Annotated in this window: 217 protein-coding genes and 5 tRNA genes (2 of these 222 running past the window's edge); 86 read left to right on the top strand and 136 right to left on the bottom strand. The window is 32.9% G+C overall.

What is annotated here, in order from left to right:
• A protein-coding gene (locus B0I03_RS03870; RefSeq protein WP_111566151.1) for a DUF4403 family protein crosses the window boundary here: on the top strand, positions 1-3 show its 3' portion. Its footprint begins 1,389 nt before the window's first position; only the last 3 of its 1,392 coding nucleotides appear in the window; its start codon lies beyond the left edge, outside the window; it ends in the stop codon at positions 1-3.
• Between the two features lie 34 nt (positions 4-37).
• Here the strand turns inward: B0I03_RS03870 and B0I03_RS03875 are convergent, their stop codons facing one another.
• The 31 genes from B0I03_RS03875 to B0I03_RS04025 all read right to left on the bottom strand — a co-directional run bounded on the left by B0I03_RS03875 (position 38) and on the right by B0I03_RS04025 (position 36,977).
• On the bottom strand, positions 38-259 hold the full coding sequence (locus tag B0I03_RS03875; protein ID WP_394338058.1) for a hypothetical protein: 222 nt from the start codon (positions 257-259) through the stop codon (positions 38-40).
• Between the two features lie 10 nt (positions 260-269).
• On the bottom strand, positions 270-809 hold the full coding sequence (locus B0I03_RS03880) for a DUF420 domain-containing protein (RefSeq protein ID WP_111566153.1): 540 nt from the start codon (positions 807-809) through the stop codon (positions 270-272).
• Between the two features lie 2 nt (positions 810-811).
• Entirely contained in the window at positions 812-1,438 is a 627-nt protein-coding gene (locus B0I03_RS03885) for an SCO family protein (RefSeq protein ID WP_111566154.1), read from the bottom strand.
• 6 nt (positions 1,439-1,444) lie between these two features.
• Positions 1,445-2,146, bottom strand: coding sequence for a hypothetical protein (locus tag B0I03_RS03890; RefSeq protein WP_111566155.1), 702 nt, complete (start codon positions 2,144-2,146; stop codon positions 1,445-1,447).
• A 77-nt stretch (positions 2,147-2,223) separates the two neighbouring features.
• Entirely contained in the window at positions 2,224-2,574 is a 351-nt protein-coding gene (locus tag B0I03_RS03895) for a cytochrome C oxidase subunit IV family protein (RefSeq protein WP_111566156.1), read from the bottom strand.
• Positions 2,575-2,594: 20 nt separating this feature from the next.
• The gene (locus B0I03_RS03900; protein ID WP_111566157.1) at positions 2,595-3,575 is read right to left on the bottom strand and encodes a cytochrome c oxidase subunit 3; all 981 of its coding nucleotides are present in this window, start codon (positions 3,573-3,575) and stop codon (positions 2,595-2,597) included.
• 45 nt (positions 3,576-3,620) lie between these two features.
• Positions 3,621-4,208 (bottom strand): cytochrome c oxidase subunit 3, encoded by a 588-nt coding sequence (locus B0I03_RS03905; protein WP_111566158.1) that lies wholly within the window; start codon positions 4,206-4,208, stop codon positions 3,621-3,623.
• Between the two features lie 2 nt (positions 4,209-4,210).
• Positions 4,211-5,113 carry a heme o synthase gene (gene cyoE, locus B0I03_RS03910; protein ID WP_111566159.1) on the bottom strand — a complete coding sequence of 301 codons (903 nt, stop codon included), beginning with the start codon at positions 5,111-5,113 and terminating at the stop codon, positions 4,211-4,213.
• A gap of 140 nt (positions 5,114-5,253) precedes the next feature.
• The gene (locus tag B0I03_RS03915; protein ID WP_111566160.1) at positions 5,254-6,003 is read right to left on the bottom strand and encodes a hypothetical protein; all 750 of its coding nucleotides are present in this window, start codon (positions 6,001-6,003) and stop codon (positions 5,254-5,256) included.
• 17 nt (positions 6,004-6,020) lie between these two features.
• Positions 6,021-8,126, bottom strand: a complete 2,106-nt coding sequence (locus B0I03_RS03920) for a gliding motility protein RemB (protein ID WP_111566370.1) — start codon at positions 8,124-8,126, stop codon at positions 6,021-6,023.
• A 10-nt stretch (positions 8,127-8,136) separates the two neighbouring features.
• A complete protein-coding gene (gene deoC, locus B0I03_RS03925) occupies positions 8,137-8,880 on the bottom strand; it encodes a deoxyribose-phosphate aldolase (protein WP_111566161.1) in 744 nt (247 codons plus the stop codon).
• Between the two features lie 74 nt (positions 8,881-8,954).
• Entirely contained in the window at positions 8,955-9,707 is a 753-nt protein-coding gene (locus tag B0I03_RS03930; RefSeq protein WP_111566162.1) for an energy transducer TonB, read from the bottom strand.
• A gap of 91 nt (positions 9,708-9,798) precedes the next feature.
• Complete coding sequence (locus tag B0I03_RS03935) at positions 9,799-10,536, bottom strand: energy transducer TonB (protein WP_111566163.1); 738 nt, start codon at positions 10,534-10,536, stop codon at positions 9,799-9,801.
• 44 nt (positions 10,537-10,580) lie between these two features.
• The gene (locus B0I03_RS13335) at positions 10,581-10,973 is read right to left on the bottom strand and encodes a VanZ family protein (RefSeq protein ID WP_181452340.1); all 393 of its coding nucleotides are present in this window, start codon (positions 10,971-10,973) and stop codon (positions 10,581-10,583) included.
• A complete protein-coding gene (gcvH, locus tag B0I03_RS03945; protein WP_111566165.1) occupies positions 10,942-11,322 on the bottom strand; it encodes a glycine cleavage system protein GcvH in 381 nt (126 codons plus the stop codon). The genes B0I03_RS13335 and gcvH overlap by 32 nt, the downstream gene beginning before the upstream one ends.
• A gap of 142 nt (positions 11,323-11,464) precedes the next feature.
• Entirely contained in the window at positions 11,465-18,697 is a 7,233-nt protein-coding gene (gene sov / locus B0I03_RS03950; protein ID WP_394338059.1) for a T9SS outer membrane translocon Sov/SprA, read from the bottom strand.
• A 3-nt stretch (positions 18,698-18,700) separates the two neighbouring features.
• On the bottom strand, positions 18,701-19,282 hold the full coding sequence (gene ruvA / locus B0I03_RS03955; protein WP_111566166.1) for a Holliday junction branch migration protein RuvA: 582 nt from the start codon (positions 19,280-19,282) through the stop codon (positions 18,701-18,703).
• 12 nt (positions 19,283-19,294) lie between these two features.
• Entirely contained in the window at positions 19,295-21,577 is a 2,283-nt protein-coding gene (locus B0I03_RS03960; RefSeq protein WP_111566167.1) for an NADP-dependent malic enzyme, read from the bottom strand.
• A gap of 168 nt (positions 21,578-21,745) precedes the next feature.
• The gene (locus B0I03_RS03965) at positions 21,746-22,180 is read right to left on the bottom strand and encodes a hypothetical protein (RefSeq protein ID WP_111566168.1); all 435 of its coding nucleotides are present in this window, start codon (positions 22,178-22,180) and stop codon (positions 21,746-21,748) included.
• An 8-nt stretch (positions 22,181-22,188) separates the two neighbouring features.
• Positions 22,189-23,070, bottom strand: coding sequence for a DUF808 domain-containing protein (locus tag B0I03_RS03970; RefSeq protein ID WP_111566169.1), 882 nt, complete (start codon positions 23,068-23,070; stop codon positions 22,189-22,191).
• Positions 23,071-23,159: 89 nt separating this feature from the next.
• Complete coding sequence (queG, locus tag B0I03_RS03975; protein ID WP_394338060.1) at positions 23,160-24,089, bottom strand: tRNA epoxyqueuosine(34) reductase QueG; 930 nt, start codon at positions 24,087-24,089, stop codon at positions 23,160-23,162.
• A 3-nt stretch (positions 24,090-24,092) separates the two neighbouring features.
• A complete protein-coding gene (locus B0I03_RS03980) occupies positions 24,093-24,446 on the bottom strand; it encodes a four helix bundle protein (RefSeq protein WP_111566170.1) in 354 nt (117 codons plus the stop codon).
• 55 nt (positions 24,447-24,501) lie between these two features.
• Complete coding sequence (ruvB, locus tag B0I03_RS03985) at positions 24,502-25,524, bottom strand: Holliday junction branch migration DNA helicase RuvB (RefSeq protein ID WP_111566171.1); 1,023 nt, start codon at positions 25,522-25,524, stop codon at positions 24,502-24,504.
• A 75-nt stretch (positions 25,525-25,599) separates the two neighbouring features.
• The gene (locus B0I03_RS03990; RefSeq protein WP_111566172.1) at positions 25,600-27,366 is read right to left on the bottom strand and encodes a cytochrome c oxidase subunit I; all 1,767 of its coding nucleotides are present in this window, start codon (positions 27,364-27,366) and stop codon (positions 25,600-25,602) included.
• A gap of 31 nt (positions 27,367-27,397) precedes the next feature.
• Entirely contained in the window at positions 27,398-28,558 is a 1,161-nt protein-coding gene (locus B0I03_RS03995) for a cytochrome c oxidase subunit II (protein ID WP_111566173.1), read from the bottom strand.
• Positions 28,559-28,577: 19 nt separating this feature from the next.
• The gene (locus B0I03_RS04000; RefSeq protein ID WP_111566174.1) at positions 28,578-30,086 is read right to left on the bottom strand and encodes a quinol:cytochrome C oxidoreductase; all 1,509 of its coding nucleotides are present in this window, start codon (positions 30,084-30,086) and stop codon (positions 28,578-28,580) included.
• A gap of 27 nt (positions 30,087-30,113) precedes the next feature.
• Positions 30,114-30,659 carry a c-type cytochrome gene (locus B0I03_RS04005; RefSeq protein ID WP_111566175.1) on the bottom strand — a complete coding sequence of 182 codons (546 nt, stop codon included), beginning with the start codon at positions 30,657-30,659 and terminating at the stop codon, positions 30,114-30,116.
• Between the two features lie 9 nt (positions 30,660-30,668).
• Positions 30,669-31,193, bottom strand: coding sequence for a DUF3341 domain-containing protein (locus B0I03_RS04010; RefSeq protein WP_111566176.1), 525 nt, complete (start codon positions 31,191-31,193; stop codon positions 30,669-30,671).
• 4 nt (positions 31,194-31,197) lie between these two features.
• Positions 31,198-32,607, bottom strand: a complete 1,410-nt coding sequence (gene nrfD, locus B0I03_RS04015) for an NrfD/PsrC family molybdoenzyme membrane anchor subunit (RefSeq protein ID WP_111566177.1) — start codon at positions 32,605-32,607, stop codon at positions 31,198-31,200.
• 30 nt (positions 32,608-32,637) lie between these two features.
• Complete coding sequence (locus tag B0I03_RS04020) at positions 32,638-35,673, bottom strand: TAT-variant-translocated molybdopterin oxidoreductase (protein WP_111566178.1); 3,036 nt, start codon at positions 35,671-35,673, stop codon at positions 32,638-32,640.
• 32 nt (positions 35,674-35,705) lie between these two features.
• The gene (locus B0I03_RS04025) at positions 35,706-36,977 is read right to left on the bottom strand and encodes a c-type cytochrome (RefSeq protein WP_111566179.1); all 1,272 of its coding nucleotides are present in this window, start codon (positions 36,975-36,977) and stop codon (positions 35,706-35,708) included.
• Positions 36,978-37,193: 216 nt separating this feature from the next.
• Between B0I03_RS04025 and B0I03_RS04030 the strand changes: the two genes are divergently transcribed.
• Complete coding sequence (locus tag B0I03_RS04030) at positions 37,194-37,583, top strand: SPOR domain-containing protein (RefSeq protein ID WP_111566180.1); 390 nt, start codon at positions 37,194-37,196, stop codon at positions 37,581-37,583.
• Positions 37,584-37,644: 61 nt separating this feature from the next.
• Here B0I03_RS04030 and infB read toward each other — a convergent pair whose 3' ends face one another.
• The 3 genes from infB to rimP are packed head-to-tail and all read right to left on the bottom strand — an operon-like array spanning position 37,645 to position 42,240.
• Entirely contained in the window at positions 37,645-40,470 is a 2,826-nt protein-coding gene (gene infB / locus B0I03_RS04035) for a translation initiation factor IF-2 (RefSeq protein WP_111566181.1), read from the bottom strand.
• A 47-nt stretch (positions 40,471-40,517) separates the two neighbouring features.
• Positions 40,518-41,759, bottom strand: a complete 1,242-nt coding sequence (gene nusA / locus B0I03_RS04040; protein WP_111566182.1) for a transcription termination factor NusA — start codon at positions 41,757-41,759, stop codon at positions 40,518-40,520.
• A 13-nt stretch (positions 41,760-41,772) separates the two neighbouring features.
• On the bottom strand, positions 41,773-42,240 hold the full coding sequence (gene rimP, locus B0I03_RS04045) for a ribosome assembly cofactor RimP (RefSeq protein WP_111566373.1): 468 nt from the start codon (positions 42,238-42,240) through the stop codon (positions 41,773-41,775).
• 169 nt (positions 42,241-42,409) lie between these two features.
• Between rimP and B0I03_RS04050 the strand changes: the two genes are divergently transcribed.
• The gene (locus B0I03_RS04050) at positions 42,410-43,234 is read left to right on the top strand and encodes a universal stress protein (protein WP_111566183.1); all 825 of its coding nucleotides are present in this window, start codon (positions 42,410-42,412) and stop codon (positions 43,232-43,234) included.
• Positions 43,235-43,356: 122 nt separating this feature from the next.
• Here B0I03_RS04050 and B0I03_RS04055 read toward each other — a convergent pair.
• Positions 43,357-43,427: transfer RNA gene (locus B0I03_RS04055), tRNA-Gln, on the bottom strand.
• A gap of 156 nt (positions 43,428-43,583) precedes the next feature.
• On the opposite strand from B0I03_RS04055, the gene B0I03_RS04060 reads away from it, so the two are divergent.
• On the top strand, positions 43,584-46,784 hold the full coding sequence (locus B0I03_RS04060) for a glycosyltransferase family 117 protein (RefSeq protein WP_111566184.1): 3,201 nt from the start codon (positions 43,584-43,586) through the stop codon (positions 46,782-46,784).
• 76 nt (positions 46,785-46,860) lie between these two features.
• Entirely contained in the window at positions 46,861-47,511 is a 651-nt protein-coding gene (locus B0I03_RS04065; protein WP_111566185.1) for a polysaccharide deacetylase family protein, read from the top strand.
• Here the strand turns inward: B0I03_RS04065 and B0I03_RS04070 are convergent.
• Both B0I03_RS04070 and B0I03_RS04075 read right to left on the bottom strand, forming a co-directional pair.
• A complete protein-coding gene (locus B0I03_RS04070; RefSeq protein ID WP_026724375.1) occupies positions 47,508-47,804 on the bottom strand; it encodes a thioredoxin family protein in 297 nt (98 codons plus the stop codon). The genes B0I03_RS04065 and B0I03_RS04070 overlap by 4 nt on opposite strands.
• Before the next feature lie 75 nt (positions 47,805-47,879).
• Positions 47,880-49,109, bottom strand: coding sequence for a metallophosphoesterase (locus tag B0I03_RS04075; RefSeq protein WP_111566186.1), 1,230 nt, complete (start codon positions 49,107-49,109; stop codon positions 47,880-47,882).
• A 124-nt stretch (positions 49,110-49,233) separates the two neighbouring features.
• Between B0I03_RS04075 and polA the strand changes: the two genes are divergently transcribed.
• The 7 genes from polA to B0I03_RS04110 all read left to right on the top strand — a co-directional run bounded on the left by polA (position 49,234) and on the right by B0I03_RS04110 (position 56,554).
• Positions 49,234-52,086 carry a DNA polymerase I gene (gene polA, locus B0I03_RS04080; protein WP_111566187.1) on the top strand — a complete coding sequence of 951 codons (2,853 nt, stop codon included), beginning with the start codon at positions 49,234-49,236 and terminating at the stop codon, positions 52,084-52,086.
• A 66-nt stretch (positions 52,087-52,152) separates the two neighbouring features.
• Complete coding sequence (locus B0I03_RS04085; protein ID WP_111566188.1) at positions 52,153-52,575, top strand: hypothetical protein; 423 nt, start codon at positions 52,153-52,155, stop codon at positions 52,573-52,575.
• A 118-nt stretch (positions 52,576-52,693) separates the two neighbouring features.
• Positions 52,694-52,948 (top strand): autorepressor SdpR family transcription factor, encoded by a 255-nt coding sequence (locus B0I03_RS04090; RefSeq protein WP_111566189.1) that lies wholly within the window; start codon positions 52,694-52,696, stop codon positions 52,946-52,948.
• A 3-nt stretch (positions 52,949-52,951) separates the two neighbouring features.
• Complete coding sequence (locus B0I03_RS04095; protein WP_111566190.1) at positions 52,952-53,602, top strand: SdpI family protein; 651 nt, start codon at positions 52,952-52,954, stop codon at positions 53,600-53,602.
• Positions 53,603-53,670: 68 nt separating this feature from the next.
• On the top strand, positions 53,671-54,432 hold the full coding sequence (locus tag B0I03_RS04100) for a GLPGLI family protein (protein WP_111566191.1): 762 nt from the start codon (positions 53,671-53,673) through the stop codon (positions 54,430-54,432).
• Positions 54,433-54,473: 41 nt separating this feature from the next.
• The gene (locus tag B0I03_RS04105; protein WP_111566192.1) at positions 54,474-55,841 is read left to right on the top strand and encodes a serine hydrolase domain-containing protein; all 1,368 of its coding nucleotides are present in this window, start codon (positions 54,474-54,476) and stop codon (positions 55,839-55,841) included.
• 2 nt (positions 55,842-55,843) lie between these two features.
• Complete coding sequence (locus tag B0I03_RS04110) at positions 55,844-56,554, top strand: nicotinamide mononucleotide transporter family protein (protein ID WP_111566193.1); 711 nt, start codon at positions 55,844-55,846, stop codon at positions 56,552-56,554.
• On the opposite strand, the gene B0I03_RS04115 is transcribed toward B0I03_RS04110, so the two are convergent.
• Positions 56,549-57,571 carry a LacI family DNA-binding transcriptional regulator gene (locus B0I03_RS04115; protein ID WP_111566194.1) on the bottom strand — a complete coding sequence of 341 codons (1,023 nt, stop codon included), beginning with the start codon at positions 57,569-57,571 and terminating at the stop codon, positions 56,549-56,551. The two genes, B0I03_RS04110 and B0I03_RS04115, sit on opposite strands and share 6 nt — an antisense overlap.
• 197 nt (positions 57,572-57,768) lie before the next feature.
• Here B0I03_RS04115 and rplM point away from each other — a divergent pair, with 197 nt between their 5' ends.
• The 7 genes from rplM to B0I03_RS04150 all read left to right on the top strand — a co-directional run bounded on the left by rplM (position 57,769) and on the right by B0I03_RS04150 (position 62,017).
• Complete coding sequence (gene rplM / locus B0I03_RS04120; protein ID WP_026724384.1) at positions 57,769-58,224, top strand: 50S ribosomal protein L13; 456 nt, start codon at positions 57,769-57,771, stop codon at positions 58,222-58,224.
• Positions 58,224-58,610 carry a 30S ribosomal protein S9 gene (gene rpsI / locus B0I03_RS04125; RefSeq protein ID WP_111566195.1) on the top strand — a complete coding sequence of 129 codons (387 nt, stop codon included), beginning with the start codon at positions 58,224-58,226 and terminating at the stop codon, positions 58,608-58,610. The genes rplM and rpsI overlap by 1 nt, the downstream gene beginning before the upstream one ends.
• A gap of 175 nt (positions 58,611-58,785) precedes the next feature.
• Complete coding sequence (rpsB, locus tag B0I03_RS04130) at positions 58,786-59,547, top strand: 30S ribosomal protein S2 (protein ID WP_111566196.1); 762 nt, start codon at positions 58,786-58,788, stop codon at positions 59,545-59,547.
• 136 nt (positions 59,548-59,683) lie between these two features.
• Entirely contained in the window at positions 59,684-60,505 is an 822-nt protein-coding gene (tsf, locus tag B0I03_RS04135; RefSeq protein ID WP_111566197.1) for a translation elongation factor Ts, read from the top strand.
• A 91-nt stretch (positions 60,506-60,596) separates the two neighbouring features.
• Positions 60,597-61,250: a queuosine precursor transporter gene (locus tag B0I03_RS04140; protein ID WP_111566198.1), complete on the top strand. Its 654-nt coding sequence runs from the start codon at positions 60,597-60,599 to the stop codon at positions 61,248-61,250.
• Complete coding sequence (locus B0I03_RS04145; RefSeq protein ID WP_111566199.1) at positions 61,240-61,800, top strand: DNA-3-methyladenine glycosylase I; 561 nt, start codon at positions 61,240-61,242, stop codon at positions 61,798-61,800. The genes B0I03_RS04140 and B0I03_RS04145 overlap by 11 nt, the downstream gene beginning before the upstream one ends.
• 4 nt (positions 61,801-61,804) lie before the next feature.
• Positions 61,805-62,017: a VF530 family protein gene (locus B0I03_RS04150; RefSeq protein ID WP_111566200.1), complete on the top strand. Its 213-nt coding sequence runs from the start codon at positions 61,805-61,807 to the stop codon at positions 62,015-62,017.
• Here B0I03_RS04150 and aat read toward each other — a convergent pair.
• The 3 genes from aat to B0I03_RS04165 form a co-directional block, all read right to left on the bottom strand.
• Positions 62,014-62,649, bottom strand: coding sequence for a leucyl/phenylalanyl-tRNA--protein transferase (gene aat, locus B0I03_RS04155; protein WP_111566201.1), 636 nt, complete (start codon positions 62,647-62,649; stop codon positions 62,014-62,016). The genes B0I03_RS04150 and aat overlap by 4 nt on opposite strands.
• A gap of 100 nt (positions 62,650-62,749) precedes the next feature.
• Positions 62,750-63,130 carry a DUF3127 domain-containing protein gene (locus B0I03_RS04160; protein ID WP_026724391.1) on the bottom strand — a complete coding sequence of 127 codons (381 nt, stop codon included), beginning with the start codon at positions 63,128-63,130 and terminating at the stop codon, positions 62,750-62,752.
• 11 nt (positions 63,131-63,141) lie between these two features.
• Positions 63,142-64,017: a flavin reductase family protein gene (locus tag B0I03_RS04165; protein WP_111566202.1), complete on the bottom strand. Its 876-nt coding sequence runs from the start codon at positions 64,015-64,017 to the stop codon at positions 63,142-63,144.
• Between the two features lie 194 nt (positions 64,018-64,211).
• On the opposite strand from B0I03_RS04165, the gene B0I03_RS04170 reads away from it, so the two are divergent.
• Positions 64,212-65,360, top strand: a complete 1,149-nt coding sequence (locus tag B0I03_RS04170) for a sensor histidine kinase (protein WP_111566203.1) — start codon at positions 64,212-64,214, stop codon at positions 65,358-65,360.
• Between the two features lie 29 nt (positions 65,361-65,389).
• Here B0I03_RS04170 and B0I03_RS04175 read toward each other — a convergent pair whose 3' ends face one another.
• Complete coding sequence (locus B0I03_RS04175) at positions 65,390-65,779, bottom strand: HIT family protein (protein WP_111566204.1); 390 nt, start codon at positions 65,777-65,779, stop codon at positions 65,390-65,392.
• A gap of 11 nt (positions 65,780-65,790) precedes the next feature.
• Positions 65,791-66,267 (bottom strand): transcription elongation factor GreA, encoded by a 477-nt coding sequence (greA, locus tag B0I03_RS04180; RefSeq protein ID WP_111566205.1) that lies wholly within the window; start codon positions 66,265-66,267, stop codon positions 65,791-65,793.
• A gap of 155 nt (positions 66,268-66,422) precedes the next feature.
• Between greA and B0I03_RS04185 the strand changes: the two genes are divergently transcribed.
• A complete protein-coding gene (locus tag B0I03_RS04185; RefSeq protein ID WP_111566206.1) occupies positions 66,423-66,845 on the top strand; it encodes a Rieske (2Fe-2S) protein in 423 nt (140 codons plus the stop codon).
• Between the two features lie 55 nt (positions 66,846-66,900).
• Here the strand turns inward: B0I03_RS04185 and B0I03_RS04190 are convergent, their stop codons facing one another.
• From B0I03_RS04190 to B0I03_RS04215, 6 genes are all read right to left on the bottom strand, one after another.
• Positions 66,901-69,084, bottom strand: coding sequence for a TonB-dependent receptor (locus B0I03_RS04190; RefSeq protein ID WP_111566207.1), 2,184 nt, complete (start codon positions 69,082-69,084; stop codon positions 66,901-66,903).
• A 269-nt stretch (positions 69,085-69,353) separates the two neighbouring features.
• A complete protein-coding gene (gene arfB, locus B0I03_RS04195) occupies positions 69,354-69,755 on the bottom strand; it encodes an alternative ribosome rescue aminoacyl-tRNA hydrolase ArfB (RefSeq protein ID WP_111566208.1) in 402 nt (133 codons plus the stop codon).
• Positions 69,748-71,283 carry a DUF4301 family protein gene (locus B0I03_RS04200; protein WP_111566209.1) on the bottom strand — a complete coding sequence of 512 codons (1,536 nt, stop codon included), beginning with the start codon at positions 71,281-71,283 and terminating at the stop codon, positions 69,748-69,750. The genes arfB and B0I03_RS04200 overlap by 8 nt, the downstream gene beginning before the upstream one ends.
• Positions 71,253-71,867, bottom strand: coding sequence for a nicotinamide riboside transporter PnuC (gene pnuC, locus B0I03_RS04205; RefSeq protein WP_111566210.1), 615 nt, complete (start codon positions 71,865-71,867; stop codon positions 71,253-71,255). The genes B0I03_RS04200 and pnuC overlap by 31 nt, the downstream gene beginning before the upstream one ends.
• Positions 71,864-72,580, bottom strand: coding sequence for a geranylgeranylglyceryl/heptaprenylglyceryl phosphate synthase (locus B0I03_RS04210; RefSeq protein ID WP_111566211.1), 717 nt, complete (start codon positions 72,578-72,580; stop codon positions 71,864-71,866). Before B0I03_RS04210 ends, pnuC begins: the two co-directional genes overlap by 4 nt.
• A 1-nt stretch (position 72,581) precedes the next feature.
• A complete protein-coding gene (locus B0I03_RS04215) occupies positions 72,582-73,211 on the bottom strand; it encodes a 4'-phosphopantetheinyl transferase family protein (protein ID WP_111566212.1) in 630 nt (209 codons plus the stop codon).
• Between the two features lie 130 nt (positions 73,212-73,341).
• Here B0I03_RS04215 and ahcY point away from each other — a divergent pair, with 130 nt between their 5' ends.
• Entirely contained in the window at positions 73,342-74,658 is a 1,317-nt protein-coding gene (ahcY, locus tag B0I03_RS04220) for an adenosylhomocysteinase (RefSeq protein WP_111566213.1), read from the top strand.
• A gap of 159 nt (positions 74,659-74,817) precedes the next feature.
• Positions 74,818-75,918 carry a DUF4407 domain-containing protein gene (locus B0I03_RS04225; protein WP_111566214.1) on the top strand — a complete coding sequence of 367 codons (1,101 nt, stop codon included), beginning with the start codon at positions 74,818-74,820 and terminating at the stop codon, positions 75,916-75,918.
• A gap of 117 nt (positions 75,919-76,035) precedes the next feature.
• Here B0I03_RS04225 and B0I03_RS04230 read toward each other — a convergent pair whose 3' ends face one another.
• The 5 genes from B0I03_RS04230 to hemW form a co-directional block, all read right to left on the bottom strand.
• Positions 76,036-76,743: a PH domain-containing protein gene (locus tag B0I03_RS04230; RefSeq protein ID WP_111566215.1), complete on the bottom strand. Its 708-nt coding sequence runs from the start codon at positions 76,741-76,743 to the stop codon at positions 76,036-76,038.
• Between the two features lie 45 nt (positions 76,744-76,788).
• Positions 76,789-77,160, bottom strand: a complete 372-nt coding sequence (locus B0I03_RS04235; RefSeq protein WP_111566216.1) for an MmcQ/YjbR family DNA-binding protein — start codon at positions 77,158-77,160, stop codon at positions 76,789-76,791.
• Between the two features lie 8 nt (positions 77,161-77,168).
• Positions 77,169-77,927 (bottom strand): cyclase family protein, encoded by a 759-nt coding sequence (locus tag B0I03_RS04240; RefSeq protein ID WP_111566217.1) that lies wholly within the window; start codon positions 77,925-77,927, stop codon positions 77,169-77,171.
• A 79-nt stretch (positions 77,928-78,006) separates the two neighbouring features.
• Positions 78,007-78,384 carry a GxxExxY protein gene (locus B0I03_RS04245; protein ID WP_111566218.1) on the bottom strand — a complete coding sequence of 126 codons (378 nt, stop codon included), beginning with the start codon at positions 78,382-78,384 and terminating at the stop codon, positions 78,007-78,009.
• Positions 78,385-78,457: 73 nt separating this feature from the next.
• On the bottom strand, positions 78,458-79,591 hold the full coding sequence (hemW, locus tag B0I03_RS04250; RefSeq protein WP_111566219.1) for a radical SAM family heme chaperone HemW: 1,134 nt from the start codon (positions 79,589-79,591) through the stop codon (positions 78,458-78,460).
• Between the two features lie 55 nt (positions 79,592-79,646).
• On the opposite strand from hemW, the gene B0I03_RS04255 reads away from it, so the two are divergent.
• The gene (locus tag B0I03_RS04255; RefSeq protein WP_111566220.1) at positions 79,647-80,171 is read left to right on the top strand and encodes a DUF6252 family protein; all 525 of its coding nucleotides are present in this window, start codon (positions 79,647-79,649) and stop codon (positions 80,169-80,171) included.
• Between the two features lie 36 nt (positions 80,172-80,207).
• Here B0I03_RS04255 and ruvC read toward each other — a convergent pair whose 3' ends face one another.
• Positions 80,208-80,762, bottom strand: coding sequence for a crossover junction endodeoxyribonuclease RuvC (gene ruvC / locus B0I03_RS04260; protein WP_111566221.1), 555 nt, complete (start codon positions 80,760-80,762; stop codon positions 80,208-80,210).
• 31 nt (positions 80,763-80,793) lie between these two features.
• Here ruvC and B0I03_RS04265 point away from each other — a divergent pair, with 31 nt between their 5' ends.
• Both B0I03_RS04265 and B0I03_RS04270 read left to right on the top strand, forming a co-directional pair.
• Positions 80,794-81,720, top strand: a complete 927-nt coding sequence (locus B0I03_RS04265) for a hypothetical protein (RefSeq protein ID WP_181452345.1) — start codon at positions 80,794-80,796, stop codon at positions 81,718-81,720.
• Positions 81,721-81,729: 9 nt separating this feature from the next.
• Positions 81,730-82,839: a glycosyltransferase family 2 protein gene (locus B0I03_RS04270; protein WP_111566223.1), complete on the top strand. Its 1,110-nt coding sequence runs from the start codon at positions 81,730-81,732 to the stop codon at positions 82,837-82,839.
• Between the two features lie 190 nt (positions 82,840-83,029).
• Here the strand turns inward: B0I03_RS04270 and B0I03_RS04275 are convergent, their stop codons facing one another.
• Together B0I03_RS04275 and B0I03_RS04280 are read right to left on the bottom strand one after the other, a co-directional pair.
• Positions 83,030-83,515, bottom strand: coding sequence for a hypothetical protein (locus B0I03_RS04275; RefSeq protein WP_111566224.1), 486 nt, complete (start codon positions 83,513-83,515; stop codon positions 83,030-83,032).
• A gap of 1 nt (position 83,516) precedes the next feature.
• Entirely contained in the window at positions 83,517-84,131 is a 615-nt protein-coding gene (locus B0I03_RS04280) for an energy transducer TonB (RefSeq protein WP_111566225.1), read from the bottom strand.
• A gap of 65 nt (positions 84,132-84,196) precedes the next feature.
• On the opposite strand from B0I03_RS04280, the gene B0I03_RS04285 reads away from it, so the two are divergent.
• On the top strand, positions 84,197-84,694 hold the full coding sequence (locus B0I03_RS04285) for a DUF456 domain-containing protein (protein WP_111566226.1): 498 nt from the start codon (positions 84,197-84,199) through the stop codon (positions 84,692-84,694).
• A 150-nt stretch (positions 84,695-84,844) separates the two neighbouring features.
• Here the strand turns inward: B0I03_RS04285 and B0I03_RS04290 are convergent.
• From B0I03_RS04290 to B0I03_RS04310, 5 genes are all read right to left on the bottom strand, one after another.
• Positions 84,845-84,921: transfer RNA gene (locus B0I03_RS04290), tRNA-Asp, on the bottom strand.
• Between the two features lie 86 nt (positions 84,922-85,007).
• Positions 85,008-85,946: a DUF58 domain-containing protein gene (locus tag B0I03_RS04295; RefSeq protein ID WP_111566227.1), complete on the bottom strand. Its 939-nt coding sequence runs from the start codon at positions 85,944-85,946 to the stop codon at positions 85,008-85,010.
• 203 nt (positions 85,947-86,149) lie between these two features.
• Positions 86,150-86,467 carry a thioredoxin gene (trxA, locus tag B0I03_RS04300; RefSeq protein ID WP_073581080.1) on the bottom strand — a complete coding sequence of 106 codons (318 nt, stop codon included), beginning with the start codon at positions 86,465-86,467 and terminating at the stop codon, positions 86,150-86,152.
• Between the two features lie 113 nt (positions 86,468-86,580).
• The gene (gene dnaE / locus B0I03_RS04305) at positions 86,581-91,104 is read right to left on the bottom strand and encodes a DNA polymerase III subunit alpha (protein ID WP_111566228.1); all 4,524 of its coding nucleotides are present in this window, start codon (positions 91,102-91,104) and stop codon (positions 86,581-86,583) included.
• A 156-nt stretch (positions 91,105-91,260) separates the two neighbouring features.
• Complete coding sequence (locus B0I03_RS04310; protein WP_111566229.1) at positions 91,261-91,956, bottom strand: DUF6252 family protein; 696 nt, start codon at positions 91,954-91,956, stop codon at positions 91,261-91,263.
• 173 nt (positions 91,957-92,129) lie between these two features.
• On the opposite strand from B0I03_RS04310, the gene B0I03_RS04315 reads away from it, so the two are divergent.
• From B0I03_RS04315 to B0I03_RS04335, 5 genes are all read left to right on the top strand, one after another.
• Positions 92,130-92,684, top strand: a complete 555-nt coding sequence (locus tag B0I03_RS04315; protein ID WP_111566230.1) for a 30S ribosomal protein S16 — start codon at positions 92,130-92,132, stop codon at positions 92,682-92,684.
• Positions 92,685-92,699: 15 nt separating this feature from the next.
• Entirely contained in the window at positions 92,700-93,227 is a 528-nt protein-coding gene (gene rimM / locus B0I03_RS04320) for a ribosome maturation factor RimM (protein ID WP_111566231.1), read from the top strand.
• 53 nt (positions 93,228-93,280) lie between these two features.
• Positions 93,281-93,940 (top strand): tRNA1(Val) (adenine(37)-N6)-methyltransferase, encoded by a 660-nt coding sequence (locus B0I03_RS04325; RefSeq protein ID WP_111566374.1) that lies wholly within the window; start codon positions 93,281-93,283, stop codon positions 93,938-93,940.
• A 199-nt stretch (positions 93,941-94,139) separates the two neighbouring features.
• Positions 94,140-95,318 (top strand): acyl-CoA dehydrogenase family protein, encoded by a 1,179-nt coding sequence (locus tag B0I03_RS04330; protein ID WP_111566232.1) that lies wholly within the window; start codon positions 94,140-94,142, stop codon positions 95,316-95,318.
• A gap of 124 nt (positions 95,319-95,442) precedes the next feature.
• Positions 95,443-96,225, top strand: coding sequence for a DUF3050 domain-containing protein (locus B0I03_RS04335; RefSeq protein WP_111566233.1), 783 nt, complete (start codon positions 95,443-95,445; stop codon positions 96,223-96,225).
• Positions 96,226-96,254: 29 nt separating this feature from the next.
• On the opposite strand, the gene B0I03_RS04340 is transcribed toward B0I03_RS04335, so the two are convergent.
• From B0I03_RS04340 to trmB, 12 genes are all read right to left on the bottom strand, one after another.
• The gene (locus tag B0I03_RS04340; RefSeq protein WP_111566234.1) at positions 96,255-96,587 is read right to left on the bottom strand and encodes a 2Fe-2S iron-sulfur cluster-binding family protein; all 333 of its coding nucleotides are present in this window, start codon (positions 96,585-96,587) and stop codon (positions 96,255-96,257) included.
• Positions 96,587-97,042 (bottom strand): DUF6036 family nucleotidyltransferase, encoded by a 456-nt coding sequence (locus B0I03_RS04345; protein ID WP_111566235.1) that lies wholly within the window; start codon positions 97,040-97,042, stop codon positions 96,587-96,589. The genes B0I03_RS04340 and B0I03_RS04345 overlap by 1 nt, the downstream gene beginning before the upstream one ends.
• A complete protein-coding gene (locus B0I03_RS04350; protein WP_146603253.1) occupies positions 97,020-97,232 on the bottom strand; it encodes a hypothetical protein in 213 nt (70 codons plus the stop codon). Before B0I03_RS04350 ends, B0I03_RS04345 begins: the two co-directional genes overlap by 23 nt.
• Before the next feature lie 17 nt (positions 97,233-97,249).
• Positions 97,250-98,308, bottom strand: coding sequence for an NAD(P)/FAD-dependent oxidoreductase (locus B0I03_RS04355; protein ID WP_073581095.1), 1,059 nt, complete (start codon positions 98,306-98,308; stop codon positions 97,250-97,252).
• A gap of 76 nt (positions 98,309-98,384) precedes the next feature.
• Complete coding sequence (locus tag B0I03_RS04360; RefSeq protein ID WP_026724438.1) at positions 98,385-98,624, bottom strand: NifU family protein; 240 nt, start codon at positions 98,622-98,624, stop codon at positions 98,385-98,387.
• 75 nt (positions 98,625-98,699) lie between these two features.
• Complete coding sequence (locus B0I03_RS04365; protein WP_111566237.1) at positions 98,700-99,839, bottom strand: Mrp/NBP35 family ATP-binding protein; 1,140 nt, start codon at positions 99,837-99,839, stop codon at positions 98,700-98,702.
• A gap of 210 nt (positions 99,840-100,049) precedes the next feature.
• Positions 100,050-100,607 (bottom strand): YceI family protein, encoded by a 558-nt coding sequence (locus B0I03_RS04370; RefSeq protein ID WP_111566238.1) that lies wholly within the window; start codon positions 100,605-100,607, stop codon positions 100,050-100,052.
• A 56-nt stretch (positions 100,608-100,663) separates the two neighbouring features.
• A complete protein-coding gene (locus B0I03_RS04375; protein WP_111566239.1) occupies positions 100,664-101,929 on the bottom strand; it encodes a hypothetical protein in 1,266 nt (421 codons plus the stop codon).
• 49 nt (positions 101,930-101,978) lie between these two features.
• Positions 101,979-102,566 carry a YceI family protein gene (locus B0I03_RS04380; protein WP_111566240.1) on the bottom strand — a complete coding sequence of 196 codons (588 nt, stop codon included), beginning with the start codon at positions 102,564-102,566 and terminating at the stop codon, positions 101,979-101,981.
• Positions 102,567-102,707: 141 nt separating this feature from the next.
• A complete protein-coding gene (locus tag B0I03_RS04385; protein WP_111566241.1) occupies positions 102,708-103,043 on the bottom strand; it encodes an MGMT family protein in 336 nt (111 codons plus the stop codon).
• A gap of 3 nt (positions 103,044-103,046) precedes the next feature.
• Positions 103,047-103,673 (bottom strand): LysE family transporter, encoded by a 627-nt coding sequence (locus tag B0I03_RS04390; protein WP_111566242.1) that lies wholly within the window; start codon positions 103,671-103,673, stop codon positions 103,047-103,049.
• Positions 103,674-103,726: 53 nt separating this feature from the next.
• Positions 103,727-104,401, bottom strand: a complete 675-nt coding sequence (trmB, locus tag B0I03_RS04395; protein ID WP_111566375.1) for a tRNA (guanosine(46)-N7)-methyltransferase TrmB — start codon at positions 104,399-104,401, stop codon at positions 103,727-103,729.
• Positions 104,402-104,611: 210 nt separating this feature from the next.
• Between trmB and B0I03_RS04400 the strand changes: the two genes are divergently transcribed.
• Both B0I03_RS04400 and B0I03_RS04405 read left to right on the top strand, forming a co-directional pair.
• The gene (locus tag B0I03_RS04400) at positions 104,612-105,433 is read left to right on the top strand and encodes a UDP-2,3-diacylglucosamine diphosphatase (RefSeq protein WP_111566243.1); all 822 of its coding nucleotides are present in this window, start codon (positions 104,612-104,614) and stop codon (positions 105,431-105,433) included.
• Positions 105,433-106,488: a glycosyltransferase gene (locus B0I03_RS04405; protein ID WP_111566244.1), complete on the top strand. Its 1,056-nt coding sequence runs from the start codon at positions 105,433-105,435 to the stop codon at positions 106,486-106,488. Before B0I03_RS04400 ends, B0I03_RS04405 begins: the two co-directional genes overlap by 1 nt.
• Here the strand turns inward: B0I03_RS04405 and B0I03_RS04410 are convergent.
• Positions 106,462-107,505: a sensor histidine kinase gene (locus tag B0I03_RS04410; protein ID WP_111566245.1), complete on the bottom strand. Its 1,044-nt coding sequence runs from the start codon at positions 107,503-107,505 to the stop codon at positions 106,462-106,464. The two genes, B0I03_RS04405 and B0I03_RS04410, sit on opposite strands and share 27 nt — an antisense overlap.
• Positions 107,505-108,194 (bottom strand): response regulator transcription factor, encoded by a 690-nt coding sequence (locus B0I03_RS04415; protein WP_111566246.1) that lies wholly within the window; start codon positions 108,192-108,194, stop codon positions 107,505-107,507. Before B0I03_RS04415 ends, B0I03_RS04410 begins: the two co-directional genes overlap by 1 nt.
• 179 nt (positions 108,195-108,373) lie before the next feature.
• On the opposite strand from B0I03_RS04415, the gene B0I03_RS04420 reads away from it, so the two are divergent.
• The 5 genes from B0I03_RS04420 to B0I03_RS04440 all read left to right on the top strand — a co-directional run bounded on the left by B0I03_RS04420 (position 108,374) and on the right by B0I03_RS04440 (position 115,804).
• The gene (locus tag B0I03_RS04420) at positions 108,374-111,136 is read left to right on the top strand and encodes a TonB-dependent receptor (RefSeq protein WP_111566247.1); all 2,763 of its coding nucleotides are present in this window, start codon (positions 108,374-108,376) and stop codon (positions 111,134-111,136) included.
• A gap of 142 nt (positions 111,137-111,278) precedes the next feature.
• On the top strand, positions 111,279-112,430 hold the full coding sequence (locus B0I03_RS04425) for a hypothetical protein (RefSeq protein ID WP_111566248.1): 1,152 nt from the start codon (positions 111,279-111,281) through the stop codon (positions 112,428-112,430).
• A 109-nt stretch (positions 112,431-112,539) separates the two neighbouring features.
• The gene (locus B0I03_RS04430) at positions 112,540-112,881 is read left to right on the top strand and encodes a T9SS type A sorting domain-containing protein (RefSeq protein ID WP_111566249.1); all 342 of its coding nucleotides are present in this window, start codon (positions 112,540-112,542) and stop codon (positions 112,879-112,881) included.
• Between the two features lie 104 nt (positions 112,882-112,985).
• Positions 112,986-114,722, top strand: a complete 1,737-nt coding sequence (locus B0I03_RS04435) for a T9SS type A sorting domain-containing protein (RefSeq protein WP_111566250.1) — start codon at positions 112,986-112,988, stop codon at positions 114,720-114,722.
• 101 nt (positions 114,723-114,823) lie between these two features.
• Entirely contained in the window at positions 114,824-115,804 is a 981-nt protein-coding gene (locus tag B0I03_RS04440; protein WP_111566251.1) for a LuxE/PaaK family acyltransferase, read from the top strand.
• Positions 115,805-115,856: 52 nt separating this feature from the next.
• Here B0I03_RS04440 and tyrS read toward each other — a convergent pair whose 3' ends face one another.
• Complete coding sequence (gene tyrS / locus B0I03_RS04445) at positions 115,857-117,146, bottom strand: tyrosine--tRNA ligase (RefSeq protein WP_111566252.1); 1,290 nt, start codon at positions 117,144-117,146, stop codon at positions 115,857-115,859.
• A gap of 178 nt (positions 117,147-117,324) precedes the next feature.
• On the opposite strand from tyrS, the gene B0I03_RS04450 reads away from it, so the two are divergent.
• Positions 117,325-118,311, top strand: a complete 987-nt coding sequence (locus B0I03_RS04450) for an NAD-dependent epimerase/dehydratase family protein (protein ID WP_111566253.1) — start codon at positions 117,325-117,327, stop codon at positions 118,309-118,311.
• Here the strand turns inward: B0I03_RS04450 and B0I03_RS04455 are convergent.
• From B0I03_RS04455 to B0I03_RS04465, 3 genes are read right to left on the bottom strand one after another with little or no spacing between them, the layout of a single operon-like run.
• Positions 118,298-118,678, bottom strand: coding sequence for a DUF4296 domain-containing protein (locus tag B0I03_RS04455; RefSeq protein WP_111566254.1), 381 nt, complete (start codon positions 118,676-118,678; stop codon positions 118,298-118,300). The genes B0I03_RS04450 and B0I03_RS04455 overlap by 14 nt on opposite strands.
• Positions 118,678-120,024 (bottom strand): dihydroorotase, encoded by a 1,347-nt coding sequence (locus tag B0I03_RS04460; protein WP_111566255.1) that lies wholly within the window; start codon positions 120,022-120,024, stop codon positions 118,678-118,680. The genes B0I03_RS04455 and B0I03_RS04460 overlap by 1 nt, the downstream gene beginning before the upstream one ends.
• Complete coding sequence (locus B0I03_RS04465; protein WP_111566256.1) at positions 120,024-120,746, bottom strand: polyprenol monophosphomannose synthase; 723 nt, start codon at positions 120,744-120,746, stop codon at positions 120,024-120,026. Before B0I03_RS04465 ends, B0I03_RS04460 begins: the two co-directional genes overlap by 1 nt.
• 106 nt (positions 120,747-120,852) lie before the next feature.
• Between B0I03_RS04465 and B0I03_RS04470 the strand changes: the two genes are divergently transcribed.
• Complete coding sequence (locus B0I03_RS04470; protein ID WP_111566257.1) at positions 120,853-121,518, top strand: DUF4271 domain-containing protein; 666 nt, start codon at positions 120,853-120,855, stop codon at positions 121,516-121,518.
• 17 nt (positions 121,519-121,535) lie between these two features.
• Positions 121,536-122,285 carry a uroporphyrinogen-III synthase gene (locus B0I03_RS04475; RefSeq protein ID WP_111566376.1) on the top strand — a complete coding sequence of 250 codons (750 nt, stop codon included), beginning with the start codon at positions 121,536-121,538 and terminating at the stop codon, positions 122,283-122,285.
• 119 nt (positions 122,286-122,404) lie between these two features.
• Here the strand turns inward: B0I03_RS04475 and pckA are convergent, their stop codons facing one another.
• The gene (gene pckA, locus B0I03_RS04480; protein ID WP_111566258.1) at positions 122,405-124,030 is read right to left on the bottom strand and encodes a phosphoenolpyruvate carboxykinase (ATP); all 1,626 of its coding nucleotides are present in this window, start codon (positions 124,028-124,030) and stop codon (positions 122,405-122,407) included.
• Between the two features lie 69 nt (positions 124,031-124,099).
• The gene (locus B0I03_RS04485; protein WP_026724459.1) at positions 124,100-124,486 is read right to left on the bottom strand and encodes a DUF423 domain-containing protein; all 387 of its coding nucleotides are present in this window, start codon (positions 124,484-124,486) and stop codon (positions 124,100-124,102) included.
• A 126-nt stretch (positions 124,487-124,612) separates the two neighbouring features.
• Between B0I03_RS04485 and B0I03_RS04490 the strand changes: the two genes are divergently transcribed.
• Positions 124,613-125,983 (top strand): saccharopine dehydrogenase family protein, encoded by a 1,371-nt coding sequence (locus tag B0I03_RS04490; protein WP_111566259.1) that lies wholly within the window; start codon positions 124,613-124,615, stop codon positions 125,981-125,983.
• Between the two features lie 312 nt (positions 125,984-126,295).
• The gene (locus B0I03_RS04495; protein ID WP_111566260.1) at positions 126,296-126,766 is read left to right on the top strand and encodes an Lrp/AsnC family transcriptional regulator; all 471 of its coding nucleotides are present in this window, start codon (positions 126,296-126,298) and stop codon (positions 126,764-126,766) included.
• Positions 126,767-126,943: 177 nt separating this feature from the next.
• Here B0I03_RS04495 and B0I03_RS04500 read toward each other — a convergent pair whose 3' ends face one another.
• From B0I03_RS04500 to B0I03_RS04515, 4 genes are all read right to left on the bottom strand, one after another.
• On the bottom strand, positions 126,944-127,639 hold the full coding sequence (locus tag B0I03_RS04500; protein WP_111566261.1) for a zinc metallopeptidase: 696 nt from the start codon (positions 127,637-127,639) through the stop codon (positions 126,944-126,946).
• A gap of 99 nt (positions 127,640-127,738) precedes the next feature.
• Positions 127,739-128,161 carry a hypothetical protein gene (locus B0I03_RS04505; RefSeq protein ID WP_111566262.1) on the bottom strand — a complete coding sequence of 141 codons (423 nt, stop codon included), beginning with the start codon at positions 128,159-128,161 and terminating at the stop codon, positions 127,739-127,741.
• A gap of 108 nt (positions 128,162-128,269) precedes the next feature.
• Positions 128,270-131,296, bottom strand: coding sequence for a leucine--tRNA ligase (locus tag B0I03_RS04510; RefSeq protein ID WP_111566263.1), 3,027 nt, complete (start codon positions 131,294-131,296; stop codon positions 128,270-128,272).
• Positions 131,297-131,425: 129 nt separating this feature from the next.
• The gene (locus B0I03_RS04515; RefSeq protein WP_111566264.1) at positions 131,426-133,096 is read right to left on the bottom strand and encodes a WG repeat-containing protein; all 1,671 of its coding nucleotides are present in this window, start codon (positions 133,094-133,096) and stop codon (positions 131,426-131,428) included.
• Positions 133,097-133,212: 116 nt separating this feature from the next.
• On the opposite strand from B0I03_RS04515, the gene B0I03_RS04520 reads away from it, so the two are divergent.
• The 5 genes from B0I03_RS04520 to B0I03_RS04540 are packed head-to-tail and all read left to right on the top strand — an operon-like array spanning position 133,213 to position 136,477.
• Positions 133,213-134,088, top strand: a complete 876-nt coding sequence (locus tag B0I03_RS04520; protein WP_111566265.1) for a cell division protein FtsX — start codon at positions 133,213-133,215, stop codon at positions 134,086-134,088.
• 49 nt (positions 134,089-134,137) lie between these two features.
• The gene (locus B0I03_RS04525; protein WP_111566266.1) at positions 134,138-134,377 is read left to right on the top strand and encodes a DUF3098 domain-containing protein; all 240 of its coding nucleotides are present in this window, start codon (positions 134,138-134,140) and stop codon (positions 134,375-134,377) included.
• A gap of 6 nt (positions 134,378-134,383) precedes the next feature.
• Complete coding sequence (locus tag B0I03_RS04530; protein ID WP_111566267.1) at positions 134,384-135,169, top strand: undecaprenyl-diphosphate phosphatase; 786 nt, start codon at positions 134,384-134,386, stop codon at positions 135,167-135,169.
• A complete protein-coding gene (gene truB, locus B0I03_RS04535) occupies positions 135,169-135,867 on the top strand; it encodes a tRNA pseudouridine(55) synthase TruB (protein WP_111566268.1) in 699 nt (232 codons plus the stop codon). Before B0I03_RS04530 ends, truB begins: the two co-directional genes overlap by 1 nt.
• Positions 135,857-136,477: a YiiX/YebB-like N1pC/P60 family cysteine hydrolase gene (locus tag B0I03_RS04540; RefSeq protein WP_111566269.1), complete on the top strand. Its 621-nt coding sequence runs from the start codon at positions 135,857-135,859 to the stop codon at positions 136,475-136,477. The genes truB and B0I03_RS04540 overlap by 11 nt, the downstream gene beginning before the upstream one ends.
• 88 nt (positions 136,478-136,565) lie before the next feature.
• Here B0I03_RS04540 and B0I03_RS04545 read toward each other — a convergent pair whose 3' ends face one another.
• Positions 136,566-137,171 carry a thioredoxin family protein gene (locus tag B0I03_RS04545; protein WP_111566377.1) on the bottom strand — a complete coding sequence of 202 codons (606 nt, stop codon included), beginning with the start codon at positions 137,169-137,171 and terminating at the stop codon, positions 136,566-136,568.
• Between the two features lie 64 nt (positions 137,172-137,235).
• Here B0I03_RS04545 and B0I03_RS04550 point away from each other — a divergent pair, with 64 nt between their 5' ends.
• From B0I03_RS04550 to B0I03_RS04585, 8 genes are all read left to right on the top strand, one after another.
• A complete protein-coding gene (locus B0I03_RS04550) occupies positions 137,236-138,015 on the top strand; it encodes a patatin-like phospholipase family protein (protein WP_111566270.1) in 780 nt (259 codons plus the stop codon).
• A 69-nt stretch (positions 138,016-138,084) separates the two neighbouring features.
• Positions 138,085-138,792, top strand: a complete 708-nt coding sequence (gene pyrH / locus B0I03_RS04555) for a UMP kinase (RefSeq protein WP_026724473.1) — start codon at positions 138,085-138,087, stop codon at positions 138,790-138,792.
• 43 nt (positions 138,793-138,835) lie between these two features.
• A complete protein-coding gene (frr, locus tag B0I03_RS04560; protein ID WP_111566271.1) occupies positions 138,836-139,399 on the top strand; it encodes a ribosome recycling factor in 564 nt (187 codons plus the stop codon).
• A gap of 66 nt (positions 139,400-139,465) precedes the next feature.
• Positions 139,466-141,949 carry a DUF5686 family protein gene (locus B0I03_RS04565; protein ID WP_111566272.1) on the top strand — a complete coding sequence of 828 codons (2,484 nt, stop codon included), beginning with the start codon at positions 139,466-139,468 and terminating at the stop codon, positions 141,947-141,949.
• A 75-nt stretch (positions 141,950-142,024) separates the two neighbouring features.
• Positions 142,025-144,436 carry an efflux RND transporter permease subunit gene (locus B0I03_RS04570; protein WP_111566273.1) on the top strand — a complete coding sequence of 804 codons (2,412 nt, stop codon included), beginning with the start codon at positions 142,025-142,027 and terminating at the stop codon, positions 144,434-144,436.
• 29 nt (positions 144,437-144,465) lie between these two features.
• Complete coding sequence (gene asnS / locus B0I03_RS04575) at positions 144,466-145,914, top strand: asparagine--tRNA ligase (RefSeq protein WP_111566274.1); 1,449 nt, start codon at positions 144,466-144,468, stop codon at positions 145,912-145,914.
• An 82-nt stretch (positions 145,915-145,996) separates the two neighbouring features.
• Positions 145,997-147,460: an RNA polymerase factor sigma-54 gene (gene rpoN / locus B0I03_RS04580; RefSeq protein ID WP_111566275.1), complete on the top strand. Its 1,464-nt coding sequence runs from the start codon at positions 145,997-145,999 to the stop codon at positions 147,458-147,460.
• 9 nt (positions 147,461-147,469) lie between these two features.
• A complete protein-coding gene (locus B0I03_RS04585) occupies positions 147,470-148,081 on the top strand; it encodes a hypothetical protein (protein WP_111566276.1) in 612 nt (203 codons plus the stop codon).
• Here the strand turns inward: B0I03_RS04585 and B0I03_RS04590 are convergent.
• The 9 genes from B0I03_RS04590 to B0I03_RS04630 form a co-directional block, all read right to left on the bottom strand.
• Positions 148,076-148,735 carry a porin family protein gene (locus tag B0I03_RS04590; protein ID WP_111566277.1) on the bottom strand — a complete coding sequence of 220 codons (660 nt, stop codon included), beginning with the start codon at positions 148,733-148,735 and terminating at the stop codon, positions 148,076-148,078. The genes B0I03_RS04585 and B0I03_RS04590 overlap by 6 nt on opposite strands.
• 72 nt (positions 148,736-148,807) lie before the next feature.
• The gene (locus B0I03_RS04595) at positions 148,808-149,281 is read right to left on the bottom strand and encodes an ExbD/TolR family protein (RefSeq protein ID WP_111566278.1); all 474 of its coding nucleotides are present in this window, start codon (positions 149,279-149,281) and stop codon (positions 148,808-148,810) included.
• Between the two features lie 20 nt (positions 149,282-149,301).
• Positions 149,302-149,913 (bottom strand): ExbD/TolR family protein, encoded by a 612-nt coding sequence (locus tag B0I03_RS04600; protein WP_181452341.1) that lies wholly within the window; start codon positions 149,911-149,913, stop codon positions 149,302-149,304.
• Positions 149,914-149,919: 6 nt separating this feature from the next.
• Positions 149,920-150,348, bottom strand: a complete 429-nt coding sequence (locus tag B0I03_RS04605; RefSeq protein WP_111566280.1) for a hypothetical protein — start codon at positions 150,346-150,348, stop codon at positions 149,920-149,922.
• A 20-nt stretch (positions 150,349-150,368) separates the two neighbouring features.
• Positions 150,369-151,190, bottom strand: coding sequence for a MotA/TolQ/ExbB proton channel family protein (locus B0I03_RS04610; protein ID WP_111566281.1), 822 nt, complete (start codon positions 151,188-151,190; stop codon positions 150,369-150,371).
• 84 nt (positions 151,191-151,274) lie between these two features.
• Positions 151,275-151,362, bottom strand: a tRNA-Ser gene (locus B0I03_RS04615).
• 75 nt (positions 151,363-151,437) lie between these two features.
• Complete coding sequence (locus B0I03_RS04620; protein ID WP_111566282.1) at positions 151,438-152,469, bottom strand: asparaginase; 1,032 nt, start codon at positions 152,467-152,469, stop codon at positions 151,438-151,440.
• Positions 152,456-153,595 carry a 1-acyl-sn-glycerol-3-phosphate acyltransferase gene (locus B0I03_RS04625; RefSeq protein WP_111566283.1) on the bottom strand — a complete coding sequence of 380 codons (1,140 nt, stop codon included), beginning with the start codon at positions 153,593-153,595 and terminating at the stop codon, positions 152,456-152,458. Before B0I03_RS04625 ends, B0I03_RS04620 begins: the two co-directional genes overlap by 14 nt.
• 62 nt (positions 153,596-153,657) lie before the next feature.
• Positions 153,658-154,425, bottom strand: coding sequence for a TatD family hydrolase (locus B0I03_RS04630; RefSeq protein ID WP_111566284.1), 768 nt, complete (start codon positions 154,423-154,425; stop codon positions 153,658-153,660).
• Between the two features lie 68 nt (positions 154,426-154,493).
• Here B0I03_RS04630 and B0I03_RS04635 point away from each other — a divergent pair, with 68 nt between their 5' ends.
• Positions 154,494-154,931: a retropepsin-like aspartic protease gene (locus tag B0I03_RS04635; protein ID WP_111566285.1), complete on the top strand. Its 438-nt coding sequence runs from the start codon at positions 154,494-154,496 to the stop codon at positions 154,929-154,931.
• Here the strand turns inward: B0I03_RS04635 and B0I03_RS04640 are convergent, their stop codons facing one another.
• The 9 genes from B0I03_RS04640 to B0I03_RS04680 form a co-directional block, all read right to left on the bottom strand.
• Positions 154,932-156,152 carry a TCR/Tet family MFS transporter gene (locus B0I03_RS04640; protein ID WP_111566286.1) on the bottom strand — a complete coding sequence of 407 codons (1,221 nt, stop codon included), beginning with the start codon at positions 156,150-156,152 and terminating at the stop codon, positions 154,932-154,934.
• 85 nt (positions 156,153-156,237) lie between these two features.
• On the bottom strand, positions 156,238-157,026 hold the full coding sequence (locus B0I03_RS04645) for a hypothetical protein (RefSeq protein WP_111566287.1): 789 nt from the start codon (positions 157,024-157,026) through the stop codon (positions 156,238-156,240).
• Between the two features lie 18 nt (positions 157,027-157,044).
• Positions 157,045-157,311 carry a hypothetical protein gene (locus B0I03_RS04650; RefSeq protein WP_146603254.1) on the bottom strand — a complete coding sequence of 89 codons (267 nt, stop codon included), beginning with the start codon at positions 157,309-157,311 and terminating at the stop codon, positions 157,045-157,047.
• Positions 157,312-157,381: 70 nt separating this feature from the next.
• Entirely contained in the window at positions 157,382-158,512 is a 1,131-nt protein-coding gene (locus B0I03_RS04655; RefSeq protein ID WP_111566289.1) for a hypothetical protein, read from the bottom strand.
• A 26-nt stretch (positions 158,513-158,538) separates the two neighbouring features.
• On the bottom strand, positions 158,539-159,081 hold the full coding sequence (locus B0I03_RS04660; protein WP_146603255.1) for a hypothetical protein: 543 nt from the start codon (positions 159,079-159,081) through the stop codon (positions 158,539-158,541).
• An 80-nt stretch (positions 159,082-159,161) separates the two neighbouring features.
• Complete coding sequence (locus tag B0I03_RS04665) at positions 159,162-161,597, bottom strand: T9SS type A sorting domain-containing protein (protein WP_111566291.1); 2,436 nt, start codon at positions 161,595-161,597, stop codon at positions 159,162-159,164.
• 127 nt (positions 161,598-161,724) lie between these two features.
• On the bottom strand, positions 161,725-163,431 hold the full coding sequence (locus tag B0I03_RS04670; RefSeq protein WP_111566292.1) for a helix-turn-helix domain-containing protein: 1,707 nt from the start codon (positions 163,429-163,431) through the stop codon (positions 161,725-161,727).
• Positions 163,432-163,618: 187 nt separating this feature from the next.
• Positions 163,619-164,836, bottom strand: a complete 1,218-nt coding sequence (gene odhB, locus B0I03_RS04675; RefSeq protein ID WP_111566293.1) for a 2-oxoglutarate dehydrogenase complex dihydrolipoyllysine-residue succinyltransferase — start codon at positions 164,834-164,836, stop codon at positions 163,619-163,621.
• Positions 164,837-164,921: 85 nt separating this feature from the next.
• Positions 164,922-167,693, bottom strand: coding sequence for a 2-oxoglutarate dehydrogenase E1 component (locus B0I03_RS04680; RefSeq protein ID WP_111566294.1), 2,772 nt, complete (start codon positions 167,691-167,693; stop codon positions 164,922-164,924).
• Positions 167,694-167,808: 115 nt separating this feature from the next.
• Here B0I03_RS04680 and B0I03_RS04685 point away from each other — a divergent pair, with 115 nt between their 5' ends.
• Positions 167,809-168,354 carry a hypothetical protein gene (locus tag B0I03_RS04685; RefSeq protein WP_111566295.1) on the top strand — a complete coding sequence of 182 codons (546 nt, stop codon included), beginning with the start codon at positions 167,809-167,811 and terminating at the stop codon, positions 168,352-168,354.
• Here B0I03_RS04685 and B0I03_RS04690 read toward each other — a convergent pair.
• Both B0I03_RS04690 and B0I03_RS04695 read right to left on the bottom strand, forming a co-directional pair.
• Positions 168,351-168,701 carry a hypothetical protein gene (locus B0I03_RS04690; RefSeq protein ID WP_026724495.1) on the bottom strand — a complete coding sequence of 117 codons (351 nt, stop codon included), beginning with the start codon at positions 168,699-168,701 and terminating at the stop codon, positions 168,351-168,353. The genes B0I03_RS04685 and B0I03_RS04690 overlap by 4 nt on opposite strands.
• A 106-nt stretch (positions 168,702-168,807) precedes the next feature.
• Positions 168,808-169,782 (bottom strand): polyprenyl synthetase family protein, encoded by a 975-nt coding sequence (locus B0I03_RS04695; protein ID WP_111566296.1) that lies wholly within the window; start codon positions 169,780-169,782, stop codon positions 168,808-168,810.
• A gap of 161 nt (positions 169,783-169,943) precedes the next feature.
• Here B0I03_RS04695 and B0I03_RS04700 point away from each other — a divergent pair, with 161 nt between their 5' ends.
• From B0I03_RS04700 to B0I03_RS04715, 4 genes are read left to right on the top strand one after another with little or no spacing between them, the layout of a single operon-like run.
• The gene (locus B0I03_RS04700; RefSeq protein WP_111566378.1) at positions 169,944-170,540 is read left to right on the top strand and encodes a TetR/AcrR family transcriptional regulator; all 597 of its coding nucleotides are present in this window, start codon (positions 169,944-169,946) and stop codon (positions 170,538-170,540) included.
• 3 nt (positions 170,541-170,543) lie between these two features.
• Positions 170,544-171,884: a TolC family protein gene (locus B0I03_RS04705; protein WP_111566297.1), complete on the top strand. Its 1,341-nt coding sequence runs from the start codon at positions 170,544-170,546 to the stop codon at positions 171,882-171,884.
• Between the two features lie 5 nt (positions 171,885-171,889).
• Complete coding sequence (locus B0I03_RS04710; RefSeq protein WP_026724499.1) at positions 171,890-172,957, top strand: efflux RND transporter periplasmic adaptor subunit; 1,068 nt, start codon at positions 171,890-171,892, stop codon at positions 172,955-172,957.
• Between the two features lie 8 nt (positions 172,958-172,965).
• The gene (locus tag B0I03_RS04715) at positions 172,966-176,142 is read left to right on the top strand and encodes an efflux RND transporter permease subunit (protein ID WP_111566298.1); all 3,177 of its coding nucleotides are present in this window, start codon (positions 172,966-172,968) and stop codon (positions 176,140-176,142) included.
• A 51-nt stretch (positions 176,143-176,193) separates the two neighbouring features.
• Here B0I03_RS04715 and B0I03_RS04720 read toward each other — a convergent pair whose 3' ends face one another.
• Positions 176,194-176,538 (bottom strand): toxin-antitoxin system YwqK family antitoxin, encoded by a 345-nt coding sequence (locus B0I03_RS04720; RefSeq protein WP_111566299.1) that lies wholly within the window; start codon positions 176,536-176,538, stop codon positions 176,194-176,196.
• Between the two features lie 164 nt (positions 176,539-176,702).
• Positions 176,703-177,710 carry a TlpA family protein disulfide reductase gene (locus B0I03_RS04725; protein ID WP_111566300.1) on the bottom strand — a complete coding sequence of 336 codons (1,008 nt, stop codon included), beginning with the start codon at positions 177,708-177,710 and terminating at the stop codon, positions 176,703-176,705.
• A 91-nt stretch (positions 177,711-177,801) separates the two neighbouring features.
• On the opposite strand from B0I03_RS04725, the gene aspS reads away from it, so the two are divergent.
• The 3 genes from aspS to B0I03_RS04740 all read left to right on the top strand — a co-directional run bounded on the left by aspS (position 177,802) and on the right by B0I03_RS04740 (position 180,061).
• Positions 177,802-179,547 (top strand): aspartate--tRNA ligase, encoded by a 1,746-nt coding sequence (aspS, locus tag B0I03_RS04730; protein ID WP_111566301.1) that lies wholly within the window; start codon positions 177,802-177,804, stop codon positions 179,545-179,547.
• 1 nt (position 179,548) lies between these two features.
• Positions 179,549-179,779, top strand: a complete 231-nt coding sequence (locus B0I03_RS04735) for a hypothetical protein (protein ID WP_111566302.1) — start codon at positions 179,549-179,551, stop codon at positions 179,777-179,779.
• 81 nt (positions 179,780-179,860) lie between these two features.
• Entirely contained in the window at positions 179,861-180,061 is a 201-nt protein-coding gene (locus tag B0I03_RS04740) for a cold-shock protein (protein WP_008255794.1), read from the top strand.
• Positions 180,062-180,205: 144 nt separating this feature from the next.
• Here B0I03_RS04740 and B0I03_RS04745 read toward each other — a convergent pair whose 3' ends face one another.
• Complete coding sequence (locus B0I03_RS04745) at positions 180,206-182,029, bottom strand: TonB-dependent receptor plug domain-containing protein (RefSeq protein ID WP_111566303.1); 1,824 nt, start codon at positions 182,027-182,029, stop codon at positions 180,206-180,208.
• 68 nt (positions 182,030-182,097) lie between these two features.
• Here B0I03_RS04745 and B0I03_RS04750 point away from each other — a divergent pair, with 68 nt between their 5' ends.
• Complete coding sequence (locus B0I03_RS04750; protein WP_111566304.1) at positions 182,098-183,594, top strand: aminotransferase-like domain-containing protein; 1,497 nt, start codon at positions 182,098-182,100, stop codon at positions 183,592-183,594.
• A 54-nt stretch (positions 183,595-183,648) separates the two neighbouring features.
• Here the strand turns inward: B0I03_RS04750 and B0I03_RS04755 are convergent, their stop codons facing one another.
• The 5 genes from B0I03_RS04755 to B0I03_RS04775 all read right to left on the bottom strand — a co-directional run bounded on the left by B0I03_RS04755 (position 183,649) and on the right by B0I03_RS04775 (position 190,082).
• On the bottom strand, positions 183,649-183,930 hold the full coding sequence (locus tag B0I03_RS04755; protein WP_111566305.1) for a F0F1 ATP synthase subunit epsilon: 282 nt from the start codon (positions 183,928-183,930) through the stop codon (positions 183,649-183,651).
• Positions 183,931-184,008: 78 nt separating this feature from the next.
• Entirely contained in the window at positions 184,009-185,520 is a 1,512-nt protein-coding gene (gene atpD / locus B0I03_RS04760; protein ID WP_111566306.1) for a F0F1 ATP synthase subunit beta, read from the bottom strand.
• A 152-nt stretch (positions 185,521-185,672) separates the two neighbouring features.
• Positions 185,673-187,520, bottom strand: coding sequence for a glutamine--fructose-6-phosphate transaminase (isomerizing) (glmS, locus tag B0I03_RS04765; protein ID WP_111566307.1), 1,848 nt, complete (start codon positions 187,518-187,520; stop codon positions 185,673-185,675).
• Positions 187,521-187,523: 3 nt separating this feature from the next.
• Complete coding sequence (locus B0I03_RS04770) at positions 187,524-189,260, bottom strand: DUF4270 domain-containing protein (protein ID WP_111566308.1); 1,737 nt, start codon at positions 189,258-189,260, stop codon at positions 187,524-187,526.
• Positions 189,261-189,275: 15 nt separating this feature from the next.
• Positions 189,276-190,082, bottom strand: a complete 807-nt coding sequence (locus B0I03_RS04775; RefSeq protein ID WP_111566309.1) for a glycogen/starch synthase — start codon at positions 190,080-190,082, stop codon at positions 189,276-189,278.
• A gap of 107 nt (positions 190,083-190,189) precedes the next feature.
• Between B0I03_RS04775 and panC the strand changes: the two genes are divergently transcribed.
• The 7 genes from panC to B0I03_RS04815 all read left to right on the top strand — a co-directional run bounded on the left by panC (position 190,190) and on the right by B0I03_RS04815 (position 196,453).
• Positions 190,190-191,038 carry a pantoate--beta-alanine ligase gene (gene panC, locus B0I03_RS04780; protein WP_111566310.1) on the top strand — a complete coding sequence of 283 codons (849 nt, stop codon included), beginning with the start codon at positions 190,190-190,192 and terminating at the stop codon, positions 191,036-191,038.
• 13 nt (positions 191,039-191,051) lie between these two features.
• Entirely contained in the window at positions 191,052-191,402 is a 351-nt protein-coding gene (gene panD, locus B0I03_RS04785) for an aspartate 1-decarboxylase (protein WP_008255780.1), read from the top strand.
• 1 nt (position 191,403) lies between these two features.
• Complete coding sequence (locus B0I03_RS04790) at positions 191,404-192,366, top strand: lysylphosphatidylglycerol synthase transmembrane domain-containing protein (RefSeq protein ID WP_111566311.1); 963 nt, start codon at positions 191,404-191,406, stop codon at positions 192,364-192,366.
• Positions 192,367-192,405: 39 nt separating this feature from the next.
• The gene (locus tag B0I03_RS04795) at positions 192,406-193,620 is read left to right on the top strand and encodes an alpha/beta hydrolase (RefSeq protein WP_111566312.1); all 1,215 of its coding nucleotides are present in this window, start codon (positions 192,406-192,408) and stop codon (positions 193,618-193,620) included.
• Positions 193,621-193,626: 6 nt separating this feature from the next.
• Positions 193,627-194,988: a DNA repair protein RadA gene (radA, locus tag B0I03_RS04800; RefSeq protein ID WP_111566313.1), complete on the top strand. Its 1,362-nt coding sequence runs from the start codon at positions 193,627-193,629 to the stop codon at positions 194,986-194,988.
• Between the two features lie 361 nt (positions 194,989-195,349).
• Positions 195,350-195,676, top strand: coding sequence for a hypothetical protein (locus B0I03_RS04810; protein ID WP_111566315.1), 327 nt, complete (start codon positions 195,350-195,352; stop codon positions 195,674-195,676).
• A 69-nt stretch (positions 195,677-195,745) separates the two neighbouring features.
• On the top strand, positions 195,746-196,453 hold the full coding sequence (locus B0I03_RS04815; RefSeq protein WP_111566316.1) for a hypothetical protein: 708 nt from the start codon (positions 195,746-195,748) through the stop codon (positions 196,451-196,453).
• Here the strand turns inward: B0I03_RS04815 and mfd are convergent, their stop codons facing one another.
• A complete protein-coding gene (gene mfd / locus B0I03_RS04820) occupies positions 196,454-199,717 on the bottom strand; it encodes a transcription-repair coupling factor (protein WP_394338061.1) in 3,264 nt (1,087 codons plus the stop codon).
• A gap of 98 nt (positions 199,718-199,815) precedes the next feature.
• Positions 199,816-200,418 (bottom strand): hypothetical protein, encoded by a 603-nt coding sequence (locus tag B0I03_RS04825; protein ID WP_111566318.1) that lies wholly within the window; start codon positions 200,416-200,418, stop codon positions 199,816-199,818.
• A gap of 221 nt (positions 200,419-200,639) precedes the next feature.
• Between B0I03_RS04825 and B0I03_RS04830 the strand changes: the two genes are divergently transcribed.
• A complete protein-coding gene (locus B0I03_RS04830) occupies positions 200,640-201,596 on the top strand; it encodes an NAD-dependent epimerase/dehydratase family protein (protein WP_111566319.1) in 957 nt (318 codons plus the stop codon).
• Positions 201,597-201,646: 50 nt separating this feature from the next.
• Here B0I03_RS04830 and B0I03_RS04835 read toward each other — a convergent pair whose 3' ends face one another.
• From B0I03_RS04835 to B0I03_RS04850, 4 genes are all read right to left on the bottom strand, one after another.
• Positions 201,647-202,228, bottom strand: a complete 582-nt coding sequence (locus tag B0I03_RS04835; RefSeq protein WP_111566320.1) for a globin family protein — start codon at positions 202,226-202,228, stop codon at positions 201,647-201,649.
• An 18-nt stretch (positions 202,229-202,246) separates the two neighbouring features.
• A complete protein-coding gene (locus tag B0I03_RS04840) occupies positions 202,247-202,684 on the bottom strand; it encodes a hypothetical protein (protein WP_146603256.1) in 438 nt (145 codons plus the stop codon).
• 146 nt (positions 202,685-202,830) lie between these two features.
• Entirely contained in the window at positions 202,831-203,331 is a 501-nt protein-coding gene (locus tag B0I03_RS04845) for a nuclear transport factor 2 family protein (protein WP_111566322.1), read from the bottom strand.
• Position 203,332: 1 nt separating this feature from the next.
• Positions 203,333-204,622: an NAD-dependent succinate-semialdehyde dehydrogenase gene (locus tag B0I03_RS04850; protein ID WP_111566323.1), complete on the bottom strand. Its 1,290-nt coding sequence runs from the start codon at positions 204,620-204,622 to the stop codon at positions 203,333-203,335.
• Between the two features lie 196 nt (positions 204,623-204,818).
• On the opposite strand from B0I03_RS04850, the gene B0I03_RS04855 reads away from it, so the two are divergent.
• On the top strand, positions 204,819-205,412 hold the full coding sequence (locus B0I03_RS04855; RefSeq protein ID WP_111566324.1) for a 2OG-Fe(II) oxygenase: 594 nt from the start codon (positions 204,819-204,821) through the stop codon (positions 205,410-205,412).
• Between the two features lie 49 nt (positions 205,413-205,461).
• On the opposite strand, the gene B0I03_RS04860 is transcribed toward B0I03_RS04855, so the two are convergent.
• The 5 genes from B0I03_RS04860 to B0I03_RS04880 all read right to left on the bottom strand — a co-directional run bounded on the left by B0I03_RS04860 (position 205,462) and on the right by B0I03_RS04880 (position 212,292).
• Positions 205,462-208,512 (bottom strand): choice-of-anchor I family protein, encoded by a 3,051-nt coding sequence (locus tag B0I03_RS04860; protein ID WP_111566325.1) that lies wholly within the window; start codon positions 208,510-208,512, stop codon positions 205,462-205,464.
• A 199-nt stretch (positions 208,513-208,711) separates the two neighbouring features.
• Positions 208,712-208,785, bottom strand: a tRNA-Asn gene (locus B0I03_RS04865).
• Positions 208,786-208,821: 36 nt separating this feature from the next.
• Positions 208,822-208,895, bottom strand: a tRNA-Asn gene (locus B0I03_RS04870).
• Between the two features lie 72 nt (positions 208,896-208,967).
• Positions 208,968-210,293, bottom strand: coding sequence for an RIP metalloprotease RseP (gene rseP / locus B0I03_RS04875; RefSeq protein ID WP_111566326.1), 1,326 nt, complete (start codon positions 210,291-210,293; stop codon positions 208,968-208,970).
• A gap of 70 nt (positions 210,294-210,363) precedes the next feature.
• Entirely contained in the window at positions 210,364-212,292 is a 1,929-nt protein-coding gene (locus B0I03_RS04880) for a M1 family aminopeptidase (RefSeq protein ID WP_111566327.1), read from the bottom strand.
• Between the two features lie 244 nt (positions 212,293-212,536).
• Here B0I03_RS04880 and serS point away from each other — a divergent pair, with 244 nt between their 5' ends.
• The 9 genes from serS to B0I03_RS04920 all read left to right on the top strand — a co-directional run bounded on the left by serS (position 212,537) and on the right by B0I03_RS04920 (position 221,307).
• The gene (serS, locus tag B0I03_RS04885) at positions 212,537-213,808 is read left to right on the top strand and encodes a serine--tRNA ligase (RefSeq protein WP_111566328.1); all 1,272 of its coding nucleotides are present in this window, start codon (positions 212,537-212,539) and stop codon (positions 213,806-213,808) included.
• Between the two features lie 74 nt (positions 213,809-213,882).
• On the top strand, positions 213,883-215,664 hold the full coding sequence (locus B0I03_RS04890) for a tetratricopeptide repeat protein (protein ID WP_111566329.1): 1,782 nt from the start codon (positions 213,883-213,885) through the stop codon (positions 215,662-215,664).
• Positions 215,665-215,835: 171 nt separating this feature from the next.
• Positions 215,836-216,162 carry a DUF4286 family protein gene (locus B0I03_RS04895; protein WP_111566330.1) on the top strand — a complete coding sequence of 109 codons (327 nt, stop codon included), beginning with the start codon at positions 215,836-215,838 and terminating at the stop codon, positions 216,160-216,162.
• Position 216,163: 1 nt separating this feature from the next.
• Positions 216,164-216,907, top strand: coding sequence for a hypothetical protein (locus B0I03_RS04900; protein ID WP_111566331.1), 744 nt, complete (start codon positions 216,164-216,166; stop codon positions 216,905-216,907).
• A gap of 64 nt (positions 216,908-216,971) precedes the next feature.
• Positions 216,972-217,751, top strand: coding sequence for a 16S rRNA (adenine(1518)-N(6)/adenine(1519)-N(6))-dimethyltransferase RsmA (gene rsmA / locus B0I03_RS04905; RefSeq protein ID WP_111566332.1), 780 nt, complete (start codon positions 216,972-216,974; stop codon positions 217,749-217,751).
• On the top strand, positions 217,741-219,093 hold the full coding sequence (gene mgtE / locus B0I03_RS04910; RefSeq protein ID WP_111566333.1) for a magnesium transporter: 1,353 nt from the start codon (positions 217,741-217,743) through the stop codon (positions 219,091-219,093). Before rsmA ends, mgtE begins: the two co-directional genes overlap by 11 nt.
• 67 nt (positions 219,094-219,160) lie before the next feature.
• Entirely contained in the window at positions 219,161-219,472 is a 312-nt protein-coding gene (locus B0I03_RS04915) for a hypothetical protein (RefSeq protein WP_111566334.1), read from the top strand.
• A 68-nt stretch (positions 219,473-219,540) separates the two neighbouring features.
• A complete protein-coding gene (locus B0I03_RS13235; RefSeq protein ID WP_220084600.1) occupies positions 219,541-219,690 on the top strand; it encodes a hypothetical protein in 150 nt (49 codons plus the stop codon).
• A 12-nt stretch (positions 219,691-219,702) separates the two neighbouring features.
• On the top strand, positions 219,703-221,307 hold the full coding sequence (locus B0I03_RS04920) for a DUF4139 domain-containing protein (RefSeq protein ID WP_111566335.1): 1,605 nt from the start codon (positions 219,703-219,705) through the stop codon (positions 221,305-221,307).
• Positions 221,308-221,461: 154 nt separating this feature from the next.
• Here B0I03_RS04920 and B0I03_RS04925 read toward each other — a convergent pair whose 3' ends face one another.
• From B0I03_RS04925 to B0I03_RS04935, 3 genes are all read right to left on the bottom strand, one after another.
• Entirely contained in the window at positions 221,462-222,502 is a 1,041-nt protein-coding gene (locus tag B0I03_RS04925) for an aldo/keto reductase (RefSeq protein WP_111566336.1), read from the bottom strand.
• Positions 222,503-222,603: 101 nt separating this feature from the next.
• The gene (locus B0I03_RS04930; RefSeq protein WP_111566337.1) at positions 222,604-223,569 is read right to left on the bottom strand and encodes an OmpA family protein; all 966 of its coding nucleotides are present in this window, start codon (positions 223,567-223,569) and stop codon (positions 222,604-222,606) included.
• A gap of 97 nt (positions 223,570-223,666) precedes the next feature.
• A complete protein-coding gene (locus B0I03_RS04935; protein ID WP_111566338.1) occupies positions 223,667-224,428 on the bottom strand; it encodes an exodeoxyribonuclease III in 762 nt (253 codons plus the stop codon).
• A 195-nt stretch (positions 224,429-224,623) separates the two neighbouring features.
• On the opposite strand from B0I03_RS04935, the gene B0I03_RS04940 reads away from it, so the two are divergent.
• On the top strand, positions 224,624-226,414 hold the full coding sequence (locus B0I03_RS04940; protein ID WP_111566339.1) for a GNAT family N-acyltransferase: 1,791 nt from the start codon (positions 224,624-224,626) through the stop codon (positions 226,412-226,414).
• Positions 226,415-226,451: 37 nt separating this feature from the next.
• On the opposite strand, the gene B0I03_RS04945 is transcribed toward B0I03_RS04940, so the two are convergent.
• From B0I03_RS04945 to B0I03_RS04975, 7 genes are all read right to left on the bottom strand, one after another.
• Positions 226,452-226,880, bottom strand: a complete 429-nt coding sequence (locus tag B0I03_RS04945) for an RDD family protein (RefSeq protein WP_111566340.1) — start codon at positions 226,878-226,880, stop codon at positions 226,452-226,454.
• Positions 226,881-226,889: 9 nt separating this feature from the next.
• Positions 226,890-227,687: a M48 family metallopeptidase gene (locus B0I03_RS04950; RefSeq protein WP_111566341.1), complete on the bottom strand. Its 798-nt coding sequence runs from the start codon at positions 227,685-227,687 to the stop codon at positions 226,890-226,892.
• Positions 227,671-228,117: a DUF4870 domain-containing protein gene (locus tag B0I03_RS04955; RefSeq protein ID WP_111566342.1), complete on the bottom strand. Its 447-nt coding sequence runs from the start codon at positions 228,115-228,117 to the stop codon at positions 227,671-227,673. Before B0I03_RS04955 ends, B0I03_RS04950 begins: the two co-directional genes overlap by 17 nt.
• Complete coding sequence (locus B0I03_RS04960) at positions 228,114-228,527, bottom strand: DUF2752 domain-containing protein (protein WP_111566343.1); 414 nt, start codon at positions 228,525-228,527, stop codon at positions 228,114-228,116. Before B0I03_RS04960 ends, B0I03_RS04955 begins: the two co-directional genes overlap by 4 nt.
• A 1-nt stretch (position 228,528) precedes the next feature.
• Positions 228,529-228,870: a TM2 domain-containing protein gene (locus B0I03_RS04965; RefSeq protein WP_111566344.1), complete on the bottom strand. Its 342-nt coding sequence runs from the start codon at positions 228,868-228,870 to the stop codon at positions 228,529-228,531.
• Between the two features lie 117 nt (positions 228,871-228,987).
• The gene (locus B0I03_RS04970) at positions 228,988-229,938 is read right to left on the bottom strand and encodes a 2-hydroxyacid dehydrogenase (RefSeq protein WP_111566345.1); all 951 of its coding nucleotides are present in this window, start codon (positions 229,936-229,938) and stop codon (positions 228,988-228,990) included.
• A gap of 71 nt (positions 229,939-230,009) precedes the next feature.
• Positions 230,010-230,686, bottom strand: partial view of a murein hydrolase activator EnvC family protein gene (locus tag B0I03_RS04975; RefSeq protein ID WP_111566346.1) — the 3' portion only. It continues 559 nt past the right edge of the window; the window shows 677 of its 1,236 coding nt (coding positions 560-1,236); the start codon falls outside the window, past its right edge; it ends in the stop codon at positions 230,010-230,012.

Consider the following 230,686-nt stretch of genomic DNA (forward strand, 5'->3'; position numbering starts at 1 on the left):
TAAAACAAAAAAGTCGTTTCAAATGAAACGACTTTTTTTATATCTCTTTCTTCTTACCGTATTTCAATCGGTAAATGGCGTAACCTAAAATAGCTACTAATATATATGGAATTGCCATTAAATACACAATACCATCATTAACAGCTTCTGCCTTAACGCCACCTTCTTCGCTTTCAAGAGCAGCACGACACATCGCACATTGAGCACTTGAGGCAATAGGCATTAGGCAATAGACAATAGTAAAAACTACTATTTGCAAACTTTTTATTTTAGTGCGCATAATATGGAGAAATCATTAAATAAACAATTACACCAGTAACCGCAACATATAACCAAATTGGAAATGTAATTTTTGCTATCTTTTTATGTTTATCAAATTGTTGTGACCATGCTTTTACATAAGTAGTTAAAACCATTGGAATAATAATGATTGACAAAAGAATATGAGTAATTAAAATAAAATAATAAACGTATTTAATTGCACCTTCACCACCAAATTTTGTAGAATCCGAAGTCATATGATATGCTACATACATTCCAAGGAAAGCAACCGAACAAGCGATAGCAACTTTCATTAAATTTTCATGTAGTTTTCTATTTCCATTTTTGATAGCGATAACCGCAGCAACTAAAACCACAGCAGTTAAACCATTAATTGTGGCATAAATTGGAGGTAAAAAAGATAAAGGTTGCACATCATACCCTAATTTTCTCAAATTCACTCCAAAAAGCAAAGCTACAACAGCCGGAATTGCAACTGATAAAACAACAATAAGTTTGTTATATTTTGTTTCTATATTATTTTCCATAATTATTCTTCAAGTAATTTTTTAATATCTTCTTTGATAGCTTCAACACCTGACGCTTCTAATCCGTCGTAATATAAAATTGGATTTCCTTGTGCGTCTTTTCTGCATCTTATTTTTCCATCTTTATCAATTAAAGCGAATAAACCTGAATGCTCAAATCCACCAGCTACTTTATTGTTTTCGCCAGCGTATAAGTTAAAACCTTTGTTTGCTAAACTGTAGATGTAATCTTTATCACCAGTTAAAAAATGCCAATTGTAATGCTTTACGCCTAATAAAATAGCATGCTCTTTTAATACTTGAGGGGTATCTTTTGCCGGATCAATAGTTATAGAAGCAATTCCGAAATTTGGATTTCCATAAAATTCGTTTTGTAATTGCAACATACTTTCATTCATTTTAGGACAAATTGTAGGGCAAGTTGAAAAGAAAAACTCCACAACATACACTTTCCCTAAATAGTCCTTATCAGAAATCATTTTATTATCTTGATTCGCTAATTTGAATTCAGGAACTGGTCCAATTTCTACTAAATCAGATTTTTGAAATTTCGCAATAATTTTAGGCACTGCCCAAATTCCGAAAATCAAAACGATAAATGAAATTCCGATGTATGATTTATTCTTCATGGCAAATTACTTTTGTTTTTCTATGTTTTCTTTGATATTATCTCTGAAAGCATCTTTTCTTTCGTTCTTATTTTTTTTAAGTGCTAAACGATATTCTCGCAGAAGTATTTTTACATCATCTGTCATTTCATTGTGCAAATCGGCAGCAGAAATGGTGTTATAGCTTTCTTTATATTCGTTTTCGCCTTTTCGATTTTTACCCTTTCTTCCACGATGATTTAATTCTTTATCTACGATAATAACTGCTGGAGTTCCTTTATTTTCGTCTAATTGTCCCATTAGTTTATAGCTATCATAGAATTCTTGGATTTTCTCTGGAGTAGAAAAAACGAATTTCCATCCATTCATATCTCCTGTTATCGGAGCTAATTCATCTATAATTTGTTGGCATTCTTTTTCCTTTCCTAAAGGAACTACCATAATCATTTGAAAATCTTTGAATCCTTTGTATTTGTTATAAATCTTCTGATTTAAATTAAAGAAATTACCACGATTTGTAATTACTTCTGTTCCCACAAAACCTAAAACGGTAATCTTTCCTTTCATTGCCTGTTTTGTTCCATCTAAACTTGACCAATCAGAAGGAATTTCTTGATTATTTTTAGAAAGTACCGGTAAAAAAAGTGAATTATGAGATGCCGTAGAAAACACCAAATAAATGGCGATAGGCAATATAAAAAGAGAAATGAGGACTAATTTATTTTTCATTAGATGAAACTAATTTTGTTCATACAAAAGTAAAAAAAATCCCGATGTAAATCGGGATTATATATTAGAAACAAGTGTTAAAATATCCACTTTAAGTGACCAGTTTTGAAAACTTCGTAAACGTAATCTCCTTCTACTAATAAAATAAAACTTAAGTAAAGGATTAAGAACGTAACTGTCCAAACAATTGATCTTCTAAACCATTTTTTTTCACCTTCCATGTGCATGAAAGCCCAAGTAATGTAGTATGCTTTAACAATAGTTAAGATGATGAATAACCAGTTCAATAAATTCATTCCTAAGAAATTATTGAAATATAATGATTTAGGTTTATAGATTCCGAATAAAACCTCTACTATAGTAATTACAGATAGAATTCCGAAAACTACCCAAATTCTTTTTGTATTTGATTCGTGTGCGTGTGCCATGATATACTTTTATTATATAATTATACTAAGTAGAAGAAAGTAAATACGAATACCCACACTAAATCGACAAAGTGCCAGTACAATCCAACTTTTTCAACCATTTCGTAGCTTTTTCTTTTCTCGTAAGTACCTAATAACACATTAAAGAAAATGATGATATTAATTAATACTCCTGTAAATACATGGAATCCGTGGAAACCTGTAATAAAGAAAAAGAAGTTAGCAAATAATTTATGACCGTATTCGTTTCTAACTAAGTTAGCACCTTCTACAACATATTTAGCTTCTTCTAATCTTTTTAAAGATTCAGCTCTTGATAAAACTGTTTTATGTTTTTCAGCATTTAAATACTCTGAACGAACTAAAATAGACTCATCTGATTTAAAACCTTCAACAACTTCATTCACAGAATAAGTTGGCAAAGTTGCTTCATCCATGAACCAAACTCCGTTACTTCTTTCGTGTTGTGTTCTTGCTTCAGGTAATGTTGCAGCAAAATCAGCTAATGCAACTCTTTTGAAAGTTCCGTCTTCTTGTTTTTGAACAAATTGTAAGATTGAACCTCCTTTAGTTTCAACAGCACCATATTCTCCTTTGATGAAGTTTTTCCATTCCCAAGCTTGAGAACCTAAGAAGATAAAACCACCAATAATAGTTAAAAACATGTAGAATGCTACTTTTGTTTTTTTCATGTGATGACCTGCATCTACAGCCAATACCATAGTTACAGAAGAGAAAATTAAGATAAATGTCATTAACGCAACATAATACATTGGCGCATTTACACCATGTAAAAATGGAAAGTGGTTAAAAACTTCATCGGCGATAGGCCAAGTTTCAATAAATTTAAATCTTGAAAAACCGTACGCGGCTAAGAAACCAGAAAAAGTTAATGCATCTGATAAGATGAAAAACCACATCATCATTTTACCATAGGTTGCTCCTAATGGTCCTGGACCTCCGTCTAAAGCGTGTTCGTCTGTAATAACTGTCGCTCCCATAAATTTTTTAATTGTTAAAAAGTTCCCAAATTTATTATTTTTTTTCTATTTGAAAAAATAGAAAAATAAAAACAAATAAACCCAAATAAAATCCATAAAGTGCCAATACATCGCACTTAGCTCTATACCAAGGGTTTGAGCCGAATTGTATTTTTGTTTATAATGATTATAAATTACTACTAAAAGCGAAATAATACCTCCTAAAAGGTGAGCAATGTGAACCAAAACAGCAATATACAAAAATGAAGTAGTTACATTACTTTCACTTCCTGTAAAAAAATAGCCATTATCGATTACTTGTCCAAATCCTTTAAATTGTAATACTATAAACGCGATTCCAAGTGCTAAAGTAATCAATAAAAACATTGAAGCACTACTTCTGTTGTCTTTTTTTGTTGCTTGTAATGCTAAGTAAAAAGTAAAACTACTTACCAACATAGCTACCGTACTGATTACAAATGCAGAAGGCAATACAAAATCTTTCAACCAATCTGGTCTTGATTTACTTACTACATACGCACTTGTTAATCCAGCAAAAATCATACAGATGCTAATCATACCAAACCATAGCAACATTTTGTAGGTTTTGCCTTTACGAGCTTGTTCTTCTTCCAAAGTCATTCTATTTTCCATAACTATCGTAAAAATTTATCTATAACATATATTATTTGCAACAAAGAAATATAGGAAACACTTACTATCATTAATTTTCTTGCTGCTTTTGCATCCATTTGTTTATGTAATTGCACCGCATAAAACAACATCCATAATCCTAACAAGAAAACGATTGCCGCTGCAGTTTTGGATAAAATCAAGTTTCCAGTAAATCCGAAAGCTGGAATTATTGAAGCTAAAATCATCCAAATCGTATACAAAATGGTTTGAAGTGCTGTTTTTTTATCGCGCTCACCTGTTGGCAACATAAAGAAACCTGCTTTTTTGTAATCGTCGTATAAAAACCAGCCAATTGCCCAAAAGTGTGGAAATTGCCAAAAGAATTGAATAATAAACAGTGTTCCTGCTTCAATTCCGAAGTGACCTGTTGCAGCAACCCAACCTAACATGAAAGGAATAGCACCAGGGAAAGCTCCAACAAAAACCGAAAGTGGTGTCATTGTTTTTAAAGGCGTGTACAAACTCACATACATGAAAATCGAAATCGCGCCAAACATAGCAGTTTTAGGATTTACATTGTACAAAATAGTCAATCCTAAAATGGTTAAAACGCAACCTAAAATAAAAGCATTTTGTTTAGAGATTCTTCGAGAAGGTAATGGACGATTTTTAGTTCGGTCCATTTTGGCGTCTAATTCAATTTCGATGATTTGATTGAAAACATTTGAAGCACCCACCATACAATAACCTCCAACGATTAATAGCACTAAAACTAACCATTGAAAAGGTTGCTCCTCATTAAATCCTAACAAATAACCTGCAATGGTAGAAACCACTACACTAATAGACAAACGCGCCTTTGTAATTTCTACAAAGTCTTTGTAAAGAGATTTTTTTAATTGAGGTTGTTTATTCGTGTCCACTTTAGTGTTTTTCGCTTTGAAATTGCGCGCAAAGATACGATATGAAAATTAGAATTTAGAATTTAGAATTTAGAAAATTAGTTAAATCTACTAATAATCAAAAAATGTTAAACAAATCAATTCTATAACTGATTAAAAAACTAATAAATTTCAAAAAAATATTTTTCTTTAAATTTCTTCTTTAATCGAGGTTTCTTATTATAAATGAATTTTTTATCATAATATTTACTAAAATATTCATTAATTTCAATCTTATTGTATTTACCTTCAGGTGTTGGATTAAAAATCGCATAAACAATACCTTTATCAACAATAAAAACATGATCAATCGGACTACCTTCCATAAAAAAAGTAAAATACTTTCTTTCTAAACCTAATTTCAATAAATATCCTTTTAGATTTCCGAATCTTACAGGGTCATCAAAACTATTTAAAATCAAACTATTTCTAATTAAATCATACTGACTGAGATTATCTTGATTTACAAAATCACTTTCATAAACAATTTCATCATTATTATAAATATTTAAAAACTGTTTATAAAAATTATTTGAAAAATCAATTTTGTGCAAAACATTACTTTTATGATTATTATAGAAATCGTCTTTCAATCTAAAAACAGGAATAGAAGTAATAATATATTCAGAGTCTATTTTATAATCTAAAAGTAATTTCACAGAATCTTTTTCATAAAGATCTAGTATGGCTTTTTTATTTTTTAACGTATAGACACTTCTCTCTCTAATATTATTTTTAATAACAGTCTCATATCCCTTAAAATCAATATCAAATCTTATTGTATCAGCAATTTGAGAATGACAATAGAATGACGCAATTGAAATAAAAAACAAGAAAATATTCTTTAATTTTATCCTAAGAGTGTTTACCACAAATTAAAATTAATCTACTAATAATCAAAATACCAGTTAAATAAATCGCTTCTTAGTCCAATTGAAAACCAAGTAGTATTTGATTTTACTGTTGCAGCTGTTTCTGCTGTTGGATCAAAATTTCTCAACATAACATTCCCAAAAACTTTTAGATTGTAGGCTGGATTTACTAAATATCCCACTTGTAAATCGGCAATCATAACCGTTGTTTTATTTCCTTGAGCAATTGAAACTCCTGTATCATACGGACGATTTTCATCATAATCTAAATAGATATTTCCTCCGTAGTTGAAATTATCGGTTCCGTTGTTGAAATCAAATCCGCGTTGACCGTAAATTAATTTCGTATCGGCAAAATATCTTCCTTTGTAATAACGCGCAATGGCTACAAATTCTCTGAAATTAGCTCCCCATAAATGTCCCATACTTTGATTGTTGTGACCGTAATTCGTAATTGGATTACTATGTGAATACACATAAGGACGCACTTGATTATATTCTACTTGAAGCAATAAATTCTTTATTTTGAAAGCATCATAATATTTAGCACCTATTTGGTACGCAAATTTATTTCTCCAACTTTGATTGCTTTCTTTTACATCGCCAATAGCAAATTCATCAATTAAGAATTGACCATAGAAATTAATACTGTTATTCCATTTGTATTTAGTAGCTAAACCTAATAACGCATTTCCTGTTTTAGAAGACGAACCAAATTCAACCGTTCTGTAAAAAATTAATGGATTCACAAAGTTGAAATCAAAACCTCTATCGTTAGCATTTGTCCAAACTACATTTTCAAAGAAACCTAAATTCCATTTTTTGGTTACATTCCAACTCAAATAATGACTTGCCATGTATTTAGTAGCATACGTACCATCAACAGTTGCTAAATCTCTAACATCTTTTAGCCACATATACGTATTCGTGTATTTAATTTTCCAAAAAGTAGTATTAATTTTAAAATACGGATAAGGACTAGCTCCATCACTTTGCAACAATGAACGATATCCATCACCTAAGAAATTTCTCCCATAACCTAATTGAAGGTTAATCATTTTACTAGGTTGGTATTTAACATTTGCTTCAGCTAATGGAAAATCATAAGCATCTTCTTTGAATCGTTTTGCAATACCAATTCCTGGAATAATCGCTGGATTTCCACCTGATGGTTTGATACTTTCTGCATAAGCATTGTAATAATCCGCAAATCGACCTTGACTTTCATAAATGGAAGTTGTAAACGTTAACTGCTTGCCTAAACCTCCATTTACAATTAAACCTCTTGTGTTTACAAAGGTATTAGAAGCTTCGCTTTCAGTATCTTTACCCATTCTAAAATCGAAAATTGGATTTAAAGTAAACCAATAATCTTCTCCTTGAATAGCAACCAAGTTTTCATTCCACAATTTTCTCCCCCACCACGATTCTTTTTGTTTTAAAAAAGATTTGTTTGCGGTTTCAAAATCATAATATTTTGCTACTTCATCATACGAATAAGGCTTTGAAGCCGTGTGATTATTTGTACCCACTTGATTCATCAAAGCATCAAAAACACCATAGTTTTGATGTGAAAACGGCACAACTCCCGAACTCTTGAATTGTGGATTTTCAAATGGTTTATATTTAATTTCATCGTATTCTGACAATTCTTTTTTATTGTCGATTAGTATTGTATTTGTTTTCGCATACTTAGTTGCTTCGTTTTCTTCTTTTACATTTGGTGCAACCAATGGAATAGCAATCTTGATTGAGAATTTTGCATACGTTGGTCTACCAGAAAAAGTTGCTGGCGTTATTTTTGGCAAAGATTCAAAAACACGATTAGATTCTTTCTTTAAAGATTCATGAGCAGCATCGGTGTACAAAACCTTGAAAGTCCCTGTAGTATCTACTTCAAAAACTGCAATTACTGTTCCTTTATAATTTTGCTCTTGAAGTTCTTGTGGTACTTTATAATTATTATAAAAATAATTTTGAAGGGTATTATAAAAACAAGATTCTTGTTGGTTACCAATGGCATTTACGCAATCAGGAAATTTTGGAAATTGTTCGTTTGACGAATTTTGAGCAAAAATTACACCACTTAAACCCAATAAAATTAAACTAAAAAATTTTCTCATGATGTTATTTTTAATAATCACTATTTGAAGTTTCGCCGTTTGCAATTGCTTTTGCTGCAGATGTACCAATCCGCTTTACACCTAACTGAATCATTTCTACAGCTTCTTCATACGTTCTTACACCACCTGCAGCTTTAACCGGTAATGGACAAGAATTTTCAAGCATTAATTTTATGGTAGAAACTGTTGCTCCGTTTGGAACACCTTCTGGCGTTTTATAAAAACCTGTTGATGATTTCACATATACCTTATCGTATTCTTTTTCGCTAAAATTAGCAATCACCACATTTTTAATTAAAGCTGACAATTGAACAATTTGATGATTATCTAAAGCCGCTACTTCAATTATCCATTTTACAATTTTGTTATGTGATAATCCTAATTTTGTGCCTTGTAAAACTTGTTCTTTTACAGTATCAATTTCACCTCTTTTGAAAGCTTCGTAATCTACTACGTAGTCTAAATCATCAACACCGTTTTCAATAGCTTGCTTAGCTTCAGCTAATTTTTCTTCTAAAGTTCCGTTTCCAAAAGGAAAATCGATGACCGTTCCAATAGTAACTTTTGAATTTGCATCTTGAATCATTTTTTTTGCCAAGACAACTTTATCTGGTCGAATCATGATTAATTTGAAGTCGTTATCAATGGCTTCTTGAATACAATTTTTTACCACTTCAGTATTTTCTTTTTCAGAAAGGTTAGCTTGGGTTGCGGTTTTAAGATATGTTGAATCTAGATATTGCTTGATGTTCATTTTACAAAGAATTATAAAGTGTAAAAATAAAAAAATCCCATCGAAATGGGACTTTTTATCACATTATTATTTTATTATCGAATTTTAAACACAACTGGAACTGAATATTTGATTCTCACCGCATTATTCCCTTGTTTTGCAGGAATTAATTTTGGGATTCTTTTCACGGCTTTTTCAGCTGCTTTTTGCATCTCAATTGTAGCTCTTTTATTATCTAAAGCTCTCACATTTGTAATAGCTCCTTTTTCATCGATTACAAACTCTACTTGCGCAACGCCTTGTTTTCCGTCTTCCAAATCATCCTCTGGATAAATTAAATGCTTTACAATTGCTCTTGCTAACTGCTCATCAAAACAAACTTTTTGTTCAGCTCTACTTAAACCTTTACAAGCTTCAAACATTGGCAATTGCTCTACAGAAAAAACAGTTGGTGGTTCAACTTTTCCTCCACCATTATCTTTTGGATTATCTATTGGAGTTGTATCTGTTTTAGGATTATCTGTAGGATTATCTTGCGTAGCAATTGGCGCTTTATCCTCTTCTTTTTTTGGTTCTTCTTTAGTAGATTTAAAAACATGAGCTACTTTAGGAACTTTAACCACCACCGGCTTAGTTGCTGATTGAGGTTTAGTTACTGGCGCAGGATTGTAAACAAATGTTGGCTCAGAAATAGGCACAGTTGAAGGTATTGAACCAACAGTTCGTGATACATCTTTAAAATTAAATTCTAAAATAAAAAGCACCACCAACATGGTTGCAATTAAACCAACTTGAAAATAGATAAAGCTATTTTTAGCTCTTTTCGGGAAATCAACATTTGCTTTCATGATTATATAGATTAATAGTTAACACTTTGTTAATTAATCTATACAATTTATATGCCAAAAAAAATCCCAACTAAAAAGTTGGGATTTGATATTATTGTAATTTGAAAGTAATTGGCTGACTGTATTTTACTTTTACAGGCTTACCTCTTTGCATACCAGGTTTAAATTTAGGTAATTTAGAGATTACTCTTAAAGCTTCTTTTTCAAGTAATTCTCCACCTTTTGGACCTCTAGCCTGAACGTTTGTAATGTTTCCATCTTTATCAATAACGAAAAGAACAGAAACTCTACCTTGGATATTATCTTCCATTGCTCTTTCAGGGTATTGTTGGTTTTTCTTGATATGCTTAGCCATTTGCTCCATAAAACATTCTAAACGTTTGTTTTTAGCAACACCTTCGCAACCTGGAAAAACAGGAACATCTTCGATTACTGCAAATGGAACTTCTTCATCAACTTCCTCTGCAGTTCCTCCTTCTTCTCCATAAGCAGAAGCTTGAGTTACAACAACCGGTTTATTCTCATCTACTTCAGTAGTTTCAATTTTTTTATCTTCGATAACTTGTTTGTTATCTACAATTTGAATTACTTCTGGAGCAGGTGGTGGTGGTGGTGGTAATTTTTGTACAGGAGGCATTGTCAAAATAACTTCTTCCTCTTCTCCCATCATATTGTCTGCAATCTCCAATTTTTCTACTTCAACCCTTGGATCTTCTGACTTTAACTCAATGCTTACATAAGTTAACATTAAAACTGCTGTAAGACCAACAAGAAAATATAGCGAGCTATTTCTTTTAGGATCTACATTAGGATTTTTCTTTACTTCCATAATTTTAATTTTGAGGTGCTAATATAGCTAATATTAGAACTGTTTTAAAAAAATTTATTAAAAATTTTATTTTTCATACAATACAAACACACAAATCCTAAAAAAGCACCTAGCGAGTTAGCTAGTGCGTCATAATAATCTGCCTGTCTAGTTACGGTTAATACACCTTGCAAAACCTCAATAATTATGCCATACACTATTGCAATTGAAACAATTAACAAATCATATTTAATTTTAAAATAAGATTGTTTTTTTGCTAAACCCCAAAGAATGACAAAAATTAAGTAAAACAAAAAGTGTACTATTTTATCGTTTCCAATAATTTTTACTTTTGGAACCGAACTAAAACTCACTAAACTTGCTACTGTTATAAAAACGGTCCAAGTAATAGCAAGCCATAAAAAATTACGCTCCGATAAGTGCTTTATAATCTTCACTTGATAAAAGTGTATCTATTTCAGATGCATCGGAAATTTTCACTTTTACCATCCAACCATCTCCGTAAGGATCTGAATTTACTTTTTCTGGATCTGATTCTAATGAATCGTTGAATTCAATAATTTCTCCAGATAATGGTAAAAACAAATCAGAAACTGTTTTTACAGCTTCTACTGTTCCAAACACTTCGTCTTTATCTAAAGTTTGATCTAAAGTTTCTACTTCTACATACACGATATCACCCAATTCTTTCTGAGCAAAATCAGTAATTCCTACTGTTGCAACATCTCCTTCAATTGAAACCCACTCGTGATCTTTAGTGTATTTTAAATTAGTTGGTATATTCATTTGGTTATAATTTTTTGACGTACAAATGTAATTGTATTTATTGAATTGAAAAAAAGGTTTTTGTTATTTTTTTGCATAAAAAACAACCATTCAAAAAATCATTCTGAATGGTTGTTTCTAAAATTATTATTTTAAGAATTTATTAATTACCAAAATTATATCGTAATGTAAATCCACTTCTTATGTTAGTAATAGGGAAAGAAGTTGAAATAACTGCTTGTGAGAATTGATGATCATAAAAGAAAATTGCTGTTAAGTTTTTACTAAACGAATAATCAGCTGTTAATTTTATAGACCATAAATCTTGCCCTCCACCTAATTGATTGTTATCGTAATCTAAATAACGTACAATTGTATTATTTTTTCTCAAAGCAAAATCAGCTTTAATATTAATGTCACTTTTTATTATTCCAGACACATTATCTGCAAGTGCAGAATTTATAGTAACATCTTTAATACGATAACCTAAACCTATTATATATTCATTTCCGCTAACTTCAGTTAATAAGTTATTATCAAAACTCATATTTAACGTTCTGTCTTTTTTAATTTCGGCAAGTACTTTGATTGAATTTTTCATTTCAAATTCAACTTTAATAAGCGGATTAAATTGTTCAGCAAGATTAACATTTGAAATAATTTTTGAAGCGAAAAAATTACCATTTGCATCTACTGGAGAAGTATTTAAATTAGAACGGAACGCATTTACATTATAATGTGCTCTATACCCATGTTGTAAAGAAAAACGCTTGAAATTATCTTTAAACCATTTGTATCTCATTAAACCTGTATACTTAAGCGTCCAGTTAGGTAAAGGAATATTTCTAAACACTCCAGTTGATACTTTTTCCGCATCTTGCCCAGAATAAGCGGCCAAGAAAGCAGGTAATAACACTTGCTGACTATTTTTTCCAAAACCTAACGGATATCCATCGGCATCACGTAGAAAAGAGTTTCCATTATAATAATTTTCTGCCAATCTATTTGCTACGACCAATCTATTATCTCTAAAATCTTGAAAAGACTGAGAAAAATTTACATCGCTTTGTGAAAATGCTGTTTGAATTAGAATTGTTGAAATATTGAAATTTCCAAAATCATAAGGCGATCGTGAATTATATTCTCCTGAAGTAACATCAAATTGTTCTGAGTAATTATAAGCATACGTTCTGTCTCCAGACAAATCAATTGTTAAATCAGGGAACAATTCTACTTTAGCTGTAAAATCTATCTTTTTATTTTGCACCTGAGTAAAATTCTGATTAAACTCTGGGAATGTTGTTAACCATCCATTTCTAGCGGCTTCATATCTTACATCTGATTGACTTCCGAAAACAAATCCTAAAGTAGGTTTTGAAGAACCAAAGAAACCTAGTCCAGGCAAATATCCTGGTAAAACAGTTCCATTACTTTCATTATAATTAATTTGAATATTCTTAACACTAGTCGCAACTCCAATTAGTCCACTCATAAAAACACTTCGCTCATTAGAAATGTTATTTTTAGGTGCTGTTATTTGCTGGCCAGGTTTTGGAACAGCATTTTTATCCTTGTTAGCAACTGGCTTTTTCTTATTATTTTTTGTTTTTGTTAATCCGATGTATTTGTAAAACAAATCCATATTCAAAGTAGTATTTAACTTATGTGAATTTGCGTTTTGGATTGTATTACCTAGAGCATATTCATTTCCATCTTCTCCTGTAATAGTAGAAAAAGCATCTGAAGCACGCTGCCAGTTATAATCACCCGTATATGAATATGTAGATTTTACAAAACTAAAAATTGGAATTTTATTAATAGGCAAATCATAATTAACCACCAATTGTTGATTGTGCTGGTTTGATTCTCCAACATTCCAATAATCATCCCAAATATCTAAACCATCTATTGGTAAATTATTTTCATCTAAATAATTACGTACAATATTATTTGAAGAAGCGGTGTAATTTAAACGAAGAGATTTAGTCAAATTATAGTTGACACCATAAGTATAATTGAAGAAATAATTTCTTCTGTACAAATCTCCTAAACCAATTCCTTGAACATCGACCAATCTGAAACGCTGTCTGTTAAACTGACGAATTATATTTGAACTAAACGAAACATTTGTAGGCAAATAATTAAAATTAAAATCGCTCAACATTTTGTAATAGCCACTTTTCTTTAAGACTTTAGTGTTTTTAAAAGGCTCAACTGTTTTAGGCTTAAAAGCATAAGCATAATCAACAGTTGTTCTGTTTTGCTTGTCGATTAAATTTTCAATTTCGTAATCGTGATGTTCCGTTTCGTTTAATGAGTAAGACAACGTTAAATTTTCAACATCATAAAAATGTGATTTCTTCTCAGGATTTTTTTCTTTTTTAACCCCAATTAAATTGAAACTTGTTCTCTTTGTATAATCAATTGCTCTTTGTTCATAATTTGCTCTATCCTCAGGATCTGATGTTATATCTAGCAATTGATCTAACTCGATATCTTGATAAAAAGGATCAAACTTAGGTGTAATCGTTTCTTCACCTACTGAATAATTAAATGGTAGATTTATACCCCATTTTTTTGGCAATAATTTTCCTAAATTTAAATTTGTTACAATATCATATTGAAAAACATCTTCTCTACTTCTTTCATTTGGACCTTGTTCTAAAGAACCAAAACCAATAGTACTTACTCTTGTTGTTGCAGAAACATTTGCAAAATCAGCAAAGTTAGTATCTAAATTAGCAACTGCAGCGTAACCACCTTTATTGTCCATTTCCGACATACGAAGTTCGTTAAACCAAACTTCTCCTCGCTGAATGTCTCCTGACTTATTTTTAATACCTATCATTAAGGTACGAACCAATCCGAAATTAGGATTTCCTTTGATACCTAATGTTAACCTGTTATTTGAAGAGCCTATTTTAATATTTTCTTCTTCGATAAATCCAATTCCACTAGGATCAGTATAATCAATTTCAGAATCATTTTGAAGATCTAAAACTTTTAACTTTGTTAAGAAATCTAATGGTAATTCGATTTCGTTTTCTAATGGCCATACTTCTTCAGGAGTTGATGCACCGTGAGGTGTAACCTTTAAAGGCATTTCTACTTGATAGAAGTTATCGGTAAAATCATTTCCAAAACGAATAAAAGCTATTAATTCATCGTCATCTAAATCGCCATTTTGAACAGCTTCAGCATGTAAAAACATACGCAGCTTTTTGAACTGACGCATATCTACGTTTACATTTTTAAAAACCGCCCTTGCGTCATTATTTTCTAAACCGTTAGCAGTACCGCCTAACTTATCATAAACACGTAAAGAAAGTGATTGCTCATTTTGATTGATTACCGTATTATTATTGTACAACTGCTCTCTAACAACTCCTGGCGGTGTTACATATCTAATAGGACTTCTTCTTCCGTTTTCTTGAATATTTAATGCAACCACATCAAAACCTGTATTTTCATCATCAGGATCGGTGTCTAACTCATCAAAATTACCTGTATAACGTCTCCATTCTCCTCTTACTAAATCTAAAGCTCCAAAACGTAATGTGATTTCATCTTTAAATCCTGTCATATACATTCTCATGAAACGAATAGAACGGAAATCAGAAATCGGACCTACTTTATTAGCATCGGTGAATTCATTAATTGGAATTTTATACAAAATCCATCTTGCTTTACCAGCACTACCGTTAGGCAAATCTAAACCAGTATTTACTTCTCTAAAATCAGCAATATATTTTTGCCCAACAGGAACTGCTCCTTCTGGATAAGATTCAAGGTCAACTTCAAATTTAAAATACGCATTAATGGTATTCATCGTATTATCACGATTTACATCTTCTACATCTGGAAAAGTTGTATTACCTCTGTTATCGTTTGTAACTGAAACTGGTGAGTTTCCTTCAAATCCATTGTAATTTTTGTATCGAGTAACGATATCGCCTGTAGCTTCTAAATAAAATCGATAATTATCTGCAGATGGGTCAGGATAAGACGCAAAATCTGCGAATTTCACTGCTTCTTCAGCATCTGTTAACCCATCAAAACCAGCATCCTGAACCGCTCTATTGCCTTCGTTTGTATCAAATGCATAAATTAATGATTGTGATGCTGGAACATCTCCCCAAGCTGTACTAACTGTAGGTTGTGCTGAACCAACTTCTGGCAATCCGTTTTCGTATAATTTTCTTCCATCAGGCAATATATCTTCTGAAATTTCTCCTAAATTGAAAACTAATTTTCCCGTATTAGTAGGATCTGCAACATCACCAGCATTTCCAAAATAAGGATCCATTACCCAAAATTGAATATATTCTACATTTGATTGCTCAAAATTAGTTGAATTAATTGCGCGCATGATTCCTCCCCAAGAATCTGGAGCTTCTAAATCGGAAAACTGATTTGTAGCACTTAAACTTGGATTAAAATTGTAAGGCCCTCTATCTTTTGGAAAATAAGTTAAATCGAGTGTAGAAATTACATTCGTTTCTCCTTGAGGAACATCTGTAACTGGATACAATTCACGACTAAAAACACGTCTTGATTTATTGAATGATAAATCGTCATCATCAATACCAGAAGGTGTTTGCGTATAAAAAACAGGGTCAATTGTATACCAAGATAACTTGCTTCTTTTAAAACCTACACTCAAATCATTAACAGTTGGCTCAGATGCAGATGGATTTCCATCAAAACTACCTTCTAACGGCACACTAGACAGTGTCCAAGCTTGTGGCGAACGCATATCGATTGTAGTTTGAGAACCCTCAAAATCATCTATATAAGTTGTAGCTTCTCCATTAAATTGATCCGCTTTTGAAGCACCAGGTTTCAAATATGCAATTTCTCCTCTGAATGATAAATTTGATGGCACATCAGTGTCAATATTAGGTAGTTTATTTACTAATCTTGTAAAGAAAGGTACTTCGGTTGAAAAGTTAGTATTAAATCCGAAAATTGTATTATTTACCGATTCTTGACCATAATTTGATTTGGTTGTAAATGGTCGTTCAGACATGTTTAAAATAGTAGCTCCCATTAAAAACTTGTCATTAAATTTATGCTCTACATTTAAACCCCAAAATCTTCTTGTTTGTTGTCCAAAAACGGAATTGTTTTCAACAGAAACTTCAATTGGAGTATTAGATGCTTGTAACGAAGGGTCTAGAATATTTACTTTACCCATTTGGTAATTTACTGTATAGTCAACTCCTTCAACTAAAACTCTTCCTCCAGCCGTTACCACAACTGAACCTTGAGGCACATTGAAAGCTCCGATAGAAATTCCATCGCCACCCATAGATTTAAAGCGTCCTTTTAATTGGAATTTATTCTTAGCACTTTCTTGTAAAGCTGCTGCTTGTGTGTTTTTATATAAACTTCTAAAAACGTATTTTGTTTGATTGGTGTTATACGTTAATGGATCATCATAGTTTTCTACTAAAGCTGGAACATCTAATTTGTTAAATAAATGACTTCCGAAAGGTTCTACTTTTAAGAAAATAATTTTCCCGCGTTGGGTATCAACTGTTAAACCTGGATAAAAATCGAAAAAACCATCTCCACCTTCTTGTGGATCATTTGTATAATTTAATTGATCTAAATTGAATACTTTTAACAATGGCGTTTGGTCAACATCTGCAGGCAATGGATCAATACCTGATTGTGTAATATAATTTAAAGGTGACGGATCTGTGTATAAAATATTTAATTTAAAATCTTCCTGTTGCAATTGATAACCTCCAGGAATTTGATAAATGTTTTTCATCATCAAGTTCCAAGTTGGCATGGTATATTTTGGATCTACCCCACCAATTTTATACTCATTAATGGTTAAATTACTTTTTAATAATTTCAACACCAAGGCTTGAGAATTTGGAATTCCTGTTCCACCCACGTTTGTTGCATCTACACCATCTGTACCAAACTCTCCAACTTGATACACATCACTACCAATTGTATATTGATAAGAAACCGCTAAAACTTCATCGTTAGCTAACTTTTGATTTAACGATATATATCCTAATTGAGGATGATACGTAAATTCTGAAGGTGTAAGTTTTCTAGCGTTTTCAAGTTTTGCAAAATCAATTCCTTCAGCAGCACCAATGGTAGGACTAAAGCCGTTTGAAGCTAAAGAAACATCTCTAATTGCACTATTTAAAAAATTACTTCCAATATTGTTAGGATCATATTTATTATTGGCATTATTAGAAGGTGTGTTAGCCGGAACATTATAAAAATTTGGATGAGAAGTTAAGTCTATATGAACCGTTTCTTGAGGTAAAACTCCCGTTAATGGCGCTTCTCCTAAATCTTGAAGTGCTACGATATTTCTAAGATTATTATCTGTAGTATTTACTCTATTCTGTTTGTTCGTAATCCAAACCTCAATTCGATTAATTTGCACACGAGAATTAATGTATGGAAATGTTTCTAAAGCTTTATCATAGTTATTTCTAAAATATTGCGATAAGAAATAATGACGGTCCGCATCGTAATCTAATGCAAAAACCTCAAAGTCTTGAAGCGTTCCTCCACCTTGAGCTGTAACCGATTTTGTTTGCGATTTTTGTTCTGAGAAAACTCCAGTAAAGGTTGTTTTTCCAAATTGCAATTGTGCTTTAACTCCAAATAAGCTTTGCGCACCTCTTACTAAAGAATTTGATAATGGAAAACTTACGTTACCTACTTCTATTTTCTGAATAATATCATCTTCTGTAGGTGTGTATTCTAATTTAATAAGGTTTTGAAATGCAAAAGTAGATTGTGTATCGTAATTTACATTTACGTTTAAACGCGTTCCTACTTTTCCTTGTAAACCAACGCTAATTCGTTGATCAAAATCAAAACTTGTTGTTTTTCTATTTCTAGGAGAGAAAGAAGGATTATCTTGTTTTGTAAAACGAACTCCTAAATCTAATTCTACAGAACCAGTAGGTTTTACATCAATTGTATTACTACCAAAAATAGATTCAAAAAATTTAGAATTTACATAATATCTTGGTAATAAATCTTTTTTAGCTTCTTCAGAACCTGCTTTTTTACCATCCATTGCAGCTGATTTCTCTTGATAGTATTTTCGCATTTGCTCGCGCAATACAAGCTCTTGATACTGTTTTGGTGTAAGTATCATAGGATACCTAATATTAAAACCATCAACAGAACTCGTATAAATATAACGATCAGAAGCTGGGTCGTAAACATATCTATCTAAAATACTCACAGGATTAGGCATACTTAACTTACCTAAATCAACGCCAGTTTTAACAGTATCTTTCTCTTCTTCGTCTACTTGTGCTTGTAACGAAAAAGAAAAAAAGATACATAATAATGCAAGACTATATTGTAATTTATTTACCGCCTTTATGTTAATGTTTTTCAAGTTTTATAAATTTTTTAAAGCTTGTTTTATTAAGTTTTCTACAGAGGCATTTGGGGTTTCTCTTATAATTTTATCGATTACTTTTTCGGCTGCTTTTCTTGCAAATCCTAAAACTTCTAAAGCAGATAACGCTTCATCTTTATTTGTATTGCTTTCAATGACCGAAACTTCATCTAAATTGTACACTTTTAACACTTTTTCTTTCAAATCTAGGATAATTCTTTGTGCGGTTTTAGCTCCAATTCCTTTCATCGATTGAATCGTAGCCACATCATTTGCCGCAATAGCCTGAATAATCTGAGCCGGCGCCAAAGATGACAACATGGTTCTAGCTGTACTTGCACCCACACCTGAAACCGAAAGCAATAACTTAAAAAGTTCTCTTTCCTGTTTTTCAACAAATCCGAACAAACTATGCGAATCTTCTTTTACTTGAAGAAACGTATATAATTTCAAACTCTCAGAATCTGGAATTAATGAAAAAGTGTGTAATGATATATTAATATGATAGCCCACGCCATTGCAATCAATTACAACTTCGGTAGGTGTTTTTTCAACTAATCTTCCTTGAATATGAGCTATCATACAATGGTATTCTTATTTGTTTTGTTTTCTACTTTTCTCTTGAGCATCTACAACAGCAACTGCTGCCATATTTACCATTTCTTCAACACTTGCACCTAATTGAAAAACGTGAACAGGCTTGTCTAATCCTAAAATAATTGGACCGATAGATTCTGCCTTATTTAACTCTTTCAATAATTTGTAAGTAATATTTGCAGCATCTAAGTTAGGAAAAATAAGTGTATTCACTTTTTTATTTACCAATTTTGAAAATGGGAACTTACTTTTTAGCATTTCTGAGTTCAATGCAAAGTCGGTTTGAATCTCTCCATCTACAATTAAATCAGGAAAATTTTCATGAAGATACGCAACTGCTTGACTTATTTTACTTGGTCCTTCATTGTGCGATGATCCAAAATTAGAATACGAAACCATTGCAATTACTGGCTCCATTCCAAACATTTTTACTGTTTTAGCTGTCATTAAGGCAATTCTAGCTAAATCATCAGCCGAAGGATTAGGGTTAATTGCGGTATCCGACAAGAAAATTGGGCCTCTTGCCGTCATCATCATATTCGTAGTGGCAATTTTAGAAACACCTGGCGCTTTATCAATCAATTGCATTACAGGCTTGATAGTTGTTGGATAACTTCTAGAATATCCTGTTACCATAGCATCAGCTTCACCTGTATTTACCATCATTAAGCCAAAATAGTTACGCTCACGCATCCATTTTTCTGCATCTAATAACGTGATTCCTTTGCGTTTTCTGGTTTCCCAAAAATGCTTCGCATATTCTAATCTTTTAGCTTCAGATTCTTTTGTTTTTGGGTCAAAAATTGGCACTTCGATATCAAAACCAATTTCAGCTTTTAATTCTTTAATGGTTTCTAAATTTCCTAATAAAATTGGGAAACCAATACCTTCTTCATGAACAATTTGAGCTGCTTTTAACACATCGATTTGATCTGCTTCCGCAAAAATGATACGTTTTGGATTCGTTCTTGCTCTATTGGTTAACAAACGAATCATTTTATTATCAGAACCCATTCGCTCTAATAATTCGTCTTTGTATTTTTCCCAATCGGTAATTGGCGCTGTTGCTACACCTGACTCCATAGCGGCTTTGGCTACGGCTGGCGGAACTGCTGCAATTAATCTTGGATCAAAAGGTTTTGGGATGATATAATCGCGACCAAATGTTAATTTGGTTTCGCCATACGCAATATTAACTTGTTCTGGAACCGATTCTTTTGCTAATTCCGCTAAAGCGATAACAGCTGCTTTCTTCATTTCCTCATTAATTTTTGTAGCTCTAACATCTAAAGCACCTCTAAAAATAAATGGAAAACCTAATACATTATTAACTTGGTTAGGATGGTCAGAACGACCAGTTGCCATAATGATATCTTTACGCGTATCAATTGCTAAATTGTAATTGATCTCTGGCGTAGGATTTGCCATCGCAAAAACGATTGGATTATCAGCCATTCCTAACAACATTTCTGGTGTAACGATATCTCCAGAAGATAATCCGATAAATACATCGGCGCCTTTCATAGCGTGAGCTAAATCGTCATAATGTTTATCCGTTGCGTAACGGCGTTGCATATCGGTAACTCTTGGGTCGTCTTTTCTTAAGGCTCCTTTACTGTTGAACATTACAACATTTTCTGGTTTCACACCGAAAGCAACATATAAATTAGCACAAGCAATCGCAGCCGAACCTGCTCCAGAAATGACCATTTTCACTTCTTCCATTTTCTTTCCTGCCAATTCTACTGCATTCAATAAAGCGGCTGATGAAATAATAGCGGTTCCATGTTGGTCATCGTGCATTACTGGAATATTTAATTCTTCAACCAAACGTCTTTCAATTTCGAAAGATTCTGGTGCTTTGATGTCTTCTAGGTTAATTCCTCCGAAAGTTGGAGCGATATTTTTTACCGTTGCAATGAATTCTTCAATATCTTTTGTTCCTACTTCGATATCAAACACATCGATATCAGCGAAGATTTTGAACAACAAACCTTTTCCTTCCATTACAGGTTTTGAAGCTTCTGGACCAATATCTCCTAAACCTAAAACAGCGGTTCCGTTTGAGATTACAGCTACTAAATTTCCTTTTGCGGTATATTTATAAACGTTGTTAACGTCTTTTTCAATTTCTAAACAAGGTTCTGCTACTCCTGGAGAATAAGCCAAAGCTAAATCTCTTTGAGTTGCATATTTTTTTGTGGGAACTACCTGAATTTTTCCAGGTGTTGGTTTTGCGTGATATAATAAGGCTTCTCTACGTTTACTATCTTTATGCATGGTTTTTTATTTTACTAACTTACAAATATAGTAGTATGCGCATAAAATGAGAAATTATTTTGAGATTCTTTTGAAAAATAAATGGATTATTTATTGAAGTTGATTTGGTTTTAGACTTGAAGGAATATTTTACAAAACAAAAATACTTTACTAGTATAAAATATTCATTTAAGGAAAAAATTGGGTTAGCCAACCATTTAACAAATCATCAAAATAGCTTTCAACATATTTTTGATATTTTTTAATAGGTATTTCTTTTAAACCATCTTTTGGAATAAATTTAATTGAATCAGGCGCTGGACATTCAACAAAAAAAGAACTATGCTTCGGATTTTTCTCATCATATACAATAAAATAATTAGTACCTTCCAAAGCTTTTTTACTTGTACTATCCCAAGCTAAATAAATACTATCATTTACTAAATATCTATATTCAATACCACTATTACCGGTACCATAAGTATTACGTAAAGCTATTGCAGTTGTATATTTAGCATTAGCATATAAGACTTTATTTTCATAGTAAATATAATAAACTACAGATAAGTAAATTAAAACTACAAGTAGAAAAATCTTAACCAATGTATTTATTTGTAATTTCATCTATCATTCTATTTTTTCACCAAACCCTTAACCTTCTTAAACCCCGTCATCAACAAAACGGCTACTAATCCAAATGCAATTCCGACACCAAATTCAGCCACTGTTGATGGAATACTATGTGGAATTAAGTGATGTATATATTCAATATTGTGAAGAAAAATACCTCCTGAAACTAATATAAGTGCGATAGTCCCAACAACAGCAAGAAATTTAATAACAAGTGGTAATGCTTTAATCAAAACACCACCTAAAGAAGCTAAAAATCCTTTTTCATTACCTTTTCTCATTAAATAAAAACCAGCATCGTCCATTCTTACAATTAAAGCTACGATTCCGTAAACTCCAACGGTTGCAATAATTGCAACGAAAGTTACACTTAGAATTTGCGTAATTAATTCGTGTTGTTTTTCCATTGCGGTTCCTAAAGCGATGATGACAATTTCAAGCGAAAGAATAAAATCAGTTTTAATAGCCGAACTTACTTTTGCCTTTTCCGAATTTTCATCTGTTTCTTCCAACTTACTTTCTTCTATAACTTCTTCTCCTTTTTTAGCGCGATGAAAAAAGTATTCGATAATTTTTTCTACACCTTCGTAGGCTAAATAAACTCCTCCAATAATTAAAGCTGCTTTTATTGCAGGCGGATACAACCAATTCAAAACAAAAACAACCGGAAGTATAATCAATTTATTGATAAACGAACCTTTTGTAATTGCCCACAACACTGGAATTTCTCTTGAAGCTAAAAAACCCGTTGCTTTTTCGGCATTAACTGCTAAGTCGTCTCCTAAAATTCCAGCTGTTTTTTTGGTTGCTAATTTACTTGTCATTGCTACATCGTCCATCAATGCAGCGATATCGTCTAAGATTGCGAAAAATCCTGATGCCATAATTTTATTTTTTCTTTTTAATAACTCTCAAAACTACAGTAAAGTTTTGAAATTGAAAATATTTTTTGTCTGAAAAACACTATACCATTTTATTTCTTCAAGAAATTGATATTACGAAGTAAGCCTTCATATTTAGTTCGTTTAACCGCAGAATTTTTAAATACCTTTTGAAAAGTATCTACTGTAATTTCTTCCCAATCGGATTTTGAGAAATTTAAAATCTCCTTATTCGTTTGAAAAAGCGGTTCATTATTTGGTTTTGAAAAACGATTCCAAGGACAAACATCTTGGCAAACATCGCAACCAAACATCCAATCATCAAATTTGCCTTTCATTTCTTGTGGTAAATTATCCTTCAATTCGATAGTGAAATACGAAATACATTTACTTCCATCCACGACATAAGGCGCTACAATAGCTTCCGTAGGACAAGCGTCTAAACAAGCGGTACAACTTCCGCAATGGTCGGTTGTTGGTTTGTCATATTCTAATTCCAAATCGATAATTAATTCAGCAATAAAATAAAAAGAACCTACTTTCTGAGTGATGAGATTACTGTTTTTACCAACCCAACCCAAACCACTTTTTGCTGCCCAAGCTTTATCTAAAACTGGTGCTGAATCGACAAAAGCTCTTCCTGAAACTTCACCAATTTCAGTTTGAATGAAATGTAATAATTCCTTTAATTTTTCTTTTATGACGTGATGATAATCTTGTCCGTAAGCGTATTTTGAAATTTTATACGAATCCTGATTTTGAAGTTCGGAGGGATAATAATTCAACAACAGAGAAATGACACTTTTAGCATCATCTACCAAAAGCGTTGGATTCAATCGTTTGTCAAAATGGTTTTCCATGTAACTCATTTGACCGTGCATGTTGTTGTTGAGCCAATTTTCTAAACGAGGTGCTTCTTCTTCGAGAAAACCTGCTTTGGAAATACCGCAAGACAAAAAGCCGAGTCTTTTGGATTCAGATTTTATGATAGATGTCTGATGATGGATGATGGATGACTGGATCACTTATTTTAATTGCGTTTTAAAAGCCAAAGTTCTATTCATCAATTCGAATGACTTAGCATACAAGTAATCAAATTGTTCTTGAGTTATGTAATTTCTCCTTTTTGCTTTATGCAAACACGTTACAACTTCAGCTATTGACCGAACTGAATAATTCAGAAATCTCTTAAATTCAGGAATAGTTTGTTCAACAGAACCTTCAGAAATATTTAATGCAATTGAATCAACAGCTCTTGAAATTTGAGAAGACAAATTATAACGTTCAGTTTGAGGAAAAGAATTAGCGACAGTATTAATTTCTTCTCCAAAATCCATTGCTAATTGCCAAATAATTAATTTTTCAAACTTAAAACTCATATTTTTATATACTTAAAATTTGAAACATCCATTATCAAACATCCATCACCCATCATTAAAAAAGGCCTCCTTGAATGTTATTTTTAATTTTTCCTAAATGCTTATAAGCTTTTTCGGTCACTTCTCTTCCTCTTGGAGTTCGCATAATAAATCCTTCTTGAATTAAAAAAGGCTCGTATACTTCTTCAATAGTTTCACCACTTTCTGAAACCGCTGTTGCTAGTGTTGATAATCCAACAGGTCCGCCTTTGAATTTTTCGATTATGGTTAATAGAATTTTATTATCCATTTCGTCTAATCCGTGTGCATCCACATTTAAAGCTTTCAAAGCGAATTTTGCGATTTCGATATCGATTTTCCCATTTCCTTTGATTTGAGCAAAATCTCGCACACGACGCAATAAAGCATTAGCAATACGAGGTGTTCCTCTACTTCTACCGGCAATTTCAATAGCTGCTTCCATTGTAATTGGCATCTTTAAAATCGATGAACTACGTTGCACAATTGTGGTTAATAATTCGGTATTGTAATATTGTAAACGGCTTTGAATTCCAAAACGAGCACGCATTGGTGCCGTTAATAATCCAGAACGAGTGGTAGCTCCAACTAAAGTAAAAGGATTCAAATTGATTTGAACCGTTCTAGCATTTGGACCCGATTCAATCATGATATCAATCTTGAAATCTTCCATCGCAGAATACAAATATTCTTCTACAATTGGACTTAAACGATGAATTTCATCAATAAATAAAACATCGCGCTCTTCAAGATTCGTTAGTAATCCAGCTAAATCACCTGGTTTATCCAAAACTGGTCCTGATGTAATTTTGATTCCAACTCCCAACTCATTTGCTAAAATATTTGCCAACGTAGTTTTTCCTAAACCTGGAGGTCCATGAAACAAGGTGTGGTCTAACGCTTCTTTTCGCAAATTAGCCGCTTGTACAAAAACAATTAGGTTTTCTAATACTTGCTCTTGTCCGGAAAAATCATCGAAACTTAGTGGGCGTAATGCCTTTTCGATATCAATATCTTGCGGAGAATAGGATTCTTTATTGGGATTTAAATTATCGTTCATAAAAGCAAAGATAAGTAAAGTTATAAAACAAAAACCTCTCCGATTGGAGAGGTTTGTATGATTGTGGAAAAAATCTTAATGATGTAAAACTTCTTCTCCTTCTTTCATTGGTGTAACTTGAGTAACGAAGTCTTCATCGTGACCTGGTTTACTGTAATCATAAGGCCATCTGTGTACTTCAGGAATTTCTCCAGGCCAGTTTCCGTGAATGTGTTCCACTGGTGTAGTCCATTCTAAAGTATTCGATTTCCAAGGGTTTTGAGTTGCTTTCTTACCGTAGAAAATACTATAGAAGAAGTTCCAAAAGAATACAATTTGGAAAGCTGCTCCTACGATTGCAAACATGGTAATTAAAACGTTTACGTCTGCTAATTCATCAAATAATGGAAAAGCTGAGTTTGTATAATAACGTCTTGGTAAACCAGCCATTCCAATAAAGTGCATTGGGAAGAAAACTCCGTAAGCACAAATAGCAGTTACCCAGAAGTGAACGTAACCTAAGTTTTTGTTCATCATTCTACCAAACATTTTAGGGAACCAGTGGTAAACACCAGCAAAGAATCCGTAAAGTGCAGAGATACCCATTACTAAGTGGAAGTGAGCTACTACGAAATATGTATCGTGAACGTTAATATCTAAAGTTGAATCTCCAAGAATAATACCTGTTAAACCTCCAGTGATGAAAGTAGATACTAATCCGATAGAGAATAACATTGCAGGATTTAATTGTAAGTTACCTTTCCAAAGTGTTGTAATGTAGTTGAACGCTTTTACAGCTGATGGAATTGCAATTAATAATGTTGTAAAGGTAAATACCGAACCTAAGAAAGGATTCATACCTGAAATAAACATGTGGTGACCCCAAACAATAGTTGATAAGAATGCAATTGCTAAGATAGAAGCAATCATTGCACGGTAACCAAAAATTGGTTTTCTAGAGTTGGTAGCAATAATTTCAGAAGTAATACCTAAAGCTGGTAATAATACGATGTAAACTTCAGGGTGACCTAAGAACCAGAATAAGTGCTCGAATAATACTGGAGAACCTCCTTGGTAATGTAAAACTTCACCTTGAATGAAAATATCTGACAAGAAGAATGATGTTCCAAAACTTCTATCGAAAATTAATAATAAAGCCGCAGAGAATAATACTGGGAAAGATACAATACCAATAATAGCTGTTACGAAGAAAGCCCAAACTGTTAAAGGCAATCTTGTCATCGTCATACCTTTAGTTCTTAAGTTGATTACTGTAACTACATAGTTCAAAGATCCCATTAATGAAGATGCAATGAAAATAGCCATAGAAGCCAACCATAAAGTCATACCTAAACCTGATCCAGGAATAGCTTGTGGTAAGGCACTTAATGGAGGATAAATTGTCCAACCTGCAGATGCTGGTCCTGATTCTACGAATAAAGAAGCAATCATAATAACACAAGAAATGAAGAACATCCAGAAAGAGAGCATGTTCATAAATCCTGAAGCCATATCACGTGCTCCAATTTGTAATGGAATTAACAAGTTACTAAATGTACCACTCAAACCAGCGGTAAGTACAAAGAATACCATGATTGTTCCGTGAATAGTTACCAAAGCAAGGTAAATATCGTTACGCATTACTCCATCTGGTGCGAAATTATCTCCTAAGAATACTTTGAAAATTTCGAAAGATTCTTCAGGCCATGCAATTTGCATACGGAAGAATAAAGATAAAACAACTCCAACAATACCCATCAATAAACCTGAAATAAGGTATTGCTTCGCTATCATTTTGTGATCCAAACTAAAAATATATTTAGTTATGAAAGTTTCTTTATGATGACCGTGATCGTGTGACATACTAATACTATTATATTTAATATAAAATAACTTATTTAATAACTTGAGCTACAACTTTAGTTGAATCTACCGCTACTGCATTAGTAGCTTCGGCTGGAGCAACTGCAGGTGCAGGAGCATTAGCTTCTTTCCATTGTTGTGCTAATGTAGGCTTTTCTGTTAACCATTTTTTGAAATCAGCAGGTGTATCAACTACAATTTTCATTTGCATATTGTAGTGAGATGCACCACAAATTTTATTACATAATAATAAATAATCAAATGTATAAGGGTCTAAAGCTACACCACCTTCAGCAACAATTTTCTTACTGTTTTTAGTTCTGATTTTGTTGATTTTATCAACTTTAGCCATTATAGCTTCATCAGATCTCATATCAGCAGTTGTAACTGTTGGAGTAAATGAAAACTGAGTAATCATACCAGGAACACAGTTCATTTGTGCTCTAAAATGAGGCATATAAGCCGAGTGTAAAACGTCTTGAGAACGCATTTTAAAAATTACTCTTTTTCCTACTGGTAAATGTAATTCAGTAACTACTTTATCATCTTGAGCAGCTGGATCAGCTAAATCAACTCCTAAAGTGTTGATACCTTCAATTAATCTTACGTTTGCTTTACCTAATGTTTTATCATCACCAGCATAACGTGCTTCCCAACCAAATTGTTTTGCATATAATTCGATAACGATTGCATCTTGTTCATCTTCTTTGTCAACAAACATAATGTCGTTCCAAGTATATAAACCGTACATAATTAAACCTGCTAAAACGATAACTGGAATAATTGTCCAAATAGCTTCTAACTTGTTGTTATCTGCAAAGTATAATGCTTTTTGACCTTCTTTACCTCTATATTTGAAAGCAAAGTAGTGCAATAAGAACTGAGTAATAGTTTGTACGAAGAAAATCAACGCCATAGAAATAGCCATCAAATTATCTACGTCTTTACCATGCTCAGAAGCAGGAGTACCTAATACTAAATCTCCCCAAGCATATAATGAATAAATAGTGAATACATAAATGAAACCTACAAAGGCAAACATTAAGTAACCATTAACACTATTATCTTTGTCATTTGCAATTTCGTCATTGTCTGAAGAACCGCCAATTTGGGTTAAATCAAAAATTTTAGTTAATTGCCAAACTGCAATACCGACTAGAACTAAAATTATAAATACCAAGAAACTTGTCATTTTTATTTCTTTTTAACTATTAATAATGAAAATGTTTACTTTCCTCAATTAAAGGATTTCCTTTTGGAACTAATGGAGCCTTAGTTAAAGCTGTAAATACAACGAAGATAAATAAACCTAAGAAGAACATTAAAGCTCCAATTTCAGGAATACCAATAAACCATTGATCACCAACTGTTGCAGGCATAATCATATTGAAGAAATCAATATAATGTCCAAATAATATTACAATACCTGCCATAACTACAATCCAAGTTAAACGTTTGAAATCTGTATTGATTAAGATTAACAATGGGAAAATGAAGTTTAAAGCTAACATTCCGAAGAAAGGTAATTTGTAGTGTTCGATACGAGTTACGAAATAAGTAACCTCTTCTGGGATATTTGAATACCAAATCAACATGAATTGAGAGAACCATAAGTATGTCCAGAAAATACTGATACCAAACATAAATTTAGCTAAATCGTGAATGTGACTTGTATTTACATGCTCTAAATATCCTTTAGATTTTAAGTATAAAGTGATCATTGCAATAACAGTAATTCCGCTTACGAAGAAACTTGCAAATACATACCATCCAAATAAAGTACTGTACCAGTGAGGGTCAACAGACATAATCCAATCCCAAGACATGATAGACTCAGAAACGATGAAGAATACTAAGAAGAAAGCAGCTAATTTGAAATTTCTCTTGTAAGGTGCATTATCTTCAGCGCTATCTTGAGCGATAGAATTTTTCACAAATTTGAAACGAACGTAATTCCAAACAATTAAAATGATAGCAGCAGTTCCTAAGAATCTTCCAACACTTAACCATCCTTTTTTAAGGAAAATTAATTTATCAAATTTAACCGATTCAGGGTTAACAACTTCTGGATCCATCCATACAAATAAATGATTCCAGTGCATTCCTGCAGCAACTAATAATACGAAGAAAATAATAGAACCAGGTAATAAATACGCAGTAATACCTTCCATTACTCTAAATAAAATTGGAGACCAACCTGCTTGAGCCGCATATTGAATTGCATAAAATGCTAAAACTCCAACTGAAATTAACATAAAGAAGATACAAGCCACGTACAAAGCAGCCCATGGCTTGTTTTGTAATTGGTGTAATACATGTTCTAAATGTGCTTTATGGTCATCGTGAGAATGAGCGTCTGCTTTAGTGTGAGCATCATGATTGTCTGCATGCGCTGGAGCTTCTGCAACAGCTACAACAGCAGCAGTATCTACAGCATGTGCAGTAGAATCAACTGTAGTGGTGTGAGCTTCTGCATGTGTTGAATCTGCTACATGAGCAACAGCAGCTTTTACTGTATCTGCTACAACATGAGCATCTTCAGCATGTGGAGCAACTTTCTCTACATGAGCAGCTTCATGATCATGATGACTATCTGCTAATAATTTTTCTACATCCTCAATCGTTTTAGGAGCTGCCATGAAACCAATTCCAATACCAATTGCACCTAAAATCATTAGGACGAATGAAAAAGTTTTTAATTTACTTGAAAACGTGTACATATCTATTATTTTCAAAAAGTTTTACTATTATAATCCAGCTTTTAATTTTAAAACGTAGTCTGCAACTACCCAACGTTCTTCTTGAGACAATTGGTTAGCATGAGAACCCATAGAGTTTAATCCATAAGTAACTACGTGAAAAATACTTCCGTCTGTAATTTCTCTATCTTTATAACTTGGTACTCCAAGGAATTTTTCTTTAACTACTAAGTTTCCTTTTCCATCACCTTTATCACCGTGGCAAATTGCACAATAAACAGTGTATAATTCTTTAGCTTTATCAGGGTTGATAGCTGTAGAATCTAATGGAGATTTTAAAGTTGCTTTAGCTAAAGCATAACCTTCTGGTGTATTTGGAATATCGTAAGGTACAAAACCTCTTTTAATTGATCCCTTAGCAGGTATTTGAGCTTCTACTCCACCTTTAAACACATCATGCTCTGAATATGTTTCATAAGAAACCGCTTCATACATATTTGGGAAAAACTGATAGTTAGGTTTTGCTTTATCGAAACATGAAGTTGCCATGAAAGACAAACCTACTACTGCTACTATTTTATATAAACTTTTCATAACTATCTATTAATGCTTTTCTACAACTTTAACTTCAACTGCTCCAGTATTTGTAAAGAAAGAAACTAATTCTTCTTCGTTACCGTGAATTCCAACTTCCATTAAGAAATGGTCATCTGTAGTTCTTACATCTGGATTCTCAGCTTGTTTAAAAGGCCATAATTTACTTCTCATATAAAAGGTAATAACCATTAAGTGAGCTGCAAAGAAAACGGTTCCTTCAAACATAATAGGCACAAATGCAGGCATATTATCAATATAACTAAAACTTGGTTTACCTCCAATATCTTGAGGCCAATCTTGAATCATGATATAATTCATCAAGGCAGTGTAAATTGAAAGTCCAATTAATCCATAAATAAATGCACAGATAGCAATTCGTGTTGGAGCTAACCCCATGGCTTTGTCCAATCCGTGAACTGGAAAAGGTGTATAAATTTCTTCGATATGATGATGAGCTGCTCTTGTTTGTTTAACAGCATCCATTAAAACATCATCATCATTATATATAGCGTGTATTACTTTATTACTCATGATATTAATGATTATCTGAATGATTATGATCGTGTTGTTCTCTTTCTGCCTTGTAGTTATCTCCAGAAGATTTTAAGATTGTCTTAACCTCTGCTTGAGCAATTACAGGGAAACTTCTAGAATATAATAAGAATAATACGAAGAAGAATCCGATAGTTCCAATATAGATACCAGCATCAACAAAAGTTGGTTGGAACATAGTCCATGAAGATGGTAAATAATCTCTGTGTAATGAAGTTACGATAATTACGAAACGTTCAAACCACATTCCTACGTTTACTACGATAGAAATAATGAATGACGCCATAATATTAGTTCTAATTTTCTTAGACCACATAACTTGTGGAGAAATTACGTTACAAGTCATCATTAACCAGTATGACCACCAGTAAGGACCAGTTGCTCTGTTTAAGAATGCATATTGTTCATACTCAACTCCAGAATACCAAGCTACGAATAACTCCGTAATATAAGCACAACCTACGATAGAACCTGTAATCATAATTACGATGTTCATTAACTCAATATGTTGTACAGTGATATAATCTTCTAAGTTAGACACTTTTCTCATGATGATAAGAAGTGTATTTACCATTGCAAATCCTGAGAAAATCGCTCCAGCAACGAAGTATGGAGGTAAGATTGTTGTATGCCATCCTGGAATTACAGAAGTAGCAAAGTCAAAGGATACAATAGTGTGTACAGAAAGTACAAGTGGAGTTGCTAAACCAGCTAATACAAGAGAAACCTCTTCAAAACGTTGCCAATCTTTAGCTCTACCAGACCATCCAAAAGAAAGGATAGAATATACTCTTTTTGTAAAAGGAGTTACTGCTCTATCACGTAGCATAGCAAAGTCAGGTAATAAACCAGTCCACCAGAAAACTAATGATACTGATAAATAGGTAGAAATTGCGAATACGTCCCATAATAATGGTGAGTTAAAGTTAACCCATAATGATCCGAATTGATTTGGAATTGGTAATACCCAGTAACCTAACCATGGGCGACCCATGTGAATGATTGGGAATAAACCTGCTTGCATTACTGAGAAAATCGTCATTGCTTCTGCAGAACGGTTAATAGCCATTCTCCATTTTTGACGGAATAATAATAATACGGCAGAGATAAGAGTTCCGGCGTGACCGATACCTACCCACCAAACGAAATTGGTGATATCCCAAGCCCAACCTACTGTTTTATTTAATCCCCATGTTCCAATACCAGTGGTAACGGTATAAATCATACAACCTAATCCCCATAGGAAAGCGGCTAATGCGATTGAAAATACTGTCCACCATTGTTTGTTTGCTCTACCTTCTACAGGTCTAGCCACATCTACCGTTACATCGTGGTAAGATTTACTTCCTACTACTAAAGGTTTTCTAATGGGTGCTTCGTAATGAGACGACATAATCCTTTATATTGTTTCTTTAATTAATACTTATTTATCGTTTCTAACTTTCACGTGGTACATCACGTTTGGTTTTGTTCCGATGTGCTCTAATAAATGATACATTCTGTCAGATTCAACTAATTTAGCAACATCTGATTCTGAATCATTGATATCTCCAAATTTCATAGCACCACTTGAACAAGCTGCAGAACAAGCTGTTTGGAATTCATCCTTACCTACTGCTCTACCTTCACGTTTTGCTTTTAATTTAACCGCTTGAGTCATTTGGATACACATTGAACATTTTTCCATAACTCCACGAGAACGTACATTTACATCTGGATTGATAACCATACGACCTAAATCATCATTCATATGATAATCAAACTCGCTGTTTTTGTTATATAAGAACCAGTTGAAACGTCTTACTTTGTATGGACAGTTGTTAGCACAGTAACGAGTACCAACACATCTGTTGTATGCCATGTGGTTTTGACCTTCTCTACCATGTGATGTTGCAGCTACTGGACATACTGTCTCACAAGGAGCGTGATTACAGTGCTGACACATTACAGGTTGGAAAGCTATTTGAGGATTTTCTGAAGGATCTTCCATACTTGAGAAAGTATCGATAGAATTCATTAATCCAGCAGCAGATTCTTTTAATTCAATATCACCTGCAAAAGTCTCTTTAGAAGAATAATATCTGTCGATACGTAACCAGTGCATATCTCTACTTCTTCTAACTTCAGCTTTACCTACAACTGGTACGTTATTCTCAGCGTGACATGCAATAACACATGCTCCACATCCTGTACAAGCGTTTAAGTCAATAGATAAGTTAAAGTGGTGTCCAACACTTCTGTCAAAAGAATCCCATAAGTCAACTTCTGTAGCAGCTGTTGGTTTGTGATCTAATGACACCATTGGAACTGGATTCCAAACTTTAGCGTCTTTAGTATTGAAAACTTCTAATGTAGTTTCTTTGATAATATCACCTCTACCCATTAATGTTTTTTGCAACTGAACACAAGCAAATTCATGCTCTCCATCAGCAACAGTAATAGTAGCAGATTGATTTGAGTTTAAGTTAGCGTATAAAGCATAAGCATTAACACCTACTTGCATCTCTTCTTTTAATCCTAATTTTTTACCATATCCAAAAGCTAAACCTAAAGTTCCTTTTGCTTGACCTGGTTGAATAATAACTGGTACATTTTCTAAAGTAGCATTTCCTACTTTAATAGTTGCATAACTTCCGTTTAAACCTCCGTTAGCTACATTCCAGTTTTTGAATCCATTTGCTTCAGCATCTGCTTTAGACATAGTTACGTAGTTATCCCAAGATACTCTTGTAATAGGATCTGGGAATTCTTGTAACCAAGGATTGTTTGCTTGTTGCCCATCTCCCATTCCAACTTTAGAATATAATACTAAATCGAAATTAGAAGATTTTGCTTGCGCTAAAGCTGAAGCTGCAGAAGCATAATCAGCAGAAGCTGCAGTTAATGGACTTGCTACAGAAGCAACAAAACCATCATGAACTGCTTGATTCCAAGATTTTCCAGCTAAAGAAGTAGCAGAAAAAGATTTTAAGAAATCATAATAAGCAACTGTATTATCTGTCCAAGTTAACAAAGCGTCTTGGAACTGTTTTGTATTGAATAAAGGACGAATCGTTGGTTGCATGATGCTGTAATTACCTCTAGTAATTGTAACATCACCCCAAGACTCTAAATAATGTGGAGCCGCAGCAGCAATTGTAGTCAAAGTTGAAGTTTCATCTTCTTTCATTGAGAAAGCAACAGAAAGTTTAACTGATTTTAAAGCTGCAGCGAAATCTTTAGAATTTGCTAAAGTGTAAGCCGGATTAACTCCGTTCATAATTAACGTATGAACTTTTCCAGCTTTCATATCTGCTACTAATTGAGCAACCGCTTTCGCATCACCTTTTCTTGTAAGGATAGCGTCAGAAGGATTAAAAGCTGCAGATTGCAATGCGTTGTTAATAGCTAAAACTACTAATTGTGCATTTACATCATCTAAACCAGTAACAACAACTCCTTTGCTTTTAGCATCGTTAAGTTGTTTAGCCGCTTTAGCAATTTGAGCATTTTTAGGTTGAGCACCACTTACAACAGCATAATATAAATCTGCTAAAGCTTGTTTTTGTTGCGCAACTGTCATTGGAATTCTAACATCTGCATTAGCACCTGCTAAAGACATATTAGATTCAATTTGAATATGTTTAGACATCATTCCGTTTTTAGGAATACGACCTTGAGCATATCCTGCATCAAAACCTCCTCCTTGCCAATCTCCTAAGAAATCTGCACCAACAGAAACGATAACGTCTGCTTTTGAAAAATCATAATTAGCTAAAGCTCTTACACCGTAAACTGCTTGAAAAGCATCTAAAGCGTTTGATTCAGAAACTGCATCATAAACAACATGTTTCGTTGTTGGATATTTAGCAACCAAAGAAGCAATTAAAGCATCAGTTGAAGGACTTGCCATAGTGTTTGTTAACACCACTACATTTCCACCTTTTGCTTTAGCATCTTCTAAACTAGCTTTAACTTTAGTGTTTACGTCAGCCCAAGTTGCATCTTTACCAGCAATTTTAGGTTGTTTTAAACGTAAACTATCATATAATGAAAGAACAGAAGCGTGAACTCTTGCATTTGCTCCAGTTTTTGCTCCTTCTAAATTATTGTTCTCTACTTTAATAGGACGACCCTCACGAGTTTTGATTAAAATATTAGCAAAATCAAAACCATCAGCCATTGTTGTTGCATAATAATCAGCAACACCAGGAATAATTTCTTCTGGTTGAACTACGTAAGGAATTGACTTTACAACAGGACCTTCACAAGCCGCTAATGAAGCTGCAGCAGTGCTAAATCCAACATATTTTAAAAAGTCACGACGAGTAGTTGACGAAGCAGATAAAGATTCTTTATCTCCTAAGAATTGGTCAACCGGAATTGGTTCCACAAACTCGTTGTTTCTTAGCGTCTCAACAATAGAGCTATTTTCGTTTAGCTCTTCAACACTTTTCCAGTATTTTTTGTTTGATGCCATTGTATAGTATATTAGCTTCTTAAATTATTTTATTAATAGTGACATTTACCACATTCTAAACCTCCCATTTGAGCCGCAGTTAACTGAGATACTCCGTATTTTTTAGAAAGTTCTTCATGGATTTTTTTGTAGTAAGCATTATCTTCTACTTTCACATTTGTTTCTCTGTGACAGTTGATACACCATCCCATTGTTAATGGAGCATGTTGTTTCATGATTTCCATTTCTTCAACTGGACCGTGACAAGTTTGACACTCAACACCTGCAACAGTTACGTGTTGTGAATGGTTGAAATAAACGTGATCTGGTAAATTATGAATTCTAACCCATTTAACTGGTTTAGTTTTTCCTGTGTATTTTTGTAATGACTTATCCCATCCAACTGCATCATATAATTTAGCAATTTCACCATCGTAAAATGCTTTTGAATGCTCTTCAGTTGCAGTAGTTTCAGCTACTTCACTAATGTTTTTGTGACAGTTCATACAAACATTCAACGAAGGAATGTTAGAATGTTTTCCAACTCTTGCAGCTGAATGACAGTATTTACAGTCAATTCCATTTTCACCAGCATGAATTCTGTGTGAATAGTGAATTGGTTGTACTGGCTCATACCCTTGATCTACACCAATTTGCATCATCCATCCGTATGCAAAGTAAGCAGAAACCAACAATAACAAGACTGCAGAAACTAAAACTAAGAATTGATTTTTAGCATACGCTCTGAAAAGATTTAATACAGAACGATCTTTTTGCTCAACTTCTAATCCTTTAGCACTAGCAATTTTAGTTAACATATTGTTCACCAAGAACAACATAACAACTAACATCATCATTACTAAAGAAAGCACTCCTAATATCACATTATTAGAAACACCAGAATCAGCAGTTGCTTCACCCGCTACAGGCGCACCAGGCACAACTGCAGGAGCAGCAGGAGCTGGCTCAGAAGTATAAGCTAAAATATTGTCAATATCTTCATTTGACAATTGTGGAAATGCAGTCATTGGAACTTTGTTGTTCTCTTCAAAAACTTTTACAGCTTGCGCATCTCCTGACTTGATTAATTCTCCACTATTTTTAATCCATTTGTACAACCACTCTTTGTCATACTTAGAACCAACGTCACGAAGTGCAGGACCCGTAGCTTTTGCGTCTAATTTATGACATGCGGCACAATTGGTATTAAATAATTCTTTACCCTTTGCTGCATCCTGAGAGAACGCAGATAAAGAAGTTACTAGCACGAATGCTAAACTGAAGAAAATCCTTGAAAACGATTTATGGTTACCCACCTTTTTCATATTTAAAATGATTATCGACTTAATTTGGTATACTTTTAGATATACCCTTATCTAAAAAAACACGTTATTTTTTCAAAACTCCGACAAAAATACAATATTCGAACTATTATTAAAACCTTAATTTTATCTTAAAATGTAATTTATATTTGTTCTAAATAATATTCAAGCGTCTGATTCTCGTCTTAAATTGTATTTTTGTATTAAAATCATTTGTATATGAAAAACTTATCAAAACATAACTTATTGTACGTCTTTATTCTATCTTCATTTTTCTGCACAGTATCTAATGGTCAGGAGGTAAAAACAAACGTTTCTGTTGATCCAAAAATCGACCAATTGTTAAAAGAAAAAAGAAAACTAAACAGCAGTTTATTTTTAAATGAAGGTTATAAAATTCAGATTTTTTATGGAAACAGCGAAGAGTCTAAAAAGAAATTACTGGAATTTAAAAAAGAATTTAAAGACCTTGATGGTACCATCATTTTTAATAGTCCAAATTATAAAGTATGGATTGGAAATTTCAAAACAAGAATTGAAGTTGAACGCGCAATGGTAGATATTAAGAAAAAATATCCAACAGCTTTAATCATCAAACCTTCGAATTAAAAATAGATAAAAACAAAAAAGCCATTCAAATGAATGGCTTTTTTTATTGTTTGTAACTGAATTATTTCAATTTTTTCTTCACTTCAACTTCATGGAATCCTTCGATTAAATCGTACTCACGAATATCGTTGTAGTTTTTAATCTGCATACCACAATCGTATCCTTTAGAAACTTCTTTAACATCGTCTTTGAAACGTTTTAAAGTAGCTAATTCACCTGTGTAAATTACAACTCCTTCTCTAATTAAACGTATTTTAGAGTTTCTGAAGATTTTACCATCGGTAACCATACATCCGGCAATTGTTCCCACTTTAGATACTTTAAACAATTCTCTAATTTCGGCAGTACCTGTAATCTCTTCTTTCATTTCTGGAGATAACATTCCTTCCATAGCGTCTTTTAAGTCATCAATTGCATCGTAAATAATAGAATAGTTACGGATATCGATTTCTTCTTTTTCAGCTAATTGTTTTGCATTTCCTTGAGGACGAACGTTAAATCCGATAATAATTGCATCAGAAGCAGAAGCTAATAATACGTCAGATTCAGTAATTGCTCCAACTCCTTTATGAATAATGTTGATTTGAATTTCTTCGGTAGATAATTTAGAGAATGAATCCGATAATGCTTCAACAGAACCATCCACATCTCCTTTAAGGATAATATTCAATTCTTTAAATTGTCCTAATGCAATACGACGACCAATTTCGGCAAGCGTAATGTGTTTTTGCGTACGAACCGATTGCTCACGTTGTAATTGTGTACGTTTTGATGCAATTTGTTTTGCTTCTCTTTCGTCTTCGTAAACATTAAATTTATCACCCGCTGTTGGCGCACCATCTAAACCTAATACAGATACTGGAGTTGATGGACCCGCTTCTTTGATTTGGTGTCCTCTTTCGTCAAACATAGCTCTAATTTTACCATGATTTTTTCCAGCTAACACATAATCTCCAATGCGAAGTGTTCCTGCTTGTACTAAAATAGTAGAAACATATCCTTTTCCTTTATCTAACTGAGCTTCAACAACTGTTCCAAGCGCAGGTTTTTTTGGATTTGCAGTAAGTTCTAAAACTTCTGCTTCCAATAATACTTTTTCTAATAATTCAGAAACTCCTGTTCCTTGTTTAGCCGAAATATCGTGTGATTGGTATTTTCCACCCCAATCTTCAACTAATAAATTCATTCCAGCTAATTGCTCTTTAATTTTTTCTGGATTAGCCGCTGGCTTATCTACCTTATTAATAGCAAAAATCATAGGAACACCAGCCGCTTGTGCGTGACTGATTGCTTCTTTTGTTTGTGGCATGATATCATCATCCGCAGCAATTACGATAATAGCGATATCGGTAACTTGAGCTCCACGTGCACGCATCGCGGTAAACGCCTCGTGACCTGGTGTATCTAAGAATGTGATTTTTTCGCCATTTTCTAAAATTACTCCATATGCTCCAATGTGCTGTGTAATTCCTCCTGATTCACCCGCAATAACGTTTGCTTTACGAATGTAATCTAGTAAAGAGGTTTTACCGTGGTCAACGTGACCCATTACAGTAACAATTGGTGCTCTATGAACTAAATCTTCTGGATTATCTTGAACTACTTCTGCAGCTTCTTCAATATCTGTTGTAATGAATTCTACTTCATATCCAAACTCATCAGCAACGATAGATAGTGTTTCAGCATCCAAACGTTGGTTCATAGTAACCATGATTCCAAGCGACATACAAGTTCCGATTACTTTTGTAATTGGCACATCCATTAAAGATGCAATTTCACCTACGGTAACAAACTCAGTTACTTTTAATGTTTTGCTTCCTTCTTCTTGTGCTTGTAATTCATCATCAACACGCTGACGGTGTGAATCTCTTTTATCTCTACGGTATTTTGCCGATTTTGATTTATTACCTTTTCCTTGTAATCTTTCAAGGGTTTCTTTAATTTGGTTTTTAACATCTTCTTCAGAAGGCTCTACCTTTTGAATAATTGGTTTTTTACCTTTATTAAAGCCACCAGCTCCACCACCTTTAACAAACTCTTTCTTAGGTCCGCCAGCGTTATTGTTTGCTCCAAGAGCTCCAGGAGTGCCTGGTTTAACAATACGCTTACGTTTATTCTTATTGTTATTAGCCGCATTTGCTCCACCCGCATTTTGAGCTTGAGGAGTTCCAGGCTTTTTAAAATCTTTTTTAGGATCTTCCTTTTTCTTTTTAGGTTTATCGAACTGAGATAAATCAATTTTTTGACCTGTAAAAGTAGCACCTGATAACTTTTGATATTGCGTTTCAATTTTTACTTCACCCACATCTTCAGAAGGAGTTTCTACTTTTGTCTCAACATCTTTCGTAGGCTTAACAACTTCAACGTTTTTAACAACAGGTGACTCTTCCTTAACTTCCGTTTTAACTGGTTCAGAAACTTTTTCTTCAACAGGCTTAACTTCAACAACAACAGGCTTTTCCTCTGATACAACAACTGGTTTTTCTTCAGAAACTGGTTTTTCAGACTTAACTTCTTGCTTTTTAGGATCTAAATCGATTTTACCAATAGCTTTTGGACCAGACAAAACTGCCTTAGCTTTGATAATCTCTTGTCTTTGACGCTCTTCTTCCTGCAAACGTTTTGCTTCTTGTTCTTTTTCAAGCTCACGTTTAAGTGCCTCTTTCTCTTTTCTTTTTTCTTCACTTACTTCAAGAGAGGCTACCTTATTCCCTTTGTCAGCAGAAAATTGACCGCATAAGACTTTGTATTCCTCTTGTGATATTTTAGCATTTGGACTAGACTCAATTTCATGACCCTTTTCTTTAAGAAAATCCACAGCTCTATCAAGAGAAATATTTAACTCCCTTAAAATTTTGTTTATTCTTATTACTCTTTCTTCAGACATATAACCTTTTTAAAATTCTTTGTATGTTGTGTGTTTTGGTTAAAGAATTATCCTTCTAATTCTTCTTTTAATATATTGATTACATCTAAAATAGTTTCCTCTTCAAGATCTGTTCTTCTTACCAAGTCAGCAACATCTTGATTTAATACGCTTCTAGCTGTATCTAAACCGATTTTTTCAAATTCTTCAATTACCCAAGCTTCGATTTCGTCTGAGAACTCTCTTAATTCTACGTCGTCTTCTTCTTGTGCAATACCTTCTCTTATAACATCAATTTCATAACCTGTTAATAAACTTGCTAATTTAATGTTATTACCACCTCTACCAATAGCTTTAGAAACTTCTTCGATTTTTAAGAATACTTCTGCCGTTTTAGCTTCTTCGTTAATTTTAACTGTAGAAACTTTTGCCGGACTTAATGCTCTTGTAATATATAATTGAGCGTTTGCTGTATAATTAATTACGTCGATATTTTCATTTCCTAATTCACGAACAATTCCGTGAATACGAGAACCTTTCATACCCACACAAGCTCCAACAGGATCAATTCTATCATCATAAGAATCAACTGCTACTTTTGCTTTTTCACCTGGAATACGAACTACTTTTTTAATCGTAATTAAACCATCAAACACTTCAGGAATTTCTTGTTCAAATAATTTTTCAAGGAATTCAGGAGCTGTTCTTGACATGATGATTTGAGGTTTATTACCTTTCAATTCTACATTTTCAATAACCCCTCTTACGTTATCTCCTTTTTTGAAATAATCATTTGGAATTTGTTTTTCTTTTGGTAAAACAATTTCATTTCCTTCATCATCCATCAAAATTACAGCTTTTGGACGAACATGATGCACTTCCGCTGTATAAATATCACCAATTAAATCTTTAAATTGTTTGTAAAGATTTGTATTGTCGTGTTCATGAATCTTAGAAATTAAGTTTTGACGTAGTGCCAAAATAGCTCTTCTTCCTAATTGAATTAATTTTACTTCTTCAGAAACATCTTCACCAACTTCAAAATCAGGCTCGATTCTTCTTGCTTCAGACAAAGAAATTTCAGAATTTGGATCTTCTACTTCACCATCTTCTACAACAACACGATTTCTCCAAATCTCCATATCTCCTTTATCAGGATTAATGATGATGTCAAAATTATCGTCTGATCCATATTTCTTTTTCAATGCATTTCTAAATACATCTTCTAAAATTGCCATTAGTGTAACTCTATCTATGAGTTTGTCGTCTTTAAATTCTGAAAACGATTCAATTAATGCAATATTCTCCATGTCAACTCTTTATTTAAAATGATATTATAACAATTGCTTCTTTTATATTCTCGTAAGAAAGTTCTAGTTTTTTATCTACAGTTTCTTTCCCTTTTCCAATTTTTTTTGGCTCACGTGCCTGCCACTCTAAGGTTATTTTTTCATCATCAGCCATAGTTAATTTAGCTTCAACTTCTTCCGATGTAATGGTTTTAACTTTTAGAGTTCTACCTATATTTTTTATATATTGTCTTACTAATTTCAACGGACTTGAAACACCTGCAGAAGCCACTTCTAATGAAAAATCTTGCTCTTCTCTATCTAAATTATTTTCAACCGCTCTACTTACATCGATACAGTCTTGCAAATTTACACCAAAATCACCATCTAAAATAACACTAATTTTATTAGCTTCATTAATAGATAAATCAATCAAAAAAAGATGCTCACGCTCAGCTAACGCAGCATTTAACACTTCCTGAACTTTATTTTTAAATGTCATATTTTTATAAAAAGAGGCACGCCGTGCGTGCCTCATAATCCTTTGTCTTTTAATAACGTTGCAAATATACAATTTTTTTTGAATTAAAAAAAAGATTGTCAGTTTGGATATTTTTTGTACTTTTATAGTGTAATTCATTTACACCATTAAAATAACCTAAAACAAACTTATGAAACGAATTTTAGTACCAACCGATTTTTCAAAACACGCAGAATACGCATTAAAAGTTGCAGCACAAATTGCTAAAAAGAATGACGGTGAGATTTTTTTACTACACATGTTAGAATTACCAACAACTGGAAATGACGCCGTTACAAGAGCACACGATATCCCAGAATTGATGTTTTTTAAAAATGCAGCTGTAGCCAAATTAGACGAATTAATGGATGCTGACTATTTAGACGGCGTAAAAATTTCAAGAATTATTCAATTTGAAATGGCTTTTGAAGGCATCATCAAAAACGGAGAAGCACATAACGCAGATTTAATTGTTATGGGATCTCATGGAGCAAATGGTTTCCAAGAAATGTTCATTGGTTCAAATACCGAAAAAGTTGTTAGAAACTCTGAAGTTCCTGTGTTAGTTATCAAACGTGAAGAAGATGCTTTCAGCGCAACAAAATTTGTCTTCGCTTCTGACTTTTCAGACGAAATCAAGAAACCATTTGAAAAAGTTGTTGAATTTGTCAACAAATTTGGCTCACATCTTTATTTAGCAAACATCAATACTCCAAACAACTTTAAATCTACTAAAGTTGCTCAAAAACAAATGGATGAGTTTATAGCAAACTTTAAAATTGACAATTATTCTACACACATATACAATGATGTAAATGTAGAAAAAGGGATTTTACACTTTGCAAAAAGTATCGATGCAGATATCATAGGAATGAGCACACACGGAAGAAAAGGTTTATCTCACTTCTTCAACGGAAGCATTAGTGAAGATTTAGTAAATCATGCTAAAAGACCAGTTATTACATTTAAAATCTAATTTTACTAGATTTTAACCGATAAAAAAAAGACCACAATTGTGGTCTTTTTTTATGCTAACTTATAATAAATTAGATACTTATAAAAATGAAAAAACTCCACTTATTTCTAAGTGGAGTTTTGTTGGCCCACAAGGACTCGAACCTTGAATGACGGTACCAAAAACCGGAGTGTTACCATTACACCATGGGCCAATACCTAACAACCTTTTCGATTGCGAGTGCAAATGTAATGCATATTTTTTATTCTGCAAATTTTTCTAAAAAAAATATTAAAAAAATTATTTAACTAATATTATAAACAAAAAAATAGTTTCTTTGTAGGAGAATATAGAAAAACCAATATACAATATGAATTCATTCAACTTTAAAAAGTGGAACACTATTTTAGGATGGTCTGCTTTTATGGTAGCTTTAATTACTTATTCTTTAACCGTTGAACCAACCTTGAGTTTTTGGGATTGTGGTGAATACATCGCAACATCAGCTAATCTTGAAGTTGGCCACCCACCTGGAGCGCCTTTATTTCAGATGCTAGGTGCGTTTTTTGCCATGTTTGCCTTTAGTGCAGACAAAATTGCGCTAATGGTGAACTATCTTTCTGTATTTTCAAGTGCTTTTACTGTTCTTTTTATGTTTTGGTCGTTAACCATCTTATTGAAAAAAGTAATCGTAGGCGAAAAAGAACTTTCTGCAAACAATGCTGTAATGATTTTAGGTAGTGCGACAGTCGCTTCTTTATCGTTTACATTTACCGATAGCTTTTGGTACAATGCCGTAGAAGCCGAAGTATATGCGATGGCTACATTTTTAATAGCATTATTGTTCTGGCTAGGATTACGTTGGGAACAAGAAATAAACACGCCTCGCGGCAACAAGTGGCTACTAATAATTTCATTAGTTATTGGACTTTCTTTTGGAGTTCACTTTATGGCACTACTTACTTTTCCAGCTATTGGATTTCTATATTTCTTTAAAAAATACAACAACATTACCGTTAAAAGTTTCCTGATTGCAAACGTTGTCATTATTGCAATTTTACTTTTTATCTTTAAGCTTTTACTTCCTTACACATTAGCTTTCTTTGGTAAAACCGAAATTTTCATGGTAAACAACCTTGGAATGCCATTTAACTCAGGAACTATTTTTGCTTTTATTTTAATTGTTGCTGCTTTCTATTTTGGATTAAATTACACCAAGAAAAAAGGACATGTTTTTTATAACACTTTAATTTTATCAACTCTTTTTATCTTGATTGGATTTTCAACTTGGATGATGTTGCCAATTAGAGCCAATGCTAACACTCCAATCAACGAAAACAAACCATCAGATGCTGCAGAGGTTTTAGCTTACTATAATCGTGAGCAATATGGAGAACAAAAATTATTCTACGGACCTCAATTTTCTGATACTTATTCAGGCTTAGATCCTGTTACTCCGTATTTAGACGACAAACCTAATTACGAACGTGATTATAAAACAAAAAAATACATCATTACTAACGACTATATCAACGCAAAACAAAACACCGATGATGCCCACAAAGCATTATTACCAAGAATGTGGAGCAATGAACACAGAGAAAATTATATGATTTTTACTGAACCACTAGAGTTTAGAATTAATCCAGAATATGCTCATGAAGATGAATTAGTCAATATTGTAACCCAATTTAGAAAAGCCTATCAAGCTGGCGAAATTGACGAAGAAGACTATGACAAATTCTTAAAAGGTTATGGAGAATACTTAATTGTAGAGAAACCTACATTTTTTAATAATATAAAATTCATGATCCAATATCAATTTGGATATATGTATGTGCGCTATTTACTTTGGAATTTTGTTGGAAGACAAAGTGATGTTCAAGGAAAATATGACAACACACATGGAAATTGGTTAAGCGGTATCAACTTTATCGACGAGATATTCATTGGAACGCAAAAAAACCTACCACCTGACATGCAAAACAACAAAGGAAGAAATACCTATTTCTTTTTACCATTTATTTTAGCAATCATTGGAATGGTTTTTCATGCCAAAAGAGACATTAAGAGTTTCTATGTTTTACTCGTTTTATTCTTATTTACAGGTTTAGCCCTAAAAGTGTACTTAAACGAAAGACCTTTTGAACCTAGAGAAAGAGATTATGCATTAGTCGGGTCTTTTTATGTATTTGCTATGTGGATTGGTTACGGAATTTATGCCATTTTCGACACTTTAAAGAAATACATCCAACCTAAAATTGCTATTCCAGTTGTATTAGCTACATCGTTATTAGCTTCACCAGTAGTATTAGCAGCTCAAAACTGGGACGACCATGATCGTTCCAATAAAGATACTGCTTTAACAATGGCAAAATCTTATTTAGATTCATGCGAACCAAATGCTATTTTATTTACAATAGGTGATAACGACACTTTCCCTCTTTGGTACATGCAAGAAATTGAAGGATATAGAACTGATATTCGAATTGTAAATACGCAATTATTTATGACTGATTGGTATATCGATCAAATGAAAATGAAAGCACACAATTCTGACCCTATTCCGAGCTCATTTAACAGAGAACAATACAAAGGAAGTAACAGAGATTACAGTTTGTATGTAGAAAGAACAAAAGACCCTCTATTATTAGATGACATGCTTAAATTTATAGCATTAGATGATGAAAGAGCCAAAATTGAATTAAACAATGGACGCAAAATAAATTACTTCCCATCTAAAAAAATAATACTTCCTGTTGATAAAGCAACTGTAATTAAAAATAAAGTTGTTTCAGAAAAATTCTATGATTCAATTGTACCAGCAATAGAATTTGAAATTAAAGATGATGCACTTTATAAAAACAGATTAATGATGTTAGACATTGTGAATCAAAACAACTGGAAACGCCCAATTTATTTCACAGGTGGAAGTTTTGGTGAAGATGATTATTTGTGGATGAAAAATTATTTACAATTAGATGGAATGTGTTTTAAACTAGTTCCAATTAAAACCCCTGTAGATTCTCCAAGCCCAATGAAAATGGGTCAAATTGACTCTGAAAAAATGTACAACATTGTAATGAAATTTGATTGGGGCAATAGTGGTAAACCTATTATTTATCATGATGTTGAAACTCGCAAAAATAGCATTAGCTACAGAACTAACTTAGCTCGACTAATGGAAACCTTAATCAATGAAGGTAAATTAGACAAAGCCGAAAAAGTAATTGATTTAGCAATGGAAAAAATGCCAATTCAATATTTCGAATATTATTCTATGTTAGAACCATTTGCAATGGGATATTACGAAGTTGGTAAAAAGCAAAAAGCTAGAGATATCATTTCTGAGGTAATTAAGAAATATCAAGAAAATCTAACTTTTTACAACAGCTGGAAACCAAGCGAACAAAACTTTAGCGCTATGGATATTGTTACCGACATCGAACAGTATAGAAGTTTACTTCAAGCCGCAAAAAATGCTAATGATATGGAGTTTTATAACAAAGAAAAAGTGAAGTTTAACAATTTCAATAAAATGTTTCAACGTTTCGGTAGAGATATGGAATAACACTTTATAAATAATTAAAATGTTCCAAATGAGAGAAATTTCGTTTGGAACATTTTTTTTATGCTAATTTTACAACATGAACTTCAATTGGGTAAAAACAAATAGACTTATTAAAAAGGTTTTTTCTAATCTGGTTTGGGATATTCCAAATTCGGATAAAAAAATCTATTTAACGTTTGATGATGGTCCAATTCCTGAAGTAACCGAATGGGTTTTAGATCTTTTAAAATCGGAAGACATTAAAGCAACTTTCTTTTGTATTGGTGACAACATCAAAAAACATCCAGAAGTTTACAAAAGAATACTTACTGAAGAACATCAAACCGGTAATCACACTTTCAATCATTTAAATGGATGGAAAACCAATACACAGAATTACGTAGAGAACTTTAAGTTATGTAAAACTGAATACTTAAAACTCCCGATAGCTATCGGGACTGAACACTCTTTTTTATTCCGTCCTCCTTACGGAAAAATCAAACCAAGTCAATCAAAAGCTATTCGACAATTAGGATACAAAATAATTATGTGGGATGTATTGAGTTATGATTTTGACTCAACCATTTCAGTAGAAAAATGCTTAGAAAACGTAATTTCAAATACAGAACAAGGAAGCATTATCGTATTTCACGATAGTTTAAAAGCAGAAAAAAATCTGAAATATGCATTACCAAAAGCAATACAAATTTTAAAAAATAAGGGGTTTGTTTTCGATGTGATTTCCTAGGCTTGTTCTTGCACTAAAGAAATCAAAGTGTTGGCATCAAGTTCACCGCTTTGTCTCCATACCATTTGACCTTCTTTATAAATCATTAAAGTAGGTAAGCCTTTAATACGAAGCGCCTCAGCTAATTCCTGATTTTTATCCACATCAATTTTAATTACACGCGCTTTGTCTCCTAAAGCAGCTGCTACATGACGAATTACTTCATTCATAGCTACTGAAGGTTCATTCCACTCTGTAAAGAAATCGATAAGTACAGGTACTTGAGCATCGATAAGTTCTCCAAATTTTGACATAAATTGCAATTTATTAGTATCAAAAATATTAATTCTCACACGAAAATAATATACAAATGTAGCATTTTTACTGAATTACGCTACTTTTTCTCCTTTTTTTAGTTCAATAACCGTTATTTCAGGCATAATTCCTACTCTACCAGGATAAGCGTGAAAGCCAAAACCACGATTTACATAAATGTATCTTCCTGCATTTTCATACAATCCAGCCCATTGCTTGTACACATATTGCACCGGACTCCATTTTACCCAACCCGGAATTTCGATCCCAAATTGAAACCCATGAGTATGACCCGAAAGCGTTAAATGATAATGATTATCATCATGCTGAATTTTCTCATCCCAATGACTTGGATCGTGACTCATTACAATTTTAAAATCTTCTTTGGATAATCCTTGGGAAGCCAAATTCAAATCGCCTCGCTCTCCAAATTTTCTTCCCCAGTTTTCAACTCCAACAATTGCTAATTCCTGATTGTCTTTTTTGATTTTTACATTTTCATTCAATAACAATTTGAAATCAATTTTATTATGAATCGATTTGATATTTTCAAAGTTTTGAAGCTTATCTTGTTTTGATGGCCAATCCACATACTCCCCATAGTCATGATTTCCTAAAACAGAAAACTTTCCATATTTAGGATTATGAATTCCTTTGAAAGTTTCAATCCAAGGATCCATCTCGGTAGCATGAGTATTTACAATATCACCTGTAAACAAAACCATATCTGAATTTTGCTCATTAATCAAATCAATCGCGTATTGAATTTTCTCGGCATCATCAAAACTTCCACTGTGAACATCCGAAATATGAGTAATCGTAGTTCCATCAAAAGCATCAGGTAAATCAGGAAAAAACAACGTTTGTTTGATTACTTTGTAATTGTATTTCCCAATGGTAATTCCGTATAAAAAAGAAGCAAACGGAATAGCCGCAATTCCTAACGCGATTTGACTCACAAAACGTCTTCTTTCGGGTAAAAAACCTTCAGAACCGCTTTTTGTTATAACACCAAATAATCCAGCAAAAAAGCGAACAATATCTTCCCCAAATAATATAATCGTCAATAATAATTTCGGAACATATAGCAATAACAACAAACCCATAGTCATCATGGTTTTTGGTGTTTGCCCTACACTTCTATCAAAATGATACAATTGATAAACGATATAAAATAAAGCGATTGCAGATGTTACATAATAGAAAATGAAAAACCATCTCGATTTAATCAAAGTCTTAAACGCCTGAAAAGCATAGATTTCCAGAATGATAACAAATACTAAAAAAACAATCCAACGAATCATTAGCTCTTTTTTTTTGCAAAGTAAGCAACAAGTTATGCAAATTGATGCTGCATTAAATGAATTTTAACAAAGTTTTTTTAAGCAAAGAATTGTACTTTTACATTTTTAATGAAAATTCTGAACAATGTCACAAAAACGCCTTTTCCTTCTTGATGCCTACGCACTTATATTTCGTGGGTATTATGCTTTTATAAAAAATCCTCGTATCAATTCGAAAGGAATGGATACATCTGCCATTATGGGATTCATGAATTCTTTAATGGATGTAATTAAGCGCGAAAAACCAGATCATTTAGCGGTAGCTTTTGATAAAGGCGGAAGCGATTACCGTTTTGAAATGTACCAAGAATACAAAGCGCATCGTGACGAAACGCCAGAAGCGATTAAAATTGCCGTTCCTTACATTCAAGAATTATTAAAAGCAATGCATATTCCAATTATCGAAAAAGCAGGTTTTGAAGCTGATGATTTAATTGGAACTTTAGCTAAACAAGCCGAAAAAGAAGGTTTTCAAGTATTCATGGTAACGCCAGATAAGGATTTCGCGCAATTGGTTTCAGAAAATATTTTCATGTACAAACCTGCCCGAATGGGGAATGACATCGAGATTTGGGGAATTCCAGAAGTCTTAGAAAAATTTGAAATCGAGCGCCCAGAACAAGTGATTGATTTCCTAGGAATGATGGGCGATTCTGCCGATAATATTCCAGGATTGCCTGGTGTGGGTGAAAAAACTGCTAAAAAATTCTTGGCGGAATATGGTACATTAGAAAACTTACTAGCCAATACGCATCAATTAAAAGGTGCGATGAAAGATAAAATCGAAGCTAATAAAGAATTAGGAATTTTATCCAAAAAATTAGCCACTATCCTACTCGATTGTCCGGTGACATTTGATGCTGACGATTACGAATTATCAAAACCTGATGTTGAAAAAACCGATGCTTTGTTTCAGGAATTAGAATTCCGCCAAATGAAAGCGCAGTTTGATAAACTTTTTGGAAGCGGAAAAGAATATGACGAGATTGATTCTAACGGAACTACTTCAGACACTCCACAACCAATTAAAAAAGCGCCAGCCAAAAAATCAAACGAAGACCAATTCGATTTGTTCGGTTTTAGTGATGAATCGGATGAACCAACTGCGAATCATTCGTATTATGCGACTTTAGAAAACACGACGCATTTCTACCAAATTGTTCAAGGTGATTTACCAGTGAAATTGTTAATGCAGAATTTATTAAACCAAACTTCGGTTTGTTTTGATACTGAAACTACTGGAATTGATGCTTTGAATGCTGAGTTAGTAGGAATGTCATTTTCTTTCGAAAAAGGAAAAGGATTTTATGTTCCTTTTCCCGAAAATCAGGAAGAAGCCCAAACTTTAATTGAAAAATTCCGACCATTCTTCGAAAATGAAAACATCGAAAAAATCGGTCAGAACATGAAATACGACTTGAAAATTCTTTCGAATTACAACATTCAAGTCAAAGGAAAATTATTTGACACCATGATTGCGCATTACTTGATTAATCCAGATATGCGTCACAATATGGATGTGTTGTCGGAAACTTATTTGAAATATGCTCCAAAATCAATTGAAACATTAATTGGTAAAAAAGGAAAAAATCAATTGTCAATGCGTGATGTTCCTTTGGAAGACATCAAAGAATATGCAACAGAAGATGCTGATATTACCTTCCAACTAAAAGAACATTTTCAACCGATTTTAGAAAAAGTAGGAACTAAAAAATTGTTTGACGAAATCGAAATTCCGCTAGTTCCTGTTTTAGCTGATATGGAAAAAGAAGGAATTCGTTTGGATGTGGAATTTCTAAAAAGTATGTCGGTTGACATGCAAAAAGAAATCGATGCTTTCGAACAACAAATCTATGAAACTGCTGGCGAGAAATTCAATTTGGCTTCTCCAAAACAGTTAGGCGATATTTTATTCGACAAACTTAAAATTGGTGGTGCGAAACAAAAGAAAACCAAAACCGGTCAATATGCTACAGGTGAAGAAGTATTGAGTTATTTGGCAAACGAACATCAAATTGTGCGCGATATTTTAGAATGGCGTCAAATGGTGAAATTGCAAAGTACGTATATTGATGCGTTACCAAATCAAGTCGATAAAAAAACCGGAAGAGTGCATACCGATTATATGCAAACGGTTGCCGCTACAGGTCGTTTGAGTTCGAATAATCCGAATTTACAAAACATTCCAATTCGTACCGAAAGAGGAAGACAAATTAGAAAAGCGTTTATTGCGCGCGATGAAAATCACACACTACTTTCTGCCGATTATTCTCAAATTGAATTGCGCATTATTGCGGCTTTATGTGGCGAAGAAAATATGATTAAAGCGTTTCAAAATCACGAAGACATTCACAAAAGTACGGCTGCAAAAGTGTTCAATGTGCCTTTAGACGAAGTTACCAAAGAGCAAAGAAGTCACGCGAAAACCGTGAACTTCGGAATTATTTATGGCGTTTCGGCATTTGGATTGAGCAACCAAACCAACTTATCTCGAAAAGAAAGTGCGGAATTAATTGAAGCTTACTATCAAACGTATCCAAAATTAAAATCGTTTATGACTTCGCAAGTTGATTTTGCTAGAGAAAACGGTTATGTGGAAACTATTTCAGGAAGAAGACGTTATTTGAAAGACATCAACTCAGCCAACGCAATTGTTCGTGGTGGTGCGGAACGAAATGCCGTGAATGCGCCAATACAAGGTTCGGCTGCGGATATTATCAAAATTGCGATGATTAACATTCATAAAAAACTGACTTCTGAAAATTGGAAATCAAAAATGCTATTGCAAGTACATGACGAATTAGTATTTGACGTACACAACTCCGAATTAGAAAAAATTCAACCGATGATCAAACATGAAATGGAAAACGCATTCAAAATGGCAGTTCCGTTAGATGTGGAAATTGGATTAGGTAAAAATTGGTTGGAAGCGCATTAGGAATGTGTTCAGTGGACAGTAGCAGTTGGCAGTTTATAAAAACAATTAAAAAACAAATATTTAGAAATGAAGAAATTTTTATTAGTAGCCGTTTTAGCAATTTTGGCTTCATGTGAAAACATTACAACAAAAAACAATGCTCCTGAAGATATTGAATATGCTAAAGAATTAGCAACTAAATTTTATGAAGAATTATCTAATAAAGACACAACCAAAATCAGTAGTTACTTAGACAAATCTATTGCTAAAGAAGAACTTGGCAAATTAGTTAAGAAAAACCTACAAGACTATGGAGAAATAATTAAAGTTGACATCAATAAAACTCAAACTTCTAGCGTAACAAAAAATGATGTTAATGAGACAAAATATAGTATGGAAATATTAACCATTTACCAAAAAGGCAAAACTCTTGATGAGATTTCATTTACAAAAGACAACAATAAAGGAATCTCACTAAATTCATATTTAGTCCATGAGGTAATTGAATAAGAAGTCTCAAATATTTATTACAAACCCGATACGTTTCAAAACCTATCGGGTTTATTTTTTGAAAACTCTTTGTCATTTCAAATAATATTTAGATATTTGTCTAAATATATAAATTAATATGAACGCAATTTTCAAAGCCTTAAACGACGAAACCAGAAGAGATATTCTGGAATTGCTGCGTAAACAGGAGATGACAGCTGGTGATATTGCGGACCAATTTCATATTTCAAAACCTAGTATTTCGCATCATTTGGATATTTTAAAACGTGCCGATTTGGTCACGAGTGAGAAAAAAGGGCAATTTGTAGTTTATTCATTGAACACTACAATTGTTGACGACATTTTAAAATGGATTATTACCTTAAAAAAATAAAGTATGGAGAAGTTTAAAAAAGAAATTCCGTTTATTGCTGTGGCTTTGTTGCCTTTTGCTTACTTGGCTTACATTTGGAATCGTTTACCAGAAAAGGTACCAATGCATTGGAATGGCGCCGGTGAAATTGATCGTTATGGCGATAAAAAAGAATTGGTTGCCATGCTATGCATGTTGGTTGGAATAACCTATTTTGTATTTCTAATTATTCCTTATGTAGACCCAAAGCAAAAATTACAAAACATGGGCAACAAACTAAATAACCTGCGAATGATTCTAACCTTATTCATGTCGGGTTTAGCGGTTTTTATTTTGTACAGTGTGCAACAAAAAAGCAGTAATCCTGGATTTGTGTTTTCAATTATTGGCTTGCTTTTTGCTTTCCTTGGTAATTATTTCAAGACGATAAAACCGAATTATTTCATAGGAATTAGAACACCTTGGACGTTAGAAAACGAAGAAGTTTGGAAAAAAACGCATTTAATAGGCGGAAAATTATGGTTCATAGGCGGGCTTTTAATGGCATTGACATTTGTGTTGCCAAATGAAATCCAATTGTATACTTTTTTAGGAATTACTGCCGTTATTAGTATTGTTCCAATTGTACATTCGTATTTAGAATTCAAAAAAATCAAGAAACCTAATCACTTTTAACGTTTTTTTCTGACAAATTTATATTTGAAATTATATTTTTAAACTTTAAACCTTTAAAAATAAACAACATGAAAATTCACTCTTTGTTTTTACTATTTCCTTTTTTTGGCCTTTCGCAAACAGTAGAAGTTAAATATTATAACAATCAAATTTTTAAATCGGATCAAATTGTAGAATATATTCCCAGAGAAATTAAACCAAACTATGCTCAAAATCACTATTCATACACATTAATTAACAGTAATAACATTTCTGTTTTTAAAAATGATAAAATTGTAGAAATCTCGCTAGAAAATGACACAATTAATGAAATTGAATTATATGAAATCTTTGGTGATAAACATATCGTGGTAGAAGAAAAAAATACAAAACCTTTTGATTATTCATCAAAAGAAAGTTTAATCCTTAAAGATTTTAATTCTAAGACTTTAGAATTTGAAAGAAAACTAGAAAGTAAAGTTATTGTAAAAGATTCTTTAATCAATTGGGAATGGAAACCAATAAAAGGAACAGAAGAAATCCTTGGTTACAAATGTAAAAAAGCAATTACAAATAAATATGGATCGATAAAAACAGCATATTATACAGAAGAAATACCTATCTCAGATGGCCCATTTAATCATACTGGATTACCAGGTTTAATTTTAAAAATTAGTTCTGAAAAAAACGAAATAATTGCCTATGAAATTCATAAAAAGAAAGAGAATATTCGTATAGAAAAACCAACTTTTGAAGGCAAAAAACTGACACTAAAAGAACTAGAAAAAGAGATCAATAAGTTAAACAATAAATATCAGATTGAGTTTGATAATAAAATCAAAAATCAGTAACAAAATCATATCTTAACTACTAATTAGAAAACAACATAAAAATGAAAAAATTACTTCTTTTTGTATTTGCTTTTTCGAGTTTTACCTTTGCACAAGATAAATTCACGCGAATTGATAGTTTATTGAACTATTTAAACGAAAACAACAAATTCATGGGTTCATTAACCATTCGTGAAGGTGAAAATGTGGTTTTCAATAAAGCGTATGGGTTTGCCGATATAGAAAAAAACAGCAAAGCCGATCGTTTAACACGTTATAAAGTAGGTTCGATTTCTAAAACTTTTACAGCTGTGATGGTAATGCAATTGATTGAAGAGAAAAAACTAACCTTGCAAACCAAATTAAATCGTTTTTATCCAAAAATTAAAAATGCAGAAAAGATTTCGATTTACGATTTATTGCATCACAGAACGGGAATTGTGGATTATGTAAATCAGGATGCTAGTTTTCATGCTTCTTTGGACAAAAAACACTCTAAAGAAGATATTTTAAAAGTAATCACTGCATTTAAATCTAATTTTGAACCTGGAAGTAAATACGAGTACAGCAATTCAAATTTCTTCATTTTAGGTTGTATTATCGAAAAACTGACCAAAAAATCATACGAGGAAAATTTACAAAATCGAATCGTTAAAAAAGCGGAATTGGGAACATTTGAAAACAAAACCGAAATGACGGACAAAGGTGCTGTGACTAAAAAAGTTTTTGTTCCAACCACATATTATAAAGAAGAAGCTACGAATACAGCAAACAAAGAAAGTTATTCCTATTATTTTGATGGAACAAATTGGGTAAAATCGTTAGAAAATAATAATTCGATTGCATTTGCTTCAGGTGGAATCACTTCAACTCCAGCCGATTTAACTAAGTTTATCCATGCCCTTTTTGAAGGAAAATTAGTTAGCCCAACTTCTTTAGACCAAATGAAAGAAATTAAAGAAGGGTACGGAAAAGCGTTAATTCAGTTTCCTTTTGGTGAAAGACGTTTTTACGGTCATGGCGGAAGAATTGAAAATTTCAGTTCGATGTTAGGTTATTATCCAACCGAAAAATTGAGTTTTTCTTTGATTTCAAATGGAGATAATTATGTTCAAAACGATATCATCATTGGAATTTTGAGTATTTATTACAAAATGCCGTTTCCGTTTCCACAATTCATGAAAATGGATAAAGCAGAATTAGCAAAATTCACTGGAACTTATGCTTCAAAAGACATTCCTTTAAAAATTACCGTTTCTGAAAAGAATGGCGAATTATCAGCACAAGCAACAGGACAAGGCGCTTTTCCTTTGACATTCAAAGAAGAAACTACTTTTGTCTTTGCAGCAGCCGGAATTGAAATGGTTTTTGGTGATAAGTCATTTGTGTTAATTCAAGGCGGAATGAAATTTAACTTTACAAAAGAATAAAGATGCAAAACACTATCGCTACCATCAAAAGCATTACCAATAGCAAATATCTCGATATCATTGGAGTAGTTTTGGTGGTGGGCGTTTCGGTGTATTTAGAATATTACAAAACCACTTACGATTTTAGTTTTGACGGAAAGAATTACTCGTTTTACTTGGGTTATTTTTCCATTCTAAACACGTGCTTATCGATGATGGCGACTCGATTGGTTACCAAGAAAAACAATATTGGGAATTTAATCAGCACTTGTAACACCTTATTAAGCGGAAGTATCGATTATCTTTTAGGAAATATTGGTGCGATTTTAACGTATCCTGTTTCGTTTTTTGGAAACTATTTTGCGTTCCGAATTTGGAAAAAGAAACAATATTTGAATGCTATTGACGGTATCTTTTTCCGAAATATGGCAATTGGTTTATTGCTTTCGTTAGTATTGAATTACATTGCCTTCACAATATTCTCAGACAAAGCGATTGATTGGAAATTGTTTTTCGCCATAGCTATTCCAGCCGGAATTAGTTTTGGTGGCACCTTTAATATAGGTAGAATGTATCCCGACAATTGGATTAATTGGCAAGTGTATAATTTATTCAAGATTGTACAAAATGTAATGCTGATGAACATTGCCAACACTGCAAAATATGTGTTTTATATGTTCAATGCGATTTTGGGTTACATTACTTGGAAGGATGATAAAGCGAAACAATTATAACCTTCTTGTAGATTCTCTCTTACGCAACTCCGTTTTAATCACCACGGTTTGCGGTTGGTAAAACTCGTCTTTAGAATTCAATTTGTGAATTAATAATTCGGCAGCTTTGGCTCCAATTTCTGGTGCGTGTTGGCTCACGGTTGATAAACTCGGCGTTAATCGTCTTGACCAAACACCATCAGCAAAACCAATAATATTTAATTCTTGTGGTATTTTGATTCCTTGTTTTAGTGCCATTCGCATAGTCATGGTGGAACTGTGTTCGTCTAAGGCAAAAACAGCATCCATTTTTTTTGAAGAAATTAAGGTTTGTAGTTTTACATCAAAATCTTCAATAGCAGTTTCAAGAACAATCAAACCTTCGTCAATTGACATTTTAGCATCTGTGAGAGCTTTTTTATAACCTTCAAATCGTAATTTTCCAACACTCAAATTATTTACAGTCGAAAGCAAAGCTATTTTTTTACTTCCTAATTTAATCAAATGAGTCGTAGCATCGTAAGCCGAATCAAAATCATCTACGACTACTTTATCGCAATTGATACCATCGGCTACTCTATCAAACATAACAATAGGTGTTCCACTGTTTATAATATCTTTAAAATGTTTGTACTCTTTTAAAGATTGCGTTTCTTCGGCAATAGCCACAATAAAACCATCAATAGTTCCATTGTTCAGCATATCCATTACTTGTTGTTCTTTATTGAAAGATTCGTTTGAAATTCCAGTAATAACATTATATCCTTTCTCCAAAGCTATTTTTTCAATTCCACTAAAAACTTTCGCAAAAAAAGGATTCAATATATTAGGTATAATTACACCAATAGTATTTGTACGTTGATTTTTTAAGTTCTTGGCAATACTATTTGGTTTGTAATTCTTTAAAGCGGCATACTCTTGAATTTTTATTTTGGTAGCTTCACTGATTTCTGGGCTATCGCTTAATGCTTTAGAAACTGTAGAAATTGATACACCAAATTCGAGAGCTATTTGTTTTAGAGTTGCTTTTGCTTTCATAGATAAAAGTTAAGAGGTAAAAATAGTGTATTTCTGGAATTTAAAAAAACAACTTTAAATGAATTTTAGTTAAGCAAATGATGTTTAACAAATTAGAAAAAATAATATTTTCAAAAAGGGGTTTGCAATTCTAATAATTAATTGTACTTTTGCACTCCCTTTATTGGGAATGGAATGTTTAATTTAAATTAATTATTGTGAACACATTAAGCTACAAAACAGTATCAGCCAACAAAGCAACTGCAGACAAGCAGTGGATTGTTGTGGACGCTGAAGGGCATAACTTAGGTCGTTTATCTACAAAAGTAGCGATGCTTTTAAGAGGTAAATACAAACCAAGTTATACACCGCACGTTGATTGTGGAGATAACGTAATTGTTATCAACGCAGAAAAAATCAACCTTACTGGTAACAAGTTAGATGACAAAACGTACATCAGACACACAGGTTACCCAGGAGGTCAAAGAAGTTTAACTGCTAGAGTAATGCAACAAAAAAATCCTGCATTATTAGTAGAAAAAGCTATCAAAGGAATGTTACCTAAAAACAAATTAGGTGCTGAATTATTCCGCAATTTAAATGTATATGTAGGGTCTGAGCACAAACATGCGGCTCAATCACCTAAAACCGTTAACCTAAACGATCTTAAGTAATGGGAGTTATTCACAAAATCGGTAGAAGAAAATGCGCTGTTGCACGTGTTTATGTTTCAGAAGGAACAGGAAAAATCACTGTAAACAAAAGAGAATTCACTAACTACTTCCCAACTGCAACTTTACAGTACAAAGTTTTACAACCAATGTCTATGACAGAAAATGTATCAAACTTTGACGTTAAAGTAAACGTATATGGTGGTGGTTCAACAGGACAAGCAGAAGCTGTAAGAATGGCTATTGCTAGAGCAATGTGTGAAGTTGAGGCTGAAAACAGAGCTATCCTTAAACCAGAAGGATTATTAACAAGAGATCCTAGAATGGTTGAACGTAAAAAATTCGGTCAGAAAAAAGCACGTAAGAGATTCCAATTCTCAAAACGTTAATATTCGATATTTATCAGAATATATTTTCAGATTTATTTTTACAATTAAAATTGAATTAAAAACAAAGTTGTCGATATTCCTTGTAAAAAGGGAATTAGTTTAGCATCTAAATTTTCAAGACTAACGCAAGTGACTACTTGAAAATTGCTAATCACGGAACGTAAACTATTACACAATGGCAAACAAAATTGACGTTAAAGAGTTATTAGAAGCAGGTGTACATTTCGGACACATGACTCGTAAATGGGATCCAAACATGGCTCCTTACATTTATATGGAGCGTAATGGTATTCATATCATTAACCTATATAAAACTGCAGCTAAAATTGAAGAAGCTAACGAAGCTTTGAAAAAAATTGCTGCTTCTGGTAGAAAAGTATTATTCGTTGCTACCAAAAAACAAGCGAAAGATATCGTCGCTGAAAAAGCAGCAGCTTGTAACATGCCTTACATCACTGAAAGATGGCCAGGTGGTATGTTAACTAACTTCGTAACTATCCGTAAAGCTGTTAAAAAAATGGCTTCTATTGATAGAATGAAGAAAGACGGTACTTTCATGACTTTATCTAAAAAAGAAAGATTACAAGTTGATCGTTTAAGAGCTAAGTTAGAGAAAAACTTAGGTTCAATTGCAGATATGTCTAGATTACCAGCTGCATTATTCGTAGTTGACGTAAAAGCTGAGCATATCGCTGTTAAAGAAGCTCAAAAATTAAACATTCCAGTGTTCGCAATGGTAGATACGAATTCGGATCCACGTCCAATTGATTTCGTAATTCCTGCAAATGACGATGCTTCTAAATCAATTGAAAAAGTTTTATCATTAGTTTCTTCTGCTATCGTAGAAGGTCTTTCTGATAGAAAAGTTGAAAAAGATGAATTACCAGCTAAAGAAGTAGAAGCTACTGAAGCTCCTGCTACTGAAACTGAAGCATAAATAAATTAATTCCAAGAATTAAATTCCAAATTCCAAACTTGTTCTAACTTTTCGTTAGCAATTTAGTAAAATTGGAATTTGGGATTTAGTAATTGGAATTTTTACTTTTATAAACAACAAATAAAAAAAATACAAAATGGCAAATATTACTGCTGCAGACGTAAATAAATTAAGAACTATCACTGGTGCTGGAATGATGGATTGCAAGAAAGCATTAGTGGAGGCTGAAGGAGATTTCGATTTAGCTATCGAAAACTTAAGAAAAAAAGGTCAAAAAGTAGCTGCTAACCGTTCAGATAGAGAATCTACTGAAGGAGCTGCTGTTGCTGTTATCAATGCTGATAATACTGCTGGAGTTGCAATCACTTTAAACTGTGAAACTGACTTCGTAGGTAAAAATGAAGCATTCGTAAAATTAGCAAACGATTTAGCTAACCAAGCATTAAACTTCGCTACTAAAGAAGAATTATTAGCTTCTGATTTCAACGGAATCACTGTTGCTGAAAAATTAATCGAGCAAACTGGCGTTATTGGAGAAAAAATCGAAATCGGTGCTTTTGAAAAATTAGAAGGCGCTTTCGTAGGATCTTACATCCACGCTGGTAAAATTGCTACTTTAGTATCTTTATCTGCTAACGTTGCTGGTGCTGACGAAGCTGCTAAAAACGTTGCAATGCAAGCTGCTGCTATGAACCCAATCGCTTTAAACGAAGCTGGTGTTGATGCTGCAATCATTGAAAAAGAAATCGAAATCGCTAAAGAGCAATTAAGAGCTGAAGGTAAACCAGAAGCAATGTTAGATAACATTTCTAAAGGAAAAATCCAACGTTTCTACAAAGACAATACTTTAGTAAACCAAGATTACATCAAAGATGGCTCTATGAGCGTTGCTGCTTATATTAAATCTGTAGATGCTAACTTAACTGTTACTGGATTTAGTAGAGTTGCTTTAGGATAATTTCCTAATTCAAAATATATAAAAACTTCAATCTTAGGGTTGAAGTTTTTTTTTATGTTATAATTCGCCTACTTTTGATAAAACAATTGCTATGTTTCAAAGAAGAAAAGATATAATTTACGTTGTTTTAGCAGGGATTTTTATCACCAATGCTTTAGTAGCGGAATTAATTGGCGGAAAACTAATATATATTGGCGATGTAGTCATGAGTTTAGGGATTTTACCTTGGCCTATTGTGTTTATCACTACCGATTTAATCAACGAATATTTTGGTGAAAAAGGAGTAAAAAAACTATCCTTTATAACAGCCGGATTAATTGCTTATACTTTTTTCCTGCTACTAATTGGACTTCAGATTCCAGCGGTAAAAGGCGACGAATTAATTACTGACGAACAATTTTCTGCCGTTTTTGGACAAAGTATGTGGATTATCGTTGGAAGCATCACCGCTTTTTTAGTGTCACAATTAATTGATGTTACCATTTTTCACTTTGTAAAAAACCGAACAGGTAAAAAAATGATTTGGCTAAGAAGTACAGGTTCAACCGTAATTTCGCAACTTTTTGATAGCTTCATCGTTCTAGGTATTGCTTTTTGGCTACCTGGCAAAATTGATACTAAAATGTTCATTGCTTCAGCATTAACAGGTTATACAGTGAAATTGTTAATAGCTATTGGACTTACTCCTTTAATTTATTTAGGTCATTATTTAATAGAAAAATACTTAGCCAAAGATGGAAAATAAAAAACGATGCGCTTGGTGCGAAAAAGACGATCTATACCGAAATTATCATGATAACGAATGGGGAAAACCCGTTTATGACGATGAAACAATATTCGAATTTTTGATTTTGGAAACGTTTCAAGCGGGATTGAGTTGGTATACTGTTTTAGCAAAAAGAGAAAACTTCAGAAAAGCATTCGATAATTTTAATCTAAAAAAAATAGCGAATTATTCAGAAGATAAAATGGCAAAATTAGCTGAAGATGCTGGAATTATCAGAAACAAATTAAAAATCAAAGCAACTGTTACCAATGCACAAGCTTTTATAAAAGTGCAGGAAGAATTTGGAAGTTTCTCTACATACATTTGGGGATTTGTTGATGGAAAACCTATCGACAATAAACCTAACACTTTAAGTGAAGTAAAATCCACAACACCAATTTCAGATGCTTTAAGCAAGGATTTGAAAAAACGCGGATTCAAATTTGTAGGTTCAACCGTTATGCACGCACACATGCAAGCTACAGGAATGGTGAATGATCATGTTGTAGATTGCCACACAAGAAAATAAAATTATGAATAACGACCCACTTCACGGAAAATCTTTAAAAACAATTGTAGAACAATTGGTTGACTTTTATGGTTTTGATACTTTGGCAGAGCTCATTAATATAAACTGTTTTAAGGAAAATCCTTCTATAAATTCAAGTTTAAAATTCTTAAGAAAAACCGATTGGGCAAGAAAAAAAGTAGAGGAATTGTATGTGAGAACGTTGCCGAAGTTTTAAGATTTCAACACCATCAAAAAATCTTCTCTTTCAATTTCTACACAACCTAAACTCGCTAAATGATCATTATAGACTTGACAATCTAACAAATGATAATTGGCTAATTCCAATTGTTTTGCTAAAGCAATGAAAGCAAATTTACTTGCGTTTGGTACTTTTGAAAACATACTTTCACCACAAAAAACGTGACCTAAATCAACACCATACAATCCACCAACTAATTCGTCATCTTGCCAAACTTCTACACTTTTTGCGATACCTAATTCGTGAAATTTGCAATAGGCTTCTACCATATTATCGGTAATCCAAGTGCCTTGCTGGTCTTTTCTAGAAATTTTTTTACAGTTTAGAATTACGTCTCTAAAAGCAGTATTAAATGTAACTTTAAATTTTCTTTGATTGATGATATTTCGCATGCTTTTCGAAATCTTCAAATCTTCAAAAAACAACACCATTCGCTCTGGCGGACTCCACCACAAAATAGGTTCATCATTTTCAAACCATGGAAATATTCCTGATTTATAAGCCAAAAGTAATCGCTCGGGAGACAAATCACCTCCAACAGCTACAATCCCTTCTGGAGAAGCCATTTCTATTGGTGGAAAATATAATTCTTTGGTTAAAAAATACATCTTTTGAGAAAAAAGAAGAAAGAAGATAGAGAAAAGAAAAAACCATTCTTACTTTATTCTGAATGGTTTCTTTGTTCTTGACTCTTTCTTCTATAATCTATTAAAAAGGTAAATCGTCGTGTTCTTCTTCGTTAAAGTTGGTTGCTGGTTCAAAAGCTGCTGCTGGTGGCATTGGAGGCATTTGAGGTGCTGCCGCTGGAGCTTCTGCTTGAACTTTTTCAATTCTCCAACCTTGGATAGAGTTAAAATATTTAGTTTCTCCTTGCGGATTTACCCATTCTCTTCCTCTTAAATTGATAGACACTTTTACTTGTTCTCCAACATTATAATTGTTTAACAAATCGGTTTTATCTTGTGCAAACTCAATCAAAATGTGTTGAGGATATTGCTCTTCTGTAGTCACTACAAGCTCTCTTTTTTTGAAAGAAGCACTTACTTGTTGTACAGGATTAATTAATTTTACTCTTCCTAAAACTTCCATAATACTAAAATTTATTTTTTTGCTAATAACAATTTCCAAGCATCAGTTGCTTTTCCATTATCTACATACTCTTTTGCTTTTTGAAATTTTGTATCTAAATCATCGGCACTTAAAACCGCTTTTACTTCAAAATTTTCTTTTACAAATATAGCAATTTCTTCTTCGGTTGGGATATTTTCTATATTTCCTAATCTTGCTAAATCATTCCCTGTAAAATAGCCACTTTCTTTAATGAAATCTGGAATCATATCTACTCCAATTCCTAAAGTTGTCAAGGGTTTTTCAACTTCAAACATTCCTACACTTGAACGACTGTACCAATTAGCTCCCATTCGGGCAACCAAATCGATTTTGTGTTGGTCAATCATTCCGTTTGCATCTAAAATAGCTTCGTTAATGTGAATTTTTACAACTTCACAAATTACCAAATTTCCTGCCCCACCTTGGTCTCCTAATGCAATTACATCGTTAATCTTACATTCAAATTGGACTGGACTTTCTGCTACACGAAATGGCTTTACTTTATCAGATTTTAACATTGTAAATCCCGCTTTTTCAAACTCATTCACGCCATCTGGATATTCAGTACTCGATAATGACATTTGTTCTACGATGTCGTAATTCACCACATTAATCACAACTTCTTTAGTGTTTTGAGCGTTGATTAAAGTGTGTTTTGTTGTATTATCACGTACCCTTCTTGCTGGTGAAAAAATTAGAATTGGCGGATTAGAACTAAATACATTAAAGAAACTAAATGGCGATAAATTTGGATTTCCATTACCATCCATAGTACTAGCAAACGCGATAGGTCTTGGCGCTACTGCACTTTGTAAATACCCTTGTAATTTTGCTGGCGCTATTTCTTTTGGATCGATGCTTAACATGTTAAAACTATTTTTTACAAAGATAACAAGAACAAGTTCAATTTCAAGGACAAAAATCAAATGCAGATACAAATTAAATAGCAATCTCAAAACTTCGAGAAATATAAAAACACGAAATAAAGCAAAATAACTCTGTGTAAAAAACAATCCTGAATTTAAAAGGATTTTAGTATTTTTACTTCAAATACGAATACATGCAGTTTTCAGAAAAGCGAAATCTTACGCGATGGTTTATCATATTAGCCTCTTTTTTCATTGTAATTTTAATACTTTGGAATACCTATAACTTTTTCCAAATTTTTAAAAATGAAGAACGAGCAAAAATGGAATATTGGGCAAGTGCGCAAAAAACTTTAGCTAATGCAAATGAACATACAGATGTTGATCTTCCGCTACAAATCATAACCAACAACACTTCTATTCCAATGGTAGTTACGGACAGCAAAGATTCTATTATTAATTATGAAAACATTGATGAAGCAATTGCAAATGATACTGTTGCATTAAAAAAATATTTCAATTCGATAAAAAACGATAATCAACCCATAAAAATGCAACTTTCAGAAAAAAGTTATCAGTTGGTTTATTATGGAAATTCTCCTTTGCTAAACAAATTGAAATATTACCCAGTTGCGTTATTACTAATTATTATTTTGTTTGGAGCTGTGGTTTATAATTTTTATCGCGCTACTAAAATGGCGACTCAAAACAAACTATGGGCTGGAATGGCAAAGGAAACAGCGCATCAAATTGGAACTCCTTTATCTTCTTTAATTGGTTGGTTGGAAATTTTAAAAATGGAAAACATTGAAGAAAGCACCATTATTGAAATTGAAAAAGATATTACTCGATTACAAACTATTACAGATAGATTTTCGAAAATAGGAAGCGAACCTGTATTAGAAAAACGTGATATTGTTGAAGACACGAAAAACACGGTTGATTACTTACAAACTAGAGTTTCTCAGCAGGTAAACTTTAATTTTGAAGCACCTCAACATCCTATTTTGGTTGAGATAAATCCGGCATTACATAGTTGGACTATTGAAAATTTAGTCAAAAACGCGATTGATGCGATGAAAGGAAAAGGTAGTTTGAATATCGGAATATCGGAATTAGAAGATATTGTAAAAATTACTATTACTGATACTGGAAAAGGAATCCCAAAAAATCAATTTACAAAAGTTTTTGAACCTGGATTTACAACCAAAAAACGCGGTTGGGGATTAGGATTATCTTTAACTAAAAGAATTGTTCAAGAATACCACAAAGGAAAAATTAAAGTGGCTCATTCAGAAATTGGCAAGGGAACTACAATGCAAATTAGTTACAAAACGACATAAAAAAATCCCGAAAGAATCGGGATTAATTTTTATAAGTTTGAAGCGATTTGCTTAGCTAAATCTTGAAATTCTTCAGGTGTTAAACTTGTCTTTCTTTGAAAACGCATATCGTCCATATCTTGAAGCGGAATTAAATGTACGTGAACGTGTGGTACTTCTAATCCAACAACAGCAACTCCAATACGTTTGCATTCAACCGATTTTTCAACAGCCTTTGCTACTTTTCTAGAAAACTTCATTAATCCTAAATAATGCTCTTCTTCCATATCAAAGATCTTATTAATCTCTTGCTTTGGAATACATAAAGTATGTCCTTTTGCGTTAGGATTCACATCTAAAAAAGCCAGATAATTTTCATCTTCGGCGATTTTATAACATGAAATTTCTCCGTTTACTATTTTGGTAAAGATACTAGCCATTTTATATAAAATTAGTCTCTTGTAATTTCTAAAACATCAAATTTCAACACACCATTTGGTACGATGATTTCCGCTACTTCTCCAACAGATTTTCCTAGCAATCCTTTTCCAATAGGAGAAGTCACCGAAATTTTTCCTGTTTTTAAATCCGCTTCACTTTCAGCCACTAATGTGTATTTCATTTCCATACCATTAGCCTGATTTTTAATTTTAACAGTAGACAACACTAACACTTTAGATAAATCTAATTGCGATTCATCAATTAAACGAGCGTTTGCTACTAACTCTTCCATTTTAGAAATTCTCATTTCTAATAAACCTTGTGCTTCTTTAGCTGCATCATACTCTGCATTTTCAGATAAATCTCCTTTATCTCTAGCTTCAGCAATAGCTTGTGACGCTTTTGGGCGTTCTATACTTTTAAGTTGATCTAATTCGTCTCTTAATTTTTTTAATCCTTCTGCGGTGTAATAAGATACTGTACTCATAACTTCATAGTTTATATAAATAGAAAGAATCCCACCTGCATGGGATTCCTTTTCACAAAGATAGTAATTTATTTTTAATATTAATTTAAGTAATAAGGTAATGTTTTCTAAAAACTAATTAATTAAATTTGTTTCTCAATAGTTAGAATGAAATTATGAAAAAATATTTAATACTACTTCTATTACCCTTGCTTTTTAGTTGTGAAAAAGAAAGTTTTACAAACAACAATCCCTACTTACCAAATTATGGCTTTAGTGTAAACATTAATATGAATTTACCTCAATATAGTTCTTTACAATTTCCAAGTAATGGCATCTATTTAAATAATGCAGGTGTAGGAATTAGAGGAATTTTTGTTTTTAATACTGGAGCTGGTTATGTTGCTTATGATGCCGCTTGTCCAAATCAAGCTTTGAGTTCATGTTCTACTATGACTTTGAGTGGCATTGATGCCATTTGTCCGTGTGATGATGCACGATACAGTTTATTTTCGGGTCAAGCCCAAGGAATGCAGTATCCTATGAAACGTTATCGTGTTGAACAATTAGACGCCGTTTCACTTAGAGTTTACAATTAACAAAAAAGCCCGAAAAGTAAAACTTTCAGGCTTTTTTCAACTTAACTTAATTTAACTAAAATTTTAAATTCATTCCAAGAAGAAAGTTCATTCCCGCTTGAGGGTAAAAACCTGCTCCACCATAAGTAATTGTACTTCCTGAAGAATCGTCATCATACGTATAGAAATAACCATTTGATTCATATTCTACATCAAAAATATTATTCACTAACGCTGAAAAAACTATTGATTTGATTCCTTTATTGATTTGCCAATCGTAAGAAGCGTTGAAATCATTAATGAAATAACTATCTAATTTCGAAACATCTGAATCTATATTTCCCATATATTGCTCGCTTACAAATTTTGACAATACTGATAATTGTAAACCTTTAACTGGTAGATAAGAAAATCTATTTCCGAAAATAAAATTAGGCGAAAATGCGATATTAGTATTTCCTAAATTCTGAACTACTCCATTAATTTCATAATAAAAATCCTCATTCTTATTTTGACTTAATGTGAAATTCGGATTTAAAATTAATTTATTTGTTAAAGCAATTGTTGATTCTACTTCTAAGCCTAATCGATAACTTTTTCCACTATTTATGAAAATTGGAGCACCAACATCATTCAAATCGCCTGTCAAAACTAATTGATCATTATAGCGCATATAAAATGCATTTGCGTATAATTTTACTTTTTTAGTGTTGTATTTCCAACCTAATTCATAATCGAATAAACGTTCTGGTTTTATTGCTCCGCTTTCGTAATCGTCGCGTCTTGGTTCTTTGTTAGCAATTCCGAAATAACCATAAAAAGCATTTTTTTCGTTTAATTGATAATTCAAACCTGCTTTTGGATTAAAAAATCTAAAAGTATCGTTTACAGCATCAAACTTCACACTTGTAGCATCGTAAAACACCATTCTGTATTGCAAATCAGCAAATAAATTCAACTTGTTTGTAACATTGTATGATGCTTTTGTATAGAAATTTACATCATCTTTATTTCCATAATTATCATAATAGCGATTTGGATTTGGAATGTAATTTTGTGTCCAAACTACTTCACCATAATGCAATCCTAAATAACGATTAGCAGCACCTCCAAATAATAAATCGACGTTTTCATTTTTATAATTTAATGAAAAAGTAGCTCCGAAGAAATCATTATCTAACCAACGTTTTCTTACTAAATCAGAAATTGAATTCCCGTTAAACGCTGGCAAATTATAATCGGTTAAATCTTCATCTTCTTTGTATTGCTCAAAATAACCTTTTCCAATGGTGTAATGCAATGCCGCATTTGAAATCCAGTTCTCCGACCATTTTTCTGTCCAATGCAATTGAAAATGATTTTGCCAATAATTATCGGTTTCATTATCGTAGAATTGCATATTTCCAAATTCATCGAAATACATTCCTGCAGGATTGAATGTTCGATCATCTTTTAGTTTTTCAGGATCTTCAATTCCGTACCAAGCTTGATAGGTCTTTTCTTTTCCACCAAAAGCTAACAACTTTACTAAAGTTGACTCTTTAACGTAATTAACATTAAAAAAGTAACCAAACATATTTGATGTGGCTCTATCAATAAATCCATCCGAAGCTATATTAGAAATTCGACCATTCATTTCGAAGTTATTATGCAAACCGGTTCCAAAAGACAAAGTATGCTTTCTCGTATTAAAACTTCCAATGGAATTTGAAATTTCCGCATACGATTTTTCTTGATACGATTTGGTTGCCATGTTTAAACTCGCTCCAAAAGCACCAGCTCCATTAGTTGAAGTTCCTACTCCTCGTTGTAACTGAACACTTTCTAAAGACGAAGCGAAATCAGGTAAATTCACAAAAAATGTTCCTTGACTTTCGCTATCATTAAAAGGAACTCCGTTTAAAGTCACATTAATTCGAGAACCATCGGAACCACGAACTCTCATATACGTATAACCTACTCCATTTCCAGCATCAGTTGTAGTAACCACAGAAGGCAAATATTGCAACAAAACAGGCACATCTTGACCTAGATTTCGAGGCGCAATTTCTTCTTTGGATACATTCGTGTACGTAATTGGATTTTTGTCTTTTGCTCTAACTGAAGAAACCGTAACTTCTTTTAGTTCGGTAACTTTTGTGGTGTCTTTCTTGGTTTCTTGGGAGAAAGAAAGAAGAGAAAAGAAAATAGAAAAAAGACTAAAACAAGTCTTTGTACTTAATACTTTGTACTTTGTACTTTTTTTGAATAAAGTTTTCATTCGTAAAATAAATACGAATAAAAGGGGCAATTATTCCTTGGTTAAAAATTAATTATTGATACTCTTTGACGCTAATAAACGTGCACATTTATTTTTGTCATTTCCCTAAACAGCATTATCTGTTCTAGGTTCTATGGGTATGATCTCAGCTCGTTATTTAGAGCACCCCTTTGAGACGGGGCAAAGATAAGCCAATTTCAATGACAATTACAAGAACAATTTCAAACTTACTTATATTGATTTTTGAACTTGCGCTTGTACTTGTGTTTTTAAAAGTTTGGTTTTTTTCTATTTTGCTTTAAAACGCTCATTACTTTTTTAGCGTTTAGACGTTTTTCTTTTACCGCTCTTGGAATTTTAGTTTCTTTTCGCTCTTTTGGAACAACCAAAGCATTTTCAAGTAACTTAAAACATTTCTTAATAGCTTTTTCTTTGTTTTTAAGTTGACTTCTATCTTCTTCGCTAGTTAAAATGAGGATTCCTTCTTGCGTTAATTTAGTTGCGATTTTGGTTTGCAACAAAGTTTTTTCTTCTTCTGTTAATCCTTTTGAATTGACTAAATCGAAAGTCAGCACGACTTTTGAAGACACTTTATTTACATTTTGTCCTCCTGCGCCGCTGCTTCTTACAGCTTTAAATGAAAACTCAGATGCGATTATTGATTTATCCATTATCAGGTTGGTGTGACGATTTTAATAAATCATTTACAGTTTTAACTGGATTGAAAGTTTCTAACGGAACCTCAACAAAAATAGTGGTCCATTTTGCCATAGCGCCATTCCATAATCCGGGAAGTTCAAAAGCTTTAATAGGTTTTCCGTTTTTTGTTTTTTCGGTAATAAAAGCTGCTTTTGGATCTATGAATTGGTTTAAATCAAACTTTTCACCTTTGAAATTTTTAACTCCGCAAACAATGTCCACAGGATTAAAATGCGTAGCTTCTTTTGCTATGTTTTTTTGTGATTTATTATTCAAATCTATTTGAGACGATTCAACAATTTGTAAAGTTTGACGCCCTTTTTCATCTTGTACCCAAAATGGTCCACCGCCTGGTTCACCTTCATTTTTAACCATTCCACAAACACGAATAGGTCGATTTAAGACTTTAATTAAATACTCAATTTTGTATTCGGTTTGGAAAAAATTGAACTCTTCTGGCAAAGGAAAAGACGTTTTATTCTCTGCAAAATACTTGATTTCAGTTATTTGAGTTTCGGTAACATTTCCGCTTGAAAGTAATTTTAAATAAATGAAAATTTTGTACTGAACAAAAAATAAGACACCACCTAATAACTTTTTATTCGTTTCAATTACTTTTCTATGATTTTGAGAAACGTTATCAATATTTTTAATGTAAATTATATCTGATTGTAACGCATTCAAATTATCGATTAAAGCTCCGTGTCCGCCAGGTCTGAAAAACAATTTATCATCTTCAACACGAAAAGGCGTATTATCTTCATTAACCGCTAAGGTATCGGTGGATTGATTTTGATAGGAAAAACTAATTTCACAATCTGAAAATTGATTGGTTATCTTCTCAAAATCGGGTTGAAATTCTTCGGTAATAGTAAAATGAATTTTTGTCTTTTGATTTTGTTTTTTGAAAAAATCAGACTCAAAAATATTTTCTTCAATTGGAGTAATGATTTTCTCATCTCTCACATGAAAAGGTAAAATACCTTTTGGTTTGTTAGCAAAATCTAACCCTTCTTTGCTTAACAATGTCTTTATTAATGCGTGATATTTTGCATCGCTTGATAGCGAATAATAATTCGGATACAATTGAATGGTTTTTTCCTTCAATTCTCTGTAAAAAGGAAAGTTTTTCAATCCGAAAATAAAAATCGAAATATCTTTAGCATTTCGTTTATTGATATAACTATTGATGGTGTCGTTTTCAGCATCAAAATCGTTCAAAAACTCATTCAAAAATTTAAACATACGAGTAGCCGCGCCCGAAGCAGGCACAAACTTTTCAATCGAATAATTGGCTTTGTGTTTGTCGAAATAGTTTACAAAAACAGTGGTATCCTCTTCTGAAAATTGCCAAATACCATCGCCTACTTTAGCTGAGCGAACTAGGTTAATTTTAGGAATTCCTTGGATAAAAAAATCCAACTGCTGTTGAATTTTATCGATTGAGTTTCCTCTATTTTGTATGTATATTAAATCGTCTTCTGTAAAAATCTTTTCCATTCTTTATAGCCTAAAATAGCAATAATCGTAAATAGTATAAATTGAAAACTCGAAAAGGTCAAACCTTTATAAAAGTATAAAGGAATTGAAATTGCATCGGCAATAATCCATAAAATCCAGTTTTCGATTTTTCTTTTGGCCATGAGCCACATCCCAACAAAAAATAATCCCGTGGTGAGTGCGTCAACATAAGCTGTCCAATGGGTAAATTTATCAAAAAAATGGTAAACTAATACAACAAACGTTAAGGTAATTATAAAAATTAGCGTTGAAATTAGAAAATCTTTCTGATTTATGGTTGAAATGGGAAATTCTTCTGCTCCGTCTTTTGTTTTAGACCATAAATACCAACCCAAAACACTCATTATCGTATAGTAAAAATTGATAATTAAATCGCCATATAATTGAAATTCAAACAAAATATAAACGTAAAGAATCGTACTTACCAAACCCGTTGGGTACACCAAAATATTATTTTTTCGAGCAAATAAAACACTGATAACTCCAAACACAACGGCAATTAATTCTAATGCAATTAAGTAATTAGGATAGTCTTTATATTGAGCAAATAAAAACTCTATCATAGCGAAAAGAAGTTACTATCGTTTTCAAATGCTGTTCCAATTACGACCAAATCTGCACCCGATTCATATACTTCTTGAATAGTTTTCATGGAACGAATGCCACCTCCTACAATTAAAGGAATATAAATATTTTGCGATACAAAACGAATCATTTCTAACGAAACGTGTTGGTTAGCGCCACTTCCTGCTTCTAAATAAATTAATTTTTTTCCTAAAAACTCTCCGGCTTTAGCTGTTTTGTATGCCAACTCGATATTGTTATGTTCAATAGGTTGGGTTTGACTTACACGTTGCACTGCGGTTTCTTTTCCGCCATCGATTAGTAAATAACCTGTTGGGATAATTTCTAAATTGGATTTTTCTAACGCTTCTACCGAATTAATATGATGTTCAATCAAATATTCTGGATTTCGACCTGAAAGCAAACTTAAAAATAGAATTCCATCGGCTTCATTGGAAATTTGCGAAGGATGACCTGGAAAAATCAAAATAGGTAATTGTGTTCCTTTTTTTAATGTCGCTATCAATTGATCCAAATGCGTTCCACTAAAAGTGCTTCCGCCGACAAAAATATGTGTTGCGGGTGAAGCTTTAATTTTTTCCGACAAAACCACAACTTGTTCTATCGAAACTTTTTCTGGATCGATTAGAATAGCCAATAATTTTTGATTGTCTTTTTTAGCTTGAAGTATATTTGAATAGAGATTTTGCATTTTATTTATTTGGGAAAGCACACACAAAGATATACGCTTCTACGTTATAAAAATGAATTTGGAAGTTTTCTATTTGGTTATTAAAATGTAATTTGGCAGTACATTTTCCATCTTTTAAATCAAACTCGTCTTCAAAAATGTGCTCTGGAAAACTAATCCCTTTTTCATTCTTAATTTTAAAAATAGATTCTTTCACACCCCAAATCACAGTCGCTTTTTCTATTTGTTCCGAAGTGGTAAGATTTTCTAAATGCTTTACTTCCATAAATCTTGGCGCAATCTTCAACGTTTTTTCTTTAAGTTTTTCTAGATCAATTCCCATCAATTTATTACTTATGCAAATACATGAAAATTCGTGTGAATGCGAAATAGAAATATGCTTACCATCGCTTAAATGCGGCTTTCCAGCTTCATCATAAGACAAATCATAATCGGTATAACCCAAATGTTGTAATAACATTCGAACCGCTAAAAATCCTCTCTGGTGTTCTTCTGATTTCATTCCTTCTAAACGAAAAAGCGAAGTATCTTTTAACGAAACGGCTCTAAATAACGAAGTTACGTCTTCAGTGATATACCAGAAGTACGCAGTAGTGGTTTCGTTGATATGGATAATTTTATGTAGCGGCATTTATATTTTGTTGTTTTTCAAAACATTAGAAAACTAAACAATTCACAAATTAATAGAAATCTTTGAAAAAATAAAAAGATATTTCGTAATTTTGCACTCTAATTTTAGAATATACAAATATACATAATAGATGAGTACACAAACATTACCTTATGTAGCTTATAAAGTGAAAGATATTTCGCTTGCAGCTTGGGGAAGAAAAGAAATTGAATTAGCTGAAGCTGAAATGCCAGGTTTAATGGCTTTAAGAGCAGAATACGGAGCATCTCAACCTTTAAAAGGAGCTAGAATTGCTGGATGTCTTCACATGACAATTCAAACTGCTGTTTTGATTGAAACTTTAATTGCTTTAGGTGCAGAAGTTACTTGGTCATCTTGTAATATTTTCTCAACTCAAGATCAAGCTGCTGCTGCTATTGCTGCTGCTGGAATTCAGGTTTATGCTTGGAAAGGATTGAATGAAGAAGATTTCGATTGGTGTATTGAGCAAACTTTATTCTTTGGTGAAGATAGAAAACCATTGAACATGATTTTAGATGATGGTGGAGATTTAACTAATATGGTTTTTGACCGTTACCCAGAATTAATTCCTGGAATCAAAGGTTTATCAGAAGAAACTACTACAGGAGTTCACCGTTTGTATGAAAGAATGAAAAACGGAACTTTATTCATGCCTGCAATTAACGTAAATGATTCGGTAACTAAATCTAAATTTGATAACAAATACGGATGTAAAGAATCAGCTGTTGATGCAATTCGTCGTGCAACTGATGTTATGTTAGCGGGTAAAAGAGTTGTTGTTTGTGGATATGGTGACGTTGGAAAAGGGACTGCGGCTTCTTTCCGTGGTGCTGGTTCTATTGTAACTGTTACTGAAATTGATCCAATTTGTGCTTTACAAGCAGCTATGGACGGTTTTGAAGTGAAAAAATTAGATACTGTTATCGGTAATGCTGATATCGTTATTACTACAACTGGAAATAAAGATATCGTTGTTGGTCGTCACTTTGAAGCTATGAAAGATAAAACTATCGTTTGTAACATTGGACACTTTGATAACGAAATCGATATGGCTTGGTTGAACAAAAACCATGGTGCCTCTAAAATTGAAATCAAACCACAAGTTGACAAATATACTATCAATGGAAATGACATCATCATTTTAGCTGAAGGACGTTTAGTGAACTTAGGTTGTGCAACTGGTCACCCAAGTTTTGTAATGAGTAATTCATTTACTAACCAAACGTTAGCTCAAATCGAGTTATGGACAAATAGTGCGGCTTATAAAAATGAAGTATATATGTTACCAAAACATTTAGATGAAAAAGTAGCAGCGCTTCACTTAGCTAAATTAGGTGTTGAATTAGAAACTTTAAACTCAGAGCAAGCAGCTTATATTGGAGTTGAAGTTCAAGGTCCATTCAAACCTGAGTACTACAGATATTAATTGTCATGCTGAACTCGTTTCAGCATCTCAAAATATATTAAAACCCTTGCAGAAATGTGAGGGTTTTTCTTTTACCAACTATTTTTCAACAAATTAGCAACAACTTGAAACTTTTGGCGTTAAATTTGTACTAATCATCATCAATCAAAATCAATCATCATGTTAAAACGTTTTTTTATGTTATGTTCGGGCGTAGATTCCGACATAATTAATGGCTGTTCCAATGGCGAGCAAAACAAATATGCCGGAATTGGAGCTACCGTTTTCTTCACTGCCGTAATGGCTTTTATTGCGAGTGCTTATGCCCTTTTTACTGTTTTCGACAATCCTTTTATTGCCATAGCTTTCGGGTTAGTTTGGGGTTTGCTAATTTTTAATTTGGACCGATTTATTGTTTCTACCATTAAAAAAAGAGATAGCTTTTTAGACGAATTTATTCAGGCAACTCCTCGAATTGCATTGGCGATTATTATTGCTATCGTAATTTCGAAACCTTTGGAAATTAAAATCTTTGAAAAAGAAATTAATACGGTTTTATTGAAAGAAAAAAACGAAATGATGTTGGCCAACAAAAAACAAGTAGCCAATTATTTTCAATCCGATTTAGATAAAAACAAAGCGCAAATTGATAGTTTAAAATCGGATATTCTTAAAAAAGAGAAAGAAGTAAACGATTTGTATTCGGTTTATATCACCGAAGCTGAAGGAACTGCTGGCACTAAAAAGTTAGGCAAAGGTCCAGTTTATAAAGAAAAACGTGAAAAACACGATGCTGCTTTGCAAGATTTAGCGACTCTAAAAACTACCAATCAAACAAAAATCATCGATTTAGAAGCAAAAAACAAAACTCTTGAAGCCGATTTAGATAAAAAAGTCACCGAAACCCAACCTATTATCGAAGGTTTCGACGGATTAATGGCGCGAATTAACGCCTTGAATAAATTACCTTTCTTACCATCTTTTTTTATCATGTTATTGTTTTTAGCGATTGAAACTTCGCCCATTATTGCCAAATTATTATCGCCAAAAAGCGAATACGATTTCAAACAGGAAGACAACGAAATGGGCATCAAAAACATGCTAGCTCAAAATCGCTACCAAAGCGAATTACAAAAGAAAACCGATGCCGAAATTTACGATAAAGTCTATGCCGACATTAAAGAAGATAAAGAACTGTACAACTACAAAAAGAAAAGTGCAACAGAATTACTAAAACTTCAAGCGGATGGTTTTGTTGAGAAACAGAAAAAATCGATGTAAAGCTTAACTGCAAAGACGCAAAGATTTACGCAAGGTTCGCAAAGGTTCCTAAAAACAAAATCCCGATAAGTTTAAAATTTATCGGGATTCTTTTTATGTTTTATTAGCGGTTAGAAATTACAAAAACTTCAATATTTCGCCTTTCAATCTATCGTATTCACCTTGAAGAATTAATCCGTTGTCTAGTAATTTTTTATAATTCTGAAGTTTCGCAAACAATTCGTCTTGCGATAAATGAGCCAACCCTTTTTCCTCTGAAATTGGCGCTTCTACTTCCGTATCACGAATAATATCTCTTGAAGTTGGCATAATTTCAGCATAAAGCGTTACTTCCTCTGTTTGAACTTCCTCAACTTCTGGTTCTTGAACAGGAGTTTCAATTGGAGATTCTGTTTTAACTTCTTCTACAACTGGAGTAGCTACTTTCGGATTTTTCAATAAATCTAATTGTTCTTTTGCGTATGTGTACAATTTTCGCGCTTGATTTTTTGGCAAATACTCAACCGTATGTGTTAAATCTGAATTAGTTGTAAAGGTAAAATCAGCACCTAAAATACCTTCTTTTACAAACGAACCTGCAATATCATCCCAATCGTAATCAATGAATTCCATTGACAATCCTAAGTTCTTAGGTTTACATAAAATGATTCGTTTGTTGGTTACCACAATGCTATCAGGAAAAATAGTTACCGCTGGTTTTTTCTGAACCGCAATATAGCCTACTTCTTCATTCGACATTAAAAGATTTTCCAATTTAGCTGTGATTTTCTCAATAGCTTTTGGATCTTGATCTTCGTTTAATATTTTTTTTAAGTTGTCTATCATGATAGTTACTTTGAATTTTCTTATTTAGTAGCACAAAAGTAATGCCTAATTTTCTAATTCTTGAATTTCTTGTTGGACTTTTTTCGTTAAACTTTTGAAAACAAGTTCATAGGAATGGTTAATCAATTCGCACATCATTTTATCAGAAACATCGCCATGAAAACGAACTGTATTCCAATGCACTTTACTCATATGATAACCGGGCTCAATCGCTTCATATTCCGCTCGAAGTTCCAAAGCGCGCTCAGGATCACATTTCAAATTTAACGATGATGTTCCTTTTTCCCATTCAGATAACGAAGTAAGACAAAACATTTTTCCTCCTACTTTAAACACCAAAGTATCTTCATCAAACGGAAAATGTTCGGTTACGCCTTTTTTAGATTGGCAGAATTCGTATAGTTGTTGGATATTCATTTTGATAATTACTTTTCAATTTTATACAAAACCGGTTTACTTGGACTTGCATCATTCTCGAATGAAGCAAATTGTAAATTCAAAATATAACTTTCGTCTATTACATCGTCATTAACATAAATCATTTCGGTAATTGTACAATTAAAACGAGCATCTTTATTGACTTGATTCACGTCTTTTACATTCCAAAATGCTTTGTGTGCTAGTAATTTTCCTTCATCGTGCTCTTTGTCGACACTTGGTAAATCGATTAATAAATGCTGAATTCCTTTTTCTCTGATAAAAATTGCAGCAGCTTCTTCTAAATAAGGTGGATTCGTATTCGAATAATTCAAATGCTTTTTGCTTTCTGAATTTGGCAAGGTTCTGATGATGATTGCTTCTGGTGAATTTTCTCCCAAAGCAAGTTCAATTTGTTCCTTTATAATAATTAAATCTTCTCCAACATTTTTTGGCTCCACAGAAATCAATTCGGCAGTAAAGAAAAACTGCTTTAAACAATGGTTAATCGAATAAAAATCACGTGTAATATGCCCTAAACACTCTGTATGCGTACCATGCGCGTGCGGATTGAAGAAAATATTATTAAAATTCGTTGACGATTTCCCTTCCGAAACTTTTCCTATCCAATCACCCATAGTTACAGGTGCAATTTCAGGAGCGTTTTGATACCACGCAATTGGATTTTGTTCGTTGTTGGTTAGAGGAATTGAAATATCTATTGGTTTCGATAGGTCAATTTGTATGTTGTTGATGGTTGCTTTCATATTAATTAACCGCAAAGAGCGCAAAGGTTTACGCAATGTTCGCTAAGTTTATTTTTGTTGTTTTTAAGTTCGCAAAGAATTAGAGATTATTTACAACTCTTTTTACTCCATTTTTGATTAGAGAAACATTAAAATTTATTAGTAACCCTAACTTACAATTTGTTAATTTTAAATAAGTCAATAATTGAGCGAAATGAACATCATTTAATGCTTCTACTGATTTAATTTCAATTATTAATTTATTTTCAACTATTATATCAATTCTGTAACCGACATCGAGTTTTACTTCTTCGTAAATTAAGGGTAAAGGTTTTTGTTTTTCAACATTTAAACCTATCTTTCTTAATTCGTAAAACAAACATTCTTCGTAAGCACTTTCCAGCAAACCTGGACCCAAACCTTGATGTACTTTTAAAGCACAATCAAACACAATTCTTGATAATTCGTTTTCTGTCATACTATTTATTTTGGCGTGTATAATTTAAATTGTTGCGTCCTTTGCGAAAAACTTTGCGCTCTTTGCGGTTAAACTATTCCAAATTTAGTAAAAATAAATCGGAAGCAATTCCGTCACTTAAAAACTTTCCTTTTTTAGTAGTTCGTAAAATATTATCATCCACAAATAACAAATGATCTTCGATAAATTTTGCTGCTTGACGGTTCAAATAATCCAAATAGTTTTTTCCAAATTCTTGTTCGATTCGCTCTAATGAAACACCCCAAATCGTTCGTAAACCCGTCATGATATATTCGTTATATCGATCGGTTTTGGTTAAGGTTTCAATTTCAATTGGTAATTTATTTTCTTGAATCGATTTGATGTAAAGCGAATTATTAGAAACATTCCAACCTCTATTTTTTCCATCATAACTATGAGCTGACGGACCAATTCCGATGTACTTTTTGCCCAACCAATAACTGGAATTGTTTTTTGAGAAATAATTTTCTTTTCCAAAATTCGATAATTCGTAATGAATGAATCCGCTTTCAGAAAGTTTATCGACCAAAATTTGAAAATGTTCCTGAGCCACTTCATCATCAGGTTGCGGAATAATTCCTTTTTGAATGAACGAATGCAAAGCCGTTTTAGGTTCAACCGTTAAAGCATAACTCGAAATATGCGGCACCCCAAAAGACAAAGCCGTTTCGATGTTTTGCAACCATTTTTCATTCGACATTTCTGGAACTCCGTAAATCAAATCGATAGAAATATTATCGAAATATTGTGTTGCAATTTCTAAACATTTTTTAGCTTCTTCAACATTGTGCGCGCGATTCATTAGCTGTAAATCATCTTCAAAAAAGGATTGAATTCCGATTGATAAACGATTGACTTTATTTTTTGAGAGTTCGATTATTCGATTTTCCGCTAAATCATCTGGATTGGCTTCGACGGTGATTTCAGGATTTTCGACTACTCTATAGTTTCTATACACTGTATCAATCAAAAATCTTAAATCTTCAATCGACAATATCGAAGGCGTTCCGCCACCAAAATAAATCGTTTCTACAATCTCATCTTGAAATTCGCTTTTACGCAATTGAATTTCTTTAGCCAATGCCAAAACCATTTCATCTTTCTTCTTCAAATTAGTAGAAAAATGAAAATCGCAATAGTGACAAGCTTGTTTGCAAAAAGGGATATGGATGTAGATTCCTGACATTTGTTTGTTGTTGTAATTTTTTTAATATAGATTTGTTTAATTAAAATTTTTTAACATGAAAAAACTTAAATCATTATTACTTGCTTTACCTTTCATTTTACTCTCATGTTCATCTGATGATAGCGAAAGTAGTAGCCAATTTGCAATGACGGCAAAAATCAATGGTGTAACATTTGAGGCTAACAACCCTTTTGGAACAAATCTTTATTCTTCTACAAATATATGGGATTATTTCCCATTAGAAGACTTTGTAATGTTACAAGGAAGACAAGGAGGATTATTAGGAAATCCTGAAATTAATATTTGGTTAAAAAGAACTGACATTGCTATAGGAACTTATACTTTTGGCGCTGAAACTTATGACACACCACCATCTCATTTCATTGACTTAATTGATAATAGCAATGAAGAAATGGAAGAAACAATTGGAGGAACTATAACAATTACAGAAGTAAATACTTCTTCAAAAATTGTTAAAGGTACATTTCAATTTACAGCTTCTGATAATGCAGGAGATGCAGTTCCTGTGGTTAACATGAATGTGACAAATGGCACATTTAGATATAAATATGAAGATTAATAAACTCTTAAAAAAAAATAGCCAGATATTTTCTGGCTATTTTTTTATTCTATCTTCATTCTGTTTCACAAAAGCATCCCAACCCGAATAACTTTTTTCGCCAACCACTTTTCCCGAATTAAAAAAATGGCAAACCGCAGCTGCCAAACCATCAGTTGAATCGAGGTTTTTTGGTAATTCTTTCAACCCTAACAATTGTTGGAGCATTTTGGCTACTTGTTCTTTACTGGCGTTTCCGTTACCAGTGATGGCCATTTTAATTTTTTTAGGTTCGTATTCTGTAATGGGAATATCTCTGGAAAGTCCAGCTGCCATGGCAACTCCTTGTGCTCTTCCTAATTTCAGCATCGATTGTACGTTTTTACCAAAAAAAGGTGCTTCAATGGCAATTTCATCTGGATTGTGTGTGTCGATTAACTCAATCGTTCGTTCAAAAATGACTTTTAATTTCTGATAATGATTATCGTATTTGGACAAAATGAGTTCGTTCAACTGCAGAAATTCCATTTTCTTGTTGACTACTTTGATTAATCCAAAACCCATAATCGTCGTTCCTGGGTCAATTCCTAATATGATGCGTTCGTTTGCCAATTTTAGTTTAAAGTTTCGTTTCTTTGTACCAATGATTACAATTCCTCACAAAGCTAAGCAATTCCTTGTTTTTACCATCAAACTTTTGATTGTAATTGGTGCGTTTTATTTTATTTACGACCAAATTGCCGGAAATTCGAAATTAGAATGGAGTAAATTCCAAACTTTAGTTTTAGAAAAAACTTCAGTTTTGACAATCATTTTCATCTTACTGTTTAGTGTTGCGAATCGCTATTTTGAGATTTTAAAATGGCAGAATTTGGTGAGTTTTATCAAACCGATTTCGATTGGTGAAGCAAGTAAACAAGTTTTGGGCGCTTTAACTGCAGGGATTTTTACACCAAATGGTTTAGGCGAATATGCAGGAAAAGCGATGTTTTTCAAAAAAGAGCAAACTAAGAAAGTCGTATTTTTAAACTTGATATGCAACGGAATCCAAATGATTTTAACCATTATTTTTGGAACTATTGGATTGATTTTAATTGGATATTGGAAATGGGCCTTAGCGATTATTGGAATTGCAGTTATATTGTTTTTTGCTTCTATTCTTTCGAAAAACATCACCATAAAAGGATATTCCATTCAGAAGTTACTTCATAAAATCAACGAAATTCCGAAGAAGATTCACCGTAAAAATATTTTGCTTGGTGTTTGTCGTTACTTAGTTTTTTCACATCAGTATTACGTTTTATTTTTAGTTTTTGATGTTGATTTGCCTTATTTGACATTGATTAGTTCGATTGCTGCGGTTTACTTTTTAGCTTCTTCGTTACCAAGTTTTCAATTTTTAGATTTTGCTGTAAAAGGAAGTGTCGCAATGTTTTTCTTCGGAAAATATGGCGTTAACGAATGGATTGTAATTTTCATTAGTACGTTAATGTGGTTTTTAAACGTAGTTTTACCCGTAGTAATTGGAAGTTATTACGTGATGCGATTTAAGTTGAATACTTCAAAATAGATAGTTCGTATGTTGGAATTAATCCTCGGAACCGTTTTTCTCATTTATATCCTATTTATTGGGCAACTGATTTATGGATTCAATCGAATGAAACGCTTTTCGAGAAAGGAATTCACTCCAAAAACATCTTTTACCATTGTAGTTCCGTTTCGAAACGAAAAAGAAAATCTTCCGAATTTATTGCATTCGATTTCTTTGTTGAATTATCCGAAAGAATTGGTTGAAATTATTTTAGTGGATGATGATTCCAATGATAGTTGGAAGATGGAAGATGGAAGATGGAAGTTAGAAATTCGATTAATTAAGAACGAAAGAAAATCAAATTCACCAAAAAAAGATGCGATTGAAACTGCGATTGAAATTGCCAAAAACGATTGGATTATTACTACTGATGCCGATTGTTTGATTCAGAAAGATTGGTTAACGACTTTCGATCAATATATTCAGGAAAATGAAGTTGAAATGTTAGCTTCTGGTGTTTGTTATGTTCCAAAAAGTGGCTTTTTATCGGCTTTTCAGAATTTAGATTTTCTAAGTTTACAAGGTGCGACAATTGGAAGTTTTGGAATCAATCAACCCTTTATGTGTAATGGTGCTAATTTTGCTTATTCCAAACATTTTTTCAAAGAATTAAAAGGATTCCAAGGAAATGAAACAATTGCAAGTGGTGATGATGTTTTTTTATTGCAAAAAGCAGTTTCTGTTACTCCAATAAAAGTTGGGTTTTTATTGGCTAAAGAAAGTATTGTCGCTACAAAACCAACAGAGAATTGGACTGAATTGTTTCAGCAACGGGTTCGCTGGGCTTCGAAAAGTACAGGTTATTCTTCGTTTTATGGTAAGTTGCTAGCTCTAGTAGTTTTTGGTGGGAATTTGGCCTGGATTTTAAGTTTCTTACTTTGGTTGACAAGTATATTAGACCAAAACATTTTCATGCTTTTTTTCGCTTTGAAATTCCTAATTGATTTTATCTTGATTTACAAAACCGCTAATTTCCTCGAATCGAAATTACAATATGTGTTAGCGAGTAGTTTGTTGTATCCGTTTTTTTGTGTTTCGGTGGCGGTTTATTCGTTATTTGGCAACTATTCTTGGAAAGGGCGAAACTTTAGAAAATAATTGACTTAAATACGAATTTCACGAATTAAAACGAAATCTTTTTAACATATAAGTCATGTAAGTTTTTGAAGTGGATAATTTTTTCGAATTAAGCTCATTTAAGATTTTACAATTATTAAAATTTCTTAAATCTGTGTTCCTAACTTGAAATTGCACTTATACTTGATTTTGCCCTTGAATTTATCCTTGCTTACTTCTCCATTTTAATAATCACAGGAAGTACGAATTGCGTTTTTACTTTCACACCTCTTTTTATGGCAGGTTCTACTTTTGGAAAATCGGATAATCTTGAAGTTAAAATACTATCAATTTTTGTTTTGTCTGCTAAAGCTGTGCTGTCATTTGGATATAAGGTTTCAAATTCCAAGCTCGAATCGGGATTTACGGTAATTTTTACGTTGATGGTATCGATTTCTGGGTATTCAATACGTAAAGTATCAATTCCTATTCGTTCTTGTATGGTTTGTGCTAAATAATCAAAGAAGCATTGTTTTTTAACTTCAGCATCTTTTATCGTATCGCATTGCAAAACCGATGGAAATTCATCGACTTCGTCCCAATTGATTTTTTTCAATTCTTGTTCTAATAATTCTTTCTCATTAGGAACTTCTTTTTCGAAGTACTGACAAGAATGAAATGCCAAAAGCAAAAAAAGTAGCTGAATTATTTTTCTCATATTACTCTTGCATCTGAAAGTTTATAGGTATTGTATACATAATATTTATTGGTTTTCCATCGCAAGTAGCTGGAATAGCTGTTGGTAATGATTTAATAATACGTATAGCTTCTTCCTCTAAAATCAATCCGTTTTTTGGACCATTAGCTTCTTTTATTTGCGGATTCCCTTCTTTATCAATAACAAAATGCACCATAACTCTTCCTTGCAATTCATGATCCATTGCAAATTCTGGATATCTAAACTTGTTATAGATATGCTTTCTTATATAATCTGTAAAAGTAATTTTTTCTTCAAAACCTGTTGTTGGATTTTTTCTAATGTAATATGGCGATTCTTGATTATCACATTTAGGAAAATCAGCTACATCTTTTTTGACATTATCAGCTAATTTCGTCTTTTCTATTGAATCAGCTTGTCTCTTTTGTTGTTTTGCCACTTTACTTTCTTCAACACGAACCAAATAAGCATCCCATTCTTTCTTTCTTTGTTCATCAATTTCTTTTTTAACTCTTGCCAATTCTTTCAAACGATCTTGAGTTGATATTTTTTTGTCTTGAGCAACAGCAATATTAACCACCAAAAAAGAAACAAAAAATAAAAAAACAAATCGCATAGAAATCAATTATTTAAAAAGTAAGAAACAAAGTTATAAATTTGTTAGACAATAACTAAAATCTTATGGAATACTTTTTACTAATTCTAGGATTACTTTTAATGATAGTCGGAATTATTGGAAGCTTACTTCCTGCTTTACCCGGTCCGCCTATTAGTTGGGTTGGAATTTTGATGCTTTATTTATGCCAAGGAATGGAAACCAATTATTGGTTACTTGGCATTACTTTAGTTATTGCGGTGGTGATTGGGATTTTAGACTATGTTATTCCAGCACAGGGCACAAAGTATTTCGGCGGCAGTAAATATGGGATTTGGGGAACGAATATAGGTTTGGTTGTTGGTTTATTCTTCCCTCCTTTCGGATTTTTGATTGGACCGTTCTTAGGTGCGTTAATAGGTGAACTCATTTACAACTCAAACGAAGGAAAACGAGCTTTTAAAGCGGCCACAGGATCGTTCTTAGGTTTCTTAGCAGGAACGTTTATTAAGTTTTTAGTGAGTTTGCTTTTCTTAGGCGTATTCTTTGTTGTGGTTTGGCAAAATAGAGCGGTTTGGTTTTGATAAAAATCAAAAAAGCTCTGCATAAATGCAAAGCTTTCCATTGGTCTAACTACTAAACCTTTTGGTACTTTCGTACCTAAACAACACAACTATTTTAAATATTTTAAGAGGGCAAAAAAGCCTTTCTTTTACGAAAGGCTTCCTCTTTACTGGCGGTCTGGACGGGACTCGAACCCGCGACCCCATGCGTGACAGGCATGTATTCTAACCAACTGAACTACCAAACCAGTGCTTGATTGCGAGTGCAAATATACTACGCTTTTTCATTCCTGCAAATATTTTTATAAAAAAAATTAAACTTTTTTTAGCCATATCAGCCAAACTTTTGTTTTTCAACCAAATAGGTTAGTAAAATTTTTTCAAAATTTTCACCTACAGAAACGGGTACATAGCGAATTTGATACTGCATACACGTTGCTTCTATCGTTTTGAAATACTCTTGCACCACTTTTTGATACGACTCTTGTGTATTTTCAGCAAATAAATTGATTTCTTCTCCCGATTCTACATCAATAAACTTACGAGGCGCATTGTCGAAATTGAAATTTAACTCGGTTTTTTCATCATACACATGAAAAACTACTACTTTATGTTTGTTGTGTTTTAAATGTTGAAGCGCTTTGAAGATTTTATCGTTGTCTTCTTCCGAACCTTCGGAATGAAACATATCGGTAAATAAAATTACCATAGAACGACGATGAATATTTTCGGCAATTTGATGCAAAAAAGTTACCGTATCCGTTTTTCGAGTGGTTTTGTTTTGCGACAACACTTCTTCCAGCTTGTTTAAAATCATGCTATGATGACGCTCACTTCCTTTTTCTGGCGAATAATATTCATACGTATCCGAATAAACGCTCAATCCAACCGCATCGCGTTGCTTTTTAAGCAAATTCATCAAAACCGCAGAAGCCAATACCGAAAACCCGATTTTACTCTCATAAAACGGCTGATTTTCCTTTAAGTTCGGATAATGCATCGAAGACGAGTTGTCTAAAATCAAATGACAACGTAAATTGGTTTCTTCTTCGTAGCGTTTTGTGTATAATCTATCGGTTTTAGCGTATAATTTCCAATCGATATGCTTGGTACTTTCTCCTGGATTGTAGATTTTATGCTCAGCAAACTCTGCCGAAAATCCATGAAATGGCGATTTGTGCATACCGGAAATAAAACCTTCGACAATTTGGTTGGCTAAAAGTTCTAAATGCTCAAAACTGGAAATTTTTTGTATTTGAGATTCTAAATTCATATCGTAAAGATAGAAAAAGATTTTTAAAATGGAACGCGGATGAAACGGATTCGCTAAGGCGAAATGCGGTTAAAAACAGATTTCTTAAATGAACACTACAAATTGAAACAATTAAAATTTTAATAAAGAAAAACCCTCTAACTATGTGTTTTAAAACAAAAAAGGCCCAACTTTCGTTGAGCCTTGAATTTCTTTTTCAAATATTATAGTAATGCGTCAATTGCATCTGTATACGTTTTCTTTGGAGCAACGCCTACTTGTCTTCCAACCACTTCTCCGTTTTGGAATACTAAAACTGTTGGAATATTTCTAACTCCGTATTTTGCAGCAAATTCTTGGTTTGCGTCAACATCTACTTTTCCTACTACTGCTTTTCCTTCATACTCAGTAGAAATTTCGTCGATAACTGGACCAACCATTCTACATGGACCACACCAAGCTGCCCAAAAATCTACTACTACTGGTTTGTCTGATTTTAATACTACTTCATCAAAAGTAGCATCTGTTATTGCTAATGCCATATTATTTCTTTTTAGTTTTATACTTATTTGAATTGCAAATTTAGGAATTAATTATAAACCAAAGTGTATTTTAAAATTACTTTTGATTATACTCTCATTTGCAGAATTTATACTTAATTTAATTTAAAATTTACTTGCATGCGTTCCAATTCTTGAAGTAATTCCGATGAGATTTTTACTTTCAATTTTCGGCTTGGCATTGAAAGTTTTGTTTTTACAATGATTTCATCTTTTTCAACTGGAACTTCAATATTCATTTCCACTTCTTCATTAGAATCTTCCAAAATTTCTTCTTCCATATCTACTGGATTTGAAACTGGAATATCTTCCACAATTCGCTTTATTCGCTCCAATTCCATTACCTCAAACGTTACTGAATTATCACCTTTATTTTCAGAAAAAATTCGATTTAATTCGGCTATCACATGTTCTTTTACATCGTTAATTGGGAACATTAAAATCAATTTCTTAGCAAATGTAGGCAATACATCAGCCAACATTTTAGCATCTAAAAACTGAATTCTTGGATCGGATTTTTTACCCGTTTCGCGATTTACCCAACCTTCTTTCACATTGATTTTAAAATACACAAACTGATTTTGCAACAAGAAATGACGGTATTTTAAATATTCTTCATCAAAAATTCTGAACTCATAACTTTCGTCATAACCCTCTAATACAAAGGTTGCCCAACCTTTTCCGTTTTTGGCGGTTCGATGTTGCACATTGGTAACAATTCCTCCAAAAGAAAGATTCTTACCTAAATGCTGCTCCAAATTTTTAAGTGATTCTAATTTAGCCGTACAAAAATATTTCATCTCAAATTTATAATCATCTAACGGATGCCCCGAAATATAAATTCCCACTACTTCTTTTTCTTTGGCTAATTTTTCCATTGTGCTCCATTCTTCACACGGTGGCACTTGAGGTTCTGCAATTTGAACTTCCGAAGCATCACCAAACAAGCTTACTTGCGATGAATTTTCGTTTTCTTGGAATTTCGAACCATAACGAATCGCCTTTTCTAAGAACGTAATTCCGTCGCCATCATGATGAAAATATTGGGCACGATGGGTTTCAGAAAAACCATCAAAACCACCAGCTAATGCTAAGTTTTCGAATGCTTTTTTATTCGCCGCACGCAAATCAATACGTTTAGCTAAATCGAAGATAGATTTGTAATTTCCATCTTTTCTGTTCTCAACAATGGTTTGAACGGCTCCTGCGCCAACACCTTTAATCGCTCCCATTCCGAAACGAACGGCGTAGTTTTCATTAACCGTAAATTTATAGTACGATTCATTCACATCTGGACCCAAAACGGCTAATCCCATGCGCTTACATTCTTCCATAAAGAACGAAACTTGTTTGATATCGTTCATGTTATTCGAAAGTACGGCAGCCATATATTCCGCAGGATAATGCGCTTTAAGATATGCTGTTTGATAGGCAATCCAAGCATAACAAGTGGAGTGCGATTTATTGAAGGCATAACTCGCAAACGCTTCCCAGTCGGTCCAAATTTTGTCTAATTTTTGTTCGTCGTGACCATTGGCTTTTGCTTGATCGATGAACTTAGATTTCATTTTATCCAAGACATCTTTCTGCTTTTTACCCATAGCTTTTCGAAGTACGTCGGCATCACCTTTAGAGAAATTAGCCAATTTTTGAGACAGAAGCATCACCTGTTCTTGGTAAACGGTAATTCCGTAGGTTTCTCCTAAATATTCTTCGCAAGCATCTAAATCGTAAGTGATAGGTTCTTCACCATTTTTTCTGCGAACGAAAGAAGGAATGTATTCCAATGGTCCCGGACGATATAATGCATTCATGGCAATTAAATCGGCAAAAACTGTTGGTTTTAAGTCCTTCATGTATTTTTGCATTCCAGGCGATTCGTATTGGAAAACCCCAACCGTTTCACCTCTTTGGAATAACTCATATGTTTTGGTGTCATCAATTGGAAATTCGTCAGGATTCAAATCGATTCCTAAACGATATTTTACCAATTTCACCGTGTCTTTAATTAAGGTTAGGGTTTTTAATCCCAAAAAGTCCATCTTCAACAAACCAGCACTTTCTGCGACCGAGTTGTCAAATTGGGTTACATATAAATCCGAATCTTTTGCAGTGGTTACGGGAACGAAATTCGTAATATCATCTGGCGTAATAATCACACCACAAGCGTGAATTCCGGTATTTCGCATGGAACCTTCCAAAACTTTTGCTTGCTGAATGGTTTCTCCAGCTAAGTCTTCTGAATTGGCGATTTCGATTAATTCTTTTACTCGGTCAAATTCTTCAGAACGTAATGCTTTTTTGACTTCGGATTCGTCTTCGGCTAAGAATCGTGCTAAATTCCATTTCGACGGCATCATGCCTGGAATTAATTTGGCAATTCTATCCGCTTCAAAAAGCGGCAAATCCAACACACGAGCGGTATCTCGAATTGCTGATTTAGTAGCCATTTTACCATAGGTAATAATTTGCGCCACCTGACTTGCTCCGTATTTATTGATTACATAATCCATAACACGACCACGACCTTCATCATCAAAATCGATATCAATATCGGGCATGGAAACACGGTCGGGATTTAAGAAACGCTCAAAAAGCAAATCGTATTTAATTGGGTCGATATTTGTAATTCCTAAACAATACGCCACAGCAGAACCCGCAGCAGAACCACGACCTGGTCCAACAGAAACGTCCATTTTTCTAGCTTCGGCAATGAAATCTTGTACAATTAAGAAATAACCTGGATAACCTGAATTGGAAATCGTTAGTAATTCAAAATCTAAACGCTCTTGAATATCTGGTGTGATTTCGCCATAACGTTTTTTAGCACCTTCCATGGTGAGATGTTTCAAATACGCATTTTCACCACGAACGCCACCATCTAATTTATCTTCCTCTACTTCAAATTCATCAGGAATTTTAAATTTTGGAAGTAATACATCTCGATATAAAGAATAAGGTTCCGTTTTATCGATGATTTCTTGAATATTGATAATCGCTTCAGGTAAATCCGCAAAAAGCTGCTTCATTTCGTCACCCGATTTGAAATAATATTCTTGATTTGGTAATCCATAACGATAACCACGTCCGCGACCAATTGGTGTAGCTTGTTTTTCACCATCTTTTACACACAATAAAATATCGTGGGCGTTAGCATCTTCTTTATTAACGTAATAGGTATTGTTGGTCGCAACTAACTTTACATTGTGTTTTTTCGCGAAAGCTATTAAGGTTTGATTAACGCGATTTTCATCTTCTTGTTTGTGACGCATTAATTCCAAATAGAAATCAAAACCAAATTGATCTTTCCACCAAATTAAAGCTTCTTCGGCTTGACTTTCTCCAACATTCAGAATTTTACTAGGAATTTCTCCATATAAATTTCCCGAAAGAACGATGATGTCTTCTTTGTAGTGTTCTACGATTTTTCTATCAATACGCGGAACGTAATAGAAACCATCGGTGTAAGCAATGGAAGACATTTTGGCTAAGTTGTGATAGCCTTTTTTATTTTTTGCCAATAAAACTACTTGATAACCGTTGTCTTTTTTGGTCTTATCTTTATGATCGTCGCAGATGTTAAACTCGCAACCAACGATGGGTTTGATTATGGTTTCTGTTGGTTCTTCACCGTTTTCGACTAATTCTTTGTTTTTAGCTTCAGCTGCTTTGTTGTGATTTAAAACGGCACTTACAAAATGAAACGCACCCATCATATTACCAGTATCGGTCATAGCAACCGCTGGCATTTTGAATTTTGCCGAAGCTTTTACCAAATCATTAATTGCGATAGTCGATTGTAACACCGAAAACTGTGTATGATTGTGCAAATGTGCAAAAGCAGCGTCTTTTAAATCGGATTTTACTTCTTCTGAAATTGTGGTTTGAACTTCCTCTTGTTCGATTTTTTTCAAACGCGCTCTAATTTCATCAGAGGCTTGTTTCAGATTGATATGCTTTAATCCAATTAACTGGACTTCTCCCAAATTTTTTTCTCGGAAACTTCTGAAATATTCTGGCGTTACATCTAACTCTTCTTTGGTGAAAACTTCTCTTTTGATTAACTCAAGAAAACAACGTGTTGTTGCTTCCACATCGGCAGTGGCATTATGTGCTTCTGCGAAAGGTTGATTGAAAAGATATTGATGTAATTCGGTTAATGTTGGTAATTTGAATCTTCCACCACGACCCCCTGGTAATTTTAATAAGTTGGCGGTGATTTCGGTACAGGTATCCAAAACCGGCATTTTAGTCATGTCGGAACCGATGTTCATACGATGGAATTCACATCCCATAATATTGACATCAAATCCTACATTTTGTCCAACGATGAATTTCGCTTTTGAAAGTGCAATATTGAATTTTTCTAAAACTTCAGATAACAAAACCCCTTGCTCCATTGCTAATTCGGTAGAAATACCATGAATTCGCTCTGCATCATAAGGAATATTGAAACCTTCGGGCTTAACCAAGTAATCTTGGTGCTCGATTAAATTTCCCATTTCGTCATGCAATTGCCATGCAATTTGAATACAACGAGGCCAGTTATCAGTATCGGTTATGGGTGCCGACCAACTGCGAGGTAAACCTGTGGTTTCTGTATCGAAAATTAAGTACATCTATCTGATAATTAAGCTAAAGAAAAAAAACAAAAGCAAATTTTGAATAAAAACAAAAATACATTTTAAGTTATTGAATGCCAATTTAAGTTATCAACAAAACAAAAAAACCACCTGAATCACTCCAGATGGTTTTGATATTTTTGGGTTGAATTTTTAGAATGTAGAGATTGGAATCTTATAAAAAACTCCTTCAGAGAACGTAATTACTTCTCCTTCTTCATTAACTGCTTTGAAATTATAAGTTCCGGTGAACAATCCGTTTTCAACTTCTTTAATCTTGATTTCACCATTACTTTGTTGAATGTTGATTACTCTAAACGTAGCGTTATTATTTCCGCCAACAATAGTTATTAAATCACCTGGTCTATACCCAACGCCTCTTGCTACAACAGTAATTTCAGTAACAGCACCATTTGTAGTTTTAGTAGCCACTCTTAATCCAGAACCAGAACCACCTGTTGTTTGAGCTCCAGCTGAATTAGTTTGATAAGCTGTTCCTCTATTAATCATTCCAGAAACCTTAAATGCTGGTCCAGAATATAAACCTGTATCATAATAATCTTCAAAACCATCCACATCATTAGAATAGGAAGCAAAATTATCTTGATTTGTAGTTCCTAATACATAAACTCCAGGATCTGTACTTGACGTTTCTAAAGTTACTGTCTCGTATAGATTGTAGGCAGTAATTATCATTCTACCATCCTCATCAACACTAACTCTTGCATCACTTGCTCTCCAGTAAACATCATTTTGTTTGGCTTGAAAAGCTGGATTATTAGTTTGAAGATCCTCTTGACACGAAGAAAAAGCAACAACAAGCGCAAACAAAGAAACTATTTTTTTCATCTTAAATTAAGTTCGTTATAATATGTAGGTAACAAAAATAACTTTTTTATTGAAATAAAAACATTTTATCGAAAAAAATATTTTCAGACAACTTATAGATTTGTATTGCAAAGTTTTATATATTTGCACCCTTAAATAACCGAGGTCGAGAACCTCAAATTAATCACAAGATTATGTCAGTAAAAATTAGATTACAAAGACACGGAAAAAAAGGGAAACCTTTTTATTGGGTTGTTGCAGCAGATGCAAGATCGAAAAGAGATGGTAAATTCTTAGAGAAAATCGGAACTTACAATCCAAACACTAACCCTGCAACTATCGATTTAAACATCGAAAAAGCTGCACAATGGTTACACAATGGTGCTCAGCCAACTGACACTGCAAGAGCAATTTTATCTTACACAGGTGCTTTATTAAAACACCACTTAGATGGAGGAGTTCGTAAAGGTGCTTTAACTCAAGAACAAGCTGATGCTAAATTAGCTACTTGGTTAGAAGAAAAAGCTGGTAAAGTTGATGCTAAGAAATCAGGTTTATCTAAAGCTGAAGCTGATGCAAAAGCAAAAGCTTTAAAAGCTGAACAAGAAGCAAACGCAAAACGTATTGCTGCTCAAGCTGAGGCTGCAAAAGCTGCTGAAGCTACAGAAGAAGTTGCTGAAGAAGTAGTTGAGGCTGCTACTGAAGAAGCTCCTGCTGTTGAAGAAAACAACGAAGAAACTCAAGCATAATTTTATAGCGATTCCATGCGTAAAGAAGATTGTTTCTATTTAGGTAAAATCGCAAAAAAATTTAGTTTCAAAGGGGAAGTATTGGCGTATTTAGACACCGATGAACCCGAATTGTATCAAAATTTGGAATCAGTTTTTGTTGAAATCAACAAAAGTCTGGTTCCATTTTTTATTGAAAGTAGTTCGCTTCACAAAGAAAAATTCTTACGTATTCGTTTTGAAGACATACAAACCGAAGAAGAAGCAGACGAAATCATGGGAAGCGAAATTTATCTTCCACTTTCTATGTTACCTAAATTAGAAGGTACTCAATTCTATTATCACGAAGTAATCGGGTTTGATGTATTAGATACTCGTTTGGGTAATATTGGAAAAATTACTGCTATTAATGACAGTGGTGCTCAACCACTTTTTGAAATTGATAAAAACGGTACTGAAATTTTAATTCCGCTTATTGATGATTTCATCATTGCACTTGACAGAGCAAACAAAACCATTACTTTAGAAACCCCTGAAGGTTTGGTTGATTTATATCTTGGATAATTCCAATGACTTTTACATTCAAACAATTTTCGGTTAATCAAGATCGTTGTGCTATGAAAATTGGCACAGATGGTGTTTTGCTTGGTGCTTGGACTCCATTAATCAATAATCCATTCAACGTTTTAGACATTGGTGCTGGAACTGGGATTTTATCTTTAATGTTAGCCCAAAGAAGCAACGCTGAACAAATCGACGCCATCGAAATTGACGAAGATGCTTACGAACAATGTGTTGAAAATTTTGAAACTTCACCTTGGGGTGATAAATTATTTTGTTTTCATGCCGGTTTGGATGAATTTGTGGACGAACCTGAAGATGAGTATGATTTAATCATTTCCAATCCGCCTTTTTACACCGATGATTATAAATCAGATAATAGTTCGAGAGATTTAGCACGTTTTGAAGACGCTTTACCTTTTGAAGAATTAATTGAAGCGGCCGCCTTATTACTTTCGGATAATGGGATTTTTTCTGTGATTATTCCTTATAAAGAAGAAGAGCAATTTGTTGCTATGTGTAAAGAATTGGATTTATTTCCATTAAAAATTACTCGTGTAAAAGGCACACCAACATCGGAAATCAAAAGAAGTTTATTGGCTTTTTGCAGAATAGAAAAAACTCCGTTAATTGATGAGTTAGTCATTGAAATTTCTAGACATAATTATACTCCTGAATATATTGAGTTGACGAAGGATTTCTATTTGAAGATGTAACCCTAGCCCAGATGGTAGCGGCATCCTTTTTGTTTTTCGAGCATTTCTTTTACAATGAAATAACGAATTGTTTTTAGAATTCGATAAAAACAAAAAGATATAGCGAACAGCTGGAAAAAGCTTCTTATAAAATTATAACACTTGTTCGTTGATTTGTTAAAAATCTTTACTTACTTTTGTGACTTTCAAATCAAAAACTATGAGACCAGACTTATTTCAATCTCCAGATTATTATTTATTAGACGAATTATTATCTGACGAACATAAAATGGTGCGTGATGCTGCACGTGCTTGGGTAAAAAAAGAAGTATCTCCAATTATTGAAGAATACGCACAAAGAGCAGAATTTCCACATCAAATCGTAAAAGGTTTAGGAGAAATTGGTGGATTTGGTCCTTATATTCCTGTAGAATATGGCGGTGCTGGATTAGATCAAATTTCTTATGGATTAATCATGCAAGAAATTGAAAGAGGAGATTCGGGTGTACGTTCGACTTCATCTGTTCAGTCTTCTTTGGTGATGTACCCAATTTGGAAATACGGAAACGAAGAACAAAGAATGAAATATTTACCAAAATTAGCCACTGGAGAATTCATTGGTTGTTTTGGTTTAACTGAGCCAGATTTTGGTTCAAATCCGGGTGGAATGGTGACTAATTTTAAAGATATGGGCGATCATTATCTTTTAAATGGTGCTAAAATGTGGATTTCGAATGCGCCTTTTGCTGACATTGCAGTTGTTTGGGCTAAAAACGAAGAAGGAAGAATTCACGGATTAATTGTGGAAAGAGGAATGGAAGGTTTTTCAACTCCTGAAACACATAACAAATGGTCATTAAGAGCTTCTGCCACTGGAGAACTTATTTTTGACAACGTAAAAGTTCCAAAAGAAAACTTATTACCAAACAAATCTGGATTAGGAGCACCACTTGGCTGTTTAGATTCGGCACGTTATGGAATTGCTTGGGGAGCGATTGGAGCAGCAATGGATTGTTATGACACAGCTTTGAGATATTCAAAAGAAAGAATTCAATTTGACAAACCAATTGGAGCAACTCAATTACAACAAAAAAAATTAGCTGAAATGATTACTGAAATCACAAAAGCACAATTATTAACTTGGAGATTGGGCGTTTTAAGAAACGAAGGAAAAGCTACTTCGGCTCAAATTTCGATGGCAAAAAGAAACAATGTTGACATGGCGTTAACAATTGCTCGTGATGCACGTCAAATGCTTGGTGGAATGGGAATTACAGGTGAATATTCAATCATGAGACACATGATGAATTTAGAATCTGTAGTGACTTACGAAGGAACTCACGATATTCACTTGTTAATTACAGGTATGGATGTTACAGGTTTCCCTGCATTCAAATAATTGAACAATAGATAAAATTGATACAAAATGCTTCTCTTTTTAGGGAAGCATTTTTACATTTGTAGTGTACGGATTCAAATCCATAAGAAGTCAGAATTTCGTATATGATAATAAAAATTGCCTTATGAATATTCAAACTATAAACCAATCGATTCAAAATCAGAAAGAACAATTATTAAATCATTCGTTATACAACAAAGTAAAAACGATTGACGATTTACATTGTTTCTTAGAAAACCACATTTATGCGGTTTGGGATTTTATGTCGTTATTAAAAGCCTTACAAAATAAATTAACTTGCACCACAACACCTTGGTTACCAATTGGAAATCCAGAAATTCGTTATTTAATTAATGAAATTGTTGTAGCTGAAGAAACCGATTTAACATTGGACGGAACGCGTCAAAGTCATTTTGAGATGTATTTGGATGCTATGACGCAATGTGGCGCTTCTACTACTCAAATCAATGCGTTTTTGAAGAATGTGGAAGAAACGAAAAACATTTTTGTATCGATTAAACAAAGTGATTTACATCCGAATGTGAAAGCCTTTTTGGATTTTACTTTCCGTGTGATTGAACAAGGAAAACCTCATGAAATTGCTGCTGCATTTACTTTTGGAAGAGAAGATTTGATTCCGAATATGTTTACCGAGATTTTAAAAAGCTTCCAACAAAACTTCCCTGAAACTGATTTATCAAAACTAATTTATTATTTCGAAAGACATATTGAATTAGATGCCGATGAGCACGGACCAATGGCGATGCAAATGATTACTGAACTTTGCGGTGATTCAGAACAAAAATGGAATGAAGTAGAAGAAGTTTCGGTTTTAGCTTTAGAAAAGAGAATCGGACTTTGGAATGCAATTGATGAGCAAGTGGAACATAAACATGAATTAGTATAAATGAAAAGCGAGAATTTCTTCTCGCTTTTTTATTGTTCTGGTGCTATTTCAATTTCTAAACCTTCTAAATCTTCCGTGATTGGAATTTGACAACCTAATCTCGAATTATCCTTCACGTGATAGGCTTCCCAAAGCATGGCTTCTTCGTCTGGGTTGCGTTCTAAGGAAACAACATCGTTTAAAACATAACACTGACAAGAAGCACACATCGCCATTCCACCACAAACACCAACAGTTCCTTCTTCGGCTAATTCATACGAACGAATTAACTCCATAATGTTCATATTCATGTCGGTTGGAGCTAATACTTCGTGTTTTACTCCGTTTCTGTCGGTTATGAAAATGGTTACGTCTTGTGGCATTATTTATTTTTTTTCTTTAATTGTTCAATATCAAGTAAATCTTTCAATCTTCCTGTTGCCATTTTATTTTTCATCAAATCTTCAAAATCGATATAAGGTACTTTAAAGTTTTCTAGATTTAGAAATAAACGATTTTTGAAAGCTTCATTAAAATTTAAACCACTTACTTTCGTTAATATTTCAATTTTTCTGGGTTCTACTCCAATGCTCCAAACATCAAATTTATCACTTTCAAAATCTTCAATTGAAAAAATAGGCGCTCCAAAATCTTTATAAACCAATTGTAATTTGTTGTAATTTTCAACTGTTTGATTAATCCACAAATCCATATCACCCGTACTTCTGCCATAGCCATGCAAGATTACAGCATATCCTCCAACCAATAAATAATCAACATCATGTTTATCTAAAAGTTGTAAAAATTCTAAAAAATCAATATTGAATAAGTTCGGCATGTTTTCTTGAAGAAAAAACGGTTCTATCTACTTTCTTATCAGGAGTTGTGTCAAAAATAGAATTTATAATATCACAAGCATAATTTAAACGTTCAAGAGGTGTTTTGTCTTCATAGAAAGTTACATGATCATCTGCTTCTTCAAAAGATGATTTACTAACTACACTTCTATCCATTCTTATACTTTCCATATTACAAATATAAAAATTTAATCAATCGATTTTACAACTGCTTTTTCAGCTTCTTTTCTTGTTCCATCAAAACCATCTACTCCAGAAACTGTGGTATATTTCAACACGTAACGTTTTCCTGGATTGATTCTGTTGTAAACACTTTGGCACATTAAAGTAGCTTCGTGGAATCCGCACAAAATTAGTTTTAACTTTCCTGGATATATGTTTACGTCACCAATGGCGTAAATTCCGTCGATGTTAGTTTGATAATCTAATGCGTTATTTACTTTGATGGCATTCTTTTCGATTTCTAATCCCCAGTTAGCAATTGGCCCTAATTTTGGCGTTAAACCGAAAAGCGGAATAAAATAATCACATTCTGCTTTCATTCTGGCTCCGTTAACCTCAATATCAACAGCGGTAATTCTCTCGCTACCATTAAACCCAACAACTTCAGCTGGTGTAACTAATTTAATTTTTCCAGCATTCTTTAATTCTTGCACTTTTTCAACCGAATCTAAAGCCCCACGAAATTCGTTTCTTCTATGAACTAAAGTCACGGAATTTGCTACATTCGATAAGAAAATACTCCAATCTAAAGCAGAGTCACCTCCACCTGCGATTACAATATTTTTACCTCGATATTTTTCAGGATCTTTAACAAAGTAATCCACTCCGCGATCTTCTTTTTCGTAGAATTCAATATCTTTTAGAATAGGTTTTCTTGGCTCAAATGTCCCTAAACCACCTGCAATTGCTACTGCTTTTGCATGATGTTGTGTTCCTTCATTAGTGGTTACTATAAAAGTTCCATCTTCTAATTTTTCAATGGTTTCAGCGGTTTCTCCTAAGGTAAATCCAGGTTGAAACTGTTTGATTTGTTCCATTAAATTCGTAACCAAATCACCTGCTAAAACTGAAGGATAACCTGGAATATCGAAGATTGGTTTTTTTGGATATAATTCTGCTAATTGCCCGCCAGGTTGTGGCAAAGCATCAATAATATGACATTTAAGTTGTAAAAGTCCGGCTTCGAAAACGGCAAAAAGTCCCGTAGGACCAGCACCGATTATAAGAATATCTGTTTGAATCATTTTTTTAATTTTGAAAGTAGCAAAGTAACAAACTAGTACAATGTAGAAATATGATTTATATCATACTATTGCTTTACTAGGCAATATTTTCTACCGTTTCAATTTGAGGCACGTATTTTTTAATCGTGGTTTCTACACCAGCTTTCATGGTGCTGATACTTAAACTACAATTCGTACATGCCCCTTCTAAACGAACTTTAACATGTTTGTCTTCAATAATTTCTACTAATGAGATGTTGCCACCATCCGAATTCAAAAACGGACGAATTTCATCTAATGCTTTTTCAACATTCTCTTTTATTTCTAATGTAGTCATATTTTTTAGTTTTCAGTCGCAGTTTTCAGTCGCAGTAAACAGCTTAAACTGTAAACTGAGACTGTAAACTGAATACTATTTTTTTACAGCAGAACAACCTGCCATTGTTGTTATTTTGATAGCTTCTGTAGGAGGCAAAGTTTCATTACGATTTACCGTTTCTTGCACTACGTTTCTTGTAATATTTTCGAAAACACCTTCTAAAACTGAAGCCGTTTGCAATGCTGCTGGACGACCATAATCTCCTGCTTCACGGATACTTTGCACTAATGGCACTTCACCTAACAAAGGCACTTGTAAATCTTCTGCTAAGTTTTTAGCACCTTCTTTACCAAAGATATAATATTTATTTTCAGGAAGTTCTTCTGGTGTGAAATATGCCATGTTTTCGATAATTCCTAAAACGGGAACATTAATCGATTCTGACATAAACATTGAAACTCCTTTTTTAGCATCAGCTAGAGCAACTGCTTGAGGTGTACTTACTACAACAGCTCCTGTAATTGGCAACGATTGCATAATTGATAAGTGAATATCTCCTGTTCCAGGTGGTAAATCGATTAGCATGAAATCTAATTCGCCCCAGTTGGCGTCAAAAATCATTTGGTTTAGAGCTTTAGCAGCCATTGGACCTCTCCAAATAACCGCTTGGTCTGGTTTTGTGAAAAATCCGATAGACAAAATCTCAACTCCGTAACTTGAAACAGGTTGCATTTTTGATTTGCCATCCACCTCAACTGAAATAGGTTTTGAATTTTCAACATCAAACATGATTGGCATCGAAGGTCCGTAGATATCCGCATCTAAAACACCAACTTTGAATCCCATTTTAGATAGAGTTACAGCAAGATTTGCAGTAATCGTAGATTTTCCTACACCACCTTTTCCTGAAGCAACTGCGATAATATTTGAAATTCCAGGAATTTGTTTTCCTCTAATTAAATTTGGATTTTCTGGTTTTTCTGGTGCTTCAACTTTGATGTTTACTTTTACTTTTGCTTTTTCGTACACTTTTTCGTGAATTACCTTAATAATATCTACTTCAGCACGTTTTTTAATATGCAATGCTGGCGTTGATAAAAGTAAATCAACTACTACTTCATCTCCAAAAGTGATTACGTTTTGAACTGCACCACTTTCCACCATATTTTTTCCTTCACCTGCAATTGAAATGGTTTCTAATGCAGCTAAAATTTCTTTTCTATCTAGTTTCATTTTTTCGAGTTTTTAATAAATCAGTTTAAAACAGAACAACTTACGTTTTTATTCAGACTGATTTTAGATTGCAAAGATAATAAGAAGTTTAGGAGTTTAAAACTTTAAAAGTTTAAAGTTTTTATAATTTGATAGTTAGAATCTATGATTAAATAAAAAAGCAATCCTTCATTAAAAGATTGCTTTCTTAAACTAATTGAAAAAAATTTATTAATACTGTAAGAATAAGTTGAAATTGATATCAACATTGTCATTAACTACCACCATGCCTAATAATTTTTTAGGAGATTTTAATTTAAAATCTTTGATGTTCAACTTCAATTGTCCTTTTACATTATTTGTGTTTGAATTAAAAATTACTGGAACCAAATATTCTTTTTCAACACCAGCGATTTTCACGTTTAATTTTGCGGTTATGTTTTCTTTAATAGTATTAATTTCTTTAACATTAATTACAATATGCGGATAATCTTCGGCTTTTAGAATGGTTTTAAAATCTTTGGTTATCATTTTGTGAGCGCAATCAAAACCTGTACTTTTTATAGAAAGCTTTGCTCCTTCTAACAAGATTTTGTTGTTATTTCTAGCTATCGAAACTTGCAAATCATTCTCAATAAAATCAGAATTATATTTACATTCGAAACTATTGACATTAGATTTTCCTTTTATCGAAACCTCACTTTTATTCGTGATTTTAACATTGGTTTGATTTTTAGAAAATCCAAAACTCAAAAGAATAATAACTGATATAATGCCTATTGTTTTCATAACCTTAAAGTAAAAGCGAAAAGCCGTTTAACTCTTCGCTTTTAAATTTACTATTTTTAGAAACTAATTACTGCTTCTGCAACAAATCCACTGAATTTACCTCCATCCATGATGCTTCCAGCTGTATATCCATCGTAAGTTTGATTAACATATTCTACTTTAGCTAAGATATTTTTTGTCATGAACCAACCAGCACCTAAAGAAATTCTTTGTACATCGATGTCTTGTGTTGCATCTAATTCTCCAGAAACTGAATTATAACGACCAGCTACGTATAAGTTTTCATTTTTGCCGAAACGGTATAACAAATCTGCTCCTAATTGAGTGAAGTTTCTTCTATCTGTTTCAGCAAATTTTCTACCTGATACGGTTTCAAACAATCCAAAGAATTCAAAACCTTTATATTTTACAAATGGATTAATCATAATTGCAGTTAACTTGTTTGTTAAACCAGGATTAACTAATCCAGAAGAATAATTAGCAGATGAAGTAGCTGTTGTAGGCTCCATTACGAAGTAATATCTTGAACCTGCTCTATCACCACCATATAAATAAGTTCTTGCAGAATAAGCTGAATTGTAGATAGAACCAGTAATTCTAAATCTTAAATCTGTATTAAATTGTTTGTCATATCCTAATTTAGCCATAACTGATGGACTTGTAGCGCTTGGCGCATTAGCTCCTTGATTTAATTTACCATTAGTAGCTCCAATCATAGAAATAAAACCATTTTTTCTAAAGTAAACTTCTGCTCCAACTTCTGTTGTAAATGCATCCATAATGTAGTTTCCTACGAATGGGTTATATATAGCTTGTGCATTATCTGAACGTCTAAAGTGTGCATCACCATAGTTATTTTCCATATGTCCAATGTTGATAGTAACGTATTTCATTGTTTCAGCTAATAAACCTTCTTTGATGAAATCTAAATTATCAATTTGGAAATACCCTCCTTTAACATAAGGTTCTGGGTGGTGACGAGAAGACAAATATGTTCTTAAATGCATTCTAACCCCTTTTGCTAAAGCTACGTCTAAATCTAAGTTGGCAGTAGCTAAGTTAAAGTTGTTTCCAATTGGAATTAAAGCTGTTGCTCCAGTTGCGTTTTCATGATCTAAAGCTTGATATTGTAATGTTGAAGCACCACCAACTCTCACTTTTATTCCATCAAAAGTGGAAGCTGTATCTTTTGGACTTTCAAAAACATTGATTCCTCTTTTATCAGGTTGTCTGTAATTATCCAAATCTCTATTCTGAGCCTGTATACCTGTACTTAAGCCTAAGGCTGCAATTACTAACGAAAATTTAATAAATGTTCTCATGATTTTTAAAATTTAATATGTGTGTTTTAGTTATAAGTTCTTGTTTGTATTAATTGTAAGTAACTTTGAAATCAACCGTTACGTCTTTACCTGTTTTAATAGTTCCCATTAAAGCCGTTGGAGGTTTTACTCCGTAAACAGTCATGTCGATTTTAGTTTTTCCAGAAAAAATTGCTTTTTTCCCTACAACTTTAACTGTAAAAGTTTGATTGATTCTTTTTGTAACTCCAGAAATGCTTAAATCACCTTGAGTTTCTACTGTAAAATTACCAACTGAAGTTTCTGTAATTTTTGCAACACTTACTAATTTGTAATTAATGGTTTTGTAAGTCTTACTATTTAAAGCTTTGAATGTATTATTATCCATTCCGTTTTTACCGCTTTTTAATTGCTCTACTTCTACAGCAAAATCTAAATTTTTTATAGCTTTTAAATTGCCTGCATCAATTGTCATTGTTGATTTTCCGCTCATTGCTTTAGCATCAATTTCCCAATCGTGAAGATTAGAAGTTCCTAGAACTTTTAATTTGCTTTCGGCTAAAACCACTTTAGATTCTTGTGCAAAAACATTATAGATTGGCGCTACAATCATTAACAGTAAAAACCATTTTTTGAAGTTTATTTTTAAAGTGTTCATTTGTACTGTGTTTTAAATTATAGTACAAATTTCAGCCGAAAAAAAAACGTTTTACATGACATTTGTCACGTTTGTTACAAAAAGAATGAAGTAAATTAAAAGAGATGAAAACTCAAACGTTTTCAAAAAAAAGAATAAAAATTAAAACTTAGGTTCCCAAAAATGTTTTTCGAAATCGATAATTTGATTGTCGATAACTTGAATTCCTTCGTTTTCTAAAAGTTGTTGCATTAAATTAGTTCCATCAAAATGATGCTTGCCAGAAAGTAGTCCTTTTCTATTAACAACTCGATGCGCAGGAACATCTTCTATGTTATGAGATGCATTCATTGCCCAACCCACCATTCTAGCAGAGCGTGCTGCGCCAAGTGCTTTTGCAATGGCACCATAAGAAGTTACTTTCCCTTCTGGAATTTGGCGAACGATTTCGTAAACACGTTCAAAAAAGTTGTCGTTATTTGACGTTACCTTTTTCAAATATTAAAAAAACATCTTATATAAGGAAGAAACTGCTACAATTCCGGTTAATGCCGCAATTAAGAAATTGATATTTTGAACTATAAAAGTGAGTTTGTGTTCAATTAGCTTGAAAAATTTAGCATATAAGTAAAACACAAAATAAGTTCCTAAAGCTGCCGATATTGAAAACAATACAATAGAAATCATATCATACTGAAACAAATCTTTTGAAGCCATCATTAAACTTGTAATGGCGTACCAAGGAATGGCAAACATATTAAAAGCAGACATTGCCATTCCGTAAAAAAAACGATTTCTTTTTGCTTCAATCTCAACTTTGATTTCTTTTTGCTTTTTAGCTTTCAAACCCATAATAGTAAAAGCAATTGTCAATATAATAAAGATTACAGTGCCAATTTTTTTCAATCCTTCACTAAAAACTGGATTAGCATCTAAGAATTTCGCAAAATAAGTCCCTAAAAAACTTTGGATAAAAACCACTACAACCGCTCCTAAAGCAAAATTCAAGGCTTGTTTTTGACTTTCCTTTACACTGATTTTGGCAATTGTCATATTCAACATACCCGGAATAATGATACCGCCAATGGAAATTATCAAACCTAGAAAAATGGCTAAAACAAACGTCATAAATTGATTTTTATCAAAAGTAAGGAAGAATATTGAAATGAATGTAACAAAGATTACTTAATTCGGAACTTAATATAGGTAATAGGTTTGTTTACTTCCAAATATTGACTTTCGTAAAACGTTTGAATTCCAGTTACTTCTGCTGGCGCTCCTTCGTTTTTATAAATATTGTGGTTCGCATAAATTACTTCATGACCTAAACCATGTAACAACCCTAATGTATAACCATGCATAAACTCTGAATCGGTTTTTAAATGCATCAATCCGCTTGGTTTTAGGATCTTTTTATAGCGCTCTAAAAACTCAGCATTCGTCATTCTGTGCTTGGTTCTTTTGTATTTGATTTGTGGATCTGGGAAAGTAATCCAAATTTCAGACACTTCGTTTTCAGCAAAAATATGATTGATTAACTCGATTTGCGTTCTTACAAAAGCTACGTTATTCATACCTGTTTCAACAGCAGTTTTTGCTCCACGCCAAAATCTTGCTCCTTTGATATCAATACCAATAAAGTTTTTATTTGGAAATCTTTCGGCTAAACCAACAGAGTATTCGCCTTTTCCACAACCTAATTCTAATACAATTGGATTATCATTTTTAAAGAATTCTCTATTCCATTTACCTCTTAACGGAAATTCATTCCCAACAACTTCTTCTCTTGTTGGTTGAAAAACATTAGTAAACGTTTCGTTCTCGCTGAATCTTTTTAATTTATTTTTACTTCCCACTTCTAATTTATTTTGGGCAAAATTAAGCAAATAATTAGCAACACAAATAAACTTTTAATAATGTTTCAATAACCTTAACATTAGATACGTTTTCGTTTTTTGTATAAAATTTTTATTTTGAAATCGCAATTAATAAAAAGTTGCGCAAGCAACACCGACGAAAAAAAAAGCGATTCCATATGTGACCGCTAAAAAATATAATCCACACATATGAAAAAACGTAAAGTTGAAGTGGCTGTTATTTCCGATGTTCATCTTGGAACGTATGGTTGTCATGCGAAAGAATTATTGGATTATTTATCTTCGATAAAACCTAAAATTTTAGTACTGAATGGCGATATTATCGATATTTGGCAATTTAGAAAATCTTATTTCCCATCGAAACACTTAGAGGTAATTAAGAAGATTATTTCTATGAGTACCAAAGGTACAAAAGTGTATTATATCACCGGTAATCACGATGAATTTCTTAGGAAATTTACCGATTTACACATGGGAAACATCAGTTTAATTGATAAACTCGTGTTAGAATTAGATCACAAAAGAGCTTGGATTTTTCATGGAGACGTTTTTGACGCTTCGATTACCCAAGCCAAATGGTTAGCTAAATTAGGCGGTTGGGGTTATGATATCCTCATTTTAATTAACCGTTTCATCAATTGGGTTTTAACCCGATTTAACAAAGAACCGTATTCGCTTTCGAAGAAAATTAAAAACAATGTAAAATCTGCTGTAAAATTTATCACTAACTTTGAAAATGTTTGTGTGGAATTGGCGATAGAAAACGACTACGATTATGTAATTTGCGGACATATTCACGAGCCCAAAATTGAGTTCATGGAGAATGAAAAAGGAGAGGTTTTCTATTTGAATTCGGGCGATTGGGTAGAAAATTTAACCGCTTTAGAATATAACAACAAAAAGTGGAAATTACACCAACACGATAGAAATTTTAGTTCGGATGAAAATGAGTATAATTTTGAAGATGAAAATAAATTAGCCGAACAATTTATTGCGGTTTTGAAAAAGTAATGAAGAAAAAAATACTCATAGCGCCATTAAACTGGGGTTTAGGACATGCCACAAGATGTATTCCTATTATAAAAGCATTGGAAGAAAATGGTTTTGAACCCATTATTGCTTCAGACGGAGTAGCTTTAGCTTTATTAAAAAAAGAATTTCCAAATCTTTTGAGTATCGAATTACCTGCTTACAACATTCAATACTCAGAAAAAGGTAAAAACTTCAAGTGGAAATTAGCGCTTCAAATGCCTAAAATGATGTTGGCCATCAAAAAAGAGAAATCAAAAATCAATAAGATTATCGAAAACTATGAAATTGATGGCGTTATTAGCGATAATCGATTGGGTGTTTATTCTTCAAAAGTACCTTCTGTTTTTATCACACATCAATTAAATGTACTTTCTGGAAATACTTCTTGGTTGACAACCAAATTGCATTCACGTTACATTTCCAAGTTCGATGCTTGTTGGGTTCCTGATGTTTCTAGTGTAGAAAATTTGTCGGGAAAATTAGGTCATCCTGAAAAGATGATGAACACCATTCGATACATCGGACCTTTAAGTCGCATTGAAAAAAAATCATTACCAATTAAGTACGATATTATGGTTTTATTATCAGGACCAGAACCGCAACGTACTTTATTGGAAAAGAAACTTATCAAAGAATTAGAAAATAGTTCGAAGGAAATTCTATTCGTAAAAGGAATTGTAGAATCGCAACAGCAAATCGAGAAAGTAAATTCGACTACTTATTACAATTTCATGAATTCGGAAGAATTAAGTACTGCTTTTAATGAGAGTGAATTTGTGGTTTGTCGTTCTGGTTATACCACGGTTATGGATTTGGCGAAATTGGAGAAAAAAGCGTTTTTTATTCCAACACCAGGTCAATATGAACAAGAATATTTATCTAAAAAATTTAAATCAGAAATTGTGGCCCCAAGTTGCAAGCAAGAGAAATTCAAAGCTTCTAAGTTAGAAAAAATTCACTTTTACAAAGGATTTAAGGATTTTTCGGTTGACCCGAATTGGAACGAATTATTTCGTCTTTTCCAAAGTAAATGAAAATTCTGAACCAACACCAATTTGACTTTCCACATAAATTTTCTCATCATGTCCTTCAATAATGTGTTTCACGATAGCTAATCCTAAACCTGAACCGCCTTCGCTTCTTGCACCACTTTTATCTACTCGGTAAAAACGTTCGAATAATCGCGGAATGTTTTGTTTTTCGATTCCTTCACCGTTATCGGTAATTCTTACGATGACTTTATTTTTGGTTAAATCTTCGATTCCAACTTCAGTAGTTCCGCCTTTTTTTCCGTATTTGATAGAGTTTACAACCAAATTCGTAACAACTTGTTGGATTTTCTCTTGATCTGCCATTACCCAGATAGGTTTAGCGTATTTCATATCGAAAGTTAAGGTAATGTTTTTGTTTGCTGCTTTCATTTCGAACAAATCAAATACATTCTGAATTACCTCAACAATATTAAAACGAGTTACATCTAGATTGATTTCACCAACTTCTAATTTGGTAATCATATCCAAATCTTTCACGATGTAAATCAAACGTTCTACACCTTTTTCGGCACGTTCTAAATATTTTGTTCGGATATTTTTGTCTTCCATCGCACCATCAAGAAGCGTAAGCAAATAACCTTGAATCGTAAAAAGTGGTGTTTTTAATTCGTGCGAAACGTTTCCTAAAAATTCTTTTCGGTATTCTTCTCTAATTTTTAAGGTTTCGATTTCTAATTTTTTATCTCTGGCGAATTTTTTTACTTCTTTCGTCAACGTTGCCATATCGGTTGTTACGGGTTGATTTATATAAGAAGTCGTTTCTAAAAGCGAAACATCGTCATAGATTTTCTTAACGCGTTTGTAAATAAAATGCTCCACTCTAAATTGAATTAAAAAGAATGTAGCCGCATAAAAAATTAGCGAAAAAGCGAAAACAACTAGTAAATTTAATGACTGAACAAAATAATGATATAAAAAAATAGTCGCTAAAAAGAACAAGGTTACGTATAACGATGACTTTAAAGCGAACTTATAAGATTTTTTAAATTTTAATTGCATTAAAATTCGATTTTATAACCAACTCCTTTAATGGTTTTAAAGAAACTATCTCCAATTTTTTCTCTTAATTTTCTAATGTGAACATCGATAGTTCTTCCACCCACTACTACTTCGTTACCCCAAACTTTGTCTAAGATTTCTTCACGAGTAAACACTTTTCCTGGTTTTGTAGCTAACAAATAGAACAATTCAAACTCTTTGCGAGGCAAGATAATTTCTTCGCCATCTTTAATGATTTTGTATTCTTCTCTGTTGATTTCGATATTACCTACTGTTAAAGTTGTAGTTGACGAAACGCCTTCAACACCTTTTAACCTTCTTAATAATGCTTGCACTTTACTAACCAAAACTTTTGGTTTGATTGGTTTTGCAATGTAATCATCAGCTCCAGCATCAAAACCAGCTACTTGCGAATAATCTTCGGAACGAGCGGTTAAAAAAGTAATAATTGTATCTTGAAGTTCTGGAATTTTTCTGATGTTTTCACAAGCTTCCATTCCGTCCATTTCTGGCATCATTACATCCATAATAATTAATTGGGGATGTTCTTTTTTTGCTTTCGCGATAGCTTCTTTTCCATTTGAAGCCGTTATAATTTGATAGCCTTCTTGAGAAAGATTGTATCCTACAATTTCTAAGATATCTTGCTCATCATCAACCAATAAGATCTTAATGTCTTTTTTCTTCATTACAAAATTTGTTATGTTTTGGTTTGTAAAGGTAAAGATAAAATAAAATGTTCAAAGGAGTTTACAATTATTTAATCTATTAACAATTCGGTAACGCATTCGCAACCAATTCATAACAGGCAAGTAACTTTACTATAACACTTCAGCAGTTCCTTTGCACCAAAATTTAACAACACAAAATGAAACTACGTTATTTATTATTATCATTATTCTTTTCAGTAGCAATGTTTGCTCAAAATGGAACTGTTACCGGAACTATTTTAGATAAAGAATTTAACAACGAACCTTTACCTTTTGCTAACATAGTAATTAAAGGAACAAAACAAGGAACTTCTACAGATGAGAATGGAAAATATTCGATTTCTCTAAAACCTGGCAACTACACTATAGTTATAGGATATTTAGGATACGAAACTAAAGAAATACCTTTTACTATTAAAGCTAATGAGAAAAAAGTAATTAACCATACACTTGAAGCTAGCGGAGTTCAATTAGCAGATATTGAAATTATCCAAGTAGTCTCTAAAGAAAAAGAAAGTGCTTTGTTACAAGAACAACAAAAAGCAGTCGAAATTAAACAAAGTATTGGAGCGGAAGAAATTTCTAAAAAAGGTATTGGAGATGTGGCGGCAGCAGTTGCAAAAACTTCTGGAATTTCTAAACAAGAGGGTTCAAGCGATATTTATGTTAGAGGTTTAGGAGATCGATATAATTCAACAACTATGAATGGATTACCGTTACCTTCAAATAACCCTTCAACAAAAAATATGTCTTTAGATGTTTTCTCTACTGATATTGTAGAATACATTGGAATTGACAAAACATATAATTTTAAAAATTATGGAGATTTTGCAGGAGCAAACGTTGATATTGTTTCTAAAACATACAAAGGAAGCGGAATGATTGAAGTAGGAAGCGGAATGAATGCAAACTCAAATGCAATTTCTCAAAACAAATTTTACTTACAAGATGGTCCAAATTTTCATGGATTTAGTAATGAATCAATCCCTAACAATCCTTTAAATGGATACAATTTTACGACAAGTTGGGATAAACAAGCAGCAACTCCAATTGGAAGCTCGTTTTATTTAAGAGGGGGCGATTCTTATTCAGTAGGTTCAAATGGAAAATTAAGTTTCTTTTTAAATGCTTCTTTTGATAATAGTTATAATTACAAAGAAGGCGCAAGAAGAGGAAGTGTAAATACACAAGGAATTGCGGTAAAAGATTTGTTTAGAAAAGCATACGAATATCAAACAAGTTCAAATGCTATGGCTAATATAAATTATAAAATTAACAGTAATCATAATATCAAATGGAACTCAATGTATATCAACTCTACATCACAAAAACATGAAGAGTTTACAGGTATAATTGATGCTTTTGACGCACCTGGAAATGGATATGTATCACGTTCAACTTTTGACAGAACTTCTTTACTTATCAATCAATTATTAGGAAATCATACACTAGGGAATCGTGTTAATTTTGATTGGGGAATTTCATACAATATGATGATGAATGTAATTCCAGACAGAATGCAAAACACTTTTGTTGCATTAGACAATAACAACCCTAACTCCCCGTTGATAGTTTCCGATTTAAATAAATCTGATAATCATAGATATTTTCAAGAAATGACAGATGATGAAGTTGCAGGTAACTTTACCTTATCATACAAATTTGGTAAAACAGCAGATGACAAATATAAAGGTAAATTTATTGCAGGTTACAGCGCACGTTACAAAGAAATTAATTTTGACGCAACGCAATTTAATTTTGATATTTTACCGCCAAATGTTACCCTACCAATTATTGATTTAAACAATATTGATGGTTTCTTTAATCAAAACGGAATTGATTTAGGATATTACAATATTGTAACATTTAGAGGTGGTCTGAGTAGTCCAAATGCATTAGACCCTCAAAATTATAACGGACAACAAATTATATCAGCTGGTTTTGGAGCAATTGAGTATCAGTTTACTCCAAAATTATTTGTAATTGCAGGTTTCCGTTCTGAATATATTATACAAGATATTTTTTATAGCACTTCATTAAAAACAGGAAAAAAATTAACTGATACTATGGAATATTTGCCTTCATTAACAGCAAAATATGAAATTAATGAAAAGCAAAATATTAAATTAGCAGCTAGTAAAACCTATACTCTACCTCAATTTAAAGAAAGAGCTCCTTTCTTATTTGAAGAAGTAGGACAAAGTTACTTTGGAAACGAAAACTTATACAATTCAACCGATTACAACTTTGATCTAAAATGGGAAATGTTCCCTAAAAATGGAGAAGTAATATCATTTACTGGATTTGGAAAATACATACAAAACCCAATTAATCAAGTTACTGTAGCTTCAGCAACAAACGATATTTCATGGGTAAATTCAGGAGAAAAAGCTATTGGATTAGGTATTGAAGGTGAATGGAGAAAAAATTTATTTTCTCGTGAAAACAATACTACTGGAGAAAAAACTAACTTAGGATTTGGATTAAATGTTTCCTACTTATTTACCAACCAAGATTTAGATACTGAAAAAGTAATTAACGAAAATCCAGGAATAAGTGTTGCTTTTACAAATCAAGATTCGAGATTAACAGGTGCTTCTGATTTATTAGTCAACTCTGACATTAGTTTTAATAAAGAGTTTAAAAACGACAAATCGTTGACTGCAACTTTAGCTGGAGGTTATTTTTCTGATAGAATTTACGCACTTGGAGTTACTGGTAAAGGAGATTTAGTAGATAGCGAAGTAATTACTTTAGATTTTATTCTAAAATACAACGTTAGTAAAAATATCGGATTTGGATTTAGCGCCAAAAATTTAACTAATCCAACAATCGAAAGAACGCAAGACATTCAAAATGTTGTAGTTGACTCATACAAAAAAGGAAGAAACTTTAGTATTTCTATGAAATATTCATTCTAAACAATTAGTTAACAATAAATAAATATTTAGGCAGATTTTTTTCAAAATCTGCCTTCTTTTTTAATAAACTAATAACATTAGGGTAAACACTTAAAAACAATTCAATTATAGTTTTGTAACAACAAATTAAATAACACAAAAAATGAAAAATTTATTATTATCAGCTTTAGCTATAGCTGTTTTAACTTTCACATCTTGCTCTAGAGATGAAGATTCAGATGGAAACAATAACAATACAGTAACTATTAATCCTGCAGATTTTAAAGGTGAATTACTAAGCGGGCAATCTGCTACTTTAGACGCAACACAAGTTTACAACTTAACGGGATCTTTTATTGTAAGAGGTGGAGCAACTCTAACTATCCCAGCTGGAACAAGAATTGAAGCTACTGGGGGAACTGCATCATACATTGCAATTGCACAAGACGGATTGCTTTATGTAAATGGAACTTCTACAAATCCTGTTATTATGACAAGTGGAAACGCTGTTAAAGCAACTGGAGATTGGGGTGGATTAGTAATTTGCGGAAGAGCAAACACTAACAAAGGTGGATCTACTGGCCAAACTGCAACTTCAGAAGTTGGAGATTTAACTTATGGTGGTACTGAAAACACTGACAGTTCAGGTGTTATTCGTTATTTAAGAGTAGAATATACAGGAGCTGCTTATAATGCTACTAAAGAATTTAACGGTGTATCGTTATTTGGAGTAGGAAGTGGAACTGTTTTTGAATACGTTCAAGCTTATAAAAGTGGTGATGACGGAATTGAATTTTTCGGCGGAAATGTAAACGCTAAATATTTAATTGCTTTACACAGTGAAGATGATGCAGTAGATTTTGCAGACGGATACTCAGGAACGCTTGAAAATGTTTTCATTAAAGATGTAGCTAAAGCTGGTGTTGAAGGTTCAAACAACGGAGATAATGGTGCTGCAACACCTACAACCAATGCAACTTTAAAAAACTTTACAATTCTTAAAGGAAGTTTAGCTGGATCAGAACACGGAATGTTTATGAAAGAAGGTTCAGGAAAATGGAATTGCCAAAATATTTACATTGATGGTTTTACTAAAGGTTTAAAAATTAATGCATCATCTGTAGACCCAAGTTCTAATACAAATGTAGATAATGGATTTATTACATTTAATCCAATCTATTTTGGAGCTACAGTAACAACAAATTCTGAATACGCTGGAACAAATACAACTTACCTAACTGTAGGAGCAAATACCGGAGCTGGAAACAGTGGAGCAACTCCAAGCTGGGCAACTGGTTGGACAACAGGTTTCTAATTAAAACCATATAAAGCATTACAAAATCCCTCTTTCTTGAGGGATTTTTTATTTGGCATTGTATTTGCATTAAAAAAATAGTTATCTTTACACTCAATATTAGTTTCGCATGAAAAAAAAATACTTTTATACTATTTTTCTTTTTACGGTTTTGTTTTCTTTTAGCCTTCAGGCGCAAGAGAACAAATCTGCTATTGCAACTAAAACTCAAGAACCTACAATTGAGGGTTTAGCCATTTACCCAAATCCCGTAAACTCTGGAAAAATTTACATTACTACCAAATCGTCATTAGACAAAAAGGTGGAAATTTTTAATGTACTTGGGAAAAAAGTATTAGAAACGGTTATTACTTCAAAAGAAGTAAATGTAAGTAATCTTTCAGCTGGCGTTTACATCATCAAAATAAAAGAAGGTGATGCCACTGCTACAAGAAAATTAATTATCAACTAGTTAATATCTTATCAATCAAAAAATTAATTTAAAGTTAACATCTGATTTTGTCAGAAATTTTTAATTATTATTTATCTTTGTATTCAATTTTAATTCATATAAGCATGAAAAAACTTTACTTTTTATCATTAACTTTATTAATGTCGTTTTTATCCTTCGGACAAGCTACTGATTTAATCATATCTGAGTATGCTGAAGGAACTTCTGGAAATAGTAAATACATTGAAATTTTTAATGGAACTGGAGCTGACGTAGATTTAGCAGGTTACAGAATTTGGATGATTTCAAATGGAGGAACTTGGCCAGAATCATCTATAAATCTAACTGGTATTTTAGCAAACAACGATACTTATGTAATTGCTAACAATGCAACAGATGTACCTGGAGCTGATTTATATAACGGAACAGTTACTTGGAATGGTGACGATGCTGTAGGTTTAGCTAAAGACATTTCAACTGTTTGGACACTTATCGATGCTGTAGGTACTGATGGAACTGATCCAGGAACTGGATGGAATGTTGCTGGTATTACTAACGCAACTGCGAACAATAAATTAATAAGAAAAGCTACCGTTTGTTCTCCAAATACAAATTGGACAGCAAGTGCAGGAACTGATGCCGCAAGTTCAGAATGGGAAGTTTCAGCTTATGCAACTGGAGCTGCTGTAAATGGTCACACAAATTCATGTTCTACGGACCCAACTTTAAACATTACTTCACCAATAAACGCAACAATTTTCAACCCAAACACTACAAATGTTAATGTTGTTTTATCTGTTAATAATTTCAATGTAGCTAACGGAACAGGTGATGGACACATTCACTATACTGTTAATGGTGGAGGAGTAGTAATGAAATATGACACTGACCCAATTGCAATTCCTGTTGTAGCTGGAAATTCATATTCTGTTTTTGTTGAATTAGTAGACAATTCACACCAACCTATTATTCCTGCTGTAAATGCTACAGTAACATTTGAAGTAGCTTCTTTAAATGTAGTAACAGACTTAGCTGCCTTAAGAGCAGATGTAATTGCAAATGGCGCTGGAAAATACTATCAAGTATCTAGCAATCCTGTTATTACTTACGCAAGATCTTCTACATATAGAAATCAAAAATACATTCAAGATGCTACAGCTGGTATTTTAATTGATGATGTTCCTGGAACAATTTCTACTCCAATGGTAGCAGGTGATGCAATTTCTGGATTAAAAGGTCAAGCTTCTTTATTTAGTGGTGTACTTCAACTTTTACCATTAGAAAATGCAACTGTTGCTTCTTCAGGAAACGTTGTTACTCCTCAAGTTGTTACTGCAGCTGACATTGTTGCTAATGTTGAAACTTATGAAAGTGAATTAGTTCAAATTAACAATGCAACTTTCACAACTGCTGATGGTACAATTACTTTTGCCGCAAGTACAAATTACAACTTAAACGATGGTTCTGATATTGCTTTTAGATCTTTATTTGCAGAAGCAGATTACATTGGACAAGTTGTTCCTCAGGGAGCTGCTAACAGAGTAGTTTTAGTTGCAGAATTCAATGGAACTCCTCAAGTAGTTTCTCGTTCATTAGCTGATGTAACATTATCTTCATCTTCTTTTGATGCAATCGAAGGCTTAACAATGTATCCAAACCCATTAAAAGGAAATACACTTTACTTAACTTCAACTGCTAATGCTAGTATGTCAGTTCAAATTTTTGATGTATTAGGAAAGGAAGTTGTAAAATCTAATGTAATGAACAACTCAGTAAATATCTCTGGATTAAACGCTGGTATTTACATTGTAAAAGTTACTGAAGAAGGTAAAACTGCTACAAGAAAATTAGTTATCCAATAATTTAGATTTCTAATCAAGTTAAGAATAACAAAATAGAGAAAAGCATCAACGAAAGTTGGTGCTTTTTTATTTAAGACAAATTTGTTTCCTATTTTTGCAGCATGATTTCACAAGAAGACATTTTCCAAATTGGCTCTAAAAAAGAATTTGAAAAAATTACTTTAAAAGTATTTCGTCATCAGTACGATAACAATTTGGTGTACCAACAATTCTGCAACTTCTTAAAGAAAGATAAAACTAATGTGAAATCATTAACCGAAATCCCTTTTTTACCGATTCAGTTTTTTAAAAGCCATACCGTTTTAAGTTCGTCTGAACCGATTCAACAAACCTTTACGAGTAGTGGCACAACAGGAATGCAAACTAGTAAACACTTAGTTACCGATGTAAGTTGGTACGAAATGAGTTATCGTTTAGGGTTTTCAGAATTCTATGGAAATATTGAAGATTATTGTGTTTTAGCCTTGCTTCCGTCCTATTTAGAACGCGAAGGTTCATCATTGATTTACATGGTGGAAGATTTAATCCAAAGCAGCAATCATGAAGATTCTGGGTTTTATTTGAATAACTACGACGAATTAATTTCTAAACTAATCGAGTTAGATAATTCAGGTCAAAATGTAATTTTAATTGGAGTTACTTATGCTTTATTGGATTTAATTGAGAAACAAAATTTCCAATTAAAAAACACCATCATTATGGAAACCGGTGGTATGAAAGGCAAACGCAAAGAAATGATTCGTGAAGAGTTGCACACTATTTTATGCAACGGATTTGGAGTTTCTAAAATTCACTCCGAATATGGTATGACGGAATTACTTTCGCAAGCGTATTCTCTTGGTGATGGTGTTTTCGAATGTCCGCCTTGGATGCAAATTTTAGTTCGTGATACTGAAGATGCTTTAACTTATGTTTCCGAAGGAAAAACTGGCGGAATTAATGTTATTGATTTGGCTAACATCAATTCGTGTTCGTTTATTGCTACGCAAGATTTGGGAAAAAAATATCCCAACCATTCTTTCGAAGTGTTGGGACGTTTTGACAATTCTGATATTCGTGGTTGTAACCTGATGATTGTTTAAGTGTTAAACTGTTGATTTGTTTAATCGATTCTACAACTTAACAATTTAACGATTAAACAATTTTTATCACGTAATAATTTTTCTTTCCTTTTTGCAATAACAAGAATTGATTGTTGATTAAATCCTCTTTAGTAATGATTTTATCTTCAGCAACTTTTTCTTTATTCAAAGAAATTGAGTTTTGTTTCAATTCTCTACGCGCATCACTATTAGAAGCTAAGAAGTTGGTTTTTGCTGCTAAAGCTGCAATCATATCCAAACCTGCATTCAAATCCTCCATAGAAATCTCCGCTTGAGGAACACCATCAAACACTTCTAAAAACGTTTTTTCATCTAATTTTTTCAACTCATCCATTGACGGACTAAAAAAAGCATTTGAAGCTGCTATTGCATTTTCTAAATCTGCTGCAGAATGAACCATTACGGTAATTTCTTCAGCCAAACGTTTTTGCAACGCTCTTAAATGAGGCGCTTCGTTATGTTCTGCGATTAACTTTTCAATCGTTTCTTTGTCTAAGAACGTGAAAATCTTAATGTATTTTTCAGCATCAACATCAGACGTATTTAACCAGTATTGGTAAAATTTGTAAGGCGAAGTTCTTTCGGCATCTAACCAAATATTTCCCCCTTCTGATTTACCGAATTTCGTTCCATCCGCTTTTGTAATCAACGGACAAGTTAACGCATACGCTTTACCTGATTCAATTCTACGAACTAATTCTGTTCCGGTTGTAATATTTCCCCATTGGTCACTTCCACCCATTTGTAATGTACATTTTTTTGCACGGTATAAATGTAAAAAGTCGTAACCTTGTACTAATTGGTAGGTAAACTCCGTAAATGACATTCCTTCTGAAGTTTCTCCAGTCAAACGTTTTTTAACCGAATCTTTCGCCATCATGTAATTCACGGTAATGTGTTTTCCAACATCACGAATGAAATCTAAGAAAGAAAATTCTTTCATCCAATCGTAGTTGTTTACCAATTCAGCAGCGTTTGCTTCCGCTGAAGTAAAATCTAAAAAGCGAGCCAATTGTCTTTTAATCGCTTCTTGATTGTGACGTAAAGTAGCTTCGTCTAATAAATTTCTTTCATTAGATTTTCCAGATGGATCACCAATCATTCCGGTTGCTCCACCTACAAGCGCTAACGGTTTATGTCCACTCAATTGGAAATGTCTCAACAACATCACACCCACTAAATGCCCTATATGCAATGAATCGGCGGTTGGATCAATACCCACATACGCCACACGCATCTGCTCCATCAAATGTTCTTCTGTGCCTGGCATTACGTCGTGGAGCATTCCTCTCCAAGTCACTTCTTCAATAAAATTTTTCATGATTTTAAAATAATTTGGGCAAAGATAGTTTTTAGTTTAAAAGTTTAAAAGTTTTATTCAAAATTCAAGGGCAATTTCAAGTTCAATTTCAAATGCAAAAATCAATACTAAAGTCAAGTCTATTTTCTAACTTCTAATATCTATATTCTATCTTCTCAAAAAATAGTATCTTTACAACATGATTTTAGTCACAGGAGCAACAGGTTTAGTAGGTTCGCATTTATTGGTTAAACTTCTTCAAGAAAATGAGGAAGTAAAAGCGTTATTTCGTTCGGAAAAACAGATTGAAAAAGTAAAGAATGTTTTTGCTTTTCATCATCAAACCGCTCTTTTTGATAAAATCAATTGGGTAAAAGGCGATATCATCAACATTCCTTCGTTAGAGATTGCTTTTGAAAATGTCACTCATGTATATCATTGTGCTGCTTTGATTTCGTTTGACCCAAATAACGAAGACGAACTTCGAAAAATCAACATCGAAGGAACTGCGAACGTAGTGAATTGTTGTATCGATTTTGGCATCAAAAAACTTTGCCATGTGAGTTCGATTGCCGCTTTAGGAAACCCAAAAGAACACGAAACTACCATCTCAGAGGAAACCGAATGGAATCCGGAAGAATTACACAGTGATTACGCGATTACAAAATACGGCGCTGAAATGGAAGTTTGGCGTGGACATCAAGAAGGCTTAGAAGTTGTTATTGTAAATCCGGGTGTGATTTTTGGTTATGGTTTTCCGAAAAAAGGAAGCGATGTAATTATTCAATCCGTTAAAAAAGGATTATCATTTTATACCAAAGGTAACATTGGAATTGTTTCTGTTGAAGATGTAACAAAATGCATGATTCAACTTATGAAAAGTTCAATAAATGGCGAACGTTATACTTTAGTTGGTGAAAATATTTCGACGAAAATTTTACTTGATTTTATTGCGGAGGAATTGAAAGTAAAAAAACCTTCCATTGAAGCATCAAAATGGATGACTTCTATTGCTTGGCGAATGGATTGGTTGATTTCAAAATTACTAAATCGTAAAAGAAAATTAGCTAGAAGTATTGCAACTTCATCACATGCTACAACCACTTTTGACACATCAAAAATTAAAAAAGAACTTAATTTTACTTTTCAAAAGAAAGAAAGCTATTTAAAAGCTATTCTACAGTAGGATTTGACATCCCTACATTGGTTTGATTATTCGAATTTAGACTATCTGCTTTGTTTTCTCCCTCTAATCTTTCCAATACTTTTTTGTAGAGCTTTTTATACTTTCTAGCATCACCAGCATAATACAATTGATTTTGACGATATGTAGTACTATCAATCTTGTATTTATCAAAAATATATTGATCCATTTTAATATTATTCTCTATCAACTTATTTGGCATTGAACCATCTGTAGCTTGAAGAATTGAAATATCATAAATAATATCAACCATGGTTTCCTCATCAAGCAAATTATCTGGTTTTGGAACAGGATTTTTTGAACAAGAAGCCACAAATAAAGCAACGAATAAGAATAGTAACTGTTTCATTATATTTCTCTTTCAAATAATAATCGTTGGCCTACTTTTAAATCTTTTACTTTACCATTATGATAAACTAATTTTCCATTAACAAAAGTATGCGTTACTCTAGATTTAAAGTTATATCCTTCAAAAGGCGACCAACCACATTTATATAAAATATTTTCTTTTTTTACATTCCAAGGTAAATAAGCATTTACAATGGCAATATCGGCATAATATCCTTCCTTAATAAATCCTCGTTTTTCGATTTTGAAAATCTTTGCCGGATTGTGACACATTTTTTCTACAATCTTTTCTACCGAAATTTTTCCTTGATGATGCGCTTCAAACATAGCTACAACAGCATGCTGAACTAATGGTCCACCAGAAGGACAAGTCATATATGGATTGATTTTTTCTTCTAATGTATGAGGAGCATGATCAGTTGCAATCACATCAATTCTGTCATCTAATAACGCTTTCCATAACGCGTCTTTATCTTCTTGTGTTTTTACAGCTGGATTCCATTTGATTAATGAGCCTTTCGTTTCATAATCAGCATCGGTAAACCATAAATGATGCACACAAACTTCGGCAGTAATTTGTTTTTGTTCTAACGGAATTTTATTGGTAAACAATTCCATTTCTTTTGCAGTTGACAAGTGAAAAACATGTAAACGCGCACCTGTTTTCTTTGCTAATTCAATCGCTTTTGACGAAGACAAATAACAAGCTTCTGCACTTCTAATTAAGTGATGGTATTTCATTGGAATATCATCACCAAATTCTTCTTTATATTTTTGCGTATTGGCTTTTATAGTAGCTTCATCTTCACAATGAACCGCAATTAGCATTTTTGTTGAAGAGAAAATCTTTTCTAAAACTTCAGGATTATCTACCAACATATTTCCCGTTGAAGAACCTAAAAACAATTTGATTCCTGCAACATTTCTTGGATTTGTTTTTAAAACTTCCTCTAAATTATCGTTTGTACCTCCCATCATAAACGAATAATTCGCATACGATTTTTGAGAAGCAATTTGATATTTATCTTCTAAAAGTTCTTGGGTAACAGCATTTGGAACTGTATTTGGCTGCTCTATAAAAGAAGTTATTCCTCCAGCAACCGCTGCTCTACTTTCTGTTTCTATATTTCCTTTGTGCGTAAGCCCTGGCTCTCTAAAATGCACTTGATCGTCGATTGCTCCTGGCATTACGTAACTTCCTTCTGCATCAATAATAACACAGTCAGATGATTTTGGACTTATTTTTTCGGCAATTTCTTTAATGAATTCATTCTCAATTAAAATATCACCTTCAAAAATAGCTCCTTCATTAACAATTTTGGCATTTCTAATTAAAACAGTACTCATTATAATCTATTAAATATTTTTCTTAACCTCAACATTATTACTCCTACTACGGCTTCGCGGATAATTCCTCCACTCATTTTTGATTGTCCTTTTGTTCTATCGGTAAAAATGATAGGAACTTCTACAATTTTAAAATTCTTTACAAAAGCACGATATTTCATTTCAATCTGAAACGCATAACCCACAAACTTTATTTGATCTAAGTTGATTGCTTCTAAAACTTGTCTTCTGTAACATTTGAATCCTGCGGTAGCATCAGCAATTTTCATGCCTGTTATCATTCGAACGTAAACGGAAGCAAAATAAGATAGTAAAACACGACTCAAAGGCCAATTTACCACATTAACTCCGTTAGAATATCTAGAACCAATAGCAACATCCGCACCGTTTTCACAAGCAGCTAATAGTTTTTCTAAATCATTTGGATTGTGAGAAAAATCGGCATCCATTTCAAAAATATAGTCGTATCCGTGAGAAAGCGCCCATTTAAAACCAGCCACATAAGCCGTACCCAAACCCGATTTTTTCATGCGTACTTTTAAATGCAATTGCGTAGGATATTCCTCTTGCATTTCTTTCACTTTTGTCGCTGTACCATCAGGAGAATTGTCATCTACAATTAAAACATGAAAAGAAGTAGGCAAAGACAAAACTGCCTTTACAATTGCTTCAATGTTTTCAATTTCGTTAAAAGTTGGAATTACAACAATACCCTGAGCCATAAAAAATCTTGTATTTCAATTGCAAAAATAAGGTATTTCTACCTGACAATTCTTAATAATTTTATAATAATGAAAGTGACACTATTTTTTGTAATTTTGCGCCAATATGTTAGCAATTCAATTACACGACAGAATCATCGAAAGCAAAGATTGGGCAACCCTTTTGTTTATTATCTGCGTGGCTATAATTGCCATTAACAAAACCATATCATCGGTACGATTTAACGAGTTTGTTCGATTGGCTTATTCTGATAAATACACAAAAATTTATCGCGATAGTAGTAACTTAATGAGCGGTTTTACGATTTCTATGTTTGTTTTGCAATTGATTTCGTTTTCTTTTTTTACTTTATTAGTATTAAATCAATTTGACAGAGCTGAAAAAACGGACTTAATTATTTACATTCAAATCTTTACTTTTTTGAGTGTTTTTATCCTCTCTAAATTCTTAATTGAGAAAATTATTGCAACAGCATTTAAAATTGAAGAATTTAACGAACAATTTAACTTATTGAAAGTCAATTATAGAGCTTATTTTGGATTCATTTTATTACCAGTTAATATTATTTTATTCTACAATTCGTTTGATTCGGATTGGTTTTTTTGGACATTATTGATTACCCTAATCACTATAAACATCACTACTTACTTGGTTGCATTGAAATTATATCAAAATTTACTATTACGTAAAATATTTTATTTTATTTTATATCTTTGCACCCTTGAAATAGCACCTTACTATTTTATTTATAATTGGTTTACAAAAAATTAGAGAGAAATATGTCAAATTTGAAAGTGAAAACAATATTAGTTTCACAACCAGAGCCTAAAGTAGAAAATTCTCCTTATTTTGAGCTTCAAAATAAACTGAAAGTAAAGGTTGATTTTAGACCTTTCATCCACGTAGAAGGTGTTCCTGCTAAAGAAGTTCGTGCTCAAAAAATCGACTTAAATAATTATACTGCCATCATATTAACGAGTAGAAATGCTGTTGACCACTTTTTTAGAGTGGCTGAAGAAATGCGCTACAAAGTACCAGAAGATTTAAAATATTTCTGTCAATCTGAAGCGGTTGCTTTTTATTTACAACGTTATGTAGTGTATAGAAAGAGAAAAATTTATGTAGGTCAAAAAGACTTTGTTGATTTAGCTCCGCTGATTAAGAAATACAAAGACGAAAAATTCTTATTACCAAATACCGATCAATTAAACGCCGATGTTCCACAAACATTAGATGGTTTAAAAGTAGAATGGAAACAAGGTATTTTCTACAGAACAGTAATGAGTGATTTATCAGACTTAAAAGATGTTTATTACGATATTTTAGCGTTCTTTAGTCCAACGGGAATTAAATCGTTATTTAAAAACTTCCCAGATTTTCAACAAAATAATACTAGAATTGCTGTTTTTGGCGAAACCACTAAAAAAGAAGCTTTAGAACACGGTTTACGTATCGACATTATGGCACCAAGCCCTGGAACGCCATCAATGACAGGAGCTTTAGAAAAATATGTAGCTGAAGCTAATAAAGGTAAATAAAAAACAAGCAAAAATATATAGAACCCAAATTCGAAAGAGTTTGGGTTTTTTGTTTGATTTATGTCAATAAAAAAGTCCCGAAAATTTCGGGACTTTTTTATTGACATAAATTTCTTAGATTACAATTGAGGGCCAGCTGCTACTAATGATTTTCCTTCTTCGTTATCAGTATATTGAACGAAGTTTTTGATAAATCTTGAAGCTAAATCTTCTGCTTTTGTATTCCATTCAGTTGCATCAGCATAGGTATTTCTTGGATCTAAAATGTTCGTATCTACATTTGGTAAAGCAGTAGGTACTACAAAATTAAATACTGGAACTGTTTTCGTTTCTGCATTCTCGATAGAACCATCTAAAATAGCATCGATAATCGCTCTTGTATCTTTAATCGAAATACGTTTTCCTGTTCCGTTCCAACCTGTGTTTACCATGTAAGCGGTTGCATTGTGTTGCTCCATTTTCTTAACTAATTCTTCACCGTATTTTGTTGGGTGTAATGATAAGAATGCTTTTCCGAAACAAGCCGAGAATGTTGGTTCTGGTTGTGTTACTCCTCTTTCAGTTCCTGCTAATTTAGCTGTAAAGCCTGATAAGAAGTAATATTTTGTTTGCTCTGGAGTTAATTTAGAAACTGGAGGCATTACTCCGAATGCATCTGCCGTTAAGAAAATAACTTTAGTAGCGTGACCTGCTTTAGAAACTGGTCTTACAATATTTTCAATATGGTTAATTGGGTAAGAAACACGAGTATTTTGTGTAACTGAACCATCTTTGAAATCAATTTTTCCGTTAGCATCAACCGTTACGTTCTCTAATAACGCATCTTTTTTGATAGCTCCAAAGATGTCTGGCTCGTTTGCTGCACTTAAATCGATAGTTTTAGCATAACATCCACCTTCAAAGTTGAAAACACCATCATTATCCCACCCGTGTTCGTCGTCTCCGATTAATTCACGTTTTGGATCTGTTGATAACGTAGTTTTTCCTGTACCAGATAATCCGAAGAAAACAGCAACATCACCATCTTTTCCTTTGTTAGCCGAACAGTGCATAGAAGCGATTCCTTGTAATGGTAAGTAATAGTTCATCATTGAGAACAATCCTTTTTTCATTTCACCTCCGTACCAAGTTCCTCCAATTAATTGGATTTTCTCAGTCAAGTTAAACGCCACATATACTTCAGAATTTAATCCGTGAGCTGCATAGTCTTTAAAACTTGTTTTTGAACCGTTCATTACAACGAAATCTGGCTCACCAAAGTTTTCCAATTCTGCTTCTGTTGGACGAATGAACATATTTTTCACAAAATGTGCTTGCCAAGCTACTTCCATAATGAAACGAACTTTCAATCTTGTGTTTTCGTTTGCACCACAAAAAGCATCAACAACGTATAATTTTTTATTTGATAATTGCTTTACTGTAGTTTCTTTTAAAGCATTCCAAGTGTCTTGAGAAATTGGTTTGTTATCGTTAGCTGCTTTATCAGAATTCCACCAAATTGTGTTTTCAGTAACGCTATCTTTAACAATATATTTATCTTTAGGAGAACGACCTGTGAATTCACCTGTCATTACGTTTACCGCGCCAAGTTCTGACAACTGACCTCTTTCAAAACCTTCTAAAGCTGGGTTTAATTCTTCATTATATAAATAATCGTATGAAGGATTGTATATGATTTCTGATACATTAACGATTCCGTACTTTTCTAACGAAATCGATTTCGTAGTTTGAGCATTCGTATCCATAAAATTAGGTTATGTTGTGTTTAAAATAAAGTGCAAAATTATAAATTAAATTTGAGATAGCATTTTAATTTAGTGTTTTTTAGATAAAACCGCATAAAATAAGTATCCCCAAGCCGAAACTAAGAACAAACCTCCAATTGGCGTTATTGGTCCTAAAAATTTCGTCTTTAAATTAGTGATTGTATTTGTTGCTAAAAAATAAATCGAGCCTGAAAAAAACAAAACACCAATGATTGTTAAATAAAAAATAATAGAACGTTCTTTCTCTCCTAAAAAAGTAAAAGTTCCAATAAAAAGTAAAAACAACGCGTGATACATTTGATAACGCACTCCTACCTCAAATGTTGCCAATTGCTCCACCGAAAGTACTTTCTTTAATCCGTGAGCTCCAAAAGCTCCTAAAATTATAGCTGTAACTCCTAAAATAGCGGCAACCAACAGTATTTTCTTATCCATTTTTAAAAATTTGAGACCAAAGATAGGAAAACTTTTTATGTTAAATTATGACATAAATCAACAAAATGTTTTCACAAATATAACATTTTACTATCTTCGTGTGATATTTTTACAACACACCCTAAGATGAGACATATTTTAGTCATTGGAGCAGGAAGATCAGCTTCATCACTTATAAAATACCTATTAGAAAATTCTGAAAAAGAAAATCTTCATGTTACTATTGGTGATTTGTCAGAAGAATTAGCAAAACAAAAAACCAACAATCACAAAAATGCGAGAGCGATTGCTTTTGATATTTTTAACGAAGCACAACGAAAAGAGGAAATTCAAAAAGCAGATGTTGTGGTTTCAATGTTACCTGCGCATTTGCATTTAGAAGTAGCCAAAGACTGTATTACCTACAAAAAACACATGGTAACCGCATCTTACATTAGTCCAGCAATGCAAGAATTAGACGCTGCTGCTAAAGAAAATGGCTTGGTTTTCATGAACGAAATTGGGCTTGACCCAGGAATTGACCACATGAGTGCGATGAAAGTATTGGATGAAATTCGCGAAAAAGGCGGAAACATCATTTTATTCGAATCGTTCTGTGGTGGTTTAGTGGCTCCTGAAAGCGATACCAATTTATGGAATTACAAATTTACTTGGAATCCTAGAAATGTAGTATTAGCTGGACAAGGTGGTGCAGCAAAATTTATTCAAGAAGGCACTTATAAATACATTCCTTACACGAAATTATTCAGAAGAACCGAGTTTTTAGAAGTAGAAGGTTACGGAAGATTCGAAGCGTATGCCAACAGAGATTCTTTAAAATACAGAAGCGTTTACGGGTTAGACGACGCTTTAACTTGTTACCGTGGAACTATCAGAAGAGTAGGATATTCAAGAGCTTGGGATATTTTAGTACAATTAGGAATGACGGATGATTCTTATACTATTGACAACTCAGAAGATATGACATATCGTGAATTTACGAATTCGTTCTTGCCGTATCATCCAACCGATACTGTTGAAATCAAATTGCGTCATGCGCAAAAAATTGACCAAGATGACATCATTTGGGACAAATTAGTGGAAATCGATTTATTCAATCCGAACAAAAAAGTGGGATTAGTTAAAGCAACTCCAGCTCAAATTTTAGAAAAAATATTAGCCGAAAAATGGGCTTTAGAACCAAATGACAAAGACATGATTGTGATGTATCACAAATTTGGCTACGAATTAAACGGTGAGAAAAAACAAATTGATGCTACCATGGTTTGTATTGGTGATGACCAAACGTATACTGCAATGGCAAAAACCGTTGGACTTCCTGTTGCAATAGCTACGTTGAAAATTTTAAACAAAGAAATTACTACTCCTGGCGTACAATTGCCAATTACAAAAGAAGTCTACAATCCTATATTAAAAGAATTAGAAGATTATGGTGTAATTTTCAAAGAAACTGAAGTACCTTATTTAGGTTACAATCCGTTGAATGTAAAAAATTAAATCCCTTTTATAATTTATAAAATCCGAAATCGTAATTGGTTTCGGATTTTTTTCATTTCGGAAGAGCTGCAAAATGTCATCCCTACGGGATTTCTTTATCACTATACGGTTTAACTACCAATATTTCGCACCTAACGGCGCTTTAAAATTATTTTTGAACCATATAAGTCATTTAAGTTATCTCTTACTAGTTCCGTAGGAACGGAATATCGGTAAAGAATAATAGCTCCGTGAGAAAAGTCCTGTAGGGACGACATAAAAAAATACAATTTTGAAATCAAATTTGTATTTTTACTTTCAAATAAATTGAAAATGAAGATAAATCACTTACAAATTGAAATCGACGGAATCGACAAAGAAATCCTTCGTGATTTAATGGAAGATGCACGTAAACCTATCTTACAGATTGCTAATAAAATTGGAATTTCTGGCGCTGCGATTCATCAACGATTGCGAAAATTAGAACAAGCCGGTGTAATTTCGGGTTCGAAGTTTATTGTGGATACGAAAGTTTTAGGATATAGCACGATGGCTTTCATTGGAATTTATTTAGAAAAAGCATCGAGTAATCCAGAAGTTGTGAAAGAATTGAAGAAGATTCCAGAAGTTTTAGAATGTCATTACACCACTGGAAATTGGAGTATTTTAATCAAACTGATTTGTAGAGATAACGAACATTTGATGCAATTACTCAACAAGAAAATTCAACCAATTGATGGCGTTTCACGAACGGAAACGTACATTTCTTTGGAACAGCAGATAGAAAGACAAATTCAGTTGTAAATTTCAAGTTCAAGTTCAAGTTCAAGTTCAAAACTCAAAAAGTGAAACGCCTCTATGCATTTCAAAATCAACAAAATCAAATTCAAAAAAACTCTGTGTAACTCTGTGTAAAAAACAACCAAACAAAAAACCCAAACTCTGAATGAATTTGGGTTTTAAATATATAATCTTGTTAAATTAGTCTCTCGAACCTAAAATTTGGAAAGCCCAATACAATAAAGACGCTAAAGCTCCTAAAGCCGCCACTACATAAGTTCTTGCTGCCCATTTTAATGAATCTTCGGCACCCGCATATTCTTGTTGGCTTACCATGTTTTTATTTTTTAACCAAGCTAAAGCTCTGTTACTTGCATCGTATTCCACAGGAAGTGTAACAAAACTGAAAGTAGTTGCAATTGCCATTAAAATCAAACCTGCAACCGCTACATAAAAACCAATACTTGATTTAGAAGCGAAACCTAAAATCAAACCACCCATAATTAACCATTGCGACATATTTGACGAAATGTTTACTACAGGCACCATTTTAGAACGCATTGTTAACCATTGATACGCATGCGCATGTTGCACCGCGTGACCCACTTCGTGAGCTGCTACTGCTGCTGCCGCTGCATTTCTTTGATTATAAACTGCTTCAGACAAGTTTACTGTTTTATTTGCTGGATTATAATGGTCTGTTAATTGACCTGGTGTTGAAATTACTCTTACATCTGTAATTCCGTGATCTTGCAACATTTTTTCTGCAATTTCGGCACCACTCATTCCGTTTCGCAATGTAACTTTTGAATAATAAGCAAACTTGCTCTTCAATTTATTACTTACTAACCAACTCACAAGAGCAATCGCTCCAATAATGATATAATATGTCCACATAATATTTATTTTAAAAATCTAATTCACTAAATCCTTACAAATTACAAGCCAAAGTTACAAAATGACAATTTGGCATTCGTTAAATATTTCTAAAAACAATTATTCTTGCATTTGTTTTACAGGTGATTTTTTAGAAACATCCATCACTGGAACCATTCCGTTTGTTGGTACATAGATAATTTGTGGCAAATCGCCTTTATCAGCTAATTTTTCTAAGGTTCTAATGAATAAATATTGGTTATAGGTTTCACTCAAAGTTCCGTTTTCAACTCGCATCGCTTCAGCCATTCCTCTTGCTCGTTCGATTTCGGCTTGAGCGTTTAATTTTTCGGCTTCTAATTTGGCTTTAGCTTCTTCTACTAAAATTCTTCGATTTTGTTCGGCCTTTGCCATTTCTGCTTTTCCTGCCATTTCCTGTTGCCACACATTATATCTTGGCAAACCGAACATTAATGCTGCAATAAATACAAATGCAATTAATATAACTCCAGCAATTAGTTTCCCAATGTTTCTTTTTTCCATATTTATAGTTTATTAGTTTACCTATTATACGTAAAAAATTAAAAATGTTACAAAAAAATCCCAAACTTTTAGGTTTGGGATTTTAAGTGTTGTGGTTTGAAATTTATGTTATCCCACCAAATTAATAATCTTACCTGGAACGATAATCACTTTGTTTGGTGTTCTTCCTTGTAATTGGTTTTGTGTTCTTTCATCAGCCATTACGATTTCTTCGATTTGAGCTGCGGTTAAATCTAAAGGCAATTTAATCGTGAAACGCATTTTTCCATTGAACGAAACTGGATATTCTTTTTCAGATTCTATTAAATATTTTTCTTCAAATTTTGGAAAAGCAACTGTTGCTACAGAACCTTCGTGACCTAAAGCGCTCCATAATTCTTCTGCAATATGAGGTGCATAAGGCGAAACTAAAACCGCTAATGGTTCTAAAATCGCTCGGTGATGGCATTTTTGTTGCGCCAACTCATTCACACAAATCATAAATTGCGAAACCGAAGTATTGAACGAGAAATTCTCGATGTCTTCAGTAACTTTTTTGATGGTTTTGTGTAGCGATTTGTACATATCGGCTGTTGGTTCATCATTGGTGATGTTTAAACCGTTGTCATCAAAATACAAACGCCATAGTTTTTTCAAGAAACCGTAAACACCTGTGATTCCAGCAGTATTCCAAGGTTTTGCTTGCTCTAATGGCCCTAAAAACATTTCATACAAACGCAACGTATCGGCACCATATTCATTACAAATATCATCTGGATTGACTACGTTGTATTTCGATTTTGACATTTTTTCTACTTCACGACCTACAATGTATTTTCCATCTTCTAAAATGAATTCTGCATCTTTATAATCAGAATATAATGGATGTGCTTTGAATTTTTCGATGTCTAATTCGTTAGTGACATCATTTATACAAGATAAATCTACATGGATTGGAACAAAATCAAGATTCAAACTCACAGTTATATTTATAAATTCTGGAAATTTATCTTGGATTATATTTTTAAATCTTATTTCAATTTCATTGATAGTTTCATTAATTCTCTGAGTATCTATATTTTTATCTAATTTATCAATAACAGATTTCGAAAAAAGAATTGGATACTTGTTAACTAATTCTGTCGTTAAACTTTCCATTTGTCTTTTTGAATCTCCTTCTTCTGCCCAAATTACACTGAAATAAGTTCTATAAACAAAAGCACTCATTCCCAAAATCATTCCTTGATTGATCAATTTCTTGAACGGCTCTTCTGTTGGAGCGAAACCTCTATCTTTTAAGAATTTGTTCCAAAAACGAGAATACAATAAATGTCCAGTTGCGTGCTCGCTTCCTCCTATGTATAAATCTACGTTTTCCCAATATTTTAAAGCTTCTTCATTCGCAAACTCTTCCGTGTTGTGCGCATCCATATAACGCATCCAATACCAAGAAGAACCTGCCCAACCTGGCATGGTGTTCAATTCTAATGGAAAAACTTTTGTGTTGTCAATTAAATCATTGCTAACAACTGCATTTTTCTCCGTATCCCAAGCCCAAACCGTTGCGTTCCCTAAAGGTGGTTGACCGTCTTCTGTTGGTAAGTATTTCTCCACTTCAGGTAACACGATTGGCAAGTGTTTTTTATCAATCATTTGTGGTAAACCATTCACATAATATACTGGAAATGGTTCGCCCCAATAGCGTTGACGAGAGAAAACTGCATCACGTAAACGGTAATTTACTTTTGCTTTTCCTGCTCCAATTTTTTCTAATTCTTCGATTACTTTTTTAGTTCCAGTTTTGTAATCTAATCCGTTTAAGAAATCAGAATTTACTAATTCGAAACCACCTTTTTCTCCGTAAGCGGCTTCTGAAATATCTTGATTGAAAATATTTTTAATTTCTGGCATTCCGTTAGTTCCTTTGAAGAAATTCGCGAAAGCATAATCGCGCTCATCACCACAAGGAACCGCCATAACCGCACCCGTTCCGTAACCTGCTAATACATAATCACCAATCCAAACTGGAATAGGTTCTTTTGTGAAAGGATGTTCAGCATACGCTCCAGTGAAAACTCCTGAAATGGTTTTAACATCAGCCATTCTTTCTCTTTCCGAACGTTTTGCAGTAGCTTCAATGTAAGCATCAACCGCTGCTTTTTGTTCTAGAGTAGTGATTTTAGCAACCAATTCGTGCTCAGGTGCTAACGTCATAAACGTTACTCCGAAAATGGTATCAGGACGCGTTGTAAATACTTCGATTACTGCATCATGATTTTTTACATTGAAAGTCACAGCAGCACCAACTGATTTTCCAATCCAGTTTCTTTGTGATTCTTTGATGGATTCACTCCAATCGATAGTATCTAATCCTTGTAACAAACGCTCGGCGTATGCAGAAATTCGCATCGACCATTGTGTCATTTTTTTACGAACTACTGGATGTCCACCACGTTCTGAAACTCCGTTTACGATTTCGTCATTAGCTAAAACCGTTCCTAATGCTGGACACCAGTTAACTTCGGTTTCGGCTAAATAGGTTAATCTATATTGTAAAAGTATTTTTTGTTGTTCTTCTGATGAAAATGATTTCCAATCTTCAGCAGAAAAAGGTACGATGTTATCATCACAAACGGCATTTACATTCGCATTTCCGTTTTTCTCAAATTCTTGTATTAACGTGCAAATACTTTCCGCTTTATCGGTAGTTTTATTGTACCAAGATTCGAATAATTGAATGAAAATCCACTGAGTATGTTTGTAATAATCTGGATTTGAAGTACGAACTTCTCTACTCCAATCAAATGAAAATCCGATTTTATCCAATTGCTCACGGTAACGCGCAATGTTTTCACGAGTGGTTTTTTCTGGATGTTGCCCTGTTTGAATCGCATATTGTTCCGCTGGCAAACCAAACGAATCGTATCCTTGCGGATGCAACACATTAAAACCTTGATGTCTTTTATATCTTGCTACAATATCAGAAGCAATGTAACCCAGCGGATGCCCAACGTGTAAGCCCGCTCCAGAAGGATAAGGGAACATATCTAACACATAATATTTAGGTTTATCTGAATTGTTTTTAGCAGCAAAAGTTTGGTTTTCTGCCCAATATTGTTGCCATTTGGCTTCGATTTCGTTATGGAAGTATTTCATTATTTTAGTTTTCAGTCTCAGTTTTCAGTCTCAGTTTTTAGCCTCAATTTGAACTACTGATGACTGCGACTGTGACTGACCACTATTTTTTTTCGGTGCAAAAATACATTTTATAAAACTTTTATAAAACTAATCTTTAAAATATAGTATTCCGTTTGGATTGGCGTAGCCTTTGAAGTTTCCTTTTTCGTCTTCAAGTGTTATATATTCTATAGCTTCTAACAACGAAATTTCTTTTTTTCCACTGCTCATCGTATACCGAATTTCTTTAACAGGATAAGGGTAATAAGAAGGCAATAAGGTTACAACATAATCCGAATTACTGTAGTAACTAATGTAAGCCGAATGCTGGTTTCCTTTTTTAACTCTTAAGAAACTTTGATTTTCTGAATTGAATTCGATACTATCAAACTCAATCGGTAATTTTATTTCTTTTGCATCAGCAGTTGTTCCCAATAATTTTTCCGAAATTAATCCGTACAAATTGTTTTTCTTTACCAAAAAAACTTGTTCTTTTACCATAGGTATTATGGTATATCCGACTTTTATCTCTTCATATTCAAATGGTAAAACAACATTGTGTTTAGTATCAATAACACCATATTTCATCGTTTTGGTCTTCTTGTCTATAATTCCAACTTTGAAATAATTTTTTAAACTATAATTAAATTTCTTTTCAGAATTCATTGGTTCTAAGAAATCATATTCCACACTTTTTTGAAATGGGAATTGGTACACTAAACCGTATTTATTTTTCTTTTGGTAAATAATATAATTAAAGTATGATTGTGTGGAATCAGAAAATGATTTTTCGTCTACTATAAGGCCTTTTGATTTAAAAATTTCTATTTTATCTGCTTTGATAGGGAATTTTACAGTCTTTTTACTTTTGGTAACATTATTAGAAACCTCAACTTCTATTTGGTTTTCTATTAAAGCATATTTGTAGTAAGAAGTTCCTTTTGGCGTTTTTCTGGTAGTATTCCCTCTTCCTGGTCCATCTCCACTTCCTGAGCCAGTTCCCGAAAAAGCTCTAGGCTCTTCAACAACCATTTCACTATCTATGTTGGGAACTGCAATACTAGTATCATAATCATCGTATCTGTTTTTCTTCTTACCCGAATTATCTAAAATATACTGACTATCTTTTTTCTCATCTAAAAGAATGATTTGACTTCCTTCTACTCTAAAATATTTAGTTTCAACTGCACTGGTTGCCGTTTGTTTTACATAAGCAATTGCTAATTCTTCTTTTGACTTTTTATTATCTAACTCAATTGAAAAAAAATCTTTAATTATGTAACTTAACTTGTTTTTATTATAATAATCGAGGTTTACTAACGATTCTTTTCCTTCTAAATCTCTTAGATAAAAACCAATAATAAAACTATTCTCATAATGATCATTTCCTTTAATTGCCTTTAAAAAAGAAAGGGGGTTATTGATGAGTAATTCACCATTAGTATAATATAAATATTGTGTTTCTTTTTTATTTGTATCCTTTTTTACAGCGATAAGTAAATTATTTGGCAAGTAATACAGCTTTTGAAAATCCACAGGAATTACATTTTTGGAACCAATATAAACTCCCGAATTATTTCCTGAACTAACTTCAAAAAAAGTAATTCCTTTGCTTTTATCTTTTTTAATCGCATCATACTTTGGAGCTACTAAAACCGTTGCATTTTCATCACACAATCCCCACAAATTTCCTTCTCGATAAGGAAAAATATTTTCTTGTGCCATCAAGGTTAGTGCAAAAAAGAATAAAAGTGCCGAAATCTTATATCGTAATGTCATTTTTATGAATTTAAAGCTTCAAATTTACTGATTATAAATACTAAAGTTAAAACTTTGTTGTTATATTCTATGTAAACAAAATTTCTTTACTATTTTTACGGCTTAAATAGAATTATATGGCATCATCTTTTGAAAATTACAACAAACGACGTTTGATATCTTCTTACTTTTCGGTAGTATTGAGTATCTTTTTAGTATTGTTCCTATTAGGAGCTTTAGGACTTTTTGTAATTAATTCGAAAAAGATAACTAACGATTTTAAAGAAAACATACCTATGACTGTTTTCTTTGATAACGATGCAAAAGACTCCACTATTAGCGCTTTTGACACTGAATTGAAAAACGCTAAATTCATCAAAGAATATGCTTTTGTTCACAAGGATAGTGCTGCTAAAAACAATGTAGATATCGTAGGAAAAGATTTTATGGAGTTTTTAGGATTCAACCCGCTTCAAAATTCATTTGACATACACTTAAAAGGTGATTACGTTAATGCAGATAGTATCAAGAAAATTGAACGTAACATTCGTAAAAACGAAATGGTTTCGGAAATTATCTACGATAAAGAATTGGTTGACATGGTAAACGAAAACGTAACAAAAATCACGTTTTGGATTTTAATTATCAGTGGAATTTTAACGGTTGTAGCGATGTTGTTAATCAACAGTTCTATGCGATTATCGATTTACTCACACCGATTCACTATTAAAACCATGCAAATGGTAGGCGCTACAAAATCGTTCATCAGAAAACCATTTATTTGGAGAAGTATTAAATTAGGATTGATCGGTTCTGGATTAGCAATTATCGGAATTATTGCTTTGGTTATTTATGTAGATGGATTATTCCCAAGTTTAGGCATTGCAAAAGATTACGTTTCTCTTGGAATTGTTATTACAGGTGTTTTAGGAATTGGAATTCTAATCACTTGGATTAGTACTTTCTTTGCAACTCAACGTTTCTTAAATTTAAAAACAGACGATCTTTATTAGTATTCAGTGTTCCATAAAAAGTGTTCAGTGAATTAAAAAAAATATAAAAATGGAAAATAACAACAAACCCGAATTTCTTTTTGATAAAGTAAATTATAAAATTCTTTTAGTTGGATTAGCTGTGATTGCGCTTGGATTTATCCTAATGAGCGGTGGCGGAAGCGAAGATCCAAATGTATTCAATGGTGAAGAATTATTTAGTTTTAGAAGAATTCGTTTGGCTCCAACTGTAGTTTTAATTGGATTCGGAATTACGATTTATTCGATTTTAAAAAATCCGAAGAAGTAATACTTTATGGATGTTTTACAAGCCATTATTCTTGCCATTATTGAAGGAATAACCGAATTTTTACCTGTTTCCTCAACGGGTCATATGATTATTGCTTCGTCTTTTTTTGGCATTGCACAAGACGATTTTACTAAACTTTTTACAATTGTAATTCAGTTAGGAACGATACTTTCTGTAATTGTTTTATATTTCAAACGCTTTTTTCAATCGCTTGATTTTTACTTTAAATTATTTGTTGCTTTTATTCCTGCCGTAATTTTCGGATTATTATTAGGTGATTTTATAGATAGTTTATTAGAAAACCCTATCACAGTAGCGGTTTCTTTAATAATAGGTGGCTTTTTATTATTGAAAGTTGACGAATGGTTTGGCAATTCGGAAGGAACTGAAATTTCCTATTTAACCGCTTTTAAAATTGGTTTGTTCCAATGTTTAGCGATGATTCCAGGTGTTTCTAGAAGTGGCGCTAGTATTGTAGGCGGAATGACACAAAAATTATCACGAACAACTGCAGCCGAATTTTCATTTTTCTTAGCAATCCCAACCATGTTAGGAGCCACTTTGAAAAAATCATACGATTATTATAAAGATGGTTTTGTACTTTCAGACGACCAAATTAATTTATTAATTATTGGAAATGTGGTCGGATTCATTGTAGCCTTAATCGCTATCAAATCATTCATCGGATTTTTAACCAAACACGGATTTAAAATTTTTGGTTATTACCGAATTATTGCTGGAATTGCAATATTATTAATTCATTTCTTCGTACAAAAATTAACTATTATCTAATGAATGCCGAAGAAATTTTAGCTGGAAAAGTTCTTTTAATAGACAAACCCTTGAAATGGTCTTCCTTTCAAGCGGTGAACAAATTGAAATACATTTTAAAACGCAAATACGATTTACCTAAGAAATTCAAAATTGGTCATGCCGGAACTTTAGATCCATTAGCAACTGGTTTATTGATTATTTGTACTGGTAAATTCACCAAAAACATTACCGAAATTCAAGCGCAAGCCAAAGAATATACCGGAACAATTATGGCTGGAGCTACTACTCCATCATACGATTTAGAAACCGAAATTGACGCCACTTTTCCAACAGAACATATTACAGAAGCCTTAATTTTAGAAACCACAAAACAGTTTTTAGGTGAAATCGACCAAAAACCACCTGTTTTTTCTGCTATTAAAAAAGACGGAAAACGTTTGTACGAACACGCGCGCGCTGGCGAGGAAGTAGAAATTCAATCCAGAAAAACTACGATTTACGAATTTGAAATCACTAGAATTCAATTACCAGAAATCGATTTTAGAGTAAAATGTAGCAAAGGAACATACATTCGTTCGTTAGCTTATGACTTTGGATTAGCGTTACAATCGGGCGGACATTTAACGGCGCTTCGAAGAACAAAAATTGGCGATTATTCGGTTGAAAACGCAATTACTCCTGATGATTTTGAACAATTGCATCAAGATGAAAAATAAAACTTTACTTCTATTTTTTCTTTTATTCCAATTTAGTTTTTCACAAAACGTAAAACTAAAAACAGGCGATATTTTATTTCAATCGATGAATTGCGGACCACTTTGCGAAGCAATTAACGAAGTTACAGAAGGTTATCAAGGGAAAGATTTTAGCCATTTAGGAATGGTTTACATCAAAAACGATTCGATTTTCGTAATTGAAGCCGCTGGAAAAGCAGTAAAAGTAACACCATACGAAACCTTTAAAACCTACACAAAAGAAGAAATGTTTGTAGGAAGATTAAAAAGAAAATACCGAAAATACATTCCGGAAGCCATTTCGTTTTCATTACAACAAGTTGGTGTTCCTTATGATGACGAATATTTGTACGATAATGGAAAATACTATTGCTCGGAATTAATTTATGATGCGTTTTTGCATTCGTATAAAAAACCATTGTTTGATTTATTTCCGATGACATTCAAATCGCCAAAATCGAATGAGTATTTTGAAGTTTGGGCAGATTATTACAAGAAACTAAAAATGGAAATCCCAGAAGGGCAACTTGGTTGTAACCCTGGTGGAATTTCCACTTCTGATAAGTTGAATATTATTGGAACAATTGAATGATTTTTGTTTCACAAAGTCTCACAATGTTTAATAAAAAATCTGTTTTAATCAGCGTTGTGAAACATCTGTGTCATCTGCATTCAATTTTTTAACTCAAAACTTGCTCATGCATTTCCAAAATTTCATTCTGAATCGAAATTCCTTTGTCGTGTAAATACCATTTTTGTAATTCAATTTTTGCAGGTTCATCAACTACTCCGTGAGCGGCTTTGTAATCTAAAATCAATTGTTTAGCACCATGAGGTCTTGGACCCCAATCCGCTACAACTTCTAAAGTTTCGGCATCTAAAAGGATTAATTTTGGAATCGCTTTTCCTCCATTCGTTAAAAAATGTTGCATTAAAGCATCATTATCATCACGTAAAGCAATTTTTAATTCCACCTTATCTGTTACTTCAGCCATTTTGTAAATTACAGGAACAATTTGAGCTGCATCTCCACACCAACCTTCGCTTAGTACTAACCAAATGTACTTTTTATCTAAATTTTGCAGTTTAGTTTTCACTTCATTAGTAACCTCAATAGTTTTTTCCAAACGATTCATTCTCGTTTCGTTCAATTCTGAATATTTTAATAAATCATCTGACTGTGTGTGACCTGTAGATTTACCCTCAGCAATTAAATTGGTTACTTTTTTTCGGTAATCGGCAAAAGAAAAACTATTTTCTAGTGCTTGTTTTATAGTATTTATCATCTTCTTAACTTTATTTGGCAAATTTAATTCTATTTTTGGTAATAATATGTAAGAAATGTTACACATGGAAAATTCGTCAAAATCTATCGGAATTGTATTGTCAGGTGGTGGTTCTAAAGGAATTGCTCATGCTGGTGCTTTGCAATTTTTAACTGAACAAGGCATCCAACCTTCTTGCATTGCTGGAACAAGTGCAGGTGCTATTGTAGGCGGATTATTTGCTTTTGGAAAAACGCCAGAAGAAATTCTAGAATTCTTCAAATCGGTTTACTTTTTTCATTGGAAACATTTTACGTTCAAAAAAGCTGGATTGATTGATTCGGAATCCTTTAAAAGTTATTTTACTGAAATGCTTGGAGAAACTACCATTGGTGATTTAAAAATTCCGGCTTACATCACGGCAACCGATTTGGTTAAAGGAAAACTCAAAATTTTTAATTCCGAAACAAAACTTATCGATGCCATTTTAGCTTCTTCATCTTTTCCGGGAATGCTGTCTCCTTATGAAATCAACAACAAATTGTATAGCGATGGTGGTATTTTGAATCATTTCCCAACCGACATTATACAAGGAAGATGCGATTATTTGATTGGAGTTTATGTGAGTCCAATTCAAAACATAGAATCAAAAGATTTAAAATCAATAAAATCCGTTACAAGTAGAGCCTTTGATTTGTTGTATGCGAATTACAATTATCAAAAATTCAATTTGTGTGATTGGATTATCGAACCTAAAGAGTTGGCCAATTATAGTACGTTTGAAACTAGTAAAACAAAGATGGATACCATTTTTGAGATTGGATATAATGAAGCAAAAAAATCATTTGAAAATTTAGCAACATAAATGTTAAAACATTTTTTTTTAGAAAATAGCTATTTAACTATATTTGCACCACAAATAATACAACACACGATGAAGTACAAAAGAATTCTTCTAAAATTAAGCGGTGAAGCTTTAATGGGTGATAGACAATATGGAATTGACCCACAACGCTTAGCTGAGTATGCTGCCGAGATAAAACAAATTCATGATAAAGGTGTAGAAATTGCTATTGTTATTGGTGGTGGAAACATTTTTAGAGGTGTAGCTGGTGCAAGTAACGGAATGGACAGAGTGCAAGGTGATTATATGGGAATGTTAGCAACAGTTATTAACGGAATGGCGCTACAAGGCGCTTTAGAAGAAGCCGGAATGCAAACGCGTTTACAAACCGCTTTAAAAATTGAAGCTATTGCTGAACCATATATCAAAAGAAGAGCAACGCGCCATTTAGAAAAAGGAAGAATTGTAATTTTTGGTGCTGGAACAGGAAATCCTTATTTTACGACTGATACGGCTGCAGTTTTAAGAGGAATTGAAGTAGGTGCTGACGTAATTTTAAAAGGAACTCGTGTAGATGGTGTTTACACTTCTGACCCAGAAAAAAATGCGGATGCAGTTAAATTTGACTTTATTTCATTTGAAGATGTATTAGCAAAAGGATTAAATGTAATGGATACAACAGCTTTTACATTGAGTCAAGAAAATAAATTACCTATTATCGTATTTGATATGAATAAAGATGGTAACTTATTAAAAGTGTGCGAAGGAGAAACTATCGGAACAACAGTAACAATATAGTACAAAGTACAAAATTAGAAGTACGAAGTAAAAATTTAGAGATATGACAGAAGAGATTAACTTTATTTTAGACAGTGCAAAAGAAGCCATGAATGGTTCGATTGCTCATTTAGAAAAAGAATTCTTAAATATTAGAGCTGGAAAAGCTTCTCCACAAATGTTAGGTGGTGTTTTTGTGGATTATTATGGTTCGCAAACGCCTATTTCGCAAGTAGCTAATATCAATGCTCCTGATGCGAGAACATTAACTGTTACGCCTTGGGAAAAAAATATGTTGGGTCCAATTGAAAAAGCAATTATGATTGCTAATTTAGGGTTAAACCCAATGAACAATGGTGAAAACATTATCATCAACATTCCTGCTTTAACAGAAGAAAGAAGACGTGACTTAGTAAAACAAGCAAAGCACGAAGCGGAAGAAGCAAAAATTGGTATCAGAAACCACAGAAAAGATGCGAATACGGATATCAAGAAAGAAGAAAAAAATGGAACAGCAGAAGACATCTGCAAAAAAGCAGAAGAAGATGTTCAAAAGTTAACGGATTCATTCATCAAGAAAATTGAAGAACTTTTAGCTGTTAAAGAAGCTGAAATCATGAAAGTATAAATTTAAGTCCCGATTAACACTCGGGATTTTTTATTTTGAATATATTTGTAAAAAATCAACCTCTAAATGAAATACTTTTGGCTTTTTTTGTGCTTTATTATCACCAGTAGTTTAGTAGCGCAAACCAAAATAAAAGGACAAATTATCGACTTTGATTCAAAAGTACCTATTGCCTTTGCTTCTATAACTTATAACAATAAAAAATTCAATGCCGACTGGGAAGGAAAATTTTCAATCGAAGTAAAAGATTACAAACTTCCTATAAAAGTTAATTTCAAAGGCTATTATGAAAAAATAACCTATCCAGAACCGAAGGTTGCTAATATAATAATCAAGTTGATAAACGATCTAAACGAAAAAAAAACCGAAATTCATTCAGACCACTCTGTAAATAACATTGTTAAGAAAGTAATTGAAAACCGAAAATCAAATGACCCTGAAAAGGCCTTATCGAGTTTTCAATATAAAAACTACGAATACATTCATGTAACAGCAAATCCTGATAGTATTTCTTCTAAAATTGATACCATTTACAAAAAGAGACTTTTTAGAAAAACTTTAGTTAAACTAGATTCATCAAACTACAGATTTAAAAAATTCTCAGAAAGACAACATTTGTATCAAACCGAGAAAGTTAATTTAATTCAGCACAATCAATATCAAAGCAAAGAAACCGTTTTAGCTACTAGAATGGCTGGTTTTGAACAACCGGTTTATGAATATCTTGGACTGAAATTAATATCCTATTCAGTATATGAAAACCCTTTTGAGATTTTGGAAACGCCTGTACAAAATCCTATTTCTAATTTTGGCCGTAATCTTTATAATTATAAATTAATTGATACCGTAAAAATAGAAGGGAGAAATGCTTACCGAATTTACTTTGAGCCTAAAAAACTAAATGCTAATCGACTAAGAGGATTACTTTATATCGATACTCAAAATTACGCCATTTGTAAAGCCTATTTTCGCATTTATGGTATCGTAAATATCAATGCAACTTACACTTTTGATTACAGAAAAGATTTTGATATATGGTTTCCAAAAAACAGAAAATTCAAAGTTTCAAAAGGAAACAATCAAGATGATATTAAAATTTTAGGCGGAACCATAAAATTTAGTTCTGATTTAGATGAAATAGAAAGTAAAAATGCAACTGACCAAGCCTATATTTCCATTGAATCTACTCCTTTTGATATTGAGATTAACAAACCTATCACGATAACTAAACCAAGAGTAAAAATTGAAATTCCGCAATCGAGTTTAAAACAAGACAACGATTATTGGAACAAATTTAAAAAAGACTCACTCGATAAAAGAAAACTTCGCACCTATATTTCAATCGATAGCTTATCGCTTTCAGAACGAATTGAGCATAAATTATTTTTAGGAAGAAAAATTATCAACGGCTATTTTCCAGTTTCTATATTTGATATCGATTTAAGAAGTATTGTAAAGTATAATAATTTTGAAGGTTTTAGATTAGGAGCTGGAGCAGTAACTAATTCTAAACTTTCTGAAAAATATAAAGTAGCTTTCTACGGTGCTTACGGATTAAAAGATGATGAATTCAAATATGGAATTACACCATCTTATTTAGCACATAAAAACTCTGAAACTTGGGTGAGTGCTTCCTATTCTGATGATATTAGCGAGATTGCACAAACAAGTTTTGTAACTGATTCGCGACGATTTAAAATTTATGACCCGCGACCAATCAATATTTCTACTTTTTACAACAACAGAATGAGTTCAATTTTTGTAGAAAGTAAATTTCTGCCTAAAACATCGAGTTATTTTGGAGTTTCTCATAATCAAATCGAACCTCTTTTTGATTATACTTTTGTAAATGACGGAAAATCATACACTAATTACAATATAACTGCCGTTCAATTGGCTTTCCAATGGAATCCATTTAGCAATTATATGCAAACCCCTATGGGAAAAATTGAATATGAAAAACGCCATCCAAAGTTTTCACTTCAACTTACACAAACCATTCCAGGCGTATTAGAAAATGATTTTGCTTTCTCAAAAATAGATTTCAAAACATTTTACGAATTGCCTTATTTATCAGGACAAAAAAGTTCAGTTCTGTTACAAACAGGAATAGCATTTGGCGATGTTCCTATTACACATTTGTATAGTATTGTTCCTAATAATTTAAATCGTGAAGCCATTTTACAGCGAGTAACTTTTGCTGGAAAGAACAGTTTTGAAACCATGTATTTTAATGAATTCTTCTCTAATCAATACGCTTCTTTACAATTAAAACATACGTTTAACAAAATTCGTTTAGGTTATAAAATCAATCCCGAGTTTACGGTGGTAACCCGAATGGCTTTTGGATCAAATAACGACGACAATCAACATCTTGGCATTACATACAATACTATGGAAGATGGTTTTTTTGAAAGCGGTATTGAATGCAATAAAATTTACAAAGGAATTGGCTTAGTAGCTTTCTACAGATACGGTCCATACCAATTAGCTAACTTTGACGATAACATAGCCATTAAAGTTTCTTACTATTTAGATTTAGGACTTTAAAATTAACTTAATTGTTACGTTCTAAACCAATAAATTAAGTAAGATTTACTACCTTTGCACCCTAATTTTTGAGAGATGTTAAAGTGGTTAAGTACCAGTTTTTGGGATTATATTGCCAGTAAAATTTTAAGAAACCGCGTTTTTCTTTTAATCCTTATTTTACTATTCACAATTTTTATGAGTTTTCAGTGGAAAAACATGCGTTTTACCTTCACTGAAGCTAACTTATTACCTGATGATCATGAGGTAAATGTTCAGTACAACTCGTTTTTAGAAAAATTTGGCGAAGAAGGAAATTTAGTAGTTCTAGGATTTAAAGACAAGAATTTCTTCACAGAAAAAAACTATAAAGCTTGGGAAAAATTTGTTTCCGAAATAAAAAAAGACAAAGCAACTGAACTTACTCTTTCTATTGAAGATTTACGCGTATTAGAGAAAGATACAATTGCTCAAAAATTCAAACTTGTCCCTTTTGTAAATAACGATAGTATTTCTGATGCTTATTTAAAAACTAAAGAAAAAGAGTTCTATAACGACTTACCTTTTTACGAAGGCATGTTGTTTAACAAAGAAAGTGGCGCTGTTCGTTTTGCAATTTACATGGACAAAAAAATTGTAAACACGCCTGCTAGAAAAGCATTCATAGAGAAACATCTTAACCAAGAAAAAATAAGTGCATTTGAAAAAGAAACCGGATTAGATCTTCGCGTTTCGGGAATGCCATACATTAGAACATTAAACGCAAACAGTATTATTGGCGAAATTGGATTGTTTGTAGGCGCCGCACTTGGAATTACTTCTTTGTTGTTCTTCTTCTTCTTTAGAAGTTTCAGAGCAACTATGATTTCTATGTTTGTGGTAATTATTGGCGTAATGTGGTCATTTGGAACACTGGGTTTATTACATTATGAAATTACGGTTTTAACAGCAATTATTCCACCACTAATTATTGTAATTGGTATTCCCAACTGTATTTTTCTTATCAATAAATACCAACAAGAAATTAAAAATCACGGCAACAAAGCAAAATCGTTACAACGTGTTATTTCAAAAGTAGGAAATGCTACTTTAATGACTAACTTAACTACTGCCGCTGGTTTTGGAACATTCATTTTTACAGATAGTACGCTACTGAAAGAATTTGGAATTGTTGCTTCCTTAAACATTGTTTTCTTGTTTATTTTATGTTTAATCATCATCCCAATTGTTTACAGTTATATGCCAATGCCAAAAGAAAAACACTTGGCGCATCTTGGTAAAAACTATATGGCTGCTTTCATGAATTGGATCGAAAATACCATTAGACATCATCGTGTAGCGGTCTTTTCAACTGCAATTGGAATTTTAGTTTTAGGGATTATTGGAATTTATCAAATTACTGTTTCAGGAAGTATTATTGAAGATATGCCTAAAAAAGCACCTTTCTTTAAAGATATTGTATTCTACGAAAAAGAATTTGACGGCGTTATGCCATTAGAAATTGTAATAGATACAAAAAGACCAAAAGGCGCTTTAAAATCGGTCACTTTAAAACGAATTGAAGAACTTCAAGAAACCATTATTGAAATTCCTGAATTATCAAAACCTGTTTCTATCGTTAATTTGGTTAAATATTCTAAACAAGCTTACTATAACGGAAATCCAGAATTTTACGAATTACCAACAAAGCAAGAAGAAGCGTTTATTTTGTCCTACATCAAAAATTCTACTCAAAAAGGAAATGAAAACATGCTGAAAAGCTATGTAGATAGTACAGGTCAATATGCTCGTATTACCACTTTTATGCGAGATATTGGCACCGATAAAATGCAAAAAATAGAGGAACGATTACAAGATAAAATCAATCACATTTTTCCAAAAGAACGCTATGAAGTTTCTCTAACCGGAAAAGCCTATGTTTTTGAAAAAGGAACCCATTATTTAATTGACAATTTAGTACAATCGCTACTTTTTGCTATTGTGTTGATTTCGTTATTAATGGCTTACATGTTCCGTTCGTTCAAAATGATTATTGTATCATTATTGCCAAATATTTTACCTTTAGTAATGACAGCAGGATTAATGGGCTTCTTAGGAATTCCAATTAAACCATCAACTATTTTAGTATTTAGCATTGCTTTCGGAATTTCTGTTGATGATACGATTCACTTTTTGGCCAAATATCGTCAGGAATTAAAAGCAAACGATTGGAAAATAAAACGCTCTGTTTACAGCACATTAAAAGAAGCCGGAATTAGTATGTTTTACACTTCTGTAGTATTGTTTTTTGGATTCTCTGTATTTACGCTTTCAGATTTTGGAGGAACCGTTGCCTTAGGTGGATTGGTTGCAACAACTTTGCTATTTGCCATGCTGTCTAACTTAATTTTATTACCAGCTTTATTGCTTTCGTTAGACAAAACCATTGCCAACGAACAAGAATTCTTAGAACCAACATTAGATATTTTAGCAGAAGATATTGAAGAAGAAAATTCAAACGAGAAATAGTATATTTGCATTATAAATAATAAATCGAAATGAAACACTCAAAAGTAATAGACCTTTTAAACAGCACGAAAACATTACATGAAGTAACAGCAAAAGGTTGGGTTAGAACATTTAGAAACAATCAATTTATTGCGTTGAACGATGGTTCAACCATTCATAATATTCAGTGTGTGGTAGATTTTGAAAACACACCAGACGAAACTTTAAAAAGAATTACGACTGGAGCTGCAATTTGCGTTACAGGAACTTTGGCAGAAAGCCGTGGTGCTGGACAAAAAGTAGAGATTCAAGTAACGAAATTAGAAATTTTAGGCGATAGCGATGCGGAGAAATTCCCAATGCAACCTAAAAAACACTCGTTAGAATTCTTACGTGAAAACGCTCATTTACGTGTAAGAACCAATGCTTTTGGTGCTATTATGCGTGTGCGTTCAACTTTAGCGTTTGCAGTACATCAATATTTTCAAGAAAAAGGATTTTTCTATGTGAATACACCAATTATTACTGGTTCTGATGCTGAAGGTGCTGGAGAAATGTTCCAAGTAACTTCTTTACCAATTGACGGTTCTGCTCCAAGAAACGAAGACGGCAGCATCAACTACAAAGAAGATTTCTTCGGAAAACAAACCAATTTAACCGTTTCTGGACAATTAGAAGGTGAAACTTTTGCTATGGCTTTAGGTCAAATTTATACATTTGGACCAACATTCCGTGCAGAGAATTCAAACACTTCGCGTCACTTAGCAGAGTTTTGGATGATTGAACCAGAAGTTGCTTTCAACGATTTAGCGGATAACATGGATTTGGCGGAAGATTTCATCAAATACGTTATCAAATATACCGTTGATAAATGTGGAGATGATTTAAAATTCTTAGAAGCAAGACTTTTAGAAGAAGAAAAATCAAAACCACAAGCAGATAGAAGCGAAATGACGCTTTTAGAAAAATTAAGTTTCGTATTAGATAACAACTTCAAACGTGTTTCTTATACCGAAGCTATTGATATTTTAAAAGATTCAACGCCAAACAAAAAGAAAAAATTCCAATACATCATTAACGAATGGGGTGCTGATTTACAAAGTGAGCACGAACGTTTCTTAGTAGAAAAACACTTTAAATGTCCGGTAATTTTATTTGATTATCCAGCAAAAATTAAAGCGTTTTACATGAGATTAAACGACAACACTGAGCCAGGAAAAGAAACCGTTAGAGCAATGGATATCTTATTCCCTGGAATTGGAGAAATTGTTGGTGGTTCGCAAAGAGAAGAGCGTTACGATGTATTAGTAGAAAAAATGAAAGCCTTAGGAATTGACGAAGAAGAACTTTGGTGGTATTTAGACACTAGAAGATTCGGTTCGGCAGTTCACTCAGGTTTCGGATTAGGTTTTGAAAGACTGGTGCTTTTTGTAACCGGAATGGGTAATATTAGAGACGTAATTCCTTTCCCAAGAACACCACAAAACGCAGAATTCTAAAAATAGTTGTTTCAAGTTTCAGGTTTCAGGTTGTCTTTGTTAAGCAACTTGAAGCTTGAAACCTTAAACTTTAAACAAAAAAATGCTTAAACACAGTTTACAATTCAAATTATCTCAAAAATTATCGCCTCAACAAATTCAGTTGATGAAGTTAATTCAATTGCCTACGCAAGCATTTGAGCAACGTCTTCAGGAAGAATTAGTTGAGAATCCTGCTTTGGAAGAAAGTAGCAAGGAAGATAATTACGATTTAGATGATTATGGAAGTGACACTGATGATTACGACGATTACGATAACGAACACATCGATACAGGCGATATCAACATTGACGAATATTTAAGCAATGATGAAACGCCAGATTACAAATACCAAACCAACAATTATAGCGATGATGACGAAGACAAAACGATGCCATTTGCGGCTCCAGTAAGTTTTCATCAAGATTTAATCAATCAGTTGAATACTTTTATTTTGACTGATGACGAGCGTGATATTGCTGAGTTTTTGGTGGGAAGTATCGACGACATGGGTTATATCAGACGCACAATTCAAGATATTGTTGATGATATGGCTTTCACTCAAGGTATTTATACTGATGAAACTACGGTTGAACGTATTTTACATTTGGTACAAGAATTAGAACCAGCAGGAGTTGGAGCACGTGATTTACAAGAATGTTTATTGTTGCAATTAAAGCACAAAACACCATCGGATTCTGTCAATTTAGCTATTCAAGTGATTGAACAGCAATTTGAAGCTTTTACCAAAAAACACTACGATAAATTATTGCAAAAATTTGATGTTTCGCAACAACAACTTCGCAAAGCCATTGACGAAATCGAAAAACTAAATCCAAAACCAGGAGGAAGTTTCGACGGTAATCAAAAAATGGTAGAACACATTGTTCCTGATTTTACGATTCGAATTGTTGATGGAGAATTAGAACTTTCGTTAAACGGAAGAAATGCACCAGAATTGCACGTTTCTAAAGATTATCAGGAAATGTTACAAAGTTATAAAGACACTTCTGAAAAATCTAGTTCACAAAAAGATGCAGTGCAATTTATCAAACAAAAATTAGATTCGGCAAAATGGTTTATTGATGCCATTAAACAGCGTCAGGAAACATTATATGTCACCATGAATGCGATTATGTTTTATCAGCAAGAATACTTTTTAGAAGGAGAAGAAACCAAACTTCGCCCGATGATTTTAAAAGATATTGCCGATATGGTTGGTTTAGATATTTCAACAGTTTCTCGTGTGGCGAATAGCAAATATGTTGATACACCTTATGGAACAAAATTAATCAAAGAATTCTTCAGCGAATCAATGACAAACGATCAAGGTGAAGAAGTTTCAACTATCGAAATTAAAAATATTTTACAACAAGTTATTTCTGAAGAAGATAAGAGAAAACCTTTACCAGACGATCAATTAGCTGAAATTTTAAAGGAAAGAGGTTATCCAATTGCCAGAAGAACCATCGCAAAATATCGCGAGCAATTAGATATTCCAGTAGCGCGTTTGAGAAAGAAAATCTAACAGAGTATTATGGATTTAAAGAAAATATTACCTGTTTTTTCGTATATTTTTCATCCCATATTTGTTTCCATTTATGGTACTTTATTCTTCTTTTTAATTGCCAATTCCTTCTTTTATAACTCACAAATCATTGTAACGTTAATTCAAGTAACAATTCTTACTTTACTATTACCATTATCGATGTATTTTTTATTTCGATCATTAGGAATTGTGAGTTCGTTTACCGAAGCAAGTATTAGTGAAAGAAAAATGCCAATAGCCGTTCAAGCGATTTTGTTATTTGTTTTGATAAAATTCAGCGTTTCGAGAGATACTGTTTCCGAATTATATTTCTTTTTTCTTGGTGGATTTTTAAGCAGTGTAATCGTGTTAGCGAGCGTTATTTTAAAATTCAAAGCAAGTTTACACATGATTGGAATTAGCGCTTTAACGTGCTTTATTTTTGGCTTAAGCATGTATTACCAAATGCCTTTTGTAAATCTTATTGCTTTTTGTATTGTTTGCATTGGATTGGTAGCTTCTTCGCGATTATACATGAAAGCACACACCTACACAGAACTTATTGCTGGAATTATTATTGGAGCTGGACCACAGGTGTTTTTGTATCAGTATTGGTTATAAAATATAAAACATCAAGCCAACTTTCAATGTCGTAACATCATTCTCTGTAGTGGTTTTATTTTTATCAAAAAAAGGATTCAAGCCATAATGAATATAAGCATTCCATGTGTTAAATCCGAAAGTTAGATACGTTGCGTATTGAAATTTATTTAATAAATCATTGATGTTTTCAGTCCCAGAACCTAAATCTCCATCATATTTAAACTTTCCGTTTATCAAATAACTCGCCATAAATCCTCCGTAAATTCTCCAAAATTTATGACTGTCAGGTGTTGCATTACGCCATCGCAACTCTAACGGAAAATCAACATAATGCAATATGATTCTACTTTTTACGATTTCAGTATCTGTACTATTAGAAATAGAAGAAAAATTGATATTTTGCTTCAAATCATTAAACGAATAACCAATACCTGGGGCAATAGCCCAATGTCTGTTTTCTGATATAGGAAAGTCTCTTAAAAACCCAGCAGATAATCCAGTTGAGAAAGAATACTGACTAAAATTGTCGGGTTTATTTTGAAGAAAATTATATGAAATAGAAACATAAAATTGATCTTCTCGAAAAAGAGAATCAACAACAGGTTTTGTATCAGATTGAGAAAACCCAATTGAAACAAAAAATAGAAAAAAAAGGGATACTAATAATCGCATTATATTTTTTTATAAAAATAATAAAAAAAGGTACGCAATTGCGTACCTTTTTTAAGTTATAACATAAAAATACTATTCAACAGGATTTCCTTTTGCTGTTGTATAATTTACTTTTAATTGATCTATTTTACGCAATTCTAATTTAATAGCACCAACTAATCCCATTTTAACGTCCTTGTCGATTTTTAATGAGGCAGTTAGATATTTTTCATCTTCAGAGTTACGCTGAGCTCTTTCCGTTATAATAAAGTTTCTGATTTCTGAAGGCGATGCCATTTTATCAGCTAATTGAATACGATCTGAACCTCCAAGAGTAGCTCTGTAGCGCTCACTTGGTTTACCAGCGTATATATACATTACATATTCTTTCTTATGTAATTTTGCAGTTTGATTTGCTTTTGGTAATGTATTTTCAATTTTTAAATCAGTATCTTTCATGGTAGTAGCCGTCATGAAGAAGAACAAAAGCATAAATACAATATCTGGTAAAGATGCTGTTGAAATTGCAGGAGTTCCCTCCGTATTTTTCTTTTTAAATTTAGACATACTTTCTTAATATTATATAATTATTTTTTTGGCTCTGCTTCTGAAAGTCTCATAGGAAATAATTCCTGAATCTTTTTTACTTTCGGCTCTAAATCTTCAACTAAACCTTCGGTAGCTTTAGAAGCTGGATCATTATAAATGTATTCCATTTCTGTAAAAGTCATACCATAACGCTTCTTACATTCTCTATCTCTTAAAAAGTTATATGCAGCAACAAGTTCATTTTGAACTGCAATATAAGTTTCATAAGTAGTTTGCCCATCATTATTTAATGAAATTACCGCATCACCAGGACTATCTGATGAGTTAGGATCTTTTTTTCCATTACAATAAGTACAAATACCTTTTCCATTATTTTCAAGAAAATCAATAGCAGTTTGTCTTAAGTCTTTGATGTCAACCAATTTTTCTTCTACAAGAAGTTGATTGTCTTTATTTACTAAAACTGTTAAAATATTTCTTTCATTAATAGGCGGAACAGGTGGGTTCTCTTCATAACGAGGTAAGAGTCTATTAATTCCTTGATCTACTCCAATTGTAGTAGTAACTAAAAAGAAAATTAAAAGTAAGAATGCAATATCTGCCATAGAACCAGCATTCACTTCTGGCGGTGCACCTCTTTTTTTACCCATGATTTATTATTTTTTAAATTTTGAAAATCCAGTCCAACCTAATACTGCTACTGAAACAAAAGCAAGTATATAGAAGGTATTCAAACTAGTACTAATTAATTTTGAAGAAAATGAAGAAATAACTCCACCATCTTTTAATTTAACCTCTGTACTGTCTGCAAGTATAAATGCAATTAATACAATTGCAGCAAACAATCCTACAGAAATAAGGGCTCTTCTTAACTGTTCTTTGTGTGTAATTAAGTTTTTAAATACAAAATACACTACTGAAAAGAAAGCAATCGCCATTGCTAAATAGGATACATATATAAAGTAATCTACAATATAAGAATTATTCTCCATTGAAATCTCCATACCTAATGCAGATACGAATAAAATAGAGGCAATAATACCAATTATAATTACTAAAATTTTTGAAATTTTGTATACGTTCATAACAACAATTTGTTAATGTATTATTTATTTAATTTCTCTTTGAAGTAATCAGACAACATATCAACTAAGCTGATAGAAGCATCTTCCATATCATTAACGATAGAGTCAATTTTAGCTGTGATATAGTTGTAGAATACTTGAAGAATCATCGCTACGATAAGACCAAATACCGTTGTTAATAACGCTACTTTAATACCTCCAGCTACTAATGATGGCTCCATAGATCCTGCTGACTCAATTTGGTCAAACGCAACAATCATACCAATTACCGTTCCTAAGAATCCTAACATCGGTGCAAGAGCGATAAATAAAGAAACCCAAGATACGTTTTTCTCTAATTGACCCATTTGAACACCACCGTAAGCAACGATAGATTTTTCAGCAGATTCTAAACCATGAGAAGAACGCTCTAAACCTTGATAATAGATAGACGCAACTGGACCAGCTGTATTTTTAGCTACTTCTTTAGCAGCTTCAATTCCACCTGAGTTTAATGCTGATTCGATATCAGAAACGAATTTTTTAGTATTGATAGTTGAAAGGTTTAAATAGATAATTCTTTCAATAGCAATTGCTAAACCTAAAATTAAACACAATAATACTGGTGACATCCAAATTGGATCTCCTTCAATAAAACGTTTTTTCATTGATTGAGTAAAAGTAGCTTCTTCAGCTACAGCCTCGTCAGTTGTTGCTGTCGCCTCATCAGTTGTTGCTTCAGCTGAAGTAGTATCAGCAACTTGTTCTGTAGCAGGAGCTGCTGCTTGAGTTGAATCTTGAGCTTGAACATTTCCAAAAGTCATAAGCCCCGTGATTGCTAAAATAGAAAATAATCTTTTCATCGCTTTTGTTCTTAAAATTAATTAGTTAATTGGGTTTAAAGATATAAAAATATTTATAAAATTTTTAAAATTAATATCATTCTGCAGAGAGGAAGGGATTCGAACCCTCGATACCCTTGTGGAGTATACACACTTTCCAGGCGTGCGCCTTCGACCACTCGGCCACCTCTCTATCGAAACGACACTCGATTTTAAGGGTGCTAAATAACGCAAAAAATATCACGTATAAAAATTTTAAATGTTATTTTTAAAACATTTCTCCTCGAATTCCTGTTTCAAAAATGGTCTTAAACACATTATGAGACACATTTTGCCCTAAAAGATACATCAATTTTGTAATTGCAGCTTCGGTAGTAATGTCTTTACCAGATATAACACCTATATTTTTTAACTGTGTACTAGTTTCATAATTCCCCATCGAAACACTACCTCCACTACATTGTGTAACGTTGATAATGTGAATATTATTGTGAATTGCTTGCTCTAAAGTCTGCACAAACCAATCTTCAGTTGGAGCGTTTCCAGAACCATAGGTTTCTAAAACAATTCCTTTTAAATTAGGAATTGTAAAAAAAGCGGTTAAAACCTTCTGATTAATACCTGGGAAAATTTTTAAAATTGCCACATTATCATCAAAATCAGTATGTACTTTTAGCTTTTTTGTCGCTTTTTGTTTCAGAATAACGTCATAATTTACTTTCAAGTGCACACCAGATTCCGCTAATTCAGGAAAATTGGGTGATGTAAAAGCATTAAAATGTTCGGCGCTGATTTTTGTAGTACGATTTCCTCTGTATAATTTGTATTCGAAATACAAACACACTTCTTGAATTACTGGTTTTTTATTTTCTTGAAGCGAAGCTACTTGAATTGCTGTAATCAAATTTTCTTTCGCATCAGTTCTTAAATCGCCAATTGGCAATTGCGAACCCGTGAAAATTACTGGTTTTGCCAAGTCTTCTAACATAAAACTTAATGCAGAAGCACTGTACGACATAGTATCCGAACCATGTAAAACTACAAATCCATCAAATTTTGAATAATTTTCCTCGATAATTTTGGCCATTTTTTGCCAATTGGAAATATTCATATTCGAAGAATCGATTGGCACATCAAACGAAATAGTTTCTATTTGACAATCTAATAAATGTAATTCTGGAATTCGGCTTAACAACTCATTAAAATCAAAAGCTTTTAAAGCTCCTGTTTCAAAATCTTTTACCATTCCGATGGTTCCACCGGTGTAAATTAAAAGTATTTTTGGTTTATGAGATGTCATTCGTGTATTTCAATTTATTCACAACTGGATTAGCATACATCGCCAAGAAACCTTCTCTCATGGTTTCATTATCGGCATCAATTCGCATTTCTAATCTTCTTTCAAACAATTGACGTTCTTTTTCGTTGTACAAATGTGCAAATCGAGTTGTTTTGTATAAAATATCGTAAGCAATAAAGTTCGTTGGCCATAATTTATACGATTGCAAAATAGAATCATCAATTACTTGTGCCAAAGCTTGAATTTGCTTGTTATTATTGTCGTTTTCCGCAATAATTTTTTCGTATTCGTTTTCTAAAACATCGCCTACATGAATGTGAATACGTTTCTTCTGCCCAATGATTCCACTTAATAACGTAATGAAATCTTCGTTTTTCTCCTTAATATATACTTCGTCTTTAGAAAGTGCAATTAATTGCGGCATTTTCAAAGCATCTGTTGGATCATATTCATACGAAATGGAAACAGGAACAATTTTTAATTTCTTGAAAAAGTCCATAATTCTGGCTTCATCATTTGCCATCCCTAACATTTTCAGAACACCTTGATGCGTTGCATCATTCCCATCTTTAGTTCTTCCTTCGCGTTGGGCAATCCAAACCGAACGATTTTCTTTAGACAATAAATGATACATATATTCCGCCATCAATTTAGAGCTTTGCAATAATTCTCTTGGCGATAATCCTCTTTGAACTAAGAAATTTCTGTTCAATTTTGATAGTTTCAACAAGAAATCTTTCTGTACCAAATTATCTCCAATGGCCGAAGCCGTCATCACCAAACCATGATCAATTAAAGAAACATTCAATAAAGAAGTATCTAAAATAATATCGCGGTGATTGGAAATAAATAAATATGAAGTATTAGGCTCTAATTTTTCAAAACCAGAAGTAGTAAGTCCTTCCGAGCTTCTTTCTAAAACTCTTTGTATGGATTGATAAACAAAATTTACTTGGAAATCACGGATAGAATGCGTTCTACTCAATTGTTCTTTCCAAACTTCATCTTCTAATTCTGGAAACGTAAAATCCATCATAGCCTTCATCATAGGATGATGCAACAAAGACTTTAAAGCTTCGTTTACTTCAGAATCATAATAAGGGCGAATAGAATCGAACTTTGTCATATTTATTTTGAAAACAATTCACAAAAGAACAAAAATTTTATGAATTGAAACTCTATTTTAGGTTAAATTCCGAAAATTTGTTTTGAATTTTCAGTAGTGATTCTTGCAATTTCTTCAACAGATAACTGATAAATTTCAGCTAACTTTTGCGCTACCAATAAAGTATAACTACTTTCATTTCGTTTTCCACGATATGGAACTGGCGCTAAATATGGCGAATCGGTTTCTAAAACGATGTGCTTCAAATCGATTTCATTTAAAAATTGGTCGATTTTTCCGTTTTTAAAAGTAGCTACTCCTCCAATTCCTAATTTCATTCCTAACGAAATCGCTCTTTGGGCTTGACCCAAATCACCCGTAAAACAATGAAATATACCGAATAAATCATCCGATTTTTCACTTTCTAACACTTCGAAAACCTCATCAAAAGCATCACGACAATGAATATTGATACCTAGTTTATACTTTTTTGCTAATTGGATTTGGTGCTTGAAAGCGTGTTGTTGTTCTTTCAAAAAAGTTTTATCCCAAAACAAATCGATTCCGATTTCTCCAACCGCATAAAATTTTCTCGAAGCTAATTCTTTTTCTACATGCGCTAACTCTTCCAAATAATTTTCCTTCACATATGTTGGATGTAAACCCATCATTAGAAACACATTTTCGGGATATTGGCTTTCTAATTCGTACATTTTAGATGTGTAATTAGAATCTATTGAAGGCACGAAAAAACGAGAAACACCAGCATTGATGGCTCTTTGCATCATCTCGTTGCGATCTAAATCGAATTCTTCTGAATATAAATGCGAATGGGTATCGGTAAGTATCATTTGTTGATTGGGTTACAAAGTGGCAAAGTTACAAAGTTTGATTCAGAAATTTGATTTACTTTTGAAGTATGGAAGATTTACAAGACTTTTTAAAAGGAAAAAAATACAAAAAGATAAAATTTACCGTGCTGAAAACCCAACATTTATTAATCAAAGGAAAGATAAATGGCGTAAAAGGTAACTTTATTTTAGACACCGGAGCGAGTAACAGTTGCGTAGGATTTGAAAGTATTGAACACTTCAAATTAAATGCGCAATTTTCAGAAACCAAAGCCGCTGGTGCTGGCGCTACTGGAATTGAAACACAATTGGCAAAAAATAACGAAATTCAATTAGGCAGATGGAAAAACCACAAATTCCACTTAATTGTTTTTGATATGAGTCACGTAAATGATGCGCTTCGTCATTACAAAACCAAACCTGTTGATGGTATTATTGGTGCTGATGTTCTGCTAAAAGGAAAAGCTATTATTGATTATAGCAATCATTGTTTGTATTTGAAATAACTAATTCGAATGGTTTTTCTTCAGTGTTCGGTAAGCTAAAATCGTGCTAATCAACATAAAAATTCCTCCCAAAATAAAGGGTGCTCCTGGGAATAAAAAAGGCGCTTCATCGTGAGTAAAATAATAAAAAACGGATGCCATCATCGGCGGACCTACGATTGAAGAAGCGCTCATTAAACTCGTTAAAGTTCCTTGAATTTCGCCTTGTTCTGATGGAGGTACTTGTTCAGAAACTACAGCTTGTAAGGCTGGTCCAGCGATTCCTCCTAAACAGTAAGGAATTAAGAAAACAAACATCATCCAGCTTTCAGTTGCAAAAGCAAACAAAAACATTCCGATAGTATATAACGCTAATCCGAAATAGATACTTTTTACATTTCCGATTTTTGGATTGATCCAACGAATCAATCCTCCTTGAACAATTCCTACTAATAATCCGATGACTCCAAGGGAAATTCCTACCATTTTTTCAGTCCAATTAAATTGGTACATGGTAAAATAATTCCAGTTACTTTGTACCGCATGTGAACCTACATAAAGAACAAAAATAGCCAATACTAATCCGATTAAATTTGGGTATTTTTTCAAATGTAAAAAAGCTCCAATTGGATTGGCTCTTTTTAATTCAAATGGTCTTCTTTTATCTTTATCTAAAGATTCTGGAAGAATAAAATAACCGTATAAAAAGTTTAGCATACATAAAATAGCCGCAGCAATAAAAGGAATTCTCGTCCCAAATTGCCCTAACAATCCTCCTAAAACTGGACCAATAATAAATCCTAATCCAAAAGCCGCTCCCATCAATCCAAAATTCTTAGCTCTGTTTTCGTGCGTACTAACATCGGCAATATAAGCAGAAGCTGTTGTGAAACTTGCTCCAGTAATTCCAGATAAAATTCTACCAACAAATAACCATGTAATTGTAGGCGCAAAGGCTAACAATAAAAAATCTAAAGAAAAGGCGAACAAAGAAGTTAATAATACAGGACGTCTTCCATACTTATCACTTAAATTTCCTATCACGGGCGCAAAAATAAATTGGGTAATCGCATAAGCGAAAGTTAACCAACCTCCATATTTTGCAGCTTCGCTAATATCGCCATTGATTAGTTCTTTGATTAAATTTGGGATTACAGGAATAATAATTCCCCATCCAATAACATCTAACAAAACGGTAATAAAGATGAAACCAACGGCTGCTTGCTTCTTAGATTTTTTCATAGCTTAATTTTGATTTACAAAGAAAAGAAAAATCCCAAACTCTATTGAACTTGGGATTTATATTTTAGATTTTAAATCAAAAAAATTAATTCTCATCTAAAACTACTTTGAAGTCAATTTCTTTATATGTTGAAGAATCTTTAATGGTAATTCTAGCTTTGTTAGTAGCATCGCTTCTTGAGAAAAGAAATGTTTTGATATAATCATTTTTAATTCCTTCGGGATATTTATTGTATTCTGTAAAAAGCGAATCAATATTTAAGACACTATTTTTTTGGTCTTCACAATATAGCATCATATCAAAAGGTTCAAAATAATTTTCAAATGATTTTTTCAATGTGTCTTCAAACCATTTTTGATTTAATTGATTCTCTTTTACAATTAATGCTATTTCTTTTTTATATTCTAAAGGTTTTTTATCTTTTTTTGAAAGTAATGATTTGACATCTAGAACAATAACTTTAATATCGTTTTTCGAATAAATTGTTTTATTAATTTTTTCTAAGATTCCATCAATTTTTATAATTGTTCCCGCTTCTTCTGAAACATTAAAAAAACGTGCTTTACCATTGAGAGATGTTAATTTCTTAGTCTTTTCATTCTTTATAAAAGTTATCCAAAATTCTCTATTTGCTTGCGTTAAAAAATATTCGGGATTAATTTTTTGATGCGTTTCATCAGTTGCATAAACGGTTATAAGTTCGCATCTGTTTGTGTTAACTGGAAAATTTCTAACACTTAGCATTACAGTTTCATTAATAACATCACTAGTGTCTATGACGGTTCTATCATATTCGATTTTTACTTCTTGACTTTGTGCATTATAAGTAGATAATAAAAATAAAATGATTAAGCTTAATAGAATACCTTTCATAGATGTAAAATATGATTTTTAAAAACGACCTGTTGCAATGTAAAACATTAACCAACCTATACAACCGATGGCTAATCTCCAAATCAATTTTTTCAACAAGTCATTAGACGTTGCTTTTCCTTGTTCTAAATATTCGTCTGTTTTTTCGTTTGCTGTTCCTACTTTCTTAGATAATTTAGTTCCTGCAACAGCACTTAATGATATTATATAAAGAATTCCAACCCATGCAGCATTGATAAATCCTAATACCATCATTATCATTCCTATAATTGATAACGTTTCCATTTTTTTAGTTTTAAAGTTAATCCCAAACAACATCAAGGATGAAGTTTGGGATTTCAATATTTATATAAAATTATTGCTTAATGCTTTTTAGGAATGTTTGCATGTTAGCATCAATAGCTTGTGCCGTTTCTGTACCTCTTCCAATTTCATTACACACCATTAATATTAAATCTGGGTTTGTAGGATGGTTAAGGATATAGATTCTGAATTGCCCAACATCTTTATAAGTTTTTCCATCTTGTCTTCCTGTATTGTACAAACCAGATTGAAATGTGTATCCTTTCATTTTTCCGAATTCTACTTTTTCGTATAAACTCATTAAATCTTTTGATTTCACATCTTTGGTTATAAAATAATCAACATTTTGTATTTGTTCATCTCGGAAAAGCACGCAGATATGATACCAAGGTAAATTATATTTTTCGAAATCGTATTCATGGATTTTTTTTACTTTATCGTTATTTGAATGATAAGTAACTCTATGAATGAAATCTTTAGCTAATTCATCAACCGTCAAACCTGGATGTGAAGATTTTTCGAAAGCATAAATTTTATAAGTTTCTTGATTTTTGTGTATCTGGTAGCCTACTTCAGTATCGCTTCTATCAGTGCTTCCTGTTTGGCTGGTATTGATATCTTCCTTTATATTGGTTTTATCAATAGTTACATCAAGATATGCTAAATATAGATTTTTTGCTTCCCAAATAGGTACATAAAAGAAGATTGGTTCTAATAATTGAACTTTTGGCCCATATTCTTTATATCCTGTTTCTTCTCTTACCCAAAATCCAATTTCTACTTTTATTGTTTTTTGCTTTTCTACACCATTTGCACCATTTAAAATCCATTCAAGTTTATTTCCTCTAGTTAAAAAATCTTTACCTTCAAAAACACTGAATTTTTTTGTTGCTGGAGTATTTTTCATAAAATCAGTCATGGCAGTATAACCGTCTTTTTGAAAACTCCAACTATTTATGTAGGTATTAGAATTGTCTGAAAACTCGACATATAGGTTTGTATATCCTGAATAAACAGTTACAGCTTTAGGTTTTTTAAAACTTACCTGTAATGTTGCTAAGTCTTTTTTAGAAATTGTAGCACCCGATTTTACTTCTTTGCCATTAATAAAAGCTGATAATTGAGCTTGAGAAAAAGCAAAAGAAAGTAATGAAACTAATAATAGTAAACGATTGATTTTCATAATTATATTTAAAATAACGAAATTAATTAAGCTGTTGCTTGTGATTTTTTCAAGTGTAGTTTGTAGCTCATAAAAGCACATGCCGAACATACAACTAGACCAATACATCCAATTAAAGCAAGCGATTTAGGATTTGCTCCAGAGAAAGTTCCAGCCTCCATGTAAGGAGTTATAGCCCACAAAACAACTGATAATAAAGCCACCAAAATGCTTAATTTAGTAACAAATTCTTTTTTCATAAAAGCAACTACAACCATTACAAAAGCAAGAACAGCTAATAAAATACCCAATTTACCTGCATATACAACTTTCCATTTGGCAGGAGTACTTTCGATAATTTCTAAACTTTCTTTTATTTGTGGATCTTCAATTTTAGTAACGTCGATTCCGTCTTTTTTTAATTGATCAATTTGTTTTTGCTCGTTTTCTACTAAACGATATACTTCTTCTAGTTTTTCAGAATCGCCGTCGGTTCCCATTCTGTTTTCAATGTTTTTAAATAAAACTCCTGTGCAAAAACCTCCTACTAAAAAGGCTAAAACCATAAAAATTAAAGCTAATACTCTCATAAATTTGTTTGTTAAATTGGTTAATAAAATAAGTTTGATTTTTTGGAAACGCTTTCTATTAATAAATGAAATGTTTCGTTTTATTGTTTAACGATTTTTACTGTTTTCACTTCATTATTAGAAATTACTTTCACCAAATAAGTTCCCGCAGCTAACCCAGCAACATCTATTGAAGTTTCGTTGCTGTTTACTGTTTTTGTAAAAACTTCTTGACCTAATAAATTGTTTATAGAAACAGTAGTAATTTCTTTATCTAATGAAAGGTTTAAAACATCTTTTACAGGATTTGGATAAAGCTTCAAGTTTTTTAATGAGAATGATTCCGCAGAAAGCATTTGGGTTGTGAACGAACCTCCAGAAACCCTGTCAGATGAAGTAGCGCCACAATTAGATTGTACCCAAAAATAATAGGTAGTGTTTGGTGTTAAATTATTTAAAACCGCAAAAGTCTCTGTCGTTGTTCCTGTGATTGCATTAGCGGAAAATGGGTCATTTACAATACTGTAAGTGTAAATATAACCATTACTTGGTGCAGGAATTGGTGCTGTCCATGCGATATTTACAACGGTTGCCGATTCAGGATCTGTAAATAACTGCGTAGGAGCGTTACATTGAGATTCTGGATATGTGGTAAATGAGCCTCCCGAAGCCCAATCCGTTTGCGTGTTACCACAAATAGATTTTACCCAAAAATAATAAGTAGTGTTTGGCGTTAAATTGTTTAAATTCGCATAAGTCTCTGTCGTTGTTCCTGTTATTGCATTAGCTGAAAACGGATCGTTTACTGTACTGTAACAATAAACATAGCCATTGCTTGGTGTAGGTACACCTTCTATCCATGCAATAGTATTTGTTGTAGAGGTTAAACCATCGTAATATATTTGCGTTGGTGCATTACAACCAGATGCCGCAGGATATGTGGTAAACGAGCCTCCCGAAGCCCAATCCGTTTGTGTGTTACCACAGATAGATTTTACCCAAAAATAATAGGTAGTATTTGGCGCTAAATTAGTTAAATTCGCATAAGTCTCTGTTGTTGTTCCTGTGATTACGTCATCTGCAAACGGATCGTTTACAGTACTATAACAATAAACATAACCATTGCTCGGCGTAGGTGTAGCTTCTACCCATGCAATAGTATTCGTTGTCGAGGTTAAACCATCGTAAAATAATTGTGTTGGTGCGTTACATCCAGATGCTGGATATGTTGTAAATGAACCACCAGAAGCCCAATTAGATTGCGTAGCACCACAATTAGATTTTACCCAAAAATAATAAGTGGTGTTTGGTGATAAATTATTTAATTCCGCATAAGTCTCCGTCGTTGTTCCTGTTATTGCATTTGCAGAAAAAGGATCGTTTACAGTACTGTAACAATAAACATAACCATTGCTTGGCGCAGGATTTGATGCCGTCCATGCAATATTATTTGAAGTCGAAGTTAAACCATCATAAAATAGTTGCGTTGGAACATTACAAACTGAAATTGTGGCACATGTAATAGATCTTACTCTGTTTGTGTTTTGAGTTCCACAACTAGAATTGGCATTCAAATGGTATCTAACTACTCCAGAAGTTGTACCAGATAACCAAGTTAATGGAGTTAAACCACTGGCTAAAACCGCTGTTCCTGTTGCATTAGTTATGGTAATAAAATCTGTGGAAACTGAACTTCTAAAAGTATATTGTTTATTTGACAAGACATTTACATTTGAATATTCTCCTGCATAAGCATCTGCAACGATTTGTTCAGTACTTCCTGTACAAGCAGGTGTAAAAGTTGCATCAGGATATAATCCATAAATTGCACCGTTACAAGTTAATGCAGGTGGAGTAGTAAAACTACCTCCAGAAATCCAAGTTCCAGTTGTAGCTCCACAGTTAGAGCGTACCCAGTAGTAATAAGTAGTACCTGCCGCAACATTCAAATAGAGAGTAGTATTTAAGTTAGTTGTACTAAATAAGGTAGGAGTAGAATTTGCAGTAGGGGCGATATTGGCTGTAACAATATAAATATCATAATGAGAAGAAGGTACTGGTGATGCCGCTGTCCAAGTCATTTTACAAGAATTGGATGTTATATTTGATACCAGTAAATTTGAAGGTGGTACGCAGTTTGATGCATCCGCACATCGAATGTAGCGAGTTCTGTCCGCTTGTTCGCTGCCGCAATTAGCATTGGAATGAATGTAATAACGAATAACACCTGAAGTACTTCCCGAATCCCAAATTACAGGTTGTACTCCACTTGCATAAGTGACAGTTCCAGTTGCATTCGTAATTGTGATATAATCCGTTGTTACAGAACTTGAAAACGAATATTGTCTGTTTGCAACTACATTCACATTGCTGTATTCGCCTGCATAACTCTGACTGGTTAATGTCTGATAGTTTCCATTACAATTTGGTGTAAAGGTACTTTCTGGAAATAATGCACCAGTAGTACATTGCGCAACGGCATTAGGAATGAAGTAAAAAAATGCCAATAGGCAGAATAAAGTAATTGTTCTTTTCATATTTTCGGTCTTGATTTTATTTTACACCAAAACTATGAGATAAGAAGTACTAGACCAATATATATATTGGACTATTTATAAATAATCAGAAGATTAAAAAATATTTATTATACTGATTAACAAATACTTAATTTGTATTTTCTAGTTTTTCAATATAATAATTAGGAGAAAGTCCGGTTTGCTTTTTAAAAACGCGAACAAGCGTATTGGCATCTTTATAACCCACTTCTTCCGCAATAGCTTGTAAAGTATATTTACGGAAATAAGGAGCATCTTTCAGCTTTTGAAGTACATAATGAATTCGTAATTCTTGGGTATATTCCGAAAAAGTTTTTTGCATTACCTGATTGAAATATTGGGATAAATAAGCCGTATTGGTATTTAATTTTTTTGCTACAAAAGCCAACTTGAAATTCGGATCTAAAAAAGTTTCTTTTAGTTCTAACTTTTTTAAACCTAACGCTATTTTTTCAATAAGCTCTTTATCGAGTGTTTGTTTTGGTTGTGGTTCGATTTTATCAATTTGCAAAATACTAATTTCTGAAGTTTTAGACTCTTTTAGATCTTGAATAATCTTTAAAAATCGATAATGCTTTTCTTTCTGGTTTTTGTAATAATAATAAAAACTATAAACTACTACGGCAAAAAGAATCAAAATACCAAAAAGCAATATTTTAAAATAATTCTTAGATGCGATAATTTTGTTTGACTCTTCTTTTATTATTTTTAAATCATAATTGTGGAGAAAATTTAAAGATTTACTTTTTATCCCTTCTATTGATTGAATTAATTCTAAACTTTTTTGGGCGTAGCGATACGCATTTTTAGTGTCATTTTTCTCATTATAACATTGTGTCATAATGTTATAAGTCATTAATAAATTTTCTTTAGAAACTTTAGTTACTTGATAACTTTCAACATATTTTTTACAATAGAAAAGTGCCGAATCAACTTGTTTTAAATGATGAAAACAATCAGCCATTCCTAAATCGAACAATTGCTCTGTTCTTATATTATCCTGAATAATAGGATACTTTTTTCGCTTTCTGTATAACGACAATGATTTCTCGTAATTCCCTGCTAAAGCTGCACTTTTTGCCTCGCGCATGCTTAATAATGCTTTGGTGTACTCAGGTTGAAAATTATCTTGTAACATCATTGTTGCTGCTACATTAAAATAGTGATTTGCAGAATCTAACAACACGGTTTTCTTCGAATGAATATAATACTTTTGATAAGCTTCACCAATAATATTATATTTATCAGCAAACAGTTTCTTGTTCATTACTTTTTTTTCACCTACTCCCAATTTTAAGTGATGAGAAGTTTTCAATTCTCTCTTTAACAAAGCAATTCCATTTACATAATCGCCCATAGCAACCTTAATTGAACCATATTGTTCGTTAAAATGATTATTAGGTACACTGTTTTTATGTTTGTCAAGATAAAACAATGCTAAGTCGTATTCTCCTAAATTTTTATGGATATAAAAAAGTTTGTTTACACACATTCCAAGCAAATCTTGATACACTTTGCTTGATTTATCCATCTTACTTTTTTCGATGCTGTCTATAAGTATGATAAGCAGTTTCTTTGAGTAAGTAAACTCGGATTTGTTATAAAAATAATTGGCTACGTAATATTTGCCATAAAAACGAAACAACTCGTTTTTAGAATTACTAATTTCTAATGCTTCTGCATACGCTTTTTCAGGATTTGAAATAAGATTTTCCTGAATACTTCGGGTTCTACTAATTTCTGATTCACTCAATTCTTGAGCAAACATCAAATTAATAAATAATAGCAATATAACAGAAAAAGTAAATTTATACATCTTGAAAAGGGGCTCAACCTAAAAATTATAGTGTGCTAAAATAAGAATAAAACTACACTATTTTAAATATTCTTCCAAGATTAACTTTTACTATTTTCAAATAGTATTATCCAAACTCAGGATTTTTAGTAAAGAAAAATCCCAAACTCTTTTGGAATTTGGGATTTTATATCTGGGATTTGTTGAATTATAATTCTAACGCTTTTTTAACATTACCGCCCATTAATAATTCTGCTGGGTTTTCTAATGCTTCTTTTACCGCTACTAAAAATCCAACTGACTCACGACCGTCAATGATTCTGTGATCGTATGATAACGCAACGTACATAACAGGAGCAATTACGATTTGACCGTTTTTAACGATAGCTCTTTCTACCACATTGTGCATTCCTAAAATACCAGATTGAGGAGGATTGATGATTGGTGTAGATAACATACTTCCAAAAACACCACCATTAGAAATTGTGAATGTTCCACCTGTCATTTCATCAACTGTGATTTGTCCGTCACGCGCTCTGATAGCTAATCTTTTGATTTCTGCTTCAACACCTCTGAACGATAATGTTTCTGCATTTCTCATAACTGGAACCATTAATCCTTTTGGACCAGAAACCGCTACTGAAATATCACAGAAGTCATAAGAAATTTTCTCTTGACCATCAATCATAGAATTTACATCAGGATACAATTGTAAAGCACGAGTTACCGCTTTAGTAAAGAACGACATGAAGCCTAATCCTAAACCATGTTTCGCTTTGAACTCTTCTTTATACTGGTCACGAATAGCATAAATTGCTGACATATCTACTTCGTTGAAAGTAGTTAACATAGCAGTTTCGTTTTTAGCAGAAACCAAACGCTCAGCTACTTTTCTACGTAACATAGAAAGTTTTGTTCTTTCTGTTCCGCGGTTTCCTCCTGTTGGAGTTCCCATTGATGGCACTGCGTTTACAGCGTCATCTTTAGTGATTCTTCCACCTTTACCTGTTCCAACAATGTCAGAAGGTTCGATGTTTTTTTCTTCTAATATTTTTCTAGCTGCTGGAGATGGCGCTTGAGTTGCATATGTTTTTTCTGCTACTGGAGCCGCTTTTGGAGCCTCAGCTTTTGGAGCTTCAACTGCTTTTGCTTCTTCTTTAACTGGAGCCGCACCACCTTCTGGTTTTGCTGCACCTGTATCGATTAAACAAACTACAGCACCAACTGCTACTGCATCACCTTCTTCTGCTTTTAATGTAATGATTCCACTTGCTTCAGCTGGCAATTCTAATGTTGCTTTGTCTGAATCAACCTCAGCAATCGCTTGGTCTTTTTCTACATAATCACCATCTTTTACTAACCATGTAGCAATTTCTACTTCTTTAATTGATTCCCCTGGAGAAGGGACTTTCATTTCTAAAATCATGTTTTTTAGTTTAAAAGTTTAAAATAAGTTTAGAAGTTTAAAAGTTGTGTTAGCCTTAAACCTAAACTATTAGCTGTTTTTATTTTTATTGAAATAATTTTTTATCAAAAACCATTGCGATTGCGTTAGCATGACGTTTTTTAGAACGCTCGTAACTTCCTGCTGCTGGTGCACTATATGCTTTTGGTGATGCTAATCTTAATTTTACTAAATCGAAATTCATTAACATATAAGAATAAGCTCCCATATTTTTAGGTTCTTCTTGTGCCCAAACATAATCATCCACATTTGGATAACTGTCGATAATGGCTTTGATTTGGTCAACTGCTAATGGGAACAATTGTTCTAAACGAACTACAGCCACATCATTTCTACCTAATTCAGCACGTTTTGCAATGATATCATAATAGAATTTACCTGTACAGAAAACTAACGTTTTAATCGCTTTTTTATCTGTTGCATTTGGATCATCTAATACTTCTTGGAATTGTCCGTTTGCTAAATCATCCATTGAAGATACTACATCTGGATGACGCAATAAACTCTTTGGAGAGAATACTACTAATGGCTTACGGAATTCTGTTTTTAATTGTCTTCTCATTAAGTGGAAGAAGTTGGCTGGCGTAGTTACATCGGCAATGTACATGTTGTGTTTTGCACATAATTGTAAGTAACGCTCCATACGTGCTGATGAGTGTTCTGCTCCTTGGTTTTCATAACCATGAGGCAATAACATTACCAATCCGTTTTGGTTGTTCCACTTGTCCTCACCTGCAGAAATGTATTGGTCAATCATAATTTGAGCGCCGTTAGAGAAATCCCCAAACTGTGCTTCCCAAATTACTAAAGATTTTGGCGATGCTAATGCATATCCGTATTCAAAACCTAAAACACCATATTCTGAAAGGTGCGAATTGTAGATATAAAAGTTTCCTTTTTTATCTTTTATTTTGTCTAAAAGAATTACTTCTTCTTCTGAATCTTCTACTTTAACAACAGCATGACGGTGTGAAAATGTTCCACGTTCCACATCTTGCCCAGAAATACGAACATCAAAACCTTCAGACATTAAAGAACCATAAGCTAATAATTCGCCCATTGCCCAGTCTAATTTATTGGTTTCAACCATGTTCTTTCTATCACCAATTAACTTCGTAATCTTACTGATGAATTTTTTATCAGCAGGAAGTTCAGTAATAGTTTTAGCAATTTCAGCTAATTGATTTTTATCAAATTTCGTATCGAATTTTTGTAGCATTACATCATCCGAAACTTGTTTGTAACCTTCCCACTCATTTTCCATGAACGGAGTAATTACGGTTAAGTCTTTTTTACGAGAAGCTTCTAAATTCTCATCTAATTTTGCTTTGTAAGCTTCTTCCAATTCTTTCACAAAACCAGCCGAAATAACGCTTTCTTGAACTAATTTTTCAGCGTAGATATCTCTTGGATTTTTGTGTTTTGAAATCGCTTTGTATAAAATTGGTTGTGTAAAACGAGGCTCATCACCTTCGTTATGACCGTATTTTCTATATCCTAATAAATCGATGAAAACGTCTGTTCCAAATTCCATACGATAATCTAAAGCAAACAACATTGCATGAACTACAGCTTCTGCATCGTCTGCATTAACGTGTAAAACGGGTGATAATGTTACTTTAGCAATATCCGTACAATACGTTGACGAACGTGCATCTAAATAATTCGTAGTAAATCCGACTTGGTTATTGATTACTAAATGGATTGTTCCACCTGTTTTATAACCATCTAATTTCGCCATTTGGATAATTTCATACACAATACCTTGACCAGCTACAGCGGCATCACCGTGAACGGCAATTGGTAAAACTTTTGAAAAATCATCTGCGAAATATCTATCTTGTTTTGCTCTTGTGATTCCTTCAATAACAGCACCAACAGTTTCTAAGTGCGAAGGATTTGGAGCTAAATTCAAATTAATTTTTTTACCAGAATCAGTAACTCTATCCGAAGTTAAACCTAAGTGATATTTTACGTCACCATCAAAGTTAGCGTCTTCATCATAGTCTTTTCCGTCGAATTCAGAGAAGATATTTTGCGTGTTTTTTCCAAAGATGTTTGCCAATACATTCAAACGACCTCTGTGTGCCATTCCCATTACGAATTGCTCAACACCTTTATCAGCCGCAGCTTCCACTAAAGCGTCTAAAGCAGGAATAACTGCTTCACAACCTTCTAAAGAGAAACGTTTTTGACCAACATATTTAGTATGTAAGAAATTCTCGAAAGAAACCGCTTCGTTTAATTTTTTAAGGATGTGTTTTTTCTTGTCAGCAGTAAAGTTTGGTAAATTATCGTTAATGTCTAAACGATTTTTAATCCATTCTAATTTGTGTGGTTCTCTGATGTACATGTACTCCACTCCAATAGATTGGCAATATACATTTTCTAAATGCTTAACAATTTCAGCCAAAGTACAAGGCTTCATGTTCACCATTTTAGCAGCATCAAAAACCGTATTCAAATCCGCTTGAGACAATCCGAAATTTTCAAGAGCTAAAGAAGGTCCGTGAAGTCTTCTATCTCTTACAGGATTTGTTTTAGTGAATAAATGTCCACGAGTTCTATATCCTTCAATTAATTTAAGAACATTGAACTCTTTTTGCATTTTTTCAGAAATTTCACCTGAATCACCCGAAGCTACTTGAACTACTTGTGCGGCAAATTCTTCAGAACCATAACCCGCTTGCGCGAAATCAAATCCTTGAAAAAAACTTCTCCAGCTTGGCTCTACGCTATCTGGATTTTGTAAATATTGTTCGTATAAATCTGCAAAAAATGCAGTATGTGCAGCGTTTAAAAAGGAAAACCTATCCATAGTGTGTTGTCGGTAAGACCTATTAATTAAAAATTTACGCAAAAGTAAAACATTTTATGATAATCTTTCAAGGATTTTTATACTTTTATAACATTAATTTTTTTAAAACTGATTTATGAAAAAGAATTCCGTAATAAATTTAACATTTTTATTAACTATTGTGGTTTTATTTAGTTTTAAACCTGAAATTTATGCACAAGAAAACACCGAAAATAAAACAAAAAGTGATTTTTGGAATCATGTTCAATTTGGTGGCGGACTTGGTTTAGGATTCGGGAGCGGATATGCAGACGTAATGGTTGCGCCAAGTGCCATTTACAATTTTAACGACTATGTTTCAGCTGGATTAGGACTTCAATACAACTATGTAAAACAACGTGATTTTTATAATGCTAATATGTATGGCGGAAGTATAATTACCTTGATTAATCCAATAGCTGAATTACAAATATCTGCCGAATTAGAGCAATTAAGAGTTAACAGAACTTTTGAAGACTTTTACGGAAGTGCTACTCAAGATTTTTGGAATACAGCACTATTTTTAGGAGCAGGATATCGCAATGAAAATATAACTATTGGAATTCGATATAATGTTTTGCACAAAGACAGAGACAATATTTATGCGGAAGCGTTTATGCCGTTTGTGAGAATCTTTTTCTAATATTTATTACGAAACCACACTTTTTGCCATTCACGTTTTAAGACTAAAAATGCAACTTGCTCCGATAATTCCACTAAATCAGAACCATCTAATTTTTTGATTTGTTCTTCTGGCACATCGATGATGTAGAGTAAATTCAAATATTCGGCAAATTTGTATTGAATGAGTTTGTAAATTTTTTCTTGAACCAAATTCTTAAACTCGAATGGAAAAATGCTTGATGGTACATCTAAAGATTCATTCGCCAAAGCAAAATCTTTGTTTACTTGCTCAATCAATTTAAAGTACAAATGTTCTTCTTCGGCTTGCGAGATTAATGCATCAATATTTGCTGGTGGATTATACATTTTCAAGTTCAATTACAAGTTCAAAAGTCAAATTCAATTACAAAAAACAATATCAATTACAAGTTTTAAAATTGAATTTTGAACTTGATTTTGCCATTGCACTTGATTACACATTTCTTCCCATTAAATTCTCTCCAAAAGCTTTTAAAATGGCTTTCTTTTCAGCTTCGATATCCATTTTTTCTAAAGTTTCAAATGCTTTAAAAGTATAGTCTTGAATCGCTTTTTTAGTCGCTTCGCTTGCACCAGAAGCATTAAAAATGGCTTTTACAGATTCTATTTTATCGTTATTATCTGATGGCTGAATCGAAAACAAATGCAACAATTGTTGTTTTTCTTCTGGTTTTGAAAACTCAATTGCTTTTAAGTATAAATAGGTTTTTTTGTTTTCAATAATGTCTCCACCAACTTGTTTTCCAAAAGTTTCTGGATTACCAAATGCGTCTAAATAATCGTCTTGTAGTTGGAAGGCAATTCCTAAATTGAGTCCGAAATCATAAATCAAATCCGCATTTTCATCAGAAGTTTCGGCTACAATTGCTCCCATTTTCATAGCAGCACCAACTAAAACAGCTGTTTTGTATTCAATCATTTTTAGGTATTCTGGAATGGTAACATCGTCACGCATTTCAAAATCCACATCATATTGTTGTCCTTCGCAAACTTCTAAAGCGGTTTTACTGAATAATTTTGCTAATTTCTGGAATGTTGCTGGTTCATAATTTTCAAAAAATTGATAGGCTAAAATTAGCATCGCATCACCCGATAAAATTCCGGTATTCAAATCCCATTTTTCATGAACGGTTTGATTACCTCTTCGCAAAGGAGCATCGTCCATAATATCATCGTGAATTAATGAAAAATTATGAAAAACCTCAACCGCAGTAGCCGCAGGAATTGCTTTCTCGCAATCAACATTAAAAACTTCGCTTGCCATTAAGGTCAAAACGGGACGCATTCTTTTTCCACCAAGCGATAAAATATACTCGATAGGTTCGTATAAATTTTTAGGTTCTTTATTGGAAACAATTTGAGAAAAATGATTTGCCATTTTCTCCTGATAGTACGATATAGAATGCATTATTTGAATTTTTTGCTAAAATACTCCAATATTCTGAAATGAGACGAATATATCAAATGTTAAATTTATGTAAAAACAATGGAAACTATTTTGGTGTTAAAAGTTTCCTACATACATTTGTACCCGAAAATAAAATCCAAAAAAGCGATTTTAGAAAAATGATGAAAGATAAAATTATAAATAAAGCGAAAGAAATGTTTTTGAGACTTGGTTTCAAGAGCATTACTATGGATGATATTGCTTGCGAAATGTGTATTTCAAAAAAAACGATTTACAAGTATTTCAGCAATAAAGATGTTTTAATTGAACAAAGTGTTGAATTAGTTCACAAAGAAGTTCATGAAACGATAAACCAAATTGTATCTAAAAACTTTAATGCAATTGAAGAAAATTTCGAAATTAAAAGAATGTTTAGAGAAATGTTTCGTTCTGCAGAATCTTCACCTATTTATCAGTTAAAAAAACACTATCCTGAAGTTTATTCAAAGGCTTTAAGTACTCAAATTGAAGTATGTGAAACGTGTTTTAGAGATAACATTCTTAAAGGAATAAAAGAAGGTTTATACCGAGAAAATTTAGATGTTGACAATTACGTGAAATTTTATTACACGTTAATTTTTAATATCAACGAAAATACGATGTTAGAAAAAGACGCACATGAGTTAGAAGTAAAAGCCTTAGAATATCACATTAGAGCAATGGCAACATTAGCTGGAATTATCGAATTAGAAAAACACCTTAAAAATCCAATTATATAAACAATGAAGAAAACAATTCTCATAACATTATTAACTTTTACACTGTCAGTAAGTGCACAAGAAGTGGCACCACTAACATTAAAAGATGCTATCACTTTTGCGCTTGAAAACAAAGCAGAAGCTAAGAAGGCCAAATTAGAAGTAGAAAATAGCGAGTATAAAATTCAAGAAGTACGTTCGAGAGCTTTACCGCAAATTTCGGCTAATGGAAGCATGACATACAATCCTATTCTTCAATTAAATGCTTTACCAGGCGATTTCTTTGGAGCTCCAGGAACTACAATTTTAGCACCACTTGGACAAGAATGGAACTCGGTAGCTGGCGTTTCTATAAATCAAGCTTTGTTTGACCAATCAGTATTTACAGGTTTGAAAGCGGCTAAATCTACAAGAGAATTTTACCAAATAAACGCGCAATTAACTGAAGAACAAGTTATCGAACGTGTTGCAAATGCCTATTATCAAGTATATGTGCAACAACAAAAACTAATTGTGGTTGATAATAACTTGAAAAACACAAACAAAGTAAAAGACATCATCAAAGGTCAATATGATAATGGTTTAGCTAAAAAAATTGATTACGACAGAATTACCGTTCGTGTCAACAATATCAATTCATTACGTCAGCAAATTTTAAATGCGATTTCGCTTCAAGAAAATGCGTTGAAATTTTATATGGGAATGCCGATGGAAAACAAAATCATCATTCCTAATACCGCTTTTGAAGTTACACCACAAGACTTATCATCAACAGCTGATGTTACAGGAAGAACTGAATATTTGTTACTTAAAAAACAAGAACAATTATTAACCTACCAAAAAAAGGCAGCTCAAGCAGCTTATTATCCAACACTTTCATTAACTGGAAGTTACAATTATATTGGTCAAGGTCCAGAAATGCCATTATTTGCAAAACCAGCTGATGGTGTTTATTGGTCAGACTTTTCTTCTATTGGATTAAGTCTAAGAGTTCCATTATTTACAGGATTTGGAACAAGAGCAAAAGTAAGACAAGCAAACAATGCATTAAGCTCGATAAAAGTAGATCTAGATGACACAAAATTAGCATTGGATTTAGCGTTTGATAATGCAAAAAAACAACTTGAAAACAGTTTGATTACTATCAACAATCAAAAGGAAAACGCACAACTTGCTAAAGAAGTTTTTGATAATACCAATAACAATTACACACAAGGATTAGCTGCATTAACCGATTTATTAGATGCAGAAAACGCAATGGTTGAAGCACAAAACAATTATACCAGTGCTATTTTAGAATATAAATTAGCAGAAATTCAATTCATAAAATCAAAAGGCGAACTTAAAACACTAACCAATAAATAATTAAAATGAAAAAGACAATCATAACCATAGTAATCATTTTAGCCTCATTAGGTTTAATCGGATTTATATTAACTAAAAACAAAACAGAAAACGAAGCTAAAACAGCAATCGTAGCTGAAAAAAACGCGTCAGTTTCTGTAAAAGTTGATACGGTAAAAACAGAAGAAGTTTCATTAGATTTCGTATCAAACGGAAACTTTGAGCCAATTCAAGAGTTAAAATTTTCTGCTGAAAAATCTGGAAAAGTAACTCAAGTTTTAGTTAAAGAAGGTGATTATGTAAAAGCCGGACAAACACTTGCTATTGTAAGAAGCGATGTTATTAACGTTAATGCGCAAAACGCAAATGCAGTATATCAAAACGCTGTTGCAGATTATACACGATTTGAAAATGCTTTTAAAACAGGTGGTGTAACGAAACAACAATTAGACCAAGCAAGATTAGCAATGGTAAATGCAAAAGCTAATTTAACTCAAGCTAACATCAACGTAGGTGATACTAGAATTAAAGCGCCAATTAGCGGTTTTATCAATAAAAAATTCATTGAACCAGGATCTATTTTATCTGGAATGCCACCAACAGAATTATTCGAAATTGTAAACGTATCTAAATTAAAATTAAAAGTTACGGTTAACGAAAGTCAAGTTGCAAGTTTAAAAGTAGGAAGCGTAATTAAAGTAGGTTCAAACGTGTATCCTGACAAAGAATTTACTGGAAAAATTACTTTCATCGCTCCAAAAGCAGATGCAAGTTTAAATTTCCCTGTTGAAATTGAAATTACAAACAATACTTCAAACGACTTAAAAGCAGGTATGTACGGTACAGCAAAATTTGCTTCGAACCAACAAAAACAAACGTTGAAAATTGTACCAAGAAATGCATTTGTAGGAAGTGTTAGCAGCAACGAAATTTTTGTAATTGAAAACGGAACAGCTAAACTTAAAAAAGTAACAGCAGGTAGAATTTTAGGAGATAAAGTAGAAATCTTAGACGGATTATCTAACGGAGAAATCGTAATTGTAACTGGACAAATCAACTTACAAGACGGAAACGCTGTTGAAGTTATTAAATAATAAAACATATGAAATTAGCAGAAATATCGATCAAACGTCCGTCGTTAGTAATTGTATTGTTTACAATTCTAACACTTGGTGGACTGTTCAGTTATAGCAATTTAGGCTACGAATTAATTCCTAAATTTGAAACCAACGTAATTACAATTGCCACAATTTATCCTGGTGCATCGCCAAGTGAAATTGAAAACACGGTAACTAAAAAAATTGAAGATGCCGTAGCTTCTTTAGAAAACATCAAAAAAATTGATGCCAAATCGTACGAAAGTTTATCAACCGTATCCATCACTTTAACTTCAAATGCTGATGTTAATATTTCGATGAACGATGCACAACGTAAAATTAACGCCATCATTAGTGATTTACCAGATGATGCAGAAACACCTTCGTTAACTAAATTCTCCTTGAGTGATTTACCAATTATGACAATTGGTGCCAACGGAAAAATGGACGAAGTTGCTTTTTACGACTTAATTGATAAAAAATTAGCTCCAATTTTATCTCGTGTTCAAGGTGTTGCGCAAGTAAACATTATTGGTGGACAAGAGAGAGAAATTCAAGTAAATCTTGATGCCGTAAAAATGCAAGGTTACGGACTTTCGATTCCGCAAGTCCAACAAAATATTTTATCATCAAATTTGGATTTCCCTACAGGAAACATTCAAACGCGTGACCAAAAAATATTAATCCGTTTAGCTGGAAAATATAAAAATGTTGAAGAATTAAGAAACTTAATAGTGTCATCAAGAAACGGAATTCAAGTTCGTTTAGGTGATATTGCAGATGTTCAAGACACGCAAAAAATTGCTGAAAAAGTTGCTCGTGTAGATCAAAAAAGTGCTATTCTTTTGCAAATTGTAAAACAATCTGATGCAAATGCTGTAGCAGTAAGTGAAGAATTGGTAAAAACCATCAACAAATTAGAGAACGATTATAAATCTAAAGGATTACAATTAGAAATTGCAAAAGACAGTACTATTTTCACATTAGAAGCAGCAGATGCGGTAGTTCACGATTTACTTATTGCCGTTATATTAGTAGCTTTAGTAATGTTGTTTTTCTTACACAGTGTTAGAAACTCGTTAATTGTAATGGTTTCGATTCCTGCTTCGTTAATTGCAACTTTCATTGGGATTTACTTAATGGGATACACCTTAAACTTAATGAGTTTATTAGGATTATCATTGGTAGTTGGTATCTTGGTGGATGACGCGATTGTGGTATTGGAAAACATTTACCGCCATATGGAAATGGGTAAAAACAAAGTTCGTGCTGCTTATGATGGAACAGCCGAAATTGGAGGAACCGTAGTATCGATTACCTTAGTAATTGTGGTAGTGTTTTTACCAATTGCAATGAGTACCGGATTAGTTTCAAACATTATTACGCAATTCTGTGTAACGGTTATTATCTCTACTTTGTTGTCGTTAGTGGCTTCGTTTACTATTATTCCTTGGTTATCATCAAGATATGGAAAATTAGAACACATTACGGGTAAAAACTTTTTCGGAAGAATCATTCTTGGATTTGAAAGTTATTTAACTCGTTTTACTGACTGGGTTTCAGGATTATTAAATTGGTGTTTAGACCATTATATTAAAACTATCGCGGTTGTTTTAGTATTGTTCTTTGGTTCAACCATCGGATTAATGGGTGGTGGATTTATTGGAGGAGAATTCTTCGCAGCATCTGATAGTGGTGAGTTTTTAGTTCAAATTGAAATGCCAAAAGACGCTTCGTTAGAACAAACCAACTTTATGACACAAAAAGCAGAAGCTTTCTTGAAAAATGAAGAATACGTTCACAGTCAAATTACAACTATTGGTCAAACTAGTGAAGGTTTAGGAGCTTCTCAAGCAACTGCTTATAAATCGGAGATTAACGTAAAAATGGTTGGTTTAGACAAACGTGATGAACCAGCAAACGTTTATGCTGCCAAAACAAAACGTAAATTAGAGAAAATCTTAGTTGGAGCAAAAGTTAAAACAGTTCCAGTAGGTATTTTAGGAACTGCTGAAGACGCTACTTTAGGTTTAATTGTTACGGGTCCGAATGTAGAAACAGCTATGGCATTTGCTAAAGCTGCTGAAAGAGAATTACGTACGATTCCTGGAGCAACAGAAATTGAATTATCAGTAGAAGACGGAAATCCTGAAGTAAATGTTCAGGTTGACAGAGATAAAATGGCAGCTCTTGGATTGAGTTTACAAACAGTAGGTATGACAATGCAAACTGCATTTAGTGGAAACACTGATGGTAAATTTAGAGCTGGAGAATATGAATACGACATCAACATTAAATATAATGCATTCGACAGAAAAAGTATTGCAGATGTAAGTAACTTAATTTTCATTAACGATAGAGGAGAACAAATTAAATTAATTCAATTTGCAACCGTTTCTGAAAGTTCTGGTCCAAGTGAATTAGAACGTAGAGACAAATCAGCATCTGTAACTGTAAAAGGTCAAAATGTGGGTGTTGCTTCAGGAACTATTGTTTCGCAATGGCAAGAAAAAATTGATAAGTTAGAAAAACCAACAGGTGTAGATTATATTTGGGGTGGTGATATGGAAAATCAATCTGAAGGTTTTGGAACACTTGGAATTGCTTTATTAGCTGCTATTATCTTGGTTTACCTTGTAATGGTTTCGTTATACGACAGTTTTGTGCATCCATTTGTAGTATTGTTTGCGATTCCACTTTCGTTCATTGGAGCTATGCTAGCTTTAGCTTTAACAAACAATACATTGAATATTTTCACCATTTTAGGTATCATCATGCTAATTGGTCTGGTGTGTAAAAATGCGATTATGTTGGTGGATTATACGAATCAAAGACGTAAAGCAGGAGAAAGTATTAGAACCGCATTAATTCAAGCGAATCATGCAAGGTTACGTCCAATTTTAATGACTACAATTGCGATGGTATTTGGTATGTTCCCAATTGCATTAGCTTCTGGTGCTGGAGCAGAATGGAAAAACGGTTTGGCTTGGGTAATTATTGGTGGATTAATTTCATCATTATTCTTAACCTTAATTGTGGTTCCTGTAATTTATGAAATCATGGAGAAAATAATCGCTAAATTCTCTAAAGGAGAAAAAACAGATTATGAAGCTGAAATGGTTGCCGATTATGTTCACACAGAATTAAGTGAAGACGGTTTTAATCCGAAACACACATTATAAAAACAAAAAAGTCCCGATTAAATCGGGACTTTTTTTATACTTTAAATTGAATTAATTTTTAACTAAAACATCTTTTGACCATTTTTTCACTTCAGCAATTCTGCTATCTGAAAAATCAACTTCACTTAATGTTGTATCACTCCAAAAAAACCATTTTCCAGTTTTAGCTCCTTTGTTGTATTCTCCGATTGATTGTTTGCTACCATCTTCGTTGTAAGCCATCCATTTTCCATGTAATTTTCCGTCTAAGTAATATCCTTCTTGTTTTACTTGTCCGTTATCATAATAATATGTTGCTTTTACCATTTGGTCAACCACTTCAAATTTTGGTTTTACTTCTTGTGCAAATGACAAACTCGAAACCAATAAAACTACTGCAATCACTACTTTTTTCATACTCTTTTCTTTTTTAGGTTAACATTACAGTAACAAATATAAAATATATTTTACAATAAAAAAACTTTTACTTAACAATTTGGTAACATTAGATAAAAACTTAACATTGAAAAAGCCAATACGTAATATATTGGCTTTAAACTAAATATAAAATATATCCTAAATTATTTCACTAAACCATCTAATAATTCAGTTAATGAAGCTGATGAAGGTCTTGCAGCATCTGCTTTGATAACTTTTCCATCAGGTCCAATTAAAATGAATCTTGGAATAGAGTTAATTCCAAAAGCTTTTACAAAATCAGAAGTCCAGTTTTTGTCTGCAAACAATTGAATTCCGCCTAATTCTTTAGAAACCACCATTTTTTTCCATTTCTCATAATCCTTTTCAGTATCAACAGAAATACTTACAAACTCGATGTTTTTCCCATGATATTTAGCTTCTACTTTCTTTAAGTGAGGAATCTCAGCCAAACATGGTCCACACCAAGTTGCCCAAACATCAATATAAACGTACTTACCTCTTAAATCTTCCAATTTCGTTTTTCCACCCTTATGGTTTTCGTAATCAAATGATGGAGAAACAATTCCTTCCATTTTCTTAGCCGCCACTTTTTGATTATAATAATCCAATAAGAATTTCTCTTCTTGATCAAATGAAGGACGTAACATTTTTACTAAAGTTTCATCAAAACCTTTACCGTCAATCAAACTGATATCATTCGCTTTCTTCTTAGCTAGTGCATCTTTAAAAGTAGCTTCGTCAGCATCAAATAAAGCTTCTAACTCCATTTCAAACTTTTCATCAGCTAAAGCTTTTTTAGCTAAATAATTATTTTCATTAGCTCCTTTCCCTTTGTAAACAATAGTTTCATCAAAATCTTTGGTATCTAATGTCAACTTTAAATCGTAACCATTTTTCAAAAACATAGTAGTTCCTTCGTTGCCATCATTCAAACGGTATAATCCTCCATCTTTTGAAGCTTCAAAAGTGGTTTGAAATTCTCCTTTTTTATTAATTCCAACTTTTTGTTTGAAAGATCTTCCCGAAGAAATCGTAATTGTATCCGAAAATCTATTGGCGATTTTCACGTTTAATGAAACGGTATTGGTTGTATTTTGAGCAAATCCAGAAAAAATTGCTACAAAAAACAAAAAGAATGCTTTTTTCATGTTTTAAAAGTGTTATTTATTGACTCAAATCTATTAAAATTAAACGAATAAAATTAATATTTGTTACTACATTTGCAAAAAATTTCAAGAAATGTACAGAAGTCATAACTGTGGTGAATTAAATGCTTCACACATCAATACAGAAGTTACCCTTGCAGGTTGGGTTCAAAAATCGAGAGATAAAGGATTTATGATTTGGGTTGATTTACGTGATAGATACGGAATCACACAATTAATCTTTGACGAACAAAGAACCGACAAAGCCGTTATTGAAAAAGCAAAATCATTAGGAAGAGAATTTGTTATTCAAATCAAAGGAACTGTTATTGAGCGTGTTTCAAAAAACCCAAATATGGCAACGGGTGACATTGAAATTTTAGTTTCTGAATTAACTATTTTAAACGAAGCACAATTGCCTCCATTTACTATCGAAGACGAAACTGATGGTGGTGAAGATATTCGTATGAAATACCGTTACTTAGACATCAGAAGAAATCCGGTTAAAAACAACTTATTGTTCCGTCATAAAGTATCGATGGAAGTTAGAAAATACCTTTCTGACCAAGGTTTTTGTGATGTAGAAACGCCTTATTTAATTAAATCTACTCCAGAAGGTGCACGTGATTTCGTAGTGCCGAGTAGAATGAACGAAGGACAGTTTTATGCACTTCCACAATCACCACAAACGTTCAAACAGTTGTTGATGGTAGGTGGAATGGACAAATATTTCCAAATTGTGAAATGTTTCCGTGATGAAGATTTACGTGCTGACCGTCAACCAGAATTTACACAAATCGATTGTGAAATGGCATTCGTTGAGCAAGAAGATATTTTAGATATGTTTGAAGGTTTAACGCGTCATTTACTAAAAGAAATCAAAGGAATTGAAGTAGATAAATTCCCAAGAATTACTTATGATTACGCAATGAAAACCTACGGTAACGACAAACCAGATATTCGTTTTGAAATGAAATTCGGAGAGTTAAACGCTGTAGCACAACATAAAGATTTCCCAGTATTCAATTCAGCTGAATTAGTTGTTGGAATCGCTGCACCAGGTTGTGCAAATTATACAAGAAAAGAAATCGATGCTTTAATTGATTGGGTAAAACGCCCTCAAGTTGGAGCTTCGGGAATGGTATATGTAAAATGTGAAGAAGATGGAACTTTTAAATCATCAGTAGATAAATTCTACGATCAAGAAGATTTGAAAAAATGGGCCGAAATTACCAATGCAAAACCAGGTGATTTAATCTTAATCTTATCTGGAAACGCAAATAAAGTAAGAACGCAATTATCCGCTTTAAGAATGGAAGTAGCAACGCGTTTAGGTTTGAGAAAACCAGACGAATTTGCACCATTATGGGTGGTTGATTTTCCTTTATTAGAATGGGATGAAGAAAGTGGAAGATACCATGCAATGCACCATCCATTTACTTCTCCAAAACCAGAAGACATGGCATTAATTGAAACTGAACCAGGAAAAGTTCGTGCTAATGCTTATGATATGGTATTAAACGGAAACGAAATTGGTGGCGGTTCTATTCGTATTCACGATAGAGAATTACAATCAAGAATGTTCGATTTATTAGGATTTAGTAAAGAAGAAGCTTTAGCTCAGTTTGGATTCTTAATGAATGCTTTCGAATTTGGAGCACCACCACACGGAGGTTTAGCGTTTGGTTTAGATAGATTAGTTTCTATTTTAGGCGGACAAGAAACGATTCGTGATTTTATTGCTTTCCCTAAAAATAACTCAGGAAGAGATGTAATGATTGATGCGCCTTCAACTATTGATGAAGCACAATTACAAGAATTACATATTAAACTAAGATAATATGAAAAAGGTTCTAATTGGTCTTATCGTTATCATTGCTTGCCTAATTTCTTTTGGATATTTTCAAAAAAATAGTGGCTTAAATGGCGATAAATGGATTGGAATTGGAGTCCTATTAGCCGCTTTTGTTCTTATGCCTTTGTTTTTATATTCAAGGTTTAAAAATAAAGAAACTAGAGAACGAATGCTAAACTTAGGTTTAAAGAAAAAAGAAGATACTGATAATCAGTAATTTTGAAATATTTTTAACTTTTTCTTGTTTGTGTTGTAAATAAGTATATCTTTGATAATTATTAATTTTTTACAATACAAAATGAGAACAGGTAAAGTTAAGTTCTTCAATGAATCAAAAGGTTACGGTTTTATTACTGATGATGAAACTGGAAAAGACATTTTCGTACACGCTAGCGGAATGAGAGTTGAATCTTTAAATGAAGGTGATGCTGTTAGTTACGAAGAAGAAGAAGGAAGAAAAGGTAAAGTAGCTGCTCAAGTAGTAGTTATCGAAGACTAATATATATTATTTTTTGATTACCTAGAAAGAACTAAGTCCCGATTAAATCGGGACTTTTTTTGTGCCGTTATTTATCAACAAAACTTTACCCCATAAAAAAAGAGCTACATTACTGCAGCCCTCTTAAACTAATCAAACCATATTTTACTTAAATAAATACTTTACTCCAAATAAAATATTTCCCTTTGGCATTGGTACCATTCCTGCTTCAACATACTCTGTGTTGAAAATATTATTAGCGTAGATAGAGAATTCCAACTCTTTTAATTTGTATGAGGCACTTACATCCCAAATATTATAACTAATTCCGGAAGTTCTTTCTACATATCTATATCCGATAGAATTGCTGAAATTCTTGAACCATTCCATTGCATAATTTCCAACAAATTGATGTTTCATAGAATTAATGGAATATCTTGAATAAGCAGCACTGGTTTGCTTAACATCGTCTTCTATAAAAGTGTAACCCATTTTAATTTTTTGTGGCAAAGAATTCAATGTAAAACGATATTCTACTTGTGTTTCAAATCCTTTCGTATTTACATCCTGAATGTTTTGAGGCGTATAAACCACGTCTGATTCTGTCAATCTTACATAATCTATCAAATCATTTGAATCTCTATTGAATGCTGCAAACGTAAAATCAAACTTTTTAGTTAACCATTTCACTCCAATTTCTTCCGAAATAGCTTCTTCTGGTTGCAAATTTTCGTTTCCAATGGCTTGTGGACCTATGTAATAAAAATCGGTATACGTTGGAACTCGGTAAGTATATCCAATGTTTCCATACACTCTAAAATCAGAAGAAATTTGATAACCTAAATCTAATCCTGGGAATGCTTTGCTGTCAAAATCCGAAAAATAAGAAACAGCAACTCCTGGTGTTATATCAAATTTTTTATCCAAAAACTGAAAACGATGTTCTAAAAATACTGAAGCCATTTCTCTTGAGTTATCACCTAATCGATTACTTGAAATGTAATATTTAGCCATTTCAATACCGAAACCAGTGATTCCAGCTTTTGATTCATACGAACCGTTTAATTCTGCAGCTAACTTATTGGTAATATGTAAATTTCTATATGCCGACGGATTGCTTCTTATGTAGTGATATTCATCTTGATTTCTTCTCCAATACACTCTTGGTTTCCAAGTTAAATTTCCTTTTTTAATCACAGTTGAAAGTCCAACTAAACTCGCTTGTGTTTCTTCATATTGCTCTTTTGCCGATGGAATTCCGTAAAAACCATTTGCACCAAATTTTCTTTCTGAATAAGTTGTCAGTAACTCAATTGGTAATTTATTTTTATTGAATTGACTTTTCAATACATAATTGGTATTATCAAAATCGGTATTATGACGATATCCTTCAGAAAAATTCTTTGAAAAATGCAAGATATGACTACTTTCTTTTAAACTAACTGCACCAGTAGCTTCAGCAATAAATTGACCAAAAGAACCTCCTTGTACTTTCGCAATCAAAGAATTTTCTTCTACATCTTTTGTAACAATATTAACCGCTCCAGTAAAAGCATTTTGTCCAAAAACACGAGCAGCGGGACCTTTAATTACCTCAATTCTTTTGATTACTTCAATTGGCAAAGCTAAATTCATCGTGTGATGTCCAGTTTGCGGATCATCAACTTTAATCCCATCTATAAGTAATAACGTTTGATCAAAACTTCCACCTCTGATGTATAAATCGGCTTGCATTCCGTTTACACCTTGGCGTCTTACATCAATTCCTGCAACCTGTTGTAAAGCATCTGCAACGTTTGTAACACCTAATTTTTTGATGTCTTCAGCGGTAACAATTTGAATTGTTCTTGAATTTTCTTTAAAAGGTAAATCAATACGAGAAGAAGTAACCACAACTTCTTTAAGAGAATCTGTTTTTAATTCTGTTTCCTGTGCATTTCCTAATATAGAACCAAAAAGCAAGACAGATAAAAAGTATTTGTTTTTCATTTGAAGTTTATTTTAAAACGGTGCAAAAGTCGTAACTTTCCGGACGATTAAAATAGTCCAGTTTTAAAATGAAAGATAGTCCGGTTAATGTATTATTGAAAGAACTTATTCACTTTGATAAAACGAGTGCTACTTCCGTGTATATTCAAATTTCGCAACAAATTATTAATGCTGTTCAAAGAAGGTATCTTAAAGAAGGAACAGCTTTACCCGGCACCCGAATTTTCAGCCAGTTACTCAACATTCACAGAAATACGGCAGTTGCGGTTTATGACGAATTAGCTTCGCAAGGTTGGGTTGAAATCATTCCAAACAAAGGCACTTTTATCTTGGTTCCAAAACAAAAAACAGCTTCCATTAAAGCGAGATCTAATAAAATAAACGATGCATATAGTTATCCTAAAACTACGGGATTCCCATTTCAGACTTCGTTTCACTTAGCTTCAACACAAGAATTTTCGGAAGCAAAATTCATTTTAAACGACGGTCAACCCGATTTACGATTACATCCTATTCACGAATTTTCAAAATGGTACGGCACATCAATGAAACGAAAATCGTTGATTTCAAAATGGAACAATACATCAAAAAACAGCTATTCTACATTTGAAAATCAATTATGCAATTTTTTAAATGCAACGAGAGGATTTCACATCAAACCCACAAATTTAATCAGTACACGAAGTACCGAAATGAGTTTATACATCATCTCGCAACTTTTAATTCGTAAAAAAGATGTGGTTTTGGTTGGAAATTTGAGTAATTATAATGCCAATATGATTTTTCAAGAAGCTGGAGCCGACATTAAAACTATTCCCGTTGATGAAAATGGATTAGACATCAATTACATTGAAAAACATTTTACAAAAGGTAAAATCCGATGTATTTATGTTTGTTCTAATCGCGATTATCCAACTACAAACACTTTGTCTGCCGAACGAAGATTACATCTTTTACAGCTTGCCAAGAAATACCAATTTGCCATAATTGAAGATGATTTTGATTATGATTTTCAACTCGACGGTTCCGCTATGTTGCCCATGGCAAGTTCAGATGGAAATGGAATGGTGATTTATCTTGGAAAACTTGGTCAATCATTATTTCCAAGTTTTCAAACTGGATTTGTAGTAGCTCCTGAAAATTTGATTTTGGAAGCCAAAAACTATCTTCAAATGTTAGACAAGCAGGGCGACTTAATTCAAGAACAAGTGCTTTCGGAATTAATTTATGAAGGTGAAATTCATCGTTTACTGAAAAAGAACACCATCATTTACAAACAAAGAAGAGATTTTGCTTGTGAATGTTTGAAGTGCTATTTCAATGAAACCATTCAATTTAAAAAGCCTTCCGGTGGATTAGCCATTTGGATTGAATTTAACCCTTCTATATCATTAATTCAACTTGCGGAAGAAGTTTCGAAATTAGATGTACTTCTTCCGAAGACCATTCTTTACCAAGATAAAAACACATGTGCTATCCGTTTTGGTTTTGGGCATTTGAATGAAGAAGAAATTGAAATTGTGATAAGTAAATTAAAATTGGCATACGATACAATCACAAAGTAATAAAACAAAAAAAGTCCTGCAAATTGCAGGACTTTTTACTATAAATCTATTGTCTTAGTCGGCTAAAACAATAATCTTGTTTTCATTCATTTCGATGGTGCCTGAATTAATAGGTAACCAATACGTTTGCTCATTTACTTTATTGAATTTAGAAGCGAATTCTTTTTCAATTTTAATGTTTTGAGCGTTGATTTTCACATTCCCTTTTGCCAATAATGAAACAATAGGTGCGTGATTATTTAGCATTTGAAACTCACCGTTAATTCCAGGAACTGCTACCGAAGTAACTTCTCCTTTAAACAATGTAGCTTCTGGTGATACTATTTCTAAAATCATATTTTTAATTGTGAATTATGAATTGTGAATTGTGAGTGAACATTAATTTACCACTCACCATTTACCACTCATCATTAATTATGCTTCTGCTAACATTTTTTGTCCAGCTTCGATAGCTTCTTCGATAGTACCTTTAAGGTTGAACGCTGCTTCTGGTAAGTGGTCTAATTCACCGTCCATAATCATGTTAAATCCTTTGATAGTTTCTTTAATATCAACCAATACTCCTGGAATACCTGTAAATTGCTCCGCTACGTGGAAAGGTTGAGATAAGAAACGTTGTACACGACGTGCACGAGATACTGCTAATTTATCTTCTTCAGATAACTCTTCCATACCTAAGATAGCGATAATATCTTGTAATTGTTTGTATTTTTGAAGAATCTCTTTTACTCTTTGAGCACACTCATAGTGTTCTTTTCCTAAGATTTCTGGAGTTAAGATACGAGAAGTAGAATCTAATGGATCTACCGCTGGATAAATACCTAACTCAGCAATTTTACGAGACAATACAGTTGTTGCATCTAAGTGAGCAAACGTTGTTGCTGGTGCAGGGTCAGTTAAGTCATCCGCAGGTACGTAAACCGCTTGTACAGATGTAATAGATCCTTTTTTAGTTGAAGTAATACGCTCTTGCATTGCACCCATTTCAGTTGCTAATGTAGGTTGGTAACCTACCGCAGATGGCATACGACCTAATAAAGCCGATACTTCAGAACCTGCTTGTGTAAAACGGAAGATATTATCAACGAAGAATAATACGTCTTTACCTTGGTCAGATCCAGCTCCATCACGGAAATACTCAGCAATAGATAATCCTGAAAGTGCTACACGAGCACGAGCTCCAGGTGGCTCATTCATTTGTCCGAAAACGAAAGTAGCTTTAGACTCTCTCATTCCTGGCATATCTACTTTAGACAAATCCCATCCTCCATTTTCCATAGAGTGCATGAAATCGTCACCATATTTAATAATTCCTGACTCTAACATCTCACGAAGTAAGTCATTTCCTTCACGTGTTCTTTCCCCTACTCCTGCGAATACAGAAAGTCCACCGTGACCTTTTGCAATATTGTTAATCAACTCCTGAATCAATACTGTTTTACCTACTCCGGCACCACCAAATAATCCAATTTTACCTCCTTTTGCATAAGGCTCAATAAGGTCGATTACTTTAATACCTGTAAATAAAACTTCAGAAGAAGTTGATAAGTCTTCAAATTTTGGAGCTGGTCTGTGGATTGGCAAACCATTTGCACCTGATTTAGGTAAATCTCCTAAACCGTCGATTGCATCACCAATTACATTAAATAAACGACCAAAAACGTCAGCCCCAATTGGCATTTGAATTGCAGCACCAGTAGCAACTACTTCTGCTCCTCTTGCCAAACCATCTGTAGAGTCCATCGAAATGGTACGTACAGTGTTTTCACCAATGTGAGATTGAACTTCTAATACTAATAAAGTACCGTCTTTTTTAGTGATTTCTAATGAATCGTAAATTTTAGGTAATTCGTTATTTGAATCGTTGAAAACGACGTCAACAACTGGCCCGATAATTTGTGCAACTTTTCCTGTGATTCTAGACATTGCTTATGTATTTATTTAATAGCTAATTAATGTTGAAAAAATGATGTATTTTTCCGAGTGCAAAGATAGTTTTTTCTAAAACAATTTTGCAATTTATTTTTTGAATTTTTTGCAATAAAAAAGCGAAATCTTCCAATTTCGCTTTTAAAATGTTATTCTACGGTAACGGATTTTGCTAAATTCCTAGGTTGATCGACATTACAACCTCTTAAAACTGCAATATGATACGATAATAATTGTAACGGAATTGTAGTTAATAATGGTGTAAATGGTTCGTTTGTTTCTGGAATTTCAATTACGTGGTCTGCTAAAGCTTTTACTTGCGTATCTCCTTTAGTAACTACAGCAATAATTTTTCCGCTTCTTGATTTTATTTCTTGAATATTACTTACCACTTTATCATAATGTCCTTTGTTAGGAGCAATTACAATTACTGGCATATGTTCGTCAATCAATGCAATTGGTCCGTGCTTCATTTCTGCAGCTGGATATCCTTCTGCGTGGATATATGAAATTTCTTTTAATTTTAATGCACCCTCTAAAGCTACCGGGAAGTTATACCCTCTTCCTAAGTATAAGCAATTGGTTGCATCTTTGTAAATTTCGGCAATTTGTTTAGCAACATCATTTGTTAATAAAGCTTCTTGCACTTTCTCAGGCATTAATTCTAATTCCAACAAATAACGTTGGTAATCTGAATTATTCATTGTTCCTTTTGCTTTTGCTAAACGTAATGCTAACAAAGTAAGAATAGTAATTTGAGTTGTAAATGCTTTTGTAGAAGCCACTCCGATTTCTGGACCTGCGTGCGTGTAAGCTCCTGCATGTGTTTCACGAGAAATTGAAGAACCTACCACGTTGCAAACTCCGAATACAAATGCTCCGTTTTCTTTAGCCAATTTGATTGCTGCTAACGTATCTGCTGTTTCACCTGATTGTGAAATTGCAATAACAACATCATCCTTATTAATGATTGGATTTCTATATCTGAATTCTGATGCGTATTCTACTTCTACTGGAATTCTTGAAAATTCTTCAATAATATATTCTGCAACTAATCCTGCATGCCATGAAGTTCCACAAGCTACAATAAGGATTCGTTTTGCGTTTAAGAACTTTTCTAAATTATCTTCAACACCTGACATTTGGATAATTCCTTTGTTTGCCAAAAGTCTTCCTCTGTAAGTATCTTTGATTACGCTTGGTTGTTCGTAGATTTCTTTCATCATAAAATGATCGTAACCTCCTTTTTCAATTTGCTCTAAGTTTAATTGAAGTTCTTGAATATAAGGATCAACCAATGAATCGTCTTTGATTTTTCTAACTTTTAATGGTTTGTGTAATCGCACAATCGCCATTTCTTCATCTTCTAAATAAATAGCATTTGAAGTATATTCGATAAATGGAGTTGCATCTGATGCGATGAAAAACTCGTCTTCACCAATTCCAATTGCTAAAGGACTCCCTAAACGAGCTACGATAATTTCGTCTGGTTTTTCAACATCGATTACCGCAATCGCATAAGCACCAATAACTTGGTTTAATGCAACTTGAACTGCTTTTCCTAGTTTACAATTTTCTTTTTTCTTAACTTCTTCAATCAAATTTACTAATACTTCTGTATCAGTATCAGACTTGAAAGTGTACCCCCTTTTTATTAATTCTTGTTTTAATGGCTCATAATTTTCGATGATTCCATTATGAATAATCACTAATTTCCCCGAATTAGAAAAATGTGGATGTGAATTTACATCGTTAGGAACTCCATGAGTTGCCCAACGCGTGTGTCCCATACCTATTTTACCAATAGTCGTTTTCTCGCTTTCAGCTTTAGCTTCAAGGTCAGAAACTTTTCCTTTGGTTTTTGATAATTTTAAATCTTTTCCGTCATATAATACAATACCTGCACTATCATAACCTCTATATTCTAATCTGTGTAATCCTTTTATGATTACAGGATATGCGTCTCTATGACCAATATAACCTACAATTCCACACATATACTATTCGTTATTAGGTTCAGTAAAATAAATAATCATTTGTAATTTCATTGGAATTATTTCACCTTCATTATTTTCATAAGTTTCAGTACTTAAAGGACCATGTAAAGCCGTTCCTAAAGGATTCAAAACGGAAGACATTGGAATATTAGCAACCTGAGTTGTACCAGCTAAGATCGAATTCTTTAATGCTACACTTGAAACAAGATTAATAGATTCAGTAACAGAAACACCAAGTTTTACATTGTCTAAATATACACCATTAGCATCTGCTTTTATGATTCTTTTAATATGTTCTGTTAATCGGATTGTATATTTAATAGTTTTTTTATTGCCACCAATAGTTTCTTCCTGAATCATTCCACCATAAACCACTTTGCTGTTTTTAGGGTTTGAACTTGTTGAAGGATCAAAAGTATAATCAATAACCACTTTATTATTTGTTGCATCAAATACAAAAATTCTAAGCGGCTCATCAGCAACGGTACTCATATAGTCTTTATCAATATAAAAAGTAAGCCTAGCATCATTAATCATTTTATTTCCTTCTGCCACTTCTTGTCTTAATCTTTCTAATTCTCCATTTCCAAAAAGATCAATAAAGGCGATAGAACCATCTCCTCCTTTGATATATAATTTTTCATTACCTAAAACTGGATCTGCATCATTTAGCCCAGCCAAATATTCTGGAGCATACGATTGCTCTAAAAAATTAACACAATTACTTCTTAATGAAGTAAGAGCATTATAACCCATTTTTAAAGAAAACTCTTTTCTTGTTCTAGCTGGGTTTGGATTTTCAGTTGTAGGCTCAATAGAAGATTTATAAATAATCTTAAATTCTGCTCTAGAAAAATCTAAAATTGCCATAGCTCCTTGATTAGGACTAATTTCTTCAACCTCAAACAAAAGACCTCTAAAGTAATTTTTGAAAACATTGTTGTTAAATAAATTACCAGATGAAGCAGCATCTAAAATTTTTTGTTGAAAAAAACTATTTTTCAAATCCAACCACATTCCTGGTGTTTTTCTTTCTTTTATAACACGTAATGAAGCATCATTTTGATTTGACAAAACTGCACCATTTGCATCAATATACAGGCCAGCACCATTTGTCTTATAAATATACAGTTCTTTCTTACTGAAATAAAACTCATTATTTTGCGCAATATTTGAACTTGTATTTAAAATTTCACCTCTATGGGCTGGTACATCAAATATACTTTTCTCATCACTATAATAATTTTGCGCTGATTGTAAATCATCCGACGGATCAAAGTCTCTTAAATAGTATTTACTTTCAATAACGTTTAATTTAAATTTTCCTGTTTCTGGATTTCCATAAATAGAATCTAATTCATAAATACGCTCTCCACTTGTTTCAGTAGTAAAATCAGGGTCTACAAAATAAGGCACATATAAATAAACTGAATCTATAACAGGATTATATCCAAATGAAGGATTCTCAGTTCCTAGTTCAACCTGCGTAACAAAATGAGCTTTTGTAAGTCCAAATTTTGGATTATTATAAATCCCAAGCGCATTTAATGGTAAATTATTTGTCTGCACAGGACCTGTTGCTTTTGAATAAGCAATTAAATTTTGTACATCATATTTTACTAAATCAAAATGATCATCACCTATTACATCTGAATCTAAGGAATTAAAATCCTTATCACATGAAATTAATACAATAAACAGAAATAATAGAGAGGATATCTTTAAAAAACTTTTTTTCATAACGGTAAAACCCTTTTATAATACGTGATTTTTAATAAACGAAGTATATACTTCTTTAATTGTGTCTTTAGAGGCGAAAGGTAAAAAAGGTTTGTTTGAACTTTCTATAAATTTTGTTAAAGTTGGAGACAACACTTCAGAACCCGCTACTACTGCATCTGAGTGAGCAATAGAAACTTTCATTAAGTTTTCGAAAGTTGGCGAAGCTAAATCTGAAACCGCTTCTTTTTCAATATTATCAAACAACACTTTATTGATAAATTCTTTGTCTAATTCTCCTTCAAATCCTTGCTCATAAACCGAAGAAATAATTTTTGTTTCGGCAAAAATACCTTCATCTTTATAATAATGTTTTAAGTAAACCGGCAACATTGCAGCCATCCAACCGTGAACATGAATTACATCTGGAACCCAATTCAATTTCTTAACCGTTTCAACTACTCCTTTTGCGAAGAAAATAGCTCTTTCGTCATTATCTGGATATAAAACACCTTCTTCATCTGAAAAAGTTGCTTTTCTTTTGAAATATTCGTCGTTATCAATAAAATAAACTTGAATTCGCTCTTTAGGAATTGAAGCTACTTTAATAATTAGAGGCATATCCATATCATTTACCACCAAATTCATTCCTGATAAACGAATAACTTCGTGTAATTGATGTCTTCTTTCGTTAATATTACCGTATCTAGGCATAAAAATTCGTATCTGCCCACCTAAATCATTAATCATTTTTGGCATTTCATACGATTGCAACGACACTTCATTTTCAGCTAAATAAGGCACCACTTCAGATGATACATACAATATCCTCTTGTCTTCCATAATGTATTCTAGTTAATTAATGTTTTAAAAAACCTTGCAAAATTACAAAATTTTATGGATTTATCTACTAAAATAGTAAGTTTGCACCTGAAATAACAAAGTAGAAAATGCTCATTTTTAACAAAAAGTCCGATTTAAGCGCTTTTTTAAGCCCATTAATCAAACAAAATAAATCCATTGGATTTGTTCCTACAATGGGAGCATTACATCAAGGACACTTATCGTTACTGAAAAATTCACTTTATGAAAACGATGTAACAGTAATGAGTATTTTTGTAAATCCAACACAATTTAACAACGCTGAAGATTTAGATAAATACCCTAGAACATTAGAGCGCGATGTGCAAATCATGCAAGATTTAAACAACAACATCATCGTTTATGCTCCAGAAGTAGCCGATATTTATGAAGGAAATACGATTTCAGAAAATTTTGATTACGATGGTTTAGAAAATCAAATGGAAGGAAAACACCGACCAGGACATTTTGATGGCGTTGGAACTATTGTAAAACGTCTTTTTGAAATTGTTCAACCAAATAAAGCTTATTTTGGTGAAAAAGATTTTCAACAACTACAAATTGTAAAAAAATTAGTTTTAAAACATAACATTCCAGTTGAAGTTATTGGTTGCCCTATTCAAAGAGAAGCAAACGGATTAGCAATGAGTTCAAGAAACGAACGTCTTTCCGAATCTGCACGAGAAAAAGCGGCAATTATTTATCAAATACTAAATTTGGCAAAAGAAATTTTTCAAACGAATTCAGCCGAAGAAACTATAAAATTTGTAGAAAAAGAATTCAAAAAACATCTTGAATTTGAATTAGAATATTTTGAAATCGCCGATGAAGCAACACTTTTACCAGTTTCTGAAAAAGAATCCAACAAAAAATATCGCGGATTTATTGCCATTTTCATTGAGAATATCAGATTAATTGATAATATTTCACTAAATTAATTACCTTTGCATCATGCAAATTCAAGTAGTAAAATCGAAAATTCATAGAGTAACCGTAACGGGTGCCGATTTGAATTATATAGGAAGTATCACCATCGACGAAGCACTAATGGAAGCTTCTAACATTATAGAAGGTGAAAAAGTACAAATCGTTAACATTAACAATGGTGAACGATTAGAAACGTATGCCATCAAAGGACCAAGAAATACTGGAGAAATCACATTAAACGGACCTGCGGCTCGCAAAGTACACCGTGGTGATATCGTTATCATCATTTCTTACGGAATTATGGACTTTGAAGAGGCTAAAAAGTTCAAACCTACTTTAGTTTTTCCTAACGAGAAAGATAATTCTTTAACCTAGTTTGAAAGCTAGTATTCGAAAATTTTTAAGTCTAACTATCCCACTTTTTATTGGGTTAGGCATAATTTATTATCAATACTCCACGCTTACACCCGAAGAATTAGAAAAAATTAAAATCAGTTTTATAAAAGCTGATTATTTCTACATTTATTTATCCCTTTTTATAGCGCTTTTCGGATTTTGGTCTAGAGCCTATCGCTGGAAATTTGCTTTACAACACTTAGGATATCATACTAAATTTCATAACGATTTTTTTACGGTTTGTGTTTCATATTTGGTCAATTTAACCATTCCTCGCTCTGGTGAAGTATCAAGAGCCGCTTTGTTGAAAAAATATGAAGATGTCCCTTTCGATAAAGCATTTGGAACAATAGTAGCCGAACGAATTGTAGACATGTTGATTTTTTTACTTTTTGTAACTATTGGTTTTGTTTTGCAATTTGACACCATTTACCAATATCTAGTTAATAATGGAGTAAAATTTGAGACTTTAATTTGGGCTGGAATCTTAGGAATTGTTTTATTTATCATTTTTATTTTGGTTTGGATTTATGCCGAATGGAAAATCATTTTAAAACTAAAACAAAAACTTTCAGGATTAATCGAAGGAATGCAAAGCATCTTAAAAATGAAAGACAAATGGAAGTATATTTTTCATTCATTCTTTATTTGGTTTTCTTACTTAGCGATGTTTTATGTAACCATTTTTGCCCTACCTGAAACAGCTGATATTAGTTTTGATGTTGTAGTGATGGGATTTATTTTCGGAACACTAGCTGTAGGATTTACAAATGGTGGATTAGGCGCTTATCCTTTAGCGGTAGCTTCTATTTTAAGCTTGTACGGAATTTCGGAAGGAATTGGAACTGCTTTTGGTTATTTAATCTGGGTTTCTCAAACACTTTTAACCATTTTCCTAGGATTATTATCTTATTTGCTTTTACCTATTTTAAATAAAAAATAAATTAGTAAATTGCTAATCTATTTAACCAAACTATTTAAAATGAAAACCAAACTTTTCCTTTTTGCTTTACTGGTATCGTCTTGTTTATTTGCACAGCGTACACCAGAAACCATCGAATCTAAGAAATTAGGCACACGAACTTTTACGGTTGTAACACCACCATCATACGCTACAAGTCCAGAGAAAAGCTACCCAACTTTATTAATTTTAGATGGCGAATACCTACTAGATCCTTTTGAAGGAATTTTAAAATATGGCGCTTATTGGGATGATTTACCTGAAATGATTATCATCGCAATTGATCAAAATAATGGAGAAACTCGTTTTGCAGATAGCGAATTTGACGAAGCAGGATTTCCATCGGGTACAGGAGCAAATTTCTTCGAATTCATAGGACAAGAATTATATCCGTATGTAGATAAAAAATATCGTACCATTCCTTTCCGAATGATTGCAGGACATGATACAACAGCTGGTTTCTTAAATTTTTATCTTTACAAAGACAATCCAATTTTTAACGCTTATATTTCATTAGCTCCAGAAATGGCTCCAGAAATGGAAAAACGCGTAGCAGAACGTTTGGCTAAAATGACCAAACCTGTTTTCTATTATCAAGCAACAGGAGAAGGTGATTTAAAAGAAATCAACGAAAAAGCAGCGGAATTAGATGCTAATATCAAAGCTATTCCAAATGCTACTTTTAAATATCAAAACGATGCTTTCAAAGGCGCATCGCATTATTCGTTAGTGGCTAAAGCCATTCCAAATGCTATTTATTTTATTTTTGATGGTTACCAACCCATTTCAATGGTAGAATTTCAAGATAAAATTCTAAAATTAGATGCAGGTTATACTGATTATTTGGTAGCGAAATACGACGAATTAGAAAAACGTTTCGGTTTTAAAATGAAACCAAGATTATCTGACTTTAAAGCTATTGAAGCTGCAATCATGAAAAACAAAGCCTATAATGAGTTACTTCCTTTAAGTGATTACGCTAATAAACATTACCCTAAAACCACTTTAGGAACGTATCATGAAGCTGTGTATTACGAAAAAACAGGTAACTACAAAAGAGCAATTAAAACCTATCAAAAAGCTTTTACACAAGAAGCAATTCGTGAATTAACTAAAGATTTCATGCTAAATCGTGCAGAAGCTTTAAAAGGAAAACCAGACAAACCAACTGAAGAAGCTCCAGCTGAAGTTCCAGCGGAAACTCCAACAGAAGAACCAACAGAAAAACAGGAATAAAACAAAATGAGTAAAGTAAAAACGGCTTTCTTTTGCCAAAATTGTGGCACCCAATATTCAAAATGGCAAGGACAATGTAACGCTTGTAAAGAATGGAATACCATTGTAGAAGAATTGGTTCAAAAAGAAGAAAAAGTAGCTTGGAAAACCACTAGTGCTACTTCAAAAGCCGCAACTAAACCTTTACTAATTAAAGAAATAGATACCGCACAAGAAATCCGATTGAACACAACAGATAACGAGTTGAATCGGGTTTTGGGTGGCGGATTGGTTCCAGGTTCACTAACTTTGTTAGGTGGCGAGCCAGGAATTGGAAAAAGTACGTTACTGTTGCAAATTGCTTTAAAATTACCTTATAAAACCCTTTATGTTTCGGGTGAAGAAAGCCAAAAACAGATTAAAATGCGTGCCGAACGTATTACTTCTAACGGCGATAATTGCTACATTTTAACCGAAACCAAAACCCAAAATATCTTCCGTCAAATTTTAGAGATTGAACCTGATATTATGATTATCGATTCGATTCAAACTTTACATACCGATTATATTGAATCGTCGGCAGGAAGTATTTCTCAGATTAGAGAATGCACAGCCGAGTTGATAAAATTTGCCAAAGAAACCAATACACCGGTACTTTTAATTGGACATATCACCAAAGACGGAACCATCGCTGGACCGAAGATTTTGGAACACATGGTCGATACTGTTTTACAATTTGAAGGCGACAGAAATCACGTGTACAGAATTTTACGTTCGTTAAAAAACCGTTTTGGTTCTACTGCCGAATTAGGTATTTACGAAATGCAAGGCTCAGGTTTACGCGAAGTGGATAATCCATCTGAAATTTTGATTTCGCATAAAGACGAACAACTTTCAGGAACAGCCATTGCTACTACTTTAGAAGGTATGCGTCCATTGATGATAGAGATTCAAGCATTAGTTAGCACCGCGGTTTATGGAACACCGCAACGCAGCACGACAGGTTACAACGCCAAACGCTTGAACATGATTTTAGCAGTTTTAGAAAAACGCGCAGGATTTCGATTAGGAACAAAAGACGTTTTCCTAAACGTAACAGGTGGAATTTCAGTAGAAGACACGGCGATTGATTTAGCGGTTGTGGCTGCCATTTTATCCTCGAACGAAGACATTGCTATTGCAGAAGGCTTTTGCTTTGCAGGAGAAGTGGGACTTTCAGGCGAAATTAGACCCGTTAACCGCATTGAACAACGCATTCAAGAAGCAGAAAAATTAGGCTTTACCACCATTTTTGTTTCCAAACACAATAAAATTTCGTTGAAAAACACTGGAATCAAAATTGTTTTAGTAGCGAAGATTGAAGATGTGGTGAGTGAGTTGTTTGGGTAAGTTCTCTTTTATAACTTAAAATTTTAAAAATTAAACGTAATGGTATTCTTAACTAAATTTTTGACTATTTTATTTATTTTCTTAGTTGTGTTCTTTTGGAATAAATATATTGTTGAATTTGTATTGAATCGTCCAGAAGAATTTCATAAAAAATACAATGCAAAAAATTTGGATAAACAACCCATTAAATTCTATCTCGAAAACAAAACTGCAATTATAAAGTTTGCAAAAGGGTTTTATTGGTTTGGATTTGTTGTAATAGCAATAATGATATTAATCGATTTTATTCCAAAAAAATAGTTTAGTTGTTGATGTGTCAATTTTCTTGAAGCCGATAGAAAACACCACGCGAGATTGAGTTATGAGTGATTTAAAAGAACGAAGGTTAAAAAGTCTTGATTACCAAATTCAAGAATTAGAAAACCGTCCCAATTATTATAAAAAATATTGGCTTAGGATAATTGTAATTGGTGTTTTAGTTACATTAATTGCTCCAGAATACACTGCTAAAAATTCTAAAAATTTAATCTTTTATTTCGATTACAATTATCCATTATGTTATACTGTTGTAGCACTTTCTTATATTGTACTTTGTGCCATCATGCTATTAACTTTCACAATTCAAGACAAGAAAAAGTTGAAGAAATTAAAAGAAGAACGGGATATGATTGATTTGTTTAGAAGTTAAACTTAAGCAGATGAAAATATTATGAATAAATAATTTTAAATTTGTAACAAAGAAATAAATCCGAATTAAATGAAAGAAATATTACTAATCATCTTCCTTCAAATATCATTAACTGCTTGTAGCCAAAAAAATGAAACCCAAAATATAAAATCAAATAAACATATTGAGTATGATAAAGAAGGAAATATTTCTGTTGAAGGCAATCTAAAAGATCAAAAAAAACATGGCGTTTGGAAATTTTACAACAATAAAAAATTAGTTGATGTGAAAAAATTCAATGAAGATACTCTACAATATGTATTAGATGTTAATGATTATAACTACAAAGGTGTAATTATAAAAAAAATTAATTCCATCATACCATTACCTGAAAATTGGGAAACAAATCTAAATTTTGAAAACCCTAATACACTTTTAACATCTGTAAAAAAATGTGAAACCGAATCGTATTGCCCAAATATTATAGTAACTTCTGAAGAACAAACTTCATCAAGTCTTGAAAAACATGTTAATGATTTCAAAAACCAAATAATTAATAATTACAAGGATGTTAAAATATTAGAACTTAAAAAAAATCCCCTTTCAAAAGAAGAATCATTTCAAATGAAATATTCATACACACATAATAACATTGAACTTATTTACATAATTTTTTGGATGAAAGACAATAAAAACATAACTACTTTCTGTGGTTCTTGTGAAAAAGTAGACTATACCAAATATTCATATTTATTTTACGAAATCGGAAATTCAATTAAGAAAATCAAAAATAATTGATTAAATCCCCTCCAACAACTCCAGCGCCTTATTTACCGACTTAACATTATCAAAAGACAGTAATAAACGTAAGCCGTTTTTGGTTTCTTTTTCTTTTATTTTACACACATTGCCGTTGCGTTGGGCAAATTGTAGCACTTTCATAAAACGGTTACTTTGGTAAAAATCACTTTGTTGGTCGCCAATGAAATAACCTATCATTTTACCTTGTTTCATCATCAAACGTTCAATTCCCATAGCGGTGGCTTTCCATTTGATGCGAACGCTATTTAGTAACGCAATCGCTGGTTTTGGTAACGCGCCAAAGCGGTCAATTAGTTTTTGTTCAAATTGTTGTAACGTGGCTTCGTCTTTAATTTGGCTCAACTCGTTGTATAAATTCAAACGTTCTGTGATGTTGTTAATGTATTCATCTGGGAACAGCAATTCGAAATCGGTATCAATTTGAATGTCTTTGACAAATTCTTTGGTTTCGATGTCGTTTTCTTCTTGGTACAAGTCTTTGAATTCGTTTTCTTTCAACTCGTCAATGGCTTCGTTCATGATTTTTTGGTAGGTATCAAAACCAATTTCGTTGATAAAACCACTTTGTTCTCCGCCTAATAAATCACCCGCACCACGAATTTCCAAATCTTTCATCGCAATGTTGAAACCGCTTCCTAATTCGCTAAATTGCTCTAAAGCGGTGATACGCTTTTGTGCTTCACCTGTCATCATCGAATACGGTGGTGTAATGAAATAACAAAACGCTTTTTTATTACTTCTTCCCACACGACCACGCATTTGGTGCAAATCAGACAAACCGAAATTATTGGCATTATTGATGAAAATCGTATTCGCATTTGGTACATCTAAACCGCTTTCGATAATCGTAGTAGCAACCAAAACGTCAAATTCACCTTCCATGAAAGCTAACATCAATTCTTCTAATTTTTTTCCATCCATTTGACCGTGACCGATGCCTACTTTTGCTCCTGGCACCAAGCGTTGAATCATACCGGCAACTTCTTTGATGTTTTCAATTCGGTTATTGATGAAATAGACTTGTCCACCACGCTGAATTTCGTACGAAACCGCATCGCGAATGACTTCTTCATTAAAACGAATAACTTGCGTTTCAATCGGATAACGATTTGGCGGAGGCGTTGTAATTACCGATAAATCACGAGCCGCCATCAACGAAAACTGCAACGTTCTCGGAATCGGAGTAGCGGTCAATGTTAAAGTATCGACATTCGTAGCAATTGTCTTCAATTTGTCTTTTACGTTGACACCGAACTTTTGTTCTTCGTCGATAATCAACAAACCTAAATCTTTAAACACGACATTTTTATTCACCAATTGATGTGTTCCAATCAAAATATCGACTTTTCCTTCTTGCAGTTTTTGAAGTGTTTCCGATTTTTGTTTAGCAGTTCTAAATCGGTTCAAATAACTCACGGTAACTGGCATATCTTTCAAACGTTCCGAAAATGTTCGGTAATGCTGATAGGCTAAAATAGTTGTTGGAACTAAAACTGCAACTTGTTTTCCATTATCCACCGCTTTAAAAGCAGCACGAATCGCAACTTCTGTTTTTCCGAAACCAACATCACCACAGACTAATCGGTCCATTGGACGTTCGTTTTCCATATCCGCTTTTACATCGGCTGTTGCGGTAATTTGGTCGGGTGTATCTTCGTAAATGAACGAACTTTCTAATTCTTTTTGCAAATAACTATCGGGTGCAAACTGAAAACCTTTGTCTAATCTTCGCTTCGCATACAACTGAATTAAGTTGAACGCAATGTGTTTTACACGTGCTTTTGTCTTTTGTTTTAAGGCTTTCCAAGCGTTGCTTCCTAATTTGTAAATCTTTGGAGGCGTTCCATCTTTTCCGTTATATTTTGAGATTTTATGTAGCGAATGAATGCTCACATACACAATATCGTTATCGGCATAGACCAATTTTATGGCTTCTTGCGTTTTGCCTTCGACCTGAATTTTTTGCAAGCCACCAAACTTTCCTATTCCGTGATCGATGTGCGTTACATAATCGCCCACCGATAAAGAAGTCAATTCTTTTAACGTAATAGTTTGCTTTTTCGAATAACCATTTTTGATAGAAAACTTATGATATCGCTCAAAAATTTGATGATCGGTGTAACACGCTATTTGATTTTCTTCATCGATGAAACCTTCAAACAAAGGCAACACCATGGTTTTGTATTGTTTGCGAATGCTTTCATGATTGGCTTCATCAATATCTTCAAAAATATCATGAAAACGACTCGCCTGATTTTCATTAGAACAACACAGATAATTTTTGTAACCGTTGAAATGATTCTCGCTCAAATTATTTAACAACAAATCGAATTGTTTATTGAACGAAGGTTGCGGCTGAAAGTGAAATTCGACTTTTTTATCAATTTTAAAAACCGCTTGATTGTGCAATTCAATTACTGAAAAATCAAGAGCTCTTTTCAAAAACTGCTTTTGATCTAAGAATAATTCTTCTGGTTTTGCGTGTTGAATGTCTTTGGATAATTTCTCGAAAGCTTCATTGGCTTTATCGAATAATTTATCCAATTGTTGCCCTAATAATTCGGTGTTTTGAATCACTAAAACCGTTTTTTCGTTGATATAATCTAAGAAACTTTCGCGGTTTTCTTGCAACAATTTATTCTCGACATTGGGGATAATCGAAATCTTTTTAAGCTTTTCAACTGATAATTGGGTTTCCACATCAAAACTTCGGATGCTATCTACTTCGTTGCCGAAAAATTCAATTCGGTACGGATTATCATTGGAAAACGAAAACACGTCGATGATTCCACCACGAACAGAAAATTCACCTGGTTCGGTAACAAAATCAACGCGTTTGAAATTGTATTCGAATAAAGTTTCGTTGATAAAATCTATTGACAAATTATCTCCAACCGACAATTTCAACGTATTTTTCTCTAATTCTTTTCGAGTAACGACTTTTTCAAAAATGGCTTCGGCATAGGAAACAATAATCGCAGGTTTTTTACGCGAATTGATTCGGTTTAAAACCTCAGCACGTAACAAAACATTAGCGTTATCGGTTTCTTCAATTTGATAGGGTCTTCGGTACGAACTTGGGTAAAAAAGTACGTCTTCGGCATTAATTAATTGCTCCAAATCATTTAAATAATACGCCGCTTCTTCTTTATTACTGAATAAAATCAGGAAAGGAAGTTCGGATTTTTTAAACAGTGAATGTGCCACAAAAGACAACGACGAGCCGACCAAACCAGTCATTTGAGACTTTTGGCGCGCTGCGAATGTACTTTCTAAAACGGCAATCTTTGGTGACTTATCGTAAATGGATATAATGTCGGATTTGCTCAAAACTTACTTTATTTTTTATCTGAAATTTCCATTTTCTTTCGCATTTCGTCTGGATTCGCATTTCTTGTGGTATCCAAAGCTTGCAACATCAATTCTTCTCCAATTTCCTTTGGAATCGCCTTTTTGATGATGATTTCATCCCATTGTTTGTATAAACCTTTGATTTCTTCGTTAATCTCTGGAATTAATTTAGCAATTCGTTGTTCTGGAATTACTCTTAAATTCATGAAAGTTTCAAGCGATTTTAACTTAGTATTCAAGGTTGTAATTCTACTTAAAATCTGAGGTTTGTTATATTCGAAAGGAACAGTCAAAGCCAAAGTGTCTGCTTTTTTTGACAAATTCTTTGTCTTCATTTGAAAAGCAGACAATGTAGATTGCGGTTTTTGAAGCATCTCGATTTCAAATTGACGCCATTCATTCCAACGATCTAAAGTAGTTGCAACTTCAGGTCGTGGTGTTGGAAAATTAAACTGCCACATTTTCGAAATGTTCTTAAAAACAGCTTCGTTTTTTTGAGCTACTTTTTGGGCTTCTAATTGTTGATTTTCACTTTCACAGGAAATTAAAGTCAAAACTAAAAGCGATAAACTATACAAGAAAACTTTCATTCGGATAAATTAAAAAGCAAAGGTACAAATGTTTGCCGAATGCTGTATTTTTTATAATACTATCTTAACACCAAATTTGTTAATCAATTAAGAAAAACCATTTACAAGATGTTAATTTATTAAATATTTAAATTTAGGTCGAAATTTGTAAAAATATCACAAAAATCCAACAGCAAAATAAAGGCAAAATAGTATATTTGTTACCTCATTTACACAACAAAATGGATACGAAAATTTTAATTATTGGTGCCTGTGGACAAATTGGTACCGAGCTTACTGCAAAACTTAGAGCTACCTACGGAGTTAATAACGTTATTGCATCCGATATTAGAAAATTAGAAAATGATGTAGTTAATAACGGAATTTTTGAAGTAGTAAACGCTCTTGATTATAACCAAATTGAGCATTTGCTAGAAAAATATCAAATTACCGATGTGTATTTAATGGCGGCTTTACTTTCGGCTACAGCTGAGAAAAATCCGGCTTTTGCTTGGGATTTGAATATGAATTCGTTATTCCATGTTTTGAATTTAGCTAAAGCAGGAAAAATTAAAAAGATATTTTGGCCTTCGAGTATAGCTGTTTTTGGACCTACAACTCCAAGACAAAACACACCTCAATATACCGTGATGGAACCATCAACAGTTTACGGAATTTCGAAACAAACGGGTGAAAGATGGTGTGAATATTATCACAAACAATATGGTGTAGATGTAAGAAGTATTCGTTATCCTGGCTTAATTAGTTGGAGTACTGAAGCTGGTGGAGGAACTACCGATTACGCAGTAGATATTTATCACAAAGCGATTACCGATGGTAAATTTACGAGTTTCTTATCTGAAAATTCAGAATTACCTATGATGTATATGGACGATGCAATTAAAGCAACTATCGGAATTATGCAAGCTCCAGCGGAACAAATTAAAATTCGTTCGTCTTATAATTTAGCTGCTATGAGTTTTACTCCGAAACAAATTGGTGAAGAAATTAAAAAACACTATCCAAATTTCGAATTGAGCTACGAACCTGATTTCCGTCAGAAAATTGCAGATAGTTGGCCAGCAAGTATTAACGATACTTCGGCAAGAGAAGATTGGGGTTGGAAAAACGATTTCAATTTAGAAAATATGACCGTAGATATGTTCAAAAATTTAAAAGAACACATTTATAATAAATAAAAAAACGTCCCGAAATATCGGGACGTTTTCCATTAAAACAAAAAACAAACTTACTCCTGAACGATAGGAGCTCTCAATGATTCTAATACCGCAACAACTTCACCGATCAAAACAGGGTCAGTAACTCCGTTTAAACCTGCTGCTGCACCTACATATCCTATAAATTTATCGTATTCGGCATCATTAGATTTTTTACCCATACGTGGATTTTGAGCTGGATCGTGTGCTGCCACCATATTTAAACCTGTATAGGTATTTGTAGCACCACCACCTGTATTTGCCGAAAAGAAATCGGTTAAATTATCACTCAAAATTGCTACGTTAGTAGTATTTCCACTTAACGCTTCTGAAATTACTGGTGCAAAATGTTGCCCTAAGTTACCTTCTGCTCCCACAACAATGTCAGAAACAATTAAAGTAATAGTTGAATCCACTACAGAACGATAACTTAAACGTCCTTGTTCGATCATTTGACCTGGATTGTTAGGATCAGCAACCATTGTTGTTCCTCCTAATTTTGCATACAAAGATGTTGGTTCTGGTGCTTGATCATCATCGTCATTACACGAAGTAACAAACGCTCCCGAAGCAATAAATAATGCCAATAAGGCTAGTTTTGAAAAATTTTTCATAGTAATAGTATTTAGAAATTAATTAAAAATTCGTTGGATTCCTCTTGAAAATTTATAACTGAAACTATCCTCAGTCATTACTGGACAAGCCTTTTTGTTTTCTAATTCTTTTGGAAGCACAAAACGTTCTGCTTTGTAATTTCCCATCGCCATAAGCTTATTATAAATGGTTTTTGAATCTGCAACCTTGATGTCATGAAAGTAAACTAATACGCCTGTTTCTTTATTTAATCTATCGGTTTTTACTCCTGGAATGGATTTTAAATTTCGATGAATTTCTTTCGCTTTGAGCGAATCTATAGGTTCTTTGAAGTCAATTCGACTAATTTGTAATGAAGCATTATCCACTTCTAGCGGTTTCGCAGTTGCGATGTGAACTACTAAAATCAAAAATAGAAGGAAGAAAATCATGAAAATACTCCCTACTGCAATTTTAAGTTTTTTACTAATTTTCATTTTTTTTGAGATTTTTGTTTAGATGTATTTACGAGAACTAAATCACCTTGGTTTTCACAAACAGAAAAAAAATTAAATTTTTAACATTTAGACATAAAAAATCCCAAGACGAAATATCTTGGGATTAACTATTATTTATGTTTGTTTTATTTCTTTTCGGAAAGAATTTTGTCTTCAATTATTGATTTTATTTTCACAACTTCGTCCACATTATCATTTGGAACCGTCATCGAAAGCACATAATGTTTGATTTTCCATTGTCCGTTTTCTTGAGTCAAAACACCGGAACCACGACAAATTTTCATTTGCGTATTTAATAATTCATCAAACCAAACAATTTTTCCGTTTTCGCTAAAATAGATATTGCGTTCGATTGCTTTAAAGTTCCATGCTTTTCCTTTATCAAAATAAGGTTTTGCAAACGCTTGAAATTGCTTTTTATTCCAGTTTTCAGTAGCATCAGTTCCAATGAAAATCGATTCCTCTGACATCGCTCCAAAATACGCTTCATAATTTGCAACTGCTGCCGCTTTATGCCAATTATCTAAAATAGTGGTAATGTTTTGTTTTTCGGATTGAAGCTTTTCCTCGCAGGGTTTGCAGGAGAAAACTAGAGTTGTTAGGAGTAGGATGATTAGTTTTTTCATATTAAAAAGTGTTAATTACAACTGTTTTCACATTCACAAATTCTTTAATTCCGTCTTCGGCTAATTCTCTTCCGTAGCCTGACTTTTTGATGCCACCAAAAGGTAATCTTGGGTCGGATTTTACCATTTCGTTGATAAAAACGGCTCCTTCATTAAAAGCAGATATCTTGGTTTTGATGAAATCAATGTCTTGCGTAAAGATTGAAACCCCTAAACCAAATTCTGATTGGTTACTTAATTCGATGGCTTCTTCAAGGGTTTTGAAAGTTTTGATGGCGGCCACAGGTCCGAAAGTTTCTTCATTGAAAACTGGCATTTCTATTGTTACTTTTGTTAAAATTGTAGGTTCATAAAAAGCTTCCTTTCTATTTCCGCCAACAATTAGCTTAGCTCCCATTTGAATGGATTTTTGAACTTGAACTTCTAATTCTTCGGCTAAATCAACTCGAGCTAACGAACCAATTTGCGTTTCTTTATCTAACGGATTTCCAGTTTTTAAGTTTTGAATCGCAACTTTGAATTTTGCTACAAACTCTTCTGCAATCTTTTCATGAACTAAAAATCGTTTCGCTGCGATACAACTTTGACCAGCATTTTGCATTCGCGCATTAACAGCTGTTGCTACTGCTTTTTCGAGATTGGAGTCTTCTAAAATTATAAAAGCATTGCTTCCGCCTAATTCTAAAACACATTTTTTTAAGTGTTTTCCGGCTTCAGTAGCTACTGCGATTCCGGCTTGTTCGCTTCCTGTTAAAGAAACGGCTTTAATAATTGGATTTGCAATGATATTTGCTACTTGGCTACTTGGAATAGGTAAGTCTTGATAACAACCTTTTGGAAAACCTGCTTGTTCAAATATTTCTTGAATTAATTGGGCTGATTTAGGAACATTGCTTGCGTGTTTTACTACAACTGTATTTCCTGCAATTAGTGTTGGAACAGCAAATCGGAATACTTGCCAAAATGGAAAATTCCATGGCATTACGCCTAAAATAACTCCTAAAGGTTCGTAGGTAATAAAACTTTCTGAAGCATCGGTTTTTATGTTTTTTGTGGCTAAAAAGGTTTCAGCATTTTCAAAATAGTAATTGCATAAAAGAGCACATTTTTCAACCTCAGCAATGGCTTGTAAAATGGGTTTATGCATTTCAGTAGTGATGCAAGTTGCGTATTCCTCTTTGTTTTCTAAAAGTAATTGAGCTAATTGAGGCAAAAAAGAAATTCGATTTTGAATACTTAAATTACACCAAGAATGCTGTGTGTTTTCTGAAATTTTTAAAAGATTTTGCATGCTGAAAGGTTTTTGTAAAAATACTAATTTTAATTGAAAACGAGGTTCGCGTTAGGGATTGCAGTGGAAATCCTTTGTTTGTAAAATTGCCAAATTTTATAAACAAAGATTGTAACGGAAAGCCCGACCCTTGTGGGAACGCCCAAATTAAGAAAGGAAATGATATCTTTGTATGGTATTTTACAACATAAATAAAATGGAAGATTGTTTTGAAACCTTAATTTCGAGTTATTTGGATTCGAAAGTGGGCATTGTGGAACATTTTGTATCGGAAGAATTAGCGCAACATTTGGTAAAGAGATTGTTTGAATTGAAAGAACAAAATTTACTAAAAGCCGCTGGAATAGGAAATGCCGCGAAACTAACTCAGAATTCGGCAATACGAAGCGATGCGATTTATTGGTTAGACAGAGCGAACAATAACGAACATGAAAATGCATTTTTAGATCAAGTAGATGCTTTTGTGTCGTATTTGAACCGCAGTTGTTATACTGGAATTACGGGTTATGAATTTCATTTTGCGTTGTTTGATAAAGGCAGTTTTTACCGAAAACATTTAGATCAGTTTCAAGATAATTCGAGTCGACAATTTTCTATGATTACGTATTTGAATGAAAATTGGCAACCAAAAGATGGTGGCGAATTGTGTATTTATGATGGTGATGTAACTCAAAAAATAGCTCCAACCAACAGAAAAACGGTGTTTTTTAAAAGCAATGAATTGGTTCATGAGGTATTAGAAAGTCACAAACCTAGATTGAGTGTTACAGGTTGGTTGAGACGAGATTAAAATAAAAAAAGCCAGTTTTTCAACTGGCTTTTTCGATGAAAAAACAAAACTATTTAACAACCAACTTTTTTGTAATTCCTTCTGAAGTTTTAACTAGATAAACTCCTGTTTGTAATTTTGATGTATTAATACTTAATGCTTCTTTTTCTGAAAGGATTAATTTTCCTGTTACATCATACAATTCAATATCTGCCACTCTGTTGAAAAATACTAATTCTGAATTTGATGCTGGATTTGGGAAAATCACGAAAGTTTTTGGTTCTGCATTTAAATCAGGATTTGACAATGTATTTTCATCCACTTCGTAAATAGTAATGGTTCCGCTGATTTCGTTTGCCACTAAAATATAACCTTTACCTGTTGCACTATTTGCTGGAGCAATGTAAGTAATTCCTTCTGGACCGTGATCTCCTGAATAAGCTGAAGTACTTCTTGAATTTTTATAATCTACAAAAACTGGATTATTCGGATTGGTAATATTATAAACCATAACACCACCCACTCGTTCTAAAGAAACGAAAGCAAAAGTTTCGGTTGCTATTTGAGCAATTGTTACACCTTCTGGCTCTGGACCTTTTGCACGACTTCTTCCTTTAGGAGTGTTATCTTCGTGATCTGCGTTAAAAAGTGTTGGCAAATTTGTTGCTGTATATCTTTCAAAATCATCGCCACTGTCAAAAACTATCTGTTTTGTAGTTGTATTGAAAATAGAAAACGAACGAGTTCCTACACAATGAATGGTTTCAAATTGTGCATCTGCATCTGTATTTCCGTTAAGATTTGTTGCTCTAAATCTTCCTAAATTGTGATTTTGTTTTAAAACGGTAGCATTTGGAAATATTGCAGCATCTAAGCTATAAGCTCCTGAACTAACGGCAACTCTTTCTGTAAAAGCACCATATTCTTTTTCGTCACCTTCGTTTGCAGTAACTAAAAATGTTGTTCCGCCCACGCTATAACTTGCCACTGCATCAGGAATATAATACGCTTGAATAGGCCAATTCGCAATTAAAACCTGTCCGTTATTATCTGAAACATCAAATCCATTACCTGGTAAACTGATGTCTTTTATTCCTAATGCCCAAATGTCTGAAATGGTATTGTTTGTTAAATTAATTTCGGCAATTGCATTATTTTCTTGTAAGGTTACCCAAGCTTTTTGAGAATCAGCACTTATCGTGATATATTCTGGCTCAAAATCTTGAGATAAAGTACTTGTTGATTTTAATTTTCTAACTCCAGAAGCAATTAATGTAGCTTCTTGAGCATTATAAGTCGTAAATAATAACGTTGTCACATTTGATTGCGATAAAGTTGCAATTCCTCCAGAAATATCAATAATACTTACCGAACCTTCTGGGTCAATGGAATAATCTGTATTTGGTTGTCCTTCATTGGCAGTCATAACTTTTGTTCCGTCTGGAGAAAAAGTAATCATATCTGGAAGCGCTCCTACAGTTACTTGATTTAAAAATGTTCCATTCGTATCGAAAAACACAACCGAACCATTTAATGTTTCATCAGCATTTGGTGAAGCCACTGCAACAATTCCGTTTTTAACTGCAACGCTTGTAACTCCTCCGTAAGGGTTAATATTTACAGAATTGATTACTGAAAGATTGGTTGGATTTGAAAAATCGATAATATCTAAATATCCTGCTACTGCACTCGTAGTAAACAAACGTTGCGATGCAGCATCATGTACTACGATTTCGCAAGTACTAGTATTAGCTCCTGAAGGATCAAAACTTCCGATGTAATTCAATTCGATTTGATTGCTTGGAATTGGAGCCTGACTATCATTATCAACGATATAAATAGTAGTGGTTGGAGTTCCAGAAATTGAAATTCCAGATGCGCTTTCTAAACTTAACACGAAATATTCTGAATGCTGTTCTTCTAAACTGTCATCAATAATTGGAATATTAATAGTTTGAGTTGCTGGTGTAGATTCTGTTATGAAAATAGTTTGCGATGATAATGTAAAATCAGCATTATCTGCGGTACTAAATGGTGCCGATTTTACTACTAAATCTACCAAACTAGTTGCTGGGTTTGCAACATTTAATACCAATGATAACATTCCTTGATTTTCGTTTACTGTAATGAAATTTGAAGCAAAAGAAATACTAGGATTTGCTGTTGTGAAAATTCCAGATTGTGTAGTTGTAATTCCGTTATCATTTAAATCTTCAACTGTATTTGCTAATAGAGCAACATAATACGTTTGATTAACTGTTAAATTGGCAAGTGGCGTTATAGAAATTACATTTCCTAAAATCGTAGCATCAAATGGAACGATTGCTCCAGTTGCATTATTCAAACGTAATTCAACCACATCGTCAACATTATTATTATCGATTACACTATTATCTGCTAATCGAATAGCTTCATTAAAAGAAATGGTTGGAACTACATTCGTTGCCACATTTGTAGCGTTATTTAAAGGAAATAAAGTTGCTAAAGGCGCAATAACATCAGCACCTCCAAAAGTTGTACCTTCTAAAGTAAAGTTATCAAATCGATTATTCCCAACAGTTCCACCTGTACCTTGTTGAAATTCCACTTTCAATTTAAAATTTGGATTGTTATCGGTAGCGTCAATTCCTGAAAAATCTAAAGTCGCTAATGCTGGATCTCCATTATTTGGAATGACATTAGTAAAAGGAAGATAATTTGTTCCATCAATAGAATAGGACCAAACTTGAGTTCCTGCACCAGAACCTGAACGACGAGTTGCAAATTTTACAATACAGTTTTCATAACCAGTAGTCGGCAATGTAAATTCTAAAGCGCCACCAATAGGATCGTTAAATCGCAAATGCGTTCCTGAAGCATCGCTGTTTCTTGCGTTTAAATTTAAAACATTAAAATTTTGTCCTGTTCCATTGGCAAAATCAATTACACTAATTCCTCCTGGAATAGCAATCAAACTTGCGCCACCAAGCGTTTGACTTGGCGCTGTAATTGTCGCAATTGATGAACTATTATTAAAGTTCCAATAATGTACTAATGTTTGTGCGTAAGTAGTAGAAACAAACAATACCAAAAAAAGCGACAAGATGTTGCTTTTCCTTTTTACTGTGTAATTTTTATTCATTTTTGTGTTGATTAATGTTGCACAAAATTGAATTTCAAAAGTTATAAGGAAGTGAATTAAAAAATAAGAAAGTATTAAATTACTACTATCTATTATTTTCTAAAGGTTAAGCGATAATATTTTAATAATATTATGGAAAAGATTCGATTTCATTTTGATAATATAAAAAAAGAGCAACACTTTAGTATTGCTCTTTTTGCTCCCCCTCTTGGGCTCGAACCAAGGACCCTCTGATTAACAGTCAGATGCTCTAACCAACTGAGCTAAGGAGGAATCACCTCAAAGGTTTATATTGTGCTTAAAAGTTTGCTCCCCCTCTTGGGCTCGAACCAAGGACCCTCTGATTAACAGTCAGATGCTCTAACCAACTGAGCTAAGGAGGAAGTTGTATATCTTTTAAGCGAGTGCAAATATAAACTGATTTTTTGTTATCGCAAATTATTTTATTGAAAAAATTACAAAAGTTTATCTACTACTAATTGATAAATATCTTTTCCGAAAGTTAAAGCCATTAACGTCAATAAGATAATCATTCCAAAGGTTTGAACATAACCCGCAGCTTTGTCTGATAATTTCTTACCTGTTATCATTTCAACGATTGTAAATAAAGCGTGCCCGCCATCTAATCCTGGGATTGGCAACAAGTTCATAAAGGCTAATCCGATTGAGAATAAAGCCGTGAAATTCCAAATGAATTCCCAATTCCAAGTATCAGGTAAACGACGTGCAATTCCGATTGGACTTTGAACGTGTTTGTAAGCTTCTGTTTTTGGACGTAAGATTAATTTAAACTGTTTTACATTATAAACTAACAGCGACCACGACTCTTTTACTGCCGCAGGAACCGCTTGACCGAAAGACAATTTATTATTTACTTCGTAATCTAATTTATCTAATGCTTTGTTGATGAAACCCAATTTCCCTTCTTTGTCAACCTTTGCTTTCAATTCAACCATTTGAGTTCCTCTCAAAACTGACAAAGAAATGCTATCATTTTTATGTTTTGAAATTCGTTCTTTAAACTCATCATAATACCTAAAAGCGTTTCCATTTAAAGCTTTGATTTTATCTCCTTTTTTTAAACCTGCTATATCTGCTGCCGATTTAGGAACAACCGAATCTACTACGGTATTTGAAAAACGCGGTCCAACAAATTCTTTTCCTTCTTTGCTTATAATTTCACCCTTCATTTCGTCGGTTAAAATCACATCAACTATTGAACCATTTCGTTCTACCTGAACTTTATCACCCAACAAAACATCTAATGTCATTCGGTTAAAACTTGGTTGGTGTTTTCCGTCTACTGAAAGAATTTTATCTCCATTTCTAAAACCAGCTTTTTGACCAACTTCGCCAAAAGCCAATCCGTTTTCTTGAATTTTTGCTGTAGAAATGAATTTTTGCCCAACAGTTGCATACATAATTGTAAAAATCAACCAAGCCAAAATTACATTCACAATGATTCCACCTAACATAATAATCAAACGCTGCCAAGCTGGTTTAGAACGAAATTCCCAAGGTTGTGGTTCTTCATTCATTTGCTCAGTATCCATACTTTCATCAATCATTCCTGAAAGTTTTACATAACCGCCTAATGGTAACCATCCGATTCCCCATTCTGTTTCACCTATTTTCTTTTTCACTAAAGAAAAACCAGCATCCATAAACAAGTAAAATTTCTCTACTCGTACTTTGAACATTTTAGCCGTTATGTAGTGACCAAATTCGTGAAGGATTACTAAAACGGATAATATGAATAATATTTGTGCTACTTGAATCATTTTTACGCATTTATTTAAACGACAAAAGTAAGGTTTTCACCTTACTTTTCATCATTATTTTATTTGTGACCTATTTTTTTATAAAATTTTTATGAATTGCACCTTCTGAAGTAGTGATTTTCATCACATGCATTCCCGAACTTAAATTGTCAATTCTGAAATCTGCTGTTTGATGTGTTGCTAATAATTGTCCTAAAGTATTATAAATTTCAACTTTTTCTAATTCTGTAGTTGTTGGCATCATAATATGTAATTCATCATTTGCAGGATTTGGGTAAACTGAAATTGCTTCTTCTAACTCAAAATTATTATTTGACAATGTTGTTGTATTACTACTTGAAATAATATGTTTGTTAGGATCAAAAACAACTCCTGTTACTAAAAACGGAACAGCCACCACAAATTGCTGCCCGTTTGACGTATTGTTTACCACCACATCGTGTGTAACACCTCCTGCCCCAGTTAATCTAATTTCTAAAGGCATTTCAAAAAAAGAAACACTAGCATGTGATTGAGTTTGATTTACCGTAATTCTTGCTTGTCCTGAACCTAATGTTTGCACATTTATTGTATAGGTTGGATAACCTTGCATGTAAACCCAATCATTAAAAAATTCATCCAAGCTACTTCCGTGAACTGCTTCTAAATGTCCTTTTAAATCATTTGTTTGCGCATAGGCATAAGCTAAATTGGTATCATTTAAATAATTTTTTAACGCTTGGAAAAAATTAGCATCGCCCATAACCCAACGTAACATATGAGTCACCATTGAACCTTTATTATACGATAAACGGCTACTAAAAATTCTATTTACATTTAAAGCCTCGGCATCTGTTAGATATAAAGCACCTCCTGCTTGTGATGTAATATTTGATATTTTTCCGTTTTTCCAAGACACAAAAGAGGCATCACCATCCAATTCTTCTACCATAATTCCTGCTGTGTATTCTGTTAAACCTTCATTTAACCAAATATCCTTCCAAGAACCGCATGTAACTTTATTTCCAAACCATTGATGTCCTAATTCATGAGCAATTAAACTTCTGCCCCAACTGTTCATTGACGACATCGTTGCATGCTCCATTCCGCCTCCCCATCCAAACTGTACATGACCATATTGTTCATTTCTGTAAGGATAAGGTCCAAATTTTTCTTCAAAAACATTCATAATTGGAACAGTCACATCAATCGCATTTCTATTTGTTACTGTATTACTTTCAGGATAGAGATAGTTATTTATTGGAAAAAACGGACTCTCAACTGTCCCTAAACCTGCCTGAATATTATAAGTTGTATAATTTGTAACATTTAACGAAATTAAATACGCTGGGATTGGATAATTATGTCTAAAATGACGCGTTGTATTTCCTCCTGAAGTTATAGAACTCTGCAACAATCCGTTTGAAACCCCAATGTAAGTATCTGGGCAAGTAATATAAATGTCGAAACTATCTATTTTATCTGTTAAATCCTGTTTACAAGGCCACCAATCTCTTGCTCCGAATGGCTCTGAAAGTGTAAAAATAACAGGCGTTCCACTATGTGTACTTCGAGTAAAACCTCCTTCTGCTTGAGGTGGTGAACCCGCATAGGTAATTTCAACTGTTGTACTATTTCCGGTTGTTAATGTAGATGGTAAATTAATATTTAATTCATAATTACTTTGGTTGAAAGTAAGATTTGAACTATTCATTGTTACCGAACTTACAACTAAAGCAGTTGCCATATCAAAAGTTACAACATCCATATTAGACAAAGCGGTAAATGTAGTTTTAACAATACCACTAATGTAAGGTGTTGTATTGTTTGGGTTTACTGTAAAACGTAATTCGTGATACGTTACATCATAATTTTGAGTATTGGGATTTACTCTGAGATTTTGCAACGAAGAGGCGGATTTCATTTCCGCTTCTATCATTCTATCAAATTCAGCATTATCAGTTTGGGCAAAGCCAATTAAACCAAATAAGATTAAGAAACTTAAGGTAATTTTTTTCATTTTGTGTAGGTTATAAGATTTTGGGGGCAACTTTTAAGTAATTTAACTTTATTAAAACCTAATAGAATTAAGCTTAAAATTATCAATTTACATAAAAATCAAGCGAATATACAATAATATCTTTATTTTAATAAAGCTTTTCATAAGAATTTCATCAATTTACAAAAACGCATAAGTGAAATTGTTTTTTATGTATTATCTGAATCCAATTTCTTAAATTTGCATCCTTAAAATCCTATATATTATGTTACAGATAGCGTACATTAGAGAAAACAAAGATGAAGTAGTAAAACGATTAGCTAAGAAAAACTTAGATGCTAAAAATGCGATTGAAGAAGTTATCGCATTAGACGAAAAAAGAAGAGCAACTCAAGTGGAATTAGATACTATTAAATCCGAGTCGAATAAGCTATCCAAAGATATTGGTGATTTAATGAAAAGTGGCGAAAAAGCAAAAGCTGAAATCTTAAAAGAAAAATCAGTTCAACTTCGTGAAAAAGACAAAGAATTAACCGAAGTTTTAAATGCTTTTGCATCAAAATTACAAGAGGAATTATACAAATTACCTAATTTACCAGCCGACATCGTTCCAGAAGGAAAAACTCCTGAAGAAAATCTAAACGTTTTTCAAGAAGGCGATATTCCAAAATTACACGAAGGCGCTTTACCTCACTGGGAATTAGCAAAAAAATACGATTTAATTGATTTCGAACTAGGCGTTAAAATCACTGGAGCAGGTTTCCCTGTTTACAAAGGAAAAGGTGCTAAATTACAACGTGCTTTAATCACTTATTTCTTAGACAAAAATACGGATGCAGGTTATCAAGAATACCAAGTTCCACATTTAGTAAACGAAGCTTCTGGTTTTGGAACAGGACAATTACCTGATAAAGAAGGTCAAATGTACCACGTAGGTGTTGATGATTTGTATTTAATTCCAACAGCTGAAGTTCCAGTGACCAATATCTTTAGAGATGTTTTATTAAACGAAAATGATTTACCAGTTCTTTGCACAGGATATACGCCTTGTTTTCGTCGTGAGGCAGGTTCATATGGCGCTCACGTTCGTGGTTTAAATCGTTTACACCAATTTGACAAAGTAGAAATCGTTCGCATTGAACATCCTGACAAATCTTACGAAGCGTTAGATGGCATGGTAGAACACGTAAAAGGAATTTTACAAGAATTAAAATTACCTTACAGAATCTTAAGATTATGTGGTGGTGATATGAGTTTTGCTTCTGCTTTAACGTATGATTTCGAAGTATATTCAACTGCTCAAGAGCGTTGGTTAGAAATTAGTTCTGTTTCTAATTTTGAAACCTTCCAAGCGAATCGTTTAAAATTACGTTTCAAAGACAAAGAAGGTAAAAACCAATTGGCACACACGCTGAACGGAAGTTCATTAGCGTTACCAAGAGTATTAGCTGGAATTTTAGAGAACTACCAAACACCAGAAGGCATCGTAGTTCCTGAAGTTTTAAGAAAATATACTGGATTTGATATCATTAACTAAACGTTAATCTTTATAAAATAATGTACTAATTTGACGCTAAAAAGTGTTACTTTAGTACATTATTTGTTTTATTTATGTTGCAAAAAATAGCTTTTTTCATCTTGTTTTTGTCCTCGTTTTGGGTTTCGGCGCAGAATGAGGAATTGGCTATGGACTATTTTGAAAAAGGCGAATTTCAAAAAGCACTCACTTTATTTGAGGAAATTTCGACCAAACAACCTTCGAATTATTTCTTTTTTCAAAGAGTAATTGATTGCTACCAACAATTACAACAATACGATAAAGCAGAAAACGCCATTACCAAACGAAAAGACAAATACAATCAACCTTTATTGTATATTGAATTAGGTTACAATTATCAACTTCAAAAAGACACCGAAAAAGCGGATAAAAATTACGAATTAGCCATTCAAGAAGTTGAAAAAGAGCCAAATTATGCCTACCAAGTAGCTAATTCCTTTGAGAAAAAAGTATTATTGACTTGGGCATTAAAAACCTATGAAACCGCGCAAAAGAAAAACCCAAATCTAAATTTCGATTACCAAACCGCCATGATTCAAGGACAATTAGGTAATTTGGAAGTTATGCTGAATAAACTATTAGATTACGGTTTCAATACACCTGACGGAACTCCGATGGTTCAAAATCAGTTGACCCGATACTTAATGGACGATTCCGATGGTTCTTTTGCATCTACTATTCGAAAAAACTTATTGCTTAGAACCCAAAAATCGCAAGATGTGTATTGGAACCAATTTTTGAGTTGGTTTTTTGTGCAGCAAAAAGAATACGGAAAAGCCTTTATTCAAGAGAAAGCGGTTTACAAGAGAAATCCTGAAACCATTTATAATATAATAATTCTAGGAAAATTAGCTGTCGAAGAAAATCAGCACGAAGATGCTAAAACTATTTTTCAATTTATCTTAGATAATTCAACCGATCCGCAACTTCATCTTGAAGCTTATGATTTTCTTTTATCTTCTCGAATAGAAAATGCTCTTCCTAATGAATATCAAGAAATATATAGTAATTTGAACAACGTTTTGGGAAAGTATCATCAAAATCCTTATCTAACAAAAATTGTTTTACTAACAGCTAGATTTGAAGCATTTTATTTAAATAATTCGGAGGCTGCAAAAAAAAGGCTTAATGACTATTTAAACAACACTTTAAACATAAGAGAACAATCAAAAGTAAAAATGGAATTGGCGGATATTATGGTGTATGACGAAAAATTCAATCAAGCTATTTTGTATTACGCACAAGTAGAAGACAATTTGAAAAATGATGTTTTGGCTCACGAAGCTAGTTTAAAATTAGCAAAAGCTAACTTCTATAAAAAGGATTTCGATTGGACTTTGCAACAAGTAAAAGTTTTGAAACAATCGCCAAGTTTGTTAATTGCAAATGATGCAATTGAAATGTTTTTGCTGATTCAAGATAATTCTGCCGAAGATAGCTTACGAATTGCACTTCAAGCCTATTCAATAGCGGATTTGAAATTGTATCAGAATAAAAAAGAAGAAGCACTTCAACTCTTTTTAGCCATTTTACAAAAACACAAAGGCGAAAGCATCGAAGAAGGAACCTTGTTCAAGGTCGGAAAAATTTACGAAGAAAAAGGAGATTTCAATAAAGCTTTGACATATTATCAGAACATATTGGACAATCACAAAGACGGAATTTATAGAGATGAAGCTTTATTCTTTTCGGCAGAGATTTATAGAAAACATCTTTTAGACAACGAAAAAGCAAAAGCATTATACGAAAAAATAGTTTTAGAACATCCCGATAGTTTGTATTATACCGAAAGCAGAAAGCAATACAGAACGTTGCGAGGTGATTCGACAATTTGATTTTACACAGAGATTCACAGAGATCCTTTTCCTAACTTTGTATTGAGGTGAGATACACAGAGACATTTAGTTTTATTATATTAAAGTAGGGTTTTGAATTTATTCTTTGCGACCTTTGCGAAAAACTTAGCGTTCTTTGCGTTAAAATATTGAACTTGAAATTTATTAAAAATGATTATATACAACGTAACCATAAACGTAGACGAAAGCATTCATTACGCTTGGTTAAAATGGATGCAAAACAAACATATTAACGATGTTTTAGCAACCGGTTTATTTACCAATGCTAAAATGGTAAAGGTTTTAGTGGAAGAAGAAATGGGAGGCACCACCTATGCCGTTCAATATTTTACCGATTCTAGAGCGAAATTAGAAGACTATTACAAAAATCACGCACCAAGATTACGCCAAGAAGGCTTACAACTTTTTGCGGACAAAATGTTAGCTTTTAGAACGGAGTTAGAAGTGATGGAAGAATTCTACGGAGAAACGAATTGAAGTGGACAAAAAAGCAAAAAATATATTATTTAAAACCTACTGGTCATCAGCTGGATGGATAAGTGACAAAAATCGTAAAATCGACCCAGAAGAATTTGAGTACGCAAAAGAAAAAGGATTAATGTTTGATCCTGTTACATTATCAAAATCAGAATTAATTTCTAAACTTGAAAATGTAATTCAAGCTATCCCAAAGAAAAAGATTACCGATGCTTTTCTATGTAGCTTAACGAATAAACGTCTAGATTGGCGATCTGGTCTTGCAAGCTATGAAAATGCAAAACGACTTATAAATAACAAAACCATTGATGATTATTTCTATGGTCATGGTAAAAATGTAGATTTAAATATTTTAAATTTTGAAAGAATAAAATGGGGAGGTGTAAGGCATTTTCAAGGACTTTACAATTGGCTTGATTTGAGTCAACTTGAAAAAGAAATCATTCCAAAACCCTCAAAAGAAGATATTGAAGTTTTTAAAAATTTAGTGAAAGCTATTGATAATTCTGAGTTTAGTGAAACACCTAGTAAATTACGTGATCGATTATCTGAAACTTTCAAAGGATCAAAAAATGAGAGACATAATCTGATTGAGATTTTAAGTTGTTCAGATATTTTAAAACCTTTACGCTTTGATAGAAAAGAACCAGGAAAACATGACTGGACTTTTGCATTAAATTGGCGCGGTGAAGACAAATATGATAGAAAAAAAGTAAATGAAATATTTGAATTTTATGATGTTTAGATAATAAATATCTTAAATTCAATTAAAAGATTCCCGATTGCTCGGGAGTAAAAAAGGAAGATACATGGAAAAAGTAACCGCAAAAAAGCACTTAGGACAACATTTCCTAAAAGACGAAAGCATCGCAAAGGATATTGCCGACTCACTTTCGCTAGAAGGCTATTCTAAAATTTTGGAAATTGGTCCAGGAATGGGTGTTTTAACCAAATATTTATTAGACAAACCAACCGAAACCTTTGTAATTGAAATCGATAAAGAATCGGTGGAATATTTGGGCGTTCATTATCCAAAATTGGAAAATCACATTATTTCGAAAGATTTTTTAAAATACAATTTAAACGAAGTTTTCAATGGCGAACCTTTTGCCATCATTGGAAATTTTCCGTACAATATTTCGACACAAATTGTATTCAAAACCTTAGAAATGCGCGATCAAATTCCGGAATTTGCAGGAATGTTTCAAAAAGAAGTGGCGGAAAGAATTTGCGAGAAAAAAGGAAGTAAAACCTACGGAATTTTATCGGTTTTAACCCAAGCTTTTTATGAAGCAGAATATTTATTTACAGTTCCGCCAAGTGTTTTTAATCCGCCACCAAAAGTAGATTCAGGTGTGCTGCGATTAAGAAGAAAAGCAGATTATTCATTACCATGTGATGAAAAATTATTCTTCCGAGTAGTAAAAACTGCTTTTCAACAAAGAAGAAAAACCTTGCGAAACAGCTTAAAATCGTTCAATTTTTCTGATAATTTAAAATTAGACACTATCTTTGACCTCCGTCCGGAACAATTGACGGTGGAACAATTTATAGATATTACCCAAAAAATAGCAGCCGATGGAGTTTAAAATCAGCAGAGAGTTTCTATCTGAAATAGAACAACTTATAAGTGAAAACAAGTCGCAAGAATTACTTTTGCTTCTTGAAGATATTCACTTTGCTGATATTGCCGAAATCATGGAAGAACTCGATGATTATGGCGCTGGTTATATTTTTAACACCTTAGATTCTGAAAAAACAGCAGAGATTCTGTTAGAATTAGACGAAGAAGTTCGTGAAAAAATCTTAAAAAACCTTTCCCCAAAAGAAATTGCAGAAGAGCTTGATGAATTAAGCACCGACGACGCTGCCGACATTATTGCCGAGTTACCACAACACAAAAAAGAGCAAGTAATTTCGGAATTAGAAGACGTTGAACACGCCAAAGACATTGTAGATTTATTACGTTACGATGAAGATTCTGCTGGTGGTTTGATGGGAAAAGAGTTGGTAAAAGTCAACGAAAACTGGAACGTTTTAACTTGCGTAAAAGAAATGCGCGCACAAGCTGAAAATGTTTCAAGAGTACATTCAATATATGTAGTTGATGATGAAGAACGATTAAAAGGTCGTTTATCATTAAAAGATTTATTAACTACCTCAACAAAAACACCTATTAGCGATGTTTACATCAAAAAAGTAGATTACGTAAAAGTAGATACAAAAGATGTAGAAGTTGCCCGAATCATGCAAAAATACGACTTGGAAGCCATTCCTGTTGTGGATGAATTAGGTCGTTTAGTTGGCCGCATTACCATTGACGATATTATTGATGTCATCAAAGAAGAAGCCGACAAAGATTACCAGTTAGCAGCGGGTATCTCGCAAGACGTGGAGGCCGATGATAGTATTTTAGAACTAACAAAAGCACGTTTGCCTTGGTTGGTTTTAGCTTTATTTGGTGGATTTATTTCCGTACACGTTTTAGGGATTTTCGAACCAGTAATGGAATTACATCCTGAATTATTTTTCTTTACACCACTTATCGCAGCGATGGCTGGAAATGTTGGAGTACAATCTTCTGCGATTATTGTGCAAGGTTTGGCAAACAACACTATTATTGGTCCTGTTGTAGAACGATTATTAAAAGAACTTTCATTGAGTTTATTAAACGGAGTTATTCTTTCTGTGATTTTATTAGCAGGTAGTTATTTTTTATTAGGTTACGAAATCCATGTTGGTTATACGGTTTCAATTGCTTTACTTTCGGTAATTATTATGGCGTCGTTAATCGGAACTTTTATCCCAATTATCTTAAATAAATATGGAGTTGACCCTGCATTAGCAACAGGTCCGTTTATTACTACTAGTAACGATATCTTAGGGATTTTGACCTATTTTACGATTGCTAAGATTATTTTGGGAATTTAATTTCACTTACTTCCCAACCTTTTGTATTTTATTTCACTCTATACTAGAAACACTAAAGTTTATAGAGATGAAAAAAATAATTTTGACATTCCTTTTGTTAACCTCAATAGCGTCATTTTCACAAGAAGAAACTAAAGAGCGCTTCTTATTTGAAAAAAAACTAAATCTAGCTACTAAAAATGATTCTATTTCCAAGCACATAAAAAATATTGAAGAAATTTCGATTTCAGCAAATACTGATTCTTTGTCATCTGACTCAAAATGGGAGCTTTTATATTTGCACCAAACAGGATGGCAAGAATCAATGCCAAATAATCCTCATAAAAAAATAATTTGTACATCGGAAAACGAAACAATGTCGTTACTGGTAAAGATTTAAAAGACTTTTTTCAATCAATCGGTCAAAAAGAAATTGTATTTAATCAACTCCCGTCTGAATTATCCTACATGAATAGAGAAGCTCCTTTAAATGGAAAATTCACAATTATATTTCTAAAAAACAATCACATTACTTTACAATATATTCACAGCTATCCTAACGGAAATCAATCGAGTTGGTTTAGAAAAACAAATTATTATTTAAAAAGAATTAACTAAAAACTATATCAAATGAAAAGAATATTTTCACTATTAATCGTTCTGGTGTCAGCAATCACATTTGCTCAAAAACCAATTTTTACTTCGGCCAAAATTAAAAGCGCCACTATTTATAGTAATTCTGCAGAATTAAACCACACAGCTTCGGCTACAATTCCTTCTGGAACTAGCGAAATTGTTATTAAAAATGTAGCGGATTATGTCAATGAGAATACCATTCAAATTGGTGCTCCAGCTAATGTTACGGTTTTATCGGTTCAGTTTACACGAAATTTTATTTCGGAATATGAAATTGACGAAAGTAATCCGATGATTAAAAAGGTACGTGATAGTATTGTTCTTATCGAAAAAGAAATGGGAAAAATTGCCAATGAAAAAGTTTCCTATTCCAAAACCATTGATTTATTAGATAAAAATCAAAACGTTGCTGGGCAAAATTCGGGTTTGAATGTCACCGAATTAATCAAACTAGTAGATTATTATCGAGCGAAAAGAAATGAATTGAGCAATTTGGTTGATGTTCTTATTGAAAAAGAGAACAAGTTAAAAGACAAACTTTCAAAACTGAATTCTAAGTTAGAATTGAATACTCAAAAACAAGAAAAAACCTCACAAGGAAAATTAGTGTTACAAGTTATGACTGATGTTGCAAGCTCGGTAAATTTGGACATCAATTACCTAACCAACAATGCTTCATGGTCGCCATTTTATGATTTGCGTGCGGACAATATCAACTCGCCAATCAACTTAATGTACAAAGCAAAAGTGGTGCAAAACACAGGAATCGATTGGAAAAAAGTAAAACTAACACTTTCAAGCGGTAATCCAAATCAAAATAACACAGCTCCTATTTTACAAGCTTGGTTTTTAAGATATGGTTATCCAAGAACTTATAACAATAGTAATGTAGTTATGAATTCTGTAGCGATAAGAGGAGCTGTTTCATATGATAAAAAAGTGGAAATGGACGAATCTTCCATCTCAAACTACACGACAATCAACGAAAACCAATTAAATGTTTCTTTTGATATTGATATTCCTTATGATATTTTATCCAATGGAAAAGCGCATAGTGTAGCCTTGAAAGATTTAAAATTACCAGCAACTTATAAATACTATGCAGTTCCAAAAGTAGAAAAAGAAGCCTTTTTATTAGCTGAAATTAGCGAATATTCTAAATTCAATTTATTACCTGGGGAAGCCAATATTATTTTCGAAGGCATGTATGTAGGCAAAACCATGATTAATCCAAATCAAACTTCAGATACTTTGAATTTGAGTATGGGAAGAGATAAAAAAATCGCCATCAAACGTGAAAAAATCGCAGATAAATCGGGAACTAAATTCTTATCAGGTTATAAAGAGCAAACGTTTACTTATGATATCACGATAAAAAACAACAAAAAAGAAGCGATTGAAATGTTGTTAAAAGATCAATATCCAATTAGCACCGATAAAGAAATTACTATAGAATTGTTAGACAACGGAAAAGCAAAAGCAAACCCAGAAACCGGAATTCTAACTTGGGATGTAAAACTTGGTGCTGGAGAAACCAAGAAATTCAGAATAAGTTATAAGGTCAAATATCCGAAGGATAAGTTTATAGATAATTTGTAAAAAAACACTTTGTCAAGCTGAACTCGTTTCAGCTTCTCAAACTGGATTCTGAAACAATCCCGAAGTTTCGGGACAGAATGACAAAAAATCAGTGTTCAGTTATAAGTGTTCAGTATACAACTGAATACTTATAACTGAACACTGATTACTTTTTTTAAGGCGCTGGATTTGGAATTAATTCCTGAATTTTTTCAATTTCAGCAATAATTTCGTCAGATAAAATCGTGTCGAAAGCTTGAATGTTTTCTTGCAGTTGTTCCATCGTTGTAGCTCCAATAATCGTTGAAGTCACAAATTTTTGTCGATTCACAAAAGCAATTGCCATTTGGGTTAACGTTAAACCATTGGCTTCTGCTAATTCTTTGTATAATTTGGTTGCTTTGAAGCAGTTTTCATTGGTATAACGAACAAAATTTGGAAACAATTTCATACGAGAATTTTCTGGATATCCGTTTAAATATTTCCCAGATAAAAATCCGAAACCTAATGGCGAATACGCTAACAACCCAACATTTTCTCGCATTCCAATTTCTGACAGACCAACTTCATACAATCGGTTCAATAACGAAAATGGATTTTGTATTGTAGCGATTCTTGGCAAACCGTGTTTCTCGCTTTCCATCAAAAAACGCATCACACCCCACGGATTTTCATTTGAAAGTCCAATATGTTTGATTTTTCCTTCTTTGATTAATCCATCGTAAACTGTTAATACATCAAAAATATTATCTTGCCATTTTGGATCTAATTCCTGAACACCACGCTTTTGAAACATGTTCATTACACGCTCTGGCCAATGCATTTGATATAAATCGATATAATCGGTTTGAAGGTTTTTTAAACTTAATTCAACCGCTTCGTGAATACTTTTCTTTGAAAAATCCAATGGCTGACGAATGTATTCCATTCCACGATTTGGTCCTGCAATTTTAGTAGCTAAAACTAATTTCTCACGCTCCGAAGTTCCGATTTTCTTAATCCAAGTTCCGATGTGACGCTCTGTACTTCCGAAGATTTGAGCGTTACCTCCAATTGGGTACATCTCAGCAGTATCAATAAAATTGATTCCTTTTTCAATAGCATAATCCAATTGACTGTGCGATTCATTTTCGGAATTTTGATTTCCAAAAGTCATCGTTCCTAAACAGATTTTACTGACTTTTAGTTCGGTATTAGGTAGTGTTGTATAGTTCATTTCGGAATTTGAAAATTTAAAATCCAAAGTTACAAAGTTTAAACCAAAGAAAAAGGCTTGAATTTAGAACTCAAGCCTTTTTATCAATCTTTTATAAAATGTTATAGTTCATTCAACATTTTAGAAATCTCATCTAACTTAGGTGTTAAGATAATTTCGATTCTTCTGTTTTTTGCTTTTCCTTCTGCTGTTTCATTGCTCATTAAAGGAGCATATTCACCACGACCTGCAGCTGTTAAGTTTTCTTTCTTCACTTTAGCATTCGCAGATAAAATATTTACGATTGCTGTAGCACGTTTTGTAGACAAATCCCAGTTGTTTTCAACTCCACCACCAATTGTTCCAGTAATTTTATCATTATCGGTATGGCCTTCAATTAAAACAGAAATATCTGGATTATCACCTAACACTTTCCCCACTAAATCCACTGCTTTTTTACCTTCTGACCCAACTGTCCAACTTCCTGATTCGAAAAGCAATTTGTTTTCCATAGAAACATATACTTTTCCATCTTTTTCCGTTACAGTTAAACCTTTTCCTTCAAATGCTTTCAACGATTTAGACAATGTTTCTTTTAATTTTTTCATTGCTGCTTCTTTGTCGGCCATCATTTTTTCTAATTCTGCTAAACGAGTTGACGAAGCTTCTAAATCTTTTTTCAATTTATTTAAACGGTCTTGCTCTGCTGCTAAAGCTTTTTGCTTGGCTTCTAGCTCAGCTAACAATTGTCTGTTTTTATTAATATTGGCTTCTAAAGCATCGTTGCTATCTTTTTCAAGTGCTGCGTAAGACGCTTTCAAATTATCTAAACTCTTTTTTGTTGCTGCATAATCTGCCGCCAATTTATCACGTTCTGCTTTGGTTTTGTCTAATTCAGTTTGTAAATTATTCTTGTCTAGCTCTAACTGATTTTTATCTGTTTTTAACAAGCCGTTTTCATCTGATAAAGCATTGTGTTCTTTCTTTAAATCGGCATATTTGTTTTCTAAATCTTGGTAGATTTTTTTAGAAACACATGAAGTAGTTAAACTCAAAACTACACAAGCAAGGGCAAATTTTCTAATCATTAGTATTATCGTTTTTATAATTGATTTTTTGGTTTCAAGTTTCAAGTTTTTGTTTTGACGTTGATCTTTGAACTTGTTCTTGAATTTGAATTTGTTCTTATTTTATTTCTACTAAAACCGGACAATGGTCAGAATGTTTGGCTTCTGGCAAAATTAATGCTCTTTGAATTTTATCTTTCAAAGGTTCGGCTGCCAAACAATAATCAATTCTCCAACCTTTATTATTATTTCGAGCATTAGCTCTGTAACTCCACCAACTGTAATTGTGTGGTTCTTTGTTTAAATGGCGAAAGGTATCGATAAATCCACTTTTCATAAAACCGTCTAACCAAGCGCGCTCTTCGGGTAAAAAACCTGAAATTTTTGCATTTCTAATTGGATCATGAATATCGATTGCTTCATGACAAATGTTATAATCACCACAAATTACCAAGTTTGGAACTTCTTTTTTTAACTCATTTACATAGTTTTGAAAATCGTCCATGTACATAAATTTATGTTCTAATCTATCAATATTTGTGCCAGATGGAAGATACAAACTCATAACAGAAACGTCTTCAAAATCTACACGCAAATTTCTTCCTTCAAAATCCATGTGCTGAATTCCTGTTCCGAAAACCACTTTTTTAGGTTCAATTTTAGACAAAACAGCAACACCACTATATCCTTTTTTCTCCGCTGGAAAATAATACTGGTACGGATAACCTGCTGCTTCGATTTCTAATTTTGGAATTTGGTCTTCCGTAGCTTTAATTTCTTGAAGACAAATAACATCGGGATTTGCTTGTTGCAACCATTCTAAAAAACCTTTGGTAATGGCGGCACGAATTCCGTTAACATTGTAAGATATGATTTTCATTTTCTACTCTAGCTTTTGACCAAATATAATAAAAAGGTTTTTAAAAATAAAGATTAGATTTCATCGAATTCATAATTCATTAACTATCAGGTCAGTAAAAAATATAACAAAATAGCTTTTTTTATTACCAAATGAAAAGTGCTGAAAATTCATCAAAATTCTTATCTTTGTTTCTTGCTCAATAAACAAAAATAAATGGGTTTAGTTACTGCTAAAGAAGTTGCAAAAGCGATAAATGCTGACAAATATGGGGTTTTCGGGACTTTCTCGGGCTGGTTGCTCATGAAAGTACTTAAGATTTCTACGCTGAACAAAATTTATGATAGAAACAAACATTTGAGTGAATTGGAATTCTTAAATGCTATTTTAGATGAATTCCAAATCAAATTTGAAATCCCAGAAGAAGATTTAAAACGTTTACCAAAAGACGGCGCATATATTACCATTTCAAACCATCCACTTGGCGGAATTGACGGCATTTTATTGTTGAAATTAATGTTAGAAAGAGAACCTAATTTCAAAATTATTGCCAATTTTCTATTGCATCGCATCGAACCGATGAAACCGTATATTATGCCGGTAAATCCGTTTGAAAATCATAAAGACGCCAAATCGAGCGTTGTTGGAATCAAAGAAACATTACGTCATTTAAGCGATGGAAAACCATTAGGAATGTTCCCTGCAGGAGAAGTTTCTACTTATAAAGACGGAAAGTTAGTAGTGGACAAACCTTGGGAAGAAGGCGCTATCAAAGTTATTCGTAAAGCACAAGTTCCAGTTGTACCAATTTATTTTCATGCTAAGAACAGTAAATTATTTTACTTCTTATCAAAGATTGATGATACGCTTAGAACGGCTAAATTACCAAGTGAATTATTAACTCAAAAAGACCGAGTGATTAAAGTTCGAATTGGGAAACCTATTTCGGTAGCAGAACAAAACGAATATCAAGATATTGAAGCATATGGAGATTTCTTACGCAAGAAAACATACATGCTTTCGAATGCTTTTGAAGATGAAAGTAAAATTAATTTGCCAAAATTAAGCATTCCAAAACCACCTAAACAAATTGCTAAACCAGCCAATCACGAGCAAATTTTAGAAGAAATGGCTTGTTTGAAAAAAGGTGATTATCGTTTATTACAAAGTAAAAATTATGAAGTTTACTTCGTAACGGCAGATAAAATTCCGAATATCTTACACGAAATTGGTCGTTTACGCGAAATTACATTTAGAGAAGTTGGAGAAGGAACAAATGAATCGTTAGATTTAGATGCTTACGATAAATATTATCACCATATGTTTTTGTGGGATGAAGACGCACAGTGTATTGCTGGTGCTTATCGTATGGGATTAGGTTCTCACATTTATCCAAAACATGGAATTGACGGTTTTTATTTGCATGAATTGTTCCGTTTTGAACCAGAGTTATATGATATGATGAGTAAATCTATCGAAATGGGTAGAGCATTTATCATCAAAGAATACCAAATGAAACCTATGCCTTTGTTCTTGTTATGGAAAGGAATTGTTCATACAACTTTACATTACCCAGAACATAAATATTTGATTGGTGGCGTAAGTATTAGTAATCAATTCTCTGATTTTTCAAAATCGTTGATGATTGAATTTATGAAGTCGCACTATTACGATCCGTATATTGCGCAATACGTTCATCCGAAAAAAGAATATAAAGTAAAACTGAAAGACGCTGACAAAGATTTCGTATTCAACGAAACTGAAGCCGATTTGAATAAGTTTGACAAGATAATTGATGAAGTAGAACCAGGAAATTTACGTTTACCGGTTTTAATTAAAAAATACATCAAACAAAACGCAAGAGTGGTAGCATTTAATGTTGACCCATTATTCAACAACTCGGTTGATGGTTTAATGTACATTAAAATTGCCGATTTACCAGAAAGCACCGTAAAACCCGTTATGGAAGAATTTCAAGCGGAATTGGAAAGAAAAGAGAAAGGCTAATCGATTTGATTAGCCTTTCTCTTTTAATAATTAAGTTCTACTTTTTAACCTCAACAACAGTTGTATTTGCAATAATATCGCCCAAACGTTGATTTTTACTTGAATTTTTAATAGTCAAAATTCCAATAATTCCAAAAGGAAACATATCAATTGGGTCGAATAAATGTCTTGTGATAGATTGACCAAAAGTTAATTCACCATTATTTGATGTTAATGATTTAGGTTTTAAATTCATAATCGAATTTCCTAATGTAGCGCCAAAGAAAACTTCTGTCAATACAATAATTGTAAACCACATAATAAACGGAACAATTGCTGCTATTCCAGTAACTGAGAAACCTCCTTCATTATTTTGTTCACCAAACGAATAAAGATAAGCAAAGATTAAAGAGTACAAAAGCACATAATCTATTAACCCAGCAACAAATCTTCTTCCGATATTCTTTTTATTTCCTAATTGGTTCATAATTAAAAATTACATTTCACTATCCTCAACTTTTTCCTTAAAATCCTCCCAAGCTTCTTTAGTTAAAATAGGTTTTGATTCTATCTTTTTACCTTTTAAATAATTCAAAATGGTTTTGGCTCTGGCTTCTGATTCGGGATGAGTGGAAACCCAATAGGTGTATTTGTGTAACTCATTATCAACAGATAATTCGTATAGAAAATCAGCAAATGGTCTTGGATCGATATTCGCGTTAAGCAAATATTTTACGCTTTGCATGTCGGCTTCCGTTTCTAAACTTCTGTCGTAGGCTGATGATGAAAGTGTTTTTAAAATTTCACTTAAAACTGCACCATTAGAACCTGTTGTAATAGATAATAAAACCGAAAGACCAATTTCTTTCGATAGCTTTTTCATCACATGATTGCCTTCAATATGCGCAATTTCGTGACCTAAAACTCCTAATAATGCTTGCTCATTCTTACATTCTTTTATCAAACCTGTATAAACCACCAAATGATTATCGGGCATTGCAAAAGCGTTTACTTCATCTTTATCAATAATGTGAACTTTTAAACTATCTCTTTCAATACCGTTTTCCTTGCAAATAGGCAACAACAAAGAATCCAATGTATTCACAATCGAATCATCAAAAATAATGGTTTCGGTGTCTTCAATTTCGTCCCAAATAATATCACCAAGTGTTTTTTCAGTTCCAGTTTTAGCTTCTTTTACTTTAAAATGTTTCACAAAATCAATTTGCGATAACAACATCCAAACACCAAAAAATAGTGCTACAACGATTAATCCTTTACTTAATGTCTTCATTTGTTTTGCAAATTAAATTCGTAATATCTCCAAAAAAGAAGAATTCAGTATGTTGTCCTTTTCTTACTTTAGTTGCGATAATTAAGGTAGAGAAAAACTCAATTAAGTTAAAAATCACTAACGTAATAATGTACGCGAAGTAATAATTGGTCGCTGTTTCGTCATAAAATAAGACAGAAACCGTCCACCAAAAACCTGCGCTGTTGAAGAAAAACAAACCTAATTGAGAAACCAAAGCTTGTGTACAATGCCATTTTACAAACGCCGTACTTTTTCGGTTTCCTAAATAAAAGAAAATACTTGCCATTAAATTTAAAATAGGTAATGGCAAACCTCCAATTACGGCTACAAGTGACATCAAATAGCTGTTCGATGCACGTTCTAATTCCGATTCGTGAGGTTGATAATTAAATTTTGCTGTTGTAATCATAGATTTTTTTTAATGTTCCAAATCCAATTGGCTATTACCAGAATGATAAGTACAATTGCGACTTTTCGTTTTCTGATTATAGTTTCTATTTTTAAATAAGCGGTATAAAACGTTTCCTTTTTTTGAATGAAATCATAGCTAATCCATAAAGGAGCTACAATCATTATTAGCCCAACAATTATACCAAAAGGATTGATTAAAATTGCGGAAAGAAAATTTCCGTGTGAAAGTTGCATTACAGAACGTGTAGTTCCGCAAGAAGGACAAGGAACAGTGGTTACTTTTTTAAACAAACAAACGGTAAATTCTTGACTTTGAATTTCGTGTTCGTGTTGCAACGAAAAAAGCAACCAACTATACCCTACAAAACAAGCGAATAAAAGAAAAAGATATAGCTTGTTTTTATTCATTTTAGAACATAAAAGTTCTGTTGAATAATTCCATGTTTTTTTCTTTGGTAGCACCTTGAATTAAAAACCAATCCACGATAGCCCAAACTCCTAAACCACCACAAGTAAGTAATTTTCCAACACCCATTCCTGTATCACCGATATAAAAACGATCGATTCCGTAAGCTCCAGCAAAAATTGAAATTAATAAAGAAGTTGTTGGATCTTTAAATTGAAGTGTTTGCACCATTGGCCATTTATCATCGTCCATTTGTAATAAACGTTCTCTGATTGCATTTAATTGATGACCTTCGAAAAATTTGGCGTTCGTCATCATGAACATGTCTACTTTTTGTGATTCCATTGTAAAATTGTTTGTTTTAGTTGTCTCCTACTCGTAAGGCTTTTCGGATTCGCCATAAAATGCTAATATAAAAATATTTTCTTTATTAGTCGACAACTAAGTCAAATGTTACAAACATTATTGATAAATCTTACAAATCTTATCTACAATCGTTTGCGCTAATTTTTGATGACTTTCAAACGTCCAACCAGCAATATGTGGCGTCAACAGTACATTTTCAGCTTGTAAAAGATATTCAAAAGCGGCAGGTTTTTCACCTTCAAACAAAGTTTCAAAAGATAGTTTTTCGTATTCCAAAACATCTAAACCAGCACCTAAAATTTTTCCAGATTTCAAGGCTTCAACCAAATCGGCTGTTACAACCGAATTCCCTCTTGCCGTATTTATAAACCAAAACGGTTTTTTGAATTGATTAATAAAATCGGAATTTATCATTTTATCGGTTTCAGGTGTCCAAGGCGTATGTAAACTCAGAACATCAGCTCTTTCTTGAAGATCGGCTAATGAAACTTGAGTTGCATTGGCATCTCCTAAATTGGGTAAAATATCATAACATAAAACGGTTACATCAAATCCGCGTAATTTTTTAGCGAATGATTTTCCCATATTTCCATAACCGATAATTCCGATGGTTTTACCTTCTAATTCGTGTCCGCGATTATCTTCACGTTTCCATTGACCTGATTTAACTTCGTTATTGGCTTTATTCAAATTATTAAACAGCGACAACAATATTCCGATAGCGTGTTCGCCAACAGCATTTGCGTTTCCTTCTGGAGCAGCGATTAAATGAATTCCTTTCGCGGTAGCATAATCGCAATCGATACTTTCTAAGCCAGCACCAACACGAGCTATGAATTGTAAATTAGTCGCTTTATCTAAAAAGGTTTTATCAATTTTAAAGCGACTTCTAATAACAATTCCGTGATAGTTTTCAATTTTAGCTTCTACTTCTTGTTTAGATGAAGTAAAATCGGCTTCGTTTTGAAAACCCTCTTGTTTTAATTGCTCCCAAAGTAAGGGATGATTGCTGTCGATGTGAAGTATTTTGATGTTGGCTACATTCATTGTTTTCTATTGAAAGATAAAAGTACAAAATTGATTCAAAAAAAATGAGGTCATTTTGACCTCATTCTAATTTATAAGTTTAACCAAGATTCTGGATTTAGTGTTGTCGTATTTTGTAATACCAAAAACTTAATTACTGCACTACCTGAAGAATCGGTATGAATTTTTCCGATATTCTGTTTGATGGTCACTTTTTGACCTTTACTCACACTAACTGAAGATAAGTTCAAATAAACAGTGATAAAATCTCCGTGCTGAATGTAAACCGCTTTATTGTTTGCCGAAATTACCTGAACTTGTAACACTTCACCACCAAAAACCGCTCTTGCCGAAGCACCTGGTTTTGTAGAAATTTCAACACCACTGTTATGAATGGTTAAGTTTTTATGAACTGGATGCGGTTGATCGCCATGTTTTAATGAAATATAACCATCAACTACAGGCCAAGGTAATTTCCCTTTATTAGCTTTAAAATTATCTGAAACTACTTTTCCCTCAGCAGATAAAACAAATTTTGAAGCTTCTTTTGTTCCAGCTTTTGGAGCTGTTGTTCCTGTTTTAGCAGCATTTCTTTTATTAGCTTCTGCAATTTCTGCGGCAATTAATCTTTTAATTTTTGCATCAATATCTTTTGCTTCTTTTTGCTTCTTGCTAATTTCAGCTGTTAATTTCTTTTTATCTTTTTGAATTAGTTTTGCTAAACGTTCTTGTTCTTGCTTTTCTTTTTCTAATTCTTGCTTTTCTTTTT

The sequence above is a fragment of the Flavobacterium aquaticum genome, from assembly GCF_003259835.1.
GTDB classification, from domain to species: domain Bacteria; phylum Bacteroidota; class Bacteroidia; order Flavobacteriales; family Flavobacteriaceae; genus Flavobacterium; species Flavobacterium aquaticum.

What these genes read in the sequence shown, in the direction of transcription:
- B0I03_RS04440 (WP_111566251.1), top strand. Translation starts at nt 114,824, where the DNA reads ATGATTTCACAAGAAGACATTTTCCAAATTGGCTCTAAAAAAGAATTT.
- B0I03_RS04310 (WP_111566229.1), bottom strand. Translation starts at nt 91,956, where the DNA reads ATGAAAAAAATAGTTTCTTTGTTTGCGCTTGTTGTTGCTTTTTCTTCG.
- B0I03_RS03965 (WP_111566168.1), bottom strand. Translation starts at nt 22,180, where the DNA reads ATGAAATTACAAATAAATACATTGGTTAAGATTTTTCTACTTGTAGTT.
- B0I03_RS04230 (WP_111566215.1), bottom strand. Translation starts at nt 76,743, where the DNA reads ATGATAGACAACTTAAAAAAAATATTAAACGAAGATCAAGATCCAAAA.
- B0I03_RS04770 (WP_111566308.1), bottom strand. Translation starts at nt 189,260, where the DNA reads ATGAAAAAAAGTTTTTTAAAGATATCCTCTCTATTATTTCTGTTTATT.
- B0I03_RS04405 (WP_111566244.1), top strand. Translation starts at nt 105,433, where the DNA reads ATGAAGAAAAAAATACTCATAGCGCCATTAAACTGGGGTTTAGGACAT.
- B0I03_RS04435 (WP_111566250.1), top strand. Translation starts at nt 112,986, where the DNA reads ATGAAAAAACTTTACTTTTTATCATTAACTTTATTAATGTCGTTTTTA.
- B0I03_RS04855 (WP_111566324.1), top strand. Translation starts at nt 204,819, where the DNA reads ATGGAAGATTGTTTTGAAACCTTAATTTCGAGTTATTTGGATTCGAAA.
- B0I03_RS04625 (WP_111566283.1), bottom strand. Translation starts at nt 153,595, where the DNA reads ATGACAAAGTTCGATTCTATTCGCCCTTATTATGATTCTGAAGTAAAC.
- B0I03_RS04525 (WP_111566266.1), top strand. Translation starts at nt 134,138, where the DNA reads ATGGAAAATAACAACAAACCCGAATTTCTTTTTGATAAAGTAAATTAT.
- B0I03_RS04645 (WP_111566287.1), bottom strand. Translation starts at nt 157,026, where the DNA reads ATGAAAGGTATTCTATTAAGCTTAATCATTTTATTTTTATTATCTACT.
- B0I03_RS04345 (WP_111566235.1), bottom strand. Translation starts at nt 97,042, where the DNA reads ATGCCGAACTTATTCAATATTGATTTTTTAGAATTTTTACAACTTTTA.
- B0I03_RS04595 (WP_111566278.1), bottom strand. Translation starts at nt 149,281, where the DNA reads ATGTCTAAATTTAAAAAGAAAAATACGGAGGGAACTCCTGCAATTTCA.
- B0I03_RS04520 (WP_111566265.1), top strand. Translation starts at nt 133,213, where the DNA reads ATGGCATCATCTTTTGAAAATTACAACAAACGACGTTTGATATCTTCT.
- serS (WP_111566328.1), top strand. Translation starts at nt 212,537, where the DNA reads ATGTTACAGATAGCGTACATTAGAGAAAACAAAGATGAAGTAGTAAAA.
- B0I03_RS04945 (WP_111566340.1), bottom strand. Translation starts at nt 226,880, where the DNA reads ATGAACCAATTAGGAAATAAAAAGAATATCGGAAGAAGATTTGTTGCT.
- B0I03_RS04725 (WP_111566300.1), bottom strand. Translation starts at nt 177,710, where the DNA reads ATGAAAAAAGCATTCTTTTTGTTTTTTGTAGCAATTTTTTCTGGATTT.
- B0I03_RS03995 (WP_111566173.1), bottom strand. Translation starts at nt 28,558, where the DNA reads ATGACAAGTTTCTTGGTATTTATAATTTTAGTTCTAGTCGGTATTGCA.
- polA (WP_111566187.1), top strand. Translation starts at nt 49,234, where the DNA reads ATGTCACAAAAACGCCTTTTCCTTCTTGATGCCTACGCACTTATATTT.
- B0I03_RS04955 (WP_111566342.1), bottom strand. Translation starts at nt 228,117, where the DNA reads ATGATTACAACAGCAAAATTTAATTATCAACCTCACGAATCGGAATTA.
- B0I03_RS04020 (WP_111566178.1), bottom strand. Translation starts at nt 35,673, where the DNA reads ATGGCATCAAACAAAAAATACTGGAAAAGTGTTGAAGAGCTAAACGAA.
- B0I03_RS04500 (WP_111566261.1), bottom strand. Translation starts at nt 127,639, where the DNA reads ATGTGGACATATTATATCATTATTGGAGCGATTGCTCTTGTGAGTTGG.
- rsmA (WP_111566332.1), top strand. Translation starts at nt 216,972, where the DNA reads ATGGAAAAAGTAACCGCAAAAAAGCACTTAGGACAACATTTCCTAAAA.
- B0I03_RS04775 (WP_111566309.1), bottom strand. Translation starts at nt 190,082, where the DNA reads ATGGAAGACAAGAGGATATTGTATGTATCATCTGAAGTGGTGCCTTAT.
- B0I03_RS04600 (WP_181452341.1), bottom strand. Translation starts at nt 149,913, where the DNA reads ATGGGTAAAAAAAGAGGTGCACCGCCAGAAGTGAATGCTGGTTCTATG.
- aspS (WP_111566301.1), top strand. Translation starts at nt 177,802, where the DNA reads ATGTACAGAAGTCATAACTGTGGTGAATTAAATGCTTCACACATCAAT.
- B0I03_RS04010 (WP_111566176.1), bottom strand. Translation starts at nt 31,193, where the DNA reads ATGAGTAATAAAGTAATACACGCTATATATAATGATGATGATGTTTTA.
- B0I03_RS04490 (WP_111566259.1), top strand. Translation starts at nt 124,613, where the DNA reads ATGAGACATATTTTAGTCATTGGAGCAGGAAGATCAGCTTCATCACTT.
- B0I03_RS03895 (WP_111566156.1), bottom strand. Translation starts at nt 2,574, where the DNA reads ATGGCACACGCACACGAATCAAATACAAAAAGAATTTGGGTAGTTTTC.
- B0I03_RS04565 (WP_111566272.1), top strand. Translation starts at nt 139,466, where the DNA reads ATGAAATACTTTTGGCTTTTTTTGTGCTTTATTATCACCAGTAGTTTA.
- B0I03_RS04315 (WP_111566230.1), top strand. Translation starts at nt 92,130, where the DNA reads ATGTCAGTAAAAATTAGATTACAAAGACACGGAAAAAAAGGGAAACCT.
- B0I03_RS03900 (WP_111566157.1), bottom strand. Translation starts at nt 3,575, where the DNA reads ATGGGAGCGACAGTTATTACAGACGAACACGCTTTAGACGGAGGTCCA.
- B0I03_RS04685 (WP_111566295.1), top strand. Translation starts at nt 167,809, where the DNA reads ATGAAAAAGAATTCCGTAATAAATTTAACATTTTTATTAACTATTGTG.
- B0I03_RS04370 (WP_111566238.1), bottom strand. Translation starts at nt 100,607, where the DNA reads ATGAAAACAATAGGCATTATATCAGTTATTATTCTTTTGAGTTTTGGA.
- B0I03_RS04740 (WP_008255794.1), top strand. Translation starts at nt 179,861, where the DNA reads ATGAGAACAGGTAAAGTTAAGTTCTTCAATGAATCAAAAGGTTACGGT.
- B0I03_RS04255 (WP_111566220.1), top strand. Translation starts at nt 79,647, where the DNA reads ATGAAAAAACTTAAATCATTATTACTTGCTTTACCTTTCATTTTACTC.
- B0I03_RS03980 (WP_111566170.1), bottom strand. Translation starts at nt 24,446, where the DNA reads ATGAGTTTTAAGTTTGAAAAATTAATTATTTGGCAATTAGCAATGGAT.
- B0I03_RS04050 (WP_111566183.1), top strand. Translation starts at nt 42,410, where the DNA reads ATGAAACGAATTTTAGTACCAACCGATTTTTCAAAACACGCAGAATAC.
- aat (WP_111566201.1), bottom strand. Translation starts at nt 62,649, where the DNA reads ATGTATTTTTTAACCAAAGAATTATATTTTCCACCAATAGAAATGGCT.
- B0I03_RS04630 (WP_111566284.1), bottom strand. Translation starts at nt 154,425, where the DNA reads ATGATACTTACCGATACCCATTCGCATTTATATTCAGAAGAATTCGAT.
- B0I03_RS04065 (WP_111566185.1), top strand. Translation starts at nt 46,861, where the DNA reads ATGAACTTCAATTGGGTAAAAACAAATAGACTTATTAAAAAGGTTTTT.
- B0I03_RS04735 (WP_111566302.1), top strand. Translation starts at nt 179,549, where the DNA reads ATGAAAAAGGTTCTAATTGGTCTTATCGTTATCATTGCTTGCCTAATT.
- B0I03_RS04485 (WP_026724459.1), bottom strand. Translation starts at nt 124,486, where the DNA reads ATGGATAAGAAAATACTGTTGGTTGCCGCTATTTTAGGAGTTACAGCT.
- B0I03_RS04200 (WP_111566209.1), bottom strand. Translation starts at nt 71,283, where the DNA reads ATGGAAAAGATTTTTACAGAAGACGATTTAATATACATACAAAATAGA.
- B0I03_RS04175 (WP_111566204.1), bottom strand. Translation starts at nt 65,779, where the DNA reads ATGGCTAGTATCTTTACCAAAATAGTAAACGGAGAAATTTCATGTTAT.
- B0I03_RS04365 (WP_111566237.1), bottom strand. Translation starts at nt 99,839, where the DNA reads ATGAAACTAGATAGAAAAGAAATTTTAGCTGCATTAGAAACCATTTCA.
- B0I03_RS04755 (WP_111566305.1), bottom strand. Translation starts at nt 183,930, where the DNA reads ATGATTTTAGAAATAGTATCACCAGAAGCTACATTGTTTAAAGGAGAA.
- B0I03_RS04070 (WP_026724375.1), bottom strand. Translation starts at nt 47,804, where the DNA reads ATGTCAAAATTTGGAGAACTTATCGATGCTCAAGTACCTGTACTTATC.
- rpsI (WP_111566195.1), top strand. Translation starts at nt 58,224, where the DNA reads ATGGGAGTTATTCACAAAATCGGTAGAAGAAAATGCGCTGTTGCACGT.
- B0I03_RS04715 (WP_111566298.1), top strand. Translation starts at nt 172,966, where the DNA reads ATGAAATTAGCAGAAATATCGATCAAACGTCCGTCGTTAGTAATTGTA.
- B0I03_RS04340 (WP_111566234.1), bottom strand. Translation starts at nt 96,587, where the DNA reads ATGCCACAAGACGTAACCATTTTCATAACCGACAGAAACGGAGTAAAA.
- B0I03_RS04605 (WP_111566280.1), bottom strand. Translation starts at nt 150,348, where the DNA reads ATGAACGTATACAAAATTTCAAAAATTTTAGTAATTATAATTGGTATT.
- B0I03_RS04465 (WP_111566256.1), bottom strand. Translation starts at nt 120,746, where the DNA reads ATGGCTCAGGGTATTGTTGTAATTCCAACTTTTAACGAAATTGAAAAC.
- B0I03_RS04695 (WP_111566296.1), bottom strand. Translation starts at nt 169,782, where the DNA reads ATGCATTCTATATCGTACTATCAGGAGAAAATGGCAAATCATTTTTCT.
- deoC (WP_111566161.1), bottom strand. Translation starts at nt 8,880, where the DNA reads ATGAACATCAAGCAATATCTAGATTCAACATATCTTAAAACCGCAACC.
- B0I03_RS04610 (WP_111566281.1), bottom strand. Translation starts at nt 151,190, where the DNA reads ATGAAAAGATTATTTTCTATTTTAGCAATCACGGGGCTTATGACTTTT.
- B0I03_RS04915 (WP_111566334.1), top strand. Translation starts at nt 219,161, where the DNA reads ATGAAAAAAATAATTTTGACATTCCTTTTGTTAACCTCAATAGCGTCA.
- B0I03_RS04620 (WP_111566282.1), bottom strand. Translation starts at nt 152,469, where the DNA reads ATGACATCTCATAAACCAAAAATACTTTTAATTTACACCGGTGGAACC.
- B0I03_RS04140 (WP_111566198.1), top strand. Translation starts at nt 60,597, where the DNA reads ATGTTTCAAAGAAGAAAAGATATAATTTACGTTGTTTTAGCAGGGATT.
- B0I03_RS04115 (WP_111566194.1), bottom strand. Translation starts at nt 57,571, where the DNA reads ATGAAAGCAAAAGCAACTCTAAAACAAATAGCTCTCGAATTTGGTGTA.
- tsf (WP_111566197.1), top strand. Translation starts at nt 59,684, where the DNA reads ATGGCAAATATTACTGCTGCAGACGTAAATAAATTAAGAACTATCACT.
- B0I03_RS04280 (WP_111566225.1), bottom strand. Translation starts at nt 84,131, where the DNA reads ATGCGATTTGTTTTTTTATTTTTTGTTTCTTTTTTGGTGGTTAATATT.
- ahcY (WP_111566213.1), top strand. Translation starts at nt 73,342, where the DNA reads ATGAGTACACAAACATTACCTTATGTAGCTTATAAAGTGAAAGATATT.
- B0I03_RS04005 (WP_111566175.1), bottom strand. Translation starts at nt 30,659, where the DNA reads ATGAAAAGTTTATATAAAATAGTAGCAGTAGTAGGTTTGTCTTTCATG.
- B0I03_RS04275 (WP_111566224.1), bottom strand. Translation starts at nt 83,515, where the DNA reads ATGAGAAAAATAATTCAGCTACTTTTTTTGCTTTTGGCATTTCATTCT.
- rpsB (WP_111566196.1), top strand. Translation starts at nt 58,786, where the DNA reads ATGGCAAACAAAATTGACGTTAAAGAGTTATTAGAAGCAGGTGTACAT.
- greA (WP_111566205.1), bottom strand. Translation starts at nt 66,267, where the DNA reads ATGAGTACAGTATCTTATTACACCGCAGAAGGATTAAAAAAATTAAGA.
- B0I03_RS04810 (WP_111566315.1), top strand. Translation starts at nt 195,350, where the DNA reads ATGAGTGATTTAAAAGAACGAAGGTTAAAAAGTCTTGATTACCAAATT.
- gcvH (WP_111566165.1), bottom strand. Translation starts at nt 11,322, where the DNA reads ATGAATATACCAACTAATTTAAAATACACTAAAGATCACGAGTGGGTT.
- B0I03_RS04030 (WP_111566180.1), top strand. Translation starts at nt 37,194, where the DNA reads ATGAAAAACTTATCAAAACATAACTTATTGTACGTCTTTATTCTATCT.
- B0I03_RS04075 (WP_111566186.1), bottom strand. Translation starts at nt 49,109, where the DNA reads ATGATTCGTTGGATTGTTTTTTTAGTATTTGTTATCATTCTGGAAATC.
- B0I03_RS04745 (WP_111566303.1), bottom strand. Translation starts at nt 182,029, where the DNA reads ATGAAAAACAAATACTTTTTATCTGTCTTGCTTTTTGGTTCTATATTA.
- B0I03_RS04825 (WP_111566318.1), bottom strand. Translation starts at nt 200,418, where the DNA reads ATGAAAGTTTTCTTGTATAGTTTATCGCTTTTAGTTTTGACTTTAATT.
- atpD (WP_111566306.1), bottom strand. Translation starts at nt 185,520, where the DNA reads ATGTCTAGAATCACAGGAAAAGTTGCACAAATTATCGGGCCAGTTGTT.
- nrfD (WP_111566177.1), bottom strand. Translation starts at nt 32,607, where the DNA reads ATGTCGTCTCATTACGAAGCACCCATTAGAAAACCTTTAGTAGTAGGA.
- B0I03_RS04430 (WP_111566249.1), top strand. Translation starts at nt 112,540, where the DNA reads ATGAAAAAAAAATACTTTTATACTATTTTTCTTTTTACGGTTTTGTTT.
- pckA (WP_111566258.1), bottom strand. Translation starts at nt 124,030, where the DNA reads ATGGATACGAATGCTCAAACTACGAAATCGATTTCGTTAGAAAAGTAC.
- B0I03_RS04550 (WP_111566270.1), top strand. Translation starts at nt 137,236, where the DNA reads ATGGAAAATTCGTCAAAATCTATCGGAATTGTATTGTCAGGTGGTGGT.
- B0I03_RS03935 (WP_111566163.1), bottom strand. Translation starts at nt 10,536, where the DNA reads ATGGAAGTAAAGAAAAATCCTAATGTAGATCCTAAAAGAAATAGCTCG.
- B0I03_RS03970 (WP_111566169.1), bottom strand. Translation starts at nt 23,070, where the DNA reads ATGGCATCAGGATTTTTCGCAATCTTAGACGATATCGCTGCATTGATG.
- B0I03_RS04410 (WP_111566245.1), bottom strand. Translation starts at nt 107,505, where the DNA reads ATGCAATTAAAATTTAAAAAATCTTATAAGTTCGCTTTAAAGTCATCG.
- panC (WP_111566310.1), top strand. Translation starts at nt 190,190, where the DNA reads ATGCTCATTTTTAACAAAAAGTCCGATTTAAGCGCTTTTTTAAGCCCA.
- rseP (WP_111566326.1), bottom strand. Translation starts at nt 210,293, where the DNA reads ATGATTCAAGTAGCACAAATATTATTCATATTATCCGTTTTAGTAATC.
- odhB (WP_111566293.1), bottom strand. Translation starts at nt 164,836, where the DNA reads ATGATTTTAGAAATGAAAGTCCCTTCTCCAGGGGAATCAATTAAAGAA.
- B0I03_RS04165 (WP_111566202.1), bottom strand. Translation starts at nt 64,017, where the DNA reads ATGTTAAGCATCGATCCAAAAGAAATAGCGCCAGCAAAATTACAAGGG.
- B0I03_RS03880 (WP_111566153.1), bottom strand. Translation starts at nt 809, where the DNA reads ATGGAAAATAATATAGAAACAAAATATAACAAACTTATTGTTGTTTTA.
- B0I03_RS04225 (WP_111566214.1), top strand. Translation starts at nt 74,818, where the DNA reads ATGTTAAAACGTTTTTTTATGTTATGTTCGGGCGTAGATTCCGACATA.
- B0I03_RS03920 (WP_111566370.1), bottom strand. Translation starts at nt 8,126, where the DNA reads ATGAGAAAATTTTTTAGTTTAATTTTATTGGGTTTAAGTGGTGTAATT.
- B0I03_RS04325 (WP_111566374.1), top strand. Translation starts at nt 93,281, where the DNA reads ATGAAAATTGGCACAGATGGTGTTTTGCTTGGTGCTTGGACTCCATTA.
- B0I03_RS04690 (WP_026724495.1), bottom strand. Translation starts at nt 168,701, where the DNA reads ATGTATAATCCACCAGCAAATATTGATGCATTAATCTCGCAAGCCGAA.
- B0I03_RS04660 (WP_146603255.1), bottom strand. Translation starts at nt 159,081, where the DNA reads ATGAGAGTATTAGCTTTAATTTTTATGGTTTTAGCCTTTTTAGTAGGA.
- B0I03_RS04960 (WP_111566343.1), bottom strand. Translation starts at nt 228,527, where the DNA reads ATGAATAAAAACAAGCTATATCTTTTTCTTTTATTCGCTTGTTTTGTA.
- B0I03_RS04835 (WP_111566320.1), bottom strand. Translation starts at nt 202,228, where the DNA reads ATGAAAAATTTTTCAAAACTAGCCTTATTGGCATTATTTATTGCTTCG.
- B0I03_RS04265 (WP_181452345.1), top strand. Translation starts at nt 80,794, where the DNA reads ATGATTACAATTCCTCACAAAGCTAAGCAATTCCTTGTTTTTACCATC.
- B0I03_RS04270 (WP_111566223.1), top strand. Translation starts at nt 81,730, where the DNA reads ATGTTGGAATTAATCCTCGGAACCGTTTTTCTCATTTATATCCTATTT.
- B0I03_RS04570 (WP_111566273.1), top strand. Translation starts at nt 142,025, where the DNA reads ATGTTAAAGTGGTTAAGTACCAGTTTTTGGGATTATATTGCCAGTAAA.
- B0I03_RS04965 (WP_111566344.1), bottom strand. Translation starts at nt 228,870, where the DNA reads ATGGAATCACAAAAAGTAGACATGTTCATGATGACGAACGCCAAATTT.
- asnS (WP_111566274.1), top strand. Translation starts at nt 144,466, where the DNA reads ATGAAACACTCAAAAGTAATAGACCTTTTAAACAGCACGAAAACATTA.
- B0I03_RS04235 (WP_111566216.1), bottom strand. Translation starts at nt 77,160, where the DNA reads ATGAATATCCAACAACTATACGAATTCTGCCAATCTAAAAAAGGCGTA.
- glmS (WP_111566307.1), bottom strand. Translation starts at nt 187,520, where the DNA reads ATGTGTGGAATTGTAGGTTATATTGGTCATAGAGACGCATATCCTGTA.
- B0I03_RS04890 (WP_111566329.1), top strand. Translation starts at nt 213,883, where the DNA reads ATGTTGCAAAAAATAGCTTTTTTCATCTTGTTTTTGTCCTCGTTTTGG.
- B0I03_RS03890 (WP_111566155.1), bottom strand. Translation starts at nt 2,146, where the DNA reads ATGAAAAATAAATTAGTCCTCATTTCTCTTTTTATATTGCCTATCGCC.
- B0I03_RS04830 (WP_111566319.1), top strand. Translation starts at nt 200,640, where the DNA reads ATGGATACGAAAATTTTAATTATTGGTGCCTGTGGACAAATTGGTACC.
- B0I03_RS04105 (WP_111566192.1), top strand. Translation starts at nt 54,474, where the DNA reads ATGAAAAAATTACTTCTTTTTGTATTTGCTTTTTCGAGTTTTACCTTT.
- B0I03_RS04920 (WP_111566335.1), top strand. Translation starts at nt 219,703, where the DNA reads ATGAAAAGAATATTTTCACTATTAATCGTTCTGGTGTCAGCAATCACA.
- B0I03_RS04530 (WP_111566267.1), top strand. Translation starts at nt 134,384, where the DNA reads ATGGATGTTTTACAAGCCATTATTCTTGCCATTATTGAAGGAATAACC.
- B0I03_RS04295 (WP_111566227.1), bottom strand. Translation starts at nt 85,946, where the DNA reads ATGAATTTAGAATCTCAAATACAAAAAATTTCCAGTTTTGAGCATTTA.
- B0I03_RS04470 (WP_111566257.1), top strand. Translation starts at nt 120,853, where the DNA reads ATGTTAGCAATTCAATTACACGACAGAATCATCGAAAGCAAAGATTGG.
- B0I03_RS04450 (WP_111566253.1), top strand. Translation starts at nt 117,325, where the DNA reads ATGATTTTAGTCACAGGAGCAACAGGTTTAGTAGGTTCGCATTTATTG.
- B0I03_RS04720 (WP_111566299.1), bottom strand. Translation starts at nt 176,538, where the DNA reads ATGAAAAAAGTAGTGATTGCAGTAGTTTTATTGGTTTCGAGTTTGTCA.
- B0I03_RS03990 (WP_111566172.1), bottom strand. Translation starts at nt 27,366, where the DNA reads ATGTCACACGATCACGGTCATCATAAAGAAACTTTCATAACTAAATAT.
- B0I03_RS04095 (WP_111566190.1), top strand. Translation starts at nt 52,952, where the DNA reads ATGGAGAAGTTTAAAAAAGAAATTCCGTTTATTGCTGTGGCTTTGTTG.
- B0I03_RS04505 (WP_111566262.1), bottom strand. Translation starts at nt 128,161, where the DNA reads ATGGAAAAAAGAAACATTGGGAAACTAATTGCTGGAGTTATATTAATT.
- B0I03_RS04160 (WP_026724391.1), bottom strand. Translation starts at nt 63,130, where the DNA reads ATGGAAGTTTTAGGAAGAGTAAAATTAATTAATCCTGTACAACAAGTA.
- B0I03_RS13235 (WP_220084600.1), top strand. Translation starts at nt 219,541, where the DNA reads ATGAATAGAGAAGCTCCTTTAAATGGAAAATTCACAATTATATTTCTA.
- radA (WP_111566313.1), top strand. Translation starts at nt 193,627, where the DNA reads ATGAGTAAAGTAAAAACGGCTTTCTTTTGCCAAAATTGTGGCACCCAA.
- B0I03_RS04025 (WP_111566179.1), bottom strand. Translation starts at nt 36,977, where the DNA reads ATGAAAAAGGTGGGTAACCATAAATCGTTTTCAAGGATTTTCTTCAGT.
- B0I03_RS04350 (WP_146603253.1), bottom strand. Translation starts at nt 97,232, where the DNA reads ATGGAAAGTATAAGAATGGATAGAAGTGTAGTTAGTAAATCATCTTTT.
- B0I03_RS04710 (WP_026724499.1), top strand. Translation starts at nt 171,890, where the DNA reads ATGAAAAAGACAATCATAACCATAGTAATCATTTTAGCCTCATTAGGT.
- B0I03_RS04795 (WP_111566312.1), top strand. Translation starts at nt 192,406, where the DNA reads ATGAAAACCAAACTTTTCCTTTTTGCTTTACTGGTATCGTCTTGTTTA.
- B0I03_RS04000 (WP_111566174.1), bottom strand. Translation starts at nt 30,086, where the DNA reads ATGTACACGTTTTCAAGTAAATTAAAAACTTTTTCATTCGTCCTAATG.
- B0I03_RS04190 (WP_111566207.1), bottom strand. Translation starts at nt 69,084, where the DNA reads ATGAAAACTTTATTCAAAAAAAGTACAAAGTACAAAGTATTAAGTACA.
- infB (WP_111566181.1), bottom strand. Translation starts at nt 40,470, where the DNA reads ATGTCTGAAGAAAGAGTAATAAGAATAAACAAAATTTTAAGGGAGTTA.
- B0I03_RS04380 (WP_111566240.1), bottom strand. Translation starts at nt 102,566, where the DNA reads ATGAACACTTTAAAAATAAACTTCAAAAAATGGTTTTTACTGTTAATG.
- B0I03_RS04940 (WP_111566339.1), top strand. Translation starts at nt 224,624, where the DNA reads ATGGGTTTAGTTACTGCTAAAGAAGTTGCAAAAGCGATAAATGCTGAC.
- B0I03_RS04845 (WP_111566322.1), bottom strand. Translation starts at nt 203,331, where the DNA reads ATGAAAAAACTAATCATCCTACTCCTAACAACTCTAGTTTTCTCCTGC.
- B0I03_RS04635 (WP_111566285.1), top strand. Translation starts at nt 154,494, where the DNA reads ATGGAAGATTTACAAGACTTTTTAAAAGGAAAAAAATACAAAAAGATA.
- rimM (WP_111566231.1), top strand. Translation starts at nt 92,700, where the DNA reads ATGCGTAAAGAAGATTGTTTCTATTTAGGTAAAATCGCAAAAAAATTT.
- B0I03_RS04285 (WP_111566226.1), top strand. Translation starts at nt 84,197, where the DNA reads ATGGAATACTTTTTACTAATTCTAGGATTACTTTTAATGATAGTCGGA.
- panD (WP_008255780.1), top strand. Translation starts at nt 191,052, where the DNA reads ATGCAAATTCAAGTAGTAAAATCGAAAATTCATAGAGTAACCGTAACG.
- B0I03_RS04460 (WP_111566255.1), bottom strand. Translation starts at nt 120,024, where the DNA reads ATGAGTACTGTTTTAATTAGAAATGCCAAAATTGTTAATGAAGGAGCT.
- B0I03_RS04375 (WP_111566239.1), bottom strand. Translation starts at nt 101,929, where the DNA reads ATGAGAACATTTATTAAATTTTCGTTAGTAATTGCAGCCTTAGGCTTA.
- B0I03_RS04420 (WP_111566247.1), top strand. Translation starts at nt 108,374, where the DNA reads ATGAAACTACGTTATTTATTATTATCATTATTCTTTTCAGTAGCAATG.
- truB (WP_111566268.1), top strand. Translation starts at nt 135,169, where the DNA reads ATGAATGCCGAAGAAATTTTAGCTGGAAAAGTTCTTTTAATAGACAAA.
- ruvB (WP_111566171.1), bottom strand. Translation starts at nt 25,524, where the DNA reads ATGAACGATAATTTAAATCCCAATAAAGAATCCTATTCTCCGCAAGAT.
- dnaE (WP_111566228.1), bottom strand. Translation starts at nt 91,104, where the DNA reads ATGTACTTAATTTTCGATACAGAAACCACAGGTTTACCTCGCAGTTGG.
- B0I03_RS04850 (WP_111566323.1), bottom strand. Translation starts at nt 204,622, where the DNA reads ATGCAAAATCTTTTAAAAATTTCAGAAAACACACAGCATTCTTGGTGT.
- mgtE (WP_111566333.1), top strand. Translation starts at nt 217,741, where the DNA reads ATGGAGTTTAAAATCAGCAGAGAGTTTCTATCTGAAATAGAACAACTT.
- B0I03_RS04545 (WP_111566377.1), bottom strand. Translation starts at nt 137,171, where the DNA reads ATGATAAATACTATAAAACAAGCACTAGAAAATAGTTTTTCTTTTGCC.
- B0I03_RS04090 (WP_111566189.1), top strand. Translation starts at nt 52,694, where the DNA reads ATGAACGCAATTTTCAAAGCCTTAAACGACGAAACCAGAAGAGATATT.
- B0I03_RS04185 (WP_111566206.1), top strand. Translation starts at nt 66,423, where the DNA reads ATGAAAAAATATTTAATACTACTTCTATTACCCTTGCTTTTTAGTTGT.
- B0I03_RS04895 (WP_111566330.1), top strand. Translation starts at nt 215,836, where the DNA reads ATGATTATATACAACGTAACCATAAACGTAGACGAAAGCATTCATTAC.
- B0I03_RS04640 (WP_111566286.1), bottom strand. Translation starts at nt 156,152, where the DNA reads ATGAAAAAATCTAAGAAGCAAGCAGCCGTTGGTTTCATCTTTATTACC.
- B0I03_RS04665 (WP_111566291.1), bottom strand. Translation starts at nt 161,597, where the DNA reads ATGAAAAGAACAATTACTTTATTCTGCCTATTGGCATTTTTTTACTTC.
- B0I03_RS04705 (WP_111566297.1), top strand. Translation starts at nt 170,544, where the DNA reads ATGAAGAAAACAATTCTCATAACATTATTAACTTTTACACTGTCAGTA.
- B0I03_RS03960 (WP_111566167.1), bottom strand. Translation starts at nt 21,577, where the DNA reads ATGCATAAAGATAGTAAACGTAGAGAAGCCTTATTATATCACGCAAAA.
- B0I03_RS04455 (WP_111566254.1), bottom strand. Translation starts at nt 118,678, where the DNA reads ATGAAACAGTTACTATTCTTATTCGTTGCTTTATTTGTGGCTTCTTGT.
- B0I03_RS04245 (WP_111566218.1), bottom strand. Translation starts at nt 78,384, where the DNA reads ATGACAGAAAACGAATTATCAAGAATTGTGTTTGATTGTGCTTTAAAA.
- B0I03_RS04360 (WP_026724438.1), bottom strand. Translation starts at nt 98,624, where the DNA reads ATGACTACATTAGAAATAAAAGAGAATGTTGAAAAAGCATTAGATGAA.
- B0I03_RS03885 (WP_111566154.1), bottom strand. Translation starts at nt 1,438, where the DNA reads ATGAAGAATAAATCATACATCGGAATTTCATTTATCGTTTTGATTTTC.
- B0I03_RS04700 (WP_111566378.1), top strand. Translation starts at nt 169,944, where the DNA reads ATGAAAGATAAAATTATAAATAAAGCGAAAGAAATGTTTTTGAGACTT.
- frr (WP_111566271.1), top strand. Translation starts at nt 138,836, where the DNA reads ATGACAGAAGAGATTAACTTTATTTTAGACAGTGCAAAAGAAGCCATG.
- B0I03_RS04650 (WP_146603254.1), bottom strand. Translation starts at nt 157,311, where the DNA reads ATGGAAACGTTATCAATTATAGGAATGATAATGATGGTATTAGGATTT.
- B0I03_RS04215 (WP_111566212.1), bottom strand. Translation starts at nt 73,211, where the DNA reads ATGCCGCTACATAAAATTATCCATATCAACGAAACCACTACTGCGTAC.
- B0I03_RS04085 (WP_111566188.1), top strand. Translation starts at nt 52,153, where the DNA reads ATGAAGAAATTTTTATTAGTAGCCGTTTTAGCAATTTTGGCTTCATGT.
- B0I03_RS04400 (WP_111566243.1), top strand. Translation starts at nt 104,612, where the DNA reads ATGAAAAAACGTAAAGTTGAAGTGGCTGTTATTTCCGATGTTCATCTT.
- B0I03_RS04495 (WP_111566260.1), top strand. Translation starts at nt 126,296, where the DNA reads ATGAAGATAAATCACTTACAAATTGAAATCGACGGAATCGACAAAGAA.
- B0I03_RS04240 (WP_111566217.1), bottom strand. Translation starts at nt 77,927, where the DNA reads ATGAAAGCAACCATCAACAACATACAAATTGACCTATCGAAACCAATA.
- B0I03_RS03905 (WP_111566158.1), bottom strand. Translation starts at nt 4,208, where the DNA reads ATGGAAAATAGAATGACTTTGGAAGAAGAACAAGCTCGTAAAGGCAAA.
- B0I03_RS04670 (WP_111566292.1), bottom strand. Translation starts at nt 163,431, where the DNA reads ATGTATAAATTTACTTTTTCTGTTATATTGCTATTATTTATTAATTTG.
- B0I03_RS04655 (WP_111566289.1), bottom strand. Translation starts at nt 158,512, where the DNA reads ATGAAAATCAATCGTTTACTATTATTAGTTTCATTACTTTCTTTTGCT.
- hemW (WP_111566219.1), bottom strand. Translation starts at nt 79,591, where the DNA reads ATGTCAGGAATCTACATCCATATCCCTTTTTGCAAACAAGCTTGTCAC.
- B0I03_RS03930 (WP_111566162.1), bottom strand. Translation starts at nt 9,707, where the DNA reads ATGAAAGCAAATGTTGATTTCCCGAAAAGAGCTAAAAATAGCTTTATC.
- trxA (WP_073581080.1), bottom strand. Translation starts at nt 86,467, where the DNA reads ATGGCATTAGCAATAACAGATGCTACTTTTGATGAAGTAGTATTAAAA.
- B0I03_RS04170 (WP_111566203.1), top strand. Translation starts at nt 64,212, where the DNA reads ATGCAGTTTTCAGAAAAGCGAAATCTTACGCGATGGTTTATCATATTA.
- B0I03_RS04860 (WP_111566325.1), bottom strand. Translation starts at nt 208,512, where the DNA reads ATGAATAAAAATTACACAGTAAAAAGGAAAAGCAACATCTTGTCGCTT.
- B0I03_RS04110 (WP_111566193.1), top strand. Translation starts at nt 55,844, where the DNA reads ATGCAAAACACTATCGCTACCATCAAAAGCATTACCAATAGCAAATAT.
- ruvA (WP_111566166.1), bottom strand. Translation starts at nt 19,282, where the DNA reads ATGATAGCTCATATTCAAGGAAGATTAGTTGAAAAAACACCTACCGAA.
- B0I03_RS04335 (WP_111566233.1), top strand. Translation starts at nt 95,443, where the DNA reads ATGAATATTCAAACTATAAACCAATCGATTCAAAATCAGAAAGAACAA.
- arfB (WP_111566208.1), bottom strand. Translation starts at nt 69,755, where the DNA reads ATGGATAAATCAATAATCGCATCTGAGTTTTCATTTAAAGCTGTAAGA.
- B0I03_RS04585 (WP_111566276.1), top strand. Translation starts at nt 147,470, where the DNA reads ATGGATTTAAAGAAAATATTACCTGTTTTTTCGTATATTTTTCATCCC.
- B0I03_RS04510 (WP_111566263.1), bottom strand. Translation starts at nt 131,296, where the DNA reads ATGAAATACTTCCATAACGAAATCGAAGCCAAATGGCAACAATATTGG.
- B0I03_RS04840 (WP_146603256.1), bottom strand. Translation starts at nt 202,684, where the DNA reads ATGAAAATTAGTAAAAAACTTAAAATTGCAGTAGGGAGTATTTTCATG.
- B0I03_RS04750 (WP_111566304.1), top strand. Translation starts at nt 182,098, where the DNA reads ATGAAAGATAGTCCGGTTAATGTATTATTGAAAGAACTTATTCACTTT.
- pnuC (WP_111566210.1), bottom strand. Translation starts at nt 71,867, where the DNA reads ATGATAGAGTTTTTATTTGCTCAATATAAAGACTATCCTAATTACTTA.
- B0I03_RS04210 (WP_111566211.1), bottom strand. Translation starts at nt 72,580, where the DNA reads ATGCAAAATCTCTATTCAAATATACTTCAAGCTAAAAAAGACAATCAA.
- rimP (WP_111566373.1), bottom strand. Translation starts at nt 42,240, where the DNA reads ATGACATTTAAAAATAAAGTTCAGGAAGTGTTAAATGCTGCGTTAGCT.
- B0I03_RS04355 (WP_073581095.1), bottom strand. Translation starts at nt 98,308, where the DNA reads ATGATTCAAACAGATATTCTTATAATCGGTGCTGGTCCTACGGGACTT.
- B0I03_RS04390 (WP_111566242.1), bottom strand. Translation starts at nt 103,673, where the DNA reads ATGACGTTTGTTTTAGCCATTTTTCTAGGTTTGATAATTTCCATTGGC.
- mfd (WP_394338061.1), bottom strand. Translation starts at nt 199,717, where the DNA reads ATGACTGGTTTGGTCGGCTCGTCGTTGTCTTTTGTGGCACATTCACTG.
- B0I03_RS04415 (WP_111566246.1), bottom strand. Translation starts at nt 108,194, where the DNA reads ATGAAGAAAAAAGACATTAAGATCTTATTGGTTGATGATGAGCAAGAT.
- B0I03_RS04680 (WP_111566294.1), bottom strand. Translation starts at nt 167,693, where the DNA reads ATGGATAGGTTTTCCTTTTTAAACGCTGCACATACTGCATTTTTTGCA.
- B0I03_RS04950 (WP_111566341.1), bottom strand. Translation starts at nt 227,687, where the DNA reads ATGAAGACATTAAGTAAAGGATTAATCGTTGTAGCACTATTTTTTGGT.
- B0I03_RS04925 (WP_111566336.1), bottom strand. Translation starts at nt 222,502, where the DNA reads ATGAACTATACAACACTACCTAATACCGAACTAAAAGTCAGTAAAATC.
- pyrH (WP_026724473.1), top strand. Translation starts at nt 138,085, where the DNA reads ATGAAGTACAAAAGAATTCTTCTAAAATTAAGCGGTGAAGCTTTAATG.
- B0I03_RS04935 (WP_111566338.1), bottom strand. Translation starts at nt 224,428, where the DNA reads ATGAAAATCATATCTTACAATGTTAACGGAATTCGTGCCGCCATTACC.
- B0I03_RS04150 (WP_111566200.1), top strand. Translation starts at nt 61,805, where the DNA reads ATGAATAACGACCCACTTCACGGAAAATCTTTAAAAACAATTGTAGAA.
- B0I03_RS04930 (WP_111566337.1), bottom strand. Translation starts at nt 223,569, where the DNA reads ATGATTAGAAAATTTGCCCTTGCTTGTGTAGTTTTGAGTTTAACTACT.
- B0I03_RS04145 (WP_111566199.1), top strand. Translation starts at nt 61,240, where the DNA reads ATGGAAAATAAAAAACGATGCGCTTGGTGCGAAAAAGACGATCTATAC.
- B0I03_RS04060 (WP_111566184.1), top strand. Translation starts at nt 43,584, where the DNA reads ATGAATTCATTCAACTTTAAAAAGTGGAACACTATTTTAGGATGGTCT.
- tyrS (WP_111566252.1), bottom strand. Translation starts at nt 117,146, where the DNA reads ATGAAAAATTTTATTGAAGAAGTGACTTGGAGAGGAATGCTCCACGAC.
- nusA (WP_111566182.1), bottom strand. Translation starts at nt 41,759, where the DNA reads ATGGAGAATATTGCATTAATTGAATCGTTTTCAGAATTTAAAGACGAC.
- B0I03_RS04100 (WP_111566191.1), top strand. Translation starts at nt 53,671, where the DNA reads ATGAAAATTCACTCTTTGTTTTTACTATTTCCTTTTTTTGGCCTTTCG.
- rpoN (WP_111566275.1), top strand. Translation starts at nt 145,997, where the DNA reads ATGCTTAAACACAGTTTACAATTCAAATTATCTCAAAAATTATCGCCT.
- B0I03_RS04970 (WP_111566345.1), bottom strand. Translation starts at nt 229,938, where the DNA reads ATGAATGTAGCCAACATCAAAATACTTCACATCGACAGCAATCATCCC.
- B0I03_RS04425 (WP_111566248.1), top strand. Translation starts at nt 111,279, where the DNA reads ATGAAAAATTTATTATTATCAGCTTTAGCTATAGCTGTTTTAACTTTC.
- B0I03_RS04815 (WP_111566316.1), top strand. Translation starts at nt 195,746, where the DNA reads ATGAAAGAAATATTACTAATCATCTTCCTTCAAATATCATTAACTGCT.
- B0I03_RS04330 (WP_111566232.1), top strand. Translation starts at nt 94,140, where the DNA reads ATGAGACCAGACTTATTTCAATCTCCAGATTATTATTTATTAGACGAA.
- B0I03_RS04880 (WP_111566327.1), bottom strand. Translation starts at nt 212,292, where the DNA reads ATGAAAAAAATTACCTTAAGTTTCTTAATCTTATTTGGTTTAATTGGC.
- B0I03_RS04540 (WP_111566269.1), top strand. Translation starts at nt 135,857, where the DNA reads ATGAAAAATAAAACTTTACTTCTATTTTTTCTTTTATTCCAATTTAGT.
- B0I03_RS04515 (WP_111566264.1), bottom strand. Translation starts at nt 133,096, where the DNA reads ATGACATTACGATATAAGATTTCGGCACTTTTATTCTTTTTTGCACTA.
- B0I03_RS04590 (WP_111566277.1), bottom strand. Translation starts at nt 148,735, where the DNA reads ATGCGATTATTAGTATCCCTTTTTTTTCTATTTTTTGTTTCAATTGGG.